190 protein-coding genes, 2 tRNA genes, 1 riboswitch and 1 other annotated feature (2 of these 194 only partly in view) are annotated in these 230686 nt (G+C 53.5%); of the genes, 89 read left to right on the forward strand and 103 right to left on the reverse strand.

What is annotated here, in order from left to right:
• The 3 genes from WH298_RS02205 to WH298_RS02215 form a co-directional block, all read right to left on the reverse strand.
• A protein-coding gene (locus WH298_RS02205) for a GNAT family N-acetyltransferase (protein ID WP_049852504.1) crosses the window boundary here: on the reverse strand, positions 1-512 show its 5' portion. 13 nt of this gene lie to the left of the window's left edge; only the first 512 of its 525 coding nucleotides appear in the window; it begins with the start codon at positions 510-512; the stop codon falls past the left edge of the window.
• Positions 513-741: 229 nt separating this feature from the next.
• Complete coding sequence (locus WH298_RS02210) at positions 742-2355, reverse strand: ABC transporter substrate-binding protein (RefSeq protein WP_180822099.1); 1614 nt, start codon at positions 2353-2355, stop codon at positions 742-744.
• Positions 2356-2532: 177 nt separating this feature from the next.
• Positions 2533-3396 carry a hypothetical protein gene (locus WH298_RS02215; RefSeq protein ID WP_049852502.1) on the reverse strand — a complete coding sequence of 288 codons (864 nt, stop codon included), beginning with the start codon at positions 3394-3396 and terminating at the stop codon, positions 2533-2535.
• A gap of 481 nt (positions 3397-3877) precedes the next feature.
• Here WH298_RS02215 and WH298_RS02220 point away from each other — a divergent pair, with 481 nt between their 5' ends.
• The 4 genes from WH298_RS02220 to WH298_RS02235 all read left to right on the forward strand — a co-directional run bounded on the left by WH298_RS02220 (position 3878) and on the right by WH298_RS02235 (position 9272).
• Entirely contained in the window at positions 3878-4675 is a 798-nt protein-coding gene (locus WH298_RS02220; protein WP_180822100.1) for a fimbrial protein, read from the forward strand.
• A 102-nt stretch (positions 4676-4777) separates the two neighbouring features.
• A complete protein-coding gene (locus tag WH298_RS02225) occupies positions 4778-5281 on the forward strand; it encodes a CS1 type fimbrial major subunit (RefSeq protein WP_007891030.1) in 504 nt (167 codons plus the stop codon).
• Positions 5282-5357: 76 nt separating this feature from the next.
• Positions 5358-8096 (forward strand): TcfC E-set like domain-containing protein, encoded by a 2739-nt coding sequence (locus WH298_RS02230; protein ID WP_180822101.1) that lies wholly within the window; start codon positions 5358-5360, stop codon positions 8094-8096.
• 9 nt (positions 8097-8105) lie between these two features.
• On the forward strand, positions 8106-9272 hold the full coding sequence (locus WH298_RS02235; protein WP_180822102.1) for a CfaE/CblD family pilus tip adhesin: 1167 nt from the start codon (positions 8106-8108) through the stop codon (positions 9270-9272).
• A gap of 151 nt (positions 9273-9423) precedes the next feature.
• On the opposite strand, the gene WH298_RS02240 is transcribed toward WH298_RS02235, so the two are convergent.
• Positions 9424-10017, reverse strand: a complete 594-nt coding sequence (locus tag WH298_RS02240; RefSeq protein WP_180822103.1) for a helix-turn-helix domain-containing protein — start codon at positions 10015-10017, stop codon at positions 9424-9426.
• 87 nt (positions 10018-10104) lie between these two features.
• Positions 10105-12201 carry an elongation factor G gene (gene fusA, locus WH298_RS02245; protein WP_180822104.1) on the reverse strand — a complete coding sequence of 699 codons (2097 nt, stop codon included), beginning with the start codon at positions 12199-12201 and terminating at the stop codon, positions 10105-10107.
• A 209-nt stretch (positions 12202-12410) separates the two neighbouring features.
• Between fusA and WH298_RS02250 the strand changes: the two genes are divergently transcribed.
• On the forward strand, positions 12411-13322 hold the full coding sequence (locus WH298_RS02250) for a ketopantoate reductase family protein (protein ID WP_180822105.1): 912 nt from the start codon (positions 12411-12413) through the stop codon (positions 13320-13322).
• A 30-nt stretch (positions 13323-13352) separates the two neighbouring features.
• Here WH298_RS02250 and WH298_RS02255 read toward each other — a convergent pair whose 3' ends face one another.
• On the reverse strand, positions 13353-14120 hold the full coding sequence (locus WH298_RS02255; RefSeq protein ID WP_007888843.1) for a YdcF family protein: 768 nt from the start codon (positions 14118-14120) through the stop codon (positions 13353-13355).
• Between the two features lie 99 nt (positions 14121-14219).
• Here WH298_RS02255 and WH298_RS02260 point away from each other — a divergent pair, with 99 nt between their 5' ends.
• On the forward strand, positions 14220-15281 hold the full coding sequence (locus WH298_RS02260) for a LacI family DNA-binding transcriptional regulator (protein ID WP_007888844.1): 1062 nt from the start codon (positions 14220-14222) through the stop codon (positions 15279-15281).
• Positions 15282-15346: 65 nt separating this feature from the next.
• Here the strand turns inward: WH298_RS02260 and tmaR are convergent, their stop codons facing one another.
• The 4 genes from tmaR to dacD form a co-directional block, all read right to left on the reverse strand.
• Positions 15347-15667 carry a PTS system regulator TmaR gene (tmaR, locus tag WH298_RS02265; RefSeq protein ID WP_007888845.1) on the reverse strand — a complete coding sequence of 107 codons (321 nt, stop codon included), beginning with the start codon at positions 15665-15667 and terminating at the stop codon, positions 15347-15349.
• Between the two features lie 161 nt (positions 15668-15828).
• The gene (locus tag WH298_RS02270) at positions 15829-16887 is read right to left on the reverse strand and encodes an FUSC family protein (RefSeq protein WP_180822106.1); all 1059 of its coding nucleotides are present in this window, start codon (positions 16885-16887) and stop codon (positions 15829-15831) included.
• Positions 16888-17088: 201 nt separating this feature from the next.
• A complete protein-coding gene (locus WH298_RS02275; RefSeq protein ID WP_180822107.1) occupies positions 17089-17553 on the reverse strand; it encodes a GyrI-like domain-containing protein in 465 nt (154 codons plus the stop codon).
• Positions 17554-17641: 88 nt separating this feature from the next.
• Positions 17642-18808 carry a serine-type D-Ala-D-Ala carboxypeptidase DacD gene (gene dacD, locus WH298_RS02280; RefSeq protein WP_180822108.1) on the reverse strand — a complete coding sequence of 389 codons (1167 nt, stop codon included), beginning with the start codon at positions 18806-18808 and terminating at the stop codon, positions 17642-17644.
• 201 nt (positions 18809-19009) lie between these two features.
• Between dacD and sbcB the strand changes: the two genes are divergently transcribed.
• Positions 19010-20431, forward strand: a complete 1422-nt coding sequence (sbcB, locus tag WH298_RS02285) for an exodeoxyribonuclease I (RefSeq protein WP_180822109.1) — start codon at positions 19010-19012, stop codon at positions 20429-20431.
• 88 nt (positions 20432-20519) lie between these two features.
• On the opposite strand, the gene WH298_RS02290 is transcribed toward sbcB, so the two are convergent.
• The 5 genes from WH298_RS02290 to ltnD all read right to left on the reverse strand — a co-directional run bounded on the left by WH298_RS02290 (position 20520) and on the right by ltnD (position 25673).
• The gene (locus WH298_RS02290) at positions 20520-21872 is read right to left on the reverse strand and encodes a GntP family transporter (protein ID WP_007888850.1); all 1353 of its coding nucleotides are present in this window, start codon (positions 21870-21872) and stop codon (positions 20520-20522) included.
• Positions 21873-22100: 228 nt separating this feature from the next.
• Positions 22101-22880, reverse strand: coding sequence for an HPr family phosphocarrier protein (locus tag WH298_RS02295; protein ID WP_180822110.1), 780 nt, complete (start codon positions 22878-22880; stop codon positions 22101-22103).
• Positions 22880-23506, reverse strand: coding sequence for a 3-oxo-tetronate 4-phosphate decarboxylase (gene otnC / locus WH298_RS02300; RefSeq protein WP_180822111.1), 627 nt, complete (start codon positions 23504-23506; stop codon positions 22880-22882). The genes WH298_RS02295 and otnC overlap by 1 nt, the downstream gene beginning before the upstream one ends.
• Complete coding sequence (gene otnK, locus WH298_RS02305) at positions 23503-24762, reverse strand: 3-oxo-tetronate kinase (RefSeq protein ID WP_007888858.1); 1260 nt, start codon at positions 24760-24762, stop codon at positions 23503-23505. Before otnK ends, otnC begins: the two co-directional genes overlap by 4 nt.
• Before the next feature lie 2 nt (positions 24763-24764).
• On the reverse strand, positions 24765-25673 hold the full coding sequence (gene ltnD, locus WH298_RS02310; RefSeq protein ID WP_180822112.1) for an L-threonate dehydrogenase: 909 nt from the start codon (positions 25671-25673) through the stop codon (positions 24765-24767).
• Between the two features lie 258 nt (positions 25674-25931).
• Here ltnD and ygbI point away from each other — a divergent pair, with 258 nt between their 5' ends.
• Positions 25932-26693: a DNA-binding transcriptional repressor YgbI gene (gene ygbI / locus WH298_RS02315; RefSeq protein WP_180823678.1), complete on the forward strand. Its 762-nt coding sequence runs from the start codon at positions 25932-25934 to the stop codon at positions 26691-26693.
• A 157-nt stretch (positions 26694-26850) separates the two neighbouring features.
• Here the strand turns inward: ygbI and WH298_RS02320 are convergent, their stop codons facing one another.
• Together WH298_RS02320 and WH298_RS02325 are read right to left on the reverse strand one after the other, a co-directional pair.
• Positions 26851-28209 carry an APC family permease gene (locus tag WH298_RS02320; protein WP_007888862.1) on the reverse strand — a complete coding sequence of 453 codons (1359 nt, stop codon included), beginning with the start codon at positions 28207-28209 and terminating at the stop codon, positions 26851-26853.
• Positions 28210-28580: 371 nt separating this feature from the next.
• A complete protein-coding gene (locus tag WH298_RS02325) occupies positions 28581-29996 on the reverse strand; it encodes a glutamine synthetase family protein (protein ID WP_007888864.1) in 1416 nt (471 codons plus the stop codon).
• A gap of 213 nt (positions 29997-30209) precedes the next feature.
• Between WH298_RS02325 and puuD the strand changes: the two genes are divergently transcribed.
• The 3 genes from puuD to WH298_RS02340 are packed head-to-tail and all read left to right on the forward strand — an operon-like array spanning position 30210 to position 32830.
• Complete coding sequence (gene puuD / locus WH298_RS02330; RefSeq protein ID WP_180822113.1) at positions 30210-30974, forward strand: gamma-glutamyl-gamma-aminobutyrate hydrolase; 765 nt, start codon at positions 30210-30212, stop codon at positions 30972-30974.
• Positions 30971-31528 (forward strand): HTH-type transcriptional regulator PuuR, encoded by a 558-nt coding sequence (gene puuR, locus WH298_RS02335; RefSeq protein WP_007888866.1) that lies wholly within the window; start codon positions 30971-30973, stop codon positions 31526-31528. Before puuD ends, puuR begins: the two co-directional genes overlap by 4 nt.
• Positions 31529-31552: 24 nt before the next feature.
• Positions 31553-32830 (forward strand): NAD(P)/FAD-dependent oxidoreductase, encoded by a 1278-nt coding sequence (locus tag WH298_RS02340; protein WP_180822114.1) that lies wholly within the window; start codon positions 31553-31555, stop codon positions 32828-32830.
• A 62-nt stretch (positions 32831-32892) separates the two neighbouring features.
• Here the strand turns inward: WH298_RS02340 and WH298_RS02345 are convergent, their stop codons facing one another.
• Positions 32893-33720, reverse strand: coding sequence for an SDR family oxidoreductase (locus WH298_RS02345; RefSeq protein WP_180822115.1), 828 nt, complete (start codon positions 33718-33720; stop codon positions 32893-32895).
• 176 nt (positions 33721-33896) lie between these two features.
• Here WH298_RS02345 and hisL point away from each other — a divergent pair, with 176 nt between their 5' ends.
• From hisL to WH298_RS02415, 14 genes are all read left to right on the forward strand, one after another.
• Entirely contained in the window at positions 33897-33944 is a 48-nt protein-coding gene (gene hisL, locus WH298_RS02350; RefSeq protein WP_100396937.1) for a his operon leader peptide, read from the forward strand.
• Positions 33920-34041: a sequence feature (His leader region), on the forward strand. Its footprint overlaps the gene before it by 25 nt.
• Positions 34042-34094: 53 nt before the next feature.
• Entirely contained in the window at positions 34095-34994 is a 900-nt protein-coding gene (hisG, locus tag WH298_RS02355) for an ATP phosphoribosyltransferase (protein ID WP_007888873.1), read from the forward strand.
• 4 nt (positions 34995-34998) lie between these two features.
• Entirely contained in the window at positions 34999-36306 is a 1308-nt protein-coding gene (hisD, locus tag WH298_RS02360; RefSeq protein WP_180822116.1) for a histidinol dehydrogenase, read from the forward strand.
• On the forward strand, positions 36303-37379 hold the full coding sequence (gene hisC / locus WH298_RS02365; protein ID WP_007888876.1) for a histidinol-phosphate transaminase: 1077 nt from the start codon (positions 36303-36305) through the stop codon (positions 37377-37379). The genes hisD and hisC overlap by 4 nt, the downstream gene beginning before the upstream one ends.
• Positions 37376-38443 (forward strand): bifunctional histidinol-phosphatase/imidazoleglycerol-phosphate dehydratase HisB, encoded by a 1068-nt coding sequence (gene hisB / locus WH298_RS02370; RefSeq protein WP_180822117.1) that lies wholly within the window; start codon positions 37376-37378, stop codon positions 38441-38443. Before hisC ends, hisB begins: the two co-directional genes overlap by 4 nt.
• Positions 38443-39033 carry an imidazole glycerol phosphate synthase subunit HisH gene (hisH, locus tag WH298_RS02375; protein WP_180822118.1) on the forward strand — a complete coding sequence of 197 codons (591 nt, stop codon included), beginning with the start codon at positions 38443-38445 and terminating at the stop codon, positions 39031-39033. The genes hisB and hisH overlap by 1 nt, the downstream gene beginning before the upstream one ends.
• On the forward strand, positions 39033-39770 hold the full coding sequence (gene hisA, locus WH298_RS02380) for a 1-(5-phosphoribosyl)-5-[(5-phosphoribosylamino)methylideneamino]imidazole-4-carboxamide isomerase (RefSeq protein WP_180822119.1): 738 nt from the start codon (positions 39033-39035) through the stop codon (positions 39768-39770). Before hisH ends, hisA begins: the two co-directional genes overlap by 1 nt.
• Positions 39752-40528 carry an imidazole glycerol phosphate synthase subunit HisF gene (gene hisF / locus WH298_RS02385; RefSeq protein ID WP_007888882.1) on the forward strand — a complete coding sequence of 259 codons (777 nt, stop codon included), beginning with the start codon at positions 39752-39754 and terminating at the stop codon, positions 40526-40528. Before hisA ends, hisF begins: the two co-directional genes overlap by 19 nt.
• Positions 40522-41133, forward strand: a complete 612-nt coding sequence (gene hisIE, locus WH298_RS02390; protein WP_180822120.1) for a bifunctional phosphoribosyl-AMP cyclohydrolase/phosphoribosyl-ATP diphosphatase HisIE — start codon at positions 40522-40524, stop codon at positions 41131-41133. Before hisF ends, hisIE begins: the two co-directional genes overlap by 7 nt.
• A gap of 118 nt (positions 41134-41251) precedes the next feature.
• Positions 41252-42568 carry a type II toxin-antitoxin system HipA family toxin gene (locus WH298_RS02395; RefSeq protein ID WP_180822121.1) on the forward strand — a complete coding sequence of 439 codons (1317 nt, stop codon included), beginning with the start codon at positions 41252-41254 and terminating at the stop codon, positions 42566-42568.
• On the forward strand, positions 42565-42900 hold the full coding sequence (locus WH298_RS02400) for a helix-turn-helix domain-containing protein (RefSeq protein WP_180822122.1): 336 nt from the start codon (positions 42565-42567) through the stop codon (positions 42898-42900). Before WH298_RS02395 ends, WH298_RS02400 begins: the two co-directional genes overlap by 4 nt.
• On the forward strand, positions 42887-43363 hold the full coding sequence (locus WH298_RS02405; RefSeq protein WP_180822123.1) for a YbaK/prolyl-tRNA synthetase associated domain-containing protein: 477 nt from the start codon (positions 42887-42889) through the stop codon (positions 43361-43363). The genes WH298_RS02400 and WH298_RS02405 overlap by 14 nt, the downstream gene beginning before the upstream one ends.
• A gap of 66 nt (positions 43364-43429) precedes the next feature.
• Complete coding sequence (locus tag WH298_RS02410) at positions 43430-44227, forward strand: ABC transporter substrate-binding protein (RefSeq protein ID WP_180822124.1); 798 nt, start codon at positions 43430-43432, stop codon at positions 44225-44227.
• A gap of 110 nt (positions 44228-44337) precedes the next feature.
• Positions 44338-45453, forward strand: a complete 1116-nt coding sequence (locus tag WH298_RS02415) for a succinylglutamate desuccinylase/aspartoacylase family protein (RefSeq protein ID WP_180822125.1) — start codon at positions 44338-44340, stop codon at positions 45451-45453.
• A gap of 33 nt (positions 45454-45486) precedes the next feature.
• Here the strand turns inward: WH298_RS02415 and wzzB are convergent, their stop codons facing one another.
• The 28 genes from wzzB to wbaP form a co-directional block, all read right to left on the reverse strand.
• Positions 45487-46497 carry an LPS O-antigen chain length determinant protein WzzB gene (gene wzzB / locus WH298_RS02420; RefSeq protein WP_180822126.1) on the reverse strand — a complete coding sequence of 337 codons (1011 nt, stop codon included), beginning with the start codon at positions 46495-46497 and terminating at the stop codon, positions 45487-45489.
• A 77-nt stretch (positions 46498-46574) separates the two neighbouring features.
• Positions 46575-47984: an NADP-dependent phosphogluconate dehydrogenase gene (gndA, locus tag WH298_RS02425; RefSeq protein WP_180822127.1), complete on the reverse strand. Its 1410-nt coding sequence runs from the start codon at positions 47982-47984 to the stop codon at positions 46575-46577.
• A 164-nt stretch (positions 47985-48148) separates the two neighbouring features.
• Positions 48149-48562, reverse strand: coding sequence for a WbuC family cupin fold metalloprotein (locus WH298_RS02430; protein ID WP_180822128.1), 414 nt, complete (start codon positions 48560-48562; stop codon positions 48149-48151).
• Complete coding sequence (locus tag WH298_RS02435; RefSeq protein ID WP_180822129.1) at positions 48549-49763, reverse strand: glycosyltransferase family 4 protein; 1215 nt, start codon at positions 49761-49763, stop codon at positions 48549-48551. Before WH298_RS02435 ends, WH298_RS02430 begins: the two co-directional genes overlap by 14 nt.
• Positions 49763-50893, reverse strand: coding sequence for a non-hydrolyzing UDP-N-acetylglucosamine 2-epimerase (gene wecB / locus WH298_RS02440; RefSeq protein ID WP_180822130.1), 1131 nt, complete (start codon positions 50891-50893; stop codon positions 49763-49765). Before wecB ends, WH298_RS02435 begins: the two co-directional genes overlap by 1 nt.
• A 9-nt stretch (positions 50894-50902) precedes the next feature.
• Positions 50903-52021, reverse strand: coding sequence for a UDP-2-acetamido-2,6-beta-L-arabino-hexul-4-ose reductase (gene wbjC / locus WH298_RS02445; protein WP_180822131.1), 1119 nt, complete (start codon positions 52019-52021; stop codon positions 50903-50905).
• Between the two features lie 3 nt (positions 52022-52024).
• Entirely contained in the window at positions 52025-53068 is a 1044-nt protein-coding gene (locus WH298_RS02450) for a polysaccharide biosynthesis protein (protein ID WP_180822132.1), read from the reverse strand.
• Positions 53069-53086: 18 nt separating this feature from the next.
• Positions 53087-54205 (reverse strand): hypothetical protein, encoded by a 1119-nt coding sequence (locus tag WH298_RS02455; protein ID WP_180822133.1) that lies wholly within the window; start codon positions 54203-54205, stop codon positions 53087-53089.
• On the reverse strand, positions 54198-55370 hold the full coding sequence (locus tag WH298_RS02460) for a hypothetical protein (protein ID WP_180822134.1): 1173 nt from the start codon (positions 55368-55370) through the stop codon (positions 54198-54200). Before WH298_RS02460 ends, WH298_RS02455 begins: the two co-directional genes overlap by 8 nt.
• The gene (gene pseI, locus WH298_RS02465) at positions 55367-56428 is read right to left on the reverse strand and encodes a pseudaminic acid synthase (RefSeq protein ID WP_180822135.1); all 1062 of its coding nucleotides are present in this window, start codon (positions 56426-56428) and stop codon (positions 55367-55369) included. Before pseI ends, WH298_RS02460 begins: the two co-directional genes overlap by 4 nt.
• 2 nt (positions 56429-56430) lie before the next feature.
• The gene (gene pseH, locus WH298_RS02470; RefSeq protein ID WP_180822136.1) at positions 56431-56955 is read right to left on the reverse strand and encodes a UDP-4-amino-4,6-dideoxy-N-acetyl-beta-L-altrosamine N-acetyltransferase; all 525 of its coding nucleotides are present in this window, start codon (positions 56953-56955) and stop codon (positions 56431-56433) included.
• Positions 56952-58052 carry a UDP-2,4-diacetamido-2,4,6-trideoxy-beta-L-altropyranose hydrolase gene (pseG, locus tag WH298_RS02475; RefSeq protein WP_180822137.1) on the reverse strand — a complete coding sequence of 367 codons (1101 nt, stop codon included), beginning with the start codon at positions 58050-58052 and terminating at the stop codon, positions 56952-56954. Before pseG ends, pseH begins: the two co-directional genes overlap by 4 nt.
• Before the next feature lie 2 nt (positions 58053-58054).
• Complete coding sequence (pseF, locus tag WH298_RS02480) at positions 58055-58744, reverse strand: pseudaminic acid cytidylyltransferase (RefSeq protein ID WP_180822138.1); 690 nt, start codon at positions 58742-58744, stop codon at positions 58055-58057.
• A complete protein-coding gene (gene pseC / locus WH298_RS02485; protein WP_180822139.1) occupies positions 58741-59901 on the reverse strand; it encodes a UDP-4-amino-4,6-dideoxy-N-acetyl-beta-L-altrosamine transaminase in 1161 nt (386 codons plus the stop codon). Before pseC ends, pseF begins: the two co-directional genes overlap by 4 nt.
• Positions 59902-59998: 97 nt before the next feature.
• A complete protein-coding gene (locus WH298_RS02490) occupies positions 59999-61228 on the reverse strand; it encodes a lipopolysaccharide biosynthesis protein (protein WP_180822140.1) in 1230 nt (409 codons plus the stop codon).
• 539 nt (positions 61229-61767) lie between these two features.
• Positions 61768-62781: a UDP-glucose 4-epimerase GalE gene (galE, locus tag WH298_RS02495; RefSeq protein WP_180822141.1), complete on the reverse strand. Its 1014-nt coding sequence runs from the start codon at positions 62779-62781 to the stop codon at positions 61768-61770.
• Positions 62782-62829: 48 nt separating this feature from the next.
• Positions 62830-63723 (reverse strand): UTP--glucose-1-phosphate uridylyltransferase GalF, encoded by an 894-nt coding sequence (gene galF / locus WH298_RS02500; RefSeq protein WP_007888920.1) that lies wholly within the window; start codon positions 63721-63723, stop codon positions 62830-62832.
• A 337-nt stretch (positions 63724-64060) separates the two neighbouring features.
• Positions 64061-65401 (reverse strand): MOP flippase family protein, encoded by a 1341-nt coding sequence (locus WH298_RS02505; protein ID WP_007888923.1) that lies wholly within the window; start codon positions 65399-65401, stop codon positions 64061-64063.
• On the reverse strand, positions 65398-66621 hold the full coding sequence (locus WH298_RS02510) for a glycosyltransferase (protein WP_036620816.1): 1224 nt from the start codon (positions 66619-66621) through the stop codon (positions 65398-65400). Before WH298_RS02510 ends, WH298_RS02505 begins: the two co-directional genes overlap by 4 nt.
• A 4-nt stretch (positions 66622-66625) precedes the next feature.
• A complete protein-coding gene (gene wcaK / locus WH298_RS02515) occupies positions 66626-67888 on the reverse strand; it encodes a colanic acid biosynthesis pyruvyl transferase WcaK (protein ID WP_007888926.1) in 1263 nt (420 codons plus the stop codon).
• Positions 67889-68101: 213 nt separating this feature from the next.
• Positions 68102-70312 carry a phage tailspike protein gene (locus WH298_RS02520; protein WP_007888927.1) on the reverse strand — a complete coding sequence of 737 codons (2211 nt, stop codon included), beginning with the start codon at positions 70310-70312 and terminating at the stop codon, positions 68102-68104.
• Between the two features lie 57 nt (positions 70313-70369).
• On the reverse strand, positions 70370-71404 hold the full coding sequence (locus tag WH298_RS02525) for a glycosyltransferase family 4 protein (RefSeq protein ID WP_007888928.1): 1035 nt from the start codon (positions 71402-71404) through the stop codon (positions 70370-70372).
• A gap of 156 nt (positions 71405-71560) precedes the next feature.
• A complete protein-coding gene (locus WH298_RS02530; protein WP_007888929.1) occupies positions 71561-72313 on the reverse strand; it encodes a glycosyltransferase family 2 protein in 753 nt (250 codons plus the stop codon).
• 75 nt (positions 72314-72388) lie between these two features.
• Positions 72389-73306: a glycosyltransferase family 2 protein gene (locus WH298_RS02535; protein WP_007888930.1), complete on the reverse strand. Its 918-nt coding sequence runs from the start codon at positions 73304-73306 to the stop codon at positions 72389-72391.
• A gap of 308 nt (positions 73307-73614) precedes the next feature.
• Positions 73615-75792 (reverse strand): tyrosine-protein kinase Wzc, encoded by a 2178-nt coding sequence (wzc, locus tag WH298_RS02540; RefSeq protein ID WP_007888931.1) that lies wholly within the window; start codon positions 75790-75792, stop codon positions 73615-73617.
• Between the two features lie 12 nt (positions 75793-75804).
• Positions 75805-76239, reverse strand: a complete 435-nt coding sequence (locus tag WH298_RS02545) for an arsenate reductase/protein-tyrosine-phosphatase family protein (RefSeq protein WP_007888932.1) — start codon at positions 76237-76239, stop codon at positions 75805-75807.
• Between the two features lie 9 nt (positions 76240-76248).
• Positions 76249-77379 carry a polysaccharide export protein gene (locus WH298_RS02550; RefSeq protein WP_007888937.1) on the reverse strand — a complete coding sequence of 377 codons (1131 nt, stop codon included), beginning with the start codon at positions 77377-77379 and terminating at the stop codon, positions 76249-76251.
• Positions 77380-77684: 305 nt separating this feature from the next.
• The gene (gene wbaP, locus WH298_RS02555) at positions 77685-79118 is read right to left on the reverse strand and encodes an undecaprenyl-phosphate galactose phosphotransferase WbaP (RefSeq protein WP_007888939.1); all 1434 of its coding nucleotides are present in this window, start codon (positions 79116-79118) and stop codon (positions 77685-77687) included.
• Between the two features lie 791 nt (positions 79119-79909).
• Between wbaP and WH298_RS02560 the strand changes: the two genes are divergently transcribed.
• A complete protein-coding gene (locus tag WH298_RS02560; protein WP_007888942.1) occupies positions 79910-81466 on the forward strand; it encodes a TerC family protein in 1557 nt (518 codons plus the stop codon).
• Positions 81467-81500: 34 nt separating this feature from the next.
• On the opposite strand, the gene asmA is transcribed toward WH298_RS02560, so the two are convergent.
• The 3 genes from asmA to udk form a co-directional block, all read right to left on the reverse strand.
• Entirely contained in the window at positions 81501-83300 is a 1800-nt protein-coding gene (gene asmA, locus WH298_RS02565) for an outer membrane assembly protein AsmA (RefSeq protein WP_180822142.1), read from the reverse strand.
• A gap of 45 nt (positions 83301-83345) precedes the next feature.
• Complete coding sequence (gene dcd / locus WH298_RS02570; RefSeq protein ID WP_007888946.1) at positions 83346-83927, reverse strand: dCTP deaminase; 582 nt, start codon at positions 83925-83927, stop codon at positions 83346-83348.
• 72 nt (positions 83928-83999) lie between these two features.
• The gene (udk, locus tag WH298_RS02575; RefSeq protein ID WP_007888949.1) at positions 84000-84638 is read right to left on the reverse strand and encodes a uridine kinase; all 639 of its coding nucleotides are present in this window, start codon (positions 84636-84638) and stop codon (positions 84000-84002) included.
• A 230-nt stretch (positions 84639-84868) separates the two neighbouring features.
• On the opposite strand from udk, the gene WH298_RS02580 reads away from it, so the two are divergent.
• The 3 genes from WH298_RS02580 (at position 84869) to yegD (ending at position 89625) form a co-directional block, all read left to right on the forward strand.
• The gene (locus WH298_RS02580; protein WP_180822143.1) at positions 84869-85480 is read left to right on the forward strand and encodes a phosphatase PAP2 family protein; all 612 of its coding nucleotides are present in this window, start codon (positions 84869-84871) and stop codon (positions 85478-85480) included.
• A 150-nt stretch (positions 85481-85630) separates the two neighbouring features.
• The gene (locus WH298_RS02585) at positions 85631-88195 is read left to right on the forward strand and encodes a diguanylate cyclase (RefSeq protein WP_180822144.1); all 2565 of its coding nucleotides are present in this window, start codon (positions 85631-85633) and stop codon (positions 88193-88195) included.
• A 77-nt stretch (positions 88196-88272) separates the two neighbouring features.
• Positions 88273-89625 (forward strand): molecular chaperone, encoded by a 1353-nt coding sequence (gene yegD / locus WH298_RS02590; protein WP_180822145.1) that lies wholly within the window; start codon positions 88273-88275, stop codon positions 89623-89625.
• 155 nt (positions 89626-89780) lie between these two features.
• On the opposite strand, the gene WH298_RS02595 is transcribed toward yegD, so the two are convergent.
• Both WH298_RS02595 and WH298_RS02600 read right to left on the reverse strand, forming a co-directional pair.
• Positions 89781-91115 carry a carbohydrate porin gene (locus WH298_RS02595; protein ID WP_180822146.1) on the reverse strand — a complete coding sequence of 445 codons (1335 nt, stop codon included), beginning with the start codon at positions 91113-91115 and terminating at the stop codon, positions 89781-89783.
• Positions 91116-91333: 218 nt separating this feature from the next.
• Positions 91334-92296 (reverse strand): aldo/keto reductase, encoded by a 963-nt coding sequence (locus WH298_RS02600; RefSeq protein WP_180822147.1) that lies wholly within the window; start codon positions 92294-92296, stop codon positions 91334-91336.
• Positions 92297-92548: 252 nt separating this feature from the next.
• On the opposite strand from WH298_RS02600, the gene WH298_RS02605 reads away from it, so the two are divergent.
• The 8 genes from WH298_RS02605 to yegS all read left to right on the forward strand — a co-directional run bounded on the left by WH298_RS02605 (position 92549) and on the right by yegS (position 106205).
• Positions 92549-93784: an MdtA/MuxA family multidrug efflux RND transporter periplasmic adaptor subunit gene (locus WH298_RS02605; protein WP_180823680.1), complete on the forward strand. Its 1236-nt coding sequence runs from the start codon at positions 92549-92551 to the stop codon at positions 93782-93784.
• The gene (locus tag WH298_RS02610; protein WP_180822148.1) at positions 93784-96906 is read left to right on the forward strand and encodes an MdtB/MuxB family multidrug efflux RND transporter permease subunit; all 3123 of its coding nucleotides are present in this window, start codon (positions 93784-93786) and stop codon (positions 96904-96906) included. Before WH298_RS02605 ends, WH298_RS02610 begins: the two co-directional genes overlap by 1 nt.
• Positions 96903-99971 (forward strand): multidrug efflux RND transporter permease subunit MdtC, encoded by a 3069-nt coding sequence (mdtC, locus tag WH298_RS02615; protein ID WP_180822149.1) that lies wholly within the window; start codon positions 96903-96905, stop codon positions 99969-99971. The genes WH298_RS02610 and mdtC overlap by 4 nt, the downstream gene beginning before the upstream one ends.
• An 84-nt stretch (positions 99972-100055) precedes the next feature.
• Complete coding sequence (mdtD, locus tag WH298_RS02620; protein WP_180822150.1) at positions 100056-101462, forward strand: multidrug transporter subunit MdtD; 1407 nt, start codon at positions 100056-100058, stop codon at positions 101460-101462.
• Positions 101459-102844 (forward strand): envelope stress sensor histidine kinase BaeS, encoded by a 1386-nt coding sequence (baeS, locus tag WH298_RS02625; RefSeq protein ID WP_007888977.1) that lies wholly within the window; start codon positions 101459-101461, stop codon positions 102842-102844. Before mdtD ends, baeS begins: the two co-directional genes overlap by 4 nt.
• 9 nt (positions 102845-102853) lie before the next feature.
• Positions 102854-103561 carry an envelope stress response regulator BaeR gene (gene baeR / locus WH298_RS02630; protein WP_180822151.1) on the forward strand — a complete coding sequence of 236 codons (708 nt, stop codon included), beginning with the start codon at positions 102854-102856 and terminating at the stop codon, positions 103559-103561.
• Positions 103562-103706: 145 nt separating this feature from the next.
• Positions 103707-105074, forward strand: coding sequence for a prephenate-dependent tRNA uridine(34) hydroxylase TrhP (gene trhP, locus WH298_RS02635; RefSeq protein WP_180822152.1), 1368 nt, complete (start codon positions 103707-103709; stop codon positions 105072-105074).
• A 231-nt stretch (positions 105075-105305) separates the two neighbouring features.
• Complete coding sequence (gene yegS / locus WH298_RS02640) at positions 105306-106205, forward strand: lipid kinase YegS (protein ID WP_007888981.1); 900 nt, start codon at positions 105306-105308, stop codon at positions 106203-106205.
• A 784-nt stretch (positions 106206-106989) separates the two neighbouring features.
• On the opposite strand, the gene WH298_RS02645 is transcribed toward yegS, so the two are convergent.
• On the reverse strand, positions 106990-108111 hold the full coding sequence (locus WH298_RS02645; RefSeq protein WP_007889542.1) for a Gfo/Idh/MocA family protein: 1122 nt from the start codon (positions 108109-108111) through the stop codon (positions 106990-106992).
• Positions 108112-108417: 306 nt separating this feature from the next.
• On the opposite strand from WH298_RS02645, the gene WH298_RS02650 reads away from it, so the two are divergent.
• The 5 genes from WH298_RS02650 to WH298_RS02670 all read left to right on the forward strand — a co-directional run bounded on the left by WH298_RS02650 (position 108418) and on the right by WH298_RS02670 (position 113452).
• Positions 108418-108493 (forward strand) — tRNA-Asn (locus WH298_RS02650).
• 291 nt (positions 108494-108784) lie between these two features.
• Entirely contained in the window at positions 108785-109795 is a 1011-nt protein-coding gene (locus WH298_RS02655; RefSeq protein WP_180822153.1) for a Zn-dependent oxidoreductase, read from the forward strand.
• Positions 109796-109878: 83 nt separating this feature from the next.
• Positions 109879-111162, forward strand: coding sequence for an MFS transporter (locus tag WH298_RS02660; RefSeq protein ID WP_180822154.1), 1284 nt, complete (start codon positions 109879-109881; stop codon positions 111160-111162).
• 44 nt (positions 111163-111206) lie between these two features.
• Entirely contained in the window at positions 111207-112667 is a 1461-nt protein-coding gene (locus WH298_RS02665; RefSeq protein ID WP_180822155.1) for a mannitol dehydrogenase family protein, read from the forward strand.
• Between the two features lie 98 nt (positions 112668-112765).
• Positions 112766-113452, forward strand: coding sequence for a GntR family transcriptional regulator (locus WH298_RS02670; RefSeq protein ID WP_180822156.1), 687 nt, complete (start codon positions 112766-112768; stop codon positions 113450-113452).
• Between the two features lie 146 nt (positions 113453-113598).
• On the opposite strand, the gene fbaB is transcribed toward WH298_RS02670, so the two are convergent.
• The 3 genes from fbaB to thiM form a co-directional block, all read right to left on the reverse strand.
• A complete protein-coding gene (gene fbaB / locus WH298_RS02675) occupies positions 113599-114651 on the reverse strand; it encodes a class I fructose-bisphosphate aldolase (RefSeq protein ID WP_007889531.1) in 1053 nt (350 codons plus the stop codon).
• 147 nt (positions 114652-114798) lie between these two features.
• Entirely contained in the window at positions 114799-115599 is an 801-nt protein-coding gene (gene thiD / locus WH298_RS02680; RefSeq protein WP_180822157.1) for a bifunctional hydroxymethylpyrimidine kinase/phosphomethylpyrimidine kinase, read from the reverse strand.
• The gene (gene thiM, locus WH298_RS02685; protein WP_180822158.1) at positions 115596-116381 is read right to left on the reverse strand and encodes a hydroxyethylthiazole kinase; all 786 of its coding nucleotides are present in this window, start codon (positions 116379-116381) and stop codon (positions 115596-115598) included. Before thiM ends, thiD begins: the two co-directional genes overlap by 4 nt.
• Positions 116382-116414: 33 nt before the next feature.
• Positions 116415-116510: riboswitch (TPP riboswitch) on the reverse strand.
• 264 nt (positions 116511-116774) lie between these two features.
• On the opposite strand from thiM, the gene chiP reads away from it, so the two are divergent.
• The 6 genes from chiP (at position 116775) to WH298_RS02715 (ending at position 125422) form a co-directional block, all read left to right on the forward strand.
• Positions 116775-118172 (forward strand): chitoporin ChiP, encoded by a 1398-nt coding sequence (gene chiP / locus WH298_RS02690; RefSeq protein ID WP_180822159.1) that lies wholly within the window; start codon positions 116775-116777, stop codon positions 118170-118172.
• Positions 118173-118223: 51 nt separating this feature from the next.
• On the forward strand, positions 118224-120887 hold the full coding sequence (locus tag WH298_RS02695; RefSeq protein ID WP_180822160.1) for a beta-N-acetylhexosaminidase: 2664 nt from the start codon (positions 118224-118226) through the stop codon (positions 120885-120887).
• A gap of 49 nt (positions 120888-120936) precedes the next feature.
• The gene (locus WH298_RS02700) at positions 120937-122061 is read left to right on the forward strand and encodes an MFS transporter (RefSeq protein WP_180822161.1); all 1125 of its coding nucleotides are present in this window, start codon (positions 120937-120939) and stop codon (positions 122059-122061) included.
• A gap of 56 nt (positions 122062-122117) precedes the next feature.
• Positions 122118-123152 (forward strand): UDP-glucose 4-epimerase GalE, encoded by a 1035-nt coding sequence (gene galE / locus WH298_RS02705; protein ID WP_180822162.1) that lies wholly within the window; start codon positions 122118-122120, stop codon positions 123150-123152.
• Positions 123149-125023, forward strand: a complete 1875-nt coding sequence (locus WH298_RS02710) for a GNAT family N-acetyltransferase (protein WP_180822163.1) — start codon at positions 123149-123151, stop codon at positions 125021-125023. Before galE (WH298_RS02705) ends, WH298_RS02710 begins: the two co-directional genes overlap by 4 nt.
• A 195-nt stretch (positions 125024-125218) precedes the next feature.
• Positions 125219-125422 (forward strand): hypothetical protein, encoded by a 204-nt coding sequence (locus WH298_RS02715; protein WP_049852436.1) that lies wholly within the window; start codon positions 125219-125221, stop codon positions 125420-125422.
• Between the two features lie 69 nt (positions 125423-125491).
• On the opposite strand, the gene ahpF is transcribed toward WH298_RS02715, so the two are convergent.
• Both ahpF and ahpC read right to left on the reverse strand, forming a co-directional pair.
• Positions 125492-127060 (reverse strand): alkyl hydroperoxide reductase subunit F, encoded by a 1569-nt coding sequence (gene ahpF, locus WH298_RS02720; RefSeq protein WP_007889515.1) that lies wholly within the window; start codon positions 127058-127060, stop codon positions 125492-125494.
• 67 nt (positions 127061-127127) lie between these two features.
• Complete coding sequence (gene ahpC / locus WH298_RS02725; RefSeq protein WP_180822164.1) at positions 127128-127691, reverse strand: alkyl hydroperoxide reductase subunit C; 564 nt, start codon at positions 127689-127691, stop codon at positions 127128-127130.
• A gap of 326 nt (positions 127692-128017) precedes the next feature.
• Here ahpC and WH298_RS02730 point away from each other — a divergent pair, with 326 nt between their 5' ends.
• Positions 128018-128470 carry a GNAT family N-acetyltransferase gene (locus WH298_RS02730; protein ID WP_007889513.1) on the forward strand — a complete coding sequence of 151 codons (453 nt, stop codon included), beginning with the start codon at positions 128018-128020 and terminating at the stop codon, positions 128468-128470.
• On the opposite strand, the gene apbC is transcribed toward WH298_RS02730, so the two are convergent.
• The gene (gene apbC, locus WH298_RS02735) at positions 128467-129579 is read right to left on the reverse strand and encodes an iron-sulfur cluster carrier protein ApbC (RefSeq protein WP_007889512.1); all 1113 of its coding nucleotides are present in this window, start codon (positions 129577-129579) and stop codon (positions 128467-128469) included. The genes WH298_RS02730 and apbC overlap by 4 nt on opposite strands.
• A gap of 161 nt (positions 129580-129740) precedes the next feature.
• Between apbC and metG the strand changes: the two genes are divergently transcribed.
• The 6 genes from metG to sanA all read left to right on the forward strand — a co-directional run bounded on the left by metG (position 129741) and on the right by sanA (position 136732).
• Positions 129741-131774 carry a methionine--tRNA ligase gene (gene metG / locus WH298_RS02740; RefSeq protein WP_180822165.1) on the forward strand — a complete coding sequence of 678 codons (2034 nt, stop codon included), beginning with the start codon at positions 129741-129743 and terminating at the stop codon, positions 131772-131774.
• A gap of 155 nt (positions 131775-131929) precedes the next feature.
• Positions 131930-132313: a CidA/LrgA family protein gene (locus WH298_RS02745; protein ID WP_007889510.1), complete on the forward strand. Its 384-nt coding sequence runs from the start codon at positions 131930-131932 to the stop codon at positions 132311-132313.
• Positions 132306-132998 (forward strand): CidB/LrgB family autolysis modulator, encoded by a 693-nt coding sequence (locus tag WH298_RS02750; RefSeq protein ID WP_180822166.1) that lies wholly within the window; start codon positions 132306-132308, stop codon positions 132996-132998. Before WH298_RS02745 ends, WH298_RS02750 begins: the two co-directional genes overlap by 8 nt.
• Positions 132999-133122: 124 nt before the next feature.
• Positions 133123-134019: a cytidine deaminase gene (gene cdd / locus WH298_RS02755; protein ID WP_180822167.1), complete on the forward strand. Its 897-nt coding sequence runs from the start codon at positions 133123-133125 to the stop codon at positions 134017-134019.
• A 160-nt stretch (positions 134020-134179) separates the two neighbouring features.
• On the forward strand, positions 134180-135877 hold the full coding sequence (locus tag WH298_RS02760) for an NAD-dependent malic enzyme (protein ID WP_007889504.1): 1698 nt from the start codon (positions 134180-134182) through the stop codon (positions 135875-135877).
• A gap of 135 nt (positions 135878-136012) precedes the next feature.
• Entirely contained in the window at positions 136013-136732 is a 720-nt protein-coding gene (sanA, locus tag WH298_RS02765) for an outer membrane permeability protein SanA (RefSeq protein WP_007889503.1), read from the forward strand.
• Positions 136733-136773: 41 nt separating this feature from the next.
• Here sanA and mglC read toward each other — a convergent pair whose 3' ends face one another.
• The 7 genes from mglC to WH298_RS02800 all read right to left on the reverse strand — a co-directional run bounded on the left by mglC (position 136774) and on the right by WH298_RS02800 (position 145013).
• Positions 136774-137784: a galactose/methyl galactoside ABC transporter permease MglC gene (mglC, locus tag WH298_RS02770; RefSeq protein ID WP_007889502.1), complete on the reverse strand. Its 1011-nt coding sequence runs from the start codon at positions 137782-137784 to the stop codon at positions 136774-136776.
• 18 nt (positions 137785-137802) lie between these two features.
• Positions 137803-139323, reverse strand: a complete 1521-nt coding sequence (gene mglA / locus WH298_RS02775; protein ID WP_007889501.1) for a galactose/methyl galactoside ABC transporter ATP-binding protein MglA — start codon at positions 139321-139323, stop codon at positions 137803-137805.
• Positions 139324-139393: 70 nt separating this feature from the next.
• Positions 139394-140389, reverse strand: coding sequence for a galactose/glucose ABC transporter substrate-binding protein MglB (gene mglB / locus WH298_RS02780; RefSeq protein ID WP_007889500.1), 996 nt, complete (start codon positions 140387-140389; stop codon positions 139394-139396).
• A gap of 305 nt (positions 140390-140694) precedes the next feature.
• The gene (gene galS, locus WH298_RS02785; protein ID WP_007889499.1) at positions 140695-141735 is read right to left on the reverse strand and encodes an HTH-type transcriptional regulator GalS; all 1041 of its coding nucleotides are present in this window, start codon (positions 141733-141735) and stop codon (positions 140695-140697) included.
• A 142-nt stretch (positions 141736-141877) separates the two neighbouring features.
• Entirely contained in the window at positions 141878-143038 is a 1161-nt protein-coding gene (gene yeiB / locus WH298_RS02790; RefSeq protein WP_180822168.1) for a DUF418 domain-containing protein YeiB, read from the reverse strand.
• 53 nt (positions 143039-143091) lie between these two features.
• Positions 143092-143757, reverse strand: a complete 666-nt coding sequence (gene folE / locus WH298_RS02795; RefSeq protein WP_049852430.1) for a GTP cyclohydrolase I FolE — start codon at positions 143755-143757, stop codon at positions 143092-143094.
• Between the two features lie 125 nt (positions 143758-143882).
• The gene (locus WH298_RS02800) at positions 143883-145013 is read right to left on the reverse strand and encodes a YbfB/YjiJ family MFS transporter (RefSeq protein ID WP_180822169.1); all 1131 of its coding nucleotides are present in this window, start codon (positions 145011-145013) and stop codon (positions 143883-143885) included.
• A gap of 99 nt (positions 145014-145112) precedes the next feature.
• Between WH298_RS02800 and ptrR the strand changes: the two genes are divergently transcribed.
• From ptrR to fghA, 3 genes are all read left to right on the forward strand, one after another.
• Positions 145113-146024, forward strand: a complete 912-nt coding sequence (ptrR, locus tag WH298_RS02805) for a putrescine utilization regulator PtrR (RefSeq protein WP_007889490.1) — start codon at positions 145113-145115, stop codon at positions 146022-146024.
• A gap of 67 nt (positions 146025-146091) precedes the next feature.
• Positions 146092-147216, forward strand: coding sequence for an S-(hydroxymethyl)glutathione dehydrogenase/class III alcohol dehydrogenase (locus tag WH298_RS02810; protein WP_007889488.1), 1125 nt, complete (start codon positions 146092-146094; stop codon positions 147214-147216).
• Positions 147217-147228: 12 nt separating this feature from the next.
• Positions 147229-148071 carry an S-formylglutathione hydrolase gene (gene fghA, locus WH298_RS02815; RefSeq protein ID WP_180822170.1) on the forward strand — a complete coding sequence of 281 codons (843 nt, stop codon included), beginning with the start codon at positions 147229-147231 and terminating at the stop codon, positions 148069-148071.
• A gap of 189 nt (positions 148072-148260) precedes the next feature.
• Here fghA and WH298_RS02820 read toward each other — a convergent pair whose 3' ends face one another.
• The 4 genes from WH298_RS02820 to yieE all read right to left on the reverse strand — a co-directional run bounded on the left by WH298_RS02820 (position 148261) and on the right by yieE (position 152749).
• On the reverse strand, positions 148261-149046 hold the full coding sequence (locus WH298_RS02820) for an ABC transporter ATP-binding protein (protein ID WP_180822171.1): 786 nt from the start codon (positions 149044-149046) through the stop codon (positions 148261-148263).
• The gene (locus tag WH298_RS02825) at positions 149046-150071 is read right to left on the reverse strand and encodes a FecCD family ABC transporter permease (RefSeq protein ID WP_238344448.1); all 1026 of its coding nucleotides are present in this window, start codon (positions 150069-150071) and stop codon (positions 149046-149048) included. The genes WH298_RS02820 and WH298_RS02825 overlap by 1 nt, the downstream gene beginning before the upstream one ends.
• Positions 150072-150279: 208 nt before the next feature.
• Positions 150280-151746 (reverse strand): amino acid permease, encoded by a 1467-nt coding sequence (locus WH298_RS02830; RefSeq protein WP_007889477.1) that lies wholly within the window; start codon positions 151744-151746, stop codon positions 150280-150282.
• Between the two features lie 136 nt (positions 151747-151882).
• Positions 151883-152749, reverse strand: a complete 867-nt coding sequence (gene yieE / locus WH298_RS02835) for a DNA-binding transcriptional regulator YeiE (RefSeq protein ID WP_180822173.1) — start codon at positions 152747-152749, stop codon at positions 151883-151885.
• Between the two features lie 141 nt (positions 152750-152890).
• On the opposite strand from yieE, the gene WH298_RS02840 reads away from it, so the two are divergent.
• On the forward strand, positions 152891-153946 hold the full coding sequence (locus WH298_RS02840; RefSeq protein WP_180822174.1) for a YeiH family putative sulfate export transporter: 1056 nt from the start codon (positions 152891-152893) through the stop codon (positions 153944-153946).
• A gap of 57 nt (positions 153947-154003) precedes the next feature.
• Complete coding sequence (gene nfo / locus WH298_RS02845) at positions 154004-154849, forward strand: deoxyribonuclease IV (protein WP_007889474.1); 846 nt, start codon at positions 154004-154006, stop codon at positions 154847-154849.
• Between the two features lie 118 nt (positions 154850-154967).
• Here nfo and fruA read toward each other — a convergent pair whose 3' ends face one another.
• From fruA to WH298_RS02865, 4 genes are all read right to left on the reverse strand, one after another.
• Positions 154968-156665: a PTS fructose transporter subunit IIBC gene (gene fruA / locus WH298_RS02850; protein ID WP_180822175.1), complete on the reverse strand. Its 1698-nt coding sequence runs from the start codon at positions 156663-156665 to the stop codon at positions 154968-154970.
• Between the two features lie 16 nt (positions 156666-156681).
• Positions 156682-157620, reverse strand: a complete 939-nt coding sequence (gene fruK / locus WH298_RS02855; RefSeq protein WP_180822176.1) for a 1-phosphofructokinase — start codon at positions 157618-157620, stop codon at positions 156682-156684.
• Positions 157617-158747, reverse strand: a complete 1131-nt coding sequence (gene fruB, locus WH298_RS02860; protein ID WP_180822177.1) for a fused PTS fructose transporter subunit IIA/HPr protein — start codon at positions 158745-158747, stop codon at positions 157617-157619. Before fruB ends, fruK begins: the two co-directional genes overlap by 4 nt.
• Before the next feature lie 279 nt (positions 158748-159026).
• Positions 159027-159281, reverse strand: coding sequence for a zinc/iron-chelating domain-containing protein (locus WH298_RS02865; RefSeq protein WP_007889468.1), 255 nt, complete (start codon positions 159279-159281; stop codon positions 159027-159029).
• A gap of 152 nt (positions 159282-159433) precedes the next feature.
• On the opposite strand from WH298_RS02865, the gene yeiP reads away from it, so the two are divergent.
• The 9 genes from yeiP to yejF all read left to right on the forward strand — a co-directional run bounded on the left by yeiP (position 159434) and on the right by yejF (position 170369).
• Complete coding sequence (yeiP, locus tag WH298_RS02870) at positions 159434-160006, forward strand: elongation factor P-like protein YeiP (protein ID WP_007889466.1); 573 nt, start codon at positions 159434-159436, stop codon at positions 160004-160006.
• Between the two features lie 107 nt (positions 160007-160113).
• Positions 160114-161088, forward strand: a complete 975-nt coding sequence (locus WH298_RS02875; RefSeq protein WP_180822178.1) for a GTP-binding protein — start codon at positions 160114-160116, stop codon at positions 161086-161088.
• A 45-nt stretch (positions 161089-161133) separates the two neighbouring features.
• The gene (locus tag WH298_RS02880; protein WP_180822179.1) at positions 161134-161841 is read left to right on the forward strand and encodes a phosphatase PAP2 family protein; all 708 of its coding nucleotides are present in this window, start codon (positions 161134-161136) and stop codon (positions 161839-161841) included.
• A 515-nt stretch (positions 161842-162356) separates the two neighbouring features.
• Positions 162357-162932 (forward strand): bifunctional murein DD-endopeptidase/murein LD-carboxypeptidase, encoded by a 576-nt coding sequence (gene mepS, locus WH298_RS02885; protein WP_007889459.1) that lies wholly within the window; start codon positions 162357-162359, stop codon positions 162930-162932.
• 283 nt (positions 162933-163215) lie between these two features.
• A complete protein-coding gene (locus tag WH298_RS02890) occupies positions 163216-164781 on the forward strand; it encodes a cyclic di-GMP phosphodiesterase (RefSeq protein WP_180822180.1) in 1566 nt (521 codons plus the stop codon).
• A 65-nt stretch (positions 164782-164846) separates the two neighbouring features.
• Complete coding sequence (locus WH298_RS02895) at positions 164847-166655, forward strand: extracellular solute-binding protein (protein WP_180822181.1); 1809 nt, start codon at positions 164847-164849, stop codon at positions 166653-166655.
• A 10-nt stretch (positions 166656-166665) separates the two neighbouring features.
• The gene (locus WH298_RS02900) at positions 166666-167757 is read left to right on the forward strand and encodes a microcin C ABC transporter permease YejB (protein WP_049852863.1); all 1092 of its coding nucleotides are present in this window, start codon (positions 166666-166668) and stop codon (positions 167755-167757) included.
• Positions 167757-168779 (forward strand): ABC transporter permease, encoded by a 1023-nt coding sequence (locus WH298_RS02905; RefSeq protein WP_180822182.1) that lies wholly within the window; start codon positions 167757-167759, stop codon positions 168777-168779. Before WH298_RS02900 ends, WH298_RS02905 begins: the two co-directional genes overlap by 1 nt.
• On the forward strand, positions 168780-170369 hold the full coding sequence (gene yejF, locus WH298_RS02910; RefSeq protein ID WP_180822183.1) for a microcin C ABC transporter ATP-binding protein YejF: 1590 nt from the start codon (positions 168780-168782) through the stop codon (positions 170367-170369).
• On the opposite strand, the gene WH298_RS02915 is transcribed toward yejF, so the two are convergent.
• From WH298_RS02915 to rsuA, 3 genes are all read right to left on the reverse strand, one after another.
• The gene (locus tag WH298_RS02915; protein ID WP_036620898.1) at positions 170363-170689 is read right to left on the reverse strand and encodes a YejG family protein; all 327 of its coding nucleotides are present in this window, start codon (positions 170687-170689) and stop codon (positions 170363-170365) included. The two genes, yejF and WH298_RS02915, sit on opposite strands and share 7 nt — an antisense overlap.
• Positions 170690-171079: 390 nt before the next feature.
• Positions 171080-172273 (reverse strand): Bcr/CflA family multidrug efflux MFS transporter, encoded by a 1194-nt coding sequence (locus tag WH298_RS02920; protein WP_007889441.1) that lies wholly within the window; start codon positions 172271-172273, stop codon positions 171080-171082.
• 12 nt (positions 172274-172285) lie between these two features.
• Positions 172286-173008 carry a 16S rRNA pseudouridine(516) synthase RsuA gene (gene rsuA / locus WH298_RS02925; RefSeq protein WP_007889439.1) on the reverse strand — a complete coding sequence of 241 codons (723 nt, stop codon included), beginning with the start codon at positions 173006-173008 and terminating at the stop codon, positions 172286-172288.
• 164 nt (positions 173009-173172) lie between these two features.
• Here rsuA and radD point away from each other — a divergent pair, with 164 nt between their 5' ends.
• The 3 genes from radD (at position 173173) to WH298_RS02940 (ending at position 179453) form a co-directional block, all read left to right on the forward strand.
• Positions 173173-174927 (forward strand): DNA repair helicase RadD, encoded by a 1755-nt coding sequence (gene radD / locus WH298_RS02930; protein WP_180822184.1) that lies wholly within the window; start codon positions 173173-173175, stop codon positions 174925-174927.
• Positions 174928-175058: 131 nt separating this feature from the next.
• A complete protein-coding gene (gene rplY / locus WH298_RS02935; protein WP_049852868.1) occupies positions 175059-175343 on the forward strand; it encodes a 50S ribosomal protein L25 in 285 nt (94 codons plus the stop codon).
• 219 nt (positions 175344-175562) lie between these two features.
• Positions 175563-179453, forward strand: coding sequence for a S6 family peptidase (locus WH298_RS02940; protein ID WP_180822185.1), 3891 nt, complete (start codon positions 175563-175565; stop codon positions 179451-179453).
• A 52-nt stretch (positions 179454-179505) separates the two neighbouring features.
• Here WH298_RS02940 and yejK read toward each other — a convergent pair whose 3' ends face one another.
• Complete coding sequence (gene yejK / locus WH298_RS02945) at positions 179506-180510, reverse strand: nucleoid-associated protein YejK (RefSeq protein ID WP_180822186.1); 1005 nt, start codon at positions 180508-180510, stop codon at positions 179506-179508.
• Positions 180511-180668: 158 nt separating this feature from the next.
• On the opposite strand from yejK, the gene WH298_RS02950 reads away from it, so the two are divergent.
• The 3 genes from WH298_RS02950 (at position 180669) to WH298_RS02960 (ending at position 182820) form a co-directional block, all read left to right on the forward strand.
• Entirely contained in the window at positions 180669-180896 is a 228-nt protein-coding gene (locus tag WH298_RS02950; protein ID WP_007889427.1) for a YejL family protein, read from the forward strand.
• A gap of 22 nt (positions 180897-180918) precedes the next feature.
• Complete coding sequence (gene yejM, locus WH298_RS02955) at positions 180919-182673, forward strand: LPS biosynthesis-modulating metalloenzyme YejM (protein ID WP_180822187.1); 1755 nt, start codon at positions 180919-180921, stop codon at positions 182671-182673.
• A 70-nt stretch (positions 182674-182743) separates the two neighbouring features.
• A tRNA-Pro gene (locus WH298_RS02960) sits at positions 182744-182820 on the forward strand.
• A gap of 53 nt (positions 182821-182873) precedes the next feature.
• Here the strand turns inward: WH298_RS02960 and arsC are convergent.
• From arsC to WH298_RS02975, 3 genes are read right to left on the reverse strand one after another with little or no spacing between them, the layout of a single operon-like run.
• Positions 182874-183299 carry a glutaredoxin-dependent arsenate reductase gene (gene arsC, locus WH298_RS02965; RefSeq protein WP_180822188.1) on the reverse strand — a complete coding sequence of 142 codons (426 nt, stop codon included), beginning with the start codon at positions 183297-183299 and terminating at the stop codon, positions 182874-182876.
• 13 nt (positions 183300-183312) lie between these two features.
• The gene (locus WH298_RS02970) at positions 183313-184602 is read right to left on the reverse strand and encodes an arsenic transporter (RefSeq protein WP_180822189.1); all 1290 of its coding nucleotides are present in this window, start codon (positions 184600-184602) and stop codon (positions 183313-183315) included.
• Positions 184603-184655: 53 nt separating this feature from the next.
• Positions 184656-184976 carry a metalloregulator ArsR/SmtB family transcription factor gene (locus WH298_RS02975; protein ID WP_180822190.1) on the reverse strand — a complete coding sequence of 107 codons (321 nt, stop codon included), beginning with the start codon at positions 184974-184976 and terminating at the stop codon, positions 184656-184658.
• An 87-nt stretch (positions 184977-185063) separates the two neighbouring features.
• On the opposite strand from WH298_RS02975, the gene arsH reads away from it, so the two are divergent.
• The 3 genes from arsH to WH298_RS02990 all read left to right on the forward strand — a co-directional run bounded on the left by arsH (position 185064) and on the right by WH298_RS02990 (position 186989).
• Positions 185064-185765 (forward strand): arsenical resistance protein ArsH, encoded by a 702-nt coding sequence (arsH, locus tag WH298_RS02980; protein WP_180822191.1) that lies wholly within the window; start codon positions 185064-185066, stop codon positions 185763-185765.
• 217 nt (positions 185766-185982) lie between these two features.
• The gene (locus tag WH298_RS02985; RefSeq protein WP_007889416.1) at positions 185983-186186 is read left to right on the forward strand and encodes a hypothetical protein; all 204 of its coding nucleotides are present in this window, start codon (positions 185983-185985) and stop codon (positions 186184-186186) included.
• A gap of 77 nt (positions 186187-186263) precedes the next feature.
• Positions 186264-186989 (forward strand): 4'-phosphopantetheinyl transferase family protein, encoded by a 726-nt coding sequence (locus WH298_RS02990; protein WP_180822192.1) that lies wholly within the window; start codon positions 186264-186266, stop codon positions 186987-186989.
• A 154-nt stretch (positions 186990-187143) separates the two neighbouring features.
• On the opposite strand, the gene WH298_RS02995 is transcribed toward WH298_RS02990, so the two are convergent.
• The 3 genes from WH298_RS02995 to apbE form a co-directional block, all read right to left on the reverse strand.
• Positions 187144-188796 carry a multidrug ABC transporter permease/ATP-binding protein gene (locus WH298_RS02995; RefSeq protein WP_180822193.1) on the reverse strand — a complete coding sequence of 551 codons (1653 nt, stop codon included), beginning with the start codon at positions 188794-188796 and terminating at the stop codon, positions 187144-187146.
• 84 nt (positions 188797-188880) lie between these two features.
• Complete coding sequence (gene alkB, locus WH298_RS03000) at positions 188881-189522, reverse strand: DNA oxidative demethylase AlkB (RefSeq protein ID WP_007889412.1); 642 nt, start codon at positions 189520-189522, stop codon at positions 188881-188883.
• Positions 189523-189533: 11 nt separating this feature from the next.
• A complete protein-coding gene (gene apbE, locus WH298_RS03005) occupies positions 189534-190571 on the reverse strand; it encodes an FAD:protein FMN transferase ApbE (protein WP_180822194.1) in 1038 nt (345 codons plus the stop codon).
• Between the two features lie 140 nt (positions 190572-190711).
• On the opposite strand from apbE, the gene WH298_RS03010 reads away from it, so the two are divergent.
• Together WH298_RS03010 and WH298_RS03015 are read left to right on the forward strand one after the other, a co-directional pair.
• A complete protein-coding gene (locus tag WH298_RS03010) occupies positions 190712-190825 on the forward strand; it encodes a hypothetical protein (RefSeq protein ID WP_007889408.1) in 114 nt (37 codons plus the stop codon).
• Between the two features lie 147 nt (positions 190826-190972).
• The gene (locus WH298_RS03015) at positions 190973-191131 is read left to right on the forward strand and encodes a hypothetical protein (RefSeq protein WP_180822195.1); all 159 of its coding nucleotides are present in this window, start codon (positions 190973-190975) and stop codon (positions 191129-191131) included.
• 4 nt (positions 191132-191135) lie between these two features.
• Here WH298_RS03015 and WH298_RS03020 read toward each other — a convergent pair whose 3' ends face one another.
• Positions 191136-191591 (reverse strand): nuclear transport factor 2 family protein, encoded by a 456-nt coding sequence (locus WH298_RS03020; protein WP_180822196.1) that lies wholly within the window; start codon positions 191589-191591, stop codon positions 191136-191138.
• A 94-nt stretch (positions 191592-191685) separates the two neighbouring features.
• Here WH298_RS03020 and WH298_RS03025 point away from each other — a divergent pair, with 94 nt between their 5' ends.
• Positions 191686-192249 (forward strand): TetR/AcrR family transcriptional regulator, encoded by a 564-nt coding sequence (locus WH298_RS03025; protein WP_180822197.1) that lies wholly within the window; start codon positions 191686-191688, stop codon positions 192247-192249.
• Positions 192250-192273: 24 nt separating this feature from the next.
• Here the strand turns inward: WH298_RS03025 and ompC are convergent, their stop codons facing one another.
• The 5 genes from ompC to WH298_RS03050 all read right to left on the reverse strand — a co-directional run bounded on the left by ompC (position 192274) and on the right by WH298_RS03050 (position 199518).
• A complete protein-coding gene (gene ompC / locus WH298_RS03030) occupies positions 192274-193398 on the reverse strand; it encodes a porin OmpC (RefSeq protein ID WP_180822198.1) in 1125 nt (374 codons plus the stop codon).
• A 598-nt stretch (positions 193399-193996) separates the two neighbouring features.
• Positions 193997-195166, reverse strand: coding sequence for a beta-barrel domain-containing protein (locus tag WH298_RS03035; RefSeq protein ID WP_180822199.1), 1170 nt, complete (start codon positions 195164-195166; stop codon positions 193997-193999).
• A complete protein-coding gene (locus WH298_RS03040; protein ID WP_180822200.1) occupies positions 195163-197295 on the reverse strand; it encodes a type I secretion system permease/ATPase in 2133 nt (710 codons plus the stop codon). The genes WH298_RS03035 and WH298_RS03040 overlap by 4 nt, the downstream gene beginning before the upstream one ends.
• Positions 197296-197362: 67 nt before the next feature.
• Positions 197363-199168: an Ig-like domain-containing protein gene (locus WH298_RS03045; protein WP_180822201.1), complete on the reverse strand. Its 1806-nt coding sequence runs from the start codon at positions 199166-199168 to the stop codon at positions 197363-197365.
• A gap of 83 nt (positions 199169-199251) precedes the next feature.
• Complete coding sequence (locus WH298_RS03050) at positions 199252-199518, reverse strand: hypothetical protein (RefSeq protein WP_157178879.1); 267 nt, start codon at positions 199516-199518, stop codon at positions 199252-199254.
• Positions 199519-199728: 210 nt separating this feature from the next.
• On the opposite strand from WH298_RS03050, the gene WH298_RS03055 reads away from it, so the two are divergent.
• Genes WH298_RS03055 through rcsB form a run of 3 tightly spaced genes read left to right on the forward strand, consistent with a single transcriptional unit; the run spans position 199729 to position 204222 of the window.
• Complete coding sequence (locus WH298_RS03055) at positions 199729-200883, forward strand: MFS transporter (protein WP_180822202.1); 1155 nt, start codon at positions 199729-199731, stop codon at positions 200881-200883.
• 23 nt (positions 200884-200906) lie between these two features.
• On the forward strand, positions 200907-203570 hold the full coding sequence (rcsD, locus tag WH298_RS03060) for a phosphotransferase RcsD (protein WP_180823681.1): 2664 nt from the start codon (positions 200907-200909) through the stop codon (positions 203568-203570).
• Position 203571: 1 nt separating this feature from the next.
• On the forward strand, positions 203572-204222 hold the full coding sequence (gene rcsB / locus WH298_RS03065) for a response regulator transcription factor RcsB (RefSeq protein ID WP_007889370.1): 651 nt from the start codon (positions 203572-203574) through the stop codon (positions 204220-204222).
• Between the two features lie 46 nt (positions 204223-204268).
• Here the strand turns inward: rcsB and rcsC are convergent, their stop codons facing one another.
• Both rcsC and gyrA read right to left on the reverse strand, forming a co-directional pair.
• Entirely contained in the window at positions 204269-207121 is a 2853-nt protein-coding gene (gene rcsC, locus WH298_RS03070; protein ID WP_007889368.1) for a two-component system sensor histidine kinase RcsC, read from the reverse strand.
• Positions 207122-207284: 163 nt separating this feature from the next.
• Positions 207285-209924 (reverse strand): DNA topoisomerase (ATP-hydrolyzing) subunit A, encoded by a 2640-nt coding sequence (gyrA, locus tag WH298_RS03075; protein WP_049852881.1) that lies wholly within the window; start codon positions 209922-209924, stop codon positions 207285-207287.
• Positions 209925-210100: 176 nt separating this feature from the next.
• Between gyrA and ubiG the strand changes: the two genes are divergently transcribed.
• From ubiG to yfaE, 4 genes are all read left to right on the forward strand, one after another.
• Positions 210101-210826 (forward strand): bifunctional 2-polyprenyl-6-hydroxyphenol methylase/3-demethylubiquinol 3-O-methyltransferase UbiG, encoded by a 726-nt coding sequence (ubiG, locus tag WH298_RS03080; protein ID WP_049852882.1) that lies wholly within the window; start codon positions 210101-210103, stop codon positions 210824-210826.
• Between the two features lie 538 nt (positions 210827-211364).
• Positions 211365-213650, forward strand: a complete 2286-nt coding sequence (gene nrdA, locus WH298_RS03085; protein ID WP_007889359.1) for a class 1a ribonucleoside-diphosphate reductase subunit alpha — start codon at positions 211365-211367, stop codon at positions 213648-213650.
• A gap of 53 nt (positions 213651-213703) precedes the next feature.
• Positions 213704-214834: a class Ia ribonucleoside-diphosphate reductase subunit beta gene (gene nrdB, locus WH298_RS03090; protein WP_007889356.1), complete on the forward strand. Its 1131-nt coding sequence runs from the start codon at positions 213704-213706 to the stop codon at positions 214832-214834.
• Between the two features lie 2 nt (positions 214835-214836).
• Positions 214837-215097, forward strand: a complete 261-nt coding sequence (yfaE, locus tag WH298_RS03095; RefSeq protein WP_007889353.1) for a class I ribonucleotide reductase maintenance protein YfaE — start codon at positions 214837-214839, stop codon at positions 215095-215097.
• Between the two features lie 33 nt (positions 215098-215130).
• Here the strand turns inward: yfaE and WH298_RS03100 are convergent, their stop codons facing one another.
• A complete protein-coding gene (locus WH298_RS03100; RefSeq protein ID WP_180822203.1) occupies positions 215131-216327 on the reverse strand; it encodes a nicotinamide mononucleotide deamidase-related protein YfaY in 1197 nt (398 codons plus the stop codon).
• Positions 216328-216472: 145 nt separating this feature from the next.
• On the reverse strand, positions 216473-216781 hold the full coding sequence (gene elaB, locus WH298_RS03105; protein WP_007889349.1) for a stress response protein ElaB: 309 nt from the start codon (positions 216779-216781) through the stop codon (positions 216473-216475).
• A gap of 308 nt (positions 216782-217089) precedes the next feature.
• On the opposite strand from elaB, the gene WH298_RS03110 reads away from it, so the two are divergent.
• The gene (locus WH298_RS03110) at positions 217090-218748 is read left to right on the forward strand and encodes a glucan biosynthesis protein D (protein WP_049852884.1); all 1659 of its coding nucleotides are present in this window, start codon (positions 217090-217092) and stop codon (positions 218746-218748) included.
• Positions 218749-218776: 28 nt separating this feature from the next.
• On the opposite strand, the gene WH298_RS03115 is transcribed toward WH298_RS03110, so the two are convergent.
• The 10 genes from WH298_RS03115 to nuoG all read right to left on the reverse strand — a co-directional run.
• On the reverse strand, positions 218777-219229 hold the full coding sequence (locus WH298_RS03115) for a GNAT family N-acetyltransferase (protein ID WP_180822204.1): 453 nt from the start codon (positions 219227-219229) through the stop codon (positions 218777-218779).
• Positions 219230-219342: 113 nt separating this feature from the next.
• Positions 219343-220689 carry an HdeD family acid-resistance protein gene (locus tag WH298_RS03120; protein WP_180822205.1) on the reverse strand — a complete coding sequence of 449 codons (1347 nt, stop codon included), beginning with the start codon at positions 220687-220689 and terminating at the stop codon, positions 219343-219345.
• Between the two features lie 119 nt (positions 220690-220808).
• A complete protein-coding gene (gene nuoN / locus WH298_RS03125; RefSeq protein ID WP_007889340.1) occupies positions 220809-222266 on the reverse strand; it encodes an NADH-quinone oxidoreductase subunit NuoN in 1458 nt (485 codons plus the stop codon).
• Between the two features lie 6 nt (positions 222267-222272).
• Complete coding sequence (nuoM, locus tag WH298_RS03130) at positions 222273-223793, reverse strand: NADH-quinone oxidoreductase subunit M (protein WP_036620887.1); 1521 nt, start codon at positions 223791-223793, stop codon at positions 222273-222275.
• A gap of 212 nt (positions 223794-224005) precedes the next feature.
• Complete coding sequence (gene nuoL, locus WH298_RS03135; protein WP_049852887.1) at positions 224006-225841, reverse strand: NADH-quinone oxidoreductase subunit L; 1836 nt, start codon at positions 225839-225841, stop codon at positions 224006-224008.
• Positions 225838-226140: an NADH-quinone oxidoreductase subunit NuoK gene (nuoK, locus tag WH298_RS03140; RefSeq protein WP_007889334.1), complete on the reverse strand. Its 303-nt coding sequence runs from the start codon at positions 226138-226140 to the stop codon at positions 225838-225840. The genes nuoL and nuoK overlap by 4 nt, the downstream gene beginning before the upstream one ends.
• The gene (nuoJ, locus tag WH298_RS03145; RefSeq protein ID WP_007889333.1) at positions 226137-226688 is read right to left on the reverse strand and encodes an NADH-quinone oxidoreductase subunit J; all 552 of its coding nucleotides are present in this window, start codon (positions 226686-226688) and stop codon (positions 226137-226139) included. Before nuoJ ends, nuoK begins: the two co-directional genes overlap by 4 nt.
• A gap of 10 nt (positions 226689-226698) precedes the next feature.
• Complete coding sequence (gene nuoI, locus WH298_RS03150; protein WP_007889332.1) at positions 226699-227241, reverse strand: NADH-quinone oxidoreductase subunit NuoI; 543 nt, start codon at positions 227239-227241, stop codon at positions 226699-226701.
• Positions 227242-227252: 11 nt separating this feature from the next.
• Complete coding sequence (gene nuoH, locus WH298_RS03155) at positions 227253-228230, reverse strand: NADH-quinone oxidoreductase subunit NuoH (RefSeq protein ID WP_007889331.1); 978 nt, start codon at positions 228228-228230, stop codon at positions 227253-227255.
• Positions 228227-230686: the 3' portion of an NADH-quinone oxidoreductase subunit NuoG gene (gene nuoG / locus WH298_RS03160; protein ID WP_180822206.1), read on the reverse strand. Its footprint extends 264 nt past the window's final position; 2460 of the gene's 2724 nt are visible here — the last part of the coding sequence; its start codon lies off the right edge, out of view; it ends in the stop codon at positions 228227-228229. Before nuoG ends, nuoH begins: the two co-directional genes overlap by 4 nt.

Genomic DNA, 230686 nt, shown 5'->3' on the forward strand with positions numbered 1-230686 from the left:
GCGATGGGTTGCTCGGCTGGCGGGTTGAATTCCTTTTTCAGAAATACCAGCGCTTCGCCTAAGGGATTGGTGCGGTGATGGAAAGGTTGATAGCCACGGCGCAGATAGAGTTCGCTCAGCCACGGATGTTTAGTGGCGGTGGCCAGATAGACACCGGGCGCTTTCAGCGTCTGCTTCAGCAAGGTTTCTTCGGCGTAGGTGATGATGTCACGACCATAACCCTGACCTTTGTAATCGGGATCGACGGCGAACCAGTGAATGAACGGCAACGTTGATGGCGCATGTTCATCCTGCTGCCACGGAAAACGCACCGTCACTGTGGCGACCGCGCGTTTCCACTTGCGCAGCACCAGCACCGTTTCCTGTTCGATGACGCGGCGAACCTGCTCGACGTTGCCCTGCGAAATGGTGAAATGCACATCCAGCGCCACCAGCGCGGCATAGGCACGCTGCAGCAGGGCAAAAACCTCTTCGGCGTCTTCAGGTTTAGCGACTTCAATCAGCTGGCTCATATTTTCCGTTCTCTTAATCAATCTTACGGAAAGTATTAAAATCCGGCGGATTAAAGTAAACCGAGAATAACGGCAATCGATTTGTTGAATATGGCAATGCAATAATATGGCGGGAAATGATAATAGTTAATTAATGCCCATATCGTAGCGGCGCAATTTATTGCGCTGTTTTGACTTTTAAAATCAATTGAGCGCAATAAATTGCGCCGCTACGAATAGGTGCGATTATTTAATGTTTATCCACCCAAACATCGTAAACGCTTTCAGGCATCTGCTTGTAGCTGCGGAAACCGTAACCGTGCACGTAGCTGGCGGTGGCTAACTGATCTTCCGGTTCATACAGCGGCACGGCCAGCGCCAGCTGCGGCAACGCCACCTGCTGCAATTGGCTATAGAAATCGCGGCGCTGTTTAAGATCCAGCGTGCTGGCGGCTTGATCCAGCAGGCCATTGATCTGCGCATCGTTGACACGGCTGTAGTTAATTGCGCCACCTTGCGCAATCGGACGATAGTGGTTTTCGATGTCCACGCCATCGGTTGGCGTGTTGGAGTTGGCGATGGTGCCGAACTTGCCGCTTTTGCGCACGTCGGCGTAGGTACCGGAGTCGACATAGTTCAGCTTGAGGTCCACGCCCAGACGCTGACGCGCCTGCGCCTGAATCGCCTGCAATAGCACATCGCGCTGATCGCGCACCGTCGCCTGCGCCTGAATCAGCTCAATGCGCAGACGCTGGCCCTCTTTGCTGCGGAAGCCTTCGGCATCGCGCGTTTGCCAGCCGGCGTCATCCAGCAGCTTGTTGGCCGCCGCCGGATTGTTGCCGTACTTCCCTTCCAGCTCTTTATTGTAGAGCGGATCAATAGGCGAAGTGATGCCCCACGCGCGCGTGCGTTCACCGCGATACACCGACTTCAGCAGCGGATCAATATCCAACCCCTGCAACAGCGCCTGGCGCACTTTGACATCCTGCGTCGGGCCATATTCCACGTTGAGGAACAGCGAATAGGGCGTGCCGGTGTTCAGTGCATGCTGATAGGTGAAGTCTGCATTGTCTTTGAACTCGCCAGCATCGTTGCCCGAAATCCCTTCAATCGCATCCACCTGACCGGAGAGCAGCGCCCCGGTGCGCACCGACGATTCCGACAGAAAGCGATAGGTAACGCGATCGAGATACGCCGGTCCCTGATGTTTAGCGGTGGCGGGCGCCCAGTTGTATTTCGGGTTTTTAACGTAAGTGACCTGCTGACCTTTTTCATAGCTGTCGAGAATAAACGGCCCGGTGCCCGCCAGATCTTTGCCACCCGATTTCAGCTGCGGCGATTTCCAGCTGGCCGGTGCCAGAATCTGCAAGCCCGCAGCGAAGGAGAGGAACGGTGAATAGACCGCTTTCAGCGTGATGACCACCGTGTGATCGTCAGGCGTTTCAATCTTATCAATGTGCGAACCCATCAGGCACAAGCTGGTTCCGGCGCAGTATTGCGCCACCTGGGTTTGACGGAAATTGTCGGCAACGGCGTTGGCATCAAATTTTTCACCGTTCGAGAAGGTGACGTCGCGACGCAGGTTAAAGCGAATTACTTTGCCATCCTCGCTGGCCTGATAGCTTTCCGCCAGCCAGGGCACAAAGCTGCCGTCCGGACGGCGTGCCAGCAGCGATTCCCAGAAGTTCCGCAGCGTAATTTCGGCCTTATCCTGGCCGTTGAGCTGTGGATTAAAGGTGGTCGGTTCGGTTTCGACGCCGACCGTCAGGCTGCCGCCGTTAACGGGCCGATCGGCAGCCACAACGCTAAACGCGCTTCCCAGCAGGCTGAAACCCAGCGCCAGAGCTATTGTATTTATTTTCATATTATCCTTGGTGATTGCAGGTAAATTTTATTAATGGCCAACAGCAAGCCTGATTTAATTCCCGCTGAATTATTAAAATTCGGACAAATAAAAGTAAAACGACAATAGTGGCAATCGATTTGTTGAATATGGCAATTCAGCAATAATAGCGTTGCCTGGACTTTAGCGGCTACAGCATCAGCGCGCCGCTAACGGAGGCACGCCCGATAAACCGCGTAATCCATACTCCACCATGGCCATATAAACGGCAAAATAATCCAGCGCCATCTGCATGAACGAGAGATGTAAAATAATACTGTTGTTCGCTGCGTCAAGCGTCAGCAAGCCAACAGCCTCGGCTGCCTGCAGACAACGTTTTATATGCGAACGTGACACTCCGCATTTGAGGGAGGCTTTAAGGTAGTTGTATTCAATCACGCTACTCTGTTGCTTGAGGGTTTCGATGTACAGATCCATCAGCAACATATGCCCGGCATCGCGGAAAATGAATGCTTTGCTCTCCGGCACCATATCGAATAAGTAGACATGATTGAGGGTAATGTCCGCGTATTTTTTAAAATACTCGGTTTTGAAGGTTTTCATTTTCAAGCAAGCTGAGACATCAAAATCTTCATACAGCATGCCATAGGGGATCATCATGGTATTAATTAAAGCTCGGGTTTCATCCAGCGCTTTCGTTGTCACTTTGTAGGTTAACTTACGTTTATCCTGCGCATCTTTTTCCACCTCCATACGTCCACTTACCCGAATAAAGAGTAAAAACGAGTCAATGGTGTTATTGCTGATTAGTCCGGTTTTCTTACAGAAGTCCTTTACCTGACAAAGCGTTGGCTTATGGGTAGTGAAAAAGTACGCCATAATTGCCGAACCAATAATAAAGCGATTCGCTTTAAAAATAGCTTTGAAATAGAGTGGTTTAGTCAGATAAAGTCTGAACAGCAGTTTGTAATGCTTTTGCATGACTAACGCTATATTTTTATGCGACTTAATCTCTTGCGCTCGTTGAAAAATCAACTGCGTGAGTTGTTGTTTGCTTTTCATATTGCTGTTCTGCGTGCCCGGTTATTTACTTAAAAATAATCACCATACGCCTTTCGGGTTATTCGCGATCTATTGAATAACCGTTCAGCCTGCTATATGGCAACATTCGAAACGTTGCAAATATTCAAATATCCGCGAGGGTCTTTTTGCCCTTCTAAGCATAATCCTAACATCAACGGACTATTTTTTGTAAAGCCTGATTTTATTCAGGCAAGATTAATGAATTCCTGAAAGGCAAAACAGCCTTCTTTTTTTACAGCCAATTCATTACGTTAGGTCACTTTATTTTCAAAAAACTTCACCTTGCAAAAAATCTTAAAAAAATTAACCACAAAAATGGACAGTGACTAAACAAAGCGCGTATGAGAACTTTCTTAACGCACGGTTATTCCGTTTAATCTTCACATCCTGGCTTATAGACAAGCCGTACAGGATGGGGAATTTCCGCTCTATTGTTTAATGGATTGTATAAGGATTTATCATGGACGATTCACTTCTTCAGACTCTGCGTCGCGGTGTGATGACTGGCATATTCCCCAATAGTCATATCGTGAAAAAACTCGCTTACCCTCTGATAAGCATAGTTTTTATGTTCACCACATCGGCATGGGCAAATATGAGTGTCTATCCGATGGAAGTCACGCTAAATAATCAAGGCGCGGCTCAGGTTCAGACGTTATCGCAAAGCAGTGAAGCGCAATTTATTCGCGTCAGCATTAAGCGAATTGAGCGTCCCGCAACACCGTTCGAAAAAGAAACGCTGGTTAAAGATGCCGTTTCACACTCACTTATTGCGACTCCGGATAAGTTTGCATTGGCTTCAGGATCGCAACGCATCATTCGCCTTATTTCACTACAACCACCGGAAAAAGAGACCGCCTGGCGTGTGTACTTCGAGGCGGTTGGTGCCCCTGACGAATTGAAAGATAAAATGCACCAGCAAAATAAAATCAGTAATCAGCTAGGCATCAGTTTGGTCTGGGGCGTGCTGGTTCATATTCCACCGCAAACGCCGCTGTTATCTCTCAGCCGTTTAGCATCGGGTGAAATTAAAAACTCAGGAACGGTGCGCGTAGTTATTCGTGAGGTCGCGCTTTGCTCTGACCCACAATCCAGCCACAGTTGTCAGTGGAGAAAGGAACATGCCACGGTTTATCCCGATGAGTCACTGCAATTCAAGGCATGGACGCCGGCAGAGTTAAACTTAGCCCAGCAAGTCAGAATAAAATATGTTGATCAAAAAACGAGAAATATGAACGAATACGTTCTCGGTAAATGATCGGCCTGTTGTAACCGAATAACAACCCGGTTGTTATGAAGCAGTTTATTCCCATCGAGACGGTCATTTAAGGCCAGTACACGGATTTTCATGGAGCTACAAATGCAAAAATTAATTAAACCACTTGTCATCGCTGCTGCGTTAACGGCTGCATTTAACGCACAGGCTGTGCAAAAAGATATTACAGTGAATGCCAACGTCGATGCGACAGTAGACATGACGCAGGCGGACGGCACCGCGTTACCGGGCACCATTAATATGCAATATATTCCGGGTCGTGGTTTGTCTACCTATTCGCTGGATACTAAAATCTGGTCGAACTCCCAAACGGCCAATATTAACGTGGCGCTGGTGAGCGCCGCGCAGTTAAACGAAACCGTCACCGGTACGGCGGTGCCATTAACGGTAACGTTGGGCGCGGATTTAAAACCGATCACCACTACCGTGACGCCATTGACGTATGCTTCGCTGTTCCCAGCAGGCACAACGAACGGTTCCTCAGTGTTGCCGCTGAAAATCTCTCAAACCACGCCAGGCGTGCTGGCAACCGGCACCTATTCCGGTGTCGTTAGCCTGTTAATTACCCAGGCAACCACGCAGAGTTAATTTGCCGTAATTGACTGATCGATTATTTCGGGGGGCGGTTCGCCCCCTTGTTATTCTTTTTCAGCAGGACGCTGTAATGAAGGTCAATATTCGCGTAGTTTTAATAGCCTCTTTCATTACCCTGATCCCCTCTCTTTCAGCCCGTGCCACTACACAGGTTCCGCCTGGGTTTGAATCGCTGGTCACCGGCCAAACGCTCTGGGTTAACCTTTCTGTCTATGGGCAATCGCTCGGTCTGTTTGAAGCCTCGGTCTCGCTTGATAGTGTCACCTTCCTTAAGCCGCAAGACGTAGCCCTGGCGGTGATGCAGCATTATCAAAAAGATGCGCAGCAGGAAAAGCGGTTAGCAAGCCTGATCGGTGCACCTCTGGCACGTCATGGCAATAAGGCCTGCAGTAGCAATGGCGGCGCGGCGGGGTGTGACTATCTTGAAACAGATTCGGTCGCGCTTATCTATGACGAAAACAGTGCCAACGTGTCGCTGTTTCTCGCTCCAGAGTTTGTGCCACTGGCCGCAAAATCTCACTCGCCCTATTACGAACAGACCGCAGAAACGCAAGCGGCATTTATTCATCAGCAGAATATCAATTTCGTCACCAACCGCGATGACCAGACGCTATCCCTACAGGGCGCAGGCGCGCTCGGGTTAACTGAAAACAGTTATGCCGGTATTGATTGGGACTATCTCGCACAGAAATACCTTCAGCAAAATCATCAGGAAGTGCGCTTCAATAACGTCTTCCTGCGCCGCGATCTCGGCAAACGCTATTACGTGCAGGCCGGGCGCATGGATGCGCGGGACATTTTCAGTAACGCTGGCGGCAACATCACCTTAAGCCAGCTGCCGCTCAGTACTATCGAAGGCGCACGTATCGGCTCAACGCTCGCCTGGATGAACACGGCGCTGGCTGCCCAGGGCACGCCGGTGACGGTGTTTATTACGCGTCCTTCACGTGTTGATGCCTACCGCGCTCAACAACTACTGGGCACGTTTTACCTGAATGCGGGTACGCAAAACCTTGATACCAGCGCCTTTCCCAATGGCAGCTACAGCGTGACGTTACGCATCTATGAAGATAATCAGTTGTCGCGTACCGAGCAGGTTCCTTTCAGCCGCACCGGCAATACCACCAGTCAGAACATTGAGTGGTTTGTGCAAGGCGGTGCCATCCCCGATGGCGAAGTGCAGGGCAACGGCACAGCGTCGCAACAGGGTGCCGACCGCCGCGTCATGCAGGCAGGTATTAAAGTCCCTGTCACGCAGGACGCCGCGTTGACTGGCGGTGTTGCCGTGACCAACCGCAACCACTTTATCGAAAGTGCACTCGACTGGAGTCATGGATTCGACAACTCACTGCTCGACGGCATTCTCACTACCCGCTTTAGCTATCTCAAAGGCAGTGAAGGCTCGCGCGGTAATATCCAGCAAGTCTCTTATAACGACGGCTTCTCCCTGAGTTTTTACCGCAGCGCCCTGTATGCGCAAGATTGCTACAGCAGCAACGGCGGTCAGTACGGTTTCAGCGGTTGCTACCAGAGCAGCAGCCTGATGTTTAGCGTGCCAGTGAACAGCTGGTATCTGAATGCCGGTTACAGCACCAGCAAGAATGAAGGTCGCAATGTGATCCCGGTCCAGTTGGATGATAACGCTGTCGTGCCGCTATGGGCGCGCCGTAACACCTACAGCAAAACGCAGACCACCACATGGCAGGCTGGCCTTGGGCGTGGCTTCAGCTTCAACGGCATCAATGTTAATACCAGTGCCAACCTCTTTACGCGCACCAGCAGTAGCGGGATCAAGCGCGATAACGGCGGCTTCCTCTCCGTTTCACTTTCGCGTGTCAGCACGCCAACCATGAATTCACGTTCGAATTACAGTTCAATCGGCATGACCTACCAGACCGACCGCAACAGTAAAGATCAGGTGGGTTATAACCTGGCGCAAAACTGGTATTTCGATGCGCAGAATCAGCAGGAAATCGGCGTCAATCTCAACGGTAATCAGGACAATACCCTGAATGCCTCCCTTTACGGCAAAACCGGCGGCGAATACGGCAGCGGTAGCCTGGCGATCAGCTCAGCATCATCGGGTTCATCGGGCCAGCGCTTTAGCAGCAGCGGTAGCTACAACTCTTCGCTGGCCGTGGCGCGCTCCGGCTTGTACTGGGGAAAATGGGGGAACGGGCTGCCCGGTGCGGCTGTTGGTCTACAGGTCGCGAGCAGTGATGAGAGTCGCGATACGCGAGTGGATGTGTCCGTTGAGGGTGCAGGCAGCGCCAGCTTGCACGGTACTGGCCGCACGCTGTTCAGTCTGCCGGCTTATACCCAGAGCACGCTCAGCATCAATGACTCCATCGAATCCTCCCACGCGATGCGCAGCGAAATCACCCAGGGTGCCGGACGACGCACGCTGTTTATCGCACCGGGGCGCATGCTGGTCAGCAAGGTGAATATTGTCTCGCGCTACACCTGGCTCGGACGGCTAATGATCAATCAACAGATGCCGCTGGAAGGGGCCACGCCGATCAATGTCGCCAGCTGGTCAGGTTTAGGTCAGGGCGGATTCAGCGCAGAAACCGATCACCGCATCAAAAATTTGTACATGGTGCGCGGCATGCAGATGTACCGCTGTGAAATGCAGGTGAAAAGCACTCACGACGTGGTGCGTTACGTCGGCGATAGCGCCTGTCAACCCATCGAACTTGCCTCAGTACCTCAAGACGTGCAGCAGCGGGCAAAAATGCTGATCGTCCGCAGCCGGTCAGAAGAGGTGCCACTGGCGCGCACCGCGCTTACTTCACAGCAACAACAATAGGGATATTCGATGAAAACCCGATTTCTCACCGCATTAACACTGTTATGGCTGATGGTGGGCATGCAGGCGCAGGCCGCCCTGCTCACACCTTCAGGGCGCAACACCAGCGTTGCCGTCACTTTTGATCGCATGTCAGTGCCGGCACAATTGCCGATCTGGACCAATGAAAGCGGCGGTTACGATACCAACGACGCGCCGAAATGGGGGCGAAATACGCTGGTTTGCCAGTCGCGCACCAGCAATCAGTACGGTGCCTGCCTGACGTTTCCGGTCTGGCTGGAGGCGTCTCCGTCACCCTATCCCGTGCCGGTATTGTTTACTGAAAGCAGCACCAGGCAGACGCAGGTACTGAATGTCTACCTCACCAAAAGGCGTTCGCTGAATAATGTGGTGGTAGCAACCAACCAGGTGCCGCTGAACGCCTTTGGCGGCGCGGTCATCCCGCGTGGGGATGGTACAGATTATTCAGCCTATCTCCCCTCCTCCGAACTGAGTAAATTCCCGTCGGCCGGCAACTGGAGCGCAACGCTAAAAATGTCGCTGATGCAGTGGCCAATTACCTCCTGCACCGGAAATTCGCAGAACGTGAACATGGGATGTACCAATGTGACGAAACTCGGTGACTGGATCGCCACCATGACGTTTAAGGTAACGGACTACGGCAATCAGCAGATCTATTTGCCAGAGTTTGGCAATGCGGCCGCCAACGTTGACCTCGGGTTGAAAACCTTCCCCGGCGCGCGCGCCACTACCACCGTTAGCGGCAGCCGTTCGCTGGATATGTGCCTGTACGACGGCAATAATTCAGACAGTAACCGGGTAAGCCTGATCTTTCAGGATGAAGGTGCCGCCGCGCCCGCCAGAGCCACGGGGTTGTTTTCGCTATATCTCAATGGCGCGGACAAAAATCTGGCGCAAAATCGTCTCGATTATGCGGTCGAAGTGATCAACCCGCTGACCAAAGCGCGCCAGGCAGTTGAGAACGGCAGTGAAATTATCTGGAGCGGCACCAACAGAGGAGTGCTAAGGCGTGTGGTGTTGCCGGGCCAGAGCAATTCGGTGCTGTGCGTTCCCGCGCCGATGCAGCTTATTACACCGGCCTTCACGTTATCATCAAAAACAGCGGGCCGTTATCAGGGTACGTTGAGAATTATTTATACCCCGACGACGCAGTAACGGCGCCAGTAGTGATGTCATAAAAACCGAAATTACCGAGCGCACACACGGTAGCGGCGCAATTTATTGCGCGATAAATCGCGCCGCTACGGAATGTGCAATAATTTGATGCGGTTATCAAATTATCGGCATTACGGTATAGATTGGTGGTTTAAAAATTATTGGTGAAACGCTGATAGAGATGCAGGCTGTTTTTCAGATTCAGCTTTTTAACAATCTTATTCTGATGACTGTAAAGTGTTTTTTTGTTTTCACCGGTTATTTTCGCTATACCTTCAATTGATTGGTAAGTGAATAAACAACAGAGGAAGTTAAACTCTTTGCGGGTTAAATGATTATTGACGACGGGAGAGGCGAATGACCGGCCGTTTTTGTGATGGCAAAGCATGATAGCGAGCTTGCTACTGATGATGTCGGTAGAAGATTTTTTATCGATAAAACAATCAGCTTTGATGGCATGACTGCTATAGTTAATCTTATTTTTCTCTAAATCAGAAAAGAAAATCAGCGTCGCATTGCGAGCGTTTTTTACTCTGGTTAGATAATGAATATAAGTCAGCGACGTACGAAAGTTTGCAGGTAAATCAAAAATAATTACGGGTGAAAGACAGGTGATTTTATCCCGCTCACTGAGTCGACTTTTCAATTCAGCGATATTTTTACAGCAGGTAATATTTAACTGTTTCAGAAGCGAAGATAAGCCCTGCTGGTGAAAGCAGGACTGATCCAGATAAAACACATCCATGATTAATTTCCGCTAATTATCCCTCATCCTGCAAATAGTAGCGGCTAACCGGCGGAAATTAACTGTCCATTTTTGGTGCTAAGTGAGTTACGCGCGAGCCGCGATGATGCTTTCAGCCACATTACGTGGTGCTTCCGCGTAGTGCGCAAATTCCATGCTGTAGGTTGCGCGGCCTTGCGACATCGATCGCAACGTGGTGGCATAGCCAAACATCTCGGACAACGGCACTTCAGCGCGAATAATGCGCGCACCAAAACGCTCATCCATGCCCTGCAGCGTACCGCGTCGTGATGAGAGATCGCCCATCACGCCACCGGCATACTCTTCCGGCGTTTCCACTTCCACCTGCATCAGCGGTTCGAGGATCACCGGATCGGCCAACTTTGCGGCGGCTTTGAAGCCAAAGATCGCTGCCATGCGGAACGCCATTTCCGATGAATCGACATCGTGATACGAACCAAACGTCAGCGTGGCTTTGATATCCACCACCGGATAACCGGCCAGCACGCCGCTGTTCAGCGCTTCGCGAATCCCCTTCTCCACCGAAGGAATGAACTCGCGCGGCACCACGCCACCTTTGGTGGCATCTTCAAAGGCAAAACCGGCGCCCGCGGCTTGCGGTTCCAGCGTCAGAACCACATGACCATACTGCCCTTTCCCGCCGGACTGGCGCACAAATTTGCCTTCTACCTCGCGCACGGTTTTGCGGATGGTTTCGCGATAGGTGACCTGCGGCCGACCGATATTGGCTTCCACGCCAAACTCGCGCTTCATGCGGTCAACGATAATTTCCAGATGCAGCTCGCCCATGCCGGAAATAATCGTCTGACCCGACTCCTCATCGGTGTGCAGGCGGAACGACGGATCTTCCGCCGCCAAACGCTGCAGCGCCAGCCCCATTTTCTCCTGATCGCTCTTGGTTTTCGGCTCAATCGACAGCGAAATCACCGGCTCGGGAAACTCCATGCGCTCCAGCGTAATCACCGCATTAGGATCGCACAGCGTTTCGCCGGTAGTGACCTCTTTCAGGCCGACACAGGCGGCGATATCACCGGCGCGAATCTCTTCAATTTCGATGCGATCGTTCGCCTGCATCTGCACGATGCGGCCAATACGCTCTTTGCGCCCTTTCACCGCATTCCACACGCTGTCGCCTTTACGCAGCACGCCAGAATAGACGCGCACAAACGTCAGCTGGCCGACATAGGGATCGCTCATCAGCTTGAACGCCAGCGCGGAGAAGGGTTCGTTGTCATCGGCATGGCGCTCGTCGTGTTCGCCCTGCTCGTTAACGCCGCTCACCGCCGGAACATCGAGCGGCGATGGCATCAGCTCAATCACCGCATCAAGCATGCGCTGCACGCCCTTGTTCTTGAAGGCGCTGCCGCACAGCATCGGCTGAATTTCACCCAGCAGCGTGCGCTGACGCAAACCGGCAATCACCTCGTCTTCGCTGAGATCGCCCTGCTCGAGATAGCGATCCATCAGCGCTTCGCTGGCTTCGGCTGCCGCAGCCAGCATGTTCTCGCGCCATTCGGCCGCCAGCACCTGCAGCTCCTCTGGAATCGGCGCATAGCTGAAGCTCATGCCCTGACTGGCGTCATCCCAGTAAATAGCGCGCATTTTATTGAGATCGACCACGCCGCTGAAATGCTCCTCGGCGCCGATGGGAATCACAATCGGCACCGGATTGGCGTGCAGGCGATCTTTCATCATCTGCACCACGCGGAAGAAATCTGCGCCCTGGCGATCCATCTTGTTAACGAAGGCGATGCGCGGCACATGATATTTGTTGGCCTGGCGCCACACGGTTTCCGACTGCGGCTGTACGCCGCCAACCGCGTCATACACCATCACCGCGCCATCCAGCACGCGCATTGAGCGCTCGACCTCAATGGTGAAGTCAACGTGTCCGGGCGTATCGATGATGTTGATGCGGTGCGGCGTGAAGCTGCCGTCCATACCGGGCCAGAAGCAGCTTACTGCCGCCGAGGTAATGGTGATACCACGCTCCTGCTCCTGCGCCATCCAGTCGGTGGTTGCCGCGCCATCGTGCACTTCACCTAACTTGTGGCTCATTCCGGTGTAAAACAGGATGCGCTCAGTGGTGGTGGTTTTACCGGCATCGATGTGCGCGGAGATGCCGATGTTGCGATAACGTTCGATGGGGAGGGTTCGGGGCATGATGCGTCCTTAGTCATTCGACTGGAAAATGCGGCGTGCACCATTGCCCGCCGCTGCGTAACAGCCTAAACCCATTGTACGAATAAATACGAACAGTTTGAGCCTTTTTTAAACATCGTTAAAACCTTGTAACCGATTCAGCATTTACGGGCTGGAAAGCCGCCGCCCGGCACTTTAAGGTAAGGCTTTCACTCTGATAAGGAATAACCATGCGCATTCTGGTAGTCGGCGCCGGCGCAACCGGCGGCTATTTCGGCGCGCGTCTGGCGCAAGCAGGACGTGATGTAACCTTTCTGGTGCGCGAGCGCCGCTTTCAGCAGCTGCAGCAGACCGGTCTGGTGCTGAAAACGCCGGGCGGCACGGAAGTTATACCACCGCAGCTGGCACAGGCCAGCACGCTGAATGGTCACTTTGATCTGATTATCTTAACGGTGAAAAGCTTCGGTCTGGATCAGGCGATGAACGATATCGCGCCCGCAGTCGGTCCTGACACGCTGATCATGCCGATCCTTAACGGCATGCGGCATATTGATACGCTGCGCGCACGTTTTGACGACAAGGTGATTGGCGGCTTGTGCAAAATTAACGCCACGCTGGGTGAGAATGGCGAAGTGATGCAGATGACGCCGCTGCATAGGCTCTATTACGGCGCGCTGGACGGCAATAACGATGCGCGCTTGCAGCGGATAGATGAAACCCTGCGCGCGGCGCAGTTTGATACCATTTTTTCCGACAACATTATCAGCGAGCTGTGGGAAAAATGGCTGCTGCTTAGCACACTGGGTGCCGTGTGCTGCATCGCGCGCGGTAATACGCAACAGGTGTTGAACTCAAACGGCGGCGAAGCGCTGCTGCAAACGATTTTTGGCGAAGTGTTGGCGGTGCTGAGTGCGGAAGGTTATCAACAGCGTCCGGCGGTAACGGCAAAGATTTATGAGACGCTGAACAATTCTCAGGCGGCGATGACCTCGTCGATGTACCGCGATTTAACCCAAGGTTTCGAGATTGAAGCCGATCAGGTGATTGGTGATTTGCTGGTACGCGGCGCGCGCAGCGGCATCGTTACGCCGTTGCTTAACGCGGTGTATGTCAATTTGCAGGTGTATGTGCAGAACCGGTAACAACGGTCGCCATGAATGGCGACCGAAACATCATAAACGTGACTGCACGCCCGGCAGCTGTTTCAACCGCTGCCAGCCGGCTTCGACTTCCTCTGGCACCTCAACGTGACCGAGGAAACCTTTGCCGCGCGGCCCGTAACCACTTTCGTCGTCACGCAGGCGCTGGATTTCCCCCATCAGCAGCGATAGAAAACGCTCCATCGACCACAAGCCCTGCGGCGGCGCGCCGATAATACGCAGCATGCCCGCATCCATCATCACCTGCGGCTTAAACACCGGCCAGCTGATAAATTCCGGTGCATCTGCGCGATCGCGCCATTGGTAGCGGAAGGTTTCCCAGGTGCGACGCTGCATCAGCGGGTCCTGCACCAGCAGCACACGCTGCGGCTGCCAGTTGTGCTCATCCAGTAATGTCTGGCTGAAGGCGGCGTTTTCGCCACAGTTACGCGATGCGGTTTCCAGCAGCAGCTGATCGTCCGGCAGCGCGGCGAATACGCGTGCTACGTCGGCCAGCAAGGCGGCTTCGCTTTTATCGTTGCTGTCGATTTGCCGATACAGCGGATGTGCCGCCAGCATCTCCGTCAACAGCGGCGTTGAGTGGCCGATACCCCCGCTGATTAACAGCGGCAGCTGATACTTTTTCGCTACGGCAATCACCGCTTCCACATTCGGCAGTACCGCGTGACCGGCTAAAATCGCTAAATCGATATCGAGCGTGCCGTCGGCAGGCATGTGATCCAGTGCCAGCCAGGCCGCCAGGGTGTTGATATCCTGAATCTGATCGTTGTTGAGCTGCATCCCATTCTCCTCACGTTTCCTCTGGCAGTGTAGCGGCTTAAGCGCGCGGCAGCAGGGAAAAATTTGCTACACTCGCCGCTCAATCTTCAGGAGAGATCAATGACTGCGCGTTCCGTAACCCTTGACGATGTCGCTCATCTGGCTGGGGTTTCCTATCAAACCGTTTCCCGCGTACTTAACCATTCTGAGCAGGTTTCGCCGCGTACCCGCGCCAAAGTGGAAGCGGCGATGCAGCAGCTCAACTATGTGCCAAATCGCGTAGCGCAGCAGCTGGCGGGGAAAAACACCCGCACTTTGGGTCTCGCCACCAGCGATTTGGCGTTGATGGCACCGGCGCAAATTGCTTCGGCAATTCAGCAACGTGCCGCGGCGCAGGGCTATCATCTGGTGATCGCCATGGCGAATGCGGGCAGCGCGCCGCAGGATACGGTCAATGAGCTGCTGGCGCAGCGGGTTGATGCGCTGCTGATTAATCTGCCGCTGGATGCAGAGCAAGCGGCGCAGATTCAGCTGCAGTGCGATCGCAAACCGGTGCTGTTTCTTGATGTTGAGCGCCACGCCGCAGTCGCGCAGTGTCAATATCAGAGCGAATCTGGCGCGCAGCAGGCGGTGGATCATCTGGTAGCGCTCGGCCATCGGCAGATAGGCGTGTTGAATGGCCCCGCCAGTTCCGCTTCAGCCCGCGCGCGCTATGCGGCGTGGCAGCAGGCGCTGGCCGCACACCAGCTGGCGCCCTGCTGCGTCCTGAGCGGCGACTGGAGCGCGGCATCCGGTTATCAGGCACTGCTGACGCAGTTGCCCGATCGGCTGCCACAGGCGCTGCTGGTTGCCAACGATCAGATGGCGCTCGGCGCGATGCGTGCCCTGCATCAGCACGGCGTGAAGATTCCCGCAGAGATTTCGCTGATTGGCTACGACGACACGGCAGAAAGCGCGTGGTATCAGCCCCCGTTAACCACCGTGCGTCAGGATTTGCAGCAGTTAGGCGCGGTCAGCGTCGAGCGATTACTGGCGCAGTTGGAAGGCGGCGATGCCGCTGAGAAAACGCTGGAGACCGAGCTGGTGCTGCGTGAGACCACGGCGGCACCGCAGCAGGATCGGGTGAATGTGACGGAGATTGCACAGCAGCTGCAGGCGCTGGCGCGTCAGCTGTTACGTTGAACGGGATGCAGAAATAAAAAAGGTCGTCATAAATGACGACCTCAGTGTGGAAGCTAAAACGAGAATTACTGCGGTTTAGGCTCGCCCATCGCTTTCAATTTCTTCGACAGCTCGCGACGCTCTTTAGAGAGGTCAGCGTTTTTGATGATGTACTCATCCACGCGGTCTTCATAGTCCACACGCATGCTGGCGATGATTTCCTGAACCGCCTCAATGCTCATGCCGGGCTTGATGTATTCACTCAGGTTGTCCAGCAGCAACACACGTTTCTGGTTATCACGGACTTTCTTCTCGTTATCCACGATTTCGCGCTGCAGTTTGTTTTTACGACGGAACATACGCACAAACTCCAGTACGTCCTGAAATGATTGCTTGGCATTTTCCATGTTGGCACCTTTCTTAAGGCCTGCATCGGCAGGCGGAATAGTCATAACGTTTAGCTTAGCGGGTTGGCCGCAAGGGTTGCAATTCTCACAGCTAAATTCGGACTGGCGCTTATCTTAGCGCAAAGAAAGCGTGATTCACATTAAGTCATTGCCTGAGAAAACTATTTACGCAGCGCCAGACGCACTAAATCCGTCATACGCTCCAGCTGACGCGCCTGTTCAAGGCTCAGCCAGACATAGCCGTAGATCGCCGTGGTTTCAGAGCGTCCGCTGCGATTGGCAATCAGCTGCTCCAGTTCCTGGGTGATCTCTTCCAGCGCGTGACTGTTAGCGGTGATCTCCTCGGTTTCGCCTTTTACCATCAGCGTCCCCAGCGCATTGAGCGTGTCTTCCGTCATCTGCTGGGTGCGGCGCAGCGTCGGCGCGTTGAGCATAATCAGATGACTCTCGCGCGATGACCACCACGCATCAATCTGCATCTGCATGGTGTTGACCATATTCCGGTTGATGGTCTGAATGGCCTCAAACACCGATTTCGGAATACGCGTCTCCTTGCTGGAGGGATCAAGCAGCGAGCGCATTTTAATCACGCTGCTCAGCAGCTTCTGAAAGGGCTTATTCAGCCGCGGTTTTTCCAGCAGGTTGGCAGAGAAACCGGTGTGATGCAGCTTGGCCATGGCAATAAACGCGTCCGACAGCTGGATGCGCCAATGGGTGTAAGCCCGCTGCGCCCAGATAGCGCTAAACAGCAGCGCCATCAGCGAACCCAGAATCACATCGCCGCCGCGCCACATAGCGATAGTAAAATCGCCCGCCGGCGCGCCGACTACCACACCGAGCGTAATGCCAATCAGCAACGCCATATAGGGATGTTTTCCCAGCGTCAGATAGCCGCAGACCACCATAACGATGGCGCACCACACCAGCATCACCGGCAGCGAAAACAGTTCCAGCTTCAGCGCAATCAAACCGGAGATCAGACCGGCGAAGGTGCCGCTAATGCGTTGCACCACGCGCGGGAGTACATTGCCCCACGTTGAAATCGGCCCCATCACCACCACCAGCGTAATCAGCGGCCAGGTGCCTTCAGGAATGTCGGTGAGGCGTACAAACAGGAAGCACAGTACAAAGGCGATGGCGATGCGCACGCCGTGTACGGCGCGATAGTGGCGGTAGAACCAGAACTCAATCTGCGAGATGGGCTTGTCAGCGCGTAACATGGTTGTCCGGGAACGATACAAATTTGCGCGCTATGTTACCCTGGCGATGCGCGAACCATCAGGGTTGAACGCAATTATTTTTGTCTTTGGCTGAAATTCAACATGCGCGTTACATCTAATTTCCTCAATAGAAACATTGATGTAACGCATCGGGTTTTGTGCGGTGATTGAATCGGTCGCCATTTATGGTGACCGCGTATTTTATTCAGCCGCGCGCACCGGAATGTACATATCCACCAGCCAGGTGCCGCTGTCAGATCCATCAGTAAGGTAGTGTTCGAAACAGGGACGATTGTCCACTTGCCAGCCGCCCTGTGCTTTTAAGCTGTCGAACAAACTGTGCCACGCGCTGAAAAAATCATTCTCGAGTACTTCGATGCGCGCATGGAAATAGCGTCCGCCGGGCAATAATCCTTTTTCGATATCGTCGCCCACCGCAGGGATTGCGTCGTCCGCTGCGGTAATCACCGTTTCCACGCGCAGCGCTTCAGGCGGCAGCTCCTGCGGATTGCCGTAATAAATCGCCAGCCATTCGCCTGCTGCCTGGTGTTCGCTCACCCAGCGTTTCAGCCGGTTAAAGCCGCGCGGCACGGTTTCCTGCCACGGGCCTTGCAGAGAGTAGCCCAGCCAGCTTTGCGGATTACGTTCAACAATCGATGCTTTCATACCTTGCCTCAATTCAGCCGCCGAAAGCAGGATTGTGCCACCACCAGCGCGCCACGGCACGCGTGACGGCGCTGAAATACGCGATGGATTACAGTTTCTGTTTCACGTAATCGCTGATGCGCGTAATGATGCCAGCCTGTTCAACCGCTTGCAGGGTATAGAGTGGATAGCTGGCCAGCTGCTTATCTTTGTCCATCACCTGAATTTCACCAATCTGCTCACCCGCTTTGAGCGGCGCTTCCAGGTCTTTGCGATCGATCACGTACTTCGCCATCACATTAGAGACTTCGGTGCGCGGCAGCGACAGGTAGATATCCTGCGTGGTGCCAACATCGACTTTATGCGGATTGCCGTACCAGACGTTTTCCGTGCCGATTTTTTTGCCGGCGTGGAACAGTTGCACGGTATCAAAGGTGTTTTGGCCCCACACCAGCAGCTTACGCGCCTGATCTTCACGGCCTTTCGGGCTCTTGCCGCCCATGATCACCGCAATCAGGCGATGACGTCCCACCACGCTGGAAGCGATGATGTTAAAGCCCGCGCTTTCGGTGTGACCGGTTTTCAGGCCATCGACGTGCAGATTTTGATCCCACAGCAAACCGTTACGGTTGTTCTGGGTGATGCCGTTCCACGTGAGGGTTTTCTCACCGTACATGGCGTAGAAATCGGGCTCGCCGCTGATAATCGCGCGCGACAGCACCGCCAAATCGCGTGCCGTGGTGTGTTGACCCGGCGCATCAAGGCCGTGCACGGTTTCAAAATGGGTGTGCGTCAGACCGAGCTTCTGCACGTAGCTGTTCATCATGGTGACAAAGCTGCCTTCGCTGCCGGCCACGTGATCCGCCAGCGCCACGCAGGCATCGTTACCGGAATCGATGATCACGCCGCGCATCAGATCGCGCACCGTGACCTGATCGCCCGGTTTGAGGAACATCAGTGAAGAGCCTTTGAACACCGGATTGCCCGCGCCCCACGCATCTTTGCCGATGGTGACTTTGTCATCGCGGCTGACTTTATTCTGATCGATGGCGCGATCAACAACGTAGCCGGTCATCAATTTCGTCAGGCTCGCCGGGTTGCGCTCTTCGTCCGGGTTACCGGCTGTCAAAATTTGACCGGTAGTGGCGTCCATCAACACCCACGAAGCCGCATCAATCGGCGGCGGCGTCAGGGGAAACGGCATGCTGTCGTCAGCCTGCGCCAACGATGCCCAAACAATCATTCCAGATACAGTAACCAGCAGACGCCTTTTCAACACTTCTTCCTCGAAATCAAAAAATGAATTTACCGCCGCACGTTTTACGGCAAATAGCGCTTACAGATCTGAATAAATTGAAAAAAAGTATGAACTGCGCATAAATGCTGCGCGCCCGCTCGCAGCGAACAGGATGAAGGTTGTACTGCTAACCAGGGACGACTATCCTGTGCGTTGATTCTATCTAGCCAGGATAACGCCGTGCCCGCCTCTGAGTTCACCTTCTTGTTCCACGATTATGAGACCTTCGGTAAAAGTCCGTCGCTGGACCGTCCGGCGCAGTTTGCCGGCCTGCGTACCGATAAAGAATTCAATGCAGTAGGTGAACCGCAGGTCTTTTATTGCCAGCCCGCCGACGATTATCTGCCACAGCCAGAAGCGGTGATGATCACCGGCATTACGCCGCAAACCGCCAAAGCGCGCGGCGTTACAGAAGCGGCGTTTGCTGAACGCATTCATGGCCTGTTTAGCGAACCGCAAACCTGTGTGATTGGTTACAACAATGTGCGTTTCGATGATGAAGTGACGCGCAATATTTTTTACCGCAACTTCTTCGATCCTTACTGCTGGAGCTGGCAAAACGGCAATTCGCGCTGGGATCTACTCGACGTGATGCGCGCCTGCTACGCGCTGCGTCCGGAAGGGATCGTGTGGCCAGAGAATTATGATGGCTTCCCGAGCTTTAAGCTGGAGCATCTCACTAAGGCCAACGGCGTGGCGCACGAACAGGCGCACGATGCGATGTCCGACGTTTACGCCACGCTGGCGATGGCGAAACTGGTGAAAGAGAAGCAGCCGAAGCTGTTTGAGTTTCTGTTTACCCATCGCAACAAGCAGAAATTGATGACGCTGATTGATATCCCGCAGATGAAGCCGCTGGTGCACGTTTCCGGCATGTTCGGCGCGGCGCGCGGCAACACCAGCTGGATTGTGCCGCTGGCGTGGCATCCGGACAACCGCAATGCGCTGATTGTCGCTGATTTGGCCGGTGATATGTCGCCGCTGCTTGAGCTGGAATCAGAGGAACTGCGTGAGCGCCTGTATACGCGCCACAGTGATTTAGGCGATCTGCCAGCGGTGCCAATTAAGCTGGTGCATATCAATAAATGTCCGGTGCTGGCGCCGGCGAGCACGCTGCGTCCGGAAGATGCTGCGCGCTTAGGTATCGATCGCCAACGCTGCCTGGCGAACCTCAAGGTGCTGCGCGAGCATGCGGAAGTACGGGAAAAAGTGGTGGCGCTGTTTGCCGAAGCGGAGCCGTTTAAACCTACAGATGACGTGGATGCGCAGCTGTATGACGGATTCTTTAGCGATGCCGATCGCGCGGGCATGAATATTCTGCGCCAGACGCCGCCGCAGAACTTACCGGCCCTGGATTTGACCTTCGAAGATAAGCGCATTGGCAAACTGCTGTTCCGCTATCGTGCACGTAATTTCCCCGGCACGCTGGATGACGCAGAGCAGCAGCGCTGGCTGCAACATCGCCGCGAAGTGCTTAATGCCGATCGGGTGCAGGCGTTCCTGCAGGAGCTTGAGTCGCTGGCGAGTTTGCATGAGGATAACAGCGAGAAGATGGCGCAGCTGAAGGCGCTGTATTTGTATGCGCAGGAGCTGGTGTCTTAGTCCTCTGCGGTCTGGTGAGAGGTCGCCATGAATGGCGACCCTATGCAATGCCCGTTTTTAGGGTCGCCATTCATGGCGACCTGAGAACTTAAATCATTCCCCACACCAGCCACGTCAGCGCAAAACCGCTCAGGCCCATCACGGTAGTCAGCACCGTCCAGGTTTTCAGTCCATCCGCTACCGATAAGCCCAGATAGCGCGTCACGACCCAGAAGCCCGCATCATTGACGTGAGACAAGCCTAACCCGCCGAAACAGGCCGCCAGCGTCACCAATACGCGCTGCATATCCGTCACATCACCGACCGCCTGGCTTAGCAAACCGCTGGTGGTGAGAATCGCTACCGTTGCCGATCCCTGCGAGGCACGCAGCGCCAGCGACAGAATAAACGCAGCCGGTACCAGCGGCAGATGCAGGGTTTCCAGCGTCAACGCCAACGCTTTACCCACGCCAGACTCCACCAGCACCTTACCAAATGCACCGCCCGCACCCGCCACCAGAATCACGCTGGCGGAACTGGGAATTGCGCGGCCAGTCAAATCTTCCAGCTTCTCTTTACTCCAGCCGCGACGCACGCCCAGCAGCCATGCCGCCAGCCCAAGGGCAATCAGCAACGCAATCGCTGGCGTACCAATTACCGTCATTACTGAGCGCAGCATGCTGCCTTCTGCCAGCGTGGTGTGTGCCAAGGTCCCCATCACGATTAACAGGATCGGTACCACAATCAGGCCGGTAATGGTCAGCGCACCCGGCGGTGGCGCGTCATTTTTCGCCTGCCCTTCCGGCTTCGCCAGCTGCAACTGCTCCAGCACATCGACCGAAAGGTGGTACTGACGCAGGTTCATCGCTTTCGCCACGTAGTAGCCCACGATGCCCACCGGAATCGAGATCAGGATGCCCAGCATCATCAGCCAGCCCATATCGGTATGCAGAATACCCGCTGCCGCTGCCGCACCCGGATGGGTTGGCAGCGCCACGTGCACCGTCAGCATCACGCCCGCCATAGGCAAACCAAACTTCAGTGGCGAGACGCGCGCCACCTTGGTGAAGCCATAAATCAGCGGAATCACGATGATAAAGCCGACCTCGAAGAACACCGGAATGCCGAGGATAAAGGCCGCCATGGTCAACGCCGCCACGGTACGTTTGATACCTAGCGATTTACTGAAGCGCTGCGCCAGCGACTCCGCTCCGCCCGAGGCTTCAATCACCGCGCCCAGCATCGCCCCCAGCACGATGATGATAGTGATATGCCCCAGCAAATTGCCCATCCCGCTAAAGATGGTTTCCATGATTTTGTCCGCCGGAATGCCGGTAGCAATCGCCACCAGCAGGCTGACAATCAGCAGCGCCACGAAAGGGTGCACTTTGGTTTTAATCACCAGCAACAGCAAGATCACGATGCTGGCGGTAGCGATAGCTAATAACAACGCGGTAGACATGGTATCCCTCTAATTTAACTACCCTAAATACTTCACGCTGCAGGTGCGTTGGCTGCGTGTGCTCGCCGCTGTCACTGACTTCAGTAAGCTCCTGGGGACTCACCCATTTGCCGCCTTCCTGCAGCTCGAATTATTTACGGTAGAGTTGGAATTTGTTTTTTTAAGGTATTGGAGTAAGACGTCATTGGCACAGCGCGTTAAAGCGCTGTGCTGGGGGTAAAACAAGGGTTATTTTGCGTATGGCGCGAACCAGCCAAGACCGGCTTCGGTGCGGCCGCGCGGGATATATTCACATCCCACCCAACCGTCGTAGCCCACCTCATCCAGCAGATTGAACAGATAGGTGTAATTAATCTCACCTTCATCCGGTTCGTGACGATGCGGTGCCGAGGCGATCTGGATATGACGATACCGCCCGGCATATTCGCGAATCAGATGAGTCAGATTGCCGTCCACCAGCTGCGCATGAAACAGATCGAGCTGGGTAAAGACGTTCGGACGATCGATACGCGCCATCATCGCCAGCGTTTGATACTGGCTGGAGTAGAGGTAGTTCGGCTTAGTGACGGGGTTCAGCGCTTCCAGCAGCAGGCGAATACCGTGCGGCGCGAAACGTTCCGCGGCGTAATGCATGTTCTGCACAAAAGTGGTTTCATAAGCGGCGCGATCGGCACCGTTTGGCACCGTTGCCGCCATGATATGCACCTGCTGACAATTGAGCGCCAGCGCATACTCCAGCGCCCGATCGATATCGGCGCGCGCCTCACCTTCACGTCCTGGGATCGCAGAAACGCCCCATTCGCCCGCCTGCACATTGCCTGCCGCGGTGTTGAACAGCACCAGCTCCAGCTGATGTTTCTCCAGCTCGGCTTTAATCATCTCGGCGGGAAAGTCATACGGGAACAGGAATTCGACGGCGCGGAAGCCGGCGTTTGCCGCGGCGGCAAAGCGTTCGATAAACGGCAGTTCGCCGAATTGGGTCGATAAGTTGGCTGCAAACTTAGGCATCAGTAGTTCCTCAATTCCGCCACTTCGCTATCGGTCAGATAACGAATCGGGCGGTCGCCGAGCGTAAACATCAAACGCGCGGTCTCTTCCAGTTCTTCAGTGTTATTAGCGGCTTCGCGCAAGGATTTACCCACCACTACCGGGCCGTGATTGGCCAGCAGGAAAGCGTTATAACGCGAGGCCAGAGTGGCCAAATCGTCCGCTAGCCGCTGATCGCCTGGTTTGTAATATGGCACCACCGGTACATCACCGACGCGCATTACCACGTACGGCGTGAAGGGGCGAATGCAGTTTTCGCTGTCGAGATCGCTCAGGCAGGAGAGCGCCGTCAAATAGTGGCTGTGCAGATGCACCACCGCTTTGCAGTTTGGATTGTTGAGATAGAGTGCGCGATGAAATGCCACCTCTTTTGAGGGCTTATCACCGGAAAGCCATTCGCCCTGTAGCGTCACTTTCGACAGGCGATCGGCCTGCAGCTCGCCGAGGCAGGAGCCGGTAGGCGTAGCTAACAGATTGCCATCCTCCAGCAGCAGCGACAGATTACCTGCCGAACCGGTGGCGTAACCGCGCTGGAAGAAGGACGCGCCGAGCTGGACCATCTCTTCGCGTGCTTGTTGTTCGGTCATCGTGAAAACTCCGTTTGTGCGCGGGCAAAGAACTGCTCGTCGCCAAAGTTGCCTGATTTCAGCGCCAGCGACAGCGGCTGCTGGATGTCACGCACCCACGGCACGCCCGGTGAAATCATCGGTCCAATATGGAACGCGGTGACGCCCAGGCTTTGCGCTACCACGCCCGAGGTTTCGCCGCCGGCGACGATAAAGCGCTGCCAGCCGCGCGCTTTGAGTTCGCGCGTGACGGCGGCAAACAGCTGCTCAACCGCTTCACTGCTGCGTGCCGCACCGTACTGCTGCTGAATAGCCTGTAGCTGCTGCGCATCGGCAGTGGCAAACAGCAACGGTGCCAGATCGGGCTGATGATGGGCGGCAACCCAATCGCATAGTTCCTGCGCATAGCCAGCAACATCGTCGAGGCAGCGTTCAACCCGCACTTCATGCGATGGCGCGTGCTGGCGATAGGCCTCTACCTGACGGTTGGTCATCTGCGAGCAGGATCCAGAAATCACCACCGCGCGCTCGCCCTGTGGACGACCGGCTTGTTCGGCATCGCGGTTCTGTTGCTGCGTCGCCCAGGCGCGGGCAATCCCAATCGCCAGACCTGAACCGCCGGTCACCAGACGCATCTCTTTCAGCGCCTCGCCCTGCGTCAGCAGATGCTGCTCGTGCAGCGCGTCCAGCACCACATAGTTGATGCCCTGCGCTTTCAGCGCATCGAGCTGCGTACGCACCGCATCGGCACCTTGATCCAGCTGTGCTGCATTGATTACCGCTGCCTGACCTTTGGCCTGACGCGTCATCAGGCGCACCAGATTACTGTCAGTCATTGGCGTCACCGGATGATGGCGCATGCCCGATTCGGACAGCAGCTGGTCGGCAACAAACAGATAGCCCTGATACACCGTACGACCGTTGACCGGCAGCGACGGCGAGATCACCGTTTGCGTTTCGCCTAGCGCCTGCAACAGCGCATCGGTCACCGGACCGATGTTGCCATGCTCGGTGCTGTCGAAAGTGGAGCAATATTTGAAATAGAAGCGATCGCAGCCCTGCTGTTGCAGCCACTGCAGCGCCGCCAGCGACTGATCGATGGCCTGCTGGGCCGGGCACGAGCGCGACTTCAGGCTGATAACAATCGCCTGCGCGCTTAACTCATCGTGACCTTCTGGCACGCCGTTGAACTGAATGGTCGGCAGACCGTTCTGTACCAGGAAGCTGGCAATGTCGGTGGCGCCAGTAAAGTCGTCCGCGATTACGCCTAAACGCATGATTACTGCTCCTTCGCCTGCGGCAGCGTAATGCCGCTGAAAATTTTGATTACCGCGCTGTCATCTTCACGACCGTGACCGGCATTGCTGGCTTCGGTAAACATGTTGAGCGCGGTGGACGCCAGCGGCAGCGGGAAGTGCAGCGACTTGGCGGTATCCGCCACCAGGTTGAGATCTTTGACGAAGATATCGACTGCAGATTTCGGCGAGTAATCGCCATCGACCACGTGACGCATGCGGTTTTCAAACATCCATGAGTTACCGGCGGCGTTGGTCACCACGTCGTACATGGTGTCGAGCGGAATACCGGCACGCGCGGCCAGCGCCATCGCTTCGGCGCCCACGGCAATGTGCACACCCGCCAGCAGCTGGTGAATGATTTTGACGGTGGAGCCCAGACCAATTTCGCTGCCCACGCGATAGACTTTCGCCGCCACCGCATCCAGCACCGGCTTGAGCAGCGCAAAAGCCTCATCGCTGCCGGACGCCATCACGGTCATCTCGCCAACCGCCGCTTTGGCCGCGCCACCGGAAACGGGCGCATCCAGCATCAGCAGCTGATGCTGAGCCAGCTGCTGTTCTATCGCCTGCGCATCCTGTGAAGAGATGGTGGACGACACCATCACCACCGTGCCCGGCTTGAGCTGCGCCGCCACACCGTTTTCACCGAACAGAATGGCCTTCACCTGCGCGGCGTTAACCACCAGCAGCAGCACCGCATCCAGTTCTGCAGCAAAGCTGGCAGCGGAGGTCTGTGCATCACGTGCTCCGGCCTGACGCAGGGTTTCCAGCGCCTGCGGATTCAGATCAACTCCCCAGGTATTCAATCCTGCACGGATACAAGACTGCGCGGCACCCATGCCCATAGAACCTAAACCAATCACGCCGATGTTATTCACGGTTGCTGACACAGCAAACCTCCATTGTTAATTTAAGTGATAATTTGTTCATTGGTGTTAAGTCTGCCGCAGATACTGGGCAATAAACGTGCGTAACATCACAAAAATTAACTTAGATGCGTAATGATTAACATCAATTCACAGTACCGCCCTGACGCGAAATCCCCTGGCAGCCCGGCTTTCTTGTTAGATTTCGGCAACATAAATTGTGCTGCGGGCTGTGAATCGATGATCTACAATGTGAAAAAATGATAATTCAGGGAGAGCATGGTGATTCCGGTTGAACGTCATCAACAAATTCTAACGCTGGTTGCTGAACGCGGCGTGGTGAGCATTGCCGAGCTGACTGAGCGGTTGAGCGTATCGCATATGACGATTCGTCGCGATGTGCAGAAGCTGGAAGAGCAAGGCGCGGTACTGTCGGTATCGGGCGGTGTGCGTTCGGCCGATCGGCTGGCGGCAGAACCGTCGCATCTGGCGAAAACCAACATGTACAGCGGCGAGAAAATGGCGATTGGTCAGTACGCTGCGCGTCATATTCCACGCAACAGCTGCATTTATCTGGACGCCGGCACCACCACGTTAGCGCTGGCGCGTGAACTGGTTGAGCGTGACGATCTGCTGGTGGTGACCAATGATTTCGTGATTGCGCGGCTGCTGATGGAGAGTAGCGACTGCAAGCTGATTCACACGGGCGGTACGGTGTGTCGTGAGAACCGTTCCAGCGTAGGTGAAGCGGCGGCGCGCAGTTTGCGTCAGTTGGCGATTGATATCGCCTTTATTTCCGCTTCCTGTTGGGGCCCGCGCGGACTGTATACGCCGGATGAGGATAAAGTGCCGGTGAAGCAGGCGGCGAGCGATGTTAGCAGTAAGCGCGTGTTGCTGAGCGACAGCTCAAAGTACAACAAGATAGCTACGCATCTGGCGTTGCCGCTGGAGCGATTTGATATCCTGGTTACGGATGCGGAGTTGAGTAAAGCTGGACGCGAAGCGTTAAGTGCGGGGAGTTGGGAATTGGTGATTGCGGGATGAGTTTTTTAAATTGTGCTCGCTGTCCCCCTCCTCGGTCCTCCCCCATTGATGGGGGAGGACGATGCTGCTACATGCGAGTTAGGAGTGGCATGTGGCAGCGTCTCCTTCCCCCGCTTGCGGGGGAAGGCCGGGATGGGGGACAGCGACTTCAATCAAATCACACTTCTTCGCTGAACTGCGGTACTGGATTGCGGAACGTGCGGGTGACAAACGCCAGGTAGATAATACCAATCGCCGCCCACACCAGGCCGAGCACCATCGAGGTCTCTTCCAGGTTAATCCACAACGCACCGACTGTCAGGGCGCCCATTACCGGCAGCACCAGATAGTTGAGGTGATCTTTCAGCGTCTTGTTACGCTTCTCACGGATCCAGAACTGGGCAATCACCGACAGGTTCACAAAGGTGAACGCGACCAGCGCACCGAAGTTAATCAGCGCGGTTGCCGTGACCAGGTCGAAGTTTATCGCCATCAGCGCCACGGCACCCACCAGCAGCACGTTCAGTGACGGCGTGCGGTATTTCGGATGCACGAAACCAAAGAAACGCTGCGGGAACACGCCATCGCGGCCCATCACGTACATCAGACGTGAAACACCGGCGTGTGCGGCCATACCGGAAGCCAGCACCGTCACCACCGAGAAGATCAGAATGCCAATCTGCAGCGCTTTACCCGCTACGAACAGCATGATTTCTGGCTGTGAAGAGTCCGGATTCTGGAAACGCGAGATGTCCGGGAAGTACAGCTGCAGGAAGTAAGAGACACCAATAAAGATCACACCACCAATCAGCGCGGTGAGGAAAATCGCGCGTGGGATGGTGCGTTCTGCATCTTTGGTCTCTTCCGACAGCGAACTGATGCCGTCAAAGCCGAGGAACGAGAAGCACAGAATGGTCGCGCCGGTAATCATCGGCACCACATGCGCATTCTCAGACCAGAACGGCTTGCTGCTGGTTAACGTCCCTTCGCCAACACCGTGCGCCACACCGTAAACCACCATGCCGGTAATCACCACCATCACCACCACTTGCAACACGACGATCACGCTGTTGAAGTTGGCAACGGTTTTGATTCCACGCAGGTTGGAGATGGTCATAAAGGCCACCAGCAGCACCACGAAAATCCACGACGGAATGCCCGGCACCAGCGTTTCAAAGTAGCTTTTCGCCAGCAGGATGTTGATCATCGGCATGAACAGGTAGTCCAGCAGTGATGACCAGCCAACCATAAAGCCGACGTGCGGACTGATTGCCTTCTGAGCATAGGTGTAAGCGGAGCCCGCAGATGGGAAGCGGCGTACCAGCTTGCCGTAGCTCACGGCAGTAAACAGAATCGCGATCAGGGCGAAAGCATAAGCGGTGGCGACGTGGCCGTCGGTCAATCCAGACACGATACCGAAGGTATCAAACAGGGTCATTGGCTGCATATACGCCAGGCCCATCATGACAACCGGGATCAAGGTCAGGGATTTTTTCAGGTGTGCACGCTGAGGTGCGGCAGAGGTGTTAAGCGACATTGTTCAGGCCCCCGCAAGCGACAACCGCGATCGGCTGAGCTACCGGGATACTGCGCAATTTGCTGCAGTGAGAAGTGATATAAGTGTTTACGATTGTCGCGGCGCCGTAGTCATCACGGAAGCGAGAACCAGCCTGAGCTGGTGCAATGTTAAACAGTCCCATCTTTGTTTTCCTCAAATCTCACGCTCAAGCGTGTTTGTCGGTATCTATCTATCCGGATGCGTGTCCGGCCTCGTTTAAATTTCAGTGAGTACATCATGCAAAAAAATAACCGACGCGGTTAACGTCGGTTAGTTCTCATTTTGCAGGGCGCGTATTTTGCCCCAACTTATGCCATCGGCACAAGACGTTAGATCAATTCTTCTCAGGCTCAGGCGTTCTTCAACATCCAGTCGATTTCCGTCGAGGTGATCAGCCGCTCAAACTGCATTAACTCATACTGTTTGCAGCTGTGCCACACCCCGCTAAATCGCTCGCCCAACAGCTTCTGTAGCGGATAGCTATTCTCGAATTCATACAGCGCATCGCTCTGGCGAATCGGCAATGCGAGCCCTTCAGCTTCATGTCCGTTGCCCTGCACCGCAGGCGGTAAAGGTAGCTGATTATCCAGACCGTGCAATATTCCGGCAAGAATTGTTGACACCACCAGATAGGGATTTGCATCCGCACCGGCCACGCGATACTCGATGCGGTGGTTATCGGCATCGCCGCAAGGCACGCGCAGGGCAACCGTACGGTTGTTGTGTCCCCACGATGCCTGCAGCGGCACGTAGGCTTCCGGCAGGAAGCGGCGATAGGCGTTCACGTTGGGGGCCAGTAGCGCCATCGAGGCCGGCATCAGGTCGATCATGCCCGCCAGCGCGCGTTTCATCAGTGGAGAATCGCTGCCGTCATCGAGGGCGAAGGCATTGTGGTCGGCGGCATCCAGCATGCTGATGTGTACATGCATGCCGCTGCCCGCGTACTCTTCATACGGCTTAGCCATAAAAGTGGCTGTCATACCGTGATTTTCTGCCACCTGACGCACCAGCCGTTTCAGCTGGATGGCATGGTCGCACGCCTTCAGCACGTCGCGCGCGTGATGCAGATTGATCTCGAACTGACCAGGCGACGCTTCCGCCAGCGCGCCATCCGCCGGAATGCCCTGCTGTTTGGCTAGACGATCGATATCACGCAGCACGTCGGCAAAATGGTCAAGATTATCGACCGAGTAAACCTGGCTCTGCATATTGCGATCGTCGCTGCCCGGCGAGCACGGCGGCTGGATAAACCCCTCCGCATCGCGCTTTTTATCCACCAGATAGAACTCCAGCTCTACCGCTACCACCGGGAATAATCCGCGATTGCGCAGCTGTTGCCACAACCGGTTGAGGACATTACGGGGTTCAACGTCAAAGGGAGTGCCATCTTGGTTACACATAGTCAGCAGCAGCTGGGCGATGTGCGTGGGATCGGCGGCAGAGGGAATTAAGGTTCCGGGAACCGGAATGCAGAGGTGGTCGGGTTCGCCCAGTGACTGTCCAAGTCCGGCTTCTTCGACGGTGTTGCCGAGAATATCCATGGCGAAAACCGAGGCCGGGAAGTAACACCCTTTTTCCAGTTTAGCCAGCGCTGAGACGGGAATGCGTTTACCGCGAAACACCCCATTTAAATCATTAAGAAGAATATCGACATACTGCGTTTCAGGATGGCGTTCCAGCCAGGTTTTGACCTCCAGCTGGAACGCGCTTGTTCGTTTCTCTTCACTGTGTCGCGTGAAGTCTTCTACTTCTACGAGGTTCGTCATGATCCCACCCGCCCTTTACCGTTTAGAATTGGTGCGCGCAATGCTCAAAATAACAGCCACTCCTCTAACATAGCGCTAACGCAAAAAGTGTGCAAATGTAACAATTCTGCTGGAGGAATGAACGACTGATTGCTAGATTGACAAAATATTGCACACTTTTAACGCCAGCCGTGCCATTTCGGCGAAAATATTGAACAGCAGCGTGGAGACGTTATGGGCATTATTTTTGACAAGCCTTTGATTGGCGTAGTGATGTGCCAGAACGTTATCGGCAGCCATGCCAGTCAAACGGTTCACAATAAATATCTCGACGCTATCGTCCTCGCCGGTGGCGTACCGCTGCCCTTGCCGCATCAGCTAATGCAGGCGCCTCATCTATTAGAAAACAGTATGACCGTGCTGGATGGCATTTTGCTGACCGGCAGCCCAAGTAACATTGAACCCTGGCACTATGGCGAAGACGGCAAAGAGGCGCATGCCGATCCGGCGCGCGATCGCCTCGCTTTCGGCGTGATCACACATGCGGCTGGTAAAAAGATGCCGATGTTTGGCATTTGTCGTGGCCTGCAGGAGCTGGTGGTCGCCAACGGCGGCGCGTTGCATCGTCAGTTACATATGACGCATCTTTTTCAGGAACACCGGGAAGACGACACGCTCTCGCTGGATGAGCAATATGCGCCGGTGCATGAGGTGCAGCCAGAAGCCGACGGCATGCTGAGCCAGCTGCTCGGCAGCACCGAGGCCTTCGCCGTCAATTCGTTACACGGTCAGGGCATTCGTGAAACCGGTCCGCAGCTGCGCGTGGAAGCACGTGCGCCCGATGGACTGATTGAAGCCGTTAGCCTGCCAAAACACCCTTTCGCCCTTGCGGTGCAATGGCATCCGGAATGGCATTCTGAGCGCGATCCGGTTTCGCGCCGTTTATTTGAGGCCTTTATCCACGCAGCTGCCGGTTATCACAAGGAAAAACAGCCATGAATGATGCCACTCTGGCCCCCGGACGGCGCTTATCGCAGATCCGGCAAGAGTTGGGATTGTCTCAGCGTCGCGTCGCTGAATTGTCAGGTTTAACGCACAGCGCGATTAGCACCATCGAACAGGACAAAGTGAGCCCGGCGGTTAGCACCTTACAGAAGCTGCTGAAGGTTTACGGGTTATCGCTGTCGGAGTTTTTCTCCGAACCCAAAACCCATGCCACGCCGCGGGTGATTGTGCGCCCGGAAGAGTGCGTGGAGATCGGCAGCCTGGGCGTATCGCTGCTGCTGATAGATAACGGTGCCGCGCGACGCGCGCTGGCGATGCTGCTGGAGCGTTATGAACCCGGCGCCAGTACCGGGGAAAAATTGCGCCATCCCGGCGAGGAGACTGGCACGGTGCTGGAAGGCGAGATCACGCTGGTGGTGAACGGCCAGAGTTATCACTTATACCGCGGTGAAAGCTATGTGATTGACACCGGCCTGCCGCACAGTTTTACCAATACCTCAGATCAGCCGTGTCGCATTGTTAGCGCGCATACGCCCGCCAATTTTTAAGGTTTCGCGCTTAAGGAGGATTGAATGCAACATGTGGGAAGTTATTACGCTGCTACCGCCAACGCCCATGCGCCCTGGCCGGAGCTGCAGGAGTCGGTACAGTGCGATGTCTGCATTATTGGCGGCGGCTTTACCGGGCTTTCATCCGCGCTATTTCTGACCGAAGCCGGTTACGACGTGGTGCTGCTTGAAGCGGCAAAAATCGGCTTTGGTGCCAGCGGCCGCAACGGCGGCCAGGTGGTCAATTCGTATAGCCGCGACGTGGATGTGATTGAGCAGCGCTACGGCAAACAAACTGCACAGATGCTCGGCAGCATGATGTTTGAAGGCGCAGACATTATCCGCGACCGTATCGACCGATACGCCATCGCCTGCGACTATCGCCCCGGCGGCATTTTCGCCGCGCTCAATCAACGGCAAATGGGCCATCTACGCAGCCAGCAAGCCAGCTGGGCGCGCTACGGCAATCACGATTTGGAACTGCTGGATGAACGCGGTATTCGTCGCGAAGTGGCGACCGATCGTTATGTCGGTGGCTTACTTGATAAACGTGGTGGACATCTGCATCCGCTTAATCTGGCGCTCGGTGAAGCGGAAGCGATTCGTCGGCATGGCGGGCGCATTTATGAGCAGTCGGCAGCGCTCGAAGTGAAATACGGCGCACCGCATCGGGTGAAAACCGCCAAAGGTGAAGTAAGCGCTACCTTCGTGATTTTTGCCGGCAACGCCTATTTACCGTCACAACTTGAACCGCGCCTGACGCGCAAAAGCATGCCGTGCGGTTCGCAGATCGTCACCACCGAGCCTTTAACGCGTGACCAGGCGCTGGGTTTGTTGCCAAACAATCATTGCGTGGAGGATTGTAATTATCTGCTTGATTACTTCCGCCTCACCGCGGATAACCGGCTGCTGTATGGCGGCGGCGTGGTGTACGGCGCGCGCGAGCCGGATGATATCGAAGCGCTGATTCGTCCCAAGCTGCTGCGCACCTTTCCGCAGCTGCGTGATATCAAAATCAGCCACCGCTGGAGTGGCAATTTCCTGCTCACCTTGTCGCGCATGCCGCAGTTCGGGCAAATCGAGAAGAACGCGTTCTTTATGCAGGGCGACAGCGGCCACGGCGTCACCTGTACCCATCTTTCGGGGAAATTGATTGCTGAGGTTCTGCGCGGGCATGCGGAACGGTTTGATGCGTTCGCGAAGTTGCCGCATCTGCCGTTCCCAGGTGGGCGACGGTTTAAGGTGCCGCTCACGGCGATGGGCGCGGTTTGGTATGCGCTGAGGGATCGGTTGGGGGTTTGACCAGGTCGCCAGGAAGGGCGACCATCCATCATCGGGTGCGCATTAGTGCGCACCTAAAAAACTTACTCCAGCGGCATTTTCATCGGATCATCATAGTTGTACTCAAACCCCAACTCATTAGCGATCTTCGAGCCATCAATCACCTTCCCGTTAGAACGCTCTGATTCAGCGAAAAACGTTGGCGGCTCGAGCCCTAACTGCTTCGACACACTCGGATAAAAACTGTCGCGCGACGGATGTTTCGAGGCACACAGGTTGTAAACGTGCCCGCCCTTTGGCGTTTGCAGCAGCAGCACAATCGCGTCTACCACGTCGTCGAGATGCACCAGATTCACCGCATGGCCGCCATTTTCCAGGCCGGTTTTGCCCGCCAGAAAACGGCCAGGGTGACGATTTGGCCCGACTAATCCCGCGAGGCGTACAATATCCACGCTGGTTCCCGGCAGATCGTGCAGCCAGTTCTCCAACTCCACCAGCGTTTTACCGGCGACGGTTTCCGGCTGCAGCGGGCTGCTCTCTTTCATCACTCCTGCGCCACTGCCGTAAACCGACGTCGAGCTGGTGAAAATGATGCGCGGTACTTTATTCGCTAACGCGGTATCCACCACGTTCTGTACCGCCTGCATGTAATCTTCACCGCCTTTGACCGTGCGGCTGGCGGGCAAGGTCACCACCAGCGCATCCACCGCCATCAGCGTCGCTAAATCTTCGGCTTCGCACTCCAGCTCGGGCGTCAGCACCAACTGGAAGGCGGCAATGCCGCAGCGTCGTGCAGCGTCCACGCCATCCGGCGACGTTTTACTGCCGGTTACCTGCCAGCCGCGTGCCGTTAGCGCCATCGCCAGCGGCATACCCAGCCATCCCAGACCTACAATCGCGACCTTTTTCATATCGACTCCTGCTATGGGCTCACACTTCATCTTAGTGCCGGTAGATGTAGCAAACCAGCGCAAACTGTTTCGGGAGATTCCGGAAATTGACAGTTAAAAAAGGGTTGCCAATTGTCATCATCTTCGTTAGGTTAATCAGCACGCAAATGAATACTCATTCAGCAACGGAATTTACTATGACACGCGTTCAGTTCAACCACCATCATCACCATCACCCTGACTAGTCTTTCAGGCGATGTGTGCTGGGAGACGATTAGGATCTTCCAGTGGTGCGAACGCAAAGAGAGCCCCCGGAAGATCATCTTCCGGGGGTTTTTTTATGGGCGAACGCAACCCAACAAGTTCAGACAGGATTGAATAAGAGGATAGGAACCATGTTAGATAACACCCGTATTCGCATAGCTATGCAGAAATCTGGCCGTTTAAGCGATGAATCACGCGAACTGCTGGCCCGCTGCGGTATCAAAATCAACCTTCAGCAGCAGCGTCTGATTGCGTTTGCGGAGAACATGCCCATCGACATCCTGCGCGTGCGTGATGACGATATTCCTGGCCTGGTGATGGATGGCGTGGTGGATCTCGGTATCGTCGGTGAAAACGTACTGGAAGAAGAACTGTTAAACCGTCGTGCCCAAGGTGAAGACCCGCGCTATTTCACGCTGCGTCGTCTGGATTTCGGCGGTTGTCGCCTATCGCTGGCGATGCCGGTGGATGCCGAGTACACCGGTCCGCAGTGCCTGAATAATGCCCGCGTTGCTACCTCTTATCCGCACCTGCTGAAGAAATACCTCGATAAACAAGGCGTCACCTTCAAATCCTGCCTGCTAAACGGTTCTGTCGAAGTCGCGCCACGCGCTGGCCTGGCCGATGCGATTTGTGACCTGGTGTCTACCGGCGCGACGCTGGAAGCCAACGGTCTGCGCGAAGTGGAAGTGATCTACCGCTCGAAAGCGGTGCTGATTCAGCGCGACGGCGAACTGCCCGCCGCCAAGCAAGAGCTGATTGATAAAATGATGACGCGCATTCAGGGCGTGATCAAAGCGCGTGAGTCTAAGTACATCATGCTGCACGCGCCCAGCGAGCGTCTGGAAGAAGTGATTGCCCTGCTGCCGGGCGCTGAGCGTCCAACCGTGCTGCCGCTGGCTGGTGACGTGAGCCGCGTGGCGATGCACATGGTGAGCACCGAAACCCTGTTCTGGGAAACCATGGAAAAACTGAAAGCGCTGGGCGCCAGCTCGATCCTCGTACTGCCAATCGAAAAAATGTTGGAGTAACACGATGAGCAACCTGATGACACCGATTGATTGGCAGCAGTGCAGCGCAGAGCAGCAGCAAGCGCTACTGATGCGTCCGGCGATTTCGGCTTCAGAAAGCATCAGCCAAATCGTGCGCGACGTGCTGGTGAAAGTAAAAGAAGAAGGCGATACGGCGCTGCGTGAATTCAGTGCGCGCTTCGACAAGGCGCAGGTGGATAATCTGCGCGTCAGCGCTGCAGAGATGCAGGCGGCCAGCGATCGTCTTAGCGACACGCTCAAGCAGGCGATGGCGGTAGCTGTTGGAAATATCGAAACCTTCCATAACGCCCAGATCCTTGCCGAAGTGGATGTGGAAACCCAGCCCGGCGTGCGCTGCCAGCAGATTACCCGACCGGTGAAATCGGTGGGTTTATACATTCCTGGCGGTTCCGCTCCGCTGTTCTCGACCGTATTGATGCTGGCGACGCCTGCGCGCATCGCCGGTTGCGGTCGCGTGGTGTTGTGCTCGCCACCGCCGATTGCCGATGAGATTCTTTACGCCGCGCAGCTGTGCGGTGTGAAAGAGGTGTTTCAGGTTGGCGGTTCACAAGCCATCGCCGCCCTCGCCTTCGGCACCGAAACCGTGCCGAAAGTGGACAAGATTTTTGGCCCGGGCAATGCCTACGTGACTGAAGCGAAACGTCAGGTCAGCCAGCGTTTAGATGGCGCGGCAATTGATATGCCTGCCGGTCCATCCGAAGTGCTGGTGATTGCCGATGAAGGCGCCACGCCGGCGTTCGTGGCATCCGATTTGCTGTCGCAGGCGGAACACGGTCCGGATTCACAGGTGATTCTGTTAACGCCGTCGCTGCAGCTGGCTGAAGACGTGGCGCAAGCGGTTGAGGAACAACTGGCGCAGCTGCCGCGTGCCGCTACCGCGCGCCAGGCGTTAGAGAGCAGCCGTTTGATTGTGCTGCGCGACCTGGAACAGTGCATCGAGATCTCCAACCTGTACGGCCCGGAGCACCTGATTATTCAGACGCGCCAGCCGCGCGATTTGGTCGATAGCATCACCAGCGCCGGTTCGGTATTTCTTGGCGACTGGTCCCCGGAATCGGCGGGCGATTACGCTTCTGGCACCAACCATGTGCTGCCGACTTACGGCTACACCGCGACCTGTTCCAGCCTCGGCCTGGCTGATTTCCAGAAACGCATGACGGTGCAAGAGCTGACGCCGCAAGGCTTCCTCAATCTTGCCGCGACGATTGAAACGCTGGCCGCCGCCGAGCAGCTGGAAGCCCACAAAAATGCCGTTACCCTGCGTGTTGCCGCGCTGAAGGAGCAAGCATGAGCCTGAATATTGAAGAGTTAGCGCGCGCTAACGTGCGAGCGCTAACGCCGTATCAATCGGCGCGTCGTCTGGGTGGCAATGGTGATGTGTGGCTGAACGCCAACGAATTCCCGCTGCCGGTGCCGTTTGAGCTGTCGCAGCAGACGCTGAATCGCTATCCGGAATGCCAGCCGAAGATGGTGATTGAGCGCTACGCCGCCTACGCCGGTTTAACGCCGGAACAGGTTCTGGTGAGCCGCGGCGCGGATGAAGGCATCGAACTGCTAATGCGCGCCTTCTGCGAGCCGGGCAAAGATGCGATTCTGTTCTGCCCGCCAACCTACGGCATGTACAGCGTCAGCGCCGAAACCATCGGCATTGAATATCGCACCGTGGCCGCGCTCGACGACTGGCAGCTGAATCTGCCGGCGATTGCCGAGCAGCTCGACGGCGTAAAAGTTGTCTATATGTGCAGCCCGAACAATCCCACCGGTAACCTGATCAATCAGGATGACATCCGCGAGCTGCTGGCGATGACCGCCGGTAAAGCGCTGGTGGTGGCTGATGAAGCCTACATCGAGTTCTGCCCGGAAGCGACGCTCGCGGGCTGGCTGCAGGATTATCCGCATCTGGTGATTCTGCGCACGCTGTCCAAAGCCTTTGCGCTGGCCGGATTGCGCTGCGGTTTCACCCTGGCGAATAAGCCGGTGATCGACCTGCTGATGAAGGTGATTGCGCCCTATCCACTCGCCACCCCAGTCGCCGATGTGGCCGGACAAGCGCTGAGCGATCAAGGCATTACGCTGATGCGCCAGCATGTCGCCGAGCTGAACGCCAATCGCAGCTGGCTGTTTGAACAGTTGCCACAGATTAAGGTGGTGCAGCAGGTGTTCCCAAGCGAAACCAACTACATTCTGGCGCGCTTCACTGATTCACCAAAAGTGTTTAAAACGCTGTGGGATCAAGGCATTATTCTGCGCGACCAAAATAAAAACCCCGGCCTTGCGGGATGCCTGCGCATCTCCATCGGCACCCGTAAAGAGTGCGAGCGCCTGATCGCCGCGCTGCAAGCCTTATCAGTGGAGCAAGCATGAGTCAGAAGATCCTTTTTATCGACCGCGACGGCACCATCATCTCTGAGCCACCAACTGATTATCAGGTGGATCGTATGGAGAAGCTGGCGTTTGAGAAGAACGCCATTCCTGCGCTGCTGGCGTTGCAGGAAGCGGGTTATCAGCTGGTGATGATCACCAATCAGGATGGCCTCGGCACCGATAGCTTCCCGCAGGCTGATTTTGATGGTCCGCACAACCTGATGATGCAGATCCTCAGCTCGCAAGGCGTGAACTTCAGCGACATCTTGATCTGCCCGCACCTGCCGGAAGATAACTGCGATTGCCGCAAGCCGAAAACCAAAATGGTGGAAGCCTGGCTGGCCGCTGGCGCGCTGGATACCGCCAACAGCTATGTGATTGGCGATCGTCTCACCGACATTCAGCTGGCGCAGAACATGGGCATTCAGGGCCTGCGCTATGGCGCGGAAGGCGAAGATTGGGATGCAATTCAGGCGCGCCTCACCAAACGTGACCGCTACGCGCTGGTGCAGCGCAACACCAAAGAGACGCAGATTAAAGTCGAAGTGTGGCTGGACCGCGAAGGCGGCAGCAAAATCAATACCGGCGTCGGCTTCTTTGACCACATGCTCGATCAGATTGCGGTGCATGGCGGCTTCCGCATGAACATCGATGTGAAAGGCGATCTCTATATCGACGATCACCACACCGTAGAAGATACCGGTTTAGCACTTGGCGAAGCCTTGCTGAAAGCGCTGGGCGACAAACGTGGCATCGGCCGTTTTGGCTTCGTGCTGCCAATGGATGAGTGCCTGGCGCGCTGTGCGCTGGACATCTCCGGCCGCCCGCACATCGAATTCAAAGCCGAGTTCAGCTATCAGCGCGTCGGCGATCTCAGCACCGAGATGGTTGAGCACTTCTTCAGCTCGCTCTCCTACGCCATGATGAGCACGCTGCACCTGAAAACCAAAGGCCGCAACGATCACCATCGTGTGGAGAGCCTGTTCAAAGCCTTTGGCCGCACGCTGCGCCAGGCGATTCGCGTGGAAGGCAACACCTTGCCGAGCTCGAAAGGAGTGCTGTGATGAACGTGGTGATCCTCGATACCGGCTGCGCCAACCTGTCGTCGGTGAAGTGGGCAATTGAGCGCCTCGGCTACACGCCGCAGGTCAGCCGCGATCCCGACGTGGTATTGCATGCCGACAAGCTGTTGCTGCCGGGCGTGGGTACCGCGCAGGCGGCGATGAATCAGCTGCAGGAGCGCGATCTGATTGATCTTATCAAAGCCTGTACCCAGCCGGTGCTCGGCATCTGCCTCGGTATGCAGCTGCTCGGTCGCGGCAGCGATGAGAACGGTGGCATCACTACACTGGGCCTGGTTGATGAGCCGGTCACGCTGATGGACACGCAGGATTTACCGCTGCCGCACATGGGCTGGAACCAGATCACCGCCAAAGCCGGTCACCATCTGTTCCGCGATATTCCCGATGGCAGCTACTTCTACTTCGTGCACAGCTACGCCATGCCGGTGAATGCCGCCACCATCGCCCAGTGCGATTACGGCCATCCGTTCACCGCCGCCCTGCAGAAAGATAACTTCTTCGGCGTGCAGTTCCACCCCGAGCGTTCAGGCAAAGCCGGCGCGCAGCTGCTGAAAAATTTCCTGGAGATGTAATGATTATCCCCGCATTAGATTTAATCGACGGCAAAGTGGTGCGCCTGCATCAGGGCGATTACGGCCAGCAGCGCGATTACGGCAGCGATCCGCTGCCGCGCTTACAGGATTACGAACGCCAGGGCGCCGAAGTGCTGCATCTGGTGGATTTGACCGGCGCGAAAGATCCGGCCAAACGTCAGATTCCTCTGCTCACCACCTTGCTGCTCGGCGTGAATGTGCCGGTGCAGGTGGGTGGCGGCATCCGCAACCGCGATGACGTAAAGGCGCTGTTGGCAGCTGGCGCTACGCGCGTGGTGGTGGGTTCCACCGCGGTGAAGCAACCGGAAGAGGTGAAGAGCTGGTTTAACGAGTTTGGCGCGGACGCCATCGTGCTGGCATTAGATGTGCGCATTGATGGCAACAACCGCAAAGAAGTGGCGATCAGCGGCTGGCAGGAAGCGGCCGGCGTAACGCTGGAAGAGGTGATTGGCTGGTATCAGCCGGTGGGCCTCAAGCATGTGTTGTGTACCGATATTTCGCGCGACGGTACGCTGAGCGGCTCTAACGTTGAACTGTATAAAGAAGTGTCTGCGGCCTTCCCGGACATCGCCTTCCAGTCTTCTGGCGGCATTGGTTCGCTGGATGACATCGCGGCGTTACGCGGCAGCGGCGCGCAGGGCGTGATCGTCGGTCGCGCTTTACTGGAAGATAAATTCACGGTGGCGGAGGCGATTGCATGCTGGCAAAACGGATAATTCCTTGTCTTGATGTACGTGACGGGCAAGTGGTGAAAGGCGTTCAGTTCCGTAACCACGAAATCATCGGCGACATCGTGCCGCTGGCGCAACGTTATGCGCAGGAAGGCGCGGACGAGCTGGTGTTCTACGATATCACCGCCTCTTCGGATGGCCGCGTAGTGGACAAAAGCTGGGTCTCGCGCGTGGCGGAAGTGATCGATATTCCTTTCTGCGTGGCAGGCGGCATCAAAAGTGAAGAGGACGCGGCACGCATTCTGCAGTTCGGTGCCGACAAGATCTCTATCAACTCACCGGCATTGGCCGATCCAACACTGATTACGCGCCTGGCCGATCGCTTTGGCGTGCAGTGCATCGTGGTGGGCATTGATACCTGGTTTGATGAAGCGAGCGGCAAATATCACGTCAATCAGTACACCGGCGACGAAGCGCGCACCAAAGTCACCACATGGGAAACTCTTGATTGGGTGCAGGAAGTGCAGAAGCTTGGCGCGGGCGAAATCGTTCTCAACATGATGAACCAGGATGGCGTGCGGAATGGCTATGATCTGGTGCAGCTGAAGAAAGTGCGCGATGTCTGCAAAGTGCCGCTGATCGCGTCCGGTGGCGCGGGCACCATGCCGCACTTCCTTGAAGCCTTTGAACAAGCGAACGTCGATGGCGCGCTGGCCGCTTCAGTGTTTCACAAACAAATTATTAATATCGGTGAGTTGAAAAACTTCCTGATCGACAACGGTGTGGAGATTCGCGCGTGTTAACTGCAGAACAACTGAGCAAGCTGGATTGGGTCAAAACCGCGGGCATGATGCCCGTTATCGTCCAGCACAACGTTTCCGGCGAAGTGCTGATGCACGGTTATATGAACGAGGAAGCGCTGCAAAAAACCCTCAGCGAGGGCAACGTGACTTTCTTCTCACGCACCAAAAACCGTTTGTGGACCAAAGGCGAAACCTCGGGCCACTTCCTGCAAGTGGCGAGCATCACGCCGGATTGCGATAACGACACGCTGCTGGTGCTGGCCAATCCGATTGGCCCAACCTGCCATCTCGGCACTTCAAGCTGCTTCTCGCCGGCTGCGCCCGACTGGACTTTCCTCTACCAGCTGGAGCAACTGCTGGCGTCGCGCAAAACCGCCGATCCAGAGAGCTCGTATACTGCGAAACTCTACGCTAGCGGCACCAAGCGCATCGCCCAGAAAGTGGGTGAAGAAGGCGTGGAAACCGCGCTGGCGGCTACGGTTAACGATCGTCACGAGCTGACCAATGAAGCGTCCGACCTGCTTTATCACCTGCTGGTGCTGCTGCAGGATCAGGATCTGGATTTGAGTACCATCATCAATAATCTGCGCAAGCGTCATAAATAATTGATTGTGCAATATGCTGCTCAAAATTGGCTGATGAAGCCAAAATTGAGCAGCATGCTTCTCAAAAAAAGCAAAACAAACTAGAATTGAGCAATATACTGCTCAACTTGGGTTTCCCATGCTCACTCTGCAGATCTACCTGGATGGATGCTGGCATGATGCCGCGGTGCTCGATTTTAAAGCGCCGCTCAAAGGCCGCGACGGCGAAGCCCTGCTTGCATACGACTTCAACTATGCCGTTGAACATTTAGACCGCAACGATATGGCCAGCTGCAGCATCAACTATCCGGTCATGCTGATTGGCAGCCATTTTGCTAAACCCTGGTTTGGTTTTCTTGATGACATCATTCCCGCCGGTGCCAGCAGACGTTACTGGATTACACAGCTGGGTCTGCAAAGTAAACCTGCGAACGAGCAAGATTACACGCTGTTGAAGGCTGGAACCATCGCGCCTGTGGGCAACCTGAGAATAAAAGAGTCACTGCCGCCACTGCCGCCAGACAGCCGACTGAAAAGCCGGCGTTTTCCCGCCGAATGGGCGATTGAACGGGATACCGACTTTCTTGAGTACGCGCAGCAAATGGGCGCGGCAAGCGGTGGTGCAACGGGCGCAGGCGGAGAAGCACCAAAATTACTGTTGCGTCGTAATAGCAACAGCGAAGTGTGGATCGATACCTGGCAAGATGATCAGCTGAATCAAGACACACCTTATCTGGTCAAATATCCTCGCGGCGCACGCACGCCAATTGATTGCGACATCCTGCGAGCGGAATACCATTTCTATCACGAACTCACCGCGCTTGGGGTTGAAACCATCGATACGCAACACATGTTGCTGTGCGAAGGCGAGCGCTACCCTTCCCTTTGGCTGCCGCGTTTCGATATTGATTTTATCGCCGGTAAAAAAAACCTATACGGGCTGGAATCCGTTTACTCAATTATGCAAAAAGCGCCGGGTAGCTTTCTCAACCATTTTGAGGTTATACGTTGTCTGGTGCGTGTGCTGAAATTGAATAACAAGCAAACAGCAGAAATGGTTATTGAGTGGGTGAAACGCGACATGCTGAATATCGCCTTTGGTAATTCTGATAATCACGGCCGCAATAGCGCCATTCTGAAGAAAATAGGCTGTATGTGGCTGGCGCCTGTTTATGATTTCGCACCGATGAAAGCCGATCCGGAAGGCGTAGTACGCACCACGCAATGGGGATCGCCGTATGAGGAAGGCGGCAATTATCAATGGCATTTTATTGCGCAGCAACTTAATGACTTGGTATCTGAAAGTGTCCTCCTGCAAGAGCTAAGCGTACTAGCAAATAAGTTGAAAGGATTGAAAGCCCGGCTGAAGGCTCGCGGCGTACCGGCTTCGATATTGGAGATGCCCGGCATCGGCTTTAACCACCTGGATGAGCGCATTGCAGGATGGAAATTATGAACAAAAACCTGTCGCCGTTTGAGCGGGAAGCCATGTTATTAGATTTGCTGCAGCAGTTTATAGAAGAGAAATTCACCCAAGGCGTGTTACTCATGCACCTGCGCAAAAAAGTGTTGGGGTTTTCCCAGGATCGCTATGCCGCACTCGCAGGGATTAGCCGCCGCACGTTATCGGATATTGAGCAGGACAAAGAGAGTGTTACGTTAAGTACGTTGAATCGGGCATTTAAGCCGCTAGGTTTAAAACTCGGTTTACTGCCACGCCAAACACATATGATGCAGGCACTGCTTACTCAACTCACTCAACACGGAGAAAGCCATGACCACGCATGAAAAACTGCTCGCGCTGCTCAACCAGCATCAGGCGCGCTATCGCGTGATGGAACATGAAGCGACCGGCAAGTGTGAAGCGGTGGCGGCGATTCGTGGCACCGAAGTAGGGCAAGGCGCGAAGGCGCTGGTGTGTCATGTGAAAGGTAATGGCGTTAAACAACATGTGCTGGCGGTGCTACCGGCCGATCAGCAGGCCGATCTCAGTAAAGTAGCAGCTGCGGTTGGCGGTCGGCGCGCTTCTCTGGCTTCGCCTGCGGAAGTCGATGCACTCACCGGTTGCGTGTTCGGTGCTATTCCGCCGTTTAGTTTTCATGCGGATTTACAGCTGGTGGTCGATCCGCTGCTGTTCGAGCGCTATGACGAAATCGCCTTTAATGCTGGCGTGCTGGAGAAATCGGTGGTGCTGAATATTGCGGATTACCAGGCGTTGCATAATGGTAACGTCATGAAAATAATCCTCTAATTGCCTTGCCTGGCGCTGAGCGGTACTCTTCGTGATTCAACATCACATCAAAAGAAGACCAATATTATGGCAAGTGCTCGTTTAACCGCCCGCCTCCGTCAGACGCTGGCGCTGGCTGTGCTGGCCGGTTGCGCATTTGGCGCGCAGGCAAAGATTGATCAGGTGCGTTTCGCGGTTGACCCCACCTACCCTCCTTTCGAATCCAAAACGCCACAGGGCAAACTGGTCGGTTTTGATATCGATCTCGGCAATGCGCTGTGCGCGCAGATGCAAGCCAAGTGCGTGTGGGTGGAGAGCCAGTTCGACGGCATGATTCCGGCCTTGAAGGCGCGTAAGTTCGATGCCATTTTATCTGATATGGGCATCACTGAAGAACGTCTTAAGCAAATCGATTTCACCGTGCCGCTCTATGACACCCATACCCAACTGATTGCGCGTAAGGGTTCTGGCCTACTGCCAACCGCTGAATCGCTAAAAGGCAAAACCGTGGGCGTGGAGCAAGGCACTGTTCAGGAACGTTACGCGCTCGCCAAATGGCAGCCGCATGGCGTGCAGGTTGTGCCTTATGGCGATCAGGCGCAGGTGGAGAGCGATTTAATCTCTGGCCGACTTGATGCGGTGTTCACTGACGCTGCGCAGGCTGCTATCGGCTTCCTGAAACATCCGCAAGGTAAAGACTTTGAACTGGCGGGCCCGATTGTGCAGGATCCGATCATCGGTCCGGGTACTGCGATTGGGCTGCGTAAAGGCGATGCCGAACTGAAAACCGCACTGGACAATGCTTTTGCCGAGATCAAAAAGAACGGCACCTTCGACAAAATCCAGAAACAGTACTTCGCCACTGATATCTCCATTCAGCAGTAACCTTTTGGGCGGCTTTTGTGCCGCCCTTTTCCAGTCGGCACTATAATTCCAATCATCTGATTAAAAAGGCGCGATTGAAACGTGCCGTGAGCAAGGACATCGAAAGCGTTATGCAACAACAACATCATCCTCTACTCAGCGCCTCACTAGGCACGCAACGCGAAATTGTTAGCTTTCACTTCGGCACGGATTCGCAGCAACGCGTCTACATCCAGGCAGCGTTGCATGGCGACGAGCTGCCGGGCATGGCGGTGGCGTGGTATTTGAAGCAGAAGCTGCTGGCGCTTGAGTCTGCCGGACAGCTGAAATCCAAGATCACGCTAGTACCGGTCGCCAATCCTTTGGCGATGGGCCAACACTGGCATGGCAGCCATTTGGGCCGTTTTCATACCTTGTCGGGACAAGACTTTAACCGCCGCTTTCCAGCGTTAGGTGAAGCATTGGTTGAGGAGTTAGCTGATTCACTTACCCAAAGCGAATATGAAAATAAACGGTTGATCAGGGATGCTATTGATCGTCATTACCGTGACCGCATCGCACGTACCGAATTGGATGCTCAGCGTTTTACGCTGATGCGCATGGCGAGCCAGGCAGACCTGATGGTTGATTTGCACTGCGACTGGGATGCGTTGCCGCACCTCTATACCACGCCGCATGCATGGCCGGATATTGAACCGCTGGCGCGTTGGCTGGGTAGCGAAGTACAGTTGCTGGCGCAGATTTCGGGCGGTGAGCCATTTGATGAAGCATGTTGTGAGCCGTGGTTGACTCTGGCTGAACGATTTGGCGATAAGTTTCCTATGCCGCGGGGATTACTGCCGGTGACGTTGGAACTACGTGGTGTTGCGGATGTATCGCCTGAGATGGCGGAGAAGGATGCAGATGCGATCATCAGTGCGCTGATTGAGAGCGGCTATATTGCAGGTGAAGTGGGTGAATCCCCTGCCCTGATCAATCCGGCGACTGCATTGGCAGGTTGTGAGTACATACATGCGGCACAATCGGGATTGGTGTTGTATCGCCGTAAGTTGGGTGAATGGATCAAGGCCGGTGAAGTGGTGGCAGAGATTGTGGACCCGATTACTGACCAGGTGATGCCGCTGGTAGCAGAGTATGGTGGCGTTTTATATGCGAGGAATTTAAACAAGTTTGTGACGGCTGGGATGTTGGTAGTTAGGCTGGCTGGTGAGAATGCGGGGAGACGTGGGGAGTTGTTGGTGGGGTGAAAGAACCGGCCTGGATAGGCCGGTTCATTATAATTAATGCCGGTTACGATAACCTTTAACGACATTTCTACCAATAACAATTGAGGAGCCTAATACTCCACCAAGAATTAGCGCCAATAAAACTGTTAACGTTTTTTTAGGACTATCGCGTCTTAATGGTAGATCAGCCTTAGCGATGTAACGGAAAGATTGCAAATTATCAGTTTGAATTTGAACGTGAGTTACTGCAAGCAATGCGCGTTCAGCATTATAATAATCGTCGTCGAAATCTAAAGGTTTAGTCGCTTCATTAACGATCATTGCATTCAAAGCATCACTACCTAAAAGGTAAAGAGTGTCATCAGACAAATATTCAGCCTGATTTAATTGAGATTTGTTTATTCCGGATTGCTTGGCGACTTTCAATGCTTGATTGATCACATCAATGCGATGTTGCTTTTTATTAATGGCAATTTGCTTATGCGCATCGAGAATATTTGATAATTCTTTTGCTTTAATACCCAGGTTCTTTTTAAGATCTAATCCATAATCATCCACAACATCTTCATTAACGGCTGAAATGTATTTCGTCAACTGTTCTTGCGCCTGGCGTGCAGTTTCAGCAACAAAAGAGATCGCTAGAGAATCATTGCTTCCTTTATTAACCTGATCGATACGCAATGTTAAGGGTTTTTCAAGATTAGCCAAAGAACCTGATAATGCACTCATTGACGAATTGAATCGCGTGAACATCTGATTTTGCAGATCGGTAATTGAAGGTTTATCTTGTGGATTTTGTGCATAGAGTGTACTTAACGTGGCGTTATAATTAGCAACTTGACCTGCAGATGGGAGAGTCACTATCGCTTTTGAAGTCCACTTTTCTTTTACTACACTTAGATAGACAAGACTCAATGCGACAGTAAGAACCATGGCCGCCAAAATAATCAGCTTACCTTTCCAGAGTTGCACTATAATATCAATTAAATCAACCTCGTCATCATTATTATATAGTGCTTGCTGTGAGATTGAGTTATCAGAATCAGGGCGTTCACTTTCTTTCATATGTAAAAACACTCACAAAATTCAATAAATTCATAAAATAAAAAACACCTCTCATTAGCGAGAGGTGTTAAATATAATTAATCTAACCACTCTGTGTGGAATACACCATCTTTATCAATGCGCTTGTAAGTATGGGCACCGAAGTAGTCACGCTGAGCCTGAATCAGATTGGCTGGAAGAACTTCCGAGCGATAGCTGTCGTAATAGGCAATCGCAGCTGAGAAGGTAGGCGTTGGAATCCCATTTTGAATTGCATAAGAAACGACATCACGCAGTGCTTGCTGGTATTCATCAGCGATGTTCTTGAAATAAGGATCAAGCAACAGGTTTGCGATATCAGCATCGGTAGCATAAGCATCAGTAATTTTCTGCAAGAACTGAGCACGGATAATGCAACCTGCACGGAAGATTTTGGCGATTTCACCATAATGCAGATTCCACTGGTTCTCTTCTGATGCAGCACGTAACTGAGAGAAGCCCTGAGCGTAAGAAACGATTTTGCCTAAGTACAGAGCACGGCGTACTTTCTCTACGAACTCTGCTTTATCACCAGTGAATGCTTTAGCCTGTGGGCCGCTCAGTACTTTAGAAGCAGCAACACGCTGAGACTTCAATGAAGAGAGGTAGCGTGCAAACACCGATTCGGTGATGAGAGACAGCGGCTCACCTAAATCCAGTGAACTTTGGCTAGTCCACTTACCCGTACCTTTATTTGCGGCTTCATCGAGGATGACATCAACCAAATATTTTCCATCTTCATCTTTCTTGGTGAAGATATCTTTAGTGATATCGATTAGATAGCTGCTCAGCTCACCGTTGTTCCAGTCAGTAAAGGTTTCAGCCAACTCTTCGTTGGTAAGACCCAATGCACCTTTCAACAGAGCATAGGCTTCAGCAATCAGCTGCATATCGCCATATTCGATGCCGTTATGCACCATCTTCACGTAGTGGCCAGCACCATTTGGGCCGATGTAAGCCACACAAGCTTCCCCATCCTCAGCACGGGCTGCAATCTTATCCAAAATTGGTGCAACCAACTCGTAAGCTTCTTTCTGACCGCCTGGCATGATTGATGGACCTTTAAGTGCGCCTTCTTCACCACCGGAAACGCCGGTGCCAATGAAGTTGAACCCTTGATCTGACAACTCTTTATTACGGCGAATAGTGTCTTTATAGAAGGTATTACCGCCATCGATTAAAATGTCACCTTTATCGAGATGAGGAGTCAGAGAAGCAATAGTCTTATCTGTAGCTTCACCCGCCTGCACCATCAACAAAATACGACGTGGTTTTTCAAGCGATTCAACGAACTCTTCAACAGTGTAAAAAGGCGCGAGTTTTTTGCCTGAATTCTCAGCAATGACTTCATCGGTCTTCTCACGCGAGCGGTTGAAGATTGAAACGGTATAGCCACGGCTTTCGATGTTAAGAGCCAAGTTACGGCCCATTACAGCCATTCCTACAACGCCGATTTGTTGCTTAGACATTACATACTCCTGTCAGATGTGTTAGCTGCGCATTTTTATTAGCAGCACAAAAGTACTTCGATGTTAACCCACTAAAGATGACACTGGATAGCCTAAGATGCTAAGCACGATTTGTTTGGATAAATGTCAAGCACCAGAAGAGAGAGGAAACATAGCCAAATAACTTATCCACAATACCATTGTGGAAATGATTTGGCATAATCAGGGTCAAAAGGCCCTTCCTTAACCTCAAGCATTAACGCGCGATCCGAGATACACTCGACGCTATGAATATCCCCTGGATGGAATTCAACTAAACTAATACCCGTTTTGGGGCCGGCAATAAACGACTTCAATATTCCGCCATTCGAATCATATAAAGTTATCTCCAGCTCCCCTTCTAACACACTGAATAACTCCCATTGATGGGGTAATTCGTGGTAGTGCGGCTCGACATAGCTTCCTTTAACAAGAGCAATGAGTAATTTTTGCACCTTGTCATTATGAGAATGATGGAGAAGGAGATGGGAACGTTTTCTTTCAGACTTCAATGCATTATCGAATACAGTACTAATTGTGGCATCATCAAAGATTTTCATTGTTCATCTCTAAACTATGTTCAATTATATCTGCAGCAGAAGAAACCGAAAACTGTTCATTTAAAAGATTGAATGCCGCAATTCCTTTGCACTTGCGTAATTCAACATCTTCTAATAGTTTAACTGCCGACTGAAAAAGCAATTCATCTTCGCCATTTAGGTGAATGAAACCCGCTTGAGCATCATTTACAACACTTTCCAAATCATTTCCTGCATTAATACTCCCGAGAATAGGCAAACTTTCGACCATATAACCTAGTAATTTACCGGGAAAATTGAAAGCAGTATGATTAGCAGCAAGGGAAAACAATCCTACATCCACTTCAGAAAGAATAGATTTGAAAACAGATTGATTTACCGAAGGCAAGTAAGTGAAATTTTTAAGTGACCATTCCTTTGCGAGGTCATTGATTAAAGAAACTTCATCACCCTGCCCAAGATATAAAAAATATGCCTGCTCATATTTCTCCATGCTACGAGTTAAGCGCATTAAATTAGCCATATCTTGAGCATGACCAATATTACCGCCATAGAAAAAAATGACTTTATCAGTTAGGTCTAATGACTGTCGAATTGAGACATAATCTTTAGATCGAGTTTTAAAAGGTGCGACTTCAGCCCAATTCCTGAGTATTTCACACCTGAGATTTGGGTTGATTTTATTAAAAAGCGTAAGATTGTTTTCTGACATTACGCCAATGCTATCAGCATTAGTGTATGACTTCATTTCAAAGTGACGGAAGTATTTTTCAATCAGAGAGCCACTTTTTATCATGCCCGCGTCGATTGCCCACTGAGGAAACATGTCGCGCAATACCAAATAAGACCTGCATAGACAACGTTGTTTGATTTTTTTGACCAAGCCACCCCAAAACACAGATGGAGAATAATAAACAATTCCGTCGAAAGTATTGGCTTTAATCAGATGACGAACAGCTTTCCAAGCTCGAAGGGATAGTAGCGTTTCGTTTACACCACGAGTCAAATAGCTAACATCCTTAATCGGCCCATTTTTGAAACGCCAGACTGCCACGCCATCTAAAGAATCCATAACGAGATCTTCATGCTGCTCGGCTTTAGGGGTTATAACAGTGACATGGTGTCCGCGTTTAATAAATTCCAGAGCGAGCTCATGGAACATTTTTGCGCCGACACGAGTACTTTCAGGTAGATAATCATCGATGATTAAAGCCAAATTCATTAATATTTTTTCCAGACAACTCGCTTTATGTAATCCGTATAGGAGTGAACAATTCGCACAATCTTATCTGATACATTTGGCATACTGTAATCATTAACTTGCCGAAGCAGCCTCTCCTCACCACGGGGCTGAGTTTCTAATACCGCGAGAGCTTGTAAAACACGATCAGTTTCGAGTCCAACCATCATTACTGATGCTTCCTCAAAACCTTCTGGACGCTCATGAGCTTCGCGAATATTGAGTGCAGGGAAGTTCATAATAGATGACTCTTCCGTAATTGTTCCACTATCTGAAAGTACTGCTCGAGCATTTTTTTGCAAATGATTGTAATCATGAAAACCTAATGGTTTTAACAATTGGATGTTTTCATGGAATAAAATACCATTTTGCTCAATACGATTCCGGGTTCGAGGGTGCGTAGAAACGATTACCGGTAATTGATATTTCTCCGCAATGGTATTAAGAATGTCTGCTAGCTTAACCAATTGTCCAGGGGCATCAACATTTTCTTCACGATGAGCACTAACGACAAAAAAATCGTTTTTCTTTAAACCAAGACGATTAAGTACATCAGAACCATCTATTTGTGGCATGTAATGATTCAACACTTCAAACATCGGGCTGCCAGTCTTAATGATACGATCGGCAGGTAATCCCTCTGCGAGGAGGTATTCTCTGGCAATGTCACTATACGTTAAATTCACATCTGCCGTGTGATCAACTATTCGACGATTAGTCTCTTCGGGGACGCGCTGATCGAAACATCTATTACCCGCTTCCATGTGAAAAATAGGAATTTTACGACGTTTCGCAGCGATAGCTGAAATACATGAGTTTGTATCGCCTAAAACCAGCATAGCTTCAGGTTCAACTTCAGCAAAAACCTCATCGATTTTAATAATAACCTGCCCAATAGTTTCAGCTGCGTTTTTACCCGCAGCATTAAGAAAGTAATCAGGTTTTCTGACATTCAGATCATTGAAAAAAACCTCATTTAATTCATAATCGTAATTTTGTCCAGTATGGACTAAAATATGATCACAATATAAATCTAGCTTTGCAAGAACGCGGGAAAGTCGAATAATTTCCGGTCGAGTCCCTACTACTGAGACTATTTTTAATTTTTTCATTGAGAGCTCTTATAACTTAGAGGCGAACGTGTCAGGATTTTCAGAATCAAAATTTTCATTAGCCCATACAATCGCGATTAACTCTTCCTTACCGATGTTCGTCACGTCATGAGACCAACCGGGTATAGTCTCCACAATTGTTGCATGGGCGCTATTCGTAGTTAATTCGTAAAATTCATTTGTGATTAAATGGCGGAACCTGAATTTAGCTTCCCCCTGAATAACTAAAAACTTTTCAGTCTTACAATGATGATAATGGCCACCTCGCGTAACACCTGGGTGTGCAGTGAAATATGAAACCTGGCCAGAGTCTACTGTTTTGATTACTTCTACAAAACGACCACGTGGGTCTTTATGTTCTTTAATAGAATATGAGAATTCATCGACTGGAAGGTAGCTAACATAAGTGGAATACAATGCCCTTAGAAAGCCAGTTCCCACAGGCTCTGTAACCAATGTTTCACGACTTCTTTTGAAATTTACAATGGTTTCTGCAAGTTGACCGACGGTTGTTAAATATGCAGTCTCAACTTCCAGAAAGCCACATTCGCTGACTTTTCCGTTCATAGCCAAAAGAAATGTTGAAATCACATCATCTATATATACCAACCTTAGCAAATGATTTACATTGTCAATTTGCAACGGAATATTATTGGCGATGTTATAGCAAAATGTCGCAACAACGGAATTATAATTAGGTTTAGCCCATTTACCAAAAACACCTGGCAAACGACAAATATAAACGGGAATGTTAAAATCTGTTCTAAGTTGCAATAGTATTTTTTCGGCATCGTGTTTAGAACATCCATATGGCGTATTTGCTTCTGCATGTATTGAAGAAGAAAATAACACAGGGATTTTACGCCCTGTTTTGCTGGCAATATCCGCGATGCAGGAAGATAAATATTGAGTTAGTTCAATATTTCCGATAACAAATTCTTCAGGATTTAGCGGGCGATTAATGCCCGCAAGATGAAAAACAAAGTCTACGTCATGTAAGAGTGCTGATAATTCTTGCTTATTCTGCTTGCGACTAAAGGTGACGAAGGTAACTTGCTGAATTTCAGCCAGACGTTGAGTGAGATTCTTCCCTATAAAGCCATCAGAACCAGTGATCAGGACTTTCACCACTTATTCCTCCGGATCTGCATATTCACCAAGAGAAATTTTTTGCATGAATTCTAATTTCATTAGCAAGTTAGTCATACCTTCAACATCCAGCCGCTGAGTATTATGAGAATTGTACTCTTCTCCACATAAAGCTTCAGTCATTTTCTGCTCGCCTTCTTCGACGAATTTTGCATAGTTTAAATCTCGCGTATCAGCAGGAACGCGGAAATAATCGCCCATATCTTCAGCACAAGCGCGCTCTTCTTTACCTAATAGAGACTCGAATAGCTTTTCGCCATGCCGGGAGCCTATAATACTCACTGGATGCTCAGGCTTTTTCATTAAATTCAGAATGGCTTTAGTAAGAATTTCAACTGTGGCAGCAGGAGCTTTTTGCACAAAAATATCCCCATTATTACCGTGTTCAAATGCATAAAGGACCAGGTCTACAGCATCAGCTAACGTCATCATGAAGCGAGTCATACTTGGTTCGGTAATGGTGATTGTTTTACCTTGCTGAACCTGTTGTACAAATAATGGGATAACAGAACCTCTTGAAGCCATCACATTACCATAACGAGTGCCACAAATTACTGTACCTGTTCCTTCCAGGTTGCGACTAGCAGCAACCATCACTTTTTCCATCATAGCCTTACTAATACCCATCGCATTGATTGGATAAACAGCTTTATCTGTACTAAGGCATACAACGCGTTTAACGCCGGCTGATATTGCACAATTAAGTACATTTTCCGTGCCTAATACATTTGTACGTACAGCTTGCATTGGATGAAATTCGCATGAAGGTACTTGTTTCAACGCCGCAGCGTGAAATACATAGTCAACGCCTCTCATCGCAGCGGCAATACTCTTTTCATCACGAACATCGCCTAAATAGAACTTAAGCTTGCTACTGTTGTATTTTTTTCGCATGTCATCTTGTTTTTTTTCATCGCGACTAAAAATACGTACTTCGCCAATATCCGAATTAAGGAAGCGTTTGAGAACTGCGTTGCCGAATGAACCGGTGCCACCAGTAATTAACAGCACTTTATTTTTAAACATGTAAACTCCAAACAGTAATTATGAAAAAATTAAATTTGATTTTCTGGGGCTAGTTTTTAGCAAAAATGAGAGACCTACAACTAACCAATAAATATAACCTAGAGGCCATAGCCTAGGAATGTTAGTAGTCAACATCATCAAAAACAACATCAAATGACATATTAATAACACTTTATTCTTAGCTTTAATACATTTGACTACGGCAATGAATTGGACAAAAATAAAAAACACAAGCATCAAGATTCCAGAAAACAGCAGGATATCCAAATATGCATTATCTACCAGTGATGTATTATATACACCAAAAAGGATACCTTTTAGGTCTTGACCATAAGTAGTAAATAAATCTGTTATAGTTTGATATCTTATATATGCACTTTCCAAAGTGAATTCTCTAATGCTCGTATTTAAGGATATAACTTGTTGGTAAAATACAAACGCCATTCCTAATATTGCGCATGTTATAAATATAGCAACTCTATGAATTGCCGAAACTGAGAAAAATAATCCTATGATATAAACTAGCAAAGCAGTTTTGGAACCACTGAGAAGAATAACAAAAATGCACAGTAAAAGAGAAACAATCCGATGCGTTTTTTTTGGCTCGATAATATAGAAAATGATAGACAATAACGAAGCTACCAAACCAGTGTTATTTGGGTTCATAAAAGGTCCCGTAGCTCTAAATCCTGATCGCGAGTATATATCCCCAAAAGTATTATAATACACTTCGAAAAAAGAAAATAATAGTGTAGATAATATCAACACCCAATAAAAAAAACAAAAATCCTTTAATGTTATTTTGAAATTATTTTCGCCGCCGGCGACAATAAAAGTTAAAAAAGGGAAAAATAATTGAAAAAGAAGTAGATTTTGCTCTGAAACCCAAACCATACCTATTAAATTGGTAACAATTAAAAACATAAAAAGAACTAAATACCATGATAAGTATTTTTTTAAATTTGGAAGAGATGCACATGAAATTAGAATTATTGGAATAAAAACTAAATATTTTATATACTGAATCCATCCACCAACACCACCCATTAGATAATGCTGACTGGGAAAAAAATAATATAAGGCTCCATTTAAAAAGAAAATATATGTTAGCAGAATAATCATTCTACGCTTATACATTCAGTTCACCTTTGATCAAGTCTAATCTAGCCTTATTTTTTAACTCTGAATCCAAATTAAAAAATGTGGGCTTACTTGAAAAGTGGGCATTAAAATCCTCAAATTTAAAAGAGTATTTCTCATTGGGGAATTCATTATTTTGTGTTTCAATAAAATATACGGGTTTACCTTTTAATAAAAAATCAAGTGAAGATGTTGAATTCTTAGTAAAAAGACAGTCAAATTCACTTGATAAATTTTCCATAAAATCATTCGTTATATTGAGCTGTGGCCAGTAAAGTCTTAACCATAGTTTCAAGATAAATGTTAATTTAGTCGCAGGGTGTAATTTAATTTCAACATTGCATTTGATATCGCACTTCTCAAGTATTTTTTTAGCACTTAAGATAACAGTAAAAATTTCTTTATGAAAAAAAGATGGTGCAATAAGAACATTAACAAATTTTTTATTACTGCACAAAAACACTTCACTTTTATTCGTTGAATCTGTTGTATACCGCCCCTTAGTTAACACTTTACATTTTGCTATTTTTCCATAAAGAATATCAACATTGTTCCCCCAGGCCCAAAATTGCTTCGCATTAACTGGGAAATAATATTTAGGGGAAAGAATTAAACCATGCTGAACCACAATTGTTTCAGTTCTAGATTTTTCCTCCAACGCACTAATTAATATAGCTATATCTACAGGTTGATCATTGAAACATAAAAATGTGTTCATGTTTGTAAAATGTTTATCAACGCAAAAATCCACAGCCTTATACAATTCTAAAATCATAATATTTAGCCATCTTCTTTTTGTAGAAAAAAAAGCAGCAAAAGCTATAAAGAACAGCTTAGATATCAATGGCACTGAATTGATAATGGTTTTGAGACTTAGTTTCGTAGCTTCTTCAAATTGTAGTAATGTATGCTCACCTAACTCTCTAATAATTTTATCATTATAAAATTCATATAATCTTGCTTGATTTTTACCTTTCACTAGTACCATTTTCCCTACAAAGCGGCACTTGCATCTATTAAGATGAATATACTTTAATATAGTGATAAATAGCTTTAAAATTATTAGTATTTTCTTTTTCCCACGAGATGATTTATAAATATATCTACCACCTTCCCGTGTTACGTCTTTTATTTTTAATATGGGGTTAATTATCTTTTTCATAAAAAATCAATATCTTCTTTTTTCACTGGTGAATTAACCTCAATTCTTTTATTGACTCTCTTTCCAATAATTTCATCTGCAAATTTAGGTGCCAAACCATATCCTGGTCTGACACTTCGAAATGAATCATTAGTTATAATCTCTCCTTTTTCTAAGGACTTAATAAAATAAAGAGAACGTCGAAATTTAGCATTACCTTGCTCGCTTGATTTGCGTCCATAATTAACGGTACCTAAAGCTTCCCAGGCTGTTTGGGTCCCCTCACAGAGTTGTCTCATTTCTGCTGGCTCAAGTGAGAAACTATCATCTGGACCGCCGCCAGAGCGATCTAAAGTAAAGTGTTTTTCAATAATAGCTGCACCAAGTGCAACACTCGTTATAGCCGTCGTATTATCCAGAGTATGATCAGACAGCCCTGTGACTAAACCATGGCGGGTTATCATGTCCGAAATTGTCCGGAGATTATAATCTGCTGCTGGCGCAGGATAGCCACTAACACAATGAAGAATAGCAAGTTCTTTACAACCACCTGAACGAGCAGCTTCAATAGCGTCTTCAATTTCTTCGGCATCAGCCATGCCTGTAGAAATTATCATTGGCTTACCAGTACCTGCAACGTAGCGGATTAGCGGAAGGTCTATAGCTTCAAATGAGGCAATTTTATAGGCTGGAGCATTTAGGTCTTCAAGTAAATCAACAGCAGTTTTATCAAATGGTGAACTAAATATAGTAATCCCTATCTCAGCCGCATAATCAAACAGTATCTTATGCCATTCCCAAGGCATTGAAGCTTGCTGATATAGTTTATAAAGTGTTGTGCCATCCCATAATCCTCCTTTGATTTGAAAATCATCTTTATCACTGTTTAATGTGATGGTATCGGCTGTATATGTTTGTAGTTTTATTGCATCAGCCCCAACATATTTAGCTTGTTTTATAAGTTCTAGCGCATTCTCAATTCGTCCATTATGGTTAGCTGAAAGTTCAGCAATTACATATGGAGAATGCTGCAGGCCAATTTTACGACCTGCAATATTAATTAAAGGAGAATTATTCATTATCAGTTACCTTCATTGAGCCAATCATTTTTAATTAATCCGAAACACATAACATTGTGGTATTTTTCACCATCATAATAATGATCGCGTAAGATACCCTCTTGTTGAAAACAAAGTTTATTATGGAGATATAATGATCGATGATTGAATTCGATTACGCGCGCACTTATTTTGTATAGCCCTAATTCATTAAAAGCATATTGCATAACAGCTTTACACATTTGGCCCCCAACGCCTCGCTGGGACGATGGATCAACGTAAAATCCCCACTCAGCAATGCCACCTTGATCAACCGAGAATTGTGCAAAACCTCTCTTGATGTTATCACTTTCAAACATCAATAAGTGTTTATTATCATTGTCTTTAACTCTTTCAAACCATGACTCGTGATCTTGTAATGAAATAACATTGCTATTAAACATAAATTTTCTTACGAAATCATTATTACGCCACTGCAAAATAAGAGATAAGTCTTCTTGCTGCAGCTTTCCAACTTTATTAGGAGGAAAAAAATTTATTTTACTCATACCAAACTCTCCAATTCTCTCGCTACTTTATAAGTACCGTTGCCATCTGTGATCAATGAACAGGAAAGTGACATCTTATCTAACACTCCATCATGAGCATTTATAAAGTTAAACCATTCAGCAAGATCTTTTTTTACTTTTTCTACTGAGTCAATCACAAATGCTGCATTATTGATTGAAAGATTTTTCGCAATGACATTTTGATTATCAGCCACTACAATCATAATTGTTGGTACGCCCAAAGCACAGCGCTCCCACGCTGAAGAACCTGCTGCACCAATAGCCATATCACACTGGCTTAACAATAAAGCCATTTCATTAGTATCAACGTGTATATTCGTACGCCAGCTAATTTTTTCCGATATTGCTTTTACTTGTTCAAGCCATGGCGATTTCCCTCCCATAATGATAGTTAACTCACAATCATTAGGAAGATCACAATTTGAAAGTATATTCAGAACTTCAGATGTTACGTTATCTTTGTCAATCCCTCCAATTGAAATTAAGATAGATTTCAACTTACCTCTATTAGTATTTTTTAGACTAATATTTCGATATCGATGAAATTCTTTTCTCAATAATGAGTACTGCGAACCGTAAAGGGCAACACAATTTCTGGGAATTAATTTTTCGTAATTATGTGATGTTCGACCTTCATTCTGATCTAATAGAAAATCACTATTATGTTTCCGGTTCGCCAAATCATCTATAACAGCTATTTTAATTCCTATTTTTTTAAAATTATTTTCCCAGACTTCATCCAAAGCATAGTGATCAACAATCAGTAAATGAACATTGATATTTGATAGAATATCTAATGTTTGCACAGAATCCTCTTGCTGAGAACAACCTAACCAGCTTTCGTATTCATCTTTAAAATTAACTGATATGTTATTTATTTTAGGTAGACTAAGGCACGTATATCCTTTATTTTCAATTAAATTAATAACATTTCCCACATGTGGCTTAGTGACAAAATAACAAATAGCCCCTCTCTCAGTCATTTCTTCAGCAAGAGTCAAACACCTCATAACATGTCCAGTTCCGATATGCAGAGAGGCATCTACTCTAAAAACAATATTTTTGCCGATTAGCATGCTCAACACCGATTGAGTAGAAAGTAAAGTTGCTCAGCTCTCTCCCAATCTTCCTGAGTATCGATATCTTGTACACGTGTCCGAGGCAGAATGATTGGCACAGATAAGCTATTAAAAATAGGTTTTTGTTTGACCCATGATTCTGATTTCCCCCAATAAAATTGGCCAGCATCATGAAACGCATCCTCAAGGTCCTGTGAGCGTGTGGAATAATTTTCAGGGAAAAACATTTCCAATGAACCTTTGTGATTTAATCTGACTGCGCGTTGGATAGGAAAAGGGTATTGAGTTACTGAAAATGCGTAATCTGATTCTTTCTCATTTAATAATCTCAAACCTTCAATAAGATCATTAGCATTGATAAAAGGCGCCGTTGCGTAAATACAGCATGCTGCAACGACCTTATTAACATTTTCCTCAATCCAACTCACCGCATGAGAAATAACAGGCACAGTACCTGTGTAATCATCAGATAAATCTGCGGGCCTAAGAAATGGAACTTCCGCACCGTAATGTCGTGCAACATCTGCTATTTCAAGGTCATCTGTCGAAACAATGATTTTATCAAAAATAGCACTCTCTTTTGCACAAATAATGGAATGTGCAATCATTGGCAGACCGCAAAAATCGCGGATATTTTTCCTTGGTATCCGTTTACTTCCACCTCGAGCGGGTATTATTGCAACAATCATAATTTCAACGCTTCTTTAATGACATTAACAACTTCATCTTGCTGTTCTGTAGTTAAAGTTGGGTACATTGGAATACTGATTGCTTCCTGATAATATTTTTCAGCCTCAGGATAATCACCGACCTTGAAACCCATTTTTTCGTAATAAGGTTGTGTATGGACAGGAATATAGTGAAGGTTTACGATGATATTTTTACTACGTAAATAATTAAATACATCGAGATGCGTCACTTCAATTTTGTCTAATTCAAGACGAATCACATACAGATGCAAACCAGAGTAACTATCTTGATGCTGCCAGGGAGTTACCACCGGCAATTCAGATAATAACTTATTGTAACGATTTGCAATACTATGGCGCTTAGTTACATACTCATCTAGTCGTTCAATTTGACTTGATCCTAATGCAGCCTGGATGTCTGTCATTCGGTAATTATACCCAAGAGCAACCTGTTGGTAGTACCATGGCCCATCCATCACTTTTGTCATTAATTCAGGCTCGCGAGTGATGCCATGACTTCTCAGTAATCCCAACTTAACAGCCAGTTCGTCATCATTTGTTACTGCCATGCCACCTTCTGCAGTAGTGATTATTTTTACAGGATGGAAACTAAAAATCGTAATATCACTATACTCACAGTTGCCAATCGGCTTATCTTTATACCTTCCACCGATTGCGTGAGATGCATCTTCAATAATACGGAAACCATACTTTTTCGATAAATTATAAATGGCTTGCATATTACAAGGTTGCCCAGAAAAATGTACTGGAACAACAACTTTTGGCAGGCGGTTTTCCTTTTCTGCTAAAACGAGTTTCTCTTCTAATTTAATTGGACATAAGTTGTAAGTATCAGCATCTATGTCCACGAAATCGACTTTTGCTCCGCAATAAAGAGCACAATTAGCAGATGCTACAAACGTGTTAGGCGTGGTCCAAAGCCAGTCGCCCTGACCTAAATTTAATGCGAGGCAAGCAATATGTAAGGCTGAAGTCGCGCTATTTACTGCAAAAGCATGTTTTACATTACAATAGTTACTCACATCCTGTTCAAAACGTGTAATAGCAGGGCCTTGTGTAAGATTAGTGGATTTCAGAACCTCTACAACAGCATCTATATCGGCTTGAGTAATATCTTGTTGACCATATCTAATCATATTTAAACCTAATTATTCTCAATTTTGGATATCTATAGTTTTAGCTTTTCGTTTATCATTACTTGTTAAACGACCAGCAACGACGACGATAATGTATTCAGCTACACGACCGTGATTTGATAGTTAACGTTAAAGTCTTATATAAAAAGATATAAATAAATGCTGCCGTTAATCCAATTGGTATAGCAAAAACCGCATTCCACTTAGATGCGAAATATGAAGTCAGAGAAAACACAACTATTGATGTAATATGGCTATATATTATTGGCCTGTCGATCCCTCGGGCATACAATGCGTAATGAGCTATCATGCCAAATGCATTGAAAATTGTCGCCACTATTAAAATATAGTATATATCGAGATATTCGTAATAAATCGCTTTACCTGTCCACTGGAGAAGGTAAGGAATTACGATAATACTTACCAAAACAAAGAGTATTGTGATTACAACAGTAGAGACTGTCATTTTTAACATTTGCTGATTAAATTCTTTATGTTTTCTTTCTTGGTGAAGATTAATTAAAGTAGGATAGCTAAATGAAAATACTCCTGCATCAAGAAAAGTCATAAGAGTGCTGGCCATACCAATAAATAATACGTAAGCACCAACAATATCTAAACCATTTAGGCTTTGCACCCAATAACGATCAACCGTTTGTATACCTCTCAATGCCAACGTTGCGATTAAAAAAACACCGCTTGTTTGAATGCCTTTTTTAATCCATTGATAATCAATTTTATTTTTCCAACCACCCATCCCTACTTTTTTCAAACAAATAGAACTGATTGAAAATGTTACAATACCCGAAATTAACCAAAAAGCGAAAACAAAATCAAGTGTTCTCAATGTCGGATAAAATATCATTAGTATCACAACAGCTATTGCCCAAAATCCTTGCCTGAGAAAAAGCATCATGCTGGCAACAGTTTGCCGATGAATGGCAACGAGTAGACGCGAAACTTCCTGATTCAAATGTTCAAATATTAAGATTGCAAAAAACCAAATTGATTGCGCAACAGTTATTTTTTGGCTTAACGTAGCAACTACTAAAACCAAAAAAAGCACTAAATATAAAAGCGTCGATACTAAAGCTTGATTTTTAAGAAACCCCCCCCACAACCTCTTATCGGTTTTGATAATTTCGCGTGTGGTGTAAACATAAAAATCTAAACCAACAAAATATAATGCATATCCAATAGTTGCAGTAAATATTCCATACACACCTAGCAGAGATGGTTCTAAATATTTTGCCAAAAAGAACACAAATAGAAAACGACTAACTAAAGTCCCCCCCCTTAAGGCTATATTAAAAATTCTTTTATTCATCATTCAACCTACATTCTCATCGAGATCAGTAACTTATTGCAATCCATTGCTCTCCTGCTTTTTTCTCTTTGTAGAGAGCAATTACATTTGAAGCTACCAAGTGAAGCTATAGTCTTGTTATGTGTGCTGAATCAAGTTATTTATGTGATTTTTAGCAATGCTACCGCCCCTGGCTTACGGCAACCACCTGCTCTTGAACTGACGATAATTTTTTTAAAGACAAACCCTCTCTGTTTGTCAGCCTTTTTATAACTAGCTAATAGATCCAAGCCGCAAAAAAACTTAAGGGAGCGCGCAGGCGTCTCGCTTTAAAATACTCTGCCTATTGAGTGTTAACTGGCAGAGTCCGGCTGTGTAAACACTGTACAAGTCGAGCATTTATCAGCCAATTTTTTTGAGGATCCCCTTACCTTTAGCCGATAAGTTTAACTAATTCTGTAAATAAAAAAAGGCCTCTGTTTCCAGAAGCCATTTACGAAAGAATTTTATTGATAAAACATTAATGTGAATAGCACCAATCGAGAATTCAATTTGATGGATTACTCAAACCCGTTCGGATTCTTCGACTGCCAGTTCCACGTATCGCGCATCATCGCGTCGATCCCACGTGTAACCCGCCAATCCAGCTCATTGTTGGCGAGCGTTGCATCGGCCCAGAAGGCTGGCAAGTCGCCGTCACGGCGCGGTTTGAACTCAAACGGAATCGGCTTGCCAGAGGCTTTCTCAAACGCCTTGATCATCTCCAGCACCGAGAAACCAACGCCGCCGCCAAGGTTGTAAGCTTTGTAGCCTTCAACTTTAGCCAGGTGATCGAGCGCCTTCAGGTGCCCTTCTGCCAGGTCGACAACGTGGATGTAATCGCGCTGAGCGGTGCCATCTGGCGTGTCGTAATCGCCGCCAAACACGCCCAGCTTTTCCAGACGGCCAATCGCCACCTGTGCGATGTACGGCAGCAGGTTGTTCGGGATGCCGGTTGGGTCTTCACCGATTTCACCAGATTCATGCGCGCCAACCGGGTTGAAGTAGCGCAGCGCGATAGCTTTGAAGTTCGGATCCGCTTTAGCGAAATCGCGCATCACGAATTCAATCATCAGCTTTGAGGTGCCGTACGGGCTGGTGGTGCCACCGATTGGCGTGGTTTCCACGTAAGGAACCGGCGCATCTGCACCATACACGGTAGCAGAAGAGCTGAAGATGAAGTTCCACACGCCAGCAGCGCGCATCTCTTCCAGCAGCACCACGGTGCCCGCTACGTTGTTTTCGTAGTATTCCAGCGGCATGCGCGTGGATTCGCCCACGGCTTTCAGCGCGGCGAAGTGAATCACGGCACTGATATCGTTGCTGGCAAACAAGTCACGCAGACACGCACGATCGCGAATATCGCCTTCAACGAACACCGCTTTCTTGCCCGACAACTTTTCCACGCGGTTAATGGCTTCGCGGGAAGCATTGCAAAGGTTATCCAGGACCACAACGTCGTCGCCGCGCTCTAACAACGCCAGCACCGTATGGGAGCCGATGTAACCTGCCCCGCCCGTTACCAAAATAGCCATGTGTACTCCTTTAAACCGCGCGAATGGCGCGGTAGAGAATGAGGAAGCTTATTTCGCCAGGATTTTCTGAATAGATTCGCGGAAATCACGGCCCTGTGCGTTGTTACGTAAGCCATAAGAGACGAAGGCCTGCATGTAACCCAGTTTACGGCCACAGTCATAGCTGGTACCGGTCAGCAGTTGCACATCTACCGGCTTCTTCTTGCTGAGCGATGCGATGGCATCCGTCAGCTGGATACGACCCCATGCGCCCGGCTCAGTGCGCTCCAGCTCTTCCCAGATATCCGCAGAGAGCACGTAACGGCCAACGGCAGTCAGATCAGAATCGGTTGAACCGGCTTCTGGCTTCTCAACAAAGCTGGTGATGGTGCTGATGTCGCCTGGGTTATCAATTGGCTCTTCAGTGGTCAGCACGCCGTATTCGGTCAGGTCTGCACCCGGCATGTGTTTCGCCAGCACCTGGCTGTGGCCGGTATCTTCGAAGCGAGCAACCATCGATGCGAGGTTATAGCGCAGGTGGTCAGCGGTTGAATCATCCAGCAGCACGTCTGGCAGCACCACGACAAACGGGTTATCGCCGATCATCGGACGCGCGCACAAAACAGAGTGGCCCAGACCCAGCGGGTTGGCCTGACGCACGTTCATAATGGTCACGCCTGGCGGACAGATTGACTGTACTTCGCTCAGCAGCTGACGCTTAACGCGCGCTTCGAGCAGCGCTTCCAGCTCGTAAGTGGTATCGAAGTGGTTTTCCACTGCATTTTTGGAAGCATGGGTGACCAGCACAATCTCCTTGATGCCCGCCGCGACGCATTCGTCAACAATGTATTGAATCATTGGTTTATCGACGATTGGCAGCATCTCTTTCGGAATGGCTTTGGTCGCAGGAAGCATATGCATACCGAGACCTGCAACGGGGATTACTGCTTTAAGCTTGGTCATATTTATTCCATTTCATGAAGTGAATGCGTGAGGTCGATTATGCAGGATCGGCCGGTCGAGCAAGTATAATCTTAATCTGAAAAACCGGCACTAACTCTCTGTCGCGCCATCAAAAAACGCCAATTTGCCCTTCAACTGCAGCTTGATTTACCAGGCAATCGGCTACGCTAAACCGCTGAAAAACAGTGGAAGGATTGGGTCAACATTGCGACGAGTGAGACCAGAGATTTTCAGAATAGTGAGGTGAGAAAATAGTCCTGCGGAAATGAACAGGGTTCGCACTCATGCGAACCCTGGGAAGATGGCAGGGTCACCCGCCTGGGTGACCACGACACAATTACAGCATGCCTTCAAACCATTCCGGCATGACGAACAGATTGAAATGATTTACCAGCATCATCAGACCAACAAACACCACCGACACCGAAACCCACTGGCGCGCATACGGCATAAAGCGGATGCCAATCACCGGTTTGATGAAGAATGGATGCGCGAAGGCCGAAATCAGCACCTGCGAGATCGACAGCGTCAGCGCTACATACAGCACGTTCGGCCAGATGTAGGTGGTCGCCAGCACAGCCACCACCACCAGGCTGGCAACAATGTTCCAGTAAAACTCAACGTTGGTGCGCCCGTTAGCCTGTGAGATCGCACCGGTTAAGCCGCCCATCGGACGCAGCATGCCGAACAGCAGCATCAGCGGAATGAGATGGTAAACCTGTTCATGTGCAGGACCGTACAGCACGCGGACAATCACCGGTGACAGAATGCCAATCGCCAGATACATCACGCTGCTGAATAGCATGATGACGAAGGTGCCCTTCAGAAACAGCTTTTTCAGTTGCTCAGGATCGTGCTGCTTCTCAGCAAAACGCGGCAGCGCCAGGCGGTTAATCACCGGCGAAACCAGTTTTAGCGGCTGCAAGATCAATTCTTTTGCCAGCGAGTAGATCCCCAGCATCTCGGCGCCCATCACTTTGCCGACGATCAGCGCATCCGCCTGGGTACGCAGCTGGTTAATGGTTTGCGAACCGAGCTGATACACGCCGTAACGCACTGCGCTAACAAAGGTTTTGCCGTCGAATTCCCAGGTTGGACGCCACGACTTCTCGCCGAAATAGATCATGCAGAGAATGCGCGTGAAGGCGTTGATGAACAGGCCAAGAATCGCCGCCGCCACGGTTAACGAGGTGTAATACAGCATCGCGACGGTGCACAGGAAGGCAAACAGCTTGGTGGCCATCTCAATCTTTGCCAGCGTCACCATGCGTTTGGTTTTCACATAGTGCGCCTGATACTGCGACAGATGTCCCAGCACGAGGAAGTTGAGGCTGGTGAGCATGATCAAACCCACCAGCTCCGGCAGGTGATAGAACCACGCCACCGGATAAGCGATCGCCAACATAATCAAGCCGGTGCAGAAACTGAGCGAGACGTTCACCCAGTAAATGGTGCTCTGCTCGCGGCGATTAATATCCTGGCGATGCACGATGTAGCTGCTCATGCCCATATCCTGCAGCACGGTCGCCACCGCCAGAATCGCATTGATGATCGCCAGTAAACCCAGCTCGTGCGTTTCGAGTTTGCGCGCCAGTACGGCGAGCTGTAACACCTGAAGCAATGCGGCAAAACAGGTACTACCAAACAGCCAAACGGCCTGTTTTTTTAATCCGCTCACACCATGCGCTCCAGAATTTTCGCCAGCTCACCGTAGGCGATGTGCTGATTGAACTCGGTTTCGACTTTCTGCCGCGCTGCCGCGACTACCGGTGCCACATCGACATCCCCGCGCGACAGACGCAGCAGCGTGGCCGCCAGCTCGTCCGGATCGTTTTCCGCCACCAGCCAGCCGCTGACGTCATTCTCAATCAGCTCAGGAATGCCGCTGTGATAGGTAGACACCACCGGTAAACCCACCGCCATCGCTTCCATCAGCGCCACCGGAATGCCTTCCATATCGCCATCCGCAGCGGTTTTGGACGGCAGCAGGAAGATATCCGCCTCGTTCAACGCCTGACGAATCTCATCCTGCGGCTTAAAGCCCGGCATGGTGACGAACTCCTGCAATCCGGCGCGCGCAATATGCTCGCGCATCATGCCATCCTGCTCGCCGTTACCGATGATGGTGAACTGGAACTGGCCGCCGTTATTGCGCAGGATTTCGCTGGCTTTCACTGCCACATCCAACCCTTTCTTCTCGGTCAAACGCGCGACGGAAACGATGCGCAGCGGTTGATGGAACGCTTCACGCGGACGGAAGTTAAACTTCTCCGGCTCGATCCCCATGCGTGTCACGCGTACCTTCTCACGCGGACAACCCATCTCAATCAGCTTGTTCTCCCACAAGTGGCTGATAGGCAGCATCAACTCGCTCTGTTTGAACAGGTTGATGTAGTCGAGCTTGTGCTCTTCGAGGATGTGGCGACGCGAAATATCCGCGCCGTGGAACACCGTCGCTTGCTTGCCTTTCAACACGCCGAGTTCGCGCAGCTTGTTGGCCAGCGCGCCGGCATAGCCGAAGTGCACCAGAAACACATCAGCGGTATAAGGCTGCTTGGTGTTGGCGACAATTGCCGGCAGCAGCAGTTTGCTGGCCTGTGCGCCATAGCGACGCACATTCAGCGACTTAAGTAGCGCGCCTTTGGTGATTTTCGGCAGTATCAAGCCGATACGCTGCGTTAGCTTATCGAGGTTGGATACTTTCTCTTCCGGCAGTAAATAGTGGGTTTTCGCTGCCAAATTGTAGTCATCGAACGCAGCGTGGCGATTGATCATATCGCCTGGGAACACGGAGATAATCTCCACGTCGTAGCCTGCGTCGATGAAATGCGTCACCTGATTGAGCACAAACGTCTCAGAGGCAACAGGAAAACGCATGGTGAAAAAGGTCAGCTTCATCACTTCACCCCAGGACGTTGAGAATTTCTGCTGTAATGCGGTTACCAATCTCACGCTCCTGCGCCACCGCGGTATCAACTTTGTGTTTCACGTTGTCGTAGTCGGCCAGCACCGTCTGCACTTTGTCGATGAGTGAACCGTCCATCAGGCTCTGCACATCGGTGGCCATCTGTGGCAGGCCGAGCTGTTTCATCACGCCGAGCGATTTGTGCTCGTAGTTGATGGCCACGGCTGGCGTACCAAAGTTCATGGAGATGATGGCGGAGTGCAGGCGGGTACCAATGGTCAAATGACAATGGCTGAGCAGGATGCCGAGTTCGAGGTCGTTGAACTCGTCCATGATGACATGGTAATGCTCGGGATGCTCGACATGATCGCGCAGCGTCAGCGCCACCATGCGGTCGTCTTTCGCGTAGCTGTCGATACCTGTACAGGTAGAAAACGCAACCACCTGATAACCTTCGGCAATCATCGCGTTGATCACGCGGCCAAAGGCAGCTTCATACTCTTTCTGCGTCACGCCGAGACGTTTATCAAACGGCGCCAGTTCACGCACGGTAATCGCAATGGTTTTACGCGCGCTGATAATCGCCTGCCAGTGCAGCAGGTTATGGCTAGGATTCGCCACTTCACGCGCCTGAACCAGGAACGCGGTATCAACGCCCTTCTTAACTTTGCTGGTGGTCACACCATCTTGTTTCAGACGATCGTGGCTCACCTCTTCGCGCAGCACCAGGCTGTCGACGCGATCGAACACAAAGTTTGCCAGCGCATTAACGCGCGGGTTTTCAAACGGTCCTACCGAGTGGCCAACCATATGCAGCGGCTTTTTCGCCATCAGCGCACAGAGCGCGTGGTCGAACTGCGTTACACCATACAGGTCGACGAAGAACGATCCGCCAACCTGGATGATTGCATCATATTGCGCGAGGCTTTGGGTGAAGGCCGCCAGGTGCGGTGGCACCGAGAACGATTTGTATAAACCGCCTTTGCCCAAGTGCGCCATCATGATGTCCGGCATCAGACGGTTCGCCACTTTGCGCTTGAGGCTGCCCACCAAACCCTTGCCCGATTTGCTGTTGTGCAGGAACAGGGAATCCTGCTGGATGTGCTGCTGCAGTAAATAGCCAGAGCTTGTTGGATAACGGCTGATGACATCGATATCCAAATCCGCGCGCGCAGATTTGAGCGAATCAATCAGTCCTCGTAAAATCGCGCCATCCCCGCGATTTCCACAGGTATGGTTTCCTACCAATAAGATTTTCATAAAAAAACTCCGGAAAAATTTTTGTAATTTTACAAGCCGCCAATAACCGCACTGGCAAAATGAACTCTGTGTTAAATGACTGCAATGGGAGTAAACCCCAAAAAAGTGCTGCTAAATGCATTTCTATTCAATACTGCTCACAAATTATGCATATTCCGTAGCGGCGCAATTTATTGCGCAATAAATTGCGCCGCTACGTTAGGTTCCTACGTGTTACGACTTAATGGCGAAATACGGCATCGCAACTTGCTCGCCATTAATGACGACGGAAATAAACCCTTTAGGCTCACGCGCATCCACCTGTTCCGGCTTCAGCGCGCGCGACGCCAACAGCAAATCACCCTGCTCGTTACCGCCGACGCCGGCTTTGCCGTTGTGCAGGCTGAAGCGCTGCGGCGCCTGTTGCGCACCGCTGCCCGGCGCACCTTTATCCATCACAGCATCAACGCGCGCACAGCGACCGGTCAGGAAGCGATCCTTGGCGGTGCTTTTAATCAACACCGCGGTGGTCGGCGTCCAGCCCGCCAGCTTGACGTACACCTTGGTGTCCGTTTCTGTGCGCGGTTCGAAACGTACATCCACCACCGGCGAACTGCCTTCGGCTGACCAACTGGCTTCCGCTTTACTCTTCTTGCGCTGCAGATGGATCACCGTACGTCCGCCAGTGCCTTTGCCGTCGATAAGATCCATCAGCGGTTGATTGGCGGTACCGTTACTGAACTGCGACTGACCAAACACTTCGATTTCCCAGCTATCACCCACCGCTGGCGAATAGAAGTTGCCCAGCTCAAACCAGGTCTCCTGGTTGGTGTTATTGGTGAGGCGGAAACGTGAAGTGATGTAGTTGTATTTCAGGCTGCCGTCGATAGCGACGCCATAAGATTCAACGCGCGTGGAACCCATCTCCCAAATATTCAGCCAGCGCTCACCTTCCAGCGAGTTATCAATCCAGCTGCCTGCCTGTAAGTTGGTCTGACGCATATTCAGGCGCGAGTTGCGCGCATTCAGCGGGTTCTTACAATCCTCAATGCTTAACGCATCAACAATCCACTGCCCGTTCGAGATATCGCCAGGAAAATCGCTGTGTTCAATCCAGCCGTTGTGAATGATCGATTGGCTACAGCGCGGCAGGTTCAACACCATGCCGCCTTTACAGTGCTGCGCATTAAAGTTGGAGAGCTCAATCGCGGTGCTGTGATCCCACGCACCGGCCTTTTGACCTGACCAGCTGGCTTTAATCACATCACCGGTACAGGCGTTGGCGTACCACTGGTCGATTTTACAATCCAGCGTATCCAGCAGGCTGAGCGAGACGCCGCCTACCTGATTGAAGCGCAAGCACGCGCCACGGAAGAACTGGCCGCCCGGACAGGTATTGCGGAACAACCCCTGTTTATTCGGACGCTTGTCGGTGTTGCCATTGAAGTTCAGGTTGGAGATTTCAGTCCAGCGCGCATTTACCTGGAACAGGAATTCGGAGCGGCCATCGGAAACCAGCGTGGTCGCCGGGAAATAGCCAAAGTTGACCATGGCACCGGAAATACGGAAGAAGCGACGTTGCGTATCACCGAAATCACACTCGGACACGAAGAATGTGCCCGCCGGGAACTGCACGCAGATTTGCTGGCTGGCATCAATCGACCACTGATACATGGCTTTGATCGCCGGTGCAGTATCGGTTTTGCCATCGGCGATGGCACCGAAATCAAACAGCGTCAGACGATTGAAGTCTTCTACCACGCGACGCCAGGCGAAACCGTTGCCGCTGAAGTTCACACCGCCATCATCTTTGGCATCGCCAAAGGTGCCGACAAACTCACCGCCGCCCACTTCCAGCCCTTCATGCCAGCTTTTCAGCTTAATTTTGGCACCGGCAAACAGCGGACGGGTTTTACGCAACTCCTCCACCGACGGAATTTCACCGATCAGCTGATAACCGTTCGGCTGCGCCAGTCGCTGGCTGAAGTTGCTTTGGTTAGGACGCGATACATCGCTGATCGAGAACAGCGTGTTGCCCTGATCGTCCTCGACGACCATTGAGTGCGCAGGATTGGCAATCAACGCGGCATTATCATGAATAAACTGCGCGAAGTTACCCTTGTTCAACGCAATCGGCTGACTGATTTGTGACACTTTGCCATTGGCATCGCGCAGGAATACCGGGATTTGATTGCCGGTTTGGCTGGCATCGCTGCCCGCCTTACCAATCCACAGTTTGCCTTCGAAGTTCTGCCAGAACTGCGGCGGCATGGTATAGACGTTTTCTGGCGTCAGAATCGGCACATCGCCCTGCGGAACGCTGGAAGGATCGACGGCTTTCAACGTTGGCTGACCACTTTTTGCGGCGTAGCTGGAAAACGCGCTGACTGAGAGCGCGGCAACAATGGAGGAGGCTGCGGTCTGCAAGACTTCTCTTCTTTTCATGCTTCAATTCCCGTGGTTATGCGGCCAAAAAGGATTCCCGAGGCACGATAATTGGCACTAAACAAGCGCGAGCCAGCTCTGTTTGATCTGGTTACCGTCAAATTTGAGCGCGGTTTCTTTGGTTTTTTCACTCATGGCGTAGAACAGGCCATCATCACTGGCGAGCTGCTCCATGCGCTTGATAAACATGGCTTTATCATTCATCGGTACCAGGAAGCCATCTTCACCGTGGTTGATAATCTCCTGCGGCCCGGTTGGGCAGTCGTAAGCCACCACCGGCAGCGACCAGGATTTGGCTTCCAGCAGCACCAGCGGCAAACCTTCATAGCGCGAGGTCATCAGCGCCATGTCACTTTCGCGGTAGTAATCGTTGATGTTGCTGACTTTGCCGACGAAGTTGACGCTGTTAGTGATACCCAATGCAGCCGCCTGATCGTGCAACTGCTGGCGCAGTTCGCCGTCACCGGCAATCACCAGTTTCCACTCCGGGTGTTTCTTACTGAAATCAGCCCAGATATCCAGCAGCAGATCGAAACCTTTTTGGTTATCGAGACGCCCAACCGCTAACGCCTGGCGGCTACGCGTCTGGCGTTGAAACGCTTTGTACACCACGGGATTGGGGATTTGCTGACTGGCGATGTTCCAGCGATTAAACACCTGATGATCTTTGTCGGTTAAAACAATCACCTGGTCGTAGTAGCGCAGCATCAGCCACTTCAGCAGCTTGATCGGTTTACTAAACGAATTAATTGCAATGTGTTCGCAGGCATAGGCTTTGAAACGCTTTTTCTTTAGTGCCATCAGGTTCCAGAACGCAAACATCACGCTCAGGCGGCCCATGCTGATCAGGAATACGCTGTCGAAGCCTTCCTGATGAATGCTAGCGACGGCGCTTTTAATCGGGTTGCTGTGGCCTTCAAAGCTGACAATTTTCTTTACCCGATCGAACGGATAAAAGGTTTTGCCGTTGCCTTCCAGCGAATAAATGGTGACTTCATGCTGCTCGCCAAGGCACTCAGACATAAAGTTGCAGATGTTTTCCGTGCCCGCATACGAGTAGGCATCTTTAATCACCAAAACGATCTTTTTCATAAAATCCTTTCCACCTCAAAAATACCGAATAAAGAGACCCAAATCATTCGTGGCGCAGCAAGGCGGCAAGTGCGTTCATCCCCGGGAGCTTACTTCAGTAAGTGACCGGGGTGGACGTGCGCGGCCAACGCGGCTGCGGCGCGAAGGATGCCGGGTCTAACGATGCTTCAGAGCGAAGAGGACGCCATTAACCATGTACCACGTGTAATAGTAATATACTTTTAACGGATTGTTTTTATAGATAATTCTTAATAGTTCGAGGTGCCACTTCGCCGCTTTATTTTTGTTGCGCGACAGTGAATCGCCCAACTCGTAATAGTTGACCAGGGTTTTCTGGATCACGCGGGCTTGTTTGTAGCGGAGGAACAGCTCATAGAGGAACAGGAAATCTTCGTGGCCTTTGCGCTGGAAGAAGATGCCCTGCGGAGGACGGCGGAAACACACTGAAGAGAAGCACACGCGATACTGCTTCTTCACGAAGTTTTCCTGCTGCAGGTAGGGTTTGTTGTAGTTAATGTCGTGATCGGCAGTTTTGGTTTTGTAGTGATAATGCGTGATAACAAAATCGTCACCCGCGGCAATCGCAGCGGCCTGTTCGGCCAGCTTTTCCCCATGCCACTCATCATCGCTATCGAGGAAAGCGATAATCTCTTCTTGCGCCGCGCGCAGACCGACATTGCGGGTTTCCGCCGCACCGAGATTCTTCTCATTATCGAGGATGGTAATGCGCGCATCCTGACACTGCTCACGCACCACGGCGAGAGAGTCATCGGTGGATTTATCGTTAATCAGGTAAAGATGCCAGTCGCTGTAGGTCTGATTGCGGATCGAATCCACCGCACGCAGTACCGTATTTCGCGCGTTATACATCGGCATCACAATACCGATGGTGCCAACATGATTTGTCATTTGTCTACCCGGAGTTTCAGGAACCAAAAAATTGCCCCCGTGATGGGAGCAAGTGAAAGTCTAAAAAAATGTGAATCAGGAAACGGCTCTTCTACCGGAAAAGCGCGACTTCACCTTATCGAGCAAGCGATTCATGAAGTAGGCGCGGTTATCACGATTGGTGAGGAAGAAGTAGCGCGCAAAGCTGAGACTGGCTTGCAGCGATTTACCATCCATCTTGTAGCGCAGCGGCAGCTTGAACGCTTTGTAGGTATGGATATCGCGCGTCGTCAGATGCGGCTTCATGGTATCCAGCCAGAAGAAGGAGTATTTCACCGACTCGCCTTTGTGCTTGGAACCAAATTTGGTCACCAGATGGTAAGTCGCCAGCGGCTGGTCGATCATCACGAAGGCGTAACCCATGCGATCGGCACGGATGCAGAAATCGTAATCCTGATGGCGGATATAACGCGCATCAAACTGAATCTGCGCGGCATCTTCACGCTTCAGCACAATGGTGCTGGTCTGAATAAAGCCGTAACAGCCAAACAGATATTCCGCCACGGTTTCGTTTTTACCGGGCGGCTGCATCGGCATCACCTTCAGGAAGCTGCCATCCTGATGGATGTTCACCTGGCTAAAGATGACGTAGCGTGATTTGCCCTGCGCCTCCAGTTTGGCGATGGTTTCACTGACCGTCAGCAGCTTGTCCGGGTGCCACTCATCATCAGCATCAAGAAAGCTGATAAAGTCGCCCGTGGCCAATTCGATACCTTTATTACGGGCGCCGGCGCCGTTGAGTTTGACCTCAGACAGCTCCAGTTTGATGTCCAGATCCTGATAACGCTCACCGCGTACCACCTGCGCCAGTTCGGCCGCATCGGCCGATTTGTCATCCACAATAATCACTTCAAAATTGCGGTAAGTTTGCGCTCTGACGCAATCTAGCGTCGTTACAATCGATTTCGACGCGTTATACGCGGGAATTACAATTGAGAAGCGGATGTCCTGCATTGCCAGCACCTCTTAAACAGCTGTTCCAGATTCAACGGTAACGCGTTCAGCCCTGAGAAAGGAATCGGCTTTGCTCTGAAAAATCATGCCGTTAGTTTCTTTTCTCATTAAGACTGTACGTACCATCACGGGAATACCTAAGACTGTGCTGTGTGTATGTGTAAGGATGCAAAACGCACCCCTTAAATTGCTCACCGGTCGCCATTGATGGCGCCCCTACAAGGCGTAGGGTGCGCATTGTTGCGCACCTGGCTTAACCCCTATTCACCATAAAAAAGGGGCGGTAAACCGCCCCACATGGTTACTGCTTAGCTCTTGGTCTCTTTGCCGTATTCATAGTTGTAATAGTCGTAGCCATAACCGTAGGCATTCGACGCTTTACGTACTACGGCGTTGAGGATCACGCCTTTAATTTCGATGCCGTTCTGCGCGAAGCGCTTGTAGCTGACATCCAGTTCTTTGCTGGTGTTGGTTTCGAAACGCGCCACCATCAGCGATGTACCTGCCAGCTTACCGATGATTGAAGCATCGGTGACGGCCAGAATCGGTGGCGTATCGATCAGTACCAAATCGTAGTTCTTGCTGGCCCAATCAAGCAGCTCGCTCATACGACGGTGCATCAGCAGCTCAGACGGGTTTGGTGGCACCTGGCCACGCGGCAGGAAGTCGAAGCCGTAAACGCCCTTCTGAATCATCGCCGGTGAGAACTCGCTCTTACCTGACAGCACGTTAGACAGGCCAGATTTGTTATCCGCACCCAGCAATTCATGGGTATAGCCGCGACGCATATCACCATCGATGAACAGCACACGCTGACCCGCTTTTGATACCAGCGTTGCCAGGTTGGCACAGATAAAGGTTTTACCAATGCCTGGGCTAGCGCCGGTGATCATCAGGATATTGTTTTTCGCTTCCATCATCGCGAAGTGCAGGCTGGTACGCAGGCTACGAATCGCTTCGATGGACAGGTCAGTTGGATTACCCAACGCCAGCAGCGTGTTGTGCGGGTCACTCTTCTCTTTGTGACCGCGACGCGCCAGCGCTTCGGTATCTTTCTTACGCTGCCATTCGGAGAGCGGTACGCTGGCATAGACGTTCATGCCCAGCTCTTCCAGCTGCTCTGGGTTGTCGATACCGTGATGGAACAGCGCTTTCAGCAGCACCAGACCGACCGACAGCATCAGGCCCAGAATCAGACCGGCAGCAATGATCAGCGCCTTCTTCGGTGCAACAGGACTTGCGGCTGTTTCAGCACCATCAATGATACGTACATCACCCACGGTACTGGCTTTACTGATACCCAGCTCTTGCTGACGATTCAGCAACTGCATGTAGATTTCCTGACCTGACTGCACATCACGCGTCAGACGCAGAATCTCTTGTTGCGTTTGCGGCATGCCGGCAATTTTCTTGTTCAGCTGTGCCTGCTCGCCTTCCAACGTTTTGCGTTTTTCCAGCAGGGCGCGGTAGGTCGGGTGATCCTTCGTGAACAGCTGCGATACTTCCGCTTCACGGAACGTCAGCTCGTTCAGCTGAGTCTGCACGCTGACAGAGGAATCCAGCGCAGATTTCGCTTCCAGCGACATATCTACCGACTCGTTCTGACGACGGAAGGTATTCAGCTTATCTTCAGCATCATCCAGCTTAGCGCGTACGTTCGGCAGCTGTCCGCGCAGGAACTCAAGGCTCTTCTCTGCTTGTTCGGATTTGCGCTCTACGTTCTGCAGCAGGTAATTATTGACAATCTGGTTCAGGATGCGGCTGGCCTGCTCTGGATCTTCGTGTTGGAACTCTAGACCCAACACACCGGTGGCTTTGCCTTTATCGGCTACCGTCAACGCGCCCAGAACGTTTTTAATCGCCTGCAAATCAGTGAGTTTGGTGACATTGAAGCTGGTGCCTTCATCCGCCTGAATATCACTCACCAGCATAGTCACATCGCCATGCTGCTCCAGCTGACCAACACGACCTTTAAACAGCTCATCACCATCGTTGGTGACGGTATAGGTATCCGGGCCGGTGACTTCCAGCTGCACGGTACGCTTTTCGATTGTGCGTGGAATTTCCAGGCGCGAAATAGCGATATTGGCCGGCTTGTTGCCCATCAGGCGTGACAAACCTTTACCAATCACCGGGAAGTAGTTCTGCTGTACCACAGTATCCAGACCGAGGTCGTTTACCGTTTTACCCAGCACCATACGCGACTCAACAATCTGAATCTCGGTATCGGAAGCCGGCGTAGCGGGCAGCACGTCCTGCAGTTCGTTCAGAACCGATGCGGTGTTCTTCTGCTCAACCTGCACCATGGCATCGGCGCTGTAGATTGGCGTGGCAAACAGTGTGTAGAGGGTCGCCACCAGCATGAAGAATGCGGTAACGGCAACAATGATCCAGCGATGATCAATCAGCTGTCCCACAAGATGCGCCAGATCCCATCCATTCGAATCTTCCTTTGGCGCGGTCATAACCTTGTTTTTGATATTCATGGATAATCCCAACTATCGGCTTAATACGTTGACCCATTTCTGGGTAGCGTTTTCCAGTAACCCGTAGACCTCTTCAAAGGCCTCGCGACTTTTTTTGTACGGATCCGTAATTTCCTGTTGGTTGAGCCAGTGCCCAAGCAGCATGGTTTTTCCGCGTGCGGCTGGATCGATGCGATTCACCTGCTCAACGTGCCGCTTTTCCATTACCAGAATCAGGTCGTAGTCACGGCACATACTGGCCGTTAACTGCTGCGCCTGATGGCCTTCGAGCGACACGCCGTGTTCGGCGGCGACATCAATGGCCTTCTGGTCCGCCGGATAGCCTTGCAGAGCACCCAGCCCTGCAGAAGCGATCCGGAGATTAGGTAGCGCGCGCTTGAACAGACGCTCCCCGGTGGGGGAGCGGCAAATGTTGCCGACGCAGACGACTAACACGGACTTAATCATGGCGGACCCTTAGTCCGACCAGTTACGGAAACGAAGTGCCGCGGAGCTGGCATCATCAACACCCACGATGGTCGGCAGCAGGCCTGAAATCACACGGTTCCAACGGGTAATTGGCGTGGCGGTGACGTAGACGATGTCGTACGGCTCAAGCTGGAATTCGGTGCCCATCACCATCGAAGCCGCATCTTTGGTATTCAACTGATAGATGTTGGCAATCTTGGTGCGGTTGGTGCCACGAATTGGACGAATAACGAACACACCGGTGGCATCAGAAGTGGTCTGATCCATACCTTGCGAGTTGCCCAGCGCTTCAGCCAGAGTCATGCCGCTGCGGTCCATCTTCAGCGTTGACTGCTGCTTCACTTCGCCCATCACAAAGACTTTCAGATCATCGTTACGCGGAACGTACAGAATGTCGCCCGGATAGAGCAGATGGTTTTGGCTCAGGTCGCCATTTTGCATCAGCGCCTGCAGCGAAATACGTTGTTCTTTACCGTTGTGCGTCAGCACCACGTTGCGCCAGTCAGCGTCAGCGGCCAAGCCGCCGGCGGCGTTAACCGCATCAAGCACGGTGAGCGGCACGTTGGTGATTGGCTGCTGTCCCGAGGTGGTCACAGAACCGGTGATGTAGGCTTTCTGCGAACGGAACGAGGCCACGTTAACGTCAACCTGTGGGCTTTCAATGAACTGTGCCAGACGACGCGCCACTTCGGTGCGGATCTCGGTCACGGTACGGCCCGCGACGCGGACTTTACCAATGTATGGGTAGAAGATCGTGCCATCTGCCTGCACCCAGTTACCGGTGTCGCTGGCGCTACGGTACTGGCCCGCTGGCGTCGTTAACTCTGGGTGATCCCAGACGGTAACGTTAAGCACGTCACCCACGCCGATGCGGTATTCGTAGCTCTGGATCTCATTTTGCAGCAAGGGGTTAGCCTGCGCGACTAACGGCTTCGGACGCATCTGTTCAACCAGACGCGGCGTGAGCGGGAAGACGTTTACATATTTGTCGATGTCATAGTTGCTATCCTGTTGCTCAATGACATCTTTTCCACTGGTGGAAAGGTGAGAACCCGGTTCAATGGTACATCCGGAGAGAAAAGTCGCGGATACCAGTAAAGGTATCAATTTAATTTTCATTATCATCTGATTCTTCGCTATCAGTTAATGATTGATAGAGGCGAAATCGCCCGCTGTGTAAGCGTCTTACAAAAAATTAATGTGACGGGTTAAACACTGAAACTGTGGGTCATTATTATTCGCTCCCTTGGTTTTATGTTGTCACCGTGTCTAAAGACGACATCAATTAAAGTGGGTATTTCATCAACCGGCAAATAACCCGTTTTAATCGGGTGCATTTACGGCTGTTGTTTATATCACGACACACCCAGCACCGGCAGTTTTCAACCGGGGACGTTGCTGCCCTTCCCCGGCCTCGCTGTCTATCAATAGGCGCCATCGCGTTTAAGCACTACGCCAACCGTTTTAAACAGAATCGCGATGTCATTCCACAGCGACCAGTTCTTCACATACCACGAGTCGAAATAGACGCGCGTTTCATAGTCAACGTCGTTACGACCGCTAACCTGCCACAATCCCGTCATGCCTGGTTTTGCCATCAGGTAATAATCGACGTCACCCGCATAACGGCACAGTTCATCTTCAATCACCGGGCGGGGACCGACCAGGCTCATATCACCACGAACCACGTTCCACAGCTGCGGCAGCTCATCCAGACTGGTTTTACGGATGAAGTGGCCGACTTTGGTAATGCGCGGATCGTTCTTCAGTTTGAAGTCTTTATCCCACTCGGCGCGTGCCACCGGATCGGTACGCAGTACCTCTTCCAGCACCTCTTTCGAGTTGATCACCATTGAGCGGAATTTCAGGCATTTGAATTTGCGACCATTCATACCCACACGTTCGTGACCGTAAATCGGCGGCCCACCATCACGGCCGACCATAAAGCCCAGAACCAGCAATGCAGGTGACAGCGCCAGAATAATGCCCAACGCGCCGACGATATCGAATGCACGCTTCAGGAAGCGCGAAGTGCGTTTCGCCAGGTTATTGTTAACACGCAGAATCATCACTTCATGACTAAAGATGTAGGCCATGTCGGTGCCGTAGAGCGGTACACCGCGCAGCGTTGGAATCACTGAAACCGAACGGCAGTTATGCTTCGCCAGGTTTTTCAGCCAGTGATCGCGATGCTGGCTCTGTTCGAACTCCACCGCCACGATGAACTGGGTTTCGCTGTTGGTCAGTTGCCACAGCTCCTGCTCATTATGCAGAACGGGTACGCCGGCGATGCTGGCTTGTGGGCAACTTTTATCGACGTCGAAAAAGGCAATGACATCAAAACCCATCACCTCTTCACTCTGCAGCGCCTGCCAGGCTTCCTGTGCGTTGCGGCTGCTACCGATAATGATGGTTTGCTTCTTCCACATGCCGAAATGATTCAGTACACGTTTAGAGATAGCACGCGCTAAAGGAAGCAGAATCAGTGCCAGAATCCAGGTCATGACCCAGACGAAACGCGACATTTGCCACTGTGAAAGCGCTGAAATTGACAAATCAATGACAGAGAAAATAAGAATGGTACGAAATATCTCTTTGAGCTCGAACCAGAATGGTTTGCGATACGTATAATGACGCAGTCGAACCCAGAACCAGCCTACGCAAATAACCGAAAGCGCAATGTGTGTAGCGATTTTTAAATGCAGGTATTTTTCAGATATATCTGCCAGCGGAGAATCTGTGAACGAATTAATCAACGCCATGGCAATAAACAACGCCGCGTTGAAACAAATTAAATCCGAGCACGCCAGTAAAATTTTGGTCAGAAGACTTTTATATGTAATTTCGTTATCGCGCATATTTAACTCTTTTATATTATTTCCCTAATCCCTAACGCCTCAAGCCTGTGTAATAAATGAGCGATATATTCGCTGCATTTGTTGAGGCAATCTGCGGCAAATTCTCTGAGGCCAAACTCATTCTCGCTTTAGTAAGCAAGAGAATTATGATGAATACCAACAGATTAGTCTGACTTCCCTTGCCACAATGACAGACTTTATTACCGTACAGAAAGCACTTTTGGCACGCTACCGCCCTTGGCTGTCGCTGCCAATACCGCTTAAATCATCCTATTTACAGCCTGTTTTTATGCGGTATTTATGCGCTAATTACCGGTCGTGGTTCGCGCACGATCACAATTCACAACATTAGAAGGCTAAGGAGCGCGCTATTAACAGCTTTGGCGCAGACATTTACTAGCACGTTGCTATACTAGTTATTACTGGCTTGTTTACAAGTAGGCCCCGTCTTGCATGTACTATTTTAGGAAAAAGACTACCAGCCATAAGTATTGATGCCAGCGCTTTCAGCCCATTCCTCAGCAAAAATCAGAATAATTCGATACTCAGCCTCTAATTACTTTGCATCAAAATTGCACGCACTTGCCTGCCTGGAACAATTAATAGCGATCGTTACTTAGCTAAGTTGTTTATCCATACTTTCGTCTTATCCTTACCCATCAGCAATCAAGAATATTCGCTATGTTTAAGCTGATACGCGGATTTACTGAGCTGGGACGTATTTGTACCCTTTTCTACGATTCACTATCATCAGATTAAGCTCAATTCACAGACATTAAGGTGATTAACGCATGTTGGAGTGGATCGTTGATCCGTCGCTCTGGGCAGGATTAGTAACGCTAATCGTTCTGGAGCTGGTATTGGGCATTGATAACCTGGTTTTCATTGCCATCCTCGTCGAAAAGTTGCCGCCAACCGATCGTGACCGCGCTCGCGTCATCGGACTCCTGCTCGCGCTGCTGTCGCGTTTAGCGCTGCTGGCATCACTTTCCTGGCTGGTGACGCTAACGCAACCGCTGTTTACGCTATGGCATCACCCTTTCAGCGCCCGCGATCTGCTGCTGCTATCCGGCGGCTTCTTTCTTCTTTATAAAGCCACTACGGAATTAAACAGTCGGCTTGAAGGCGCTGACGAGGAAACTGGTCAAAATAAGAACGGTGCTAAATTCTGGCCGGTGGTGGCGCAAATAGTGGTGCTGGACGCCATCTTCTCGCTGGATGCGGTGATTACTGCGGTTGGCATGGTTAATCAGTTACCCGTGATGATGGCTGCGGTGACCGTAGCGATTCTTCTGATGCTGCTCGCGAGTAAGCCGTTAACGCGCTTCGTCAACGGCCATCCCACCATTGTCATTCTTTGCCTGAGTTTCTTACTGATGATCGGCTTTAGCCTGGTTGCCGAAGGATTGGGCTTTATTATTCCCAAAGGCTATCTCTACGCGGCGATTGGTTTCTCAATTGTCATTGAGATACTCAACCAGCTGGCGATGTTTAACCGCCGCCGCTTTCTCACTGCCGGGCGCCCCTTGCGCCAGCGCACCTCCGAAGCGGTTCTGCGTATTCTACGTGGCGAGGCGCAGCGCGCTGAACTTGATGCGGATACCGCTTCACTGGTGAGCGACAGCGAAGAAGGCGCGCTATTCAATCGCCAGGAACGCCGCATGATTGCGCGCGTGTTAGGGCTGGGTCAGCGGCAGATCAATAGCATTATGACTTCGCGTCATGACGTCGAGCATATCGACCTCGCTGAAGATCCCGCGGAGATTATGGCCAAGCTGGATCGCAATCAGCACACGCGCATTCTCATCACCGAACACGGCCGCGATCCGCTCGGCGTGGTGCACGTGATCGATTTGCTGCATCAATCTTTGCACAGCAAATCACTCGACTTACGCTCGCTGATTCGCCAGCCGCTGATTTTTCCGGAACGCGTCACGTTGCTGCAGGCGCTGGAGCAGTTCCGTAATGCACGGACGCATTTTGCCTTTGTGGTGGATGAGTTCGGTTCGATAGAAGGTGTCGTCACGCTGAGTGACTTGATGGAAACCATCGCCGGTAACCTGCCCAACGAAGGGGAGAAAATTGACGCGCGCTATGACATCCAACCGCTTCCCGACGGCGGCTGGGTGGCCAATGGCCACATGCCGCTGGAGGATTTAGCGGTCTACGTGCAGCTGCCGCTCGACGACAAACGCAATTATCATACGCTGGCGGGTTTACTAATGGATAGCCTGCAACATGTGCCGCAGGAAGGGGAAGAGTTAAAAATTGGCGATTATCTGCTGCGCACCTTGCAGGTAGAAAATCATCGCGTACAGAAAGTAGAGATTGTTCCGCTTACCCCATAAACATCAGGTGCGCATGGCTGCGCACCTGAAATCCTCAAGGCTGCTTCGCGGGCTGCTGGCGATCCAGCCACTGATTCAAGCGCGACTTGGCTTCGCTTTGCAGCTGCTGGCGCACCACGTCGTCCACCGGCAATGAATACTGCAAATTATCCCAGCCGCCGTACATGCGCAGTGGAATGGTTTGCTGATTCAACAGATTGGCTAACTTGTCGTCGCCTTGCCAGCCGCGCAGCATCATATTAATGGTGATGTCGAGCCGCTGTTTAACCATATCCACATTGCCTTTGGTTTGCACCGCCATGCGACTGTTGCCGCCCTGCAAATCCGGTAACGTGATAATGCCCTGCTTAAGGCTAACTCGACCGCTCAGCTGCTGAATTCCCTGCTCATCAGGCTGGTCGTTGGTGACACGATTGCTGACGCGCGCCACGGCACGACGCACCATTTGTTGCAGATTCAGCTGTGACAGTTGCAGGTTGGCCGCTTCGAGATCGGCACTGCCCTGCCAGTAACGTTTCGCCTCTTCGATGCTCAAGCCTGCTCCACTAAGATCGCCTTTCAGTGAGACGGTGCCTTGCAGCGTTTCCGGCAGTTCGAGCGCTTTCAGCAGCGGCGCAATGGCGATGTTATCCAGCTCAGGCTGGAAAGCCACCTGCGTCACCGGTTTGCGAATGTCGACCGCACCCGGCACGGAGAAATGGCCGTCACCGAACTTGCCCTGCAGCTTACTCAAGGTCATCAGGCCTTGCTGATTGCTGGCGTCGATCTGCAGATTGGTCAGCGTCAAACCGCGCCATACGCTGCTGTCTGCGGCGAGGTTGAGCGTCAGATCCATTTGGTTGAGCGGTGAATCGCTGTTATCGCGCATACGCGGCTCGGCAATCACCGGGGTGCGTATCACGTTGGCCTGCTGAGGCGCGTTGCTATCTGTAGCGGGTGCGCTCGCCATCAGATTATCCAGATTTAACGACGTCGCATGCAGCGCCAGATTAAGTTGCTGTGGCAGGGCCAGACGCCCCTCGGCGCTACCATCCAGCGTGCTGTCATTGGCGGTTAGCTGCAGCTTCTGCAACGAGAAGCGCTGATGGTCGCCATTCCATTCACCCTGACCGCGTAGGGTGCCTTTGATCCCCTGCGTCGGCAGGTTGGCACCGTCCAGCGTGTAATTAACCTCATCCAGTTGCCCCACCAAACGATGCGGATACTGCGCCACATTCATTTGGCCTTTGAGATTCACGCTGACATTACGTTGATTGCGCGAAACGCGGGTAGCGAGCTCGATGCTGGCCTGCTTGCTGGCATCCTGATCGAGATTGAGATTGAGGTCGCGGAAGTTGTACTCATCACCGCCCGGCTGCTGCCAGATCAGCAAGCTATCAGCAAGCCGCAGTTTGCCAATATTGAATGACCAGCCGTTATTGGTGCCGCTATCCGGTTCCGCATCGCCAGGACCGACGGGGGCGCCCGCCGGTTTCTGCATCGCGCTCTCAGGCGTCACGCGGATGATGGCGTTTTTCAGCATCACCTGACTGACGCTGAGCTGATGTGATAACAAGGGCAACAGATTAACATCCAGCCGCATGTTGTCGGCAGTCACCATCGGCTGGGTGGCGCCGGGCGCAGTCAAACTCATGCGTCCGGCAAGGATGCTAAGCTGCGGCCAGACGTGCCAGCGCAGATCGCCGCTGACCTGAAGCTGATAACCACTGCGCTGTTCTACCTGCTTTACCATATAGGTACGAAAGTCGTTTGGATTGACCAGCAAAACCAGTGCCGTCATGCCCGCTACGACCACCACTAACAGGATGGCCAGTGTTGTTATCACTCTTCTCATCAAATCCTCATTGCCTTCATACTTCAAGTTGCAGCAGCGTTGGCATTAGTCTTTGTCGATGCGGCTGGCATCCGCGCCCTGCTGACCACGATATTTGGCATCTTCGCGGCGGTTATATGGACGTGCTGCCGGGCCCGACAACGGCTCAAAACTCAAGGCGCCAATTAACATGCCGGGACGCAGCGCCAGCGGCAGTTTGCCCGAGTTGTAGAACTCCAACACGATACGGCCTTGCCAGCCAGGATCGATACGGTGCGCCGTCACGTGCACCATCAGACCAAGACGCGCCAGCGAAGAACGGCCATCCAGCCAGCCCACCAGATCGTCGGGAATGGTCACGGATTCCAGCGTTACCGCCAGCGCCAGCTCGCCCGGATGCAGGAAAAACGCTTCGCCTTCCGGCAACACAATCTCATCGCTCATGACGCGGTCCAGCGCGGCACTGACTTCGTGCTTTGGACCACTCAAATCGATAAATGCTGCAGTATGACCGCTAAAGGTGCGGAACTGGTTGCCAAGACGCACGTCTACCGTGGCGCCATTAATGCGTTCCACTGGCGGGCGTGGCTCAATCGCCAACTTTCCGTTGTCCAGCCAGGCTTCAATATCGCGATCGCATAATCTCATCGCAGGTACTCCATGAATTAAGTGTAGCGAAAGGCGACGACAGCGCGTCACGCTAATTCGGACGCCGTGTCGTTAAAGATACTGATTAATCTTGGCCTTAAGGATATCAATCGCGATACGGTTTTTCCCGCCGCGCGGCACAATGATGTCAGCATATTGCTTGGAAGGTTCGATAAATTGCAGGAACATCGGACGCACAGTCTTTTGATACTGGCTCATCACCGAGTCCATCGAGCGACCGCGCTCGTTAACGTCGCGCTTCATGCGGCGCATCAGGCAAATATCCAGCGGGGTATCGACGAAGATGGAGAAGTTCATCTCCTGACGCAAACGCGCATCGGTTAACAGCAGAATGCCTTCAAGAATGATGACTTTCTTCGGCTTGAGATGAATGCAATCGCTGGTGCGCGTGTGCTCAACATAGCTATACACCGGCAGTTCAATATCCTGTCCCGCTTTGATCGCGCGCAGATGCTGCAACAACAAATCATGATCCATCGCACTCGGATGGTCATAGTTGGTTTTCACCCTCTCTTCCATGGTGAGGTGGCTCTGATCTTTATAGTAGGCATCTTCGGGGATCACACCGATATGCTCGTCACCGACCTGGTCACGGATTTCACGATAGAGCGTGCTGGCGATAAGACTTTTTCCGGATGCAGATGCACCTGCGATGCCAACGATCACGCACTGATGAGACTTGTCAGTCATACTTTTTTAAGACCTGATAACTGGAGCCTGCCTAAGCCGAAGCTGCAACGGGCCGAATGAGAGGGTTAGTTGGCGGCAATTATAGGTATTTCACCGGTTTGATGCCAGAGAAATGGGCCAACGGCTTTTCAGAATATCCCCTTTTGCAGCCAGACGCTTAATCGATACACTGTTCATCTGCCAACACTGTAGCTGGCGTTGGCACTCCGAATGTAGCCGCAAGGAAAAGTATGAGCTGGAAAACCCTGACCTATTTTGGCGACAGCATGTTGCTGATCCCCACCGCGGTGATTATCGCGCTGGTATTGCCATGGAAAAGCGACAACCGCCAAACCGTTTGGTATTGGGTGCTGGCGTTTGGTCTCGCTGGCCTGGTGGTGAGCATTTCGAAAATTCTGTTTCTCGGTTTTGGCATTGGTAGCGCCAGATTTAATTTTACCGGCTTCAGCGGACACAGTGCGATGTCGGCCACGCTGTGGCCCGTGATGATGTGGTTGATTTCTGGCCGCTGGTCACCGCGCTGGCGCCTGTTTACCATCGGCATCGGTTATTTAATTCCGTTAATGGTGGGCTTCTCGCGACTGGTGATTCACGCGCACTCCAAAAGCGAAGTGTTGGCTGGACTGATGCTCGGCTTCACGCTGAGCACGGCATTTCTGCTTACCCAGCGCCGTACCGCGCTTAAAGGCTTTAGCCTGCCGCAGATCGGCGTAGCGCTGTTGGTGCCGCTGTTGCTATTAGGTCATGGCCGGGTAGCGACCACACAACAGTTCCTTGAGCGCTTCTCCGCAAATCTTGCCGGTTTAGAAAAACCTTTCACTCGCGCCGATCTTTTCCGCTAACACGAATCAGCCCTTTGCCTGCAAAGGGCCAATCAATTCAGTGAATAAACACCAAAATAGATTTCTCCGCAGACATCCTAAACAGATGTGCTAGCATGCAAAATAGAGATTGATTAGCGCATTTTCCCTGCGGCGCAGCTGGATTCTTGCATGACCCTCGAAATATTAACCTCACAGCACGCTCCCCAGCGAATTTGGCTTAATGCCCTGATCATGGGTGGACTGGCCTTTCTCCTGACGCTGTTTTGTCTGGAACTGATTGTCGTCAGTGGACGCATCTCCCCGCTTTGGTACTCTACCGCGCTGATGACGGTGCTGGTATTTCGTGCGCCCTCAAAACGCGTACCGCTGTTACTGCTCGCCTGTGTGATGGGTACCGCGCTGGCTAACCTCATCATCATTGGCCCGGCGCTGAGCAATATCAAATTCGCTATCCTCAATATGGTGCAAGCCATTCTGGGCGGCCTGATGTTGCGCGCGTTGCTTGATCGCCGCGCCCCGCTTAACTCGCTGCTCGATTGGGTGCGTTTTGCCTTGTGCGCGGGCCTGATCGCTCCGCTGTTAGGCGGTGTGGTTGCGCTGTGGATGCTGCATGTCGGCAATAACGCGTCACTGCCCTTTTTCTCCACCTGGGTGATTTCCGAAGTGATTGGCGTGCTGGCGTTTGGCCCGGTGCTGCTGCTGTGGCCAAATAAGCCGCTGCGTCAGCTGATTACGCCGGGCCGCCAGCTGGAAACCTGTCTGACATTGCTGGGCACGCTGCTCGCCAGTTATTTATCGCTGCGTTTTCTGCCGTGGCCTTTCACCTTTATTGTGGTGATCCTGTTTTGGTGCGCGGTGCGCCTGCCCAAGTTCGAAGCGTTTCTGCTTATTTTCCTCAATGCGAGTTTCATTTCGATTCTGCTTGCCTTTAATTGGGTCAACCTGGCGCAAAATGGCCTGTTGCTCGGCCAGGCCAATACCTGGCTGCCGTTCCTGCTGGTGCTGCTGCCGAGCCACATCATGGCGCTGGTGATGGATGCCTTCCAGCGCGAAAAACATCACATCAGCGAGAGTGAAACCCGCTTTCGTAACGCCATGGAGTATTCAGCCATCGGCATGGCGTTGGTCTCCCCAAACGGAGGCTGGCAGCAGGTAAACCAGTCGCTGTGCCAGACGCTTGGCTTCCCGGCAGATGAGCTGAAAAAGCTCACCTTCCAGCAAATCACCCATCCAGACGATCTCAACAGCGATTTGCAGCAGCTGGAACGCCTGATAGCCGGCGACATCATGACTTACACCCTGGAAAAGCGCTATTTCCGTAAAGATGGCGAGATCGTCTGGGCGCGTCTGACGGTTTCGATGGTGCGCGACGCCGCGCTGCAGCCGCACTATTTCATCGCGCAGATTATCGATATCTCAGAGCTGAAGCAGAGCGAGCAGGTGAATCGCCGCCTGATGGAGCGCATCACGCTGGCGAACGAAGCCGGCGGTATTGGCGTGTGGGAGTGGAATCTGCTGACCGGCGAAATGCTGTGGGATAAGCGCATGTATGAGCTCTTTGGTTTAAGTCCGCAGCAAACCCCAACCTACGATCTTTGGGTGCATCTGCTCGATCCGGCCGAGCGGGAAAGCGCCGCGCTGGCGGTGCAGCAGGCCATTGAGCGCCGTAGCGCTTTCCAACTGGAGTATCGCATCAATTTGCCGGAGGGGCCGCGCTATGTACGCTCCGAGGCCAACCGCATTCTCAGCCAGGATGGGCATATTGAGCGCATGCTTGGCATCTGCCAGGACATCACGCCGCTACGCGCACTGAACGAAGCCTTGTTCCAGGAGAAGGAGCGCATGGCGATCACCCTTGATTCCATCGGCGAAGCGGTAATCAGCACTGACGATGAAATGCGCGTCACCTTTATGAATCCAGTGGCAGAAACCTTGAGCGGCTGGTCACAGGAAAAGGCCGCGGGCGTGCCGATCACCGAATTACTGAATATCACGCGTGGTGCTGCAGGTCCGCGCGTCGATAACCTACTGTTATGCCAGCTGCCGGGGGAGAAAGTCTCGCCCGACCTCGATGAGGAGCTGGTGCTGCATACGCCAGATGGCGCGCATGTGGAGATCCATTACAGCATCACGCCGCTAAAAACCTTAACCGGCGCCAGCATTGGCGCGGTGATGGTTATTCAGGATGTGAGTGAATCGCGTAAGGTCATGAAGCGTCTGAGCTACAGCGCCTCACACGATATGCTGACGCGCCTGCCCAACCGCCACAGTTTTGAGCAGCGTCTGAAGCAGTTGGTGCATGATGCGGCGACCCATAAAACGCAGCATGTGTTGGTGTTTATCGATCTTGATAAATTCAAAGCCGTTAACGACACCGCAGGGCACGCCGCTGGCGATGCGCTGCTGCGCGAACTGGCTGAACTGATGCCACATCATCTGCGCAGCAGCGATCTGTTAGCGCGGCTCGGCGGCGATGAATTCGGCTTGTTGCTGCCAAATTGCGAAGTCGATCAGGTGCGGGATGTGGTGCAGCGCATTGTTGCTGCGGTAAGCGACTATCGCTTTATATGGCAGGATCAGCCTTATCACGTCGGCGCAAGTGCCGGCATCACGCAAATCGATGAACACAACTGCATCAGTAATGTGGTGATGTCACAGGCTGACGTCGCCTGTTACAGCGCAAAACATGCAGGTCGTGGTCAGTATCACGTTTATCAGGAAGTACAGATGTAATCTGCCACGTCTACCCATTGCCAGCCCGCGCTGGCTGCGCTAAAGTCGCCCCCTTTTTTCCGGCATGGGGGATAAATATGTTTATCGGATTCGATTACGGCACGGCTAACTGTTCAATTGCAGTCAGCGAGAATGGCACGCCGCGCCTGCTGACACTGGAGAATGGTCAGCGCCTGCTTCCCTCCATGATTTGTGCACCCACGCGCGAAGCGATCAGCGAATGGCTGCATCGCCATCATCAGGTGCCCACGCCAGACAGCGAAGGTACGGCATTATTGCAGCGCGCGCTGCGTTATAACCGCGAAGAAGATATCGACGTCACGCCAGGCAGCGTGCAGTTCGGCTTAACTGCACTGCAGCAGTATATGGTCGATCCCGAGGAAGTGTGGTTTGTGAAATCACCGAAATCCTTCCTCGGTGCCAACGGCCTGAAACCGCAGCAAATCGCTTTCTTCGAAGATCTGGTGTGCGCCATGATGCTGCACATTCGCCAGCAGGGTGAGACTCAACTCGATCGCCCGATTGAGCAGGCGGTGATTGGTCGCCCGATTAACTTCCAGGGATTAGGCGGTGAAGACGCCAACCAACAGGCGCAAGGTATTTTGCTGCGTGCGGCGCAGCGTGCCGGTTTCCGTGACGTGGAGTTCCAGTTTGAGCCGGTGGCGGCGGGACTGGATTTCGAAGCCACGCTGCAGAAAGAGACACGCGTGCTGGTGGTGGATATCGGCGGCGGAACCACCGACTGCTCGATGTTGCTGATGGGCCCGGAATGGCGCAACAAAACCGATCGTCGTGAAAGTCTGCTCGGTCACAGCGGTTGCCGCGTGGGCGGTAACGATCTCGACATCATGCTGGCATTTAAAACCCTGATGCCGCTGCTTGGTCTCGGTGGCAATACCCAGAAAGGCACCGCGCTGCCCGCGTTGCCGTGGTGGAATGCAGTGGCGATCAACGATGTCCCGGCGCAAAGCGATTTTTATTCTGCGGCCAGCGGCAAACTGCTGCGCGATTTGATTCGCGACGCCGAGCACAGCGACAAAGTGGCGCACCTGTTGAAAGTGTGGCAGCAGAAGTTGAGCTATCGCTTAGTTCGCGCCGCTGAAGAGAGCAAAATCGCGCTATCGGAAATAGCAGAAACGGATGCATCGCTGGCATTTATCGCCGCTCAGCTACAGGCGCAGATCAGCGCGACACAGCTGGAAGAGGCGATTAATCAGCCGCTGGAGCGGATTCTTGAGCAGGTCCATCTGGCGCTCGGCACCTGCGAAACCAAACCAGAAGTGATCTATCTGACAGGCGGTAGCGCGCGTTCACCGATACTGCGCGCCGCCCTGCAGCAGGCATTGCCCGATACGCCTATCGCCAGCGGCGATGATTTCGGCTCGGTCACCGCCGGTTTAGCCCGCTGGGCTGAAGTCATGTTCGGTTAATGCTAATCCAATTGCGAACGGTCCCCTCTCCCGCTTGCGGGAGAGGGTTAGGGTGAGGGCCAGCCGGCACGGAGCGATTTCCCTTCACCCTGCCCTCTCCCAATGGGAGAGGGAAAAGTCCGTAATCTTGTGACGTTTTTATCTTACTTAAACCATCAGAAATTCACGTTCGCACTGATCCCACCCACAAACGCATCTTTCACTTCGCTCACCGCACCCGGCGCCACCACATACTGCAGATTTGGACGCAGCTGCAGCCATTTGGTCAGCTGAGCGTTGTAGTAAATCTCATAGTTGTACTCTGAACCATCCTGAATCGGCAGATAGGTCGGGCTATCGAAGTTGGTTTCGCCGTTGGCATTATTCTGCTCACGCTGCGAGCGCGTATAAGCGCTATTGACGTGAATACGCGCCGCACCGACACCAATCTCATCCTGCGGACGCGCATCGAACGGTCCTTTCCAGGTGAAGCTGACCGATTGATAGTTGTCGGTTTTCGAGGTCTTGTGGTCGTTCATCACCGCCTGCACGGTGACACCCAAACCACGGCTGGCGTCGCCGCCTTGCGCTGTCAGCTGTTGCTGCAACAGTACGTAGCCACCGTAGGCGTGATCCTTGCTTTGATAAGCGCCATCGCGCCAGCTACCGTAGTTATCGCCATTGGCTGACGAGTAGTAATAACCAATGCGGTAGTTACCCGGCAGTTTGTCCGCGCCCAGGGTTGGTTTCCAGCCCAATTCCACCGGCACCAGATTCCCTTCTGAGTTGCTGGTATCCAGACGGAAGCCGTCGCCGCGATCGTAGTTAGCACGGTTTTGGTTGTAGAAACCGACCTGGAAGAACACTTCAGGCGTGAAGTTTACTTTCACGCGACCGCCCCATTGGGAAACCGGCCAGTTGAACCAACGATCGCCACGCCAGTTACCTGCCTGACCGCTACCAAACGCCAGGTTCTGGAACTTACTGTCGAAGTTATCGAAGTCTTCACCAACGGTAACGCGCCCCCCCTTCAGGTTGACGATGTTATCGAACAGACCTTTGCTCAACCAGAACTGGGTTAAACGCCAGGTTTGGCCACGACCGTAAACTTCCTGGGTGGATGACAACATGCCGGTACGGCGATCGGCAACCTGATCGGAGATGTTCTGACCATTACGATCGGTAATCGTCATCTGAAACTGCGCATCCTGCCAGTTCAGCAGTTTTTCCAAATCGAAGTTGGCGCCAAACGCCCACTGATCGCTGTAACGCATAGACGTATTGGTGTCAGCGCCGCCCGCCAGATTGGAGGCGCTCTCCATGGTGTAGTTAACGTCGAATTTAATGCCGTCATTTTCCAGCTGCGTTCGATTGCCGCCCCAATCGCCAAACATATAGGGAGAGTCATAACTGAACGCATCAGCGGCTAGCGCAGATGTGCTCAGCATCGCCAACATCAGGGTTCCCGCTGCCACGCGAGGGATATGCTGCACTGCTTTTTTTCTGTTCATGATGGTTTTTCTTATATGAAGTTACTGGGATAGATCGAACAGAGGATAGTGCTGAGGATTTGTCAATTTTTGCAAATATGTGCGCAGTTTACCTGAAGTTGATAGTGCGTTAGCGCAATTGTGACGCTGGTCGATGATTGAAAATTTTTTGCTGGAAATGGCATTTTTTGTGAGGCATAACAGAAAATTAGCGGGACGCCGCAGCGTCCCTGAAAACATTACAATTTACTGGCACTCGCCAGCTCTTCTATTTCCTGCTTGCTGAGTTCCAGCTCGGTGGCTTTCACCAGTTCATCCAGCTGCTCCAGTGAAGTGGCACTGACAATCGGCGCTGTGATGCTCGGACGTGCAATCTGCCACGCCAGTGCAACCTGGGTAGCTGACACATCATGTGAAGCAGCAACATCTTCTAGCGCTTCAATGATGCGCTTGCCGCGTTCGTTGAGATATTTATCCACGATGCCCTGCCCGCGCTTACTCTTGCTGGCATCTTCTGGCTTTTTGTATTTACCGCTAAGGAAACCGCTGGCCAGCGAATAGTAGTTGATCACGCCAAGGCCATTTTTCACCGCCACCTGCTCCAGGCCGCCTTCATACTCCTGACGATCGTACAGATTGTATTCCGGCTGCAGGGTTTCATAGCGCGCCAGACCGTGTTGCTTGCTCACGTCCAACGCTTCCTGCAGACGTGCAGCGTTGTAGTTCGAGGCGCCAATGGCGCGCACTTTGCCCTCTTTGATCAGCGAATCGAAAGCTTTAAGCGTGTCCAGCAGCGGCGTCGTGTCATCATCGCGGTGCGCCTGATACAGATCGATGACGTCGGTTTGCAGGCGACGCAGCGAATCTTCCACCGCCTGACGAATATAAGCGGGCTTCACGCCAGTTTTTTCCGGCGACAGCTCCATGCCCACTTTGGTCGCCAGTACGATACGATCGCGCTTGCCGCTTTTCTTCAGCCATTTACCGATAATGGTTTCCGATTCGCCCCCTTCATTACCTGGCGCCCAGCGCGAGTACACGTCAGCGGTATCGATGAAGAACAATCCTTTCTCCACCAGCGCATCCAGCAGTGAAAACGAGGTTTTCTCATCCACCGTCCAGCCAAATACGTTGCCGCCAAAGGTGAGACGGGGAACTTCTATACCGCTGTCGCCAAGCTGGCGGAGTTTCTGTTGACTCATTATGTTCTCCTTATTTAAACGAGACAGGTCTGCATTGAGCTTAGCAAAGGAAAAACGCGGCGCTTATGCGTATTCCTGCCAGAATATTTACAGAATATGAATACTTAGCCGTACGGGGGCGATATTCTTATTTCCTTCAATTTTTGTCCGGTCCGGGCGACTACAATCATTCGTTTGCGAAATAGGCGTTCCCCGTAAGGGTATTTGATTTCGCATTTTAGGAAAACGACACGCTGGAGAGCACACACCTTGATTAACCGTCGACTAAAAACAAGCTTGCTGGCCGTAGCCGTCATTGCCGTACTGGCAGGGGGATATTACTGGTGGCAGCATCCAGCGGAACCGACTAAACAGCCGCAGGCCGAAGGTCAGCAGCAGCGTGGACGCGGCGCAGGCGGTGGCAGTGGCGCGGCGCGTCGTCCATTAGCGCCAGTGCAGGCTGCGACAGCCAGCACACAAAGCGTACCCTATTATCTCAGCGGCCTCGGTACCGTGACCGCCGCCAACACCGTTACGGTGCGCAGTCGCGTGGATGGGCAACTGATGGCGCTGCACTTCCAGGAGGGACAGCAGGTGGCCGCCGGCGCGCTGCTGGCGGAGATCGATCCGCGTCCTTATCAGGTCGCGTTAACCCAGGCGCAGGGCCAGCTGGCAAAAGACCAGGCCACGCTCGCCAATGCGCGCCGCGATCTCAGCCGCTATGAAAAACTGGCGAAAACCTCGCTGGTATCGCAGCAGGAACTGGATACGCAACGCTCGCTGGTGAGCGAGACGCTCGGTACGCTTAAAGCCGATGAAGGTAACGTTGCCAGTGCCCAACTCAATCTTACCTACAGCCGCATCACTGCGCCGATTGGTGGCCGCGTCGGCTTGAAGCAGGTTGATGTGGGCAACTACATCACCTCCGGCGATACCACCGGTTTAGTGGTCATCACCGAAACGCATCCGATCGATGTGGTGTTCAGCGTGGCGGAAAATAACATTAGCCAAATCCTCAAGGCGCAGAAAAGCGGACAGCCGCTGATTGTCGAAGCCTGGGATCGCAGCAATAAAACCTTACTGACCACCGGTGCATTATTAAGTCTGGATAATCAGATTGATGCCACCACCGGCACCATCAAGCTCAAAGCACGCTTTAACAATCAAGATGACACGCTGTTCCCGAACCAATTTGTTAATGCGCGTTTGAAAGTGGATACCCTGCAGGATGCGGTGGTGATTCCGACCGCCGCGCTGCAGATGAGTAACGATGGTCATTTCGTTTGGGTGGTGAACAGCGACAACAAAGTGAGCAAAAAACGCGTCACCGCCGGATTACAGGATAGCCAGAAAGTGGTGATCAGCGCGGGTCTTGAAGCCGGCGATCGCGTGGTCACCGACGGCCTGGATCGCCTGACCGAAGGTGCAACGGTCGAGATTGTCGCCCCGCAAAGTGCCGCCACACACAGCACCCGCGCTGCACAGCCAGCTCGTGGAGAGCGTCAATAATGCAGGTGATGCCTCCAGACTCAAGCGGCGGCCCATCACGCCAGTTTATTCTGCGCCCGGTCGCCACCACGCTATTAATGATCGCCATTCTGTTGGCGGGCGTGCTCGGCTACCGTTTTCTGCCGGTCTCCGCGCTGCCGGAAGTTGATTACCCGACGATTCAGGTGGTGACGCTCTATCCCGGCGCCAGCCCGGATGTCGTCACGTCGTCAATCACCGCGCCGCTGGAACGCCAGTTTGGCCAGATGTCCGGCCTGAAACAGATGGCGTCGCAGAGTTCGGGCGGCGCGTCGGTAGTCACATTGCAGTTCCAGCTGACGCTGCCATTGGACGTCGCCGAACAGGAAGTGCAGGCGGCAATCAACTCTGCCACCAATCTGCTGCCCAGCGATCTGCCTAATCCGCCGGTTTATAGCAAAGTAAACCCAGCCGATCCGCCGATCATGACGCTGGCCGTCACCACCACCAGCATGCCGCTCACGCAGGTGCAGGACATGGTAGAAACCCGCGTGGCGCAGAAAATTTCGCAGGTCTCTGGCGTCGGTTTAGTCACGCTGTCGGGTGGACAACGTCCAGCGGTGCGCGTGAAGATGAACACGCAAGCGCTGGCAGCACTCGGCTTGACCAGCGAATCGGTGCGTACCGCCATCACCAATGGCAACGTCAACTCGGCGAAAGGCAGTCTCGACGGCCCAACGCGCTCGATTACGCTGTCGGCCAACGACCAGATGACCTCAGCGGAAGAGTATCGCCAGCTGATCATCAGCTATAACAACGGCGCGCCGGTGCGGCTGGGCGATGTCGCCACCATTGAGCAAGGAGCCGAGAACAGCTGGCTCGGCGCCTGGGCTAACCGCCAGCCGGCGATTGTACTGAACGTGCAGCGCCAGCCCGGCGCCAACATTATCGCCACCGCCGACAATATCCGCGCCATGTTGCCTGGACTTACCGCCACGCTGCCAAAATCGGTGGATGTGAAACTGCTTACCGACCGCACCACCAACATCCGCGCCTCCGTCAGTGATACGCAGCACGAACTGATGCTGGCGATGGGTTTGGTGGTGATGATCATTTATCTGTTCCTGCGTAACGTGCCGGCGACCATTATTCCTGCGGTCGCTGTACCGCTGTCGCTGGTCGGCACCTTTGCCGCGATGTATTTTCTCGGCTTCTCGATTAACAATCTGACGCTAATGGCGCTGACCATCGCCACCGGTTTTGTCGTCGATGACGCCATCGTGGTAATTGAGAACATCTCACGCTATATCGAAAAAGGCGAAAAGCCGCTAACGGCGGCGCTGAAAGGCGCAGGCGAGATTGGTTTCACCATTATCTCCCTCACCTTCTCGCTGATTGCCGTGCTGATCCCGCTGCTGTTTATGGGCGATGTGATTGGTCGCCTGTTCCGCGAATTCGCCGTCACGCTGGCGGTGGCGATTTTGATCTCCGCCGTGGTGTCGCTGACGCTGACGCCAATGATGTGCGCGCGCATGTTAAGCGCTGAATCGCTGCGCAAGCAGAACCGCTTCTCACGCGCTAGCGAAGCGATGTTTGATCGCATTATTGCCCAATATGGTCGCGGTTTAACGCGCGTGCTGCTGCATCCGTGGATCACGCTGTCGGTGGCGCTCGGCACCTTGCTGATCACCGTGCTGCTGTGGATTGTCATTCCGAAAGGCTTCTTCCCGCAGCAGGATAACAGCATTATTCAGGGCACCCTGCAGGCACCGCAGTCAGTTTCTTACGCCAACATGTCTGAGCGCACGCGCGATGTCGCGTCGATCATCATGAAAGATCCGGCGGTACAGAGCATGACGTCGTTTGTGGGCGTCGATGGCACCAACGCCGCGCTGAATAGCGCACGCCTGCAGATCAACCTCAAGCCGTTAAATGAGCGCGACGATCGTATCCCGGCGGTGCAACAGCGTCTGCAACAGGCGTTGGCCAAAGTGCCGGGCATCTCGCTGTGGCTGCAACCGGTGCAGGATCTAACCATTGATACCCAGGCGAGCCGCACACCGTACCAATTCACGCTGCAATCGGGCTCGCTGGAGTCGCTGAGTTTGTGGGTGCCGAAACTGCTGGAACAGCTCAACACGCTGCCGCAACTGCGCGACGTCAGCAGTGACTGGCAGGATCAAGGGCTGGAAGCCTTTGTGCGCGTCGATCGCGACAGCGCCAGCCGGTTGGGTATCAGCATGGCCGACGTCGATAACGCGCTGTATAACGCCTTTGGCCAGCGATTGATCTCCACCATTTACACACAGGCCAACCAGTATCGCGTGGTGCTGGAGCAGAACAACGATGCTACGCTAGGTCTGGCGAGCCTCGACGGCATTCGCCTGACCAGCAGCGACGGCGGCAGCGTGCCGTTGAGCGCCATCGCCCAGATTGAGGAGCGTCACGCCGCTTTGAGCATCAACCACCTCGATCAGTTTCCGTCGGCGACTTTCTCGTTTGACGTCGCAGACGGCTATTCGTTGGGCGATGCGGTGAAAGCGGTGAGCGCGGCGGAAGATCAGGTCGGTATGCCAGCGGAAATGATGACGCAGTTCCAGGGCAGCACGCTGGCCTTTGAAGCGGCATTGTCCAGCACCGTGTGGCTGATCGTTGCCGCCGTGGTGGCGATGTATATCGTGCTCGGCGTGCTGTATGAGAGCTTTATCCATCCCATCACCATTCTTTCAACCTTGCCGACTGCGGGTGTCGGCGCGCTGCTGGCGCTGATGCTGAGCGGCAACGAGCTGGATATCATCGCCATCATTGGCATTATCTTGCTGATCGGTATCGTGAAGAAAAACGCCATCATGATGATCGACTTCGCGCTGGCGGCGGAACGTGAGCAAGGCATGCCGCCGCGCGAGGCGATTTATCAGGCGTGCTTGCTGCGTTTCCGTCCCATCCTGATGACCACATTGGCGGCGCTGCTCGGTGCGTTGCCGCTGATGCTGAGTACCGGCGTCGGCGCGGAACTGCGCCGTCCATTAGGTATTGCGATGGTCGGCGGTTTGGTGGTGAGTCAGGTTTTGACGCTGTTCACCACACCGGTGATCTATCTGCTGTTCGATCGTCTCGCCCATGCCACGCGCCGTCGCTTTAAGCGCTCGGAGGCGCAGCCGTGAAGTTTTTCGCGCTGTTTATCCATCGCCCGGTCGCCACGACGTTGCTGACGCTGGCGATTGCGCTGGCCGGTATTCTTGGCTTCCGCCTGCTGCCGGTGGCGCCGCTGCCGCAGCTGGATTTCCCGGTGATTTTGGTCTCTGCATCGTTGCCTGGCGCATCCCCGGAAACCATGGCGGCCTCAGTGGCGACGCCGCTGGAGCGTTCACTCGGGCGCATTGCCGGCGTCAGCGAAATGACCTCCACCAGCTCGCTGGGCAGCACGCGCATCATTCTGGTGTTCGATTTCGATCGTGATATCAACGGCGCGGCACGCGATGTACAGGCGGCGATTAACGCGGCACAAAGCCTGTTGCCGACCGGCATGCCCAGCCGCCCCAGCTATCGCAAAGCCAACCCGTCCGATGCGCCGATCATGATTCTGACGCTAACATCAGACATTTATAATCCCGGTCAGCTGTATGATTACGCCTCAACGCAGCTGGCGCAGAAGCTGTCGCAGATTGAAGGCGTGGGCGATGTAACGGTCGGCGGCAGTTCGCTGCCCGCGGTGCGCGTGGAACTCAATCCGCAGGCGCTGTTTAATCAGGGCGTCTCGCTGGATGCGGTGCGCACCGCCATCAGCAATGCCAACCAGCGCCGTCCACAGGGCGCCATTGATGATGTGCAGCAGCGCTGGCAGCTGCGCACCAACGGTGAATTACAAACTGCCAGCGAGTATCAGCCGCTGGTGGTGCACTACAACAACGGTGCGGCGGTGCGGCTCAGCGATGTCGCAAATGTGCAGGATTCGGTGCAGGACGTGCGCAACGCCGGTATGACCAACGGTAAAGCGGCGGTGCTGCTGGTGGTGCGCAAATCGCCGGAAGCCAACATCATTGATACCGTCGATCGCATTCGTGGCGAATTGCCGGAACTGCATGAGGTGATTCCTGCCGCTATCGACCTGCAAATTGCTCAGGATCGCTCGCCCACCATTCGCGCTTCGCTGCATGAAGTGGAGCAGTCGCTGATCATCGCCGTGGCGCTGGTGATTCTGGTGGTGTTTGCCTTCCTGCGCGACTGGCGCGCCACGCTGATCCCCGCCGCTGCCGTGCCGGTGTCGCTGATTGGCACCTTCGCCGCCATGTATCTGTGCGGGTTCAGCCTGAATAACCTGTCGCTGATGGCGTTAACCATCGCCACCGGTTTTGTCGTCGATGATGCAATTGTGGTGCTGGAGAATATTGCGCGCCACGTTGAAGCGGGCATGAAGCCGTTACAGGCGGCGCTAACCGGCGTGCGCGAAGTGGGTTTCACCGTGCTGTCGATGAGCCTGTCGCTGATTGCGGTGTTCCTGCCGCTGCTGATGATTGGCGGCATTATTGGCCGCTTCTTCTCGGAGTTTGCCATCACGCTATCAGTGGCGATTCTCATCTCGCTGTTTATCTCGGTCACGCTGACACCGATGATGTGCGCCTACCTGCTTAAACCGCAGGTCAAGCGTAGCCAGCCGCGCACGCGCGGTTTCGGCAAACTGTTGATGAAAGTGCAAAACGGTTACGCGCGCTCGCTCGGCTGGGTGCTGAATCACGCCATTTGGGTGTTGATGCTACTGCTCGGCACCGTGGCGCTCACCGTCTGGCTGTTTATCTCGATCCCGAAAACCTTTATGCCTGAGCAAGATACCGGCCGCTTACAAGGATTTATTTCGGCGGACCAGAGCATTTCGTTCCAGGCGATGCGCGGCAAGCTGCAGGATTTCATGAACATTATTAAGGCCGATCCGGCGGTGGATAACGTCACCGGCTTTACCGGCGGTTCGCGCACCAACAGCGGCTCAATGTTCGTCTCGCTCAAGCCACTGTCCGAACGCAGCGAAAGCGCGCAGGAAGTGATTGCCCGGCTGCGCGTTAAGCTGGCGAAAGAGCCGGGCGCCAATCTCTATCTCAACGCGGTGCAGGACATTCGTATTGGCGGACGTGAATCCAACGCCAGCTATCAGTACAGTTTGCTGTCGGATAACCTGAATGATTTACGTGAATGGGAGCCGAAGATTCGTCAGGCGTTTGCCGCCCTGCCGGAACTGGCGGACGTTAACTCCGATCAGCAGGACAACGGCAGCGAAATGAATCTGACCTACGATCGTGAAAGCATGGCGCGACTCGGCATTGATGTCTCCGCCGCTAATGCCCTGCTGAATAACGCCTTTGGTCAGCGCCAGATTTCTACCATCTACCAACCGCTTAACCAGTACAAAGTGGTGATGGAAGTGGATCCGCGCTACACCCAGGACATCAGCTCGCTCGATCAGATGTTTGTGATTAACAGTGACGGCAAAGCGATTCCGCTCAGCTGGTTTGCTCAGTGGCAACCGGCCAATGCGCCGCTGTCGGTGAATCACGAAGGCTTGTCGGCAGCGTCCACCATTTCGTTCAACCTGCCGGAAGGTGTGTCGCTGTCGCAGGCTTCGGAAGCGATTGATCGTACGATCACGGCGCTTGGCGTGCCAGCCAGCGTGCGCGGCAGTTTTGCCGGTACCGCGCAGGTGTTCCAGCAATCGCAATCCAATCAGCTCTATCTGATGCTGGCGGCGATTGCGGCGGTGTATATCGTGCTGGGCATTTTGTATGAGAGCTACGTCCATCCGCTGACCATTCTCTCCACCCTGCCCTCCGCAGGCGTTGGCGCGCTGCTGGCGCTGGAGCTGTTCAACACGCCGTTCAGCCTGATTGCGCTGATCGGGATTTTGCTGCTAATCGGCATCGTGAAGAAAAACGCCATCATGATGGTCGACTTTGCGCTTGATGCCGAGCGCAACGGCAATCTATCGGCGCGTGACGCAATTTTCCAGGCGTGCCAGCTACGTTTCCGCCCGATTTTGATGACCACTCTCGCCGCCCTGTTTGGTGCATTGCCGCTGGTGCTCACCAGTGGTGACGGCGCGGAGCTGCGACAGCCGCTCGGCATCACCATCGCTGGCGGCCTGGTGATGAGCCAGCTGCTGACGCTCTACACCACGCCGGTGGTGTATTTGATGATGGATAAGCTACGGCGCAGGAAAAACAAGGTGTTGGTGAGGGGGTAAGGGAAGTCGCCATGAATGGCGCCCCTACGCACCCCACATTTGTAGGGTCGCCATTTAGGGTGACCGTATAACAGAGGAGATTAAGTGGACACCAAAAACGCCACTGTGCGCTGGCAGCTGTGGATCGTCGCGTTTGGCTTCTTTATGCAGGCGCTGGACACCACCATCGTTAACACCGCGATTCCGTCGATGGCGCGCGATCTCAACGTCAGCCCGCTGAATATGCATTCGGTAATCGTCTCGTATGTGCTTACCGTGGCGATAACGCTACCGATCAGCGGCTGGCTGGCAGATCGTTTTGGCGTGCGCAATATCTTCTTCTGCGCCATCGTACTGTTCAGCATCGGTTCGCTGCTGTGCGCCTTCTCCTCAACACTTGATGAGCTGATCATGGCGCGTGTGGTACAAGGCATTGGTGGCGCGATGATGGTGCCCGTTGGCCGTTTAACGGTGATGAAAATCGTGCCGCGCGAGCAATATATGTCGGCGATGACCTTCGTCACCACGCCAGGGCAAATTGGTCCGCTGCTCGGCCCGGCGCTCGGCGGAATTTTGGTGCAGTACGCCAGCTGGCACTGGATCTTCCTGATTAACATTCCGGTCGGTATTATCGGCGCAATTGCCACACTGACGCTGATGCCCAATTGCACTATGCAGACGCGCCGCTTCGACTTCCTGGGCTTCGCGCTGCTGGCGGTAGGGATGGCGACGCTGACCCTGGCGCTCGATGGTCAACGCAGCTCGGGTGGTTCGCCGCTGTTACTCGGCTTACTAATTTTGGTTGGGGTGTTTTCGCTGCTGTTCTATCTGATGCACGGTCGCAACAACGAAAATGCGCTGTTCAGCCTCAAACTGTTCGACAACCGCATCTATTCGATTGGTCTGCTCGGCAGTTTTACCGGGCGTATCGGCAGCGGCATGCTGCCCTTTATGACACCGATCTTCCTGCAGGTCGGCCTCGGCTACAGCCCGTTCCACGCCGGTTTGATGATGATTCCGATGGTGCTTGGCAACATGGGCACCAAACGCGTGGTGGTACGGCTGGTTAATATTTTCGGCTATCGCCATGCGCTGGTCGGGGCAACCATTGCGTTGGCGCTGGTGGTGCTGCTGTTCCCGCTGGTGGCGCTGCTTGGCTGGATCTGGCTGCTGCCGGTGGTGCTACTGCTGCAAGGCATGGTGAACGCCATCCGTTTCTCATCCATGAATACCCTGACGTTAAAAGAGCTGCCGGACGATCTGGCCTCGAGCGGCAACAGTTTGCTCTCCATGATTATGCAGCTGTCGATGAGTATCGGCGTCACCGTGGCCGGCTTGCTGTTGGGTGCCTTCGGCCACGGCGTGATCACCGACAGCGCAGCCGCGCATCAAACCTTCATTTACACCTATCTGTGCATGGCGCTGGTGATTGTGCTGCCGGCGCTGGTGTTTTGGCGAGTACCTAAAGATGTGAGTAAAAACGTTGATCTTAGAGGCAGGAGCAAAGGATGAAGCGGCCGATAAAATGGGGCATTGGTGCCAAGCTGTTTGCGGCGATTTTCTCTACCTGCATGCTGGTCATCATCACCATGCACTGGGGCGTGCGGCTTAGCTTTGAGCATGGCTTCGTCGATTACATCAAAAAAGGCAATGAGCAGCGCCTTACGCTATTAAGCGACGCGCTGGCCGATCAGTATGAGCAGCACGGCAACTGGGATTTTCTGCGCAACAACGACCGCCTGATTTTCTCCATTCTGCGCTCGCTGGAACAGAATCCTGGCAGCGTTAACCAACTGCCTCCGCACGGCTGGCGCACGCAGTTCTGGATTATCGATCAGCAATATAAAGTGCTGTCCGGTCCGCGCCAGCCGGTGCCACCAGAAGGTACCCGCCGCAATATCACCACCAGCAATGGCAAGATTGTCGGCTGGGTGATTGCCTCACCGGCGGAACGCCTGACGCGCAGCACCGATATCAACTTCGACCAGCAACAGCGGCGCACCAGCTGGATGATTGTCGCGCTCACCGGTTTACTCGCGGCGCTGGTCACCTGGCTGCTGGCGCGCGGCCTGCTGGCGCCGGTAAAACGCCTGGTAGATGGCACGCACCATCTGGCGGCGGGTAATTTCGCGACCCGCGTGGAAGTGGGCAGCAGTGATGAACTCGGCCAGCTGGGACGCGACTTCAACCTGCTCGCCAGTTCGCTGGAGAAAAACGAGAGTAACCGCCGCGCCTTTATGGCCGACATCTCCCACGAATTGCGCACGCCGCTGGCGATCCTGCGCGGTGAGCTGGAAGCGATGCAGGATGGCGTGCGCAAACTGACGCCGGAAGCCATCAGCTCCCTGCAAAGCGAAGTGTCGCTGCTGACCAAGCTGGTGGACGATCTGCATCAGCTATCACTTTCCGACGCGGGCGCCCTCGCCTATCGCAAACAGCCGGTCGACCTGGTCAGTTTGCTGGAAGTGGTGGCGGGCAGTTTTGGTGAACGTTATCGCAGCCGCAATCTGGCTCTCAAGCTGGCGCTACCTGCGCAGGCGCAGAGCTTTGGCGACCCTGATCGTCTGATGCAGTTGTTTACTAACCTGCTGGAGAATAGCCTGCGCTATACCGATGCGGGTGGCGAAGTGCAGCTGACCTTGCAACAGGCCGGCGAAAACTGGCAGCTCAAATTTGCCGATAGCGCGCCGGGTGTCGATCCGCTGCATCAGGCACAATTATTCGAACGTTTTTTCCGCGCCGAAAGTTCACGTAATCGTGCCAGCGGCGGCTCTGGGCTTGGGCTGGCGATTTGTAAAAACATTGCCGAAGCGCATAACGGCAGCATCAGTGCGGATCACTCTGATTTAGGTGGGCTGCAAATCACGCTAAACTTGCCGTATGTTCCTCACTAGACGTCACTTATGAGCCCGGAAAATAGCGATCCACTGATTCTTGTTGTAGAAGATGAACCGAAACTGGCGCAGCTGGTGATTGATTATCTGCAGGCGTCCAACTATCGCACGCACCACATTGCCGACGGTAACGCGGTACTGAACTACGTGCAGCAAACGCCGCCGGACCTGATGCTGCTGGATTTGATGCTGCCCGGGCGCGACGGCCTGACGCTGTGCCGCGAAATCCGCCGCTTCTCCGAGCTGCCGATAATTATGGTCACCGCACGCACCGAAGAGATCGATCGCTTGCTGGGGCTGGAAATCGGTGCTGATGACTATATCTGTAAGCCGTTCAGCCCGCGCGAAGTGGTGGCGCGCGTCAAAACCATTTTGCGTCGCGTTAAACGTTCGCCGGAAGAAGCCCAGCAGGAATCGCATCTGCAGATCGATGAAAGCCGTTTTCAGGCCAGCTGGCGCGAACAGCAGCTGGAGCTGACGCCCGCTGAGTTTCGTCTGCTAAAAACCCTGGCGCTGGAGCCGGGCAAAGTCTTCTCGCGCGAGCAACTGCTGAACCATCTCTACGACGATTACCGTGTGGTGACCGACCGCACCATCGATAGTCACATCAAAAATTTGCGCCGCAAGCTGGAAAGCCTCGATGCCGAGCAACCGTTTATTCGCGCGGTATACGGTATGGGTTATCGCTGGGAAGCGGACGTCTGCCGTTTGCTCTAGCTAGCAGCGGCTTACATTGATCCAGGTCAATTTACATCGGGTGCGGGCCTGCCTACAATTCCCCACCTTTTGCAGGGCCGTGTAACGCGGCCGCTGCTCCTGCCATCCACCATGGCATGCTGACCTGACATCAGTGAGAAAATCCATGTTAAAACCTGAACTGCTTTCTCCAGCGGGCTCGCTGAAGAATATGCGTTATGCCTTTGCCTACGGCGCCGATGCGGTATATGCCGGACAACCGCGCTACAGCCTGCGCGTACGCAACAACGAATTCACCCACGAGATTCTGGCGAAAGGCATCAATGAAGCCCATCAGCTCGGAAAAAAATTCTACGTGGTGGTCAATATCGCCCCACACAACGCCAAACTAAAAACCTTTATTCGCGACCTGACGCCAGTCGTCGCCATGCAGCCGGACGCGCTGATTATGTCCGATCCTGGCCTGATCATGCTGGTGCGCGAAGCCTTCCCGGATATGCCAATTCACTTGTCGGTTCAGGCCAACGCGGTTAACTGGGCGACGGTACAATTCTGGCAGCAAATGGGGCTGACGCGGGTGATTCTGTCGCGCGAGCTGTCGCTGGATGAGATCGCTGAAATTCGCCAGCAGGTGCCGGAAATGGAGATTGAGATCTTCGTTCACGGTGCGCTGTGCATGGCCTATTCCGGCCGCTGCCTGCTCTCGGGCTACCTTAACAAACGCGATCCCAATCAAGGCACCTGCACCAACGCTTGCCGCTGGGAATATAAAGTGGAAGAAGGTAAACAGGATGAGATTGGCAACATCGTCGGCTTCCATGAACCGGTTAAGGTGCAGGAGCCGACGCTGGGCGTGGGCGCTACCACCGACCGCGTGTTCCTGCTGGAAGAGAAGATGAAACCGGGTGAAGTGATGAGTGCGTTCGAAGACGAACACGGCACCTACATCATGAACTCTAAAGATCTGCGCGCGGTGGCGCACGTTGAGCGTCTGAGCCAAATGGGTGTGCACTCGCTGAAAATTGAAGGCCGTACTAAATCTTTCTACTACTGCGCGCGCACCGCCCAGGTTTATCGCCGCGCCATTGATGATGCCGCTGCGGGTAAACCGTTTGATTCGGCACTGCTGGAGACGCTGGAAGGACTGGCGCACCGCGGTTACACCGAAGGTTTCCTGCGCCGTCATACGCACGACAGCTATCAAAACTATGAGCAAGGTTTCTCCATCTCCGAGCGCCAGCAGTTTGTTGGAGAATTCACCGGTGAACGCCGCGGCGACTGGGCGCAAATTGCGGTGAAGAACAAGTTTATGCTGGGTGATGCGGTGGAGATCATGACGCCGGAAGGCAACCTCAACTGTACGCTTGAAACCATGCAGAATGATAAAGGATCGGCGGTAGAGGTTGCGCCAGGCGATGGGCATCGCGTGTGGATCCCGGTACCGCAAGCGGTCAATCTGGCCTTTGCGCTGCTGCTGCGAAACTTTACTGATGGCAACAGTACTTACGATCCGCACGGGAAAAATCGCACATAAAGAAAAGAAAATGGCGAAGTTAGATTAGGATCACAGACCATCGCTTCGCCTCGCTTTAAAATCGCGCCTGCTGCTAACGAGTAACAATAAAAGCAGGTAGTACCAGGAACCACCTCATTCACCCGCCCGGCTCCCCCGTGCGGGTTTTCTTTTTTTCAGCGCCCGCCGATAAATTTCACTCCCCAGCTATGCTATAACCTGTGCTGTGTATCTCGCATCAAGGAACTGATAATGCAAAACAAACCGCTGACGCTGCTGATCCTCAACGGGAAAGGCGCAGGAAATGAAGATTTGCGTGCTGCGGTGAATACGCTGCGCGATGAAGGCTTTAATCTGGCGGTGCGCGTCACCTGGGAAAAGGGCGACGGCGATCGCTACGTGCAGGAAGCGGTGGCTTTGCAGGCAGAAACCGTGGTGGCCGGCGGCGGCGATGGCACCATTAATGAGATCGCCACTGCGCTCGCGGGACTGCCGGAACAGCAGCGTCCAGCGCTGGGCATTTTACCGCTTGGCACCGCCAATGATTTCGCCACCAGCGTGGGCATTCCAGAAGGTATGGAACCGGCGCTGCGTTTGGCGCTGGTGGGCAAAGCCAGCCCAATTGATTTAGCCTGCGTGAACGGCGATCGCTACTTTATCAACATGGCGACCGGCGGTTTTGGTACGCGCATCACCACCGAAACGCCCGAAAAGTTGAAATCTGCGCTGGGCGGCGTTTCGTACTTTATTCATGGTCTGATGCGGGTTGATGCCCTGAAGCCTGACAGCTGCGAAATCAGTGGACCCGGTTTTAACTGGCAAGGTGATGCGTTAGTGATTGGCATTGGTAACGGACGTCAGGCCGGCGGCGGGCAAAAGCTCTGCCCGGATGCGCTGATCAATGACGGCCAGCTCAATCTCAGCATTGTCACCGCGCAAGAGCTACTGCCAACCCTATTCCATTCGCTGACGCGCGATGATGAAAACCCCAACATCGTCACGGCGCAGCTGCAATCGCTGACTATTCGCTCGCCACATGAGATGACGTTTAATCTGGATGGTGAACCGCTGACGGGAAGTGCATTCGAAATTGAAGTGATGCCTGGCGCGCTGAGCTGTCGTTTGCCGCCGCAGTGCCCATTGCTTGCCTGATTGGCTTTCAGGTCGCCATAAATGGCGTAATGCCGATCAGTTAAGCACTGAGCAACTTTCGTTCGCCATCTGCTGGGGCAGTTTCAGCTATGCCGTGCGGCGACCGAGCAGAGGACGCCTGGCCGCGCCCTCTGCACTCCCGGGCCCTGCGCCAGCCCATCCCGCCGCTTCGCGGTGCCTTCGCTCCCTCGCGATTCCTGACGGACCGGCGGCGATTCGCTCCTGCTCAGCGCCGCCTCTCGCCGCATCCCTGCGGCTCGCCCTGGAATCCCTCACTCGCTCAGCGGGCTGGGATGTCGCCTCAACACCCGCGCTGCAGCATCAATGCCTATTCCTGAATCATCATCGCTGTAACGCCTGTAGGGTCGCCATTCATGGCGACCAGGTAACCCACAATCTTCAGCCAGCAAAATTTCAAATCAGATGCGGTAATGACAGGCGACGGTGTTGAGCGCTATCCGCAGCGCCGAGCACAGAGGGACGGCCAGGATGAGCAGACACGACGTCGGCGAAAGCGCGGCATGAGCCAGGGATGGCGAATCCGCGCGGTCCGTCAGGCCGGAGTGATAAGCGAGGGAACAGCGAGGACGGCGCAGGCGCGGATTGCTAAGGTCCGCGCCTTCGGACCTTAGCCCGGCCGCCGGCTTCACACATTCTGAAACTGCCATACGCTTAGCGGGCGGAACCCCTGCGGAGCCAGTGCGCTGCTTATCTGACGAGCATTACGCCATAAATGGCGACCCTACGTAGGGTGCACATTGAACGATGTGCAGCGGCTGGTTTTCTACACCTTCATCCAGCGACGTTCCAGTGCGGAAACCGCCACCGCTTCCAATACTTTCTGCACCTGCAAACCTTCGGCAAAGTCCGGCCACATACGATCCCCAGCAGCGATGCCGTTAATCAAATCGCGGATCTCAACGGTTTTCTGATCGTTGAAGCCGATGCCGTGCCCGGCTGACACGCAGAAATTGGCGTAATCCGGATGCGCCGGACCGGTCAAAATGGTTTTGAAACCCTGGCGCCCTGCCGGTTCATCATGGATATACAGCTCCAGCTCGGCCATGCGTTCCTGGGTATAGCGCAGCGTGCCTTTGGTGCCGGTCACCACATAAGTCAGACCCATTTTGCTGCCGCAGGCGATGCGCGAGGTTTCAAACACGCCGTGCGCGCCATTTTTAAAACGCAGCAAGGCGCTAGCCTGATCTTCGTTTTCTACCGGCAGCAGGCGCGAAGTCTCCTTCGGATCCGGACGCTCCTTAATCACCGTCATCATATCGCCGCTGACTTCTTCAATATCGCCAACCAGATAATGCGCCATATTCACAATGTGCGCGGCCAGGTCGCCCAGCGCGCCTAATCCCGCCAGCGCTTTCTGGCAGTGCCAGTCGAGCGGGGTTTCCGGACGCGCCAGATAATCTTCGTTGTGCGTGCCATAAAAATGCACCACGTCGCCGATTTCGCCACGAGCGATGATCTCACGCGCCAGCTGGCTGGTGGGGTTTTTCATGTAGTTGAAGCCGACCAACGTTTTCACGCCGGCCAGCTGCGCGGCTTGCACCATCTCTTCGGCATCCGCTACCGACAGTGACAGCGGCTTCTCAGAGTAGACATGCTTGCCGTTGCGAATCGCTTCTAACGCCATCTCTTTGTGCAGGAAGTTAGGTGCGCAGATATCGACCACGTCGATGTTAGGATCACGCACCAGCTCACGCCAGTCGCCGGTGGATCGCGCAAAGCCAAAGGTGGCTGCCTGTTTTGCCGCCAGCTCAGGATTCACTTCCGCCAGCATTTCACGCACGATTTCACCTTTCAGGGCAAAAACCGTGGGTGCCTGAGCGTAAGCAATTGCGTGACAACGACCAATATATCCACTGCCAATCATACCGATTCTGACTTTGTTCATGACTATTCCTGCATTCGGGTAACGAGTGATCTGGAATATATGTTTCGCTTTTCAGCGCGACAACGGCGAAATGAAATATCTGTGATCATACATGCGAGGTATCTGACAAAAACGACAAATCAGAATGTAATTTTGCATAGAGTTGGTGATCTTCATCACGAAATTGGCTGTAGAGCCGCTGGTTTAGCGACTTGAAACTCATGCACAGCAGGTAATTGACGCTTTATTCAGCAGTCAGTAAGAATTGTGAAAAAGAGTTTTGACAAGCCGAAGCCCGCTCGTTAATATGCGCCCCGTTCAAACGATTCCTCTGTAGTTCAGTCGGTAGAACGGCGGACTGTTAATCCGTATGTCACTGGTTCGAGTCCAGTCAGAGGAGCCAAATTTAAAAACCCGCTCAGGGAAACCTGAGCGGGTTTTGTCTTTTGTAGGGTCGCCATTGATGGTGACCTGATATCGCGGTTGTTATAAATGGCAACCCGCCAAAATGTTCCTGAGCGCTGGAACAACTTACCTTCTGCAATCATCCCATCATGATTCACGCTCTGTGATTCTCTTCACAACTCTGTAACGCCGACTTGTATGGTAGTATTAGTGCGCGTATTTTTTCATCATTGCATTCCCGCTAAAGCCTGCTCAGCTTATCAAGAAGGCAGCAGGCAAGGAGTAGATGATGAAAAGTGTGGTGATTGAACAACCGGGTGAATTGGTATTGGCAGAGCGTCCGCTGCCGCAGCCCGCTGCAGGTGAAGTCCGCGTGAAGGTGCAGTTTGCCAGCATCTGCGGTTCCGATGTGCATATCTGGCACGGTCACAATCCTTTCGCTAAATATCCGCGCGTGATTGGTCATGAATTTTTCGGCCTGATTGATGCGGTCGGCGATGACGTCGCCGCCAGCCGCATCGGTGAGCGCGTGGCGGTTGATCCGGTAGTCAGCTGCGGTCACTGCTATCCCTGCTCAATTGGTCGCCCCAACGTCTGCAAAGAGTTGCAGGTGATCGGCGTGCACCGCGACGGCGGCTTTAGCGAATATGCCGTGGCGCCGGCGAAAAATGCCTTCCGCCTGCCAAATAGTATTCCTGACAAGCTTGCCAGCATGGTTGAACCCTTCACCATCGCGGCCAACATCACCGCCTTTCTCAAACCACAGCCAAACGATGTGGCGCTGATTTACGGTGCCGGCCCGATGGGTCTTACCGCCATTCAGGTGCTGAAAGGCGTGTACGGCGTCGAGCAGGTGTTAGTGGTGGATCGCCTGCCAGAACGTTTGGCGCTGGCGCAGGAGAACGGAGCCGATCGCGTATTCAATAACAGCGAGATTCCCTTAGCCGCGCAGCTGGAAGGTGTACAGCCCACGCTGATTATTGATGCCGCCTGCCACCCTGCCATTCTGGCTGAAGCCGCCGCCCTCGCCTCGCCAGCGGCGCGCATTGGCCTGCTGGGTTTCTCCGGCGAACCGTGCAGCATCACGCAGCAGAGTCTCACCAGCAAAGAGCTGTCGCTGTTCACCTCACGTCTCAACAGCAATCGCTTCCCGCAGGTGATTGAGTGGATGGAACAGGGGCAGATCCAGCCAGAGAAACTGGTGACGCACTATTTCCCGCTGGCGGAGGTGGAGCAAGCGATGACGCTGTTCGAAAAAGATCCCCGCACCTGCTGCAAAGTGATCCTACAAATGGGTTAAGTTAACCCACACACCAGGTGTCCCCATGCCGGTCACTTACCCGCCGGCATTATTACTATAAAAAAGACGATGACGGAGTTTCTATGTTTAAGAACCTGCGCTGGACCCTCGTACTGCTGTTGTTCCTGGTGTTTATGATCAACTATCTTGATCGTATCGCCCTCTCTTTGACTGTCCCTTTGGTGGAAAAAGACCTGATGATCAACGCCGAACAGTTCGGCATGATTTTCGGCAGCTTCTTCTTCGGTTACGCCCTGTTCAACTTTATTGGCGGTTTAGCGACCGATAGATTTGGCCCGACTATCGTGCTCGGTACCGCTGTCGGCATGTGGTCGCTGTTCTGTGGCCTGACCGCCATGGCGACCGGCTTCTGGTCAATGATGATTCTGCGCGTGCTGTTTGGCATGGCAGAAGGCCCGATTTCCGCCTCGGCGAACAAAGCCATCAACGGCTGGTTCCCGAAAAAACAGGCCGCCACGGCGATGGGCTTACTGAGCTCAGGTTCGCCGCTGGGCGGTGCTGTCGCCGGGCCGATTGTCGGCTATCTGGCGCTCTCATTCGGCTGGCGTCCAGCGTTTGTGGTGATCGCCGCAATTGGCTTCGTCTGGCTGGCGCTGTGGTTCTTCTTTGCGTCAGATAACCCAGCGAAAAGCAAACGCGTCTCCGCCGAAGAGCGCGCGCTAGTGGAAAAACTGAAAGCCGAAGAACCGGCCGACGTGATCGATCCGAGCGGCAACGCACACGGTCTGGGCTTCTATCTGCGCCAGCCGATCATTCTGGTCACCGCCTTCGCCTTCTTCTGCTACAACTACATCCTGTTCTTCTTCCTCAGCTGGTTCCCGGCGTATCTGGTGCAGGCGCATGGCCTCGATATCAAAGCGATGAGCATCACCACCATGATCCCGTGGATTGTCGGCTTCGTTGGCCTGGCGCTGGGCGGCTGGATCTCCGATAAAATTTTCAATATTACCGGTAAGCTGCTGCTTTCGCGCAAAATTGTGCTGGTGGTTTCACTGACGGCAGCGGCGATTTGCGTGGCGCTGGCAGGTACGATAAAAGAGGTCAACTCGGCGGTGATCATGATGTCGATCTCCATCTTCTTCCTCTACATCACCGGCGCGATTTACTGGGCGATAGTGCAGGACGTAGTGCATAAAAGCCGTGTGGGTAGCATCAGCGGCTTTATCCATCTGATTGGTAGCCTGTCTGGCGTTATCGGCCCCGTCGTCACCGGTTTCATCGTGCAGCACTCCGGTAAGTTTGACAGTGCGTTCATCCTTGCCGGTGCAGTTGCTGGCGTCGGCGCGCTGCTGGTACTGCTGGTGATTCGTGAACCTAAAGCCAACAACAAACCGGTTTCTGTGTAATTCTCATGGGGCGCTAAGCGCCCCATTTGCTAAAAGGAATGACTATGTTAGAGCTTGATCGCCTCCCCGCTGATGTTCAACTTCCGGCTTACGATCGCACGCAACTCAAAACCCGCATGGTGCACATTGGCTTTGGTGCTTTTCATCGCGCGCATCAGGCGCTGGCGACCGATAAGCTGGCCGCGCAGGGCAGCGACTGGGGCTACTGCGAGGTGAATCTCAACAGCGGCACGCTGATTCAGGCGCTGCGTCAACAGGATCTGCTCTACACGCTGACCGAAATGGCCGATGAGAGTTTACACACGCGCGTGATTGGCGTGGTGACGCAAGCCCTGCACGGCAAAGGCGACGGCATTGAGGCGGTCATTGAAGCGATGAGTCAGCCTGATGTGGCGATAGTCTCAATGACGGTCACCGAGAAAGGCTACTGTTACATGCCGTCGAGCGGCAAACTGAATCCCGATCATCCGGATATTGTGCATGACCTCGCCAATCCAGCAGCACCACGTTCGTTACCGGGGCTGATTCTGGCGGCGATTATCCGCCGTCGTGAACGTAATCTGCCGCCGTTTAGCGTGATGTCGTGCGACAACATGCCGGAAAACGGCCACGTCACGCGCAACGTGATTACCCAACTGGCTGAGTGCTACAGCCCTGCGCTGGCAGACTACATCCAGACGCACATCACCTTCCCTTCGACCATGGTCGATCGCATCGTCCCGGCGATGACCGATGCGGCGTTCGACACGCTGGCTGAACGCCTTGGCAGCCGCGATCCGGTGGCGGTAGAAGCCGAGCCGTTCTTCCAGTGGGTGATTGAAGATAACTTCGTCAACGGACGCCCGGCATGGGAAAACGCCGGCGCGGAGTTGGTGAGCGACGTGCTGCCATTCGAAGAGATGAAGCTGCGCATGCTGAATGGCAGCCATTCGTTCCTCGCCTATCTCGGCTTCCTCGCCGGCTATGAGCACATCAGTGATTGCATGGCCGATGCCAGCTATCGCCAGGCGGCACGCGCATTGATGCTGCAGGATCAGGCGCCGACGCTGCGCACTCAAGGCGTCGATCTCACGGCATATGCCGATTCACTGATTGCGCGCTACGAGAATCGCGCCATCAAACATCGCACCTATCAAATTGCGACTGACGGCACGCAAAAGCTACCGCAGCGCTTGCTGGATAGCGTGCGCTGGCATCTGCGCAACGGCACTTCCTGCGATTTCGTGTTGCTGGGCGTGGCCGGTTGGATGCGGTACGTCGGCGGCGTGAATGAGCAAGGAGAAGCGATTGAGATTCGCGATCCGTTAAAAGATCAGCTGGCGGATATCGTCGCTAACAGTGAGGAAGGCGCAGCCCGCGTAAAGGCGTTACTCGGCCTGAAAGCGGTGTTCGGCGACGATCTGCTGCAGCAAACGGCGTTTGTCACCCGCCTGACCGAACTGTATCAACAACTGGTGCAACAGGGCGCGCGTGCCACGGTTCACAGCCTCGTCACACAAGGCTAAGTGGCTGAACAAATGTGTAGCGCAGACGCAGTGTGCTGATTAGACTTACCCTTTCTCAACGGGCTGGCGCACGCCAGCCGTAATACGGATATTGCTGCATGTCGACTGCCTATACCATAACCACCAGCGAACCGGTAAATCAGCAGATCTATCGCTATCTGCGTAAAGATATTGTGACCTGCGTTATTCATCCGGGCTCGCTGCTGTCGGAGAAGGAAGTGTCGGCGCGCTTTAACGTGTCGCGTCAGCCGGTGCGCGAGGCCTTTATTAAGCTGGCTGAGGCCGGATTGGTGCAGGTTTTGCCGCAGCGCGGCACCTTCGTACGCAAGATCTCCGCCCAGCGCGTGGCCGATGGTCGCTTTATTCGTGAAGCGGTCGAGATTGCCGTGGTACGCCGCGCCGCGCAGGAAATGGGGGCGACAGGGTTGATGGCGCTGGAGCATAACTTGCAGCTGCAGCGTTTAGCGGCTGAACGTCATGACAGCCAGGCATTTTTAACGCTGGATGATGAGTTTCATCGCCTGATTGCCGAGGGGATTAATTGCCTGCTGGCGTGGGAAACGGTGGAGAACATCAAAGCCACCATGGACCGCGTGCGCTTCCTGACGTTGAGCGAAGTGTCGCCGCCAGAAAGATTGATTCAGCAGCATGAAAATATCTTTAATGCGTTGAAAGCGCATGATGTTGACGGTGCTGAAAGCGCAATGCGCCGCCATCTGCAGGAGATGATTTTAACCATTACGCCCATTGCCGAGCGCAATAGTGAGTGGTTTGAGGCGCCTTAAGTAGGGTTATCGCTGTCCCCCATCCCGGCCTTCCCCCGCGAGCGGGGGAAGGAGACGCTGCCACATGCAACACCCCAACTAACATATGGCAGCGTCTTCCTCCTCCATTTATGGGGGAGGACCGAGGAGGGGGACAGCCAACACCATCAAGCTATGGTGACATCCTTCGACAAATACACATCCTGCACCGCATTAATCAGCTGCACGCCCTCTTTCAGCGACTTCTTAAACGCCTTGCGCCCCAGAATCAGCCCCATGCCGCCCGCACGTTTATTGATCACTGCGGTTCGTACAGACTCCGCGATATCCGTCTCACCCGCCGAAGCACCGCCGGAGTTAATCAACCCTGCGCGTCCCATATAGCAGTTCGCCAGCTGGTAACGCACCAAATCAATCGGGTTTTCGCTGGTCAGCTTGCTATAAACACGTTCATCGGTATGACCAAACTTCACCGCGTTGTAACCGCCGTTGTTCTCAGCCATCTTCTGCTTCACGATATCCGCACCAATCGTTGCCGCCAGATGATTGGCCTGGCCAGTTAAATCGGCACTGGCATGATAATCAACGCCCTCTTTTTTGAAGGCATCGTTACGCAGATAAGCCCACAGCACCGTCACCATACCCAGCTCGTGCGCGCGCTCAAACGCCGCAGAGATCTCTTCAATCTGACGACGCGATTGCTCAGAGCCAAAGTAGATGGTCGCGCCAACTGCTACTGCGCCCAGATTGAAGGCCTGTTCAACGCTGGCATACAGTGTCTGATCATATTGGGTGGGATAGCTCAGGGTTTCGTTATGGTTCAACTTCACCATAAAGGGAATGCGGTGCGCGTAACGCCGTGACACCGAGGCCAATACGCCGTAAGTCGATGCCACGCAGTTGCAGCCAGCTTCAATCGCCAACTCTACGATGTTTTTTGGATCGAAATACGCGGGATTAGCAGCAAAGGATGCGCCCGCCGAGTGCTCAACGCCCTGATCGACCGGTAAAATCGACAAATAGCCGGTGCCGGCTAAACGTCCGGTGTTGTATAGCGTTTGCATGTTGCGTAATACGGTGGGAGAACGATTGTTGTCGATCATTACGCGATCAACATAATCCGCGCCTGGTAAATAGAGGCTATCCGCTGGAATGGTCATGCAGCGATGTTGAAGAAGGCTGTCCGCCTCTTTGCCCAATAACTGTACGATGTCCGTCATGTTCGCACCTGATAAATGGCTGGATTGGAACCGGCAAATGCCGATTCGCCCCCAACAGCCTGGACCGCAATACACCAGGCTGGCAAATTGCTGACTCCATTTTTCAGACGGATGCGCAGTGCAAAAGCGGCAATCTGGCGTTACGCCCTACCACCATTGATGAAAATGGTGCACCGGCCCAATGCCTTTACCCACTTCCAGCGAATCGGCGTGCAGCAGCGCCTGCTGCAGCCAGGCTTTAGCTTCGGCCACCGTTGTCGCCCAATCATCATGACGCGGACGTAGCGCCGCTAGCGCCGCTGACAGCGAGCAACCGGTGCCGTGTGTGTGCCGTGTATTCACGCGTGGCGCACTAAAGCGCTGCCGGCCATCGCGGGTGATCAGCCAATCCGGACTCTCGGCATCGCTGAGATGTCCGCCCTTCATCAGCACCGCTTCGCAGCCAAGATCGAGCAACGCATCACCCTGCTGTAACATGGTTTTTTCATCCTGCGCCATGGCACGTCCTAACAGCGCTGCGGCTTCCGGTAGGTTCGGGGTGATCAGCGACACCTGCGGCAGCAGCAGTTCGCGTACGCTAGCCACCGCATCCGGCGACAGCAACGCATCGCCGCTCTTCGCAATCATCACCGTATCCAGCACCACAAACGGCAGGCTGGCGCGTTTCAGCCTTGCGGCTACCACTTCTACAATCGCCGTTTCTGACAGCATGCCGATCTTAGCCGCGTCGATGCGCACGTCATCCAACACCGAATCAAGTTGGGCGCCGACGAAATCGGGTTCGATGCGATACACCGACTGCACACCGCAGGTGTTCTGCGCCACCAGCGCAGTAATAACGCTGGTGCCATAGGCGCCCAGTGCGGAGAAGGCTTTGAGGTCGGCCTGAATGCCTGCGCCACCGCTTGGATCGGTGCCGGCAATGGTCAAAGCATTGATGCGTTTCATACTGCCACCTCCAGCGTCCAGAGCGCATCAAGGAAAGCAGCGACAAAACTGCCCGGTCCTTCGACATTGCGCGCCGTCATTTCACCGGCCAGCGACATCACACGACAGGCGGCAGCGACATGCTGCAGGCGATCGCCAGGCAAGCAGCTAAAGGCCGCCACCACCGCCGACAGCGCGCAACCGGTACCGACCACCCGCGTCATCAGCGGGCTGCCGCCGGGGATCGCCAGCGTTTGTCTGCCATCGGTGACGTAATCGACTTCGCCGGTTACCGCAACCACAGTGTCATAATTCTGCGCCAGCTGTTGGGCAGCATTCAGCGCGGCATCAGCCTGATGCAGGCTATCTACGCCGCGCCCGCCCGTTGCCTGATTAGCCAGGGCGAGAATTTCTGAAGCGTTACCTCGAATCGCCGCCGGATGCAGACCAAGTAGCTGCTGACAAAATTCGGTGCGCAGCGATAAGGCGCCTACCGCAACCGGATCCAGCGTCCATGGCGTGCCCGCTTTTTGCGCTGCCTGCACCGCCGCTAACATCGCATCACGACGATCGCGCGTTAACGTACCGACGTTAATCAATAACGCATCGGCAAAGCCAGCGAATTGCGCCGCTTCTTGCGTATCAATCACCATCGCGGGTGAGGCATGCAGCGCCAGCAGCACGTTGGCAGTAAAGGTTTGCACCACGTCGTTGGTCATGCAGTGCACCAGCGGCGCTTGTTGACGTAGCAATTGTAAAGATTGCGCGAGTTGCGCGGGGGAAAGAGGATCAGGCTGTTTCATAAAGCTCCCAACCGGCGATCAAGAAGGCGAATGCGGTCAGGCATCTGACTTCCCTACGCTGGCATTATCCAGATCAGGTCAGCGGGTGTATCTCAGCCCTGTATTAAAGGGGCACCCCGAGTCAAAACAACGCTTCGAGCATAGGGAAGTCAGTAGGTGAAAGCAAGCAAACGCCTTTATTCCTGAATCCCGCTCGCAAAGGGACAAACTGCACCTTCGTGTAACGTATTGATTGAAGCCCTTAAAACGGGCTCTTTTTGCGCGCCACGTCATACTTTGTAATAAATTACATTGATAATTCGCGTCGCGAAAAATAGCATCCTCGCAACTCGTTTCATGATGAAACAGTACGGAAATATTTATTATTAATGGAAGCATCAAGGAGGATTTGCTATGCGCAGGATTTTACGCGCGCCGCTCACTGCGGCAGTGATTACGGCTCTGTTTGCCGGTGTTTTTGTTCCCACTTCCCCCACTCAAGCCAGCGGTTTCATTGACGATTCATCTCTCACTGGAAACATCTTCTACTGGCAACGCCAGCGCGATCGTAAAGAGATGGACGCGCAAAAAGGTAATTACGGTCAATATGATGCCAACCTGCATCACGCTTCTGCCAACGCCAATCTCGATTTCTCATCCGGTTATGCGGGTGATGTGATTGGACTCGATCTGGCGGCTTTTGGTGCGCTGGAACTGAGTCATGGTGGGCCCGCTGCACCGAACGAAATTGGCTTTAGCAACGCCCGCACGCGCTGGGATGAGGACTGGAGCGGAGATAAGAGTGGCTTAAGTCTTTATAAGGCCGCGCTCAAAGCGAAATGGCAGGAAAACTGGCTACGCGCAGGTTATCTGCAACCCAGCGGACAGACCTTACTGGCACCACACTGGAGCTTTCTGCCCGGAACCTATCGCGGCGTTGAAGCCGGCACCACCTTTGATTTTAGCGATGCGGGCGCCCTTTCCCTCGCATGGATGTGGACCGACGAGTACAAAGCGCCGTGGTATCGCGACATGTATAACTTCCGCAAAGCCGATGGCGTGACGGAAATCCCCTGGCTGCAATCCTTCGGTGCCAAATATGATTTTAAAAACCATCTGGTACTGGAAGGCGCTTACGGTCAGGCGGCAGATTACATGGATCAGTATTTTGCCAAAGCGTCTTATCAGCTGCCGCTCGCCAATGGGCCGCTGCGCACCAGCTATCAGTTTTATGGCGCGAAGGACCGCGACAACAGCGGCGCGGGGGCTGTAAACGATGTTTATGATGGCCTCGCCTGGCTGCAGGCGCTGACTTTCGGCTACACGCTAGGCGCATTTGATTTCCGCCTCGAAGGCACCTGGGTAAAAGCCGAGGGCAACCAGGGATTCTTCCTGCAACGTATGACGCCTTCTTATGCCAGCTCCAATGGTCGCCTCGATGTATGGTGGGATTCCCGCTCCGACTGGAACGCCAACGGCGAGAAAGCGCTGTTTGCTGGCGTAATGGTAGATCTGGGGCACTGGCAATTGCCGGGCTGGCAGGTCGGCACTTCTTACGCATACGGTTGGGATGCAAAACCGTCCACCAATCCGGTTTACGATCAAAGTCAGCGCCTGAAAGAGTCAGCGTGGAATCTCGATCTGGTTTACACCATCCAGCAAGGGCGCGCCAAAGACACCCAATTCAAACTGCACTACACCCGCTACGACAATCACAGCGATCTCCCCAGCTATAGCGGTGGTTACGGCAACATCTTCCAGGATGAGAAAGACATCAAATTTATGGTTATTGCGCCATTTACCCTGTTTTGACCCCTACCTGGCAGGAGCCAGAGACATTCATTCGAGGAGAAGGATATCAATATGAAAAAACTAAAAATGAGTTTGCTGGCGTTGGCCGTGACCAGCGTTGCGGCCTGCAGCTCGTCCCCACACAGTAATCAACAGATTGTTGACCAGATCAGCCAGTTCGGCGTGCAATATCAGGTAACTGATAATCAGGCGGCCGATCACGGCATCAATTGCGCGAAGCTCGGTGCCGATTGGGCATCCTGTAATACCGCGACCATCACCCTTACGAATAACGGCCCGGCGCTCACCAGTAAAAACTGGGCGATTTACATGAGCAACGTGCACGAAACGCTGCGGGTTGATAACGATCAATTCAAAATGACGCACATTGTTGGTGATCTGACCCGACTGGAGCCGACGGAGAAATTCAAGGGCATTGCGGCCGGTGAGTCAATTGAGATCCCAATCGTCAATGAGTATTGGCAGCTGTTTATCACTGACGTCATGCCGCGTTGGTACGTCACCGCAGCTGATGCTACACCGAAAATTATCTCCAGCACCGACACTGAGAATCTGAACGATTTCGTCAAACCGTTTGGCAACCAGTGGAAGCGCATCGCCGACGACAAAAACGTGCTCATGCTGCCGCAGAGCCGCTTCGCGAAGAATGCTGATGTACAGCAACTTCCCGCGAGCGCACTGCGCGGACAAATCACGCCAACACCGCGTACGGTAAAAGTTCATGCGGCCGATGTTGATCTAAGTCGTGGCGTTGCACTGCATTTAGAGGCTTTGTCGGGCAACCAAGCCGATGCGGTTAGACAGCGCTTTGATTTAATGAATATCAAACAGCACTCGAGCGGCTATGCCGTCCATACGCGCGTGGCAACCAACCATTTTAATGATGCAGATGCCGTTTCCGGCGCCTATGAATTACGCATCACTCCGCGCGGCACGGATATCGTGGGTTATGACCAGGCGGGCGTGTATTACGGTTTAATGTCTTTACTGTCACTGGTTCCTGCCGAAGGTAAACCGATCATCGCTACGCTGGATGCGCAGGATGCACCACGCTTTGCCTATCGCGGCGCTTTCCTTGATGTGGCCCGTAATTTCCACAGCAAACAAGCGGTGTTGCGCATGCTCGATCAGATGGCCGCCTGGAAGATGAACAAATTCCACTTCCACCTGACCGATGACGAAGCCTGGCGCATTGAAATCCCAGGGTTACCGCAGCTGACCGATGTCGGTAGCAAGCGCTGCCACGATCTTACCGAGCAGCAATGCCTGCTGCCGCAGTTAGGCTCGGGGCCATTTAGTGATAATAACGGCAGCGGACACTTTAGCCGTGCGGATTATATTGAGATCGTCAAATACGCTCAGGCGCGCAACATCGAAGTCATTCCTGAGATCGATATGCCAGCGCATGCTCGCGCCGCCGTGATTTCAATGGAAGCACGCTACCAACAATTAATGAAAGCGGGTAAACCGCAACAGGCCAACGAATATCGTTTAGTGGATCCAACTGACACCTCTAATACCCGCTCGGTGCAGCTTTACGATCGTACCAGCTACCTCAACCCTTGCCTCGACTCCTCAAAACGCTTTGTCGATAAAGTGATTAGTGAAGTACAGGCAATGCATCGCGAAGCCGGCCAGCCGTTGAGCACCTGGCATTTTGGCGGTGATGAAGCGAAAAATATCCGCCTGGGTGCGGGTTACAGCGACATAAAATCCCCGAAAGCGGGAACGGGCATTTTAGACCAAAGCAAAGAGGACAAGCCCTGGGCAAAATCTCAGGTCTGCCAGGCGGTGGTGAAATCCGGCAAGGTGGAAGATCTGGAACACTTACCCAGCCATTTTGCACTGGAAGTCAGCAAGATGGTTAAGGCACACGGCATTCCGGTCATGCAGGCCTGGCAGGATGGATTAAAAGATGCTGCCAATGCCCACGCCTTTGCAACTTCACGCGTTCGGGTGAACTTCTGGGACACGCTTTACTGGGGTGGTTTCGACACCGCTAATGACTGGACGATGAAAGATTACGAAGTGGTGATCTCCAATCCGGATTACGTCTACATGGATTTCCCGTATGAAGTGAATCCGCAGGAGCGCGGCTACTACTGGGGGACGCGATTTAGTGATGAGCGCAAGATGTTTGGCTTCGCGCCAGATAATCTGCCGCAAAATGCTGAAACCTCTGTCGACCGCGATGGTAACACCTTCGATGCCACCTCAACGAAACCCTGGTCGGGCGCATATGGTATTTCAGTACATCTGTGGAGCGAAACAACGCGTACCGATCAGCAAATGGATTACATGGTGTTCCCACGCCTGCTGTCTGTTGCCGAACGCGGCTGGCATCGTGCTGAATGGGAGCTGGATTACCAGCAGGGACGTACTTTTAAAGGTGGCGAAACCCACTTCGTTAACCAACAACAACGTAATCAGGATTGGCAGCGTTTTGCCAATCTGTTAGGCCAGCGTGAGTTAGCCAAAATGGACAAAGCTGGCATCCACTATCGTTTACCGGTGCCCGGTGCACGAGTAGAAAATGGCGTTCTAACCATGAACATTGCCCTGCCGGGTCTGCCGCTGGAGTACAGTCTGGATAACGGTAACCGCTGGCAGCGTTATCAATCTCATGCCAAACCGGCGATCACCGCGGCTGATAAAGTTTGGGTGCGCAGTGTAAGCCCGGATGGTAAACGTTTCAGCCGCGCCGAACAGCTGTAAAAACGATGCTCCTGCGGGAATGCAGGAGCAATAACTGACAAGGATGTCGATGAAAAACTCATCTATCGCTTTTTATTTGGTTGCAATGGGCGCTGGCTTAAGCGGAGCCCTGTTCATTCCCACACTTAGTTTATTTCTTGCCACAGAACTCAAGGTGGCAACCTGGCAGATTGGTGCCTTCTACAGCGTCAATGCGCTGAGCAGTATTGTTATTAGTCTGTTGATTGCACGCTATTCCGATCGTCTGGCGCAGCGTCGGCCACTGTTGCTATTTTGCTTACTCTCGCTGGCGCTTAATTCATTACTGTTTATCTTCTGCCGTAATTATTTATTATTAATTACGCTCGGTTCCTTACTGAGTGCTTGTGGTAGCGCAGCGGTACCACAGCTTTTTGCCTTAGCACGTCAATCCCGTAGTGATAATGGATTTAGCGCCATCCTGCGTGCGCAATTTTCATTGGCCTGGGTATTTGGTCCGCCGCTGGCATTCTGGATTATTCAGCTGGCCGGTTTTGCCTGGCTTTATGTGATCATGTCATTACTGTTATTGAGCGTAACCTTGCTGGCCCTCACCTTACCGCCCGGCAAGCCGCCAGCCAACCCAGCACCTGTGACCCAGTTGCACCAACAACCGCTGGGCCACAATCTCACCTTTCTGATGCTCGCTACCTTACTGGTCTGGAGTTGCAGCTCACTGTATCTGATTGCTTTTCCATTGCATCTGGCACAACAAAGCACGCTTTCAAGCGACTGGACCGGCCTGATGTTTGGCGTCGCCGCGGCGCTGGAAATTCCGATCATGCTGCTCAGTGCGAGAATGCTTAAGCGCTGGAATAAGAAGTTGCAAATGCAGGCCGCCATGCTGTGCGGCATTATCTTTTATGCAGGGATATTCTTCAGCAATGGATTTATCCCGCTGGTATTACTGCAAATTTTCAATGCCATTTTTATCGCCATTATCGCCACCGTTGGATTATTTTGGTTTCAGGACTTACTGCAAAATCGTCAAGGTATGGCGGCTACGCTCTATACCAATTCGATGTCCATCGGCGTGTTGATTGCTGGCGTTTTACAGGGAACTCTCACCGCAGTATCGCCGCTGGCTATCTGGCCAGCGGCCTGCGTGCTGTTGGTGATGTCATTACTACTGATAACAAAGGTCGAAAATGTCTGAAATTGATTATTCGTCGTGCATCGCTGCGCGCATCAAAACACATGGAGTGTACATTAATGAATGTCTTAATTACCGGCGGCGCGGGCTATATTGGGTCGCACATTGCACTTAGCCTGCTGCAGAAAAATCATCATGTCATCGTGCTGGATAATTTGTGTAATAGCTCGCCACTCGCTTTGCAGCGCGTGGAAGCATTAAGCGGAAAAAAGCTTAACTTCCTTCAGGGTGATATCCGTCGCCGCTCTGATTTAAACCTGGTTTTCAGTAGCCAACCCATTGATGCAGTAATCCATATGGCCGGACTTAAATCGGTTAATGAATCACTGCAAAAGCCGGTGAAGTATTACCAAAATAATATCGCCGGAACATTAATGCTGTTAGAGATGATGAAACAGCATAGCGTTAAAAAGCTCATTTTCAGCTCTTCTGCCACCGTATATGGCATTCCGGTAAAAATTCCCTTATGTGAAGGCTGCGACACCGGTAACACCACCAATCCTTATGGTGCCTCCAAATATATGGTGGAGAAAATTATGGCTGAAGTCGCTGATGCGCAACCCGAATTAGCCATTACCGCCCTACGTTATTTTAATCCGGCGGGCGCGCATCCCTCTGGCCAGATTGGCGAACATCCCGAAGGTATTCCCAATAACTTGCTGCCCTATCTGTTTCAGGTGGCCAATGGCCTGCGCAGCCATTTACCGGTATTTGGTGACGATTATGCCACGCTAGACGGTACCGGTGTGCGTGATTACATCCACGTAATGGATTTAGCTGAAGGGCATATTCAGGCGTTGAACCGGCTACAGCCGGGCTATCGTCACTACAACCTCGGTACCGGACAAGGCTACTCGGTACTGGAAATCGTACGTATGTTTGAGCAGGTCAGCGGTCGACAAGTACCTCTCGATATGCGCGCGCGCCGTCCCGGCGATGTCGCCATCTGTTTATCCGATCCCGGCCAGGCAAGAAAAGAGTTGGGCTGGCAGGCAACGCGCGATCTTGAAGCCATGTTGCGGGATGCATGGCGCTGGCATACGCAAAATCCTCAGGGTTACGTCACGCAGAATGCAGGGAGCGAAATCGCATGACCATGACCAGTGAACATTTTTTATATCACTATGAGCGCCAACTGCGCGCGTTAAAACAGTGCTTTACCGCACCTGCCACTGTGGACTGGCTGGAAACGCTACACCATTTTAAGCAGTGGCGGCAGCAGCATCAGCCGCATGAGATTGGCGTTTCCGATCTCTCTTCGATGTTTGCAGTGCCCACCAGCCGGCTGACTGGCAAAGAGTGTACGCTGCATCGCGTTTGGCTTGGCGGAGCCACACCCGCGAATGTGAATCTGACCATCGCGCAATGGCAGAACGCCATCGAAGCCAGCCATAGCCAGTTTCAGCAAACGCTGTGGGTTTGGGATGAGCAGCAGCTAGCGGCGGAAGCACGCTTTGTGCTGCAGCAAGATAGCGATGAGCTGCAGCTAGGCATCCTGTTTCTGCCCGATGCTCTGATCAAGGTAAATAGCCTGAGTGCGTTAATGCAGAACTTTGACATGGCACTTAACAACGTCTTGCAGCAATTACACGACAAGCGCTATTACGCCACGTTATCCGATTTCTTCCGGCTGGCGATTTTGAATCAGTGCGGTGGCGTATATCTGGATGCCGATACCCTTCCCGCGCAGCCTGCAACGCTGTTTTTGTGTCATCCAGAGCTGCCCGATTTTCCAGCAGAAACGCAGCAACACGTCAACTGGATGAATTTGTTTACCGATGAAACCGGCATGATAATCAGCCATCAAAATAGTGCGGCTCTGTTGCAACTGCAGCAGCAGCTCAGTGCGGTTTATCGCGGCTGGCCACAACCCATACCGGAGAAAACACCCGCAACTGAACGCGCGATTTTCGAACCTTTCTATCAGTTATGGTGTGAGCAGCTGCAGGTGACGCAGCTCAGCCATCAGGATTTCAGCCGGTGTTACGCAGTCCTTGGCTTTGATGTGCCGCAACAACGCGTTTGTGGTATCAAAGGCATGCGTTTGCAGGAAGATATTCTGAGTGGCGAGCGACGCCCACTCAGCGTAGAGGAACAGCAGCACTATCAGCACACGCTGGCACAACTCACGCTGCGCGATTGGCAGCTCAGCCATCCTCTGCAGCTTGATGAGTTTGCGCCATTGTTTGCTGAACAGGATATTCTGCAAATTGCTTATGCACCGCAGTTGCGCGCCGAAATTCCTTACTATCACTATTACGGCGTACTTTCACAGGATGCGGCACTGGATAGAGTTAACGCACTATTTAGCGACTATTTAATTTGCCGTCGTGATAGGGAAATTAAAGCCGGTAATTTCTGGCAACCCGTCGGTGAATGTAAAAAATTACCGCTTTGCTTTAAACCTGGCGCGATTTCTGATGAGCGTGAACAGCGCACGATGGCGAAGCTGATTTTTAGCACCAGTTATCTTGAGTACTGTTCGGTTGATAACGTTTACTCTTCAGACATTATTAGCCTACAGCTGCGACAAAATATCCTTCCTTTCCTTGAACAGATTTCCGTTATCACCGATGCGCAAGGAAAGATAATCGGTTTTATCAATGCTGCGTCGGTGCGGGATTACGACCACATCAACGTCGAGTATGGCTATCGCCACGAGGTGCTGCCGCTCGATGAGGCTTACGATACGTTCGTGAATCAGCACAGTCGCCCGGAGGATTACTTTGTTTGTAGCGTGGCGCTATTGCCAGAGCAGCAGGGAAAAGGCTATTTCAATCAAATTTTATCGCGGATGACGGAACAGGCTAAACAGCAAAAATTGCGACGCATTACCTTATGCGTCTGGCAATCCAACCCGGCATCCATGATCTACCGCAAAAAAGGCTTCGAGGTTGTCGCCTCGATGAAACAGCAAGTTAAGATATTCAATGACGAACTGCTGTTTATGGCACTGACGTTATAGCTGTTTTACATCAATTATTGTGGCGGGAAAATAATAACTTTCCCGCTATCTAATTAACTCATCGATTAAGTTAGCGCTAAGTCAGTGCTAGCACCGTGCAGATTGATGCATATCAAAATATACATCGTTCAGAAACGGCTTAATGGCTCTCCGGATTTGAAGAGAAACTCCGCCCACTCCATTCCGGCAGCGATAATGAAATTAAAATTCTTCAGCTTTATTCCGCATGCACACAAATGGCACGATATTCAAATATCCCGCAAAGGCGCGATGTCACCGTCTGGCCGCCACTATTTTTCCACGCACGTTACAGCACAGTGTAAAACCTGTGGTGAACGGCTGCATAAAGTCTATTACCGCGATATCAGCGATGCCGAAGCCAAACGCTGGTTAGGCTAAGGCCGTATAAAAATAAAAAAAAGCCCCGCAACACAGGTTGCAGGGCAGTTGCGTGGCTATCGCAAAAACTTATTCAGCTGGTTTGGTACGAATCAGATAATCGAAGGCGCTGAGTGAGGCTTTTGCGCCTTCACCGCTGGCGATGATGATCTGCTTGTACGGCACCGTGGTGCAGTCGCCGGCAGCGAACACGCCTTTCAGGCTGGTTTCGCACTTGGCATCAATGATGATTTCGCCCATTTTAGTGCGCTCAACCGCACCTTCCAGCCAGGTGGTATTCGGCAGCAAACCGATCTGCACGAAGATGCCGCTCAGCGCGATTTCGTGGCTGGTTTGGTTATTGCGGTCGATGTAGGTCAGGCTGGTGACTTTGCTGCCGTCGCCTTTCACTTCGGTGGTCTGCGCGTTCAGAATCACATCAACGTTTTTCAGGCTGCGCAGCTTGTCCTGCAGCACTTTGTCGGCGCGCATTTCGCTGGCAAATTCCAGCAAGGTGACGTGCTCAACCAGACCGGCCAGATCGATAGCGGCTTCAACGCCTGAGTTACCACCGCCGATCACCGCAGTGCGTTTGCCTTTAAACAGCGGACCGTCGCAGTGCGGGCAGTAGGTGACGCCCTTGGTGCGATACTGCTCTTCGCCCGGTACGCCCATGTTGCGCCAGCGTGCACCGGTGGCAATGATGATGCTGCGTGATTTCAGCACTGCGCCGGAGGCGGTTTCAATCGCATGCAGACCGCCCTCTTTCGCCGCAGGAATCAGCTTAATGGCACTCTGGGTATCAATCACATCCACGTCATAATCATCAACGTGGGCACGCAGAGAACCGGCCAGCTTAGCGCCTTCAGTTTTCGGTACTGAGATGTAGTTTTCAATGTCGACGGTGTCCAGTACCTGGCCACCAAAGCGTTCGCCCATCAGGCCAGTGCGGATGCCTTTACGCGCCGAGTAGATTGCTGCTGCCGCGCCCGCCGGGCCGCTGCCAACGATCAGCACTTCATAGGCTTCACGTTTGTTCAGCTCTTCCGCCGCGCGTTTATCCGCGTTGGTATCCACTTTACCGACGATCTCCGCCAGGCTCAGACGGCCCTGACCAAACTCTTTGCCGTTGAGGAATACCGCTGGCACGCCCATCACGTTGCGTTCGGTGATTTCGTTCTGGAACATACCGCCGTCAATCGCGGTGTGGCTGATACGCGGATTCAGTACCGCCATCAGGTTCAGCGCCTGCACCACGTCAGGACAGTTGTGGCACGACAGTGAATAATAGGTTTCGAAATGGAAGTCGCCTTCCAACGCCACCACCTGATCCAGCAGGCTCTGCGCTTCTTTCGAAGGGTGTCCACCGGTTTGCAGCAAGGCTAAAACCAGTGAAGTGAATTCGTGGCCCATTGGCGAACCGGCAAAGCGCGGACCGCTATTGGCACCTGGGTTGGTGATCAGGAATGAGGGCTTACGTACCGGACGATCGTTCTCTTCACGGAAGCTGACTTTATCTGACAAGCTCGCGATATCGGCCAGCAGAGTACGGATCTCTGCCGATTTAGCGCCATCATCCAATGTGGCAATCAACTCAACCGGTTTCGTTAGTTTCTCAAGGTAAGCCTTGAGTTGGGTTTTTAAATTGGTGTCGAGCATAGTGAGTTCCTGTCATGAAAATCGGGTGCCGTAGCACCCGATTGAGAAAGATCGAATGGCAGCTAACTTAGATTTTGCCAACCAGGTCCAGTGATGGAGCCAGCGTTGCTTCGCCTTCTTTCCATTTAGCCGGGCAAACTTCGCCTGGGTGAGAAGCAACGTACTGGGCGGCTTTCACTTTACGGATCAGGTCAGATGCGTCACGGCCAATGCCTTCGGCAGTGATTTCGATCGCCTGGATGACGCCTTCCGGATCAACGATGAAGGTACCACGGTCTGCCAGGCCTTCGTCTTCACGCATGATTTCGAAGTTGCGGGTCAGCGCGCCAGTTGGGTCACCGATCATCGCATATTTGATTTTTGCGATGGTGTCTGAAGAACCGTGCCAGGCTTTGTGGGTAAAGTGCGTGTCGGTAGAAACAGAGTAGATATCTACACCCAGTTTCTGGAATTCTTCGTGATGGTCTGCAACGTCACCCAGTTCGGTTGGGCATACGAAGGTGAAGTCAGCCGGGTAGAAGAAGAAAACACTCCATTTACCTTCAACGTCTTTCTCGGTGACTTCGATGAATTCGCCGTTTTTGAACGCTGCGTTTTTAAATGGTTTGATCTTGGTATTAATGATGGACATGGTGACCTCCGTTAAAAGATGTGATGCAAGTTACAGAATTTTCGGGCCAACTTCTAATATGCAGACGTTATCAATCAGATAACCAAAAGCTATCAAAGCGCCGACGCCAGATTTCATGCGGCTCGCGCGGGCATTCTACACAAAAAAGCCGTTGTTCTGACAGGCTTTATCTTTTCGGCGTGAAACTGCTACTTTAAGTAGCGTTGTTGCACGGGTTTGTAGCGGCGCGATTTATCGCGCATCTTTTAGTCGAAACCAAACATCAACTGCGCGCAATAAATTGCGCCGCTACAGCATCTGCCTACCTCACTAAATGGAGCTCTCAGGTGCAAATACGTTTTTTTGACGAAGCCGATCGGCCTTTTCTGCGCACGCTGTATCTTGCCGCGCGTCGCCATAACTGGACGTGGCTGGCTGGCGATGATTGGCAGTTAGAAGATTTCGATGCGGTGATTTTGGGTGAAACCGTGCTGGTAGCCGAGCTGGACGGGCATCGCGTGGGGTTTGCGGCGGTGCTGGATAACGACAACTTTCTGCATAGCCTGTATGTCGATCCGGCTGCGCAAGGGCAAGGCGTTGGCAGCGCGCTGCTGGAAAAGGTTCAAGCACGTTTCACCTCCACCGGCGCGTTGAAATGCTTGCAACAAAATCAGGCGGCGCTGGATTTTTACCTCAAACATGGTTGGCGACGTGAAGCGGTTGGCGAGGGCGAGCAGGGAAAATATGTGCTGATGCATTTTCCGCTGGCGACACGCGCCAGCGGAAAGGGACGACGTTAAACCGCGCGGAAAGCGATATCGCCCGGGATAATTTCACCCTGCCAGTAGAGCTGTGCCGCGACGCGGCCCGCCAGTTGGCGATACAGCGCGGTAAAATCACTGTCTGGACGGCGCACCACGGTCGGTTCGCCATCATCCAGATCTTCACGCAGCGTCATGTGCAGCGGCAGCTGCGCCAACAAGCGGGTGTTATAATCTTCCACCAGCTTCTGCGCGCCGCCGGTGCCGAAAATCGGCTCGTGGTGGCCGCATTGGCTACAGATGTGCATGCTCATGTTCTCCACCACGCCCAATACCGGCACGCTGACTTTCTCGAACATCACCATGCCTTTACGTGCATCAATCAACGCAATGTCCTGCGGCGTCGTCACCACCAATGCGCCGGTCACCGGCACGTTCTGCGCCAGGGTGAGCTGGATATCGCCGGTGCCTGGCGGCATGTCGAGGATTAAATAATCCAGATCCGGCCACATGGTTTCGTTGAGCAGCTGCATCAGCGCTTTGCTGGCCATCGGGCCGCGCCACACCATGGCATTGTCGTCAGTCACCAAATAACCAATCGAGTTGGTTGCCAGGCCGTGCGCCATGATCGGTGCCATGTGCGTGCCGTCCGGCGAAGTGGGCCGCTGATTTTCGGTGCCGAGCATGTTGGGAATTGACGGACCGTAAATATCCGCATCAAGAATGCCTACGCGCGCGCCTTCGGCGATCAGCGCCAGCGCCATATTGACTGCGGTGCTGGATTTACCCACGCCACCTTTGCCTGAACTGACGGCGATGATGTTTTTCACACCGGTCGCGCCCGGATGATTTTTCACCCGCTTCAGCGTGGCAATATCGTGGCGTAGCCGCCAGTCAATGGCGCTGGCTTCGGTCAGACGCAGCAGTTCGGCGCTGGTTTGCGCTTTCAACTCTTCAAAGGCGCTAGCCCAGGCGAACGGCATGATCAGCTCGATGTGCAGCTTATCATCCAGCAGCGCTACGTGGCGCAAGGCTTTCAGCGTGGTCAGATTGTGTTGCAGCGTCGGATGTTCAAAGTCACTCAGCACGCCGATGACCAGGGCCCGCAGCGCTTCAGGTGAATGATGTTGCTGGGATTGTGAAGTCATCCCTACTCCTTGTTTTTTCATCACGCCAGATTGCGGCGGTGTCTGTTCAATAATATCAGATGGGCGCTAAAAGTGACGCGGATGTCCTGTCATGTTTACGTCAGAGGGTGCTTCGGTTAACATCAATCCCCGATTTTTTACTCACGGAACGCTACGCAATCATGACTCAAGTCGCTAAAAAAATTCTGGTAACGTGCGCACTGCCGTACGCAAACGGTTCTATCCATCTCGGTCACATGCTTGAACACATTCAGGCTGACATTTGGGTCCGTTACCAGCGAATGCGTGGCAACCAGGTTCACTTCATCTGTGCTGACGACGCCCACGGCACGCCAATCATGCTGAAAGCTCAGCAGTTGGGCGTGGCGCCAGAGCAGATGATTGCCGAGATGAAGCAAGAGCACGAAACCGATTTTGCCGGCTTCAACATCGGCTACGACAACTATCACTCGACGCACAGCGATGAGAACCGTCAGCTGTCCGAGCTGATTTACGGTCGTCTGAAAGAGAATGGCTTCATTAAGAACCGCACCATTTCGCAGCTGTACGATCCTGAGAAAGGCATGTTCCTGCCGGACCGTTTCGTCAAAGGTACCTGCCCGAAATGTAAATCACCGGATCAGTATGGCGACAACTGCGAAGTGTGCAGCGCGACCTACAGCCCAACGGAGCTGATCGACCCGAAATCGGTGGTTTCTGGCGCCACGCCGGTGCTGCGTGACTCCGAGCACTTCTTCTTCGATCTGCCGTCCTTCAGCGCCATGCTGCAGGCGTGGACGCGCTCAGGCGCGCTGCAAGAGCAGGTTGCTAACAAGATGCAGGAGTGGTTTGAATCGGGTCTGCAACAGTGGGATATCTCCCGCGATGCGCCCTATTTCGGCTTTGAAATTCCTGGCGCGCCGGGCAAATACTTTTATGTCTGGCTGGATGCGCCAATTGGTTACATGGGGTCGTTTAAAAACCTGTGCGACCAACGTGGCAATATCGATTTCGACGAGTTCTGGAAGAAAGATTCGACTACCGAGCTGTATCACTTTATCGGTAAAGATATCGTCTATTTCCACAGTCTGTTCTGGCCAGCGATGCTGGAAGGCAGCAACTTCCGCAAGCCAACCAATCTGTTCGTGCACGGTTATGTAACGGTGAACGGCGCGAAGATGTCTAAGTCGCGCGGCACCTTTATTAAAGCCAGCACCTGGTTGCAGCATCTGGATGCCGACAGCCTGCGCTATTACTACGCGGCTAAGCTCTCGTCACGCATCGACGATATCGACCTGAATCTGGAAGATTTCGTGCAGCGTGTGAATGCAGATGTGGTGAACAAAGTGGTTAACCTGGCATCGCGTAACGCGGGCTTCCTGACCAAACGCTTTGGCGGCAAATTGTCTGGCGAACTGGCCGATCCGGCGCTGTATCAGACCTTTGTTGATGCCTCTGAGCGGATTGGCGAAGCCTGGGCCAGTCGCGAATTTAATCGCGCAATCCGTGAAATCATGGCGCTGGCCGATCTGGCTAACCGCTATGTTGATGAGCAAGCACCGTGGGTGGTGGCGAAGCAAGAAGGCCGTGATGCCGATCTGCAAGCTATCTGCTCAATGGGCATCAACCTGTTCCGCGTATTGATGACCTGGCTGAAGCCGGTGCTGCCATCGTTGAGCGAACGTACTGAAGCCTTCCTGCAGAGCGAGCTAAGCTGGGATGCAATTGCTCAGCCGCTGCTTGATCATGACGTGGCACCGTTTAAAGCGCTATATGGCCGTATCGAGATGAGCAAAGTTGAAGCGCTGATTGAGGCCTCGAAAGAGGACGCGGCGGCGGCAAATAAGCCTGCAGCAACCGGGCCGCTGGCCGATGCGCCAATTGGTGACACCATCAGCATTGATGATTTCGCTAAGGTCGATATGCGCGTGGCGTTGATTGAGAAAGCGGAGCTGGTGGAAGGTTCTGACAAGCTGCTGCGTCTGGAGCTGGATGTGGGCGGCGAGAAGCGTCAGATTTTCTCTGGCATTCGCGCGGCCTATCCGGATCCCTCCGTGCTGGTCGGCAAGATGACTATCATCGTCGCCAACCTCGCGCCGCGTAAGATGCGCTTCGGTGTTTCAGAAGGCATGGTGCTGTCTGCAGGCCCGGGCGGCAAAGATCTGTTTGTGCTGTCGGTCGATAGCGGCGCAGTGCCTGGAATGCCGGTGAAGTAAGCGAATAAGCCGCCTTAGGGCGGCTTTTTTGTGCCTGTTGAGTCCGCGCATTGTAGCGTCGCCATTTATGGCGACCTGGTTAGACAGTAATGTGATCGCTAGCACGCTAAGCAGTGAATGCGTATGATAAAGCGCTACGAAAACAGGAGCCTGCCATGCCCGCCGTTCTCTCTGCCTGCTGGCGCTATTTGCGCGCCTTCGTCATCATTTATGCGGCGCTGTACGCCGGAATGGGGATTTCTGCCCTGCTCCCGATAACCATTCCCGGCAGCATCATCGGCATGCTGCTGCTGTTCCTGCTGTTGGCGTTGCAAATCCTGCCGGTTGACTGGGTGAAGCCCGGCTGTCATTTGCTGATTCGCTATATGGCGCTGCTCTTTGTCCCCATCAGCGTGGGCGTGATGGGTTATACCGATATTCTCACCGCCCAGTTTGGCCCGATCGTGGTGTCCTGCATTGTCAGTACCTTCCTGGTGTTGCTGATTGTCGGTTTAAGCGCAGAACGGATGCAGCGCCCGCAGGAGAAAAACCATGATTGATGCCTGGTGGTCACTACCGCTTACCGTTATCGCCTATCTGCTGGCACGCAAGCTGGCGGCGAAAATCAATATATCCATCGTCAATCCCTTACTGGTGGCGATGGCGATTGTCATTCCGCTTCTGCTGATCACTAACATGCCCTATACACGCTATTTTGCTGGCAGCAGCCTGCTAAACCAGTTACTGCAACCGGCCGTCGTGGCGTTGGCGCTACCGCTGTATGAGCAGATGCATCAAATTCGCGCCCGCTGGAAAACCATTATCAGCGTCTGCTTTATTGGCAGTATTACCGCGATGGTCTCCGGTACCGCGATTGCGCTGTGGATGGGCGCCACGCCGGAAATCGCCGCCACCATCATGCCGAAATCTGTGACTACGCCCATTGCCATGGCGGTGTCAGGATCGCTACACGGTATTCCGGCCATTAGTGCTATCTGCGTATTGATCGCTGGCGTGCTAGGCGCGGTGTTTGGCCATATGCTGCTTAACCTGCTGCAGGTTAAAAACAAATCCTCACGCGGCCTGGCGATTGGCAACGCTTCGCATGCGTTAGGCACCGCGCGCGCAGCGGAGATCGATTATCAGGAAGGCGCGTTCAGCTCATTGGCTCTGGTGATTTGCGGCATCATTACGTCGTTACTGGCACCGTTCCTTTTCCCGCTATTAATGCATTGGTGGGGCTGAAACTTGCGAGAGATCTCGCAAAGTTGAAACAACCCAATCAGCTTGCATTGTCAGAGCGACTTGGATCACATATAAAACGTCAGGCGGCGCATCGCCGTTCATGCGTAACTGAGGCCAACACATCATGCATTCACGATTCACTACTGCTTTTTCTGCCCTGCCCGCTGCGCTGCAAGCTGCGATTCAACCGCTGCTGGATGCGCCTGATTTTCATGGCGTATTGCGTCCGCAGGATATCGCGCAACTGAAACAGCTGACCGGTCTGGATGATGATGCCTTGGCGCTGGAACTGCTACCGCTGGCGGCCAGTTGCGCCGTGGCAACCGTGTCTCATTTTAATGTCGGCGCGATTTCGCGTGGCGTTAGCGGCCACTGGTACTTCGGCGCCAACATGGAGTTCCTGCACGCGCCGCTGCAGCAAACGGTGCACGCCGAGCAAAGTGCCATTACGCATGCCTGGCTGCGCGGTGAAGAGAAACTGGCGGCGATTACCGTCAACTACACGCCGTGCGGCCATTGCCGCCAGTTTATGAACGAGCTGAACAGCGGCACGGCGATTCGCATCAGCCTGCCGGGACGCGCCGTTAGCACGCTGGGCGACTATCTGCCGGATGCGTTCGGTCCCGCCGATTTGAACATTACTGAACGTCTGCTGACGCCGGTCAATCACGGTTTTGCTGTGCAGGGTGAGGCGCTGCAGCAGGCGGCGATTGAAGCCGCCAATCACAGTCACGCCCCTTATAGCCTGAGTTACAGCGGCGTAGCGCTGCTGAGCCACAGCGGCAAGACCTTTACCGGCCGCTATGCAGAAAACGCGGCTTTTAACCCAAGCTTGCCGCCGCTGCAGGCTGCGCTGATTCTGATGAACATGAGTAACGAAGCGCTCGATACCATTCAGCAAGCGGTTCTGGCGGAATGTCAGAACAGCACGCTCAGCCAGTTGGATGCCACGCGTGCCACGCTGGCGGCGTTAGGATGTGAGGATTTCTCACTTACTTTAGTTTCGAAAACATCAGTTTAGTGATCCTTTTACCGCTTTTGTGACCTTCTGTTAACAAAAGCTGTACATCTGCAGGAATTTTCATAGGATCGGGCGCCAGAACCTCTTCACTTCAAGATGGACTGGCGTTACCTTTTCCCGGCGATACGTCAGAAAACACTGCAACCGGAGCAAGCACTGCATGGAACTCGACTACGAAAGTAAACGCCCGCTGTATATTCCTTATGCGGGTCCGATCCTGCTGGAATTTCCGCTGTTGAATAAAGGCAGCGCCTTCACCCTCGAAGAACGTAACGAATTTAACCTCAACGGCCTGCTCCCTGAAGCGGTAGAAACCATCGAAGAGCAGGCAGAACGTGCCTGGCGCCAGTTCCTGGATTTCAAAAACAATAACGACAAGCATGTTTACCTGCGCAACATCCAGGATACCAACGAAACCCTGTTCTACCGCCTGCTCGACAATCATCTGGAAGAGATGATGCCAATTATCTACACCCCAACGGTCGGTGCCGCCTGTGAACACTTCTCAGAGATCTACCGTCGCGCGCGCGGCGTATTCATCTCGTATAACAACCGCGACCGCATTGAAGACATGCTGCAGAACGCCACCAAGCAGAATGTAAAAGTGATCGTGGTTACCGATGGCGAGCGTATTCTCGGCCTCGGCGATTTAGGCATCGGCGGCATGGGGATCCCAATCGGTAAGCTGTCTCTGTACACCGCCTGTGGCGGTATCAGCCCCGCTTACACCTTGCCGGTGGTACTGGATGTCGGCACCAATAATCAGCAGCTGCTGAACGATCCGCTCTACATGGGCTGGCGCCATCCGCGCATCACCGGTGAAGAGTACGAAGAGTTTGTGAACGAGTTCATTCAGGCAGTAAACCGCCGCTGGCCGAACGTGCTGTTGCAATTCGAAGACTTCGCACAGAAAAACGCCATGCCGCTGCTGGAGCGCTATCGCGATGAGATCTGCTGCTTTAACGATGACATTCAGGGCACCGCTGCCGTTACCGTCGGTACGTTGATTGCCGCCAGCCGCGCTGCTGGCAGCCGCCTGTGCGAGCAGAAAGTGGTGTTCCTCGGTGCCGGTTCCGCCGGTTGTGGTATCGCCGAGCAGATCATTGCGCAGATGAAGTCTGAAGGTTTAAGCGATGATGAAGCGCGTGGCCGTGTAATGATGGTGGATCGTTTTGGTCTGCTGACGGACAAACTGCCTAATCTGCTCAATTTCCAAAGCAAATTGGTGCAGAAGAGCGAAAACCTCAAAGATTGGGATACCAGCAGCGACTCGATCTCACTGTTGGATGTGGTACGCAATGCCAAGCCCGATATTCTGATCGGCGTGTCAGGTCAGCCTGGCCTGTTCACCGAAGAGATTATCCGTGAGATGCATAAGCACACCAAACGTCCGATCGTGATGCCGCTGTCCAACCCGACGTCACGCGTGGAAGCGACACCAGCCGACATCATCGCCTGGACTGACGGTGCCGCGCTGGTTGCCACCGGCAGCCCGTTCTCACCGGTGAGCTGGAAAGGCAAAACCTATCCAATTGCTCAGTGCAATAACTCCTATATCTTCCCGGGCATCGGTTTAGGTGTGATCGCTTCAGGCGCCAGCCGCGTTACCGATTCAATGCTGATGACCGCGAGCCGCGCGCTGGCCGACTGCTCACCGCTGGCCAACGACGGCGAAGGCCCGGTTCTGCCGGAAATCAAAGATATTCAGGGCGTTTCCAAGCTGATTGCCATTGAAGTGGGCAAAGCTGCACAGCTGGCTGGCGTGGCGGTTGTCACCTCTGAAGATGTCTTATCGAAAGCTGTCAGCAACAACTTCTGGCTGCCGCAATATCGTCACTATCGTCGTACCTCGATTTAAGACGGAACATGCTCGGACCTTGTAGGTCCGAGCATGTTTAAAAAAACGCCGGCCAACTGGCGTTTACTTGCTTCCCCCGCCCGCCTCAAGTAGCCTTTATCCATTCTGAATTCTGCCAACCGAGTGCCCGCGCGCATGATTAAACGCGTTTTCTTTGGTCTGTTTTTCATCATCTTACTGATGGTGGCGACCGCGCTCGGCCTGGATCGCTGGATCAGCTGGAAAACGGCGCCCTTTATTTACGAAGATGTCACCTCGCTGCCGCATCGTCAGGTCGGCGTGGTCTTGGGCACGGCGAAGTACTATCGCACCGGCGTCATCAACCAGTATTACCTCTATCGCATTCAGGGCGCGTTGAACGCCTACAACAGTGGCAAGGTGAATTATCTGCTGCTGAGCGGCGACAATGCACAGCAAAGTTATAACGAACCGATGACCATGCGCCGCGATTTGATTAAAGCGGGCGTCGCGCCGTCGGACATCGTGCTGGATTACGCCGGCTTCCGTACGCTCGATTCGATTGTGCGCACGCGCAAGGTGTTCGATACCAACGATTTCATCATCATTACCCAGCGCTTCCACTGTGAGCGCGCGTTGTATATCGCGCAGCATCTGGGCATTCAGGCGCAGTGTTATGCGGTGCCATCGCCGAAAAACATGCTGTCGGTACGCTTCCGTGAAGTGGGTGCGCGTTTAGGTGCGCTGGCGGATTTGTATTTGATGAAGCGCGAGCCACGCTTCCTCGGCCCATTAGTGCCGATTCCGGCAGTGCATGAAATACCGGAAGATGCGCAGAGTTATCCGGCGGTGACGCCCGAGCAGTTATTAGAACTGGAAGAGAAACTGCAGAAATAAAAAAGGGTCGCATGAAGGCGACCCTTTTTTGATGATGTTTGTTACTTCTTACGCGCGTATTTCAACGAATCCAGTGCCACGGCGAAGATGATGATGCCGCCCTTGATGATGTACTGCCAATAAGGGTTTACGCCGATATAGGTCAGGCCATAGTTGATGACGGTGAAGATGATGACACCGGTCACCACGCCCGCCACAGAACCCACGCCACCGGCAAACGACACGCCGCCGACCACACAGGCTGCAATTGCATCCAGCTCATACATAAAGCCGAGGTTGTTGGTGGCGCTGCCGATACGGCCCGCTTCCAGCATGCCGCCGAACGCATAGAACACGCCAGACAAGGCATACACCAGAATCAGGTTGAACGGTACGTTCACACCAGACACTTTCGCGGCTTCCGGGTTACCACCGATAGCGAAGATGTTTCTGCCGAAGCGGGTTTTATTCCACAGCACCCAGACAAATACGATAGCAATCACGGCGTAGAAGGTGATGAACGACAGTTTGAAATCACCGAAACGCAGGAAGCCTTGGGCAAATTTGGAGAAGCCAGGATCGAAACCAGCAATCGGCGATGCGCCCACAAAGTCGTAATAGAGTGAGTTGATACCGTAAACGATGATCATGGTGCCCAAGGTGGTGATAAATGGCGTTACCTTGAGGTAAGCAATAATCACGCCGTTCACCAGACCAATCACACCGCCGATGATGCACACGGTCAGGATAACTACTGGAATGGGTACGGTATCCAGATGCGGGAACACCTTGTTAGCGTTATCCATCGCCTGCAGCAGCGTCGCCGCAACCACCGCGGCCAAGCCCACCTGACGACCGGCCGACAGGTCAGTACCCTGGGTGACAATTAATCCGGCCACACCCAGCGCGATAATAATACGCACCGAGGATTGGGTCAGAATGTTACTCAGGTTCATTAAACTTAAAAACGTCGGATCCTGGAAAATAATAATTGCCAGCAGTACAAACAGGACAACGTAAATGCCGCCCTCTTTTAACCAGGTTAGCGCATTCTTTTTAGTAGTCGCTTTCATGTTAAAGCCCTTGCTTCATTAAAGGTGTAATGACGCTAAACGCAGGATTTCATTCTGCGAGGTCGTTTTGGTATCAACAATGCCCGCTACCTGGCCATTACTCATCACTAGAATACGATCGGTAATACCCAACAGCTCTGGCATTTCAGAAGAGATAATAATGATGCCCTTCTCTTTCTTCGCCAACTCAGCAATAAGTTGGTAAATTTCGAACTTCGCGCCCACATCAATCCCGCGCGTCGGTTCATCAAGCATCAATATTTCCGGCTGCGTTAATAACCAACGACCAATAATGACCTTCTGTTGGTTACCACCGGAAAGCGAACCTATTTGCGTATGATGACCGGGCGTTTTCACGCGCATCGAATCAATTACCCACTGGGTATCGCTCTTCATGCGTTTATTATCGAGCAGGCCCATGCTGGATTTATACTTTTTAATATTGGAGATAAGCGAGTTAAAGCCAATATCCAAATAAGCATAAATACCGGTGGATCGACGCTCTTCTGTCACCAGCGCAAAGCCATGGTTTATCGCTTCGTTGGCGCTGTGGTTATTAATGCTCTTGCCGTGCAATTTAATGGTGCCGCCTGACTTCTCGCGAATACCAAACAGCGTTTCGACGATGTCAGTACGCTTGGCGCCTACCAGGCCGGCAATACCCAGAATCTCCCCTTTATGCAGATCAAAAGAGATATCGCGAATCGATGGCTGACGCAGTGAGGTTAAGTGACGCACCTCAAGAATCACTTCACCCGGCACGTTAGTTTTATCCGGGAAACGCTGGTTCAATGAACGACCAACCATCATCGAGATGATTTTGTCCATATCCAACCCTTCCAGCGGCTGGGTGGCGATCCACTGTCCATCACGCAAAATGGTGATCTCATCGCACAGCTGGAAAATCTCCTCCATCTTATGCGAGATATACACAATGCCGCAGCCACGATCTTTCAGCTTACGGATAATGGTAAACAGGTGATTAACTTCTTTTTCGGTCAGCGACGAGGTTGGCTCATCCATAATGACAATTTTCGCGTCATAGGAGAAAGCCTTGGCAATTTCAATCATCTGCATTTGCGAAACAGACAAGGTCGCCACTTTATCGCGCGGATCGATATCAATATCTAATTCATCAAAGATCGCTTTAGTATCGCGATACATTTTATCCTGATCGACAAATACGCCTTTACGCGGATAACGGCCAAGCCACATGTTATCCATTACGTTGCGCTGCAGAACCAGGTTTAATTCCTGATGCACCATCGACACGCCATTTTCCAGCGCCTCTTTGGAGCTCTTATAATCAATTTCCTCACCCTGAAACAGGATGCTCCCCGTATCCTTTTTATAAATCCCAAACAGACATTTTAATAATGTAGATTTCCCGGCGCCGTTTTCTCCCATTAATGCATGGACGGAGTGCGGCCGCACTTTTAAATTCACATTATCTAAGGCTTTAACCCCTGGAAATGATTTCGAGACATTCGTCATCTCCAGCAGATATTCACGCTGTGTGGTCGGATTCTCACTGGCCATAATTTACCTGGCTAAATAAAGCGTTGGTCAGATGCAATAAGGCGCGGCGAAGTGCCGCGCCCAGGATGAATTACTTCACGAACTGCGACAGATTTTCTTTATCTACTGGTACGTAAGGGACACGTACGATTTTGTTGTCCATCTTGAAGTTAGTACCTGCAGTTGGCTCTTTGCCATCCGCCAGGTTTTTCGCGATATCCAGCGTGGCTTTCGCCTGGTTTTCCGCATCGTTCAACACGGTACCCGCCAGTGCGCCCGATTTCACCAGCGCCAGTGCTTCTGGCAGTGCATCGACGCCAAACACCGGAATGCTGGTTTTGTTGTGCGCTTTCAGCGCTTCAACCGCACCCATCGCCATCGCATCGTTGTTGGCGATGATCACTTCAATTTTGTTGGCATTCGGGCCTGAGAGCCAGGCGTCAACTTTGTCTTTAGCCTGAGCGGTATCCCACATTGCGGTATCCATCGCCAGCTGCTGCGTTTTCAGACCGTCTTTGTTCAGGGTATCGATCACGTATTTAGTACGCGCTTCGGCATCCGGATGGCCCGGCTCACCTTTCAGCAGCACGAACTGAATCTGGCCATCTTTGTTCAGATCCCAGGCCGGCGTCGCTTTCCAGTGCTTCTCAATCAGCTGACCCTGGATAATGCCCGACTCTTTAGAATCGGTACCGACGTAATAGGCTTTCGGGTAGCTTGCCAGTACTTTCGCGTTCGGCTCTTTGTTGAAGAACACCACTGGCACGTCATTGCCACGCGCTTTATCAATGACAACGGCCGCAGCAGCCGGGTCCACCAGGTTAATCGCCAGCGCTTTCACGCCTTTCGCCATCAACACGTCGATCTGGTCATTCTGCTTAGACTGGTCATTCTGCGAGTCATTCATCAGCAGCTGAATGCCGCCCAATGATTTCGCCTCTTTCTCAATGTCCTTACGCACCATCGACATGAAGTTGTCGTCGTATTTATAAATCGTCACGCCAATGCGGGTATCGGCGGCGTGCGCAGTTGCACCAAACATCATGCTGGCAACCAGTGCTGTGAGCGTGAAAACCTTCTTATTCATGGTATCTCCGGTTTTTTATGTAGGGCATTTCATTGCGCCGTATTGCCTGTAGCAACCAGCGCCGTCGGTTTTAACTTGAATCCATGGGGCGGACGCGTAACGCAAAGCCGGGCCACCATCGCCATCCTGACTTCCCTGTAGGTAAACGCTTCCTGAAGAGTGTTGTGAACTATTTCAATCGGCTACTGAAACCTGCTGGCAGAAGGATTGACCAGCGTTACATGATGTTTCAGTCCGGTAAGACGCTGCCATCATAGTGAGCAGCATGTTAATTAACTGTGAATGCAATCACAGATTGGAAACGGTTACACAGGGCTATCGCCTGAATTAGTGACCGACTCCACAATTTGCCGCTGGGCCACCGAATGACGACGTACCAGCGTCGGCATAAAGCAGTGCGTCGCCAGCTCATCTAACTCGCCGGCCGCACCTTTTAGCGCCAATTCTGTCGCTAATTTCGCCATAGAAACAATAGGATAGCGAACCGTGGTTAATTGAGGATCGGTGTAACGTGAGATAGGGATATCGTCAAAACCTATCACCGAGAAATGCTGTGGTACCTGAATGCCATTGTCCTTTAAAGCCGTCAATGCGCCCGCTGCCATGCCGTCATTGTAGGAAAACACCGCTGTTAAATGTAAGTTACGGCCAAGCAGTTCCACCATCGCTGCTTCGCCGCCTTGCATATCGGGTTCAGCATGCGCAATCCACGACTCCTGCGGGCGAATCCCCTGCTCTGCCAAGGCTTGCAGCCAACCTTCGCGTCGTTGCGTGACATCTTCAATCGGATGGCTAGAGCTGAGAAAACCAATGCGCTGATGACCAAGATGTAACAACATGCGCGTCGCTACCTGTGCGCCGGTGACGTTATCAAGGCAGACACAACGATGCTCATAACCCGGAATTGTGCGGTTAATCAGGACCATACCAGGAACGTGATCCATAAATTGGATTAACTCTGCGTCTGAAAGCGTTTTCGCGTGCACCACCAACGCATTGCAGCGTTGACGTATCAGCACCTCAATTGCGTGACGCTCTTTCTCTTCCTGGTGCCAGGAGTTGCTGATTAACACGTGTTTGTGCACGCGCTGTGCCACGGTATCCACCGCTTTTACTAACGCGCCAAAGAAGGGGTCGGAAACATCCATCACTACCACACCGATGGTGTCACTGATTTGCGTAGCCAGCGCCTGCGCATTGGCATTTGGGCGATAGCCTAACGCGTCAACCGCTGCCAGCACGGCTTCACGGGTATCGGCGGTGACTGCACTGCTGTTATTGAGCACACGCGACACAGTGGCTACTGACACACCGGCCTGACGGGCGACATCACGAATCGTTATCATGCAGCTGTTCCACAGAGGCTGAAAATGCGCGACGAGCGCGTAACGGCGCTATTTTGTCAGGGCATGTGGCACGGCTGCGTGAATCACGTCACATCAATGAAAACGGTTACATACAATTCTGCAACCTTTGTGATGAACATCATTATCTGATGGAAGATGAGGGGGTTGCTTTGCCGGCAGCCAGACGCGTCAGTTTGCGCCACATCCACTCCATGGGGCCTTGCGGGAAGTAGCGCAGCCACAGCACGGAAAACAGGATATTGATCAGCCAGATAACCGGTACAAAGGCCAGCAGATGCAGGCGGTCGAACTTGAGGAACAGATCGAAGCGGTAGAAAAGCGTGGTGCAAATCAGGGTCTGTAACAGGTAATTGCTCAATGCCATGCGGCCAACGCATTGAATCGCGTAGCTGATACGCGTTGCCGCAATTTGCGGCCAGAAACCAAGACAAAGTGCGGCATAGCCCAGGCTGATAAATGGACTGGCGAGATCGCGCGGCACCTGCAGGAAGAAGCCGGTCCAGCGGAATTCCCAACCAATGATCCACTGGGCGGCAATGCCGGGAATGGCGATCAACCAGCCAATGGTCAGCAGCAGCGCCGCCGAGCGGCGATAGTGTTGCACACTAAAATGCCCGCTGAGCCAGCCGCTGCGCATCAACGCCGCGCCAATCAGCATTAAGCCCGCCAGCTGCCAGCCATATTGTGACGCCAGCGCCATCAGGCCCGATGACAAATGATCAAGCCGATTCTGCACCGCTTCCCAGCCCCCAAGCAGTTTCCAGTAGCTTTCGTATTGCAAATCCGCCGCGCCCGGCAGCCAGGAACGCGTCGGATTTGGGCTAGAAATCGCGCCAAATACCAGCAGCACCGCGCAGCCGACCAAATAGAGTAATGCGCCGGTTTGTAACAACGCGCGGTCGGACGGCACATCGCGCAGCATGCGCCAGATAATTAGCCCAATCAGGCCATAATCCAGCAGGATGTCGCCTTCCCAGAAAAATAGGCCGTGAATGAAACCGAGCAGTACCAGCAGCGTGAGGCGCGCCGACATCCAGCGGCTGCCGCGCGGTGCTTGCATATACAGCCCGGCACCAAACAACAAAGCAAATAGCGTGAGGAATTTGAGCTGCGCCAGGCCATCCATGATCGCCCATGTCCAGGCATCGGCGAGCGAAACCTCTCCTTGCCACGCGGGATTAAGATAGGCCGCGGCCGGCAACGCAAAGCCGACAATGTTCAGCAGTAAGATGCCGAGAATGGCGCAACCACGAATGAAATCCAGCGCGAGATAGCGTTGCATCGAGTGCCCTGCAGCAGTGAGGAGAGCGGGCGACAAGCCGTCGCCCAAAATGATTAGCTGTGGCGAACCGCGCGCAGGAACTCCTGACGCGTGTTCTGGCTGGATTTGAACAAACCACCCAGCGAAGTGGTGGTGGTCGCGCTGGTGGCATCTTTCACGCCACGCGCTTTCACGCAGTAATGCACCGCATCAATTGATACCGCGACGTTATTGGTGCCGAGCAGCGTTTGCAGCGCCACCAGCACTTGCTGCGTCAGGCGCTCTTGTACCTGCGGGCGTTGGGCAAAGAACTGCACGATGCGGTTGATTTTCGACAGGCCAATCACTTTCTCTTTCGGGATATAAGCCACGGTCGCTTTGCCATCGATAATCACAAAGTGATGTTCGCAGGTGCTGGTCAACGTGATATCGCGCACGGTTACCATCTCATCAACCTTCATCTTGTTTTCAATGACGGTGATTTTTGGGAAGTTGGCGTAATCAAGACCTGAGAAGATTTCATCGACATACATCTTGGCGATGCGATGCGGCGTCTCCATCAGGCTGTCATCTTCCAGGTCCAGATTTAGCAGCTGCATAATTTGGGTCATGTGACCGGCGATTTCACGTTTACGCGCGGCGTCATCCATCTCACGCACCGGGGCGCGTAATGGCGTTTCCAGACCACGCGCCAACAGCGCTTCGTGAACCAGGGCGGCTTCCTGACTTAAGGTACTCATCTTGACTCTTCTCCGGCAGGTGATGCGCCCGCGGGTCTTCGCCCACGGGGGAAATTCTGAGCGCGTATTGTGAAATACTCCGCGCCCTTAATCCAGCAATCATTCCGATAGAAGATGAAAGCTTTTCATCGCCCGTGGCGACGTAAAACCAGCATCCCGGCAAGGATCAAGCTGACGCCAGCCACCCACAGCGCGGGTTCCAGTCGATGCCACAGCAAGCTGGAGATCCACGACAGCAGCGGACCACCCAACTGCCCTACCGCATAACCGGTGGTTAGCAATCCGGCTAAATAACGCGCATGCTGCGGCGCCAGTTCACGGCCATATTGCAGCGCCAGCTGCACTACACACAGGAAGCCACCACCGATCAATGCGGCGCCAAGCATCAAGCCATTTAAGCCTGGCAGGACAATCGCGGCGATAACGCCCAGCGCCTGCGCCCATAACACGATGGCAAGACGCCGATGGCTGCTGCCCCAATGGCGCGTCAGGATGCCCAACACAATGCCGATGACTGCCGCGCCGCCAAACACCGGCCAGACAAATTGCGCAAACGCGCTGTCAGGGAAACGCGCCGCCGCCATTTGCGACAGAAAAGTGGCGGGCAGAATGTAACCGAAGCCGGCCAGACTGTAGCTCAACACCAATCGCTTAAGATCGCCATTTAGCACCAGCGGCGCAGCGGCTTGATCGGGCCGATGCAGTTGACCGCTGCGCGGCAGAAAGCGCGCAATGGCTGCAATTAATATCAACGCCAGCACACCATAAGCCGCCCAGGCAAACGCCGCGCTGACGCCGCTGGCGTGCAGGACCACGGCCAGCATGCCGCTGATGAAAATCCCGGTGCCCGGACCGGCAAATACCGCCGCCAGCATTCCCGGACGTCCGTGATGGTGCAGTTGATCGCTGGCCCAGGCCGCCAGCAATACCATTGCCCAGCCGCTAGCCCAGCCGATCAGGAAGCGAATCAGGCCATGCAGCCATGGTCCGCTGACGCACGCCGACAGCAGCGTTAATACCACCGCGCCCCACACGCCCGCCTGCAAACGCCACTCCACGCGATGACGCGCACGCATTGCATCAAAGGATCCAAACAGATAACCCAGATAGTTGAGTGCCGCTACCAGGCTGGCGCTGGAAAGCGTCAGCTGATGGTCATGAATCATCAATGGAACCTGCGGCGTGAAAGCAAATCGCCCAATCCCCATCGCAACCACTAAACTTAAGAACGCGCTGAGCGCAACTCGAAACGCCATACCGACCTCAGGATGTTTTATCACTTGTCACTAGCATGCATGACGTTTAAACTCACGGAAAGTGAATAATACTAACCAAGTTGTTTACGAGAAGAGAATATGGACTTAGTACAGCTCCGCATGTTTTGCTCCGTGGCCGAATCCGGTTCGCTGGCCCGTGCCGCCGAGCAGCTCCATCGCGTACCTTCCAATCTCACCACGCGTCTACGCCAGCTGGAAGATGAAATTGGCGTGGATTTGTTTATTCGTGAGAAGCAACGCATCCGCCTGTCGCCGATGGGACATAATTTTCTTAACTATGCGCAGCGCATCCTGGCGCTGAGCGATGAAGCGCTGAATATGGCACGCGCCGGAGAACCCGGCGGCAACTTCGCGCTCGGTTCGATGGAGAGCACCGCGGCGACGCGTTTGCCGGCGCTGCTGGCAGCGTATCACCAGCGCTTTCCGGCGGTTGAGCTCTCGCTGATCACCAACACCTCCGGTGAGATCATCGATAAAGTACGTGAAGGCACGCTGGCTGCGGCATTGGTGGACGGCCCGGTGGCGCACGACGATCTCAACGGCTGCATTGCCTTTAATGAGCAGATGGTGCTGATTACCAGTCCGGAACATGCGCCGATTGCCAGCGCGCGCGATGTGCAGGGCGATACATTGTTTGCGTTCCGCAACAGCTGCTCCTACCGCACCAAGCTGGAAGCCTGGTATCGCGAGAGCCAAACCGCGCCGAGCAGCGTAATGGAGATTCAGTCCTATCACGCGATGGTGGCCTGCGTCGCGGGTGGCGCGGGCGTGGCGATGATTCCCGCCTCAGTGTTGGCGCAGATGCCAGCCCGTGCGCGCGTCCAGGAGCATGCGTTACCGCCCGCCTACCGCGACACCGCCACCTGGCTAATGTGGCGACGCGATGCGTTTACGCCCAACGTGGAAGCGCTGAAGTATTTGATTATTGAGTTATTTGACGACCGCCCGGTTAACGACGAACTGCGGCATCCGCTGCACGTTACTGAGTGAGTTTCTTTGTTATCGACATCACGACCATCGGGGCCACTTACCCCGTATCTACAGGAAGAGGGATTGCATGAACATGATTAAAACTCGCGCCGCCGTTGCCTGGGCAGCTGGCGAACCGCTGAAAATCGAAGAAGTGGATCTGATGCCGCCGCAGAAAGGTGAAGTGCTGGTGCGCATTGTGGCAACCGGCGTGTGCCATACCGATGCTTACACCTTGTCTGGACAAGATCCTGAAGGCGTATTCCCGGCGATCCTCGGCCATGAAGGCGGCGGCGTAGTAGAAGCCGTCGGCGAAGGCGTCACCAGCGTGGCCGTCGGCGATCACGTGATTCCGCTTTACACGCCAGAGTGCGGCAAGTGTAAGTTCTGTCTCTCCGGTAAAACCAACCTGTGCCAGGCGATTCGCGCCACTCAGGGCAAAGGTTTAATGCCAGACGGTACCACCCGTTTCTTCAAAGATGGCAAGCCGATTTTCCACTATATGGGCACTTCAACCTTCTCTGAATACACCGTCGTTCCGGAAATCTCACTGGCGGTGATCAGCAAAGAAGCCCCGCTGGAAGAAGTGTGCCTGCTGGGCTGCGGCGTCACTACCGGCATGGGCGCGGTGATGAACACCGCTAAAGTTAAAGAGGGCGACACCGTGGCGATCTTTGGCCTCGGCGGCATCGGTTTGTCAGCCATCATTGGCGCGAAAATGGCGAAAGCGGGCCGCATCATCGGTATCGATCTCAACACCAGCAAATTCGATCTGGCGCGCAAACTGGGCGCAACCGATCTGATCAACCCGAAAGATCACGACAAGCCGATTCAGGATGTGATCGTTGAGCTGACCGACGGCGGTGTCGATTTCTCCTTCGAATGCATCGGTAACGTCAACGTGATGCGTTCGGCGCTGGAGTGCTGCCACAAAGGTTGGGGCGAATCGGTGATTATCGGCGTAGCGGGCGCGGGCCAGGAGATCTCTACCCGTCCGTTCCAGCTGGTGACCGGTCGCGTATGGCGTGGTTCCGCATTTGGTGGCGTAAAAGGCCGCTCGCAGTTGCCGGGTATCGTGCAGGATTACCTTGACGGTAAGTTTGCGTTGAACGATTTCATCACCCACAACCTGCCGCTGGAAGAGATTAACGACGCCTTTGATCTGATGCATGAAGGGAAATCGATCCGTACGGTAGTGCACTTTAGCAAGTAATCAGGAGACATTATGGCTTCCACTTTGGAGCTGTTAGAAGAGCATCGCATCTTTGGCGGTTGGCAGCAGCGCTGGCGTCATCAGTCGGAGGTGTTGAATTGCCCAATGACTTTCAGCATTTTTCTGCCGCCGCCGCAGAGTGACGCGCCGCCACCGGTGGTGTGGTTCCTCGCCGGGCTGACCTGCAGTGATGAGAACTTCACTACCAAAGCGGGTGCGCAGCGTGTGGCCGCGGAGTTGGGTTTAGTGCTGATCATGCCCGATACCAGCCCGCGCGGTGACGATGTAGCGAACGACAGCGGCTACGATCTCGGTCAGGGTGCCGGTTTTTACCTCAATGCGACGCAGCAGCCTTGGGCAGCGAACTTCCGCATGTTCGATTACCTCAGCGCGGAGTTGCCAGCGCTGATGGCGGATAACTTTAAGCTGAGCGATCGTCAATCGGTGATGGGACATTCGATGGGCGGACACGGTGCGCTGGTGCTGGCACTGCGTCTCGGCGGACGTTTTGCTTCGGCTTCGGCATTTGCGCCAATCGTCAATCCCACTGAAGTGCCGTGGGGACAGAAAGCCTTTAGCGCTTATTTGGGCGAGGACCGTCAGACGTGGCGTGAATGGGATAGCTGCCTGTTGATGCGTGAGGCAGAGCAGCGCTTGCCGATTCTGATTGATCAAGGGGATAGCGATCAGTTCCTCGCCGATCAGCTGCGTCCGGAACGGCTGGAAGCGGTGGCGCATGAGCAAGGCTTCCCGCTGGAGTTACGTATTCAGCCGGGCTATGACCACAGCTACTTCTTTATCGCCAGCTTCGTTGAGGATCATCTGCGTTTTCACGCGAAGCATTTGTTGGTGTGATTGTGCTGGCTGTTTTTAGATTGTGCTGGCTGTCCCCCATCCCGGCCTTCCCCCGCGAGCGGGGGAAGGAGACGCTGCCACATGCAGCTTCCAAACTCACATTTAGCAGCATCTTCCTCCCCCATTTATGGGGGAGGAACGAGGAGGGGGACAGCGTGCAGTTTGTGAGGGGGACAGCGAGCACCTTACTTAAATCAGCGTCTCCGCCAGTCCATCAATCATCACCTGCGGCATGCCGCGCGAACAGTGCTCAATACGGCCCCGCACGCCATACACCTGCGCCAGCGTCTCCGGCGTAATCACCTGCGACGGTTCGCCGTCAGCCAGCAGATTGCCGTCTTTCAACATCAGCGCATGGTCAGCATGACGCAGTGCGATGTTGATATCATGCACCACCACCACCGTTACAATATTGCGTAAGCGGGTTTCGCGGCGCACCAAATCCATCACGTGGAATTGGTAGTTGAGATCGAGCGCACTCAGCGGCTCATCCAACAGCAGCAGCTCGGGACGGCGAATCAGCGATTGCGCCAGGCCGACTAACTGCTTCTGCCCGCCCGATAGCTGATCAAGATAGCGCATGGCCAGATGAGCAATGCCAAGCTGCTCCAGCAGATGCATAATCTCCGCTTCGCTTGAGGCATTATGCAACCCCCCGGACGCACGCTGCGCCACGATTATTGACTCCAGCACGTGCAGATGCACGCCAGCCGGCAAGCTTTGCGGCAGATACACCACGCGCTGCGCCCGGCGGGCAAACGGCTGGCTCATCAGTTCTTCACCGTTTAGCCACAACTCGCCCTGCCCTTTACTCAAACCGGCCAGCGCGCGCAGCAGCGTTGATTTGCCGCAGCCGTTGGGTCCGAGCAGCACCGTAATTTTACCGCGCGGCAGTTCCGGCACGTTGAGATCTTCAATCACCTTACGCTTCGGGTAACCGGCACAGAAATGGCTAAGACGTAATCCCTGCTCCATTACACCGTCCCCCGATGACGCAGAATAATACTGAGGAAGAACGGCACGCCAACCAGCGATGTGACGATCCCCACCGGAATGATCACGCCTGGAATCAGGTTTTTCGATGCAACGGACGCCAGGGACAGCACCAGCGCGCCGACCAGCGCACTGGCTGGCAGATAATAGCGGTGATCTTCACCAAACATCATGCGCGCAATATGCGGTGCGACCAGACCGATAAAGCCAATCGGCCCAACGAACGCCACCGCCAGCGCGGAGAGAATACTGATGCGCAGCAGCGTCGCCAGACGCAGACGTTTCACGTCAATGCCAAAGCTCACCGCGCGATCTTCGCCGAGGCGCAGCGCGGTCAGCTTCCAGCTGCTGAGCATCGAGAACGGAATCAGGATGGCAAAGGCGGCGGTCAATACGCCAAGCTTTTCCCACGAGGCACGCGCCAGGCTGCCCATGGTCCAGAACACTAAGCCTTGCAAGGTGTCTTCACTGGCGATGAACTGCATCATCGATACCAATGCGTTGAAGGTGAACACCAGCGCAATACCAAACAGCACCACGCCAGAAGTTGAGACTTTGGTCCAGCGCGTCACGCCATCCAGCATCAGCGCGGCAAACAGCGCGAACACAAAGGCGTTAGCTGAGATAAACCACTGATCGGGGACGCCAGGAATACCAATGCCGAGGATGATGGCCAATGCGGCGCCAAAGGCGGCGGCTGACGAGACGCCAAGCGTAAACGGGCTGGCGAGCGGGTTATTGAGGATGGTTTGCATCTCAGCACCGGCCAGGCCAAGCGAGAAGCCCACCACTACCGCCATCAACGCATAGGGCAAGCGGATGTCCCAGACAATCACGCGCGTGCCGGCATCAACCGCATCGGGATGTGTCAGCGTTTGCCATAAGGTATCGAGAGAGAGGCCAGCCGGGCCGAGAGTGAAATCAAGAATGACCGATGCCAGTATCGCGAGCACCAGCACGCCAATCAACAGCAGTCGCTGGCGCAGCACCTGACGATAACGCGTCATGGTATCGGTTTCGAGGCCGTTTTCCGCCACCAGCGTGGCGTCCGTGGTACGCATTGTTCTACCTGTTTCGTGTCGAAATCATAACGGCAGCCACAATAGTGCAGGTGATAATAATTATCAATTATATCCAGGTAACAAATGTTAAAAAAAGCGCGCATAATGCGCGCCCTGTGTCGTGGGGTCGCTATTCATGGCGACCACGGGTGATTCACTCTTTAAACGTTGGGAATTCCATTTCGCTGTACTTCACGAAGCGTGAGCCGCGCGTCAGCTTGTAGCCCAACCAGATAATCAGGAACAGCGGAATACCGATATAGGTGGCGGCGACGCCATACCAGTCAATACGATCGGCGAGGAAGGCCTGATAGTTCTGCCCTAACGTAATGATCAGACACAGAATGAAGGCAAAAATCGGTCCCAGTGGGAAGAAGCCGGAACGGTATGGCAAATCGGCCAGGCTGTGCCCCTGCGCGACATAGCCGCGACGGAAACGATAATGGCTGATGGCAATGCCCAACCAGGCGATAAAGCCGGTCATACCAGACGTGTTCAGCAGCCACAGATAGACTTCCTGGTTACCAAATTTCGAACTCAGAAAACACAATCCGGCGACCACGGTGGTGGCAATCAGCGCGTTACGCGGCACGCCGCCCTTCGACAGCTTGCCAAAAATGCGCGGCGCTTTGCCTTCACGTGCCAGGTTGAACAGCATACGCGTTGAGGCGTACATACCTGAGTTACCCGCCGACAACACTGCCGTCAGAATCACCGCGTTCATCACCGCCGCCGCAGACAGCAGACCGGCATTCTGGAACACCAGGGTGAACGGGCTCACGGCGATATCCGTCACATCGTTATGCAGCAGCTGCGGATCGGTATACGGCAGAATCAGGCTGATGATCAGAATCGCGAAGATATAGAACAGCAGGATGCGCCAGAACACCTGACGCACCGCGCGCGGGATGTTTTTTGCGGGATCTTGCGATTCACCGGCCGCGATACCAATCAGCTCGGTGCCCTGGAAAGAGAAGCCGACGATCATCGCTACGCCAATCATCGCGGCAAAACCACCGGCAAACGGCGCTTCGCCCACGGTCCAGTTGTGCCAGCCGGCGTTTTCAGCACCGCGCATGATGCCGGTGATCATTAATACGCCAACCACGATGAAGATGATGACGGTGGTCACTTTGATCAGCGAGAACCAGTATTCCGCTTCGCCGAAGCCTTTAACCGAAATGTAGTTGAGCAGGAACATCAGGCCGAGGAACAGCGCGCTCCAGATCCAGCCGGGCGTGTCCGGGAACCAGTAGTTCATGACGAGCTGCGAGGCGACGAGGTCAACGGCGATGGTCACCGCCCAGTTGTACCAGTAGTTCCAGCCCAGCGCGAAGCCGAAGCCTTCTTCTACATATTTAGAGCCGTAAGTTGAGAAGGAGCCGGAAACCGGCATAAATGCCGCGAGTTCCCCGAGACTGGTCATCAGGAAGTAAACCATCAGGCCAATCAGCGCATAGGAGAGCAGCGCGCCGCCAGGTCCGGCCTGAGAAATGGTAGCACCCGAGGCGACAAACAGGCCGGTACCGATGGAACCGCCAATGGCGATCATGGTGAGATGACGCGATTTTAATTCACGGCGCAATCCAGGTTGTTGTATTGTTTTTGAGTCATTATGCATGTGTAAACGCTATGCTGGATAAAAATAGGGCGCGATTGTAGCACTCAGACCCAAGCTGTATAGCATTCACGTCGGGTTATTAGTTACCTTCATGATCGGCCAGAAATTATTAGCCGCAGCATAATCAAAGCCGTATTTATTCGCGGCAATACGACAGGAAACGGCTTAATGCTTTCGACACATGTTTCTGGCGATGATGGATGCGATACAGCGTCCGCGTCAGGCGTGGCAGCGGTATCGCCACTTCCACCAGCGTGCCCGCTTCCAGCAAATCTTCAATCACGCGACGCGATAAACAGCTGATGCCCATGCCGTGGCGCACCGCGTGTTTAATCGCCTCTGAATTACCTAATTCCATACCGAGCTGAAACTGCGGCAAATGCGACAGCAGCAGATAATCGACAATTTCACGCGTACCTGAACCACGCTCACGCAGAATCCAGGGTGCGGCAGCGAGGGTTGCCAGAGTAATCGGCTGCTGCAGAATCGCGGCATCCGGTGCGGCAAATACCACCAGCTCATCTTCCAGCCACGGCTCGCTAATAATATCCAGCTCGTGACACGGACCTTCAATCAGGCCGATATCGACACGAAAATCGGCTACCGCAGTGATGGCATCCTGACTGTTACCCACGCTCAACTCCAGCGGCAACGCTGGAAAATCACGGCGATAGGCGGCGATCATGCCTGGCAGCATGTAATTGCCGATGGTGCTGCTGGCAAACAGGCGGATCGCCCCGTTATCCTCTTTAAACAGCTGTTCGATCTCACCCGCCTGCTCCATCAGGCCTACCGCGCGTGGATAGAGTAAACGTCCATGCTCGTTCACCACCAAACGCTTGCCGACGCGATCAAACAGCTGTACGCCAAGTTGGTTTTCCAGGTCGGCGAGCGCCGCGCTCACCGCCGACTGCGACAGCGCCAGCACCTGCGAGGCTTGGGTGGTTGAACCACTCTTCAGTACTTCGGTAAACACCTCAATCTGACGCAGCGTGATGTGCATGTGCACCTCTCATCTATCACTTATTCTGGTTAATTATAAATATATTATCAATTTTACTTTTAAACCAGCGCAGCGCACCCTTTAGCCAGAGATAGAACGTTAGAAGGTCGGCATGAATGCCGCCCCTACAAGGAGAAAAGTATGGCTGAGCTAAGCGTTAATAAAACCCCGTTTCATCTCAATCACTGGCTGCCGGGCCTGCTACTCACCGCGGCCATTGCCGGCGGTGCGGCGTGGTTAGCCAATCAGCCGTGGCTGGCGAGTGCCGGATTGGGTGCCCTGACCTTAGCAATCATATTAGGGATTGTGCTGGGTAACACGCTGTATCCGCAGCTGGCGGGCGCATGCGACAGCGGCGTGCTGCTGGCGAAACAGCGTTTGCTGCGTCTCGGCATCATCCTTTACGGCTTTCGCATCACCGTGCAGCAAATCGCCGATGTTGGCATCAGCGGCGTGCTGATTGATGCGCTGGTGCTCAGCTCGACGTTCCTGCTGACCTGTTTTATCGGCATTCGTCTGCTGAAGATGGATCGCGAAACCGTATGGCTGATTGGCGCGGGCAGCAGCATTTGCGGCGCGGCGGCGGTGCTGGCAAGCGAGCCTATCGTTAAAGCGGCGCCGTCAAAAGTGGCGGTGGCCGTGGCGACGGTGGTGCTGTTTGGCACGGTAGGCATCGTGATTTATCCGCTGCTGTGGACGCTGCTGCCCAGCGTCAGCGCGGAACACTTCGGCATCTTCACCGGTTCTACGCTGCATGAAGTGGCGCAGGTGGTCGCAGCCGGACACGCGATGGGCGCCGAGGCGGAAAACACTGCGGTGATCGCTAAAATGCTGCGCGTGATGATGCTGGCGCCGTTTTTACTGCTTCTCGGCAGCTGGCTAAAACGTCAGCGTAGTCAGCGTAGTCAGCGCGCGGCATCACAACAATCCGTCAGCTTCCCGTGGTTCGCGCTACTGTTTATTGTCGTTGCGCTGTTTAACTCGCTGCATCTGCTGCCGGGAAATGTGGTCAGCACGCTGAATCAGCTGGCGAATCTGCTGCTGGCGATGGCGATGGCCGCATTGGGTTTAACCACCCGCTTTAGCGCCTTAAAGCAGGCTGGCATTAAACCATTGCTGCTGGGATTGGTGATGTTTGGCTGGTTGATTCTGGGCGGCGGAGCACTCAATGTGCTGGTGCAACATTTCATGGCGTAACCGCATCCGCTATGATGGACAGCTTTGCAGCAGCAATCGCCCAATCAGGAGAGCGGCATGAAATATATCGGCGCACACGTCAGTGCATCAGGCGGCGTGGACCAGGCAGTGATCCGTGCCCACGAACTCGAAGCCACAGCCTTTGCGCTGTTCACCAAAAACCAGCGCCAATGGCGCGCGGCGCCGCTCTCAGGTGAAGTCATTGATGCCTTCAAGACCGCCTGCGACCAGTACAACTTCACCTCCGCGCAGATTCTGCCACACGATAGCTATCTGATTAACCTCGGCCATCCGGTGATGGAAGCGCTGGAAAAATCGCGTGATGCTTTTCTCGATGAGATGCAGCGTGCCGAACAGCTGGGTTTAACGCTGCTGAATTTCCATCCGGGCAGCCATCTCAAGCAGATTGAAGAAGAAGCCTGCCTGAAGCGCATCGCCGAATCGATCAACATGGCGCTGGATAAAACCAGCAGCGTGGTGGCGGTGATTGAAAACACTGCGGGCCAGGGCAGCAACCTCGGTTTCCGCTTTGAGCATCTCGCCACCATTATTGAGCATGTGGAAGATAAATCGCGCGTTGGCGTGTGCATCGATACCTGCCATGCGTTTGCCGGTGGTTACGATCTGCGCACCGAAGAAGCCTGCGCGGAGACCTTTAGCGAGTTTGAGCGCATTGTTGGCTTCCAGTATCTGCGCGGCATGCACCTGAATGATGCCAAAAGCACGCTGGGCAGCCGCGTTGACCGCCATCACAGCCTGGGTGAAGGCAACATCGGTAAAACGGCGTTTAGCTGGCTGATGAAGGATAAACGTTTTGACGGCATTCCGATGATTCTGGAAACCATCAATCCGGATATCTGGAAGGATGAGATTGCGTGGCTAAAGTCGGAGCAGCAGGGTTAATGCGATAACCAGGTCGCCATGAATGGCGACCCTACGGGCTGATGTTTTTGGTTGGCATGAATGCCAACCATTAAACAAAAAAGGGAGCCGAGGCTCCCTTTTTCACGTCTGCGGATGATTACGCTGCTTTTACCAGCTCTTCTTCCGGACGTTTCAGAATCGCGTAGCCAAGACCCGCCACCGCAGTACCAATCACAATCGCCAGCAGGTAACCCAGCACTGGGGTAATCGCGCCTGGAATCAGCAGCACGAACAGACCACCGTGTGGTGCCATCAGTTTGGCACCTATCGCCATCGAAATCGCACCGGTCACCGCACCGCCAATGATGCAGCATGGCAGCACACGCATGGGATCACGCGCGGCAAACGGAATTGCCCCTTCTGAGATGAAGCACAGACCCAATACCAGCGCCGCTTTGCCGCCCTCTTGCTGACCTTTGTTGAACTTACGACGCGCAACCAGCGTCGCCAGGCCCATCGCCAGCGGTGGCACCATGCCGGCCGCCATAATCGCTGCCATCGGCGCGTAGGTTTGCGAACTCAGCAGACCCACACCAAAGGCATAGGCTACTTTGTTCACCGGGCCACCCATATCGGTACACATCATGCCACCGAGGATTGCGCCCAGCAGAACCGCGTTCGCCGTGCCCATGTTGGCCAGCCAGGTTGTCAGGCCCGTCATGATGCCCGCCACCGGCTTACCGACCACGTAAATCATAAGCAGACCGGTAATTAAGCTCGCCACCAGCGGGATGATAAGAATCGGCTTCAACGCTTCCATACTTTGCGGCAGTTTGACTTTACTGCTGAGCATCTTCGCGGCGTAACCGGCAATGAAACCGGCGATGATGCCACCGAGGAAACCGGCGTTAATGCTGGTGGCGATCATGCCGCCAATCAGACCTGGCGTCAGGCCCGGACGGTCCGCAATTGAGAAGGCAATGAAGCCCGCCAGTACCGGAACCATCAGAGCGAAGGCGCTACCGCCGCCAATCTGCATCAATGCAGCGGCCAATGTACCCGGCTCTTTAAATGCGGTAATACCGAAAGCAAACGAGAGCGCGATGCTCAAACCACCGGCAACGACCATCGGCAGCATGTACGACACGCCGGTCAGCAGGTGACGATATGCACCGGCTTTCTCTTTGTTGTCGCCCTGGGCGCTGGCGGACTGATTACCGCTCGGCTGATAGGTTTTCGCTTCTGCCTGGGCTTTGTCCAACTCCTGCGCGGTTTTCTTCAGCGCCAGACTGGTTGAGGTGCGATACATCGGCTTGCCGGCAAACTTCGCCAGATCCACATCAATATCCGCCGCGACGATCACCAGATCGGCCGCCGCCACCTCTTCCGGTGTGATGGCGTTGCCCGCACCGACTGAACCGCGGGTTTCCACTTTCACCCACCAGCCACGCTTAGTGGCTTCGGCCTGAATAGCTTCTGCCGCCATAAAGGTGTGGGCAACGCCGGTTGGGCAGGCGGTGACTGCCACAATACGTTTCTGGCCACCGCTCTGCGCGGTAACCGGTACGGCGCCCGTTGTCGCCGCAGGTTGCCAGGTTTTGGCACTTGCTTTGGCTTGGTTGATCGCCGCCAGCGGATCGCGCAGCGCTTGCTGCACATCCACCAGCGCCACAGACTTACCGGCAAACTGCGCATCATTCGGCGCGTTATGACCAGCAACCAGCACCAGCTCAGCATCGGCGGCATTGTCGGTCAGCGTCAGTCCGGCCTGTGCGGCCGTGGCGCGTAAACGTTCCAGCGCCAGATGTCCTGATGCCAGCCCCAGTGAAGAATCTTTTATCAGCAGCGTTTTCATTATCGCTCTCCTGCTGTTAGTTAACGGGTTGTAAGTCGACGCGCGCCATCATCGCGGCCAACTGAGTACGATCTTTAACGCCAACATTGCTTTGACTGACGGCCATCGCCGCCACAGCCGTTGCCAGACGCAGCGTATGCTCGCTGGATTCACGCATCAGCAAACCGTAAATCAGGCCGCCGACCATGGAATCTCCGGCACCCACGGTGCTGACCACTTCGCAGGCAGGTGGTTTGGCGAGCCATTCACCAGAAGCATTCACCCACAGCGCACCTTCCGCACCGAGAGAAATCACCACGTGCGCAATGCCCTGCTCGCGCAGTTCATGGGCGGCACCGATGACGTCCTGCAACTCAGGCAGTTTGCGACCGGCCCAAATTTCCAGCTCGCGGCGATTCGGTTTTACCAACCAAGGCGCGGCTTTCAGACCGGCGACCAGCGCTTCGCGGCTGCTGTCGAAGATGATGCAAGGGCACAGCGTACGCAGATCGCTCATCCACTTGGTGAACGCTTCAGGCGCCACGCCGGCAGGCAAGCTGCCGCTGACGCACACCATGTCGAACTGGCCGAGCCAGGTGAGAGAATCCGCCGTGAAGCGCTCCCAATCCTGGGCCGTCACTTCAAAGCCGGAGAAGTTCAGATCGGTCACATCGCCGTCTTTTTCTGTCAGCTTAACGTTGATACGTGTGCGGCCCTGCACCACCTGGAAACGGTTGGCAATGCCCAGCTCGCTGAACAGCTGCTGGAAGCCATCCTGGTTCTCTTTACCGAGGAAACCGCCGACCGTGACATCGATCCCCAAATCTTTCAGCACTTTAGCAACGTTGATGCCTTTGCCCGCAGCGTGCAGACCGGTGGTTTTCACCAGATTAACTTCACCATGCTCTATCTCTGGCGTGTAACCCACCAGATCGTAAGCCGGATTTAACGTAATAGTGGCGACACGACGGCTCATGCTACCCCCTCGCCGAGACCGGCATTGATCGCTTCTTCAATAGCGGTAAGCGCTTGCTGGGCATCTTCACCACTGGCAGTAAAGCGCAGGCGATGGCCTTTCTTCACGCCGAGCGCGACCACTTTCATCAGGCTACGGCCGTTGGCGGGCTTGCCGCTGCCGTCGAGGTTGGTTACGGTGATGTCACTGTTGAACTGTTTGATCACGGTAACCAGTGCGGTACCTGGACGCGCATGCAGACCATGCTCATTGCGGATGGTGAATTCAGCGGTCAGTTGTTCGGCAGCTTCATCCACTTCACTGGTCAGCAGCGCCAGAATCCCAGCGGCATCGGTCTTCAGCAGACGATCAGCTTTGTTGGTCAGCAGCAGATTGCTTAAGTAGCCCAGTACTTCCAGCGGACGCTGATCGTTCGCTGCAACGGTCAGTAGCAGCGCGACGCTTTCGCCCTGATGCTGGAATGGCGCAGCGGCACGGCTTACCGCCACTGCGCTACCGAGGTTGCCGTTAGCGCTGTCGCTCAGCCAGATGCCTTGCCCGAGGCTTAACGGTGCATGGGAAACCACATCAGCTATAAATGCCGCATCGACCGCGCCTGCGGCTTGCAGGCGACCGGCGTTGAGCGCTTGTAAGGTGATTAAGTCGCTGGCTGCCACATCCACGGCAATCAGCGAGGTATCGAATTTGAATTCAGCAGCCTGATTCTCACCCATCAGCAGCGCACGCAGTTCTTCAGCCGATGCGGTTTTCAGCTGTTCAGCAATGCTGTCATCACTTAATACATGAGTGAGCTGACGCAGCAACGCGAGGTGTTCATCCGATTTGGCAGCAATACCGATAGCCACATACGCCGTTTGGCCATCGCCCCACTCCACGCCCTGCGGGAACTGATAGACCTGCACGCCGGTTTTCAGTACCAGGTCGCGCGTCTCGGTGGTGCCGTGTGGAATGGCAATGCCGTTACCCAGAAAGGTGGTGGTTTGCTGTTCGCGCGCCAGCATGCCGTTAACGTAGCCTTCGCCGACATTACCCGCAGCGGTTAACGCAGCAGCAACCTGACGAATGGCCTCTTCTTTATTCTGTGCCTGAGCACCAGTATGAATGGCCTGAACTTCGAGCTGGAACATATCTCTCCTCGCTTGCTGTATTGAATCGTTTCAGCTACATGACAAAAAATTACGCAATGCAGCGCGGACTTAGCCGGAAGCACAACGCTGAAACGTTTCAGGTAATATGGTACAGCCGCGTACAGCAGGCAAGAAAATGCGCGATCTGAGTAGCAGATTTTTGATGTTCCGCACACTTCAAGTGGGATTTAGGATTTTTTCCGCCAGGCAGGCTGATGCTTTTGCTGTAACCCTATGCCGCGTTAAGCCAAATTCTTCAGCATGGCGTCAGCTAACCGCTTAAGGCGCAGTCTCTGCTTCCAGTTTTAACAGAAAGGTCATGGCGTTTTCACGGCTGTTGCCGCACATTTCCGCGCTGGGCTGTAACCCCGCGCAGACTGCTGGACGCAGCGGAGAACCGAAGATTTTACAGCGCTGCTGCTCATCAAGCTGAACGCAACGCGTATTGGCCGGTTTGCCGTGCGGCATACCAGGAATGGGAGAAGAGATTGAGGGGGCTGTGCAACAGGCACCGCACTGGTCACGACAAAACATCATGCGCTCCTGGAGAGAATTCGCGGCGACAATAACAGTCTGACGCCGCGAATGCCATGCATCGGCAACAATTTTACACCGCCTCACTTGCCAGTTTTTCACCGCGCGAGTAACGTGACGCGCATTAACCTTCCGTGAGCGAGAAAACCACTATGCCAAAGGCAAATGAGATAAAAAAAGGGATGGCTGTCACCTGGAACGGCAAACTGTTGCTGGTGAAAGACATTGATGTGCAAAGTCCAAGCGCACGCGGTGCCGCTACGCTCTACAAGATGCGTTTTACCGATGTCCGCACCGGCCTGAAAGTGGAAGAACGCTTCAAGGGCGACGACATTATTGACGCCATTTCGCTCAGCCGCCGTGCCGTTACCTTCTCTTATATAGATGGTGATGAGTATGTGTTTATGGATGACGAAGATTACACGCCGTATAACTTCAAAAAAGATCAAATCGAAGAAGAGCTGCTGTTTATTCCTGAAGGCGGCATTCCCGGTATTCAGGTGCTGACCATGGACGGCCAGGTGCTGGCACTGGAGCTGCCACAAACCGTCGACATGGAGATTGTTGATACTTCACCAGGCATCAAAGGCGCATCCGCCAGCGCACGCTCTAAACCTGCCGGCATGAGCACCGGTTTGTCGATTCAGGTGCCCGAGTATCTCAGCAATGGCGATCGCATCCGCATTCATATTGCTGAACGTCGCTATATGGGCCGCGCTGACTAAGAAGAGTCTTCCGTCCGGCCGCTGGGGGTTGTTATAGTATAACAACCCCATACGCGCCGGATGTCACCTCCGCGCGTGATTTATCCTCTTTGTAAGGGAGCCCTTTTGTGACGCGCGTAAACCTGATTACCGGATTTCTCGGCAGCGGGAAAACCACCACGCTACTGCATCTGTTAGCCAATAAGCCTGCCAACGAAAACTGGGCGATACTGGTCAATGAATTTGGCGAAATTGGCATCGATGGCGCGCTGCTCGCCGATCGCGGTGCCACGCTCAAAGAGATTCCCGGTGGCTGCATGTGCTGCGTCAACGGCTTGCCGCTGCAAGTGGGCTTAAATATGCTGCTGAAGCAGGCGAAACCCGATCGCCTGATCATTGAACCTACCGGCCTTGGTCATCCCAAACAGCTGCTTAACATGTTGCGTGCCGCGGTTTATCAACCCTGGATTCAGGTGGATGCGACCTTAACGCTGCTCGATCCGCGCCAGTTAGCTGATGAGCGCGTGGTGGCGAATGAGAATTTCCGCGATCAGCTGGTAGCGGCAGATATCATCGTTGCCAATAAAAGCGATCGCTGGAGTGACGAAGATCGTCAGCGCTTACAGGCATGGCAGCAACAATTCCTCGGCGAACGTCAACTGGTGGAAGCGGCGTGGGGACAGATCGACCCCGCTCTGCTGACACAGCCGGCATTGGCGGATCGTGCGGTTCCCGATGCGGCACATCATCATCACTCTCCGCGTCCGCAAGGGTTGGCGGCGCTTAAATTAGAGGGTCAGGCACGCTGGCGCCGTGCGTTAAATGAAGGTCAGGGCTATGCTTCCTGTGGCTGGATTTTTGATGGTGATACGGTGTTTGATACCATTGCCGCGCTAGAGTGGGCAAGGCTTGCGCCCGTTGATCGGGTGAAGGGCGTATTGCGCACTGCAGACGGGTTAGTCAACATCAATCGCCAGGGCGAAGATCTGTTTATTGAAACGCGCCCCACTACGCCGCCTGATAGCCGTATCGAATTGATCCATCATCAGCCGGCAGAGTGGAATCTTTTGCAGGCGAGCTTGTTGAAGATTCGTTTAAATTAGATGCGTTAGGTTGCCACCGTTGTTTTCACTTTGAGCCTATTTTTTATGCGCGCTTCTCGATTAATCACCATCCTGCTGCTAAATGCGCTGGGAGTGATGCTGTTCCTTTCATGGTACCTGCCGCCGGATCACGGGTTCTGGTTTGGTATCGATAAAGCCATCTTTTATGGCTTTAATGATCAGATGGTTGATCATCACGGCTTCGCACTGTTGGTGGCCATTACTAACTTCCGCGGCTTCGATCTGGTTTCGCTGCTGGCAATGGGATTGCTGTATCTGTGGTTCTGGCGTCGCGAGACACCGCAGGGCCGCCGCCGCATGCTCGCCATTGGCATCACCATGCTGCTGAGCGCCGTAGTGCTGAATCAGCTTGGCCACTTGCTGCCGGTGCAACACTCCAGCCCAACGCTGTTCTTTAAAAATGTGCATCGCGTGAGTGAACTGACCGGAATTCCGGCTAAAGATGCCTCCAAAGATAGCTTCCCTGGCGACCACGGCATGATGCTGATTATCTTCACCTGCTTTATGTGGCGCTATTTCGGCTTCCGTGCGTTTCTGGTGGGTTTGGTGATTACCGTGGTGTTCGCTCTGCCGCGCGTGATGGCTGGTGCGCACTGGTTTACTGATATCGCCGTGGGATCGTTATCGGTGGTGCTGGTTGGCATGAGCTGGTGCCTGTTAACGCCGTTCAGCGACAAACTGGTTAATTGGCTCAATCGTTCACTGCCGGGTAAATATAAGCCGCGCACGTAATTGTTAAGCGCGAGTGATCATAGAGCAATAACACGATCGCTCGCGCTTATTGAAAACCCCAATAAATTATTAGCAGGCTAACATTATTCAGCTAAAAGAAAAGATTATGATACAAAACACCTGACATTAGCGTTTTTCCTAATCTGTCCAGCCAGAACCCTCTTAAAATCGGCCTTAACGCCAGAACACCCCCCTTATTGCAGCGCTATTTGGCTATTAAATCACTGCCTATTGTTGATAAACTAGCCATTGTGTTACAGATTGATTTCACATCGAAAAAACCTTTGAAAATTTATATAAAAGCACTCGCCACGCGGTCTGTAATCGGTTAACCTCAAATCCGATTAGTAAGCAACAGCATAAAATGCGGTGCTTAAAGCGACAAAAATGTGTGCATTAACACATTTTAGTAATTAAGGATTTGTCTTAGACGGCCGTACTTATTAATCTCAATCCGTTTTGTCATCTGGCTGACGACATTCTGTCGTAAAGGAACTCGAAGGAAAACACGTACAATGGTCAAGTCTCAACCAATTCTGAGATACCTCAGGCGGATCATTCCCGCAGTAGCTTTAGCAACGCTTTTATCAGCATGTAGCAGTACCCATAACGGTCAGAACGCGAACAACGAGAATCATGAAGTTAACAACCAGAATGGTTTTTTACTTCAAGCGTCTCAGGACGAATTTGAACAGATGGTGCAGAACGTGGACGTTAAGTCCCGCATCATGGAACAGTACAGTGACTGGAAAGGTGTCCGATATCGCTTAGGCGGTGACACCAAACGCGGCATTGATTGTTCTGCTTTTGTTCAGCGCACCTTTCGCGAGCAGTTTGGTTTAGATTTGCCACGCTCAACGTCACAGCAGCAAGACACCGGCAAAGAGATTTCCCGCAATAAATTGCGCGCAGGTGACTTAGTGCTGTTCCGCGCCGGTTCTACCGGTCGCCACGTTGGCATTTATCTCGGCAACGATAACTTCGTTCACGCATCGACTAGCAGTGGCGTAATGATTTCCAATTTGAACGACAGTTATTGGAAAACACGTTATCGCGAAGCGCGTCGGGTTTTAGCTAAAAACCCAAGCTAACGTATTGCTTTGAAGATCCTCTCAGCCAGAGAATCAAAAAAACGCTGCCCCGGCAGCGTTTTTTTTTGCCTGCTGTTTTAACTCAAATCGAGCCTATAAAAAGTAATTGAGAATCAAAAATATAACGAGACATTATTCGCGCTCTCGTTATATTCTCGTTGACTTCCTGATGCCCAAACATTGCGCTGCAGACACCGTTGTTAACCGGGCTGCCGGATGAAAGTGGGTAGTGACCAAAACGATAAACATAATAATAAATGGCAAGACAAGGGGAATACACTCCATGCCACTGTCGGGGAAATTAAAACGTCACGCGAGCTATTCACGCCGCATCGCCTGGAGTAGCGTGATTATTGGCGCCGTCTTCTTTCTGCTTTTTGTCATCGTTCTATTAACGCTTACCTGGCAAAAACGCGTACAGCAACATGAACAGCTGCTGGCCCATAGCCGCGACGATTTACAACAGGTGATCACTAGCCTGATGGATACGCTCTATCCACTGCAACAATACCCCCAATTGTCATGTAGCAGCGTCAGTCGTGAGCTCACTTCGCGCGCAGCCTTCGCCGGTAACCTTCGCGCTATCCTGTTAGTACGTAATGGTAATGCCTACTGTTCATCGGCAACCGGCGCTTTTCTGCTGGCCGCCAGCGCTATCTCTCCTGAATCTGAACTGGAACGCGATCGTGATATGCGCCTGCTGGAAGGCACGCCATTGCTGCCAACCAAGCCGGCGCTGGCGCTATGGATGAAAACGCCAGGTGCGGCGGAAACCGGTATTCTCGCCACCATGAACATTAGCCTGACGCCTTATCAGTTGCTGGCTTCTTATCATTCAGAAATCACCGGCATGGCGCTGGTCATCGGTAATAAAGCTTTGTTGAGCGGCAGCAATCAGGTAGTTAACGTCCGTGATTTACCGACCCCGCTACAGGAAATGGCATTCAACAATGGCGCGCTGCACTTTTTGCTGTTTGGCACGACGTTAGCGCCGCGCGATTACTCCCTCACGTTAATGACCGCTGTACTGTTCGCTTTGCTGGTTACTGCGGCTAGTTGGTTATTGCTGACCCGGCATCAGCGCCCTGGCAAAGAGATCATGCAGGGCATCAAACGTGGCCAGTTCCATGTTGAATATCAACCACTTGTCACCGCACACGATGGCCAGCCGTATGGCGTTGAGGCACTACTACGCTGGACGCATCCTACCGAAGGTATGATCCCGCCCGATGTGTTTATCGGTTACGCGGAAGCGCAGAATCTGATTATTCCGCTTACTCAGCATCTGTTTAGGCTGGTCGCGCGCGATGCTCAGTTTCTCTACACCCAGTTGCCGCAAGGTACGCGCATGAGCCTGAATCTTTCACCTCTGCATCTTGCCTCGGAAAGCTTCCGCGATGATGTGCAGCTGTGGATTAACGCCATGCCCGCCGACCACTTCAACTACGTGTTTGAAATTACCGAGCGCACCATGGTTGGCGAGAAGAGTGCCGACGAGATTTTCGCCTGGCTGCATGAAAACAATTTCAAGATTGCTATTGATGACTTCGGCACTGGTCACAGTGCATTAATCTATCTGGAAAAATATCCGTTCGATTACCTGAAAATTGATCGCGGTTTTGTGCAAAGCATTGGCACGGAAACCGTTACGTCACCGGTGTTGGATGCGGTGCTGCTGCTGGCAAAGAAGCTCAATTTGAAAACCGTGGCCGAAGGCGTAGAGACCGGCGACCAGGCAGCGTGGCTGGTGAATCGTGGCGTGACTCATTTGCAGGGCTATCTGTTTAGTCGACCGCTACGACCAGAAAGCCTGGTCAGCTATTATCAACGCCAACGTGCGCTGAGTTAACATCACGCGAACCCCATGAAACTGCTACCATAAAGTGCGGAACACCACAGGAGATCGCCCCACTTATGCTGCTGCGTTTTGTCACAGCGTTGTTGCTTTGTAGCGCCATTACGCCGCTGCATGCCGCAACCATCAACGAAAGCTATGCCTTCGCGAAGCTGGGCGAGCCGAAATATGCGGTGAATTTTACCCATTACGATTACGCCAATCCTGCTGCGCCAAAAGGCGGCAAGATGACTTTGGCGGTGGTCGGCACATATGACAACTTCAATCGTTTCGCCTCACGCGGCAATCCCGGCATTGGCACCGATACCTTGTATGACGGCCTGTTTACCACGTCGGATGATGAACCTGGCAGCTACTACCCGCTGATCGCCGAATCGGCACGCTATCCAGACGACTATCGCTGGATGGAAGTATCGATCAATCCCCATGCTCAGTTTCAGGACGGAACGCCCATCACAGCCCAGGATGTCGCTTTCACCTTCCAGAAATTTATGACTGAAGGCGTGCCGCAGTTTCGCGTGGCATTTCGCGACGTAAAAGTTAAAGCGCTTAATCGCCTTACAATGCGCATTGACGTGCCGAAAGCGGATAAAGATCGAATTCTCAGCTGGCTGACGCTGCCGGTATTGCCAGAGAAGTTCTGGCAAAACAAGAAGTTTAATGAGCCGATTGGTTATCCACCGCTGGCCAGCGGGCCTTATCGCGTTACGTCGTACAAATCAGGTCAGTTTATTCAGTACAGCCGGGTAAAGGATTACTGGGCCGCCAATCTGCCAGTGAACCGCGGTCGCTTTAATTTCGACACGCTACGCTACGACTATTACCTCGATGACAACGTGGCGTTCGAGGCCTTCAAAGCAGGCGCTTACGATTTACGCGAAGAGAGTTCAGCGAAGAAATGGGCCACGCAATATCTCGGCCGCAACTTTGATAGCCACGCCATCGTCAAATCGACCATCCCCAACACCGTTTCCACCGATACGCGCTGGCTGGCCTTCAACAACGAGAAGCCACTGTTCGCCGATCGTCGCGTGCGGGAAGCCATTACGCTGGCCTTTGATTTTGAATGGATGAACAAAGCCCTGTTCTACGGAGCCTACAAGCGCACCAACAGCTATTTCCAGAATACCGACTATGCGGCGCAAGGCTATCCCAAGGCCGAACAGCTGATCTTACTGGCGCCTTACAAAGCCCAACTACCGCCTGAAGTGTTCAACAATCAATATGCTCCGCCGCGTTCAGACGGCAGCGGTTTCGATCGTGGCAACTTATTGAAAGCCATGAATTTGCTCAAAGAAGCCGGCTGGCAGATTAAAAATCAGCAGTTAGTCAACGTTAAAACCGGTCAACCATTCCGCTTTGAACTGCTAATGCGCAGCGGCACCCAGAATGACTGGGCGCTGCCGTTCCAGCACAGCCTTGAACGACTGGGCATACAAGTTTCGCTGCGCCAGATTGACAGCTCGCAATATTTGCGGCGCTTACGCGAAGGTGACTACGACATGATTCCGTCACTCTATTATGCGATGCCGTGGCCTTCTACCAGCTTGCGCACTATCTGGCAGTCGGAGTTTATTAACTCTTCCTGGAATACGCCGCGGGTGAAAGATCCGATCGTCGACCATTTTGTTCAGCAGATCGTTGAGCATCAGGGCGACGAAAAAGCCTTGCTGCCGCTCGGCCAAGCACTGGATCGCATCCTATTGTGGAATGCCTACATGATCCCGATGTGGTACAGCGCCGAAGATCGCATGGCGTACTGGGATAAATTTTCCCATCCCGAGATTAAACCCGCGTTCGCTACTGGTCTGGAAAACTGGTGGTACGATGTGAACAAAGCCGGACGATTGCCGGCCGATCGACGCTGAGGAGCACGGTTTGGCAGCCTATTTTCTACGCAGGTTACTGCTGATCATCCCCACTTTGTGGGCGATCATCACCCTGAACTTTTTTATTGTGCAGATCGCACCAGGCGGGCCGGTCGATCAGGCGTTAGCCAACGTGCAATTTGGCCACAGCACCGGCATTCCCGGCTCTGGCGGCGGTGACAGCGGCGCGCGCGGAGCCTTGCTGCGTGACAATCCCGGTGATAGTCAATATCGCGGTGCACGCGGCCTCGATCCGGAAGTGATCGCTGAGATTAAACATCGTTACGGCTTTGATAAACCGTTACTGCAGCGTTATGGCGAGATGCTGTGGAACTACATCCGTTTCGATTTTGGCGATAGCCTGTTCCGCAGCGCCTCGGTGCTGCAGCTGATCAAAGAGAGTTTGCCGGTCTCGATAAGTCTTGGATTGTGGAGCACGATAATTATTTATCTGGTATCGATTCCGCTCGGCATTAAAAAGGCGGTACGCAACGGCAGCCCCTTCGATATCTGGAGCAGCATCTTTATTATCATCGGTAATTCTATTCCAGCATTTCTGTTCGGCATCATGCTGATTGTCCTGTTCGCGGGCGGCAGCTATTTCGACTGGTTCCCACTGCGCGGCCTGACCTCTCCGCAGTTTGATACGCTGCCCTGGTATAGCAAAATCACCGACTATCTCTGGCACATCACGCTGCCGGTGCTGGCCACGGTGATTGGCGGTTTCGCCACGCTGACCATGCTGACCAAAAACTCGTTTCTCGATGAGATTCGTAAACAATATGTGGTCACCGCGCGTGCAAAAGGGTTGGATGAGAAGCGGGTGCTGTACGGTCACGTGTTCCGTAATGCCATGCTGCTGGTGATTGCCGGCTTCCCCGCCACCTTTATCAGCATGTTTTTCACCAGTTCGGTGTTGATTGAGGTGATGTTCTCACTCAACGGTATGGGCCTGCTCGGCTATGACGCCACCATTCAGCGCGATTATCCGGTGATGTTCGGCACGCTGTATATTTTCACGCTAATTGGTCTGCTCATGAACATTCTCAGCGATCTCACCTACACGCTGGTCGATCCGCGCATTGATTTTGAGGGACGCTGATGCGTTTATCTCCTGTAAACCAGCAGCGCTGGCAGCGTTTTCGTCATAACCGCCGTGGTTACTGGTCGCTGTGGATTTTCCTGATCATTTTTGTCCTGTCACTGGGTGCCGAGTTGCTGGCCAACGACAAACCGCTGCTGGTGCACTATCAGCAACGCTGGTATATGCCGCTGTTGTTCAACTACAGCGAAAGTGATTACGGCGGCGATTTCGCCACGCCCGCTGACTATCAGGATCCGTGGCTGAAACAGCGTATTGCTCAGCAAGGTTGGGCGATTTGGGCACCGATTCGCTTTGGCGATAGCACCATCAATTTCGCCACCGATGTACCCTTCCCTTCCCCGCCTTCCATGCAAAACTGGCTGGGTACCGATGCCAACGGCGGTGATGTGCTGGCGCGTTTGCTGTATGGCACGCGCATCTCACTGCTGTTTGGCATTCTGTTAACGCTGTTTTCCAGTGTGATTGGCATCCTGGTGGGGGCAGTACAGGGCTATTTTGGTGGACTCATTGATCTGATCGGCCAGCGCCTGATAGAAGTGTGGTCCGGCATGCCTTCACTGTTCTTGCTGATTCTACTATCCAGCGTGATTCAGCCCAATTTCTGGTGGCTGCTGCTGGTCACGGTGGTGTTTGGCTGGATGAGTCTGGTAAGCGTGGTGCGCGCCGAATTTCTGCGCACGCGTAATTATGATTATATTCGTGCCGCACGTGCGCTGGGCGTTAGCGACAGCCGCATTATGCTGCGTCACATGCTGCCCAACGCCATGGTGGCAACGCTGACGTTTCTACCCTTTATTCTCTGCGCTTCAATCACCACCCTGACATCGCTGGATTTCCTCGGCTTTGGTTTACCGATCGGATCGCCGTCACTGGGTGAGCTGCTGCTGCAGGGGAAAAATAATTTACAGGCACCGTGGTTAGGCCTTGCCGGCTTTTTTGCCCTCGCTCTGCTGCTGTCGCTACTGATTTTTATTGGCGAAGCGGTACGCGATGCCTTTGACCCGAGTCGAGGACGCTAAATGAGCCTGTTAACGGTAAATCATCTGGCGGTGACCTTTCAGGATCGCTGCGTGGTGGAAGAGATTTCGCTGCAGATCGATGCCGGTGAAACGCTGGCGCTGGTGGGCGAATCCGGATCCGGTAAGAGCGTGACCGCGCTGTCGATCATGCGCTTATTGCCGCAGCCGCCGGTCAACTATCCGCACGGCGAAATTCTGTTCAACGGCCAGGATATTTTGCAGGCCAGCGAACGCACGATGCGCGGACTGCGTGGTAACCAGATGGCGATGATTTTTCAGGAACCGATGGTATCGCTCAATCCGTTGCATAACGTGGAAAAGCAGCTGTACGAAGTGCTGTCGGTGCATCGCGGTATGCGGCGCGAAGCGGCACGCGGAGAGATGCTGAGCTGCCTCGATCGTGTTGGCATTCGTAATGCGGCATCGCGTCTGCAGGATTTTCCACACCAGCTTTCCGGCGGCGAACGCCAGCGCGTGATGATCGCCATGGCGCTGCTCACCCAGCCAAAGCTGCTGATCGCCGATGAGCCGACCACCGCATTGGATGTCACGGTTCAGGCGCAGATTCTGCAACTGCTGCGCGAACTGCAGCGTGAACTGAACATGGGCATGTTGTTCATCACACATAACCTGAATATTGTGCGTCAGCTGGCGCATAGCGTCACCGTGATGCGCAATGGACGCGGCATCGAACACAACCGCTGTGATTTACTGTTAAGCCAGCCGCAGCAGCCGTACACGCGTGAATTACTGGCCGCCGAGCCGGATGGCCAGCCGGTGCCACTAAGCGATGCGCCACCGCTGCTGCAGGTGAAAAACTTGCAGGTCGGTTTCCCGATCCGTCGTGGATTGCTGCGGCGAACCGTGGCGGAAAAGATAGCGCTACAAGATCTCAGCTTTACCCTGCGTCGCGGAGAAAGTCTCGGGCTGGTGGGGGAATCGGGTTCTGGAAAAAGCACCACCGGACTGGCACTGCTGCGTTTGATCGCCGCGCGCGGTGAGATTTGGTTTGAGGATCAGCCGCTGCATCAGCTGTCACCGAAACAATTGTTGCCGCTGCGTCAGCGCATTCAGGTGGTGTTTCAGGATCCAAATTCGTCGCTCAATCCGCGGATGACGGTGCAACAAGTGATTGCTGAAGGATTGGCAGTACATCGTCCTGAGCTCAGCGCTGGCGAGCAGGAAGCAAAGGTGATTGCGGTGATGCAGGAAGTGGGACTTGATGCCGACAGCCGTTCGCGCTATCCGGCAGAATTTTCAGGCGGTCAGCGCCAGCGCATTGCTATCGCCCGTGCGCTGATTCTCGAACCGCAGCTGATCGTGCTGGATGAACCCACCTCATCGCTGGATCGCTCAGTGCAAAAGCAAATTCTCACCCTGCTGCGCCGCTTACAGCAGCAGCACCAGTTAGCTTATCTGTTTATTAGCCATGATTTACAGGTGGTGCGTGCGCTGTGTCACCAGCTGATTGTGCTGCGTGAGGGCGAGGTGGTGGAACAAGGTGACTGCGATACGTTGTTCAACGCACCAACAGCCGACTATACACGTCAGCTATTGGCATCCGCTCAGGGGAGAGATCTCAGTCAGTGACCGTCGAAAGTTTCGGCAATGGCGACACCCTGATTTTTCAGGCAGCAGTTAGTCGCGCTTTCATCATCGCGTTGAATTAGCAGACAAGGCTGCCCTTCACACTCAGCGATTTTGCACTCGACCTGAATCTGCGCCAGCGTTTCTTGCAGCTGGTGCAGAATTTCCAGCGCCGGATGACCATCGTGGCTGAGCAGACGCAGCACCACCAGATCTCCAGCATGAACGCCATCCGCAGTTTCCTGACGCTCAATTTCACCCGCATGTTCAACTGACCAGCGATAATGTTGTGGCAAGCGATGCACAACAGAAAGTTGCAGCATAGTTATACGGCCCCCAGAGACGTTAACTTTATTCACGACGACGGCACAACGCAGTGAATCCCAACCTGGTTAGCTCAGAATATGGACGTGGTTTGCCTTATTTTTTTAAACACCAAGCGTGTAGCCAATTGATAATTTGCGAGGCTTCTCACATTTATGCTTATGTTTACCGTGTTCAGCGGCTGTTAACAATCATTTTAGACGCAATCTCGTTACTTTTTTATCTCTAAATTTTCACATTATGGAAACATTAAGCATAACGAATGAATGGGGATTAGCGAGTAGCGGGTGGGAATTTGTTCAGAGGGCGGGTCGCCATAAATGGCGACCCTACGAAAAAGTGTTGGATTTCATCAACGTAGGATCGACTTGTATCGCGACCGGTAGATCTTATGCCGAATGATGCGGGCGTGAAGCGTAGGTAAACAACACAATCGAAACGGTGGCACACAGTGCGATAGTGGCCACCATCGGCCAGGCACTGTTAATGCTCACCAATGACAGCAGTGCGCCGACCAATGCGCCCACGCCAAAGCGCAGCGTGCCAGCCAATGATGAAGCGGTGCCGGCCATATGCGGGAACTCATCAAGAATCACCGCCATCGCATTCGACGATACCGTCGATACGCAGCCGATAAACATCGCTACGCCAAACACCAGCGACAGGAAGCCGAGATCCAGCGCACTGGAGATCAGCAGCCAAACGCCCATCACGAACTGGATCACTAATCCAAGACGGAACATTTTCAGCGGACCAAAGCGGCGCACCGCGCGGCTGTTAATCAACGTCATCACGAATAAAAACACCACGTTCAGACCAAAGTAGTAGCCGAAGTTTTGCGGCGAGACGTGATTGACTTCGATATACACGAATGGGCCGGCGTTGAGGAAGGTGAACAAACCCGCAAAGGAGAAACCGCTCGCCAGCATGTAACTAAAGGCGCGCTTATGGCGCACTAACGCCACGAAGTTACCCAAGGTAGTGCGCAGATGGAAACGCTGGCGCTGCTCGGGCTTCAACGTTTCACGAATTTGCGTCACCACCAGCACGGTGGTGATGAGCGCGGCGCCGGCTAGCGTCCAGAAGATGGCGTGCCAGTTCCACAGCAGCAGCAGCCAACCGCCAATGATCGGCGCCAGCAGCGGTGCAATGGTGGTGACCAGCATGACGAATGACATCATGCGCGAGAAGTCCTCTTTCGAGTAGGTATCGCGCATCAGGGCGTTGATCACCACGCTGGCCGCGGCGGCCGACAAGCCGTGCAGGAAGCGCATAAAGATCAGTTGATCGATGGTTTGGGACAGCGCACAAGCGGCGGCGGCACAGGCAAAGATCAGCGTTCCCAGCACAATCACCGGTTTACGTCCGTAGCTATCCGCCAACGGACCGTATACCAACTGGCCAATGGCAAAGCCAAGGATGTAAAGGTTGAGCGTCATCTGCACGCTGCCCGCCGATACCGCGAATTCGCGGGCGATTTGCGGCATAGCTGGCAGATACATATCGATGGAGAGCGGCATCAGCATCGCCAGCAATCCGAGAATAACCACTAAACCGACCGGTGAATTCTTTTCCTTGCGCACCGCGTTCTCCCGCTATTTACGTTGTTTGAGTTCTTCTGGCAGGCCGATGCTGTCGACCTCTTGCTGGGTCAGTTCGCGATATTCACCTTCACCGAGATCGTCATCCAATTCGATGTCACCAATGCGTTCGCGATGCAGCGCCGATACATGGTTACCCATCGCAGCAAACATGCGTTTAACCTGATGGTAGCGCCCTTCACTGATCGTCAGACGGGCAGCCTTCTCATCCAGAATCTCCAGCACGGCCGGTTTGGTCAGATCTTTTTCATTGTGCAGCTGTACGCCCGCAGCGAACTTCTCAACCAGCGCAGGATCGATCGGCTCTTCCACTTCCACCAGATAGGTTTTTTCCAGATGATGCTTCGGCGAAGTAATGCGGTGCGACCATTGACCATCATCGGTTAGCAGCACTAAACCGGTGGTATCGATATCCAGACGTCCCGCGGCATGCAGCTTGAACGCCGCCGGCTCCTCAATGAAGAACAGCACGGTGGGATGATCAGGATCGTCGGTTGAACAGACGTAACCCTGCGGCTTATTCAGCATGAAATAGCGCGGGCCTTGCTGCACCACCAGCGGATTGCCGTCGTATTCGACTTCATCATCTGGCAATACTTTGTAAGCCGCATCGCGGACCACTTCGCCATTGATGGTGACTTTTTTGGCGCGGATTTCGCGTCCAGCGATAGCACGGCTGACTTCCAGCTGCTGAGATATGAATTTTTCGAGTCGCATGAATTCGTTTTGCCTGTTACTGCGGGGAAACTGAAACGGTGTTTTGTCCCTGGATAAGGTGTGGGCAGTATAGCTGGAACCCGCTGCGGCTAACAGAGGCGATCCTGCGTTTCGGCGGCTTTCATGCCATAATGCGCGTCCGTTCCAGAAAAAAGTTTGCCCCGATGTCATTCACCCTGCGCCCATACCAACAAGAGGCGGTTGACGCCACCCTCAACCATTTCCGCCGTCATACCACGCCTGCGGTAATTGTGCTGCCGACCGGTGCCGGAAAAAGCCTGGTGATTGCCGAACTGGCCAGGTTGGCGCGCGGCCGCGTGTTAGTGCTGGCGCATGTCAAAGAGTTGGTGGAGCAGAACCACAGCAAATATCAGGCGTATGGTTTGCAGGCGGATATCTTCGCCGCCGGTTTGCAGCGCAAACAGAGCGCCAGCAAAGTGGTATTTGGCAGCGTACAGTCGGTGGCGCGTAATCTTGAACGCTTCGACAGCGCCTTTTCATTGGTCATCGTCGATGAGTGCCATCGCATTAGCGATAACGAAGAGAGCCAGTATCAGCTGCTGTTTGCCCATTTGCGCCAGCATAATCCACAGCTGCGACTGCTGGGATTAACCGCCACGCCCTTCCGCCTCGGCAAAGGCTGGATTTATCAGTTCCACTACCACGGCATGGTGCGTGGCGATGATAACGCGCTGTTTCGCGACTGCATTTACGAGCTGCCGCTGCGCTACATGATTAAACATGGCTTTCTGGTGCCGCCGGAGCGGCTGGATATGCCGGTGGTGCAGTACGATTTCAGCCGGTTGATCCCGCAAAATAACGGTCTGTTTAGCGAGGCCGATCTAAACCGCGAACTGAAACAACAACATCGCGTGACGCCGCATATTATCCGGCAGATCGTTGAGTTCGCTGAGGATCGCCGCGGCGTGATGGTGTTTGCCTCAACCGTGGAACATGCGCGCGAAATCCTGACGCTGCTGCCAGAGAACAGCGCGCTGGTGTCGGCCGAAACGGCGGTGAAAGATCGCGATCGCTTGATTGGTGCATTCAAAGCGCAACAGCTGAAGTTTCTGGTCAACGTCGCGGTGCTAACCACCGGTTTTGACGCACCTCACGTTGATTTGATTGCCATCCTGCGTCCGACCGAATCCGTTAGTCTGTATCAACAAATTGTTGGGCGCGGTTTACGCCTGTCGCCGGGAAAAACCGATTGTCTGGTGCTGGATTATGCTGGCAATCCGCATGACCTTTTAACGCCGGAAGTGGGCGCGCCAAAAGGCGCCAGCGACAATCAGCCGGTGCAGGTTTTCTGTCCTGCCTGCGGTTTCGCCAATACCTTCTGGGGCAAAGCAACGGAAGATGGCCACATCATCGAGCATTTTGGTCGCCGCTGTCAGGGCGTGCTGGAAGATGATGAAGGCCAGCGCGAACAGTGTGATTATCGCTTCCGCTTTAAAAGCTGTCCGGATTGCGGTGCCGAGAATGACATCGCCGCACGCCGCTGCCAGCAGTGCGACAAAATTCTTGTCGATCCAGATGACATGCTGAAAGCCGCGTTGAAACTGAAGGATGCACGCGTGCTGCGCTGTGCAGGCATGACGCTGGAACAAGGGCGCGACGACAAAGGCGAGTGGCTGAAAGCGACCTATTTTGATGAAGATGGCACCAGCGTGAGCGAGCGCTTTCGCCTGCAAACGCCGGCGCAGCGCAAAGCCTTCGAGCAGCTGTTTATGCGTCCGCATCAGCGTGCGCCGGGCGTGGAGCTCGGCTGGCAAACCGCTGCTGATGTCATTGCGCTGCAACCTTTACTGCGTCATCCGGACTTTGTGGTGGCGCGCGCAAAAGGTCACTTCTGGCAGATTCGTGAAAAAATGTTTGATTATCAAGGCCGTTATCGTCGCGCCAACGAACTGCGCTGAGCGGCGGAATCATTTGCCCCTGACACCCCATTGGCGCTATAATGCCGCCCGCTTTTGCATCCGTAAAAGCAGTTTGAATAACCGTCCTGTTGCTGGGTCGCCTGTAGCAGGAATTATTGAAGAGATATCAAATGTTCACTATTAATGCTGAAGTACGTAAAGACCAGGGTAAGGGTGCGAGCCGCCGCCTGCGTGTAGCAAACAAATTCCCAGCCATCATCTATGGCGGTAATGAAGCACCAGTTGCTATCGAACTGGACCACGACGCTGTGATGAACGTGCAGGTTAAACCTGAGTTCTACAGCGAAGTGCTGACCATCGCTGTTGATGGTAAAGAAATCAAAGTTAAAGCTCAGGCGGTACAGCGTCATCCGTTCAAGCCAAAACTGCACCACATCGACTTCGTTCGCGCTTAATCGCTGAATGAGTTGAAGGTAGAAGGGTCGGTTGCGAAACCGGCCCTTTTATTTTGTCTGCATGATTAAGCGTTAATCCCTGCCTCCGCCCTCACCGCGTTAAAATAATTATCCGCACTTAAATTCTTTGAGACGTTTCTGCGTCAGCATTCGTTCGGTTACATGAAATTATGCCGCCTTTCTTCCTGCTTTTAGGAAATTATCAGAAAGGGAATTCATGTGAAAAAGGCCATCATCATTTCTTACGGCACGCTGTTTATCTGCCTGTCGTCGTCTGCTGGCGTTATGCGCCATGACATCAATGTGCAGGACTATCGCGACTTTGCGGAAAATATGGGCAAATACCGCGTTGGGGTAAGTAATATTCCGGTTTATAAGAAAAATGGTGAGCTTGATGCTTACATCAGTTTTCCTATGCCGGACATGAGCAGCATATCTCGTCGAGGTTTTGCTGCGTTAACGGCACCATCTTATGTAATGAGCGCGCGACATGTGCATGAAGGATTTGCTTACTTTGGCGCGGCTTCAGAGTTTTCCAGAAAATATATTTTTATTAATCGTAACGCCGTTGATGACAGTATCGACCAGGATTATATGTTGCCACGACTGAGCAAAGTGGTAACTGAAGTTGCGCCTACTGAAACGGTTGAAAATAGCGAGTGGAAAGCTGGTAGGGGTACACGTTATATTGCCTATGCTCGCGCGGGAGGTGGTTATCAGCGTCAAATTAACGATCAACTAGACGGTTTTAATTCTGTAGCGAGTTACTACAAATGGTTAGCTGGCGGTACCATAAATCCTGATGCAACTTCGTCCACTGCCCACTATTTCTACTGGACGCAATATAACCCCGATGATCCCCGTTCATCGCCGCTGTCATTTGCCTCACAATCAGGTGACAGCGGCAGTCCAATTTATGTATACGATGCCGTTGATAAAAAGTGGAAGCTCATGGCTGCTCTGCGCGGACGCACCAGCGGTATAGAAAAATACGGCCTGACATCGCTCGCAGCGTTAATACCTGACGGTTATTACGACAACATTGTGTCAGCAAATACCTCACCTGACGTTACCGACATTGCTGGTGCAGGAGATGTTTTCTGGAATACCGCCACTATTGACCAGGGCAATAAACAGTGGAGCTGGCAGGGCATCGCCGAAAAATATCGCCATCTCGCGCCCGGAAAAGCCTCGCTGGAAGAACTCGATGCCAGCAAGGATATCCGCTTTAACGGCGCGGGCGGCGACATTATCCTCAGCGATGCCGTTAACCTCGGCGCCGGCAAGCTGCAGTTCTCGAATAACTACAGGGTAAAATCAGCCGCAGGCGCTGACGCCACCTGGGTTGGCGGCGGTATTGAAGTGGATGCGGACAAAAAGGTGCTGTGGCAGGTCAACGGCCTGGCAGACGATGACCTGCATAAAATCGGCGCCGGTACGCTGCACGTTAACGCCTCAGGTAAAAACGAAGGCGGCCTCAACGTCGGCGACGGCACCGTAATCCTCGATCAGCAGGCCGACGCTCAGGGCAACCAGCAGGCGTTCTCGCGCGTGACGATCGTCAGCGGCCGCCCGACCGTGGTGCTCAACAATGATAACCAGGTGGCGGGCGACGATATCTTCTTCGGCTATCGCGGCGGCAGGCTGGACCTCAACGGTCACGACCTGATGATGAAGCGAATTAACCACACCGACTCCGGCGCCACGCTGCTGAACCAGAGCGCCGATCGCGCCTCGAGCCTGACGCTGACCGGCTTCGCTCCCGCTGACATCACCATCCAGGAGTGGAACTCCGCCACCCACAGCGGCAGCGTCGGCGATATTTACGAAGACTGGAACGACCGCTCGCAGCGCATCGAATACTTCCAGCTGAAAACCGGCACCTACAGCTACTTCCCGACCAATCAGCAGGATAACAGCTACTGGAAATACATCGGCTTTGACGCCGAAGAGGCGAAAACCTATCGCGCCATGCAGTTTAATGACTTGGTGTTTCGCGGCTACCTGGGCTCCGATTCTGCGGATGGCGTCAACGGTAAATTTGATTTCAACTTCTCTCCGGCACTGGCCGCCACGAAACTGGCGCTGACCGGCGGCAGCAATCTCAGCGGCAATATCAACCTCAATAACGGCACGCTGCTGCTCTCCGGCCAGCCGGTGCCGCACGCCGGCGGCCTGATTATTGATGACGACTGGACCACCTCAACCTTTATCGCCGACAACATCGTTGCTGCCAGCAATACGCGCCTGCAGGTTGGCGAATACGCGCAGGTGAAGGCCAACATTCAGGCCGGTGACAACAGCCAGGTCCTGCTCGGCTATCAGCCCGGCGCGGATGCTCAGCAACAGATTTTACGCTGCGTCTCACCAGTGCAGAGCACCGCCACCTCCTGTGAAACCGCCTCGCGCGATGCCGCGGCGTTAAGCGCCCTGCCCGCCAGCACCGTGCACGGCGATATCACCCTCGGCGATCAGGCGGAGCTTTATCTCGGCAAGGTCGACTTCCGCGGCCGCATCACCGATCGCAACGCGGCCCGGGTAACGATGTCGGGCGACACCTTCTGGAATCTAACCGGCGACAGCCGCATGCAGCGCCTGAACGCGCCGCAGGGCGGTATCATCTCGGCGCTGTCCGACAACGATAAAAACTGGACGCCAAAGCAGCTGTGGGTGGAAAACCTTTACGCCAGTAATCTGCAGCTGGGATTTGGTATCGCCCCGCAGACCGGCATCAGCGACAGCCTGTACGTTGATAAATCGGCGCAGGGCAGCGGCAACACGCTCGACCTCGGCTTTATGCTCGGCGAAACCTTCCCGGACAAGGTGCCAAACCAGATCGTGCTGCTGGATACGCCGGCTGGCACCGCGCATGACTACTTCACCCTGCCGCCGATCAAACGGGGCTTTTCCATCTATTCTCCTGACTATCAGGTGATTGAAACCGATGGCCGCGTGAAGTGGGTGATCGCCAAAACGCCGGTGCCGGTGGTTGATCCGGCACCTGAACCGAAGCCAGACCCGATTGTTGACCCGGCACCTGAACCGAAACCTGATCCGATTGTTGACCCTACGCCGGAGCCGAAGCCGGATCCGGTGATTGACCCCGCGCCGGAGCCGAAGCCGGATCCGATTGTCGATCCAGCGCCGGAGCCAAAACCAGAACCGGTTGTCGATCCCGCGCCAGAACCGGGCAAGCCGGAAGACTGGTTTAACATCAGCGATAATGACGGCCTGCTGCACAGCACCCGCGCGCTGCTGGCCTCGCGTCAGTATCTGTTTAGCGAGACGGCGGCGTCACTCAACGACCGCGCGCAGACGTTGCGCGGCGATGCGCAGATGCACGGCGTCTGGGGCGGCTACAGCTATAACCGTGGCGGCATTGCTGACGTCAGCATCCGCCAGCAGAGCTTTGAACTGGGCGTGGATAAACAGGTCGGCGCATGGCGCGTCGGTCTGATGGCCAGCCACGGCCAGGGCAGCGGTAAAGGGATGGGCTCGATCAGCCATCAGCTCAGCACGCTCGGCACTTACGCCAGCTGGCTGGCAGACGGCGGCTGGTTTGCCGATCTGGCAGCGCGCTATATGCATCTGCGCCAGGACCTCAAGCTCGACCCGGCGCTGGAAGTGAAGGGGACGCAGCGTAGCAGCCAGATGCTGGCGGCGAGTGCTAAAGTCGGACGCCAGATGCCGCTGTTCGACGATTCGTTTACTCTGTCACCCTTTGTGGAAACCCGCGTGGGCTATCTGCCGGGCTATCGGTTACAGGGCTACGACGCCAGTATCACGTTGAGCAGCGCCACGCCGTGGTCGGTGTCGCCGGGTATTGAGCTGAGAAAGCGCGGATTAGGTTCAGTGTTGCCAGCCGTATCGCTGTTTGCCGGCATCAGCAAACAGTATTCACCAGGCAGCAGCGGCTCAACGCTGACGCTCGCCGACAGCCACGCCAGCCGCACATACGATGCGTGGAGCGATAACCGCTATCGCCTGCACGCCGGGTTTGAAGGTCAGATTAGCGAGAACTGGTCACTGCAGGTGGGCGCGAAGCACAGTGCTGGCGGGAAGTTTCAGACCGATACCGCATTCAACGGAGCGCTGAACTATTCCTTCTGAGGATCGCGGTTCTGATAAAAAAGCCGGGCAATCTTCTACCCGGCTTTTTCATTTATTTACTGCTGGTGCGCCGCTGTAGCTGATCGCGCAGATTAGGCGGCGTGCCTTTAATGGTCAGCGTATCGGTAGTGGGATCCCAGAAAATACGTTCGCCAAACAGCATCGCATCAAAATTCAGGGTTAATCCGCCACCGCTACCGGCAAACTTGGTGAGCTGACGCAGCGTACTGCGGTCAGCAGGGAAGCTCTCTTCCAGCTCGTAACCCTGCTCCTGAGTAAAAGCCTGGAAGGTTTTTTCCCCCAGCGGCGGCAGTTCGCTCGACAGATCTTCCAGCGCGATCTCTTCGCCTGCCTGCAGCTGCTCGTTGCAATAGCTGTAAACCTGCTGGCGATAATTCTGGCGTTCGTTTTTATCCAGTTCCGACTCGGCGCAGTAATCATCCACCGCTTGCAGCAGACCGCGGTTTTGCGCTTTGGTGTCCAAACCTACGCTGGCGCCAAGGAAATCCATAAAAAAGTCAGCCACTTTACGGCCAACGCGACCGCGCAGGAACGTGAGATAACGCGTCGATTCTGGATTGGTTTCCCATTCGGTGAGATCGATACGCGCCACGATATCCGCATGGTTGATGTCGAGATAATGGGTGCTGCTGATATCAAGCTGCTCGTTGACGCGCATGCTCGACTGGCTGTTCAACACCGCAATCAGCAAATATTCGACGGCGAGATAGCGATAGTGCAGGAACAGCACCACGCCACCTTCCGCAAACGTATATTTGCTCAGTTCATCGCGCAAACGGCCGGTCGCCGCGCGGCTAAATGCCAGAAAGTCATCTTCCCCTTTGCGGCAGTTACGCAGCGCATCGGCCAGCTCGCTATCCTCGTTAAACAGGCCGTAGGCTTTGCTTTTCGCGCTATAAACCCGGTGCAGCTCTTCCGCCATCTCTTCAACCGCGCGGGTGGCCGGCAGCAAGGTATCGCGCAGCACCAGTTCCAGCTGGTTTTCATCACGTTTAACTAACTGGTGCAGGGCAATCTGGTCGATATCCAGACTCATGGTAGACTCTCCTTTTAGCTCAGGCGCGTATTCAAACACCGCCCGCAGCCGCTTTCAACTGCCAGCACAAACTGATCGCTCTGCTTGCGATAAAATTGCGGAAAAAAGTGCATTGTTACGGTAATATACCGCCTTTTCACCCTTGATTAGACGACGATATGCCACAATCATCCCGTTACAGTGACGAACGCGTGGAAAAGCTCCTCGCAGAGATGGCGCAAATTCTTGAGAAAGACAAAGCGCCAACCGACCTTTCCCTTATGGTATTGGGTAATATGGTAACTAATTTGATCAATACCAGCGTTTCACCGGCTCAGCGCCGCACGCTGGCACGATCTTTCGCGGAAGCGTTGCAGTCTTCCGTCCGCGACGATAACGCTCATTAAAATGCAGATCTGACCTCATAATATGGTAACCAACCGGCAGCGCTACCGCGAAAAAGTCTCCCAGATGATCAGCTGGGGGCATTGGTTTGCCCTGTTTAATATTATTTTCGCGTTTATTTTAGGCAGCCGCTATCTATTGGTTGCCGATTGGCCCGCGTCGCTTGCGGGTCGCATCTATGCCTTTACCAGTTGGATTGGCCACTTCAGCTTCATCGTTTTCGCCGGTTATCTGCTGATCATTTTCCCGCTCACCTTTGTGGTGATGTCTCAACGATTGCTCAGGGTGTTGTCGGCGATTATCGCCACCGCTGGACTGACGCTGATTATGGTCGACAGCGCAGTGTTCAGCCGCTTCCACCTGCACCTTAATCCGGTGGTGTGGGAGTTGGTGATTAACCCCGATCAAAGTGAGATGGCGCGCGACTGGCAGCTGATGTTTATCAGCGTGCCGCTGATTTTTCTTGTGGAGATGTTGTTCGCCACCTGGAGCTGGCAAAAGCTGCGCAGCCTTAACCGACGTTCATTCGGTAAGCCGCTGGCCGCGCTGTTTATCAGCGCCTTCTTCGCCAGCCATCTGCTGTATATCTGGGCCGATGCCAACTTCTATCGCCCAATCACTATGCAGCGCGCCAATCTACCGCTCTCTTATCCGATGACCGCGCGTCGCTTCCTGGAGCGCCACGGCCTGTTGGATGCGCAAGAGTATCAGCGCCGTCTGGTACAACAGGGCGATCCGGAAGCGCTATCGGTGCAGTATCCGTTGAGTGACATTACTTTCCGCGATGCGGGTACACGCCATAATCTGCTGGTGCTGACCGTCGATGGTCTGAATAACGCCACGGTGGACAAAGCGCTGCCGTCGCTCAATCAATTTGCTAGCGAGAACGTGCGCTTCACGCAGCATTACAGCGCCGGACTGCAGCCGGAAAAAGGCTTGTTCGGTCTGTTCTATGGCATCTCCTCCAGCTATATGGATGGCGTGCTGGCATCACGCATGCCTTCCGCTCTGCTCAATGCGCTGAATGCGCAAGGTTATCAGTTCGGTTTGTTCTCATCGGATGGCTTTAGTCAGCCGCTGTACCGTCAGGCATTGTTAGCCGATTATTCGCTACCGCAGGCCGATTCACAGCCCAATAGCACCACCGTCACGCAGTGGCAAAACTGGCTCAACGGCCAGAAAGCCAATAGCGCGCCGTGGTTCTCATGGGTGGCGTTGAACGGCGTGACCATCAATGGCGACACGCTGAAGGCGCGTCAACGCAGCTATTTGCGTCAGGCAAGTGGTGTTGATGAACAGATCAATACCGTGCTGCAAACGCTGCAGCAGCGCGATTTGCTGAAAAATACCGTGGTGGTGATTACGGCGCAGCGTGCCATCAATCTGGATAGTAATGATGACAATGCTGGCAATCGCGCGACGCTGCAGGTGCCGCTGGTGGTGCATTGGCCCAATACGCCAGCACAAACCATCGATCGCCTGACCAATCAGCAGGATGTGATGACCACGCTGATGCAGCGTCTGCTGCACGTGCGCACCAATCCCGTCAACTACTCGCAGGGTGAAGACCTGTTTGCAGCGCAACGTAGCCACAATTGGGTAGCGAGCAGCGAAGACGGCAAGCTGGTGATCACTACGCCAACCCTGACGCTGGTGCTAAATAATAATGGCAGCTACAGCGCTTATGATGTCCACGGCAAGCCGCTGAAAGATCATAAACCGCAGCTAGCATTGTTGTTGCAGGTGCTGACGGAAGAGAAGCGCTTTGTCGCAAACTGATTAAATATGAGGCAGTTAAATAGCGCTCATCTTGCAATTGCGCGGGGAAACAGTAATATTCCCCCACGTTCGGCACGTAGCGCAGCCTGGTAGCGCACGGTCATGGGGTGTCCGGGGTCGGAGGTTCAAATCCTCTCGTGCCGACCAAATTCCCAAAAAAGCAGCCTTTAAGGCTGCTTTTTTATTGCCCCAGATCCCCCTTAAATCATCCGATTACCTTGATCATCTATCACCCTCTCGCCATCCTCCTTAATGAATTTGCCTTGCTGCGCGTCTGGCAGAATATCAATAACCGCTTCTGAAGGTCGGCATAAGCGCGTGCCTAAAGGCGATACCACGATTGGGCGGTTAATTAAAATCGGGTTATTCAACATCGCCTCGAGCAACTGTTCATCGCTAAACCGTTCTTCGGCTAAACCTAGCTGTTCATACGGTGTTACGTTCTTACGCAATAAGGAGCGTGGGCTGATCCCCATCGCACCGATCAACGCCATTAACGTTTCACGATTGGGCGGCGTTTCAAGATAGAGAATGATGGTAGGTTCAACACCACTATTGCGAATAAGCGCCAGGGTGTTGCGAGAAGTTCCGCAAGCCGGATTATGATAAATAGTGATATCAGTCATGACTTCCCTCAGGTTAGTTCGACAACGTCAGGCGTAATGCCAGCGCACTTAGCGTGACAAGTAGTACGGGCAGCGTCATCACCACGCCTACCCGAAAGTAGTAGCCCCAGCTAATTTTAATGTTCTTCTGATCAAGCACGTGCAGCCAGAGTAATGTTGCCAGACTACCGATCGGAGTAATTTTAGGACCGAGGTCGCAACCAATCACATTGGCGTAAATCATCGCTTGCTTAACAACGCCTTGTGCCGCGCTCGAATCTGTAGACAGCGCGCCAATCAGCACCGTCGGCATATTATTCATCACCGATGAAAGCAGCGCCGTAACCAGGCCGGTGCCAAAAGTGGCCGACCATAAACCCTGCTGGGCGAAGATATTCAGTAACTCGGTCAGATATTGCGTTAAACCCGCATTTTTCAGTCCATAAACCACCAGGTACATTCCCAGCGAGAAAATGACGATCTGCCAGGGAGCTCCGCGTAAAACTTTCCCGGTGTTGATAGCGTCACCGCGTTTAGCCACGATAAACAGAAGTAAAGCCGCCGTCGCGGCAATCGCGCTCACCGGAATACCCAGCGGTTCCAGCAGGAAAAATCCAACCAGAAGTAGGCTCAACACCAGCCAACCTGCTCTAAAGGTTGCAGAATCTTTAATCGCCTCCGCGGGCTTTTTCAGCAGGGCATGGTCGTAAGCGTCAGGAATATCTTTGCGGAAAAAAAGGTGAAGTGCCAGCAGCGTAGCAACGATCGCCGCCATGTCTACTGGAACCATTACCGAAGCGTAATCAACGAATCCGAGGTTGAAAAAGTCAGCTGAAACGATGTTAACCAGATTGGATACCACCAGCGGTAAGCTTGCGGTATCAGCAATAAACCCAGCAGCCATAACAAAAGCCAATGTGGTCCCTTTACTCAATCCCAGCGCCAGCAGCATAGCTATCACGATCGGCGTCAGTATCAGTGCGGCCCCATCGTTGGCGAAAAGCGCAGCGACCGTCGCCCCTAAAAGTATGATGTAAGTGAACAACCATCGACCTCGCCCATGCCCCCAACGAGCTACATGCAAAGCACACCACTCAAAAAAACCGGATTCGTCCAGCAGAAGGCTGATGATAATAACGGCAATGAAAGCCGCCGTGGCATTCCAGACGATATGCCAGACACCAGGAATATCTGCCAGCTGTATAACTCCGGTTATCCATGCCAGAACAGCGCCGAACAAAGCAATCCAGCCAATCCCCAGGCCGCGAGGTTGCCAGATGACAAATACAATCGTGACGATAAATATCGCTGCTGCCAGTAACATCCCCATCTCCTGCCCAATGACACACATTCGTTTTGGTGTATGTATTTTAATTATCAACTACAAACAGAGGTATTGGCGCGTTGCAATGACTCGCGCACCTCATCACGCTGGCTGCTCCAGGCAGTATCAATAATCGACGCCGCCCAGGCGGGCATATGTGGCGAGAGACGATAGTGAATCCACTTACCTTCACGGCGATCCAGTAGCAACCCAGCCTCACGAAGCAAGGCAATATGCCGGGAGATCTTTGGCTGTGATTGGTCAGTGACTGAACAGAGGTCGCACACACACAGCTCCCCCGCTTCTCGCAGCAGGAGGATAATGGTGGTGCGCGTCTCGTCGGCAAGCAGTTTGAAAAGTTGAACAGGCAGCATCAGAACACATTCCAGTGAAATTTAATACATATGCTAATTCATATATGTTAAAAGTAAAGGAAGAGTTTAATTACTGGAGAATTTTACATGCAGGCATTTCCCGCACTTGATGCGCATCATTTTGATCCGTCCATCGCTGAGAAGATCGGTGGTGTTGAGCAACCACCCAAATTCCTCATCCTCTATGGCTCGGTGCGCCAGCGTTCGTTTAGCCGACTTTCTGCCGAGGAGGCCGGGCGACTACTCAGCAAAATGGGGGCAGAGGTGAAGATATTTAATCCCTCTGGTTTACCTCTGCCTGATGATGCTCCCGAGACACATCCAAAAGTGCAGGAGTTACGCAGCCTGGTAAGGTGGTGTGATGGCATGGTGTGGAGTTCACCAGAAAGGCACGGAGCCATGAGTAGCATCCTAAAAGCGCAGATTGACTGGATTCCGCTGACTGAAGGTTCGATTCGCCCTTCTCAAGGTAAAACGCTGGCAGTTATGCAGGTTTGTGGTGGCTCGCAGTCATTTAATGCCGTCAATCAGATGCGCGTGCTTGGGCGCTGGATGCGGATGTTCACCATTGCCAATCAATCATCGGTGGCAAAAGCGTGGCAGGAATTTGATGAAGAAGGACGGATGAAACCCTCTGCTTATTACGATCGCATTGTGGATGTCGTGGAGGAACTGTTCAAAATCACGCTGATTCTAAAAGACCATACTGACTATCTCGCGGATCGTTACAGCGAAAGAAAAGATAATCACCAGCAGCTTTCAGCCCGGGTTAATCAGGCGAAGATTTAGCCATACCGGGCTGGCCTGGGTTCAGCCCGTTAATATTATCAGAATAGTACCAAGCAAAAAGCAATTACCAGCTTTTAATCAGTCAGTTACCGAAAGCAACCTAAGCGGTTCAAGATCACACTTTCGGATAATTGTGACGGCACTTCATCAAACTGAAACAAAACTGTCACAGACTTCACTTATTCTTAAGCCTCATGTTTTTTCGATGGAAACCGTTATGGTCATCAAAGCAAAAAACCTGCAGGACGCGGAAGAACTGCTGCACTCGGGTATCAATAAAGTTGAACTGGCTTACGATATCGACAGTGACGACTTCTTCCGCCTGGCCAGTCGTTGGTGCGATCGGGGCGCTCGCATTACCAAAGGCCATCAGCACTTTGTGGTGCAGATTAAAGGTATGGCAATTCCCCCGAATAACTAACAGTGAGTGAGCCCCTTTGGCTTGCTCTCCATCCGGCTGACTGGTAAAACTACGTTTTCCGTCGGCCGTGATTTTTTATGTTTGCCTCTCAGACACCGCTTGCTCTGCCCTCTTCCCCCTTTATTCATGCTGCTGGCCTCTCGCTGGACAGCGTGCCGATCGCCTGGTGTGAATTCGTTCAGCACCATTGGCATGCCGAACTGCATCATTCGTGGCAACTGCCGCTGCCCACCTCGCTGGAAGGTGCCGTAACGAAGCGCAAAGCCGAGTTTCTGGCCAGCCGCTGGTTGGTACAGCAAAGAGTGGCGCAGCTTGATGAACCCGATTTTGTCTTGCGTAATGCGCCGGATCGCTCTCCGCTATGGCCTGCTGGCATTCAGGCGTCGTTGTCGCACACGCGCAATATTGCGATCTTCGCCGCCACGCGCGATCCGTTATGCATTGGCGTGGATGTGGAGCAAATAATGGCAGAGGAGACTGCCGATGAGACGGCCGAGCTGTTGATGAGCGCTGCGGAAAAGCAGCGCCTGCTGGCGCAACCATTGCCTTTCGCGCAGAGTGCAACGCTGCTGTTTTCGCTGAAAGAGAGTCTGTATAAAGCGCTGTGGCCGCAGCTGCATCAGCCGATGGATTTTCTGCAGGCGGAAGTAGTGGAGTTGGATGTGAAGCAAGGCCATGCGCGGTTGCGGCTGTGTCAGGATTTTGCGCCGGATTTTACTGGCAACACGCCGTTGCAGGCGCGTTTCTGGCTGAGCGATGCGCACGTCATAACGTTGCTCACCCATCCGCTGCCGGCAAAATAAAAAACCGGCTCAGAAATAAACCCGAGCCGGTGACAACACAAGACGACAGAAGTGTTCCAGGGACGCAGAAACGAGGATTTCTGCTGCGAATGACTTTACTTCCTGCGCAACACCTTGCCCAATAAGGCTTTTCGCTAAGCTTTCCCGGCTAGCATCAATGCCCGGTATCGGTGCGATGTACCGCATCCAGCGTGGCCATCTCGCGCTCTTTGCCGGTTAACTCAATGAGCTGTCCTTCACGCATCTCAAGCAGGCGATCGGCATGAATAAAGTAGTGATCGTCGTGGCTAATGGCGAAAACGGTTTTACCCGATTGCTGTAACCATGGCAGCAACTCGCGATAGAAGATACGGCGGAAATGGGGATCCTGATCCGCCGCCCACTCGTCGAGCAGCAAAATGTCACGCTCTTCGGCTGCGGCTAACAGCAGCGCCAGGCGTTTGCTCTGCCCTTTCGACAGTTGCAAATTGAGCACTTTGTTGCCTTCGAGCTTGAGCTTATCCTGCATCTTCAGGCGCTCCAGCCACTGCTGCACCAGCGCTGGATTGGCCGGCTGGCCTTGCTGGCCGATTAAACGGTCAAACAGGTGCACATCGGTAAACACCGCCGAGAAGTGTTGGCGATACGCATCGAGATTGTGCCAGTCAACCACCTTGCCATCCAGCAGCAAGCTGCCCGATTGCGGCTGATAAAGCCCGGTGAGCAGCATCGCCAGGGTTGATTTACCGCTGCCGTTGCCGCCAATCAGAAACACCAGTTCTCCACGACGCAGCGTCAGATTGATCGGTCCAACCTGGAAACCCCGTTCGCCATAGTGGAAACTCACATCGCGCAGCTCCAGCGTTTGCCAGTTACTGACGCTCGGTAATGGTTTAAATGCTTCGTTGTACGGCGCCAGTTCAAAGGTATTGAGTTTGCGGAAGGCGACCTGCGCGCTAAGCAGCGTGGGCAAGGCACCGACCGCCGCCAGCAGCGGCGTGCGCAGGAATAGCAGCGTCAGCGAATAGGTTGCTGCCACCGCAGTATTGGCCCAGCCAAGCCCGTTTGCCATAAAGAACACAATGCCAATCGCACCCAGCATCATAATATTTGACCAGTTCACCGCGCTGAGGTGGAAAGTATCGGCGCGCACGATGTGGTGGCGATAACTTTTGGCATTCTCCTGATACACGCTGTCGTAAATCAGCTGCGCGCGTTCGCGGTTCAGCTGCAGCTCTTTGCGCCCTTCAATAATGGTCTGGAAGTCGCGATACAGTTGATCTTCTGTCTCGCGCAATTTTGCCATGTGCTGATAAACGCGCGATACCAGCAGCCAGCCACCGACCAGCGTTACCACCAGCCACAAGCTGGTAATCAGCAGCATTTTCGGCGAGAGCCAGGCGAGATAAAGTGCCGAACCCAGCGTGATGATGATGCCCTGAATCAGCTCGGGTAAACGTACGAAGGCAATGGTGATGGCGCGCACATCGCTGGTAAGACCGGCCAGCAACTGCGCATTGCCAATCTGTTCAAGACGTTCCACCCGCGTATCAAGAATACGTTTGATGAATTCACCGCGCAGACGCCAGACAAAGTGGTGGCCGAGCAGGGTCAGCGCCAGCTGTGAACCGAGCGTCACCGCCATCAGCAGAAACAGCTGCCCGAGAAAGCTCGGTAAAACAGAGATCGAGGTGTTCACCGCCACGATCAGCTCATTATTGATATAGGCAATCAGGCCTATACCGAGCACGGCGCTCAGCAGCGTGAGCAGGATGACGCCAATAAAAGGCCAGCGGTACTGGCGATAAACTACATGCAGCAATGCCATCAAAGGGTTCCAGCGGTCAATCAAGCAGCCTGCAGTTTAATGTCGCCCTCGCTGATAGCAAGAATAATTCTCATCCCGCCGCGGCTAAAACGCCCGGCGGAAAGTGAGGTTGTAGCGGAAAGCGCCCGCCTGCGGATGAATGCCCGCTTTAAGCGGCAAAATGCCGTGATAGCGCAGGCGTGAAGGCCCGCCCCACACCACAATGTCGCCATGTTCCAATAGCACACGCTGGGTAGCATCGCCGCGTTCGAAGCCACCGAACTGGAACACCGCCGGCAGCCCTAGCGACACGGAAACTATTGGCTGGCGTAGATCCTTCTCATCCTTATCCTGATGCAGCGTCAGTTTCGCACCGGGTTCATAGCGATTAATCAGACACGCATCGGGATTGTAACCGCTAAAACCGGCTTCGCCTGCCGTCTGCTGCGCCAGCTCGCGGAACAGCGCGGGCATCGGTGGCCAATGGTGCCCGCTGTTGCCGTCCTGTTCGGTGTATTGATAGCCGCGTGAATCGGTTGACCAACCAAAATCGCCGCAGTTAGTCATCGCCACCGACATACGATGGCCGCCGGGCGTGATGCGATGCTCGAAGGGATTCTGTGCGGAAATGTCGTGAATTGCGGCCAATAACGCATCGGCCCGATCGCGAGCGCGACGGCGCAGGATGACGGCGCCCTCTGCCAGCGGCTCTTGCCACGGGGCTTCTTCACTGAATAAGTCCAACATCTGCGCCTCCTTTACTGTGATTTCTGATCGATCAGGAAAGATTTGAACTGCGGCGACATCCAGTGGCTAAAACCATCGCCCTGCTTAGTGATCAAATAGACGGCCAAATGCTCTTTCAGCGCTAGCGCCTGCGCACGTTCGCTGCCCAGCACCATCAAGCCGGTATCCCAGCCATCCGCTTCCAGCGCGGTGGTGGCAATCACCGTCGCCGAAACCAGTTTATGCTCAATCGGCCGGCCGGTGCTGGGATCGATGACGTGCGAAATGCGTTTGCCATCCAGTTCATAATAGTTGCGATAGCTGCCCGAGGTGCTGATGCCATGCCCTTGCAGATCGACACGGGCTTCTACCGCGTTTTCGCGATCGGTCGGTTTCTGAATCGCTACGCGCCACGGCAGCTGGTTAGCATTCACGCCACGGCTTAACACCGCGCCGCCCACCGAGACCAGATAGTTGGTGATGCCTTGCTGCTCCATCAGACGCGCCAGGTGATCGGTGGCATAACCTTCGCCCATGGTAGAGAGATCAACATACAAGCCTGGCAGATCTTTCTGCAGCCACTGACCGGCAACGCCCTGAATTACACGCAAGTGCTGTAAACCGCTCAGCGCTTTGGCCGCGGCAATTTCGGCATCGGTTGGCGTATGCAACGGCTGTTGGGTTGGGCCGAATCCCCATAAATTGACCAGCGGCCCGACGGTGATATCCATCGCACCCGCCGTTTTTTTGCCAATACGCAGCGCCAGAGTGACGATATCCGCCATATCCGCGCTCACCGGCTGCGCTGCCGTGCCTTGATACTGATTAAATTGCGATAGCACCGAATCAGGCTTCCACGTCGATAATTCACCGTCATCATGGTCTAGCTGCTGCTGAATCATTTGCTGCAACGTCGCTTTACGTTGCGGCTCAACGCCGGCGACGCTAACGCGCCAAACGGTGCCCATGGTTTTGCCTTCCAGTACCATCGCCTGCTGACTATCATTTTTTTCACAACCGCTCAGGGCGCATGCCATTAAGCCAATTAGCAGAATATTCTTAAGGCACATACTTTCCTCTTATGAAACGCATCACTTCAGCCCATTGCTAAGCATAAAATCTTGTAAATCAGTCTAAAGACCCTTGATGTTTGTTAAGCGCTGGCCCAGGATAATCGGTCCCTGCAACGGTATGTCTTCAGGAGAATGAGATGATTTATATGATAATTGCAGTGACCACCGGGTTATTTATTTTTGGCAGCTTCAAATGCTGGCAGCACTATCGCCATCGTCTGATTCAGCATTATCCCTCACGCAGACGTTAAATTTTTGCACCAGAAAGTCATCATCCTGCACCGCATCAGCGCTGGCGCAGTGTAGCAAAGTCGCGGCAAGGCGCGTGGCGCTGAGAGCGGTGGAATGGCATGAATTCTGCATTGTTGATGGGGAGTTGAACATCAGCGAGGTGCAGAATGGAAAATATCAAAACGCAGAACAGTAAATGGCAGCACTGGCTTAGCTTCTCCGCTTTTACGCTGGCGGGTGTGGCGATGGAAGGCAGCGTAACGTCCATCATCCAACCACCGCAGCAACCGGCGCCAAAAGCCAAAAAATGGCGCGGTGTGCAGTAAACCGCTACAGCCCCAACTCACTCAAGCCCGGATGATCGTCCGGGCGCGTGCCCGCCGGCCAATGAAACAGACGCGCTTGCGCGCTGATTGGCAGATCGTTAATGCAGGCGAAACGCTGGATCATTAAACCATCGGCGCCGAAGTGCCAGTTTTCATTACCATAGCTGCGGAACCAGTTACCGCTGTCGTCATGCCATTCATAGGCAAAACGCACCGCTAGCTTATCTTCATGCCACGCCCACAACTCTTTAATCAGCCGATAATCCAACTCTTTAACCCACTTGCGCTGCAGGAAAGTCACCACTTCCGCGCGTCCATTCACGAATTCGCTGCGATTGCGCCAGCGCGTATCTTCGCTATAAACCAATGAAACACGCTGCGCGTCGCAACTGTTCCAGGCATCTTCCGCCATGCGGACTTTCTGTAACGCCGTTTGTTGATTGAACGGTGGCACCAGCATCTTTTATCTCCTGATTATGTAGACAGATCTGTCTACTTGATTCATCCTGCCGTATGTAGACAATTCTGTCTACATTTCTTTAAAGGATTTTTTGATGCTTGAGCCCCTGGTTTTTGATGCGACGGCTTCCGCACGCGAGCGTATTTTGCTGTGCGCCCAGCAGCTGTTTTACCAACAAGGCATTCGCGCCACCGGCGTGGATAAAGTGATTGCTGAGGCCGGCGTCACCAAGGTGACGTTCTATCGCCACTTTCCGGCGAAGAATGCATTGGTGGTCGCGTTTTTGCAGCAGCGCCATCAGCGCTGGATGGCGGCTTTTCGTGTCGCGCTGGATCAGCAGGTGGCGCTGATCAATGCCCTGCCCGCCGCCTTACTGAGTTGGTTCAACGATGCCGATTATCGTGGCTGCGCATTTATTAACACCGCTGCCGAATTAGGCACCACGTTGCCGGAAGCCAGTGAACTGATTCGCCAGCATAAGCACGAGATGGCGCAAGCAATAAGCGAAAAGCTGACGCCAGAACAGCAAATAAAAACAGCGCAGATTGTGTTGTTGGTAGAAGGGGCGATTGTGCAGGTGCAGATTGGGGAGGATGCGAAACAGGTGGTCGAGGTGCTACAGGCCGCGCTGGATGCGCTGATAAAAACGGGAGCGTGACCGCTAAGCCACGCTCCATCACGATTAGAACTGGTAAACCAGACCTAATGCTACGACGTCATCGGTGTTGATTCCGGCTGCGTCGGTGAAGTTACTGTCGTCCAGCAGGTTGATCTGATAATCAACATAGGTCGACATGTTTTTATTGAAGTAGTAAGTCGCACCTACATCAATGTATTTCTTCAGGTTCTGGCTGCCGTATCCTTCGATATCAGAGCCGCGAGAAGAAACGAAGGCCAGAGAAGGACGCAGGCCGAAATCGAACTGATACTGTGCGACCAATTCCCAGTTATCCGCTTTGTTGGCGTAACCGTAAATCGAGCCATCATCGCTGGCACCAAAGCGCGTTGCGTTATAAGAACGGCTGTACATCGCGGCCAGGTAGATGTTGTTCGCGTCATACTTCAGCGCGCCACTGTAAGCTTCGGCTTTATCACCACGACCAAGGATGCCTGCGGTACGTGGGTTGTTGCCATTCTGGTTATTGGTACGATCCGACTGGAACATTGCCGCACCAATACCGAAGCCTGAACCCAGGTCATAGGTGGTGCTCAGACCGTAGCCGTCGCCATTTTCACCCAGTACATCACGACCAGAGCCCGTCGCTTCGGTTGGGTTGTCGTTTTTGCCTTGATACTGAACTGCGAAGTTCAAGCCATCGACTAAACCGAAGAAGTTGGTATTACGATAGGTTGCGAGGCCGTTACTGCGCTGGAACAGGAAGTTGTCCGCGCCGTAGGTATCGCCACCGAACTCTGGCAACACGTCAGTCCATGCGCCGAGATCGTACATTACGCCGTAGTTACGACCGTAATCGAATGAACCTGCATCACCAAATTTCAGACCGGCAAAGCCAACGCGCGTATAGCTGTTAGCGGTGCCTTCGCTTTCAGCGGTGTTGAGTGCCGCCTGATATTCCCACTGGCCGTAACCGGTCAGCTGATCGGTCACCTGAGTTTCACCTTTGAAGCCAAAACGCAGGTAAGACTGGTCACCGTCCGAGCCAGAGTCGTCAGAGAAATAGTGCAGACCATCAACTTTACCGTAGAGGTCTAATTTGTTGCCATCTTTGTTGTAAATTTCAGCTGCGCTTGCTGATCCTGCAACCAGCAATGCAGGAATCATCAGGGAGAGAACGCGACGTTTCATTTTATTACCCTCTTTTAATGTGCCTTTATTTATGCCACTGCAAACTGAACGATTAAAAATTCAGCCGGCAAGCCATTGTTATTTTATGTTGGGCAATAATCTATCACGAAAATGATACTAAATTTCCAAAACTGTTTCATTGTATTAAAAAGTTATTTCAGGATGTAATTTTTGGGGAACTAATAACCAGCACAGATAGGTAAAAAATATAGCACTTAATGACAACATGGATTTAAAACACTACAAAACAGCAAATTACATGAATTACATTTTCGCACTGAATGACAAAACTCATCGTCATCCAGAGCATACAATTATCTCGCTATCATCATTTATTTCATTATTACCTTCATTCACCCCGAATGATTTGATTTACCCTAATTTCCCGCCGGACAAGATTGTCCGGCATTTTTTTGCCCAAAATTCAGCCCCAGCGATTATATTGCGTAAAGTTAATTACGAGAGACAAATTAACCCAGACAATTCCGAGGCATTATTTACCGCTTTCCGCACATTTTGTTCAATGTATAGCCTTAAAATGGCAATGTTAATTTCCGTGTACAACAAAGATTGCTGGAATATTATCCGGTGCGTAATATTAGCGCTCACGCAGTGATTCTTTAGCTTTATTCAGTGGCTTAAGCAAATAATCCATGACGGTTTTCTGACCGGTTTTAATCTCCACATTTGCCACCATACCGGGCATGATGGCGAACCTGCGGCCGCTTTTATTAGTCAGCTCGGCTTTTTGCGTACGGACATACACGCGATAGTAAAATTCTTCATGCCGCACCTCATCCTGCAGCGTATCCGGCGAAACGGTTTCGACCTCGCCATGCAGATCGCCATAAATTGAGGCGTCGTAAGCGGTGATCTTCACCACCGCAGGCAAACCTGGGCGAATGTAGCCGATATCTCGCGGGTTGATGCGCGTTTCAATCAGCAGCTGATCTTCGAGCGGAACAATCTCCATCAGCTTGCCACCCGGCTCCAGCACGCCGCCCACGGTGGTGACCCGCACATCTTTCACAATGCCGCGTACCGGTGACAGCAACGTGGTGCGCGTCAGCAGATCCTGTTTACCTGCCGCCACCTGCAGCTGCGCATCCAGCTCACCATTGTTCTTCACCTGCTCTTCATGGGCGCGCACATAATAGTCGTTGCGCGCTTCGTCGATTTTACCGCGTAGATCGCTAACCTGGCGGCGCAGACGAATAACATCCACCTTGCCCGCTGCACCGCGCAGCATCAGTGGTTCCGTCACGTTGAGTTCCGCCTGCACCAGCGCCAGCGATTGCTGCAGATTGGCAATGGTCTCAACAAAATTTTGCCGTCTGGCTTGATAGAGCTGCGTTTCGCGCGCGACCAGCTCGGGATGCTGCAGAATATCGGCGCTGAAGATCAATGGTCGATCGCTGAGCTCGGCCTGTAAACGCTCAGCCGAGGCGCGCAGCGTGCGCACGCGGGCTATCGCCTCACCAAAATTGGTTTGGAAACGTGTGGGATCGAGCGTTGCCAGCACCTGGCCGCGCTGCACGATATTGCCTTCATGTACGTCGAGCTGTTTCACAATGCCGCCATCAAGGCTATCAATCATTTGCGCACGGCTGGAGGGCGTGACCTTGCCAATGCCCACCGTGACTTCATCCAGCACAGCGAAGTGCGCCCACAGTAGAAACAGCAGCAACGCGACGACGCATAGCCAAATGATTGCCGAGGTGCGACGTTCGCGCCGCGTCAGATCTTTATCCAGCATGACCACACTCATGCGGCATCTCCTTTGTGGCTGCTGGCATGACGTAAAATCTCATCGCGCGCACCATCCGCCACAATGCGGCCGTTATCCATCACCACGATGCGGTCCACCATACGCAGCAACGCCGGCCGATGCGTGACCAGCACCAGCGTGCGCCCCGTTACCCACTGCGCCAGTTGGCGAATGACCTGTGCTTCGAGCTGTTCGTCCATCGCCGCTGTCGGTTCATCCAGCAGCACCACCTGCGGCTGACGCAGAATCAGCCGACTTAGCAGCACCATTTGCCGTTGGCCGCCGGATAAACCGCGCCCGCCTTCATGAATAATGCGATCAAGGCTGGCGGCATCCTGCTGCACCAGGGTCAACGCGCCGCTGATGCGCAGCGCCTGCAGCATCTCCTGTTCGCTGGCATGCGGATTACCGAGCAGCAGGTTCTGGCGTAGCGTGCCGAAGAATAGCCGTGAATCCTGCGATAACCAGCCAAGCTGACGACGCAGATCGACCGGATCAATGCAGGTGAGATCCACGCCATCGACCAGCACTTTTCCCTGACTGGCGCGCGCCTGGCCGGCCAGCATTTTTAGCAGCGTGGATTTACCCGCGCCGACTTTCCCCAGAATCGCCACGCGCTCGCCTGGCGTAATCTGCAGCTGTGGAATGTTCAGCACGCTAATGCCGCTCTCGTCGTCATAGCGATAGTGCACGTTTTGCAGTTGGTAATGCCCGCTAAGCACCGGACAGTGCGCCAGCGTGGCGTGATCGGGCTGATCGAGCGGTTTTTTCAGCAGTTCATCCAGCCCTTTCATGGCTGATTTGGCATGCTGCCAGCGCGAGAACACCATGGTGAGCTGCATCAGCGGCGCAATGGTGCGTGATGAGAGCAAGCTGCACGCCACCAGCGTGCCGGTCGTTATTTGATTGTCGAGCACCAGATAAACGCCAAACACCAGCATGCCGGCGTAGGTCAGCTGCTGCACGCTGGCTGACCAACCGGTGAGCCGCGCGCCCCACAAACGTTGCTGATTGCTGATACCCGCGCTCACTTCATGAGTTTGCTCCCACTGACGCTGAAAGTAGGGCTCGGCTTGCAGCGCCTTGATGTCTTCCACGCCTTCGAGGGTTTCCACCAATACCGCCTGACGCAGCGCGCTCTCACGCAAGCCTTCCTGCGCCAATCGCGCCATCGGAATCTGCACCAGTAAACCCGGAATGACGATCAGCGGTATGGCGAGTAGCGGAATCAGCACCAGCCAACCGCCAATCGACGCCATAATCAGCAGGAACAACAAAACGAACGGCAGATCGGCGGCAGCGTTAACGGTGGTTGAAGTTAGCAGTTCGCGCACCTGATCAATCTCGCGCAGCTGAGCAATAAAGGAGCCGGTCGAGCGCGGCCGCGCTTCGTTACGAATATTCATCGCCCGCGCGAATAACATGGCCGATATTTTCAGGTCGATGCGTTTACCCATCAAATCGGAGACCTGAGTGCGCATCAGGCGGATGAGATATTCCACCGCCGCGGCCAGCAGCACACCCGCAAACAGCACCCATAACGTTGGCTGTGACTGCGCGGGAATGACCCGATCGTAAACCTGCATCGAAAACAGAATGCCAGCCAGTGCCAGCACGTTTCCCACCAGCGAGGCCAGACTGATTTCCGCGATACGTCGCTGCATGCCGCGAAAATTGTGCCAGAACCAGTGTGGCTGATACGGCTGCACAAATTCATCGATACGCGCATCACGCGCCCGCGCCGCCACGCCAATCACACCTACTTCCGTCTGTGCCTGCGCAAGTAGATCACTTAATTGTGCTGCGCGGATCACATCACCACTTTCACTCAGCCAGTAGCGCGCGCCACCGTCGCTATCAACTTCTTCGATCAGCGCCACGCTGCCGTTTTCCAGCAACAGTAACACCGGCACAATCTCCTGACGCCAGCGCAGCGTCTGGTGAGGAACCAGCATCAAATGCAGGCCCAGCAGCCCAGCCAAACGGGCTAACTGTTGCGCAGGGGCCAGATGTTGAAACCAGCGCATTTGCTGGCGTAGCGTATTGCCCTCAGCCGGCTTACCAAAGCGTGCCGCCACGCGCAGCATCGCCGCGATGCCGTTGTCGCTGTTGAAGGGTTGTGCAGTCATCCCTGGAGTCCCGTAAAAGTAAAGTAGGCAGGCAACCGCTAGCAGGCGCTAGCGGTTGGTATGCGGATTACACCAATGTCTGCACCTGATGTTGCTGTTGCACATGATCGGCGAGGGTGTAACTGCTGTCGCTGGCGCTGTAGTGGCTTTCCACCACGCGGCTGGCGGTGGCATCGCTGTGCTGATCGTGTTGGCTGACGTTGCTATCAGTAACATTCACCAGCAGCGTGTCCAGCTGCTCGCTGCTAACCTGCGCCACCGCTTCGTGGCTATCGACGGTCACCGGTCGCGTCGCCGTCGCGATATTGCCCGCTTTATCTTGCGCGCTGACTTTCATCTGATAGCTGCCATCATCCAGCGGGGCAAGTTGGCCGGCCAGAATGGTCAGCGCCCAGTTGCCATCGGCTTTAACCGTAGCGCTATAACTTTGATCGCCGAGCGTTAACGTGACCAAACTGCCCTGCTCAAGGTGGCTGCTGCTGCCCTGAATCAGATGCCAGTTATTCACCTCGGCCGCATCCAGCACGCCATCGCCAAACGGTTGGTTTAGCGTGATGGTTGGCAATTGATGGGTAGCAACGTTGAACAGATTCTCAATGACCTGGGTGTCATGATTGCCGTACTGATCCCAGCGCGTGGCGATCGGCGATACTTCACCATCCGGCAAGGCCTGAAGATCCTCGGCGCTGATGGTCACCATGCCCGCGACCGGCGTGTAATTTTTACCATTGAGCGTAAGCTGATTTACGCCTTCCAGATAGAAGCTAAGATCGTGCTGAGCTTCCTGCTGGTTGAGCGTGGTATCGCCGCCGATATTAATTTCGTAGTAGATGGCTGGCAGCTGGGTGACCACATTCAGCTCCAGCAAAGAGTCGGTGCTGTTACCGGCGCCGTCCAGTGCATAAACGCGGACTTCACCCAAAGAGATAAAGCTCGCCACTTCACTGGCCGGAATTGTCACCTGCCAATGACCATCGCTGCCAATCTGCGCGTGATAAACCGCATCACCGCTGCACAGTAACAGCTGCTGGCCCGGCACCACCACCGAGAGCGCGCCGCTAAAGGTGAGATCGTTAAGGCTTTCCTCTTTATTGATGACGTTATCTGCCGTGACCTTGTCGAAGCTGATATGCGGCAAGCTGCTAACGTGGGTAATTAGCGTGATGTCCTGGTACGTGGAGGTGGTTTTGCCGTTGGGATCGGTAGCGCTGATTTTGAGGCTGTACACGCCATCCTTGAGTGCCTGCAGATCCTGCTCATGAATAGTGGCGGTCCATTCGCCCTTCTCATTAACGCCACCGAGGTATTTTTTCCCGGCTAAGGTGAGCGTAATGGCGCTATTCACCGGCATATGTGTGACGTTGCCATGTATCTCTACGCCATAAATCCCTTCGGCAACGCTGACGGCATTGTCACCGCTGATGGTATCCACGCTAAGCGTCGGTTTTACGGTTTTATCCACGTACACACCAAAGCCAACCTGAGTATCGGTGCTGTTACCGGCTTTGTCGGTGATGGTGAGCGTAAGTGAGTAAGCCCCGTCGGCCAATCCGTGCAGCACTGAAGGCGGCATGGAGGCATTCCAGTAACCCCACTTATTTACCGTGCTGTGCCAGCTTTCACCGTTGAACGTCAGGGTGACCATGGCGCCCGGCTCGGACTCCGCGCGGCCGCGCAGATGAATATTTTTACCCGCTTCCCAGGCGGCAATCACGCCATCCTGCGCAATCGGCTCATACGGGCGCAGAGGCGCGGGCGGTGTGGTGTCGACACTGCGGGTTTGCAGACTGGCGGCATCGTCCGTCACCGGATAAAGGCTGACCGCGGATTGCAAAATTGCCGCTAATTGTTGTTCAGATTGATGTGAAGACATAGATAACCTCGTTACAGGAAATGCGTTGCAGCAGTCATTATGCTTATTAATGCTTTAAGCGAACCGGTGCGCCATACAGGCCGTTAATAAACGGCCCGCTTCGCCTGATGAAAACGGGTTACCAGCAGGTAACAAGGATGAAAGTAAACCACAGCAAAATTCTCCCAAAGAGGAGAAATAATATCGATCTCGCTATATTCCGCATCGGGAGCCGATGGGATGACTAACATATCGGTTTTAGGTGGTCGCTGCCTATTGGCGAAAATCCGGAAATAGGCGCTTTGCGACAGCGCCAGGATAATGACGTGTAAGCCGCGGGTGGCGCGGAAACTTTCATCAGTATACTGCAACAATCGCCAGAAAAAATTTTACTTAAGTCACTCTAGTTTTGGTTGGTACATGCCAGGAAAGTTCTGGAAAAGCGTAGCGTCAGGTAAAAAATCGGTAATATGCCTGTTTCAGGCGCTAAACCTCACGCACCATTCGTGTGGGATGCCAGGTTTGACGCCGGCTTTAATGCTAAACTTCGTCGCTTCATCCGCTAATGAAAAACACTCTTTATGACAGCACTGGACGCCGCGCAGCAGAATAAATTGCACCACCGTGTCAATGCAGGAACACGTATCGTTTTCCTTATCGCCGGACTGGCTATGTCCGCCTGGGCACCGTTGGTGCCGTTTGCCAGCCAGCGTCTGGCGCTGAGCGGTGCATCGCTCGGAGGATTGCTGCTGTGCCTTGGCATTGGCTCTTTGGCGGCGATGCCAGTTACCGGTGGTTTAATCGCGCGTTTTGGTGGTCGTCGGGTGATGCTGTGCTCCACGCTCGTGGTGTTGGCAGTTCTGCCGCTGCTGGCCACGCTTAATGTGATGTGGCAGATGGCCGCAACGCTGATGGTGTTTGGCGCCGGGCTCGGTATGCTGGACGTCGCCATGAACGTGCAGGCTGTTGAAGTGGAAAAAGCGGCAGATAAACCGATGATGTCGGGTTTCCACGGTTTCTTCAGCCTGGGCGGCATTATTGGCGCGGGCTCCGTCAGCCTGCTGCTTGGCGCGGGTCTGACGCCATTGCAGGCGGTTGGCGTGGTGATGGTGCTGATTGTGTTGCTGCTGCTGTGGAGCCTGCCGACGTTGATGACCGAGCGCCTGCATCAGCCCGATCAACCATGGCTGGTGATCCCGCGCGGCTGGGTCGCCTTCCTCGGCTTGCTGTGCTTTATTCTGTTTCTTGCCGAAGGCGCGGTGCTGGATTGGGGCGCGCTGCTCCTGCTGCAAAGCCCGGAGATGAGCCCTGCGCACGCCGGTTTGGGTTACGCAGTGTTCTCGGTGGCGATGACCATTGGTCGCTTAACCGGCGATAAAGTGATTCAGCGCTTTGGCCGCTATCCGGTGATGTTGACCGGTGCATTGGCTGCGGCAGCGGGGATGACGCTGGCGGTGTTGCTGCCGTGGCCACAAATCGCGCTGCTGGCTTTCCTGCTGGTGGGCTTTGGCCTCGCCAATACGGTGCCGATGTTGTTCAATGCTGCCGGGAATCAACACGATATGCCGTCGAATCTGGCGATTTCGGCCATGACAACGTTAGGCTATGCGGGTATTCTTTCAGGTCCGGCTTTAATCGGATTAATTTCCCAGTGGATCAGCCTGAGTGGCGCATTTTTACTTATCGCTCTGCTGCTGCTGGCCGTCGCGGCCAGTGCCCGACGGGTTGCGCGCTAATTCCATGGTCCTGAGACACTATGCTGCCTTATAAATTTCCTCTGACATCCGGCAATGTAACGCGCTTTTTCGTGGTGTTTAATCTGGTGCTTTTTCTGGCGCTCGGCGCGATGGTGCATAACAGCGTCAATGCCTGGATTACTGAGAAGCGCTATGCGATGACTGATTTGGCGCGCGCCATGCAGAAACGCATCGATGCGTCGCGCTTTGCTACCTGGCAGATCTATGAAAACCTCGCCACCAGCGCCGCCGGTTCGTCGCCGAACAGCAATCTTCAGGAAACCCGCCTGCGCCCGGATGTCTACTATCTGGAAAAAACCCGACGCAAAACGGAAGCGCTGATCTTCGGTTCGCACGACGGCAGCACGCTGGATATGACCATGCGCATGTCCAACTATCTGGATACGCTGTGGGGCGCAGAAAATCCGACCTGGTCGATGTACTTCCTTAATGGTCAGGACAATAGCCTGATCATGATCTCAACGTTGCCGCTGAAAGATATGGCAACGCGCTATAAAGAGAGCGCGATCAATACCATGGTTGATAGCCGCCGCGCGGAGATGTTGCAGCAGGCCAATGCGCTGGATGAACGTGAAAGCTTCTCGCCGCTGCGCCATTTTGCCTGGCAAAACGATCACTACTTTACGCTGCGCACCACCTTTAATCAGCCGGGCCATTTAGCCACGGTGGTGGCGTTCGATCTGCCGGTTAACGATTTGATTCCGCGTAATATGCCGCTGGAGAACTTCCAGTTGCGGCAGGACGCCACGCAAACCTCAACCACCACCAATAGCGACGATACCAGCAGTGAAACCACGCACGTAGCGCTGGTTAATCCCAATCTGGAGATCGCCGCTTCGCTGCCGAGCACCTCATTACAGCTGGTGTATCGCGTGCCGCTCACTAGCCTGGCGCTGGATACGCTGCATAACCTGATGTGGCCGTTGCTGATCAACCTTGTGCTGTTTTTACTTTCGATTGCTGGCATTACGCTGCTGCGTCAGCAATCGCTGCGCCCGAATGAGAACCAAAGCGCCGAGCTCGATTCCCTGCGCATGCTGAACGAAGAGATTGTTGCCAGTTTGCCGGTTGGCCTGCTGGTGTATGACTTCGCCACCAACCGCACGCTGCTCAGCAATAAGATCGCGGAGCATCTGTTGCCGCACCTCAATCTGCAGAAAATCATCAATATGTCCGATCAGCATCAGGGCGTGCTGCAGGCGACCATCAATAATGAAGTGTATGAGATCCGCCACGCGCGCAGCGTGTTATCGCCGCATACGCAGCTGTTTATGATGCGCGATCAGGACCGCGAATTGCTGGTCAATAAGAAGCTGCAGAAGGCGCAGCAGGTGTTAGATCGCAACCACCAGATGCGCCAGCAGCTGATGCATAACCTTGGACACGCACTGAATCGTCCGCTGCAAAGTATGGTCACGCAGCTGGTGCAACTTAGCCAGCGTGATGATGACGAGAGCGTGCTTGATCTGCTCGACGAAAGCCAGGGCCTGGCGCGCCTGGTCGATGACATCGTGCTGCTCAATCGCCTTGAAGCGCATGATTGGTCGCCGGATGCCAGCGTGTTCAATCTGCAGGATATGCTGGATGAGATCGCGCTGGAAAGCCTGCCGCTGTTGCGCCGCAAAGGCCTGGCGCTGGTAATGAACAACCATTTAGCCAACGACGAAATGCGCTTTGGCGATCGTCGTGCGCTGCGCAAAGTGCTGACCACGCTGATGCATTACTCGCTCACCACCACCCGCTGGGGCAAAATTACGCTGGAGATTAAGTCCAGCGAAGAGAAGCCGAATCAGGTGCTGCTGCAACTGGTGGATACCGGCGCCGGCTTGAGCGTCGACGAACTGGCGAATGTCGATTTCCCCTATCTGGGCGAAACCACGCAGGACCGCTTCGGTCAGGCATCTGGCATGGCATTTTTCCTGTGTAAGCAGCTGTGTAAACAGATGGGCGGGCAGCTCGAGATCATCGCCAAACCCGATATCGGTACGCGCTACAATATTCAACTGCCGCTGGCATTAGAAGAACAGCAAGGTGAGCAGGAAGAGAAGCTGCTGGAAGGCGTCACCGCGCTGGTGGATATCGCCGTTGAAGACGTACACAAAATTGTGTGTCGCCACCTGGAAAACTGGGGCGCCAAATGCCTGACTTCGGACGAACGTTTGACCGGTCAGGATCATGATGTGCTGGTGACCGACGATCCCGCGCGCCTGAACGGCTGGGCGCTGTTACTGGCCGGTGACGAGATGGGCCATCACGCGTTGAACGATCGGCAGTTCCGGGTCAACTTCAATCTCAGTAATGCGCTGCTTGATGCGCTACTGGCCCTGATTGAAAAGCAACTTTCTCATGACTTGATGGAGGAGAGTAGCGAAGATGAAGCAGCCACGCCGCTGATGAGCGGAGGCTATTTCCAGCTGTTTACCGAGACAGTACCGCCAGATGTGAAGAGACTGTATACTGAAGCGGCGGAAAAGGATTATCCCTCGCTTGCTCAGACAGCACATCGCCTGAAAGGCGTGTTTGCCATGCTCAATCTGGTGTCAGGTAAACAGCTTTGTGAAGCGTTAGAACAACACATTAAAGTATGTGACGATTTAACCATTAAAAATACCACCAGTGAAATTGACGCTTACGTCAGCCAACTGCTGCAGCAAGGTAACCAATAAGATGAATAACTTGAACGTAATTATTGCCGATGACCATCCGATCGTTTTGTTCGGTATCCGTAAGTCGCTGGAACAGATCGAATGGGTTAACGTTGTAGGTGAGTTTGAAGACTCAACAGCATTAGTAAACAGCTTGCCCAAATTGGACGCCAATGTCCTGATTACCGACCTCTCGATGCCAGGCGAGAAATACGGTGACGGTATCACCCTGATCAAATACATCAAACGTCACTATCCGGATCTCTCGATTATCGTTCTTACCATGAACAATAACCCAGCGATCCTGAGCGCGGTGTTGGATCTGGATATTGAAGGGATTGTCCTGAAACAAGGTGCACCAACCGATCTGCCTAAAGCACTGGCTGCTTTACAGAAAGGTAAAAAATATACGCCGGAAAGCGTGGCAAAACTGCTGGAGCGCATCAGCGCCGGTGGTTACGGTGACAAGCGTTTGTCGCCGAAAGAGAGCGAAGTGCTGCGTCTGTTCGCCGAAGGTTTCCTGGTAACTGAGATTGCCAAGAAGCTGAACCGCAGTATCAAAACCATCAGTAGCCAGAAGAAATCAGCGATGATGAAACTGGGCGTGGAAAACGATATTGCGCTGCTGAACTATCTCTCTTCTGTTAGCGCTACTCAGGTCGACAAAGAGTAATCCTCAACAGGCACAGGCGGCGCTTCGGCTCCGCCTGTTTTTCGCTTTACCCTTCCCTGCCTTTCCTGACGCGTTCCGCGTATACCGCCAGCGTGCTTATCAGTACATCCAGCGTCACGGGTTTCGACAAGCAGTTATCCATTCCTGCTTCCATACAGCGCTGCTTCTCTTCCGCCAATGCATTCGCCGTTACGCCAATCACCGGGAACGTATGTCCTAACTGACGCAGACGTTGTGTCAGGCGATAACCATCCATATTCGGCATATTGACGTCGCTTAGCACAATATCGATGTGGTTGCGGCTCAGCACATTCAGTGCATCCACCCCATCCTGCGCCGTTTTGGTCTGATACCCGACGGTACCCAGCTGCTCTGACAGCAGCATACGGTTGATAGGATGGTCATCCACGATCAGCACGATAATATCTTCAAAGGTCGCCGCCTCTTTTGCTGCCACCAGCTGCAGCGGCGCGGCGGTTTCGCTATTGATGTTGATGCGATAGATGCGGCCCAGTAGCTGTGGCAAATCGTGTAACATCGCGCTGCTTTGAATCCAGCGACCGGGCTCCGTTTCATGCGGCATATCGATGTGCTCACCACAGATGCGAATACGCGCGCGCCCGCTTGGTGCGGGAAGCTCATCATGATCGCTGATGATCACATCATCGCTTGCCGCCTGGCCGTGGTAATAAGCCACCTGAATACCCTGCTGCTGCAGCAAGCGCAGCAGGAAGCTGGCGAGATACTCATTGCGCATATCCAGCCAGATAGCTTTTTCCTGCAAGCCATCCAGCAGCGGTGGCGCCGCGAGTTGACCGGAATAGATGGGAATCCGCACCACAAACTGGCTGCCCATGCCCGGTTCCGAATCAACTTCGATATCACCATCCATCATGTTGATGAGTTTTTCACAGATCGCCAGGCCCAGCCCGGTTCCCTGGAAATTACGCTGCACGCCCGATCCCACCTGGAAGAACGGATCGAACAGACGCGTCACCTCTTTGGCCGGGATGCCTACGCCAGTGTCACGCACGCGGAACGCCAGATAGCCCTCTTTCACGTATGCATGCAGAATGATGCAGCCGGTGTGCGTGAACTTGATGGCATTGTTTAGCAGGTTAGAAATCACCTGCTGCAGACGCATGGCATCGCCATCCATCGTCAGCGGCACATCGTTCTCAATAAACACATACAGCGTCAGCCGCTTGCGTACCACCAATGAGAGATAGTTGCTGGCGATGTGATTGACCACCTCGCGTGGAGAGAACGGATGCGGTTCGATTTTCAGCTGTTCAGATTCGATTTTTGAGAAGTCGAGAATGTCGCTGATGATTTTTAACAGCAGGCTTGACGAGTTATTCATCGCTGTCACCAGCGAATCCACTCCTTTCGGCAACACTTTTGTCTGCAGCAGATCGAGGTTACCGATGATGCCGTACAGCGGGGTACGCAACTCGTGGCTGACGGTGGCAAGGAACATCGATTTCGACTGGCTTGCCTGCTCGGCAGAGTGCGCCATCTCCTGTAGCGATTGCTCCATGCGTACGCGCGCCGAGACATCCACCAGCACGCAAATCGCTACGTTTTCATTACGGTAGCGTGAATGCACGAAGCTAATTTGCAGGTTGGTGTTGCTGCCGGTCAGCACATCAACAAAGTTGACCTGCTGACCGCCGATAATTTCGTTCAGCCGCTGGCGATCTTCCTGCGTTAGCAGCGTCAGATAGTTGTGCGCCAGCTCATTACTCAAAATGTTGGTGCCGTCGCTGGTGCGCAGAATGCAAATTCCTACCGGCGCAGAAGCGACAATCTTGCGGTTAAACTGTTCATGCTCTTCCAACCGATGCGCATTCTCTTCTGCCGGCAGGAACATACGGCGCTCAAATATCCACGCCAGGGTGAATAAAATCACTGCCGTGAAGATGTTAAGCAGCAGCGCGTTAATCAGCATCAGCTTAAGCTGATCCATCAATACGTTGGTCGACAGTGACCACACCACATTGAGATTCGACGGCGGCAACGGTTTTTTCAGCACCAGCTGGCGATAGCTGTCGAGATAGCCAAACCAGGTGTTGTTATCCGGCAGATCGTCCAGCGAATAACCCGGCCCGCCGCGACGCGAGCTGATCAGTGGACGATAGTTTTCATCGGTGATGGTCGCCACCAGCGGTAAACCGCCAGGCTGAATAAACTCATCCAGACGGATATTCTGCTCTACGCCCAGCAGCGCCTGCAGCTTGTTGGCCACATACACCGGCATCACCATATAGAAGTTGCCTACGCCCGGCTGCGCACTGCTGGTAATCCAGTACATTGGTTGGCGGCGCTCTTCTTCATTGCCGTTGCGATAGTGCAGCACGCGCTCGCGCAGCGCTTTCAGACTGCGTTCGCGATCGACCGTATTGTTGCTGCCGATGGTGAAATCTGCCAGACACTGATTTTCGCCACCGATGAAGAACACGCGGTTCAATTCATACGCCGAGGCGAAATTGCTTTTCCAGTAATTGATGTAGTAGCTGAGCGAATCCAGCGAATTGCGCCAGGTGTTGCTCATTGAGGTGCAGTCGCCATCGGAAAATAGCGGCGTGAACTGCGGCAGCGTCCCTTTGCCTGGCGGTAAACCGTTGATCACATCCAGACCGTTAGCGCTGCTGCTCAGGCGATTTTCGGTGATGTATTTCAGTTCGCGCATCACATCCGCCGAGTGGCGTATATACCACTCCATCTGCCCGTAATTGGTGGCAAACTCCTGACGAACCGCGTTTTCTTTCTCATGCAGCACGTTAATGATGTAGAAAGTGGTCAGCAGCGCACCCAGCGCCCAGAGCAGCAACGCCAGCGCACGAAACAGATAGCGCGAAATACGGAGCGTGGTGCGAAAGGAGACGAGATATTTCAAAAGAGACTCACTGGCGGCAAGGGGTTATCAGGATGTTGAAAAACTCTCATACACTAGCTTTATCGGCCCTAAAAAGCCAGTTGGCGTGCGCCGTTAGCGTAAAACTCAGATAAAAAAACGGCAGGTCAATTTACTGACCTGCCGTTTTCAACAACCTTACGGATTACTCTTCGTCGTCCGCTTCCGGCGCTTCGTCATCGCTGTCCACTTCCGGCGCGATATCTTCTTCGCCTTCCGCTACGCTGCCGTCGATGGCGTCGAGTTCTTCCTCTTCCACCGGCTCAGCAACACGTTGCAGACCCACAACGTTTTCATCTTCCGCGGTACGGATCAGAATCACGCCTTGGGTGTTACGGCCAACCACGCTGACTTCCGACACGCGGGTACGCACCAGCGTACCGGCATCGGTGATCATCATAATCTGATCGCCGTCCACCACCTGTACCGCGCCGATAACCGGGCCGTTACGTTCGGTGACTTTAATCGAGATGACGCCCTGCGTCGCACGCGACTTGGTTGGATACTCGCTGTTGGCGGTACGTTTACCGTAACCGTTCTGCGTCACGGTGAGGATCGCGCCCTCTTCACGTGGCACAATCAGCGACACCACTTTGTCGTTGGCGGAGAGCTTGATACCGCGTACGCCAGAGGCCGAACGGCCCATCGCACGTACTGCAGTTTCAGCGAAGCGCACCACTTTACCGGCGGCAGAGAACAGCATCGCTTCGTCGCTACCGTTGGTTAATGCCACACCAATCAGCTCATCATCCTCACGCAGGTTGATGGCGATGATGCCCGCGCTACGCGGACGGCTGAACTCCTGCAGCGCCGTTTTCTTCACGGTACCGCTAGCGGTTGCCATGAAGATGTTGAAGCCTTCCGTGTATTCACGCACCGGCAGGATGGCGGTGATACGTTCGTTGGCTTCCAGCGGCAACAGGTTGACGATTGGGCGACCGCGCGCACCACGGCTGGCTTCCGGCAGCTGATAGACTTTCATCCAGTAGAGACGGCCACGGCTTGAGAAGCACAGAATGGTGTCGTGGGTGTTGGCCACCAGCAGACGATCGATAAAGTCTTCTTCTTTAATACGTGCGGCTGATTTGCCTTTGCCACCGCGGCGCTGGGCTTCGTAGTCGGTCAACGGTTGATATTTGACATAACCCTGATGCGACAGCGTTACCACCACATCTTCCTGATTAATCAGGTCTTCGATGTTGATATCGGCGCTATTAGCGGTGATTTCAGTACGACGTGCGTCGCCGAATTGATCGCGCATCAGCTCCAGCTCTTCACGGATCACTTCCATCAGGCGCTCAGCGCTCTGCAGGATGTAAAGCAGCTCAGCGATCTGATCCAGCAGCTCTTTGTACTCGTCGAGCAGTTTTTCGTGCTCCAGGCCGGTCAGTTTCTGCAGGCGCAGATCCAGAATCGCCTGGGCTTGCTGCTCGGTCAGATAATATTGACCATCGCGGATACCAAACTCGGCTTCCAGCCACTCCGGACGCGCGGCATCGTTACCGGCACGTTCCAGCATGGCGGCAACGTTACCGAGATCCCACGACTGTGCCAGAAGGCCCAGTTTCGCTTCCGCAGGCGTTGGAGCACGACGAATCAGTTCGATAATCGGATCGATGTTCGCCAGCGCAATTGCCAGGCCTTCAAGGATGTGGGCACGATCGCGCGCTTTGCGCAGTTCGAAAATGGTACGGCGCGTCACGACTTCACGACGATGGCGCACGAAGGCTTCAATGATGCCCTTCAGCGTCATGATCTTCGGCTGGCCCTGATGCAGCGCCACCATGTTGATACCGAAAGAGACCTGCAGCTGCGTCAGTGAGTAGAGGTTGTTGAGAACCACTTCACCGACCGCATCGCGTTTGATCTCAATGACAACACGCATGCCGTCTTTGTCAGATTCATCACGCAATGCGCTGATGCCTTCAACACGCTTCTCTTTCACCAGCTCAGCAATCTTCTCGATCAGGCGCGCTTTATTCACCTGATACGGCAGTTCGTGAACGATGATGGTTTCACGGCCGGTCTTGGCATCGGTTTCTACTTCGCCACGTGCGCGGATGTAAATCTTGCCGCGCCCGGTGCGATAAGCCTCTTCGATGCCGCGACGACCATTGATAAACGCCGCCGTCGGGAAGTCTGGCCCGGTGATGTGCTCCATTAAGCCTTCAACGGTGATGTCTTCATCTTCGATGAAAGCCAGACAGCCGTTGATCACTTCCGTGAGGTTGTGAGGCGGAATGTTGGTCGCCATACCTACCGCGATACCGGAAGAACCGTTTACCAGCAGGTTAGGAATTTTGGTTGGCAGGACTTCAGGAATCTGCTCGGTGCCGTCATAGTTCGGCACGAAATCGACGGTTTCCTTTTCCAGGTCAGCCAGCAGCTCCGAGGAGATCTTCGCCATACGCACTTCGGTATAACGCATCGCTGCAGCGGAGTCGCCGTCGACCGAACCAAAGTTACCCTGACCGTCAACCAGCATGTAGCGCAGGGAGAACGGCTGGGCCATACGTACAATACTTTCGTATACCGCGGAATCGCCGTGCGGGTGATATTTACCGATGACGTCACCGACCACACGGGCGGATTTTTTATAGGGTTTATTCCAGTCGTTACCCAGTTCGCTCATGGCAAAAAGCACACGGCGGTGTACCGGCTTCAGACCATCACGCACATCGGGTAAGGCTCGGCCAACAATGACCGACATGGCGTAATCGAGGTAGGAGTTTTTTAACTCTTCTTCGATATTGACCGGTGTAATTTCTCTCGCAAGGTCGCTCATGGAGCCGCTATCCCTCTACATAATCCCGGATTTAAAGGTGCGAAAGTATATCACATCGCTTCCCTTCGGTGAACGTAAACCAGGGCTTAATCCCGCTTTTCCTTCGCCGTCAGAGATGCGCTCACAGCGCTTAAGCGTTTATACTGAGGGAATATTTTGTCTGGAGTAATGATTCAATGAGTGAACAACCGCAGGAAAGCCGCCAGAACGTGGACCACGCCGAGATTGCTAAGTTTGAGGCCGTGGCATCCCGCTGGTGGGATTTAGAAGGTGAATTTAAGCCGTTGCACCGTATCAATCCCCTGCGGCTTGGCTGGATTGCGCAGCACAGCCATGGCCTGTTTGGTAAGAAAGTGCTGGATGTCGGCTGCGGCGGCGGCATTCTGGCTGAAAGCATGGCGCGCGAAGGGGCTGAGGTAACCGGCCTGGATATGGGTGCGGAGCCGCTGGAAGTGGCGCGTTTGCACGCGCTGGAGAGCGGCGTTAGCGTCAATTACGTGCAGCAAACCGTGGAAGACCACGCCACAAGTCACGCCGGTCAATATGATGTGGTGACCTGCATGGAGATGCTGGAGCACGTACCGGATCCGCGTTCCGTGGTATTAGCCTGCGCGCAACTGGTAAAACCGGGTGGTGAAGTGTTCTTCTCCACCATTAACCGTAATCCCAAAGCCTGGCTGCTGGCGGTTTTTGGCGCCGAATACGTGCTGCGCATGGTGCCGCGCGGCACCCATGACGTGAAGAAGTTTATCCGCCCTGCTGAATTGCTGAACTGGGTGGATGAGACGCCACTGCGTGAGAGAAATATGATTGGCCTGCACTACAACCCACTTACCAACCAGTTCCGACTCGGTCGTGGCGTTGATGTAAATTACATGATTCATACCCACCGTCAGGATTAACCAGCCGGGTGCGCATCAGTGCGTACCCTGCGAAAATTCTCGCTGCTATTGTCAGGTCGTCGTATAGGGCGACCTGCTATCCAGATCAATTTCCTTTTAGACGCGCCCCGGCCTTTTTTATAGGCTGAACAAGTCACAAAAAATTCATAAGCAATTTTAGATAAGTTCGCTGCTGGCGGCCTTGTCAGGGCTTTTTTGGCCTAAGAAAATTCCTGAACCGCAGTTGTTGCACAAGAAACACGCGTCCGATCATAAAGTGAAAAAAAAGTGCTTAACGGTTGACACTAAGTGCAGGCCTTGCGGCACGCGGATCCAGGATTTTAGCCAGCCGCTAAGGACGATTTTTTAGTGAAAATCAACTCTTGTTAAGAAGAGATTGCTGACTAGAATACTCACCATATTGTTGTTCAAACTTCCCGCACCCCCTATATATAGTGTTTATCCACAGGCTTACTCACAACGAGCGGCTTGTGCATAGACCTTGTGCATAGATGGGGGATAAATACGTCATTCATGCATGGACAGGTAAAAACGCGACATGAACCAAAGTCTGCTCGTTACTAAACGCGATGGCCGCCAGGAGCGCATTGATCTCGACAAAATTCACCGTGTACTGGATTGGGCAGCCGAAGGGCTGAACAACGTTTCAGTTTCACAGGTTGAACTGCGCTCACACATTCAGTTCTACGATGGCATCAGAACCTCTGATATTCATGAGACCATCATCAAGGCTGCCGCAGACCTGATCTCCCGTGATGCGCCAGATTACCAGTACCTGGCCGCGCGTCTGGCTATCTTCCACCTGCGTAAAAAAGCTTACGGCCAGTTTGAACCGCCGAAGCTGTACGATCAGGTGGTGAAGATGGTTGAGATGGGCAAATATGACCGTCATCTGCTGGAAGATTACAGCACCGAAGAGTTCGAGCAGATGGACGAGTTCATCGACCATTGGCGCGACATGAATTTCTCCTACGCCGCGGTTAAGCAGCTGGAAGGGAAATATCTGGTGCAGAACCGCGTCAGCGGTGAAATCTACGAAAGCGCCCAGTTCCTCTACATTCTGGTGGCGGCTTGCCTGTTCTCGGGCTACCCGCGCGAAACCCGTATGGATTACGTGAAGCGCTTCTATGATGCGATCTCGACGTTCAAGATCTCGTTGCCGACGCCGATCATGTCCGGCGTGCGCACCCCAACCCGTCAGTTCAGCTCTTGCGTGCTGATCGAGTGCGGCGATAGCCTTGACTCTATCAATGCCACCTCCAGCGCCATTGTGAAATACGTTTCACAGCGCGCCGGTATCGGCATCAACGCTGGCCGCATCCGTGCGCTGGGTAGCCCAATCCGCGGCGGCGAAGCGTTCCACACCGGCTGTATTCCGTTCTATAAGCATTTCCAGACTGCAGTGAAGTCCTGCTCGCAGGGCGGCGTGCGTGGCGGTGCCGCTACGCTGTTCTACCCAATGTGGCATCTGGAAGTGGAAAGCCTGCTGGTGCTGAAAAACAACCGTGGCGTTGAAGGCAACCGCGTGCGTCACATGGATTACGGCGTACAGATCAACAAGCTGATGTACACCCGCTTGCTGAAAGGCGAAGACATCACCCTGTTCAGCCCGTCTGACGTGCCTGGCCTGTACGACGCGTTCTTCGCCGATCAGGACGAGTTCGAGCGTCTGTACACCAAATATGAGAAAGACGACAGCATCCGCAAGCAGCGCGTGAAAGCGGTTGAGTTGTTCTCACTGATGATGCAGGAACGTGCTTCAACTGGCCGTATCTACATTCAGAACGTCGATCACTGCAACACCCACAGCCCGTTTGATCCGAGCATCGCGCCGGTTCGTCAGTCGAACCTGTGCCTGGAAATCGCGCTGCCGACCAAACCGCTCAACGATGTAAATGACGAAAGCGGCGAAATCGCCTTGTGTACGCTGTCGGCCTTCAACCTGGGCGCGATTAACAGCCTAGACGATCTGGAAGAGCTGGCGACCCTCGCAGTGCGTGCCCTTGATGCGCTGCTGGATTATCAGGATTACCCCATCCCGGCAGCCCAACGCGGCGCCATGGGCCGTCGTACGCTGGGCATCGGCGTGATCAACTACGCCTACTACCTGGCGAAAAACGGCGTGCGTTATTCTGATGGCAGCGCCAACAATCTGACGCACAAAACCTTCGAAGCGATTCAGTATTACCTGCTGAAAGCCTCGAACGAACTGGCGAAAGAGCAAGGTGCTTGCCCGTGGTTCAAAGAGACCACTTATTCGCAGGGCATTCTGCCAATCGATACCTATAAAAAGGATCTCGATGTGGTGTGCAACGAGCCGCTGCATCTGGATTGGGAAGGTCTGCGTGAGTCGATCACCACGCACGGGCTGCGCAACTCTACGCTCTCTGCGCTGATGCCATCCGAAACCTCTTCACAGATTTCGAACGCGACTAACGGTATCGAACCACCGCGCGGACACATCAGCATCAAAGCATCAAAAGACGGCATTCTGCGTCAGGTGGTGCCAGAGTATGAGCGTCTGAAAGATCAGTACGAACTGCTGTGGGAAATGCCGTCCAACGACGGTTATCTGCAGCTGGTTGGCGTGATGCAGAAGTTTATCGATCAGGCAATTTCGTCGAATACCAACTACGACCCGAGCCGTTTTGCCAATGGCAAAGTGCCGATGAAACAGTTGCTGAAAGATCTGCTGACCGCCTACAAATTTGGCGTGAAAACCCTGTACTACCAAAACACCCGTGATGGTGCGGAAGATGCACAGGACGATCTGGCCCCTTCCATTCAGGATGATGGCTGCGAAAGCGGCGCATGTAAGATCTAATCTCATCTTGTCAGGGCCGGCAACGGTCGGCCCTCTTCACATTTGGACTCAAAATGGCTTACACCACATTCTCGCAGAACAAAAATGACCAGCTAAAAGAGCCGATGTTCTTTGGCCAGTCCGTCAACGTTGCCCGTTTCGATCAGCAGAAATATGACATCTTTGAAAAGCTGATTGAGAAGCAGCTCTCCTTCTTCTGGCGTCCGGAAGAAGTCGACGTGTCGCGCGATCGTATCGATTACCAGGCGCTGCCAGAGCATGAAAAGCACATCTTTATCAGCAACCTGAAGTATCAAACGCTGCTAGATTCGATTCAGGGACGTAGCCCGAACGTGGCGCTGCTGCCGCTGATTTCCATCCCTGAGCTGGAAACCTGGATTGAAACCTGGGCGTTCTCCGAGACCATTCACTCGCGCTCTTACACCCACATCATCCGTAATATCGTGAACGATCCGGCGGTGGTGTTTGACGATATCGTCACCAATGAACAGATTCTGGCGCGCGCGGAAGATATCTCGAAGTACTACGATGACCTGATCGAGATGACCAGCTACTGGCATCTGCTGGGCGAAGGCACGCATCAGGTGAACGGTAAAACCGTCACCGTTAATCTGCGCGATCTGAAAAAACAGCTCTATATCTGCCTGATGAGTGTCAATGCGCTGGAAGCGATTCGCTTCTATGTGAGCTTCGCCTGTTCATTTGCTTTCGCCGAGCGTGAGCTGATGGAAGGTAACGCCAAAATCATTAAGCTGATTGCTCGCGACGAAGCGCTGCACCTGACTGGCACCCAGCATATGTTGAACCTGCTGCGTACCGGTGAAGATGATCCAGAGATGAAAGCGATTGCCGCCGAGTGCCGCGACGAATGTTACGACCTGTTCAAGAAAGCAGCCGAGCAGGAAAAAGAGTGGGCAGAGTATCTGTTCAGCGGCGGTTCGATGATCGGCCTGAATAAAGATATTCTTTGCCAGTACATCGAGTACATCACTAACATCCGTATGCAGGCCGTTGGCCTGGACCTGCCGTTCCAGACGCGTTCGAACCCCATTCCATGGATCAATTCATGGCTGGTATCGGACAACGTGCAGGTTGCACCGCAGGAAGTCGAAGTGAGCTCGTATTTGGTCGGTCAGATTGATTCTGAAGTAGGCGAAGACGATTTCGACGGTTTCCAGCTGTAATTATGAGTCGTTCTGTTGTTATTCTGCGCAGCTCCGGCTCCCGGCTGGAGTGCGCAGAAGATCACCCTAATCTGCTGGCCACGCTGGAAGCGAATAATCTTTGCGTGGAGTTTCAGTGTCGTGAAGGCTATTGCGGTTCTTGCCGCCTGCGCTTGCTGAAAGGCGAAGTGGATTATGCGGAGACCCCGTTGGCGTTTGTGCAGCAAGGCGAGATTTTGCCGTGCTGCTGTCGCGCTAAAGGGGAGATTGAGATCGAGTTTTGAGTTGTTGGTCGCCATGAATGGCGACCCTTCGAATCAACGTTTCACTGTTTCCAGCACATCAATCCAGCCGTGTCCGGTGCTGACTTCGCTGCCGTGCAGCCAGCGACGCAGCATATTCATCGCCATCATCGCCACCACTTTTTGTCGCGTCTCTGCGTTATGACGACCATGCATGAACTTGACGCGTTGGCCCCAGCTCGCTTCCGGCGTGTGCAGTGCGATTGACACTTCACCCTCTTCCAGATTTCCGACAGATAACGCCAGCGCGCAACCCTGTTGCTGCGCCCAATCACGTGTGCGCGCAACTTGCGATTCCAGATCTTCATCCTGAGCTGGCAGGATCTCCGCCTTGCTGAGCGCTACGTCCGCGGCCGCCAATTGCCAGTGAAGTAAACCTGCGGTGAACTGCTCGCTCAGCGCCAGACGGAAGCCACGATCCTGCAGTTCGCGCGCCAGCAGCGCCGGCAAACCTTCGGTGCCCTCAAAGATAGTGCATTCAGCCAGCAACAGTTTTACCTGCTGCCACACCTGCTCCATCGCCACGCGCTGATCGGCTGGCCCGGTGAGTTTGATCTCGATAATCGGCATTGATGAGCGATACCCCATCACCACACCTTCCGGCAGCGGTAATGGCTCGAGCTCGGCGGCAATGTCACTTTCTCCGCGCCCAAAAGTGGTGAGGCGTAAACACAGCGGCGGCTCAGGCAACGCAAAGCGCGCTTTGAGACGCGGAATGATCTCCTGCTCGACCATCACCTTAAATTCCGACGGTACACCCGGCGTGAAGAAAATCCAGCAGCGATTGAGCTGCAATGCAAAGCCACATGCGGTGCCGACCGGGTTATCCAGCATCTCAGCATTTGCCGGAATTTCTGCCTGCTTGCGATTGCTCGGCGCCATAACGCGTCCGCGACTGGCAAACCAGGCTTCCATTTTCTCCAGCCAGGCTTGTTGAATCACTAATTCACTACCGCTGGCGGTGGCGGCGGCCTGTGCGCTGAGATCGTCGCTGGTCGGCCCTAAACCGCCATTGACAATCAGCACGTCGGCAATCTGGCTGCGGCTTTGCAGCGCTTCGATCAGCGACGTCATCGCATCACCGACGGTGCTGCGGCTGGTCATCGGTAATCCGTGCTGGAACAGCACATCGGCTAACCATGCGGCGTTGGTATCAACTATTTGCCCATGTAACACTTCATCGCCCGTTGAGAGCATTTCTACACGTATCACGTTGCGTTCTCCTTATCCCTGTCGCTTTACTGTAGGAAGCGCGCAGGCGAAACACAATCGCGGATGATGCGAAAAGAGGATTTGGTAGGGAATGGGGTCAGGAAGAGCAGAAATCGGGCGCGAAGCGAGTCGCGCCCGGCAGAACTTAGCGTCGTGCCAGCAGTAAACCGACAAACAGGCCAGCGGCGGCACCGATGCCAATCCCCTGCCACGGTTTTTCATGCACATAATCATCGGCGCGATAGGCCGCATTTTTGGCACGATAGTAATAGCTGTCTGACGCCTGGCTAACGCGTGATTTCACGTCTTCCAGCGCTTGTTCAGCTTTGAGTTTCAGTTCGATGTATTTCTGATCGGCCGGGTCACCCGAAGCGCGTAATACTTCTTCCAGCGTTTCGGTTAGCAGCGCCAGATCGTCGTCAAGGCGGGTTTCAAATTGGTCTGATGATGACACTATGTAGTTCCTCCATGTTCCTAACTCGTTGTGGTTTAACTATAGTCCTAAATTCCATTTTTGCTGGCGGCAAGCCTCCAGGAATTTACCGAGTTTCACCGCTCTCAATGCAAAGTTATGTTATCAGCGGCGTAGCGGCGCGAAATCTGCTTCGCTTATTTGATTAATCTGATAAATTTTCCGCAGACTGAATTTTTTAATTTCGCGACTGTCGTAACCCCCTGTAGCCTGACGCTCAGCGTCACACATGTGTGAAGCACGCACGACAGCCACAATACACCCGAGCAGCTAAGGATTAGATTTCCGGCATGAATCGTAGAAAATTTATGAAAGCGTCCATGGCCCTCTCCGCCGTTAGCGGCATGACGGGCCTCTCCACGCTGTTTGCACAATCCGCCTGGGCCGATGAGGGTATCGCCGACGGTACCGCAGTTCGCTTCGATTTCGATTCCCTGAAAAAGAAAGCCTCCGCTTTGGCAAAACAGCCCTGGGGCGGCGCACCCGGCCCCCTGCCCGACACGCTGGCCAATCTGACTCCTCAGGCCTATAACGAAATTCAGTACGACGCCAATCACTCATTGTGGAACAACATCGCCGATCGCGAGCTTGATGTGCAGTTCTTCCACGTGGGGATGGGTTTCAAACGCCGCATCCGCATGTTCTCGGTGGATGCTGACAGCCGTGAAGCGCGCGAGATTCACTTCCGCCCGGAGCTGTTCAACTATCACAATGCCAACGTTGATACCAAACAGCTGGTCGGTAAAACCGATCTCGGCTTCGCCGGTTTCCGTGCGTTCAAAAAGCCAGAGCTGGCACGTCGCGATATCGTCTCGTTCCTGGGCGCCAGCTATTTCCGTGCGGTAGATGAGACGTTCCAGTACGGCTTGTCGGCACGCGGCGTGGCGGTCAACACCTTCAGCAACGGCAAAGAGGAGTTCCCGGACTTCACTGCCTTCTGGTTCGAAACGCCAAAAGCCGATGACACCACATTTGTCGTGTATGCGCTGCTGGACGGCGCCAGCATCACCGGTGCCTACAAGTTCACCATTCACTGCGAAGAGAAACGCGTGGTAATGGATGTAGAAAACCACCTGTTTGCCCGTAATGAAATCCGCCAGCTCGGCATCGCGCCAATGACCAGCATGTTCAGCTGCGGCACCAATGAGCGCCGCATGTGCAACACTTACCATCCGCAAATTCACGACTCCGATCGTTTGGCGATGTGGACCGGTGAAGGTGAATGGATTGCGCGCCCGCTCAATAACCCGCAGCGCTTGCAGTTCAACGCCTATCAAGACGAGAACCCGCGTGGATTCGGCCTGCTGCAGCTCGATCATGACTTCAAGAATTATCAGGATGTGATTGGCTGGTACGACAAACGTCCAAGTCTGTGGGTGGAACCGATTGGCAAATGGGGCAAAGGCGCCATTAATGTGATGGAGATTCCTACCACCGGTGAAACGCTGGATAACATCGTCTGCTTCTGGCAGCCGTCAGAACCGGTGAAAGCCGGCAGCGAGTTCAACTTCCAGTACAAACTCTACTGGAGCCAGTTGCCGCCAGTGCGCAGTGGTTTAGCACGTGTCGATGCAACACGCACCGGAATTGGTGGCTTCCCGGAAGGTTGGGCGCCTGGCGAACACTTCCCGGATACGTGGTGCCGTCGCTTTGCCATTGATTTTGTCGGTGGCGATCTGAAAGCCGCTGCACCGAAAGGCATTGAGCCGGTGATTACCGTTTCTGACGGCACCTTCAAGCAGGTGGAGATTCTCTACGTCGAGCCGCTGAACGGTTACCGCATCCTGTTTGACTGGTATCCAAACAGCGATTCAACTAAACCGGTTGATATGCGCCTGTTCCTGCGTACTAAAGATGAGACGCTGAGTGAAACCTGGCTTTATCAGTACTTCCCGCCACCGCCGGATCAACGTAAGTATGTTGACGACCGGCAGATGACGCCGGGCTGATGATAACGGCGAGGAGCGATCCTCGCCGTTATGCTTTCTGCATGCCGATGTGCGGAATATCATCTTCCATGTATACGTCAGTAACCGCTTTAAAGCCCAACCGACCGTAAAAACCTTCCAGATGCGCCTGCGCTGAGAGATAAATCGCGCGCTGTGGCCAATTCTTTTCGCAGCTCTCCAGCGCCTTCTCCATCAAACGGTATCCCAGCTTTAAACCGCGAGCCTCTTCAGAGACGATGACGCGTCCTATCAGCACAGGCGCAGACTCTAACGCTGGCGTCAGTACGCGCGCATAGGCCAGCAGTTTGCCGTCGAGAAATCCGAGAATATGGCGGTTATCGGCAGCCAAATCCTGTCCATCAATATCCTGATAGGGGCAGTTTTGCTCCACGATGAAGACGTGATTGCGCAGCGCCAACAGGGTATAGAGTTGTTTTGCCGTCAGTTCACTGTGATGGCAATCAAGCCAAAGCATTTCCATGGTGCTTCCTTGTCTGAGCGAAAAAAGTGAATTCCGCCAGCGTATCACAGCAGCCTAAGTAAACGCAGTGCCTGCCGCGAGTTCGTACGACCAACGTGACGCACCCTGCACTGTTATTTCACAATGCTGCGTGATGGCGTCCGCTTTTGCTGCCAAAGCTCATGGCGCAATTTAACACCTTGCCATAACCGGAGCGGCCACAGCTGGCTCGACTGGGGTTCAATCACGCGTTTTAACAACCAGACATAATCCAGCGCCAATCCTGGCGTCCACGTCATCTCTTCTGCCCTGCCGCGGATGACGCCAAGTAACCAGAAATTCGGATCGATAAACAAGCGCAGACCGGCAAAAGGTTGCTGCGCCAGAATCCCTTCTATCGCCACATCCAACGCCTGAATCATGGTGGATGAGCAGTTACGTGCCGTGAGGTTATAAGTATTGTCAGTACGATAGCTGCGCCAGTAATTTTCCAGCGCTACCCGATTGTAGCGTTGAAAAATGATCTGTTTATCAGGCGCACACCAATCTGCCACTTCCTCCGCCAGCGACGGCAAGAAGCGCCCGGCAACATCATTACTTTCCCCCGAACGGAGAATGGCGCGGAAATTACCCGAATCGCGATCGATGTTGTCCAGCGGATAGTGACTGATATAGAGATCGCTGCCGACTTCGAGCGCCGCGTGCCCGGTCGACACCACGCCATTGTTATCGACCGCTGCAATATAGCGATTGATCAACGGATAGCGTTCGCGCACCACACAGGCGCCAACCGGCGTCCAGATATACACGGTCAACGGGGCCGCGGCCAACTCCGCCGGAAAGGGAGGATGCGCATAGCGGCTACTGTGCCAGCGGCGTAATCCTGCCGCCTTGAACAGCGGCAACGCGGTTACCGAGCTATTGTCGGTTAATAGATGCGCCTGACGCGCCATGAGGAGCAGATTGGTGCCGATACTCAGTAGCAACAGTGCGAAACAGAGCGGCACCGCAATGTGATGATGAAACGGCCAGTTGCTGATGATCACAATACTCAGACCGAGCTCGACGATGCCGGTGAAGCAGTGCTTGCGCCAACGTACGCCGCGTAATACCCACGCCGCCGAGATGCGAAACAGGCCATCGAACAGGAACATCAATCCAAATAACACCGCTGATACGTCGTTATTGTCTGCAGGAATGTTGAATATCAGGAAGGCGATGAAGAGAAAACCCAGCGCTTTCAGCAGCGTTAACCAGTCAATGCGTAGCTCTTTGCTGATGGCGAAGAACAGTTGCACCGCACCTTCCACGACGAACAGGATGGCGAGCATATCCAGCGGTACCGACAACACGCCATCGCTGCCAATATCATAAAGAATCATTGCGGAGAGCAGGATTAACGCGATGCCACCCAGCGCGAGCCAATACCAGCGTCGACGCAATATCTGCGCGCCGGTAAGCAGGAAGATCAATTTGATCATGTCGCCTCTGCGGAGGAATTAACACTGCTTAAAAATTAGCAACGTCAGCAGGGATTGTCAGATTTCAGGCAAAAAAAATCAGGCCCGCAGGCCTGATTCAGTGATGACATGGGTTTGGCTTACATCAATGGCTGAGCCATCTGCACCAGCGTGATCAGCGGCTGCGGATAAACACCGAGCAGCAGTACCAGAATCGCAGAGATCAGCACCACAACACCACCCGCCGTAAACGCCCAGTTGGCTTGGGTGTCGCGGTTATGCAGTTCTGGCGGACTCAGATACAAGCTCACCGTTACGCGCAGATAATAGTAAAGACCAATCGCACTACCGGCTACCACGGCACCACTCAACCACCACAGATGTGCGTTCACACTTGAAGCGATCACGTAGAATTTACCGATGAAGCCGAGCGTCATCGGGATACCCGCCAGTGACAACATCATCACCGTCATTACTGCTGACAGAATCGGACGATGCCAGAACAGGCCACGATAAGAGTAGAGCGTATCGGCATCCGGACCACGATATGGGCTCGACATCAGGCTAACCACACCGAACGCACCAAGGCTGCTGAACAGATAACCAGCCAGATAAACACCGGCGGTTTCTAGCGACAGTTGATGCGTTTTCACCGCAATCAGCGCTACCAGTAAATATCCCAGATGCGCAATGGAGGAGTAACCCAGCAGACGCTTGATGTTGCTCTGAGAAATCGCCATCAGGTTACCGAACAGAATCGACGCGAAGGCAATGATACCCAGCACGGTTCGAACGGCTTCGCTGTCAGTGACTGGCGCGTACATGAATAGACGCATAATCACGGCGAAAATCGCAATCTTACTGGCGGTGGCGAGGAAGGTTGAAACCGGCGCAGGCGCACCCTGATAAACGTCTGGCGTCCACAGGTGGAACGGCACCAGCGACAGTTTAAAGCCCAGACCGATAATCATCATGCCCAGACCCAGCAGCAGCAGCGGCTCCTGAATCATGCTATCGCTCAGGCTTTTGCCCAACTGCACAAAGCTCAGGCTGCCGGAGTCTGCATAAATCAGGGCGATACCGAACAGCAGGAAGGATGACGCTGCAGCTGACAGAATGGTGTATTTCAGTGACGCTTCCAGCGAACGTTTCTGGCGGAAGGCGTAACCAATCAAACCAAACAGCGGCAGAGAGAGCAGTTCGATGCCGATGAACAACGCCGCCAGATGGTTAGCGCTCGCCAGCACAATACCACCGAGAGCCGCAATCAGCACCAGCAGATAGAACTCATCTTTGTTGTCTGGGAAACCGGCCAACCATGGATAAGCAAAGGTGCAGGTGGCCAGGCTCGCTAACACCACCAGCGCGGTGTAGAACATCGAATAGCCATCAACACGCAGCAGCGGCGTGACATCCATCGCCCCCGCCTGGCCGACAAACCACAGAGAAAACAGCGCAATGTTAAGTCCGATCACGGTCAGCGTGGCATTAACAAAGTGATTGCGTCGCCACGCAATGGATAGCATCACCACCACCACCGTCAATCCGACGATCAACAGCGGCAGTAACGCGATCAGATGTTGAGGAGTTATTGTCATGGCGAATTACGGCCTTGTAGTTGAAATTGAAGCGGTAAACCACTGCTGAATATTGCTCATCGCAGCATGGGATGTGTCGAGGATTGGCTGCGGATAAATCCCCAGCAGCACCAGCAACACCACCAATACGCCGATAGTCATGAACTCACGCGGTGACATGCCTGGCAGCGGATCTTTTGACTTCGCTTCGCCGAAGTAAGCGCGCTGCATCATGATCAGCGAGTAAACCGACGCAAACACCAGACCAAAAGTCGCAATGACGATAATCACCGGCACCACCTGGAAACTGCCGGTCAGAATCATAAATTCGCCGACAAAGTTACCGGTGCCCGGCATACCGAGGTTTGCAACCGCGAAGAACAGCGACAGACCCGGAATCCATTTAATCCGCGACCACAAACCGCCCATCTGACGCAGGTCGCGCGTATGCAGACGCTCATACAGCTGACCACACAGAATGAACAGTGCTGCTGCCGAAAGGCCGTGCGCAATCATCTGAATTACCGCGCCCTGGAAGGCCAGCTGGCTGCCGGTGTAGATGGCGATCAGTACGAAGCCCATGTGCGAAACGGAGGTGTAAGCAATCAGGCGTTTGATATCGGTTTGCGAGAAAGCCATCCACGCACCGTAGAAGATGCCGAGGATACCGAGCCACATCGCAATCGGAGCAAACTCCGCAGACGCATTTGGGAACAGCGGCAAGCTGAAGCGCAGCAGACCATAGGCCGCGGTTTTCAACAGAATACCGGCGAGGTCAACCGAACCCGCGGTAGGTGCCTGGCTGTGTGCGTCGGGCAACCAACCGTGCAGTGGCACTACCGGCATTTTCACCGCAAAGGCGATGAAGAAGCCCAGCATCAGCAGATACTCAACGGTGTGCGACATCGGGGTTTTCAGCAGCTCTTCATAGCTGAAGGTCCAGACGCCGGTTGCGTTGTAGTGCACAAAGACCAGCGCCAGAATCGACACCAACATAATCAGACCGGAAGCCTGGGTATAGATGAAGAACTTGGTCGCCGCACTAATGCGTGTTTTACCGTCTGATGCTTTATGACCCCAAAGTGCGATGAGGAAGTACATCGGCACCAGCATCATTTCCCAGAAGAAGAAGAACAGGAACATGTCGATGGAGAGGAACACGCCAATCACACCACCAAGAATCCACATCAGGTTGAGGTGGAAGAAGCCCTGATACTTCTCAATTTCATTCCAGGAACATAGCACTGCCATCAGGCCGAGCAGACCGGTTAGCACCACCATCAGCAGCGACAGACCATCAATCGCCAGATGGAAGTTGATACCAAAACGCGGAATCCACGGTACCGAGAACGTCGATTGCCATTGCGGAATGCCCGCAGCCTGCGTCAGTGAATAGCCTCCCTGCAACCACAGTTGCAGGCCAAGCGCCAGCGTCAGGCCCATGGTGATCATGGCAATCCATCGCGGAACTTTTGCGCCAAGACGCTCCGCAAGCCAGCAGAGCAAGCCACCGACAAAAGGTATGATTATTAGCCAAGGTAATAACACGGCATACTTCCCTTTTTTCAGCCTGATTTCGAGCTATCTTACTTGCCATTTTCGTTCCCGGCAGTGCCCGCAATCCTCACGTACCTAAGTACGCTCCGGTTGCTGTGCGCTGGCGGTAACGAAACTGGCTGCGCCGATTACGCTTCGTCATTCAGGCAACTTTTACATTCGCTACTGGGGTGAGAAAACTTACCCGCCCCGCTCATCAATCTTTAAATCACCAGCAGCAGCGCCAGCACCACCACGGCGCCAACGCTCATCGAGGCCACGTACCAGCGCAGATAACCGTTCTCACTCACTACCAACCCTTTATTACCAATACGCGACAGCAGCGCAGGCAGGTTCATCAGTGAATTAAGCGGGTCGCGCTTCAGCAGCCAGGCAATGCCGAGATAAGGTTTCACGAACACCTTGTCATACAGCCAATCGAAGCCCCAGGCCGCGAACCACCAGGTGCCAAAGAAACGACCCGGCGCGCTGTTGGCGATGCTGGTAACCAGCTGACGTTTACCCAGCCACAGCGCTGCAGCAATCAGGATTCCGACGATTGCCACTACGCCTGAGGTGATTTCCAGCATCACTTTGCCGCCTTCACCAAATTCGTTCTGCGGCAAGACGCCCGCCAGCGGTGGAGTAATCAGCGCACCAATAAAGGTGGAGAGCACCATCAGCACAATCAGCGGCAGATGATGAGTAATGCCTTTGCCAGCGTGAGCATGAATTTTCTCTTCACCGTGGAACACGATGAAGATCATGCGGAAGGTGTAGATTGAGGTGAGGAATGCACCCACCAGACCCGCAACCATCAGATTGATGTGACCATTCGCCAGCGCACCAAACAGGATTTCATCTTTACTGTAGAAACCTGCGGTAATCAGCGGCAGTGCCGCTAGCGCAGCGCCACCCACCAGGAAGCAGACATAAACCAGTGGGATGCTCTTACGCAGGCCGCCCATCTTGAAGATGTTTTGCTCATGGTGGCAGGCAAGAATGACCGAGCCTGAAGAGAGGAACAGCAAGGCTTTAAAGAATGCATGCGTCATCAGGTGGAAAATCGCCGCGTCCCATGCCTGCACGCCAAGCGCGAGGAACATATAACCAATCTGACTCATGGTGGAGTAAGCCAGCACGCGTTTGATGTCGGTTTGCACCAGCGCAGCAAAACCTGCCAGCACCAAGGTAATCGCACCAATGATTCCGACCAGGTGCAACACTTCCGGCGTTAACAGGAACAGACCGTGGGTACGTGCAATCAGGTAGACACCGGCGGTTACCATGGTGGCGGCGTGAATCAGCGCCGAAACCGGGGTTGGACCCGCCATCGCATCCGCCAGCCACGTTTGTAACGGCAGCTGTGCAGATTTACCCACCGCGCCACCCAACAGCATCAGGGTTGCCCACTGCAGCATATGGTTGTCAGCAGCAAAGTGCGCTGGTGCCAGCTCAACCAGTTCGCGGAAGTTCAGCGTACCCAGTTCGTTGTAAAGGATGAACAAGGCGAAAGCGAGGAACACATCACCGACACGGGTGATGATAAAGGCTTTCATCGCCGCTTTGCCGTTCTCTGGATTGCTGTAGTAGAAGCCAATCAGCAGATAAGAACACAGGCCCACACCTTCCCAACCGAGATACATCAGCATCAGGTTATCGGCCAGTACTAACACCACCATGCTCGCAATAAACAGGTTGGTGTAAGCGAAGAAGCGCGAATAACCTTCTTCACCACGCATGTACCATGAAGCGAACATGTGGATGAAGAATCCGACACCGGTAACGACTGACAGCATGGTCAGCGATAAGCCGTCCAGCACCAGATTTACTTTGATGTCAAAATTGCCAACGTGAATCCAGGTCCACAGCGCTTGTGTAAACGGCTGCTGTCCCTGATTGAAGAAGTCAAAACCGGCATAAATAGTGGTCAATGCTGCCAGACCAACCGATCCCATTCCGATTGCAGCCGACAGGTTCTCCGACCAGCGACCGCGTGAAAACGCTAATAGCAGAAAGCCAATCAGCGGAAATAATACGGTTAAATAGAGAAGATTCATCCGCGCATCTCGCTCACTGTGTCAATGTTCAGCGTCTGACGACGACGATAAAGCTGGAGCAACAGCGCCAGACCAATACTCGCTTCCGCCGCCGCAAGGCTGATTGCCAGAATGTACATCACCTGGCCGTCAGCTTGTCCCCAATAGCTGCCTGCAACCACCAGCGCTAACGCCGAGGCATTGATCATAATTTCCAGACCAATCAGCATAAACAGGATGTTACGACGCAGCACCACCGAGGTCAGGCCGAGAACAAACAGCACAGCGGCCAGCATTAGACCGTGTTGTAACGGGATCATGCGTGATCCTCCTTATTTGCTTGCGCATCCGCTTGACGATTGCTCAGCACTTCGCCGTGACGCTCTTCACGTCCAATATGGAAGGCCACTACCAGACCGGCGAGCAGCAGCATTGATGCCAGCTCAACAGCCAGAACATAAGGACCAAACAAGCTGATACCGACCGCTTTGGCGTCGATGACGGTGCCATCAATGCCCTGATCCTGTGCAGTGCTAATGGCATAAATCATTACCGCCAGCAGCAGTAACGAGACGATGCCGGGACCAATCCACAGTGAAGGCTTCAGCCACTCGCGCTCTTGATCCTGCTGGGTTTTGCCCAGGTTCAGCATCATCACCACGAAGACGAACAGCACCATGATAGCGCCGGCGTAAACGATGATTTCCAGGGCACCCGCAAAGTAGGCGCCCATTGAGAAGAACACGCCGGCAATCGACAGCAGCGAAACAATCAGGTACAGCAGCGCATGTACCGGATTGGTGTGAGTGATAACGCGCAACGTCGTCAACACCGCGACCAGTCCGCAAAGATAAAACGCAAATTCCATACCTGGCTCCTTAAGGTAACAGCCCTTTGACGTCGATCGGCTTGGCTTCGTTTTCCGCTTCGCCCTTCTCTTTTCCGTCGATCGCCATACCAGCCATACGATAGAAGTTGTATTCCGGGTACTTACCCGGACCGGAAATCAGCAGGTCTTCCTTCTCATACACCAGATCCTGACGCTTAAACTCACCCAATTCAAAATCGGGCGTCAGCTGGATCGCGGTGGTTGGGCACGCTTCTTCGCACAGACCACAGAAGATGCAGCGTGAGAAGTTGATGCGGAAAAACTCTGGATACCAGCGTCCATCCTGCGTTTCAGCTTTCTGCAGCGAGATACAGCCGACAGGGCACGCTACCGCACACAAGTTACAGGCAACGCAGCGCTCTGCACCGTCCGGATCGCGCGTCAGCACAATACGTCCACGGTAACGCGGCGGCAGATAAACCGGCTCTTCCGGATACATTTGGGTTTCGCGCTTGGCGAAGGCATGCATGCCTATCATCCAGATACTGCGCACTGTCGTGCCGAAGCCAACGACAATATCTTTTAAAGTCATTTCATTGTCCCTTACTGCGCGGTGGACAGAATCACTGCGGCGGTCGCCAGCAGGTTCAACAGCGTCAACGGCAGACACACTTTCCAGCCGAACGACAGCACCTGGTCATAGCGTGGACGCGGCAGCGCAGCACGAATCAGGATAAACATCACCATAAAGAACGCTGTTTTCAAAGCGAACCAGATGAATGGCGGCAGGAACGGACCGTGCCAGCCACCGAAGAACAGCGTGACAATCAGCGCTGATACAGTAGTGATCGCCACGTATTCACCGACGAAGAACAGGCCGAATTTCATACCGGCATATTCAATGTGGTAACCATCCGCCAACTCCTGCTCCGCTTCTGGTTGGTCAAACGGGTGGCGGTGGCAGACCGCAACGCCGGCGATGCAGAAGGTGAGGAAGCCGAAGAACTGCGGAATGATGTTCCACAGATGCGCCTGACTTTCGACGATGGCATTCATATTGAATGAACCGGCTTGCGCCACAACACCCATCAGCGACAGACCAAGGAACACTTCGTAGCTCAGCGTCTGCGCCGAGGCACGCATCGCACCCAGCAGCGAGTATTTGTTATTACTCGACCAGCCAGCGAACAGCACCGCATAGACCGCCAGACCCGCCATCATCAGGAAGAACAGCAAACCGATGTTCAGGTCGGTGACCATCCACGTTGGCGAAACCGGTACAATGGCAAAGGCCAGCAGCAGCGATACAAAGGCGATAACCGGTGCCAGTGTAAAGATGAAGCGGTCGGTAAACGGCGGAACCCAGTCCTCTTTAAAGAACATTTTGATCATATCTGCAGCCAGCTGCAGCGATCCGCCCCACCCTACACGGTTCGGTCCGTAGCGGTTTTGCCACAAGCCGAGCAGACGACGCTCGGCGAAACTCATGAAAGCACCGCAACCCACCACGACCAACAGGATGACCAGCGCTTTGCCAATGTTGATCAGGATTTCAATAACGTCCGGTGTCAGCCAACTCATTGCGCGGCCTCCTGCAGTTTGTCAATTTGCGCACCTGAGAGGAACGGCGGCACACCTGGCATACCGAGCGGTAAACCCACCTGCCCCGCTTGCAGCGACGCAGAGAAACGTACCGGCAAACGTAACGTTTCTCCGGCACAGACCAGCTCGACAGAGGAACCGTTGTTAACGCCCAGTTTCTCAGCATCAGCCGGGTTAATCACCAGCGTGGCCGGTGACATGCGTTTCTGGAAGGTGGTTGAGCGCTGCGTCATCTCTTCACTGCCAAACAGCTGGTAGTAAGGAGCGACACGCCACTGGCTGCCCTCAACGAAGCTTTCCGGAATCGCAGTAAACCACGGCAAAGAGCGATCGCTGGCTTCAAACAGACGTACGCCTGGATCGCCATGACGCAGTTTGCCGCCGACTTCCGCCTGGAACTTGTTCCATGCTTGCGGTGAGTTCCAGCCCGGCGCCCAGGCAAATGGAATCTGCGAACGAGGTGCACTTGGTTGGTTGTTACCTTCCATCGAGAAGGCAAACATGGTGTCTTTATCCTGCGGCTGGCGCGGTTCATGCACGCTGATGTTGGCACGCATCGCGGTACGGCCACTGTTACGATGCGGGGAACGCGCCAATTTTTGACCACGGATACGGAAGCTTGCGTCTGGCGCGGCATCTTTAATGCCTTTCAGCTGTGGCAGCGCCGCAACGGTGGCATCAATCACGTGATCGAGCTGTGTCCAGTCAATGTGACGGCTTTCAACCGCGCTGTGCAGCGAGCGCAACCAGCGCCAGCTTTCCAGCATCACGACGCTGTCATCGTAATAAGACGGATCGTAAACCTGGAAGAAGCGCTGAGCACGACCTTCATGGTTGATAGATGTACCATCGCTTTCGGCGAAGCTGGCGGTAGAGAGCACCAAACCGGCTTTTTCCAGCGTTGCGGTACGCTGATGATCAACCACAATCACGTTAGCGGTGGTATCTAGCGCCGCATCTACGTCGGCCTTTGGCGCATGACGATAGAGATCGTTTTCCAGCACCACCAGCGCATCGGCTTCGCCTTTGCTCAGCTGTTCCAGTGCGCTATCCAGCGACTGACCGCCCATCAGGCCCAGGCCGAAGCTGTTCGCCGCACCGGCTAGCAAAGTAATGCCGACATCGGCTCCGCGCGCTTTCAAGGCTTTCGCCACGTTCGCGGCGGCTTCAATCATCGCGATGCTACCGGAATGCGTACCGGAGATGATCAGCGGTTTTTTCGCCCCCGCCAGAGCCTGAACCACGACATCTAATTTGCCGTTCAGTTTGCTGTCGAAGCCGCTTACCGCTGGTGCGCTCTCATCCAACGCATTGGCGATGGCAAAGCCGAGACGTGCCTGATCTTCAACCGGTGCGCGATAGCTCCATGCCGCGATATCATCCAGTCGGGTTTCGTCAACGTTGGTCACGAACAGCGGATGTTTGGCATGCTGACCGATATTGAGGATTGCCGCGATTTGCCAGTCAGCCACTTTCTGTGCGGCTGCCATCTCACGTGCTTTACCTTTTACCGCCTGACGTACAGACAGCGCTACGCGCGCGCCAACCTGAGTCAAATCTTCACCCAGCACCAGCACCGCATCATAGCTTTCGATTTCGCGCAGTGATGGCGTGTAAACGCCGCCGTCCTGCAGCACTTTCAACATCAGTTCCACGCGCGCCTGCTCACTTGCTGGCATACCGGTGGAGAAGTTTTCTGCGCCAACCAGCTCACGCAACGCGAAGTTGCTTTCAATGCTGGCGCGCGGAGAGCCGATACCGATCACTTTTTTCGCCCGACGCAGCACATCCGCCGCCGCATTCACCGCTTGTTCAGCATTCAGGCTGACCCAATCATTACCGCGTTGCTGTACCGGATGACGTGGACGATCTTTGCGATTGACGTAGCCATAACCAAAACGACCGCGATCGCAGAGAAAATAGTGGTTTACGCTGCCGTTGTAACGGTTTTCAATCCGACGCAATTCACCATAACGCTCGCCTGGGCTGGTATTACAACCCACGCTGCACTGCTGACAGATGCTTGGCGCGAACTGCATATCCCATTTACGGTTATAGCGCTCAGAGTGCGTTTTATCGGTGAATACGCCGGTCGGACAGATTTCCACCAGGTTGCCGGAGAATTCGCTTTCCAGCGTGCCATCTTCCGGACGACCAAAGTAGACGTTGTCATGAGCGCCATAGACGCCGAGATCTTTGCCGTCAGCATAATCTTTGTAGTAACGCACGCAACGATAACAGGCGATGCAGCGGTTCATTTCGTGTGAAATAAACGGGCCGAGGTCCTGATTCTGGTGGGTGCGCTTGGTGAAGCGGTAGCGACGGAAGCTGTGTCCGGTCATTACCGTCATATCTTGCAGGTGGCAGTTACCGCCCTCTTCGCACACTGGACAGTCGTGCGGATGGTTGGTCATCAGCCATTCCACCACGCTTTC

It is taken from the genome of Pantoea nemavictus, from assembly GCF_037479095.1.
Taxonomy (GTDB): Bacteria; Pseudomonadota; Gammaproteobacteria; order Enterobacterales; family Enterobacteriaceae; genus Pantoea; species Pantoea nemavictus.

Coding starts and splice junctions, on each gene's coding strand:
- WH298_RS02830 (WP_007889477.1), bottom strand. CDS start 151,746: ATGCATAATGACTCAAAAACAATACAACAACCTGGATTGCGCCGTGAA.
- WH298_RS02710 (WP_180822163.1), top strand. CDS start 123,149: ATGACCATGACCAGTGAACATTTTTTATATCACTATGAGCGCCAACTG.
- WH298_RS02230 (WP_180822101.1), top strand. CDS start 5,358: ATGAAGGTCAATATTCGCGTAGTTTTAATAGCCTCTTTCATTACCCTG.
- wzc (WP_007888931.1), bottom strand. CDS start 75,792: ATGAATATCAAAAACAAGGTTATGACCGCGCCAAAGGAAGATTCGAAT.
- wcaK (WP_007888926.1), bottom strand. CDS start 67,888: ATGAAAATCTTATTGGTAGGAAACCATACCTGTGGAAATCGCGGGGAT.
- WH298_RS02890 (WP_180822180.1), top strand. CDS start 163,216: ATGCCACTGTCGGGGAAATTAAAACGTCACGCGAGCTATTCACGCCGC.
- WH298_RS02810 (WP_007889488.1), top strand. CDS start 146,092: ATGAACATGATTAAAACTCGCGCCGCCGTTGCCTGGGCAGCTGGCGAA.
- WH298_RS02525 (WP_007888928.1), bottom strand. CDS start 71,404: ATGAAAAAGATCGTTTTGGTGATTAAAGATGCCTACTCGTATGCGGGC.
- yejF (WP_180822183.1), top strand. CDS start 168,780: ATGAGCCTGTTAACGGTAAATCATCTGGCGGTGACCTTTCAGGATCGC.
- apbC (WP_007889512.1), bottom strand. CDS start 129,579: ATGACTTCACAATCCCAGCAACATCATTCACCTGAAGCGCTGCGGGCC.
- galE (WP_180822141.1), bottom strand. CDS start 62,781: ATGGCTATTTTGGTAACGGGCGGGGCAGGTTACATCGGCTCCCATACG.
- mglC (WP_007889502.1), bottom strand. CDS start 137,784: ATGAAAGCGACTACTAAAAAGAATGCGCTAACCTGGTTAAAAGAGGGC.
- otnC (WP_180822111.1), bottom strand. CDS start 23,506: ATGACCGAACAACAAGCACGCGAAGAGATGGTCCAGCTCGGCGCGTCC.
- yejK (WP_180822186.1), bottom strand. CDS start 180,510: ATGAGTCTGGATATCGACCAGATTGCCCTGCACCAGTTAGTTAAACGT.
- WH298_RS03110 (WP_049852884.1), top strand. CDS start 217,090: ATGAATCGTAGAAAATTTATGAAAGCGTCCATGGCCCTCTCCGCCGTT.
- WH298_RS02400 (WP_180822122.1), top strand. CDS start 42,565: ATGAACAAAAACCTGTCGCCGTTTGAGCGGGAAGCCATGTTATTAGAT.
- WH298_RS02865 (WP_007889468.1), bottom strand. CDS start 159,281: ATGTTTTGTCGTGACCAGTGCGGTGCCTGTTGCACAGCCCCCTCAATC.
- hisF (WP_007888882.1), top strand. CDS start 39,752: ATGCTGGCAAAACGGATAATTCCTTGTCTTGATGTACGTGACGGGCAA.
- nuoN (WP_007889340.1), bottom strand. CDS start 222,266: ATGACAATAACTCCTCAACATCTGATCGCGTTACTGCCGCTGTTGATC.
- WH298_RS02660 (WP_180822154.1), top strand. CDS start 109,879: ATGTTTAAGAACCTGCGCTGGACCCTCGTACTGCTGTTGTTCCTGGTG.
- WH298_RS02405 (WP_180822123.1), top strand. CDS start 42,887: ATGACCACGCATGAAAAACTGCTCGCGCTGCTCAACCAGCATCAGGCG.
- WH298_RS03045 (WP_180822201.1), bottom strand. CDS start 199,168: ATGTCTTCACATCAATCTGAACAACAATTAGCGGCAATTTTGCAATCC.
- mepS (WP_007889459.1), top strand. CDS start 162,357: ATGGTCAAGTCTCAACCAATTCTGAGATACCTCAGGCGGATCATTCCC.
- pseH (WP_180822136.1), bottom strand. CDS start 56,955: ATGAGTAAAATAAATTTTTTTCCTCCTAATAAAGTTGGAAAGCTGCAG.
- folE (WP_049852430.1), bottom strand. CDS start 143,757: ATGAGTACCTTAAGTCAGGAAGCCGCCCTGGTTCACGAAGCGCTGTTG.
- tmaR (WP_007888845.1), bottom strand. CDS start 15,667: ATGGAAAATGCCAAGCAATCATTTCAGGACGTACTGGAGTTTGTGCGT.
- WH298_RS02255 (WP_007888843.1), bottom strand. CDS start 14,120: ATGCAGCTCAACAACGATCAGATTCAGGATATCAACACCCTGGCGGCC.
- WH298_RS03055 (WP_180822202.1), top strand. CDS start 199,729: ATGACAGCACTGGACGCCGCGCAGCAGAATAAATTGCACCACCGTGTC.
- mglA (WP_007889501.1), bottom strand. CDS start 139,323: ATGGCCAGTGAGAATCCGACCACACAGCGTGAATATCTGCTGGAGATG.
- WH298_RS02585 (WP_180822144.1), top strand. CDS start 85,631: ATGACCCTCGAAATATTAACCTCACAGCACGCTCCCCAGCGAATTTGG.
- WH298_RS02240 (WP_180822103.1), bottom strand. CDS start 10,017: ATGGATGTGTTTTATCTGGATCAGTCCTGCTTTCACCAGCAGGGCTTA.
- WH298_RS02250 (WP_180822105.1), top strand. CDS start 12,411: ATGCGCATTCTGGTAGTCGGCGCCGGCGCAACCGGCGGCTATTTCGGC.
- WH298_RS02455 (WP_180822133.1), bottom strand. CDS start 54,205: ATGTATAAGCGTAGAATGATTATTCTGCTAACATATATTTTCTTTTTA.
- gndA (WP_180822127.1), bottom strand. CDS start 47,984: ATGTCTAAGCAACAAATCGGCGTTGTAGGAATGGCTGTAATGGGCCGT.
- WH298_RS02990 (WP_180822192.1), top strand. CDS start 186,264: ATGTTTGCCTCTCAGACACCGCTTGCTCTGCCCTCTTCCCCCTTTATT.
- WH298_RS02545 (WP_007888932.1), bottom strand. CDS start 76,239: ATGATTAAGTCCGTGTTAGTCGTCTGCGTCGGCAACATTTGCCGCTCC.
- WH298_RS02415 (WP_180822125.1), top strand. CDS start 44,338: ATGCAACAACAACATCATCCTCTACTCAGCGCCTCACTAGGCACGCAA.
- rsuA (WP_007889439.1), bottom strand. CDS start 173,008: ATGCGACTCGAAAAATTCATATCTCAGCAGCTGGAAGTCAGCCGTGCT.
- hisH (WP_180822118.1), top strand. CDS start 38,443: ATGAACGTGGTGATCCTCGATACCGGCTGCGCCAACCTGTCGTCGGTG.
- WH298_RS02235 (WP_180822102.1), top strand. CDS start 8,106: ATGAAAACCCGATTTCTCACCGCATTAACACTGTTATGGCTGATGGTG.
- WH298_RS02215 (WP_049852502.1), bottom strand. CDS start 3,396: ATGAAAAGCAAACAACAACTCACGCAGTTGATTTTTCAACGAGCGCAA.
- WH298_RS02410 (WP_180822124.1), top strand. CDS start 43,430: ATGGCAAGTGCTCGTTTAACCGCCCGCCTCCGTCAGACGCTGGCGCTG.
- ptrR (WP_007889490.1), top strand. CDS start 145,113: ATGGACTTAGTACAGCTCCGCATGTTTTGCTCCGTGGCCGAATCCGGT.
- udk (WP_007888949.1), bottom strand. CDS start 84,638: ATGACTGACAAGTCTCATCAGTGCGTGATCGTTGGCATCGCAGGTGCA.
- nrdA (WP_007889359.1), top strand. CDS start 211,365: ATGAACCAAAGTCTGCTCGTTACTAAACGCGATGGCCGCCAGGAGCGC.
- WH298_RS02550 (WP_007888937.1), bottom strand. CDS start 77,379: ATGAAAATTAAATTGATACCTTTACTGGTATCCGCGACTTTTCTCTCC.
- nuoL (WP_049852887.1), bottom strand. CDS start 225,841: ATGAATCTTCTCTATTTAACCGTATTATTTCCGCTGATTGGCTTTCTG.
- WH298_RS03040 (WP_180822200.1), bottom strand. CDS start 197,295: ATGACTGCACAACCCTTCAACAGCGACAACGGCATCGCGGCGATGCTG.
- WH298_RS02995 (WP_180822193.1), bottom strand. CDS start 188,796: ATGGCATTGCTGCATGTAGTTTATCGCCAGTACCGCTGGCCTTTTATT.
- WH298_RS02530 (WP_007888929.1), bottom strand. CDS start 72,313: ATGACAAATCATGTTGGCACCATCGGTATTGTGATGCCGATGTATAAC.
- WH298_RS02600 (WP_180822147.1), bottom strand. CDS start 92,296: ATGAGTCAACAGAAACTCCGCCAGCTTGGCGACAGCGGTATAGAAGTT.
- rcsB (WP_007889370.1), top strand. CDS start 203,572: ATGAATAACTTGAACGTAATTATTGCCGATGACCATCCGATCGTTTTG.
- WH298_RS02395 (WP_180822121.1), top strand. CDS start 41,252: ATGCTCACTCTGCAGATCTACCTGGATGGATGCTGGCATGATGCCGCG.
- WH298_RS02800 (WP_180822169.1), bottom strand. CDS start 145,013: ATGGCGTTTCGAGTTGCGCTCAGCGCGTTCTTAAGTTTAGTGGTTGCG.
- mglB (WP_007889500.1), bottom strand. CDS start 140,389: ATGAATAAGAAGGTTTTCACGCTCACAGCACTGGTTGCCAGCATGATG.
- puuD (WP_180822113.1), top strand. CDS start 30,210: ATGGGCATTATTTTTGACAAGCCTTTGATTGGCGTAGTGATGTGCCAG.
- wbaP (WP_007888939.1), bottom strand. CDS start 79,118: ATGCGCGATAACGAAATTACATATAAAAGTCTTCTGACCAAAATTTTA.
- ompC (WP_180822198.1), bottom strand. CDS start 193,398: ATGAAACGTCGCGTTCTCTCCCTGATGATTCCTGCATTGCTGGTTGCA.
- hisB (WP_180822117.1), top strand. CDS start 37,376: ATGAGTCAGAAGATCCTTTTTATCGACCGCGACGGCACCATCATCTCT.
- chiP (WP_180822159.1), top strand. CDS start 116,775: ATGCGCAGGATTTTACGCGCGCCGCTCACTGCGGCAGTGATTACGGCT.
- thiD (WP_180822157.1), bottom strand. CDS start 115,599: ATGAAACGCATCAATGCTTTGACCATTGCCGGCACCGATCCAAGCGGT.
- yfaE (WP_007889353.1), top strand. CDS start 214,837: ATGAGTCGTTCTGTTGTTATTCTGCGCAGCTCCGGCTCCCGGCTGGAG.
- galS (WP_007889499.1), bottom strand. CDS start 141,735: ATGATAACGATTCGTGATGTCGCCCGTCAGGCCGGTGTGTCAGTAGCC.
- WH298_RS02655 (WP_180822153.1), top strand. CDS start 108,785: ATGAAAAGTGTGGTGATTGAACAACCGGGTGAATTGGTATTGGCAGAG.
- WH298_RS02695 (WP_180822160.1), top strand. CDS start 118,224: ATGAAAAAACTAAAAATGAGTTTGCTGGCGTTGGCCGTGACCAGCGTT.
- WH298_RS02560 (WP_007888942.1), top strand. CDS start 79,910: ATGTTGGAGTGGATCGTTGATCCGTCGCTCTGGGCAGGATTAGTAACG.
- wecB (WP_180822130.1), bottom strand. CDS start 50,893: ATGAAAAAATTAAAAATAGTCTCAGTAGTAGGGACTCGACCGGAAATT.
- nuoK (WP_007889334.1), bottom strand. CDS start 226,140: ATGATCCCGTTACAACACGGTCTAATGCTGGCCGCTGTGCTGTTTGTT.
- dcd (WP_007888946.1), bottom strand. CDS start 83,927: ATGAGATTATGCGATCGCGATATTGAAGCCTGGCTGGACAACGGAAAG.
- WH298_RS02220 (WP_180822100.1), top strand. CDS start 3,878: ATGGACGATTCACTTCTTCAGACTCTGCGTCGCGGTGTGATGACTGGC.
- fusA (WP_180822104.1), bottom strand. CDS start 12,201: ATGCCCCGAACCCTCCCCATCGAACGTTATCGCAACATCGGCATCTCC.
- WH298_RS02260 (WP_007888844.1), top strand. CDS start 14,220: ATGACTGCGCGTTCCGTAACCCTTGACGATGTCGCTCATCTGGCTGGG.
- WH298_RS02820 (WP_180822171.1), bottom strand. CDS start 149,046: ATGGAGCAGGGATTACGTCTTAGCCATTTCTGTGCCGGTTACCCGAAG.
- fruA (WP_180822175.1), bottom strand. CDS start 156,665: ATGAAAACGCTGCTGATAAAAGATTCTTCACTGGGGCTGGCATCAGGA.
- WH298_RS02645 (WP_007889542.1), bottom strand. CDS start 108,111: ATGAACAAAGTCAGAATCGGTATGATTGGCAGTGGATATATTGGTCGT.
- nrdB (WP_007889356.1), top strand. CDS start 213,704: ATGGCTTACACCACATTCTCGCAGAACAAAAATGACCAGCTAAAAGAG.
- alkB (WP_007889412.1), bottom strand. CDS start 189,522: ATGTTGGACTTATTCAGTGAAGAAGCCCCGTGGCAAGAGCCGCTGGCA.
- WH298_RS03025 (WP_180822197.1), top strand. CDS start 191,686: ATGCTTGAGCCCCTGGTTTTTGATGCGACGGCTTCCGCACGCGAGCGT.
- WH298_RS02510 (WP_036620816.1), bottom strand. CDS start 66,621: ATGAAGCTGACCTTTTTCACCATGCGTTTTCCTGTTGCCTCTGAGACG.
- WH298_RS02340 (WP_180822114.1), top strand. CDS start 31,553: ATGCAACATGTGGGAAGTTATTACGCTGCTACCGCCAACGCCCATGCG.
- WH298_RS03120 (WP_180822205.1), bottom strand. CDS start 220,689: ATGATCAAATTGATCTTCCTGCTTACCGGCGCGCAGATATTGCGTCGA.
- WH298_RS02460 (WP_180822134.1), bottom strand. CDS start 55,370: ATGAAAAAGATAATTAACCCCATATTAAAAATAAAAGACGTAACACGG.
- WH298_RS02880 (WP_180822179.1), top strand. CDS start 161,134: ATGCGCGCTTCTCGATTAATCACCATCCTGCTGCTAAATGCGCTGGGA.
- pseG (WP_180822137.1), bottom strand. CDS start 58,052: ATGCTAATCGGCAAAAATATTGTTTTTAGAGTAGATGCCTCTCTGCAT.
- arsH (WP_180822191.1), top strand. CDS start 185,064: ATGCAGGCATTTCCCGCACTTGATGCGCATCATTTTGATCCGTCCATC.
- WH298_RS02670 (WP_180822156.1), top strand. CDS start 112,766: ATGTCGACTGCCTATACCATAACCACCAGCGAACCGGTAAATCAGCAG.
- rplY (WP_049852868.1), top strand. CDS start 175,059: ATGTTCACTATTAATGCTGAAGTACGTAAAGACCAGGGTAAGGGTGCG.
- WH298_RS02610 (WP_180822148.1), top strand. CDS start 93,784: ATGCAGGTGATGCCTCCAGACTCAAGCGGCGGCCCATCACGCCAGTTT.
- WH298_RS02700 (WP_180822161.1), top strand. CDS start 120,937: ATGAAAAACTCATCTATCGCTTTTTATTTGGTTGCAATGGGCGCTGGC.
- asmA (WP_180822142.1), bottom strand. CDS start 83,300: ATGAGAAGAGTGATAACAACACTGGCCATCCTGTTAGTGGTGGTCGTA.
- WH298_RS02435 (WP_180822129.1), bottom strand. CDS start 49,763: ATGAATTTGGCTTTAATCATCGATGATTATCTACCTGAAAGTACTCGT.
- WH298_RS02225 (WP_007891030.1), top strand. CDS start 4,778: ATGCAAAAATTAATTAAACCACTTGTCATCGCTGCTGCGTTAACGGCT.
- WH298_RS03020 (WP_180822196.1), bottom strand. CDS start 191,591: ATGCTGGTGCCACCGTTCAATCAACAAACGGCGTTACAGAAAGTCCGC.
- hisA (WP_180822119.1), top strand. CDS start 39,033: ATGATTATCCCCGCATTAGATTTAATCGACGGCAAAGTGGTGCGCCTG.
- otnK (WP_007888858.1), bottom strand. CDS start 24,762: ATGCGTTTAGGCGTAATCGCGGACGACTTTACTGGCGCCACCGACATT.
- nfo (WP_007889474.1), top strand. CDS start 154,004: ATGAAATATATCGGCGCACACGTCAGTGCATCAGGCGGCGTGGACCAG.
- trhP (WP_180822152.1), top strand. CDS start 103,707: ATGTTAAAACCTGAACTGCTTTCTCCAGCGGGCTCGCTGAAGAATATG.
- WH298_RS02985 (WP_007889416.1), top strand. CDS start 185,983: ATGGTCATCAAAGCAAAAAACCTGCAGGACGCGGAAGAACTGCTGCAC.
- WH298_RS02915 (WP_036620898.1), bottom strand. CDS start 170,689: ATGCTGCAACTTTCTGTTGTGCATCGCTTGCCACAACATTATCGCTGG.
- WH298_RS02320 (WP_007888862.1), bottom strand. CDS start 28,209: ATGTCGCTTAACACCTCTGCCGCACCTCAGCGTGCACACCTGAAAAAA.
- gyrA (WP_049852881.1), bottom strand. CDS start 209,924: ATGAGCGACCTTGCGAGAGAAATTACACCGGTCAATATCGAAGAAGAG.
- nuoH (WP_007889331.1), bottom strand. CDS start 228,230: ATGAGTTGGCTGACACCGGACGTTATTGAAATCCTGATCAACATTGGC.
- WH298_RS02840 (WP_180822174.1), top strand. CDS start 152,891: ATGGCTGAGCTAAGCGTTAATAAAACCCCGTTTCATCTCAATCACTGG.
- WH298_RS02535 (WP_007888930.1), bottom strand. CDS start 73,306: ATGCAGGACATCCGCTTCTCAATTGTAATTCCCGCGTATAACGCGTCG.
- pseF (WP_180822138.1), bottom strand. CDS start 58,744: ATGATTGTTGCAATAATACCCGCTCGAGGTGGAAGTAAACGGATACCA.
- pseC (WP_180822139.1), bottom strand. CDS start 59,901: ATGATTAGATATGGTCAACAAGATATTACTCAAGCCGATATAGATGCT.
- pseI (WP_180822135.1), bottom strand. CDS start 56,428: ATGAATAATTCTCCTTTAATTAATATTGCAGGTCGTAAAATTGGCCTG.
- WH298_RS02450 (WP_180822132.1), bottom strand. CDS start 53,068: ATGTTTAAAAATAAAGTGCTGTTAATTACTGGTGGCACCGGTTCATTC.
- yejM (WP_180822187.1), top strand. CDS start 180,919: ATGGTAACCAACCGGCAGCGCTACCGCGAAAAAGTCTCCCAGATGATC.
- galE (WP_180822162.1), top strand. CDS start 122,118: ATGAATGTCTTAATTACCGGCGGCGCGGGCTATATTGGGTCGCACATT.
- WH298_RS02595 (WP_180822146.1), bottom strand. CDS start 91,115: ATGAACAGAAAAAAAGCAGTGCAGCATATCCCTCGCGTGGCAGCGGGA.
- WH298_RS02950 (WP_007889427.1), top strand. CDS start 180,669: ATGCCACAATCATCCCGTTACAGTGACGAACGCGTGGAAAAGCTCCTC.
- WH298_RS02905 (WP_180822182.1), top strand. CDS start 167,757: ATGCGTTTATCTCCTGTAAACCAGCAGCGCTGGCAGCGTTTTCGTCAT.
- WH298_RS03115 (WP_180822204.1), bottom strand. CDS start 219,229: ATGGAAATGCTTTGGCTTGATTGCCATCACAGTGAACTGACGGCAAAA.
- fruB (WP_180822177.1), bottom strand. CDS start 158,747: ATGTTCCAGCTCGAAGTTCAGGCCATTCATACTGGTGCTCAGGCACAG.
- wzzB (WP_180822126.1), bottom strand. CDS start 46,497: ATGAAAGAAAGTGAACGCCCTGATTCTGATAACTCAATCTCACAGCAA.
- WH298_RS02275 (WP_180822107.1), bottom strand. CDS start 17,553: ATGAAAGCATCGATTGTTGAACGTAATCCGCAAAGCTGGCTGGGCTAC.
- yeiB (WP_180822168.1), bottom strand. CDS start 143,038: ATGCAACGCTATCTCGCGCTGGATTTCATTCGTGGTTGCGCCATTCTC.
- WH298_RS02270 (WP_180822106.1), bottom strand. CDS start 16,887: ATGTTACGCGCTGACAAGCCCATCTCGCAGATTGAGTTCTGGTTCTAC.
- WH298_RS02760 (WP_007889504.1), top strand. CDS start 134,180: ATGGAACTCGACTACGAAAGTAAACGCCCGCTGTATATTCCTTATGCG.
- WH298_RS03010 (WP_007889408.1), top strand. CDS start 190,712: ATGATTTATATGATAATTGCAGTGACCACCGGGTTATTTATTTTTGGC.
- thiM (WP_180822158.1), bottom strand. CDS start 116,381: ATGAAACAGCCTGATCCTCTTTCCCCCGCGCAACTCGCGCAATCTTTA.
- sanA (WP_007889503.1), top strand. CDS start 136,013: ATGATTAAACGCGTTTTCTTTGGTCTGTTTTTCATCATCTTACTGATG.
- radD (WP_180822184.1), top strand. CDS start 173,173: ATGTCATTCACCCTGCGCCCATACCAACAAGAGGCGGTTGACGCCACC.
- yeiP (WP_007889466.1), top strand. CDS start 159,434: ATGCCAAAGGCAAATGAGATAAAAAAAGGGATGGCTGTCACCTGGAAC.
- WH298_RS02825 (WP_238344448.1), bottom strand. CDS start 150,071: ATGACGCGTTATCGTCAGGTGCTGCGCCAGCGACTGCTGTTGATTGGC.
- nuoJ (WP_007889333.1), bottom strand. CDS start 226,688: ATGGAATTTGCGTTTTATCTTTGCGGACTGGTCGCGGTGTTGACGACG.
- ahpF (WP_007889515.1), bottom strand. CDS start 127,060: ATGCTCGACACCAATTTAAAAACCCAACTCAAGGCTTACCTTGAGAAA.
- apbE (WP_180822194.1), bottom strand. CDS start 190,571: ATGTGCCTTAAGAATATTCTGCTAATTGGCTTAATGGCATGCGCCCTG.
- WH298_RS02970 (WP_180822189.1), bottom strand. CDS start 184,602: ATGTTACTGGCAGCAGCGATATTTATCGTCACGATTGTATTTGTCATC.
- WH298_RS02290 (WP_007888850.1), bottom strand. CDS start 21,872: ATGTCTACCGCGTTGTTATTAGCTATCGCTACCGCCAGCATCGTGATC.
- WH298_RS02295 (WP_180822110.1), bottom strand. CDS start 22,880: ATGCCTAAGTTTGCAGCCAACTTATCGACCCAATTCGGCGAACTGCCG.
- WH298_RS02345 (WP_180822115.1), bottom strand. CDS start 33,720: ATGAAAAAGGTCGCGATTGTAGGTCTGGGATGGCTGGGTATGCCGCTG.
- baeS (WP_007888977.1), top strand. CDS start 101,459: ATGAAGCGGCCGATAAAATGGGGCATTGGTGCCAAGCTGTTTGCGGCG.
- yegD (WP_180822145.1), top strand. CDS start 88,273: ATGTTTATCGGATTCGATTACGGCACGGCTAACTGTTCAATTGCAGTC.
- fbaB (WP_007889531.1), bottom strand. CDS start 114,651: ATGACGGACATCGTACAGTTATTGGGCAAAGAGGCGGACAGCCTTCTT.
- baeR (WP_180822151.1), top strand. CDS start 102,854: ATGAGCCCGGAAAATAGCGATCCACTGATTCTTGTTGTAGAAGATGAA.
- yegS (WP_007888981.1), top strand. CDS start 105,306: ATGCAAAACAAACCGCTGACGCTGCTGATCCTCAACGGGAAAGGCGCA.
- fruK (WP_180822176.1), bottom strand. CDS start 157,620: ATGAGCCGTCGTGTCGCCACTATTACGTTAAATCCGGCTTACGATCTG.
- fghA (WP_180822170.1), top strand. CDS start 147,229: ATGGCTTCCACTTTGGAGCTGTTAGAAGAGCATCGCATCTTTGGCGGT.
- WH298_RS02580 (WP_180822143.1), top strand. CDS start 84,869: ATGAGCTGGAAAACCCTGACCTATTTTGGCGACAGCATGTTGCTGATC.
- WH298_RS02975 (WP_180822190.1), bottom strand. CDS start 184,976: ATGCTGCCTGTTCAACTTTTCAAACTGCTTGCCGACGAGACGCGCACC.
- hisD (WP_180822116.1), top strand. CDS start 34,999: ATGAGCAACCTGATGACACCGATTGATTGGCAGCAGTGCAGCGCAGAG.
- WH298_RS02715 (WP_049852436.1), top strand. CDS start 125,219: ATGAAATTAAAATTCTTCAGCTTTATTCCGCATGCACACAAATGGCAC.
- WH298_RS02895 (WP_180822181.1), top strand. CDS start 164,847: ATGCTGCTGCGTTTTGTCACAGCGTTGTTGCTTTGTAGCGCCATTACG.
- arsC (WP_180822188.1), bottom strand. CDS start 183,299: ATGACTGATATCACTATTTATCATAATCCGGCTTGCGGAACTTCTCGC.
- ahpC (WP_180822164.1), bottom strand. CDS start 127,691: ATGTCCATCATTAATACCAAGATCAAACCATTTAAAAACGCAGCGTTC.
- cdd (WP_180822167.1), top strand. CDS start 133,123: ATGCATTCACGATTCACTACTGCTTTTTCTGCCCTGCCCGCTGCGCTG.
- yieE (WP_180822173.1), bottom strand. CDS start 152,749: ATGCACATCACGCTGCGTCAGATTGAGGTGTTTACCGAAGTACTGAAG.
- ubiG (WP_049852882.1), top strand. CDS start 210,101: ATGAGTGAACAACCGCAGGAAAGCCGCCAGAACGTGGACCACGCCGAG.
- hisC (WP_007888876.1), top strand. CDS start 36,303: ATGAGCCTGAATATTGAAGAGTTAGCGCGCGCTAACGTGCGAGCGCTA.
- WH298_RS02750 (WP_180822166.1), top strand. CDS start 132,306: ATGATTGATGCCTGGTGGTCACTACCGCTTACCGTTATCGCCTATCTG.
- nuoI (WP_007889332.1), bottom strand. CDS start 227,241: ATGACTTTAAAAGATATTGTCGTTGGCTTCGGCACGACAGTGCGCAGT.
- WH298_RS03015 (WP_180822195.1), top strand. CDS start 190,973: ATGGAAAATATCAAAACGCAGAACAGTAAATGGCAGCACTGGCTTAGC.
- WH298_RS02210 (WP_180822099.1), bottom strand. CDS start 2,355: ATGAAAATAAATACAATAGCTCTGGCGCTGGGTTTCAGCCTGCTGGGA.
- WH298_RS02325 (WP_007888864.1), bottom strand. CDS start 29,996: ATGACGAACCTCGTAGAAGTAGAAGACTTCACGCGACACAGTGAAGAG.
- hisG (WP_007888873.1), top strand. CDS start 34,095: ATGTTAGATAACACCCGTATTCGCATAGCTATGCAGAAATCTGGCCGT.
- WH298_RS02490 (WP_180822140.1), bottom strand. CDS start 61,228: ATGAATAAAAGAATTTTTAATATAGCCTTAAGGGGGGGGACTTTAGTT.
- galF (WP_007888920.1), bottom strand. CDS start 63,723: ATGACCAAGCTTAAAGCAGTAATCCCCGTTGCAGGTCTCGGTATGCAT.
- WH298_RS02745 (WP_007889510.1), top strand. CDS start 131,930: ATGCCCGCCGTTCTCTCTGCCTGCTGGCGCTATTTGCGCGCCTTCGTC.
- WH298_RS02665 (WP_180822155.1), top strand. CDS start 111,207: ATGTTAGAGCTTGATCGCCTCCCCGCTGATGTTCAACTTCCGGCTTAC.
- WH298_RS02520 (WP_007888927.1), bottom strand. CDS start 70,312: ATGAAAAGAAGAGAAGTCTTGCAGACCGCAGCCTCCTCCATTGTTGCC.
- puuR (WP_007888866.1), top strand. CDS start 30,971: ATGAATGATGCCACTCTGGCCCCCGGACGGCGCTTATCGCAGATCCGG.
- metG (WP_180822165.1), top strand. CDS start 129,741: ATGACTCAAGTCGCTAAAAAAATTCTGGTAACGTGCGCACTGCCGTAC.
- WH298_RS03035 (WP_180822199.1), bottom strand. CDS start 195,166: ATGAGTGTGGTCATGCTGGATAAAGATCTGACGCGGCGCGAACGTCGC.
- WH298_RS02430 (WP_180822128.1), bottom strand. CDS start 48,562: ATGAAAATCTTTGATGATGCCACAATTAGTACTGTATTCGATAATGCA.